Here is a 230,686-nt window from a genome sequence, read left to right as displayed (position 1 = left end):
TTGTGCCCGTCGAGCTCGTGCACCGCGTTCTCGATGAGCCGGTTGTGGTGGCCGTCGAACCGCCCCCGCGGCAGCGGCACCATGCCCCAGAAACCGAAGTTCACGTACAGCTTCCCGGGCTCCAGGGGGTAGAGCGGCCAGCGGGAGCTCGCCCGCAGCGGGCACATCCAGACCGGCGTCATGCCGACCTGGCCGTGGAAGAACTCCAGGAACTCCGCGCCCCGCTCGACCGGCACCTCGACGTCCTGGATGACCGACTCCTGCACCGGCCGGCCGCGCCAGCGGTCGATGCGGGCGGTGACGCCGTGCTTGCGGTCGAGGGCCACGAGCCTGCGGTAGACGTCGGAGCGCATCCAGCGGCGCGGCATGAACGTGCGGACCATCGGCTGCTGCACGCCGAACGCGCGCGAGCACCAGAACCAGTCGGTGTCCCAGCGCCACAGGTAGTCGCGCACGGTCAGCCAGTCGCGGCCGCGCTGCCGGATCGACTGGTAGTAGATGCGCATGCCGGTGTAGTCGGAGGTGTAGGGCGCCCGGTCGGCGAAGCGGCCGACGGTGAGGTAGAGCTCCTGCGGGCCGAAGAAGACCCCGTCGACGAAGTCGACCGGCTCGCCGTCGTGCTCCATGCTCTCGCAGATCTCCTGCATGGCCAGCATGCACTTGTCGGCGTCGGTGAACCTGACGTGGGTGAGCCGCACGTACGGATGGACCTTGCGCAGCTTGATGCGCAGGCGCAGCGCGTAGCCGAGGGTGCCGTAGGAGTTGGGGAAGGCCCTGAAGAGGTCGTGGTGCTCGTTGTCGTCACGGGCGACGATGACGCGGCCGTCGCCGGTGAGGATCTCCAGCTCCTCGACCGACTCGTGGGGCAGGCCGTCGCGGAAGCTGGTCGACTCGATGCCGAGCCCGGTCACGGCCCCGCCCAGGGTGATGGTCTTGAGCTGGGGGACGACGTACGGCATCAACCCGTGGCGGAGTGTGGCGTCCACGAGGTGCTCGTAGGTGGTCATGCCCTGGACCTCGGCGGTCATCGTCTCGGGGTCGACGCTGATGACCTCGTCGAGATCCCTGGCGGAAAGCCCGGCCGTCTTGCCGGAGTCGCGGAACCTGAAGAGGTTGGACGTGGCCTTGGCCAGGCGCGGCGCGGCGTCGCCGGGAATCTCGGCGTAGGAGCGCCGGATGTGCTCCACTGCCCGTCGGTGTGTCGACATCGTCGTCTTCACGCAAGCACCCCCTGGAGCCGGCAGAGATCGTCGACAGAACGTTATCTCTCCGGGACAACATGGAACAGACCGGGGGCGTTAAAGACACGAAAACTGTTCATCGTGCCAGCTACAAGCCTAAGAAGCCGGTGATTCCGAGTATTTCCGCGTAATTGGCTGACAAACGCCATTCACCACGTTGACGACTTCGCGGCCCTCGACGGCCGCGGCCAGGTTGTCCAGCGTGACGGTCATCAGGCGGCCGGTGGCCTCCTGGGTCACGCCGGCGACGTGCGGTGACAGCAGCACTCCGGGCAGCTCGCGCAGCGGGTCGCCGGCAGGCAGCGGCTCGGCGTCGAACACGTCCAGCGCCGCGCCCCCGAGATGCCCCGAACGCAGCGCCGCCACCAGCCCGTCCTGGTCCACGACCCCGCCCCTGGCGGCGTTGACCAGCACGGCGCCCCGCTTGAGCCGGCGCGGGTCGATCAGGCCGCGGGTCTCCTCCGACAGCGCGATCACCACGACCACCACGTCACTGGTCTCCAGCAGGTCCTCCAGCGCGGTGTAGCGGGGGTCCTCCCGGGGCGTGCGCGTCCAGTAGGAGACCCTGCCGCCGAACGCCCCGAACAGGCGGGCGCACGCCTCCCCGATCGGCCCGTAGCCGACCACGCCCACCCGGGCGGCCCCCAGCTCCCGTGGCTGGAGCGCCTGCTGCGGCCACTCCCCCGCGCGCACGGCCGCGTCGGCCGCGGCCAGCTTGCGGGTCACCGCCAGGGCGGCGGCCACGCACCACTCGGCCACCGCGCCCGCGCTGACGCCCGCCGTGTTGGCGACCGGCACGCCGGCGGCGGCCAGCGCGGCCAGGTCGTGGCCGTCGACGCCGACCGAGGGCTGCTGCAGGAACGCCAGCCGGGGCGCGGCGGCCACGGCCGCGGCGTCCAGCGTGAGCTCGCCCGTCCAGTCGCCCAGCACGATCTCCGCCTCGGGCAGCGCGGCCAGCAGCGCCGCGCGGTCGCGCGTGGCGGGCGCGCGCACGCTCACCCGGTCGCCGAGCGGGGCGAGCAGCCGGCGGATCAGGTCCACGGGGAGCGGCGGGAGCGCCAGCAGGTTCCAGGGCGTCATGCGCCCACCGTAAAGCTCTCCATCACCTGGCGCATCAGGCCGGTGTTGCGCTGCCACTGCGCCTCGGTGAAGGTCCAGGACAGGATGTAGGCGGTCTCGCCGATCGTCACGGCCCGACGCACCTCGTGGTACTTCATGCCGGGCGCGGCCCACGGCGTGCCGCCGCCCGCCTCGGCCACCCAGGTGAACTCCCACTCCACGGCCTGGGCGCCGTTGTGGCTGACCTTCCTGAGTCCGGCGTCGCGCAGGACGCCGGCGCCCCCGGCGGACTTGAACGCCTCCTCCTCGTCGCGCAGGAGCTGGTGCGGGTCGAGGCTGGCGTAGACGGCCTCGACGGCCAGGTGACCCATCCGGTGCGGGTGCGTCCACTCGGCGTGGTGCTCGCCGCGCGCGCCCTTCCAGCCGGCCGGCCGCTCGATCGACCAGCCGGCGGGCGAGGTCCAGGCCCGCACCACGGGCCTCGTCCTGGTCGGGGCGGGCGTCGGCGCGAGCGTGGAACTGGCCGTCGGCGTCGGCGTGGCGGACGGCGGGGCGCTCGGCATCGGGCTGGTCGCCGCGGCCCGCTGGGCGAGCTGCGCGGTGCCCTCCGCCGGTCCGGCGGACCTGAAGTACGCGACGGCGCCCGCCGCCACGACCACGACGGCGGCCGCGGCGGCCGCCACGACGGCGCGGCCGAGCCCGCGCGACACGCGGGGGCCGGGCGCGTCCCGGTCGGCGGCGGCCGGCCTGGCCTGGAGGACGGCGTCGAGCAGCTCGTCCGCCTCCTGGGCGGTCACCCGCTCGGCCGGGTCCTTGCGCAGCAGCCCCTGGAGCACCGGGTGCATGATCGGCGGGATGCGCCGGTAGTCGGGCTCCTCGTCGAGGATGGCCTTGAGCGTGTCCATGGGCTCGCCGCGTTCGAACGGCGAGCGGCCGACCAGCGTGGCGTAGAGGGTGGCGCCCAGCGACCACAGGTCGGAGGCCGGGCCCGCCTCGGTGCCGCGCACCCGCTCGGGGGCCAGGAATCCGGGCGAGCCGGTCACCATGCCGGTCTTGGTGAGCGAGGACTCGCCCTCGGCCGTGGCGATGCCGAAGTCGGTGAGCACCGCCCGGCCGTCGTCGGTGAGCAGCACGTTGCTCGGCTTCACGTCGCGGTGCAGGATGCCCTGCCCGTGCGCGGCGACGAGCGCGGACAGCACCTGGCGCCCGACGTCGGCGGCCTGCCGCACCGGCAGCGCGCCCATGGTCGCCACGACCTCTTCGACGGACGGGGCGCGCACCAGCTCCATGATGATCCAGGGCCGCCCGTCCTCCTCCACCACGTCGTACACCGCGACCACGGACGGGTGGTTGAACTGGGCGGCGGTGCGGGCCTCCCGCGCGGTGCGGACGAGCTGACGCTCCTGGTCGGCGTCGGGCAGGCCCGCGGGCAGCACCACTTCTTTGACCGCGCACTGCCGGTCGAGCAGCGTGTCGTGGCCTTCCCAGACCACGCCCATCCCACCGCGGCCAAGCGCGCGTACTAACTCGTAGCGCTTGGCGATCAGCCGGCCGCTATCCGCATCCATGTCCTACCCCTGTTGACCACCCGAATAGTGGGCAAGTTTCCCATACCTCACCTGCCTCTGAGGGGTGGTCAGGAAGGCGTCTTGCCAGAGCACACCGAATATTGTTCTACTTGGGTGACTGTTCGCCTGCCGGTCATGAGAAGGAGACGCCGATGTCGAACGCTCGTCAGGGTCCGCTGTCCGGGGTTCGGGTGCTGGAGCTGGCGGGGCTGGCACCAGGTCCTTTCGCCGGGATGATGCTCGCCGACCACGGCGCCGAGGTGCTGCGGGTCGACCGGGTGAAGGCGGTCTCCGACCGGCCGCGCACCGACGTGATGGACCGCGGCAAGCGCTCGGTCGGGCTGGATCTGAAGTCCCCCGAGGGCGTGGCCGCGTTCAAGGAACTGGCCCGGCACGCCGACGTGGTGATCGAGGTGTTCCGGCCGGGCGTGGCCGAACGGCTCGGCATCGGGCCCGACGACCTGCACGCGGTCAACGAGCGGCTGGTCTACGGCCGGATGACCGGATGGGGCCAGGACGGCCCGCTGGCGCCCACGGCGGGGCACGACATCGACTACATCGCGGTCTCCGGCGTGCTGTCGATGCTGGGCCGCGAGGGCGGCAAGCCGACCCCGCCGATCAACATCCTGGGCGACTTCGCCGGCGGCGGCCTCATGCTCGCGTACGGGGTGCTGCTGGCGCTGTTCGAGCGGGAGCGCACCGGTCTGGGACGGGTGATCGACGCCGCCATGGTCGACGGGGCGGCGATCCTGTTCGCGATGTTCTACCAGGGCGTGAGCAGCGGCATGTGGGGGCCGCGCGGCACCAACCTGCTCGACACCGGTGCCCCCATGTACGACACGTACGAGACGGCCGACGGCGGCTACCTGGCGGTGGGATCGCTGGAGCCGCAGTTCTGGGAGGCGATGGTGTCCCTCATGGGCCTGTCGGACCTGCCGGACCGCAACGACCAGGCGCAGTGGCCGGCGCTGCGGGCGCGGCTGGCGGAGGAGTTCCGCAAGCGGACCCGGGCCGAGTGGGAGGCGGTGTTCGAGGGCTCCGACGCGTGCGTGTCGCCGGTGCTGTCGATGGACGAGGCCCCCGCGCACCCGCACAACGCGGCCCGGCGCAGCTTCGTCGAGGTCGGCGGGCTGAGCCAGCCGATGCCCGCGCCCCGGCTGCTCGGCGTGCCCGACCCCGACCTGTCCCCGGCCACCCGGCTGGACGACCTGTCCGCCTGGGGCATCCCGGCGGAGGCGGCGGAGAAGCTGCGCGCTCAGGGCGTGCTGGGCTGAGCGCGGGCCGTCTCGTACGGTGAGTAGTCCTTGAGGGTGACGGCGTCGTGCAGGCGCGCGCTCCTGCCGCCGAGCCGGCCGGCCGCCCTGATGACCGCGTCCGGGATGTGGTCGAGCACGCGGGCCGCCTGGACGAGCGCCCACAGGTCGAACCGGCCGCCGGGGACGAGCCGTTTCGCCATGCCGAGCGCCAGGTCGCGGCTGCCGCGCACGTACGCGCCGAGTTCGGCCTCGTACGCGGGGAACGCCCGCGCGGGGTCGCCGCCCGCCGCGGCGAGCTCGCCCGCCAGCACGTACGCGCCCACCACCGCCAGGCTGGTGCTGCCGCCGACGGCGGGCCCCGGGCAGTAGCCGGCGTCGCCGACGAGCGTGACGCGTCCGCGCGACCAGGTGTCCATGCGCAGCTGCGTGATGCTGTCGAAGTAGAACGCGGGCGTGGTGTCCAGCTCGGCCAGCAGCCGGGGCACCTCCCAGCCGAGGCCGGCGAAGTGCTCGCGCAGCAGCTCCTTCTGCCTGGGCACGTCCCTGTAGTGGTAGCCGAGGGGCTCGCGGGTGCGGAAGAGGAAGACGGCCCGCGCGTCCGGCAGGTGGGCCGCCGAGTACAGGCCGATGATCCGGTCGACGGCCGAGACGCCTTCCATGCGCCCTTCGAGGCCCAGGTAGTTCGGCACGGACGCCACCGCCAGGTAGGCGCCGATCCAGGTGGCGAAGCGCTCCTCGGGGCCGAACACCAGGCGGCGCACGTTGGAGTGCAGCCCGTCCGCGCCGACCACCAGGTCGAACCGGCGCGACGGCCCGCGCTCGAACGCCACCTCGCCGTCCTCGCCGATGGCCGTGATGGAGTCGTCGAAGACGTACTCGACGTCGTCGCGGCCGGCGTCGTAGAAGATCTCGCCCAGGTCGTCGCGCATGATCTCCACGTGCCGCTCCGAGAACGCGGCGATGAGCTTCCCGGTGCTCATCCGCACCGGGCGGGACCGGCCGGGTACGTGGAAGGTCAGCAGCTCGGTGCCGGTCTTCCTGGCCCTGATCCGGTCGAGCACGCCCATCTTGGCGGCGATGTCGACGGCGGGCCGGAACAGGTCGACCGCGTGGCCGCCGGTCTTGCGCAGCGCGGGGGCGCGTTCGACGACCGTGACGGTGAACCCGTAGCGGGTGAGCCAGTAGGCGAGGACGGGGCCGGCGACGCTGGCGCCGGAGATGAGGACGTGCATGGACATCCCTCCTTACTTACCGGATGGTAAAACACCGGCGACGGCCGCCACAAGGGCTTACTTAACGATAGGTAAGGATTAGGGTTGATCCATGGCCAGGCCGAGTGACACCAGGGCGCGCATCCAGGCGGTGGCGCGCGAGCTGTTCGTGCGCCAGGGCGTGCAGAACACCAGCCTGCGCCAGATCTCCGACCGGCTCGGCATCACCAAACCGGCCCTCTACTACCACTTCTCCTCACGCGACGATCTGGTGCGCAGCATCGTCCAGCCGCTCGTCGACGACATGGAGCGGTTCGTGGCCGGCCGGCAGCCCGGCGGGGATCCGCGCGAGCTGCTCGACGACTACTTCGACATGATCTGGCGGCACCGCGAGGTGATCGTCATGGTGGTGCGCGAACTGTCCGTGCTGTCCTACCTCGACCTGGGCAAGCGCATGATCGAATGGCGGCAGCGGCTCGTCGCCCTGCTGCTCGGCGACGACCTCACCACCACCCAGCGCATCCGGGCCACGATCGCGCTGGGCGGCCTCGCCGACTGCTCGGTCGAGTACGCCCACCTGCCCGTCGAGGAGGTCAAGCCGACGGCGGTCGAGGTCGCGGCCGCCGCGCTCGGTTTCTAGACCGCGACGTAGAGGTCGACGCCCCCCGGGTGGTGCACCTCCACGTCGGTGGTGAACGCCCTGGCCGGCGTGCCGCCCGACTCGGTGTGCTTCCACACCTGCTGCCAGGCCTCGACCAGCGCCTGCGGCATCGGGCCGCGCGCCTCCACCTTGATCGTTCTGGCGGCCGGCACCCGCACCGCCACCATGCCCTCAGGCAGCCGCGGCACCGTGCGCACGGCCGTGCCGACGATCTGCGTGTAGGCGCCGTGATGATCGCTCTCGTAGTCGGTGAGCACCGCGTAGAGGTTCTCCCCCACGCGGTTGGGCACGTGGGCGAAGGCCCCCGGAGCACCGGCCCGCTGCCACAGGACCGGCAGTTTCGCCCGCGCCTGGTCCATTTCGTCGGCGTTCGTGGTGCGTACTGCGAATCCGACGACGATCATCTCGTCCCGCTCGGTGACGTCCACACGCCCTCCCTCCCCCATTGAGCATCCCGGCCGATCATAAGCCCCCGAGAAAGGGGGAAATGTTTGGTAGAAGCAGTCACCTCATAAGATGGATGAACGTGAAATTTCTCAACGGCATGGCGCCGCCGTACGACCTGACCTACAGCGACGTCTTCATGACGCCGTCCCGCTCCTCCGTCGGGTCCCGGCTCGAAGTCGACCTGTCCACGCACGACGGCACCGGCACCACGATCCCGCTCGTCGTGGCCAACATGACCGCGGTCGCCGGACGGCGCATGGCCGAGACCGTCGCCCGCCGCGGCGGCATCGTGGTGATCCCCCAGGACATCCCGTTCGACGTCGTCGCGGACGTGGTCGACTGGGTGAAGAAGCGCGACCTCGTCCACGACACCCCGCTCGTGCTCACCCCGCACGACACCGTCGGCGAGGCGCTGCAACTGCTGCCCAAGCGCGCGCACGGCGCCGTCATCGTCGTCGACTGGGAGAACCGCCCCGTCGGCGTGGTGACCGAGGCCGACTGCCAGGGCGTCGACATGTACACCCAGCTCGCCCAGGTGATGTCCAGCGAGCTGCTCACGCTGCCCGCCGGGCTCGCCCCGCGCGAGGCGTTCGACCGGCTGCACGACGGGCGCCACCGGCTGGCCCCCATCGTCGACGAGTCGGGCCGCCTGGTCGGCATCCTCACCCGTACCGGCGCGCTGCGCGCCACCCTCTACCAGCCGGCCGTGGACTCCCGCGGCAGGCTGCGCGTCGCCGCCGCCGTCGGGGTCAACGGCGACGTGGCGGCCAAGGCCAAGGAACTGCTCGAAGCCGGCGTCGACTGCCTGGTCGTCGACACGGCCCACGGGCACCAGGACAAGATGGCCACCGCGCTGCGTGCGGTGCGCGCGCTGGGGCCGCACGTGCCCGTCGCGGCCGGCAACGTGGTCACCGCCGCCGGCGTGCGCGACCTGGTCGACGCGGGCGCCGACATCGTCAAGGTCGGCGTCGGGCCGGGCGCCATGTGCACCACCAGGATGATGACCGGGGTGGGCCGGCCGCAGTTCTCCGCCGTGCTGGAGTGCGCCGCCGAGGCGCGCAGGCTCGGCCGCCACGTGTGGGCCGACGGCGGCGTCCGCCACCCCCGCGACGTGGCGCTGGCCCTGGCGGCGGGGGCGGCCAACGTGATGGTCGGCTCGTGGTTCGCCGGCACGTACGAGTCGCCGGGCGACGCCCACACCGACGCCGACGGGCGTAAGTACAAGGAGAACTACGGGATGGCGTCCGCGCGCGCCGTCCGGCTGCGCACCGCCGACGACAGCCCGTTCGACCGGGCCAGGAAGGCGCTGTTCGAGGAGGGGATCTCCACCTCGCGCATGTACCTGGACCCGCGCCGGCCCAGCGTGGAGGACCAGATCGACGCGATCGTGGCCGGGCTGCGCTCCGCGTGCACGTACGCGGGGGCGACCACGCTGGAGGAGTTCCACGAGCGCGCCGTCATCGGCGTCCAGAGCTCCTCGGGCTACTCGGAGGGCATGCCGGTCCACATCAGCTGGTGACCCTCGTGGTCACCCGCACGGTCGTGCCGGTGACCGACCTGGCGAGGTCGCCGGCCAGGAAGACGGCCGCGCCGGCCGCCTCCTCCGCGCTCGCGGGCTGCTTCCCTCCGGGAGGCGGCCCGCCCAGCGCGATCCCGTTGACCCGGATCCCGCGCGGCGCCAGCTCCACGGCCAGCGTCGCGGTGAGGCTCTCCAGCGCGGCCCTCATCGCCCCGTACACCGCCGCCCGCCGGGCCTCGCCCGAGCTCACGTTGATGATCGCGCCGCCCGCGGGCATGAGCGGCAGCATCCGCCGGATCAGCTCCGTGACCTGGCCGAAGTGCTCCTCGAACACCGCCCGCTCGTCGTGCGCGGCCGGCTCGCCGAAGCCGCCGGCGCTCGTCACCAGCACGTCCACCCGGCCCCACCGGTCGGCCACCGCCCGCGCGAACACCTCCGCCGCCATCGCGTCGCCGGGCTTCACCGTCATCGCCAGATCACCCCGCGGCCGGTCGCGGTCGCACGCCGCCACCCGCGCCCCGAAGGCCGCCAGCGCCTCGGCGATCGCCCGGCCCGCCCCGCGCGCCGCCCCCGCGACCACGGCCACCCGCCCGTCGAGCAGGATCGCGTCGGGTGTCGGGGCGGCCATGGGAGCCGACCCTATCCCGACCGCGTAGAGTCGTCGGGTTCATTGCCATCGTCAACAGGAGCACTTCGTGGCACTCTCGAAGCCGGAGATCGACTTCCCGGGCGGCAACCCGCCCGCCGACCTGGAGATCGAGGACATCGTCGTCGGGGACGGTCCCGAGGCCAAGCCCGGCCATCAGGTCAGCGTCCACTACGTCGGCGTCGCCTTCTCCACCGGCGAGGAGTTCGACGCGTCCTGGAACCGCGGCCAGGCGTTCCAGTTCCCGCTGGGCGGCGGGCGTGTGATCGCGGGCTGGGACCAGGGCGTCGCCGGCATGAAGGTGGGCGGCCGCCGCAAGCTCGTCATCCCGCCGCACCTCGGCTACGGGAACGCCGGCGCGGGCGCCCGCATCAAGCCCGGCGAGACCCTCATCTTCGTCGTGGACCTCCTCGGCGTCAGCTGACCGCCGACCCCCCGGCTCCCGGCCCTTCCGCCGGGAGCCTACGCCTCCCACCCCAGAGCCCCACGACATCACCCCACCGGACTCCCGCCCCCTGGCACGTCCGCCGTGGTCATCGCGTCCGGTGATGCCGCCCGATATCCCGACTCCGGGCTCGGCCGTCGCGGTCCTCCGGCCACCGCGCACATCCCCGGGCCCTCGCGTCCGGTGTCGCCGTCCGCCCTCTCCCCCGGTGTTCGCCGCATCCGTCCGAGGTCCGGACTTCAGGCACGTCCGCCGGGTTCTTCCCGGGGTCGGTGATGCCGTCCGGTTTTTTCTTCTTTTCTTTCTCGTACGGGGTTCGCGCGTGTTTCCGGGGGGCCCAATCGCCGGGGGATTGCGGAAATGTCGTGGTGGTGAGGCACGATAGCGGTGTGCTACTGATCGACGTGGTCCGGGTGTCCGAGGCGGTGGCGCGCACGCCCGCGCGGCTGGGGAAGATCGGCCATCTGGCCGAGCTGCTCGGCCGGGTCGGCCCGGGTGAGGCGGAGATCGCCATCGCCTACCTGTCGGGTGAGCTGCCGCAGCGCCAGATCGGCGTGGGCTGGCGCTCCCTCCAGGACCTGCCCGGCCCGAAGCTGGCCGCGACCGCCACGCTGACCGACGTCGACGCCCTGCTCACCAAGATCAAGTCGGTGTCCGGCCAGGGCTCACAGGCCGCGCGCAAGGCGCTGGTGCACGAGCTGTTCGCCGGCCTGACCAGCCAGGAGCAGACCTTCATGCTCAAGCTGCTCGGCGGCGAGCTGCGGCAGGGCGCGCTCGACGGCGTGATGATCGAGGCGGTCGCCAAGGCGTCCGGGGCGCCCTCGGCCGACGTGCGCCGCGCGCTCACGCTCCGCGGCTGGTTGCCGGCGGTCGGGGCGGCGGCGCTGGCGGGCGGCGTGCCGCGCCTGAAGGAGTTCCGGCTGGAGGTGGGCCGCCCGGTCTCGCCGATGCTCGCCGGCAGCGCCCCCGGCGTCGCCGCCGCCCTGGCGAAGGCGGGCGCCCCCGCCGCGCTGGAGTGGAAGCTCGACGGCATCCGGGTCCAGGCCCACCGCTCGGGCTCGGAGGTCAGGGTCTTCACCCGTACCCTCGACGACCTCACCTCGCGGGTCCCCGAGCTGGTGGAGGCCGTGCTGGCACTCCCCGTGGAAGACGCGGTGCTCGACGGCGAGGTGATCGCGCTTCGCCCCGACGGCCGCCCGCACCCCTTCCAGGTGACGGCCGCCCGCACCGGCAGCAAGATCGATGTCGATCGTCTGCGCGCGGAGACGCCGCTGAGCGTCTTCTTCTTCGACGCGCTCCGGGTCGAGGGCGCCGACCTGCTCGATCTTCCGTACGCGGCCCGCCAGGAGAGGCTCGCGGCCACCGTTCCCCCGCCGTTGCTCACCCCCCGCCTCGTCACCGACGACGTGGCGGAGGCGGAGCGGTTCTTCGCCGAGGTGGTGAAGGCCGGCCACGAGGGGCTGGTGGTCAAGGCGCTGTCGTCCCCCTACGCGGCCGGCCGGCGCGGCGCGGGCTGGATCAAGGTCAAGCCCCGCCACACGCTCGACCTGGTGGTCCTGGCCGCCGAGTGGGGCCACGGCCGCCGCGAGGGCAAGCTGTCCAACCTCCATCTCGGCGCCCGCGACCCGGAGACGGGCGGGTTCGTCATGCTCGGCAAGACCTTCAAGGGCCTGACCGACGAGCTGCTCGCCTGGCAGACGGAGCGTTTCCTGGCGCTCGCCGACGGCCCCACCACGGAGTGGACGGTCCACGTCCGTCCCGAGCTGGTGGTGGAGGTCGCCTTCGACGGCGTGCAGCGGTCGCCCCGCTATCCGGGCGGCATGGCCCTCCGCTTCGCCAGGGTCCTGCGCTACCGCCCCGACAAGCGCGCCGAGGACGCCGACACGGTCGAGACGGTCCGCGCCCTCATGATCTAGTACGCAGCCGCACGGGCCCGAAGAGGCCGCTGACGCGCTGGCCGGCGAAGACGAAGTGGGTGGGGCTGACCTCGTCGAGATAGGGCCCGAGCGTGCCGAGGACGAGGATCTCCACCACGTTGTCGCCGTCGTCCAGGTCGACGTCGAAGGCGTACGGTGAGCACACCCTGATCCCGCACGGACGCCCGTTCACCGTCACCTCCGCCGTGCCCCTGACCCTGCCGAGGTCGAGCACGCCCGGCCCGGAACGCGCCGTGACGGTAGTGCGGTAGCGGACACCGCCGCTGTATCCGGCGAGGCCGCGTTCCTCCCAGTCGCCCAGCCGCATCCGGCCCGGTCCGCAGGTGAACCGCACCGGGCCGGTGAAGGCGGCTCCGCCCTGGGCTCCCGGAGCCGTGACGGCGTGCAGCTCGACCGCGCCGTCCTCCGTCCAGCGCGCCCGGGCCCCGCCGGCCTCGACGCCGCTCGCGCCGGGCGGCGCCTCCACGACGAAGACCTCCGTACGAGGGCGCGCGCCCGGCACGGCGAACCCGGCGGGCAGCGCGACCGGGCGGCCGTCGAGCCACCCGGCTTCCGGCAGCGGGTGGGGGCGGAGCCGGAGGTGGAGGGCGGGAGGGTCGCCGTGCTGGCGGCGCCGGACCCGGACGTCCCCTGACCATCCGGGGCCGGACACCGCCAGCCCGTCCACCAGCACCCAGCCGCCGGACTCCACCCGGATCGTGTTGGCGCCAGGGTGCAGCAGGTGCGCGACGTCGTAACGGCGCACCCTGGGGATGTCCGCTTCCGCGTACGGGTCGAAGCCGCCCTGCCTGCCCGCCTCCCGCCCGTTGACCAGGACCCGGCAGTACGCGGTCGAGGCGACCTGGAGCAGCTCGTACGGCCCGTCCCCGAGGTTGACGGTGGTCTCCAGCGGCGTCCCGGCGATCCACTCCGGGACGGCGGCGTCGGCGGGATCGGCGACGAGGCAGACGTAGGCGCGCAGGTCGAGCTCCTCCTCCGGCGTCAGCCGCAGCTCCAGCAGGTGCTCGCCGGCCGTGACAGGCGCCGCCGTCACGGCGGCGTAACCCCGGTCGTCCAGCGGGATCCGCTCGCCGTCGAGCCACAGAGCCTTCTCCGCCCCGGCCCCTACCGCGAGCCAGGCGGGCCGTCCCTGCGGCACGGTGAGCAGAGTACGGAAGCGGGCCTCGGCGCCCGCCGTGACCCTGCCGAAGGCGAGGAACTCCGCCGGCACCCGGCCCTTGGGGCCGAGCGTGTCCCGGTGCACGGGATCCTTGCGCAGCCCCCGGGAGAGCGACCACACCGACGGGGTCCAGGGGCCGTCGCCGACCCGCTGCTCCCCCCGGGGCCCGAACGTGACGTGCACCGCCTCCCCCTCCGGCGTCCGCAACGTCCAGCGCTCGACCGTCGCGCCGCCGCCGAAGTCGTGCCAGGTGTCGTCCAGGGTGGGGACCAGTTCGACCTCCCACTCCTCCCCGAGATCGGTTTCGACCGGGTACGGGGGAGCGTCCGGCACGGGCTCGGCCGGGGTGCCGTCGAACACGAGCAGCGCGGCGGGGCCGTCGTCGAACGGCACCACGACCTCCACGGCGTCCCCGTGGCGGGTGTGCGGGAGCGGGCGTGGCTCACCGCCGTCGAAGAGGCGGGCCAGCAGCGGCGTGCCCGAGACGCCCCTGACGGTGATCCGCATGTCGCGGGCGTACCTGGCTGGGTCGAAGTCGATGGCGGCGTCCAGCCAGCCGAGGTCCACACCGCGCTCGTCGGGCCGGCCCACGCTGATCCTGCTGGCCATGGGGTGTGCGGCCGTCAGGAACACCAGCGTGGCGTCGCCGGTCTCACGCACCAGCGCCGGAACCGGCGCCTCGACCCGACGCGGCAACTCCGCCAGCGCCTCCCCCAGCCCGGTAGGAGTCGCCACACGACGAACCCCGCCCACGTCGGAGAAGAGCCCCCAGGATCGCGCGGAACCGTCCGCGCCCGTACCGGAAGAAACATCCTGAGATCCGGCCGAGGCCGCCGCGGGAGCGGCGCCCGTACCGGAGGAGACGTCCTCGAACCCGGCCGGGGTCACCGCAGGAGCCGCCGTGCCCGTACCGGAAGAAACATCCTGAGATCCGGCCGAGGCCGCCGCAGGAGCGGCGCCCGTACCGGAGGAGACGTCCTGAGATCCAGCCGGGGTCGCCGCAGGAGCGGCCGTGCCCGTACCGGAGGAGACGTCCTTGAACCCGGCCGGGGTCGCCGCAGGAGCGGCGCCCGTACCCGAAGAGAGGTCCCGAGATCCGGCCGAGGCCGCCGCGGGGCGGGCCGGGTGGGCGTCGAGGAGAGACTGCGGGGGGTCGCCGACGGTGATGAGGAGGCCGCCGGCCGCGGCGAAGTCGGCGAGCCTGGTGGCGACGTCCTGGTCCAGCTCCGTGACGGCGGGCAGGATGATCGCGCGGTAGGCCTCGGTGGACACCGTGAGGCGGCCGTCCGCGACGGTCGCCCGCCGTACCGAGTCCTCGTCGATGACGTCGGCGTCGAGGCCGAGCCGGTCGAGGACGCCGGGGCGGGTGGCGAACCACGCCATGTCGCCGACGATCTCCCTGTAGACCTCGTCGGCGCGGGCGGCGGCCGCGTCCACGTGGCCCGTCCCGGTGCCCGCCTGCGCGGTGGCGGTGGGCAGCAGCACGGCGACGTCGCAGGCGTGGCGGCCCTGCGACAGGGCCGCGCACAAACGGGTGACCGCGTCGGCGAAGACGCGGTGGTGACGCCAGTAGGGCTGACGCCAGTCGGTGGACGGCGGCGCCCACTCCCACCAGCCGCGCCGGGTCGTGTAGTAGACGGCGTGCGGGTTGTAGAGGGTGGCGCCGGCCCGCAGCCAGGGCAGCAGCCAGTCGAGGGTCTCCTCCAGCGTGCCGCCCCACCCGCTGGAGTGGAAGGCCTCGATCCAGGTGCGCGGCCTGCCGTACAGGTGGGCGAGCGAGGCGTGCAGGCGGGCGTCGCCGTGGTGGTCGGAGCCGGGCGCGCCGAACCAGCGGTGGGTGCCGGCGTAGTCGGCGTACAGTTGCACGCCCGCCACCGGGTGTCCGGCGCGGGCCGGGTCCTGCTGGTCGCAGCCGTTCACCAGGCCGTGCCGTTCGTGCCAGCGCGCCAGCGGGCGGAAGAACGCCTCCTCGGCGAGCTCCGCGCGGGTGCGCTGGTAGGCCAGCCAGTCGGGGTCCTCGATCGTGAACGGCTCGCCGCGGCGGGCCAGGTGCTCCTCGGCGAAACGGGCCGACCAGGTGGGCAGGGTGGGCAGCTCGTCCTGGAAGGACCCGGCGATCACCCGGCCGAACCAGTGTCCCACCCGCCGCTCGAACTCGCCGTGCACCTTGTCGAGCAGCACCGCGCACGCCTCGGGCGACAGGTAGTCGAAACCGCGCGAGGTCACGGAGCCGTCGGGGGCCAGCCACTGGCCGGCGAACTCCGGGCGCTCCGCCACCAGCCGCGCCTGCAGATCGGCGCCGGAGAAGCCGAGCTGGTCGTAGAACCACAGGTGCGCGCCCAGCTCGGCGGCGTCGGCGCAGACCCCGTCGAGCAGCTCCCACCACGCGTCCGACATGAAGGGCGGGTCGTCGGCGTCGGCGCCGAACGTCGGCCCCGAGGGCGCCAGGTTGAGGATCACCAGGTTGCGCACCCCGCCCGCGACCAGGCGCTCCATCTGCCAGCGCAGCCGGTCGCGGCGCAGCGGCTCCCCGCTCCACCACCAGATGGCGGCCGGGGAGAACTCCGGGGGCGGCTCCCGCAGCAGGTCGTGGACGTTCATCCCTTGAGTCCGCTCGCGAAGCCCTTGATGACATAGCGCTGCAGCGCCAGGAACACCAGCACGATCGGCAGCGCGCCGAGCACCAGGCCGGCGAAGACCAGGCCGTGCTGGGAGACGTACTGGCCCACGTAGGCGAAGACGCTGACCGGGACCGTCTCGTAGCCGGAGCCGCCGAGGTAGATCAGCGGCGTGAAGAAGTCGTTCCAGATGAAGACGGCGTTGAGGATCAGCACCGTGCCGGTGATGGGCCGCAGCAGCGGGAAGACGACCCGGGTGAACGCCACGAGGTGCGAGGCGCCGTCGATCTGGGCGGCGCTGGCGTAGTCGCGGGGCAGCGCCCGGATGAAGCCCGTGTAGAGGAAGACGGTGAAGGGCAGCTGGATGCCGGTGTAGAAGAGGATCATCCCGGCGTGCGTGCCGATCAGCCCGAGCTCGGTCACCAGCTGGTAGAGCGGGATCATGCCGAGCTGGAACGGCAGCACGATGCCCAGCAGGAACAGGATGTAGAGCCCGTACCCGAGGCGGGTCTTCACCCGGGCCAGGAAGTACGACGCGAACGAGCCGAGCGCGATGAGCGCCACCAGGCTGACCACTGTGATGACCGTGCTGTTCACCAGCGAGGGGCCCAGGGCCGCGGCCGTCCACGCGCTGGCGAAGTTGTCGGCCGTGGGCGGGTCCGGCAGGGCCAGCGGCGACTGCGAGATCTGTGCGGGGTCCTTCAGCGACAGCGACACCAGCGTGTAGACGGGGAACATGAACGCCACCGCTGCCGCGATCATCACGATCTCCAGCAGGAAGGTCCTTCTCATACGGTCACCTCGCGGTTGCGCAGGTAGTAGACCTGGACGAGGGAGACGGCCGCCACGAACAGGGCGAGCACCAGCGCGATCGCCGTGCTGTAGCCGAACTTGCCGAACACGAACGCCTGCTTGTAGAGCACCGTCGACAGCGTCTCGGTGGCGTAGCCGGGGCCGCCGTTCGTGGCCGCGAAGACCTGGTCGAACAACTTGAGCCCGCCGATCGTGGACAGCATCAGGTTGATCGTCACGGCGGGGGCCAGCAGGGGCCAGGTGACGTACCGGAAGCGCTGCCACGTGCCCGCGCCGTCGATCATGGCGGCCTCGTGCAGCTCCTTGGGCACGCCCTCCAGCCCGGCCAGGAAGATGACCATGGAGTATCCGGCGTACTGCCACACGACCATGCCGGCGACCGACCACAGCGCCACCGACGGGTCGCCCAGCCAGTCCACGCGCAGCCCGAGCAGGCCGTTCAGCCCCGCGGTGGGGTCGGGGTTGTAGATGTACTTCCACAGGAACGCCACCATGACGGGGCTGACCACGACAGGGGCGAAGAAGATCACCCGGAGCAGCGCCCGGCTCTTCAGCTTCGCGTGCACGCCGAGCGCCAGCAGCAGGCCGACGGCGTTCTGCACGAACACGATCGCCACGGTGAGCAGCAGCGTGTTGCCGATCGAGCCGAGAGCCTGTTCGTCGCCGAGCAGCGTGCGGAAGTTGGCCAGGCCCACGAACGACATGTCCTGGCCGATCCCGCTCCAGTCGGTGAACGCGTACACCACGCCGCTCGCCGCGGGATAGAGCACCACCAGCGCGTAGACCAGCAGCGCGGGCGCGGCGAACAGCCAGGGCGGAGCATCCGCGCTGACCCGCCGCCGCCCCGCGACGCGGGCGGCGCGGGCGCGGAAGGCAGTCAGGGGGGTCACTTCCGGTACGCCTCGTCCATCTTCTTCAGAGCCTCGTCGATCGTGGACTTGCCGGCGAGCAGCTCCTGGACCACCGCGAAGTGCACCGGCTGCACCTCGGCGTTGGGCCAGCGCTGGTCCATGAACGGCACCGCCCGGTCCTTGGTGAACGGCAGGAACGACTCCACGGCCGGGTCGACCTTGGAGGAGGCGTCCTGGGTGAGCGGGATGGCGGCGATGGCCTCGGCCCAGGCGTTGATGTTCTCCTGCTTGCCGAGGAAGTCGACGAACGCCTTGGCCTCCTCGACGCGCTCGCCCTTGGCGTTCGCGCCGAGCCCGACGACGACGCCCGCCGGGATCCACACCTCGGACGCCTGGTCGGCTCCCGGCAGGGGGAACATCGACAGGTCGTCCGGCGCGGAGGCGGCCTTGCGGAAGTCGGGCAGCACGGCCGACACCTGCACGGCCATGGCGGCCTTGCCCGAGGCGACCATGGAGGTCTGCTGCTCGAACGTGGTGCCGTTGACGTTGTCGTTGAAGAAGCCGCGCTTCTGCAGCTCCAGGTACATCTCCATGGCCTGGCGCCAGCCGGAGTCGGCGAAGGTGGCCTGCCCGGCGAGCTGCCTGTCGTCGAAGGTCGGGTCCTTGGCGTAGACGGTGGAGGGCACCAGCGCGTAGGTGATGAGCTGGGTGACCCACGGGGTCTGCGCGCCCAGCGCGATGGGCACCACGCCGGCCTTCTTCAGCTTGTCGCAGACCGACAGGAACTCGCTCCAGGTGGCCGGCGGCTCCTCGATGCCGGCCTTCTGGAACACCTTCTTGTTGTAGACCGCGCCGATGACCGACGAGCCCGCCGAGTGGATGTAGGTCTTGCCGTCGAGCTGGAAGGCGGGCTTGAAACCCTCGGGGATGGTCTTCGTCCACGCCTGGGCCGACAGGTCGGCCAGCAGCCCGGCCTGGGCGATCTGGGTCATCGACATCGCGCTGCCGTTGCCGGGGTACACGACGTACAGGTCGGGAGCGTTCCCGGCGCCGAGCTGGGTGCGCACCGACGTCTGCACCTGGTCGGTGGGGGCGTACGAGGCGGCGATCCGCACCGACGGCTGGACCTGCTGGTAGGCGGCCGCCAGCTTGTCCATCGGCGCCTTCTGGTCGGACACGCCGATGAACTTCAGCTCGGTCGTGCTCTGCCCGCCGGTGGTCGTGGTCGTGGTCTCGGGACGGGTGGAGCAGGCGGTGACGAGGGTGGCGGCGGCCAGGCCGCCCATCATGCGCAGGAAGTTCCCCCGGCTCAGCCGGGCCTCACGCAGCAGGTCGGTCATTGTCTCTCCTCGGTCGTGCGGAGGGTTGTGATCCCCGGGAGGTGGTAGCCGATGCGAACGTTTTAACGACGGCTGCGCGAAGAACCGGCGGGCCGCGAGTTTGTTAACTTACCAATCAAACTTGTTAAATCTGAGAGATGCCGGGAGACTACGAGTCGCCCAAGTTGGGTGTCAAGAGTAGAATTCGCAGCCCTCCGAGCAGGTGGAGACTCAGGTGAAGTCGCGGCCCCACACCTCCAGCAGGTCAGCGCGATGGCAGGGCATGGCCGAGCACATCGTGCGCCAGGGCTCCGTCTCCGTGACCGAGCTCGCCGAGAGCTTCGGGATCAGCGTGATGACCGTCCACCGCGACCTCGACGAGCTGGAGCGCCAGGGGATGGTGCGCAAGGTCCGCGGCGGGGCCACCGCGCAGGCCAGCAACGTGTGGGAGAGCAACATCGCCTACCGGCTCAAGGCCCACACGGCGGAGAAGGACGCCATCGCGCGCGTGGTGGCGGGCATGATCGAGCCGGGCAGCTCGGTCATGCTCGACGACTCCACCACCGCGCTGGCCGTGGCCCGCCAGCTCCAGGAGCTCGCCCCGCTGACCGTGGTGACCAACTTCCTGGAGGCCATCAGGCTCCTGGCCGGCCATCCCGACATCCGGCTCATCGCGCTCGGCGGCGAATATCACGCCACGCATGACTCTTTTCTCGGTCTCGGCTGCGTCGACGCGGTCGAGGCGGTGAGCACCGACGTGGTGGTGGTCTCGACCTCGGCCATCTCCGAGAAGTACGCCTTCCACCAGGAGCAGGAGATCGTGCTGGTCAAGCGGGCGATGCTGGGCTCGGGCACCCGGCGCATCCTCGCCGTCGACGGCTCCAAGCTGGCCCGGGTGGCGCTGCACCGGGTGGCTCCGCTGGACGACTTCCACGTCGTGGTGGTCGACGCCAACGCCCCCGCCGACCTGCTCCAACGGCTCCGCGACCACCACGCGCACGTCGAGGTGGCGGAGTTGTAACGCCGGAGCTGTTATTTGTAACTTGAGGCTTGTTAAAACGATTGCATCTTGCTACAAAGTGAGGGCTTTCGCCCCCCACCTTAGGAAGCAACATGCACCGTCCCTCGCGACGATCTTTCCTTGGGCTCGGCGGCTCCGCACTCGCCCTCGCCTTCACCACCAACCTGGCCGACCCCTGGACCGCGCAGGCTGCCGTGAAGGGTGACTACCCCTTCCGGCTGGGCGTCGCCTCCGGAGACCCGTTGTCCGACCGGGTCATCCTCTGGACGCGCCTGGCGGCCGACCCGTTACAGCCACTCGGCGGGCTGCCGTTCGCCAAGCTCAAGGTCGAATGGGAGATCGCCGAGGACGAGGGGTTCACCCGGCGAGCCCGCCACGGCTCCGCCTGGGCCCGCCCCGAGTACGGCCACTCCGTCCACATCGACGCCAAGGGCCTGGAGCCGGGCCGCGAGTACTTCTACCGCTTCCGCTCCGGCGGCGAGATCAGCCCCACCGGCCGCACCAAGACCGCGCCGGCCCCCGGCAGCAGCCCGGACTCCCTGCGGCTGGCCTTCGCCTCGTGCGCCTCGTGGCCCGACGGCTACTACACCGCCTACCGCCATCTCGCCGACGAGAACCCCGACGTGGTCTTCCACCTCGGCGACTACCTCTACGAGTACGGCATCCGGCCGACGGGCGGGAACCGCAACATCCCCGTACCCGAGCAGTACCGGGTGCAGTGCGACACCCTCGACCGCTACCGGATCCAGTACGGCCTCTACAAGAGCGACCCAGACCTGCAGGCCGCCCACCACCGGGCGCCGTGGATCGTCACCTGGGACGACCACGAGGTGCTCGACAACTGGGCCGGCCGGCACGGTCCCGGCGGCGACGTGACCGAGCAGGACTACCTGGTGATCCGCGCCAACGCCTTCCGCGCCTTCTGGGAGAACATGCCCGTCAGGGTGCCTCCCGTGGAGGGCCCCGACGCCCGGATCTACCGCAGGTTCACCTTCGGCGACCTGGCCGAGTTCAACGTGCTCGACACCCGGCAGTACCGCGACGACCAGGTCTGCGGCGACGGCCAGCGGATCGGCTGCGAGGAGCGTCTCGACCCCGCGCGGCAGATGCTCGGCGCCGAGCAGGAGACGTGGCTGCTCGACGGCCTGGCCGCCTCCCCCGCCAAGTGGAACGTGCTCGCCCAGCAGATCGCCATGATCCAGCTCGACTTCGACCCCGGCCCCGCCCAGCAGCTCAGCATGGACCTCTGGGACGGCTACAAGGCCGCCAAGGACCGCGTCGTCAACGGCATGGTGGACCGCCAGGTGAGCAACCCCGTCGTGCTGACCGGCGACATCCACTACAACCTCGCCGGGGAGCTGAAGCAGAACTTCGACGACCCGTCCTCCCGCACCGTCGGCGTGGAGTTCGTCTGCACCTCGGTCACCAGCGGCGGCAACGGCAACCCGGACACCGGACTGCCGCCCGGCGGCAGCGACCCCGTCAACCCGCACCTGAGGTTCTCCAGCTACCAGCGCGGCTACGTCTCCTGCGAGGTCACCCGCGACCAGTGGCGGGCCGACTACAAGGTCATCCCGTACGTGGACCGGCCCGGCGCCCCCGTGTCCACCAGGGCCAGCCTGGTCACCCTCGACGGCGCCCCCGGCCTCAACGCGCTCTAGGAAGGAACGATCATGCGTCACCTCACCGCCGCGCTGGCCGCCGCCGCCCTCACGCTCACCACCGCCGCCGCCTGGGACCCCGCCCCCGCTCCCACCCCCGAACCGCCGCCCGCGGTGCTGATGAAGGTCAAGCCGGGATCCGCCAAGGGCTCCGGCAAGCTCACCCCCGTCGCGGGCGCCGACCGGATCGTCGCCCTCCTCGGCGCCGACCCCTCCTGCCCCGCCCGGGTGGACATCGGCCTGCGCAGCGACGCCAAGAAGGCCCGGTACGCCACCATGGACGTGGAGATCGACCGGCCGCTCACCGCCTCCCGCACGATGCTGACCAGCTACCTGCCGCCGGGCTACGAGGTTCGCACGAAACTGCTCGTCACCCCGCCTCCCGGCACCGCGGAAGGCTCGTACGAACTGCGTCTGCGGACCCCGTCGCAGACCGTGAAGGTGCCGGTCGAGGTCGTCTCCGTGGACAGCCTCGACAACGGCGGCAACCACGCGCTGCGCCGCCCGGTCACCGCCTCCTCCCAGCACGCCAACGCCAACTACCCGGCCTGCAGCATCGTGGACGGCGACCGCTCCTCCAGCGGCTGGGCCGGAGGCAACGGCTGGAACGACGCCACCTCCCGCTCCTGGCCCGACACCGTCGCGGTCGAGCTGGGCGGCGCCCGGCAGATCTCCCGCGTGGACCTGTACACGCTCGACTCCGAGCGCTACCCGGCCGCGCGCTACGGGTTGCGCGACTGGGACGTCCAGGCGCGGGTGGCCGGCCAGTGGCAGACCGTCGCCCAGGTACGCGGCAACACAACGGGCGCCGTGCAGTCCGGTTTCGCGGCCGTCACCGCGGACGCCGTCCGCATCGTGGCGCTCGCCTCGAACGGCGCCAACGACTACACCCGGATCGTCGAAGTCGAGGTCCGTTGACGAAGGAGGCTCCGATGAGCACGTTCACCCGCATCACCCCGCCCCGCGTCAAGGTGGGGCTGGTGGCCGGGGGGCTGGGAGCGTACTGGCCGCAGTTCCCCGACCTCCTCCCCCAGCTCCAGCGCTCGGCCGCGCGCGTGTCGGAGCGGATGGGGAAGTTCGACGCCGAGATCGTCGACGTCGGCTTCATCTCCGACGCCCAGGAGGGCGCGGCCGCGGCCGAGAAGCTCAGGGCCGCCGGCTGCGACCTCATCGTCGGGTTCCTCACGACGTACATGACGGCCACCATGCTGGCGCCGATCGCGCAGCGCAGCGGCGCGCCGATGCTGCTGATCAACCTGCAGCCGACCGAGTCGATGGACCACGCCACCTTCGACACCGGCCAGTGGCTGGCCTACTGCGGGGCGTGCCCGCTGCCGGAGATGGCCAACGCGTTCACCCGGCTCGGCATCCCGTTCCGCTCGGTGTCGGGCTACCTGGAGGACGAGCGGGCGTGGCAGAAGATCGGCCGCTGGGTGCGGGCGGCCGGTGTGCGCGCCGCGCTGCGCCGGGGACGGCACGGCCTCATGGGCCACCTCTACCCCGGCATGCTGGACGTCGCCACCGACCTCACCCTGGTCACCGCGAACCTCGGCGGGCACGTGGAGGTGCTGGAGTTCGACGACCTGCGCGTCCGCGTGGAGAAGGTGACCGACGGCGACGCGGCCGAGCGCGTCAAGCTCGCCCGCGAGGTGTTCGAGCTGGACGCCTCCGTCGACGACGACGACCTGGCCTGGGCGGCCCGGGTGTCCGTCGGCCTGGACCGGCTGGTCGAGGACTTCGAGCTGGACAGCCTCGCCTACTACCACCGTGGCCTCGACGGCGAGATCCACGAGCGGCTCGGCGCGGGCATGATCCTCGGCTCGTCGCTGCTCACCGCCCGCGGCATCCCGGCCGCCGGCGAGTACGAGCTGCGCACCAGCCTGGCGATGCTCATCATGGACCGGCTCGGCGCCGGCGGCTCGTTCACCGAGTTGCAGGCGCTCGACTTCCACCGCGGCCACGTCGAGATGGGCCACGACGGCCCGGCCCACCTGGCGATCAGCGCCCGCAAGCCGCTGCTGCGCGGGCTCGGCGTCTACCACGGCAAGCGCGGCTGGGGCGTGTCGGTCGAGTTCGACGTCAAGCACGGGCCGGTCACCGTGTTCGGGCTGCGCCAGGCGCGTGACGGCGGCTACGGGTTCGTCGTCTCGGAGGGCGAGGTCGTGGACGGGCCGCTGCTGCGGATCGGCAACACCACCTCCCGGGTGGACTTCGGCTGTGACCCCGGCGAGTGGACCGACGAGTGGAGCGCCACCGGCATCTCCCACCACTGGGCGCTGGGCACCGGCCACCGGGCCGCGGACCTGCGCGCCACGGCCGACCTCCTGGGCGCGAACCTGGTCCACGTCCAGCCTTGACCCGCCCTCGGGGTCCGGCGGGCGGCCAGCCCGCCGAACACCGACGCCTCAGTCGACCTCCACGTCGTCGAGGAGCCGGAGCAGGCTGGAGAGCACGCGGACGCAGGCGTCGACCTCGGCCCCGGTCACGTGCTCGCCGACCGGGGCCAGCATCGCGCGCTCGCGGTCGATCAGGGCGGTGATGGCGGCGCGGCCCGCCTCGGTCATCCGTACGAGCGAGGACCGCTTGTGCGCCGGGTTGGCGACGAACTCCACCAGCCCCAGCGCGGCCGCGTCGTTGCTCATGCGCTGCACGAACTGGCGGCTCAGCGCCTGGGCCCGGCCCATCTGGGGGACGGTCATGGGCCCGTGCTCGCGCAGCATGTTGAGCACGGCCCGGACCCCGACCGACAGCCCTTCGACGGGCGCGTCCTGCTCCACCTTGCGGTGGGCACGCCGGTAGAGCGGCCCCACGAGGTCGAACACCTCGATGAGCCGGTCGGGCAGCTCTCCGGGAACCGCTGTCTCACTCACTCCACCATGATGACACCTAGGTTGCCATTCTCGCCACAGAATGACACCTTGGTTGTCATGGATGACTTGTTCTGGATCGACACCGGCACCGGCCGCCCGCTCGTCCTCCTGCACGGCGGCTTCCTGGACCACCGCATGTGGGAGGACCAGATCCCGGTGTTCGCGGAGGAGTACCGCGTCATCGCGCCCGACGCCCGCGGCCACGGCCGGTCCGCCAACGCCACCGGGCCGTACCGGCTCACCGACGACCTCGCCGCCCTGCTGCGCCACCTGGACACCGGCCCCGCGATCCTCGTGGGGGTCTCCATGGGAGGCGCCCTCGCCGTCGACACCGCGGTGGAGCACCCCGACCTGGTCAGCGCCGTGGTCGTCAGCGGGGCGGGGACCAGCGAGCCCTACTTCACCGACCCGTGGACCACCCGGGCCATGGCCACGTGGCACGCCGGGATGGCCGCCGGGGATCTGGACGCCTCGGTCGAGGGGTTCATGCTCTTCGCCGCCGGGCCGCACCGCTCGCTCGGCGAGCTCGATGCCGAGGTCGTGAGCCGCCTGCGCCGCATGGCCGTGGAGACCATGTCCAAGCACGGCGCCGGCGAGCCCGACCACCTCGTCCCAGTCCGCGACACGTGGGAACGCGTCCCCACCATCGACGTCCCCGTGCTGGCCGTCAACGGCGCCGCCGACTCCCCCGACCACATCGGCATGGCGGAACACCTCGCCAGCGCGGTGGCCGACGGCCGCGCGACCTCGATCGACGGGGCCGCCCACTACCCCAACATGGAACGCCCGGACGCCTTCAACAGGATCCTCGGAGACTTCCTGCGCACCGTTTGACATCCTCCCCGTGCTGAAGCACGGGGATTCCAACCGCAACTACCCCACGAGGAGGAGGTCGCGTTGAGGTTCGCGGTGCTCCGGCCCGGCATCCCGTGGCCCTTCCCGCGCGGACACGGCATGCCCTGCCGCGTGTGCGATGTTCCTGGCCGCGTTCACATCGGCGTTGCCGGCGTATCCACACGATCGGCACCGGTAACGCGCTTGGCTCTCGCGCGCTTGCCGGTCCACGATCCCGCACGCCGAGCACCGCTGGCTCGTGTACGCGGGGCTGACCTTCACCACCCGCCCGGGCGCCTTGTGCTCCAGGCATCGGACGAGACCGCCCCATCCGGCGGCCATGATCGACCGGTTCAGCCCCGCCTTGGCCCGGACATTGCGGCCCGGCGCGTCCACGGTGCCGCGCGCCGACCGGGTCATGACTCGATCTTCAGGTCTTCGACGGCGATCACGTCGAACCGCCGGGCGAGGCCCGTACTGACCTTCTCCACCCAGTCCTCGCGCCGGTCGCTCTCGCGTGCCTTCACCCGGGCGACGGCGGCCTTGACCTCTGCACGCCGGTTCGATCCGCGCCTGGCCCTGGCGAGCTTGCGCAGCAGCCGCCGAAGGCGCGCCTTCTCCGTATCGCGCAGCCCGGGAGCGTTCAGCATCTCTCCGGTGGACAAAGCGGCCGACACGGCCACACCCCGGTCCACACCGACGGCCTCGCCCGTACCCGGCGCCGGGACGGGATCGGGGATGGCGGCGAACGCCACATGCCACCGCCCGGCGCGGTCGCGGGTAACGCGGTACGACTTCACCCCGTCAGGACGGCGCGCGACCAGCGGAAACGGATCCAGCCCACCTTCGGAACCCTCACCTCGCCCACGTGCCGAGACAGGCGGCGCACATCACCCGCTTTGACGGCGACGATCCGGAACCCCTCACCCCGCCCACGCCTGCGCCATGCCGGACGCCGATGGGTGCCGCCGAAGTAGTGCGCCATGGCTTGCGCGAAGTCCTTCAGCGCCTGCTGCTGAACGATGATCGACCCGGTGCGCAACCACGCGAACGCTGCCCGCGCCTCGGTCAACTGGCGGCACTGCTCGGCGAACCCCGGCGCGGACTTACGTCCCGGCTTCCAGCAAGCGTGCTGCTCAACCGCGAGATTCCACACATACCGGGCGTGCCCGCAGTGCTCCAGCAGTGCCTGCTCCTGGGCGGGCGAAGGCTGGAGCCGGTAGCGGGACACGCCGATCAAACTACCGACCACCACCGACAAAACCGGGAGACCGCAGTGTCCGGCCGTTCCGGCTTTCCTCCCCGCCCTGAAGGACGGGGCCTCCAGCCTGTCGGTGTCCGGTGACACCGCGTCCGCGCGCCTCGGCCGGGAAAGGGAAAACCCGCCTTCGTGTGAAGGCGGGTCCGTGGTCGTTCGCCGGGCGTTTCGACGGTGGTCACTTCACCAGGCGGATCGTCATCGGGTAGCGGTAGTCGCCGCCCGACAGGGCCGAGACGCCCGCCACGATGGACAGGACGACGCCGACCACCCAGATGACCGGCACCAGCACCAGACCGATGATCGTGATCGGGAGCAGGATGGACGCCCCCGTGATCGTGAGCTGGAAGTTGAGCGCCTCGACCGCGTGACGCCGGATGTACGGCGAGGTCTTGCCGGCCGTCAGCATCAGGATGAGCGGCCCGATGATCGGGAACCCGACCAGGGTCAGCAGGTGGGCCGCCGAGGCGCCGAGTCGCTCGTTGCTCTCGGGCTCGGCCGTGAAGCGGGGCGCGGGCGCCTGCGGCGCGGCGAAGCGGGGCACGCCGTTGGGGCCGTAGAGCTCCCTCATGATCGGCATGAGGTCGCCGTGCGTACGCGCCGTCATGGCGCGCTCCAGCCGGTCGTCGAACTCGATCTTGTCGAAGCGGCCTTCGGCGTAGGCGGCCTTGACGTGCTCCACGACGTGCTCCCGATCCTGGTCGGTGACGCGCAGCTCAGTCTGCGGCACCTGTCCCGGCCTCGAGGGTGTGGGTACCCCAGTCATCACAGCCATGCCTCTCCCTACGGGATACGAACGGTCTCTTCCCATACTGCTCGACCGGGGGTGGTCGTGGGCATCGGGCGAATCCCGGATGTATCCCCGAGATCTTCCCCGACGCGCCGAAGCGTTTGACGGTATAAAAAGGACTCATGAGATGGCGAGATCGCTACGGCCTCCGGCGGCTGCGTGGCAAAAAGATCGCGAAGTTCGATCGCGAGGCCACCGACGCCGACATCGAAGCGCTCATCGCCTTCGCCAAGTCGCGGCGCGGCGTCGAGTTCTACGTCGAGCCCGAGACCTTCGCGACGGACACCACCGCGGTCGCGGTAGCCGACGACGGCGAGTGGACCCGGCGCAGGGTCGGATCACCCGCGGTCATCCACAAGGTGGCCCGTGACCTGGCGCTGCCGGTGTATGACGTGCAGCTGACCGGCTATCCACAGCGCATGCGCAGCTACAACGAGCGCCGCAAGCGCGAAGGAGGCGAGCAACTCTAGCGCCACCCGGCGCTGAGGGAGCAAGCAGCACCACCCGGCGCGAAGAGAGCAACCAGCGCCGTCCGCGCGGAGGGAGCGAGCAGCACTAGCGCCGCCCAACGCGAAAGGCAGCGAGCAGCGCCGTCCGCGCGAAGAGAGCAACCAGCGCCGTCCACGCGAAGGGTGCGAGCAGCACTACCCGCACGAAGGGGGAGCAGTTCTGCTCGCGCGAAGGGGCGAGCAGCATTAGCGCCGCCCGGCGCGACGAGAGCATGGCACACCGACCTGCCGGCCCGCCGCCACCCAGCCGGACGAAGACACCCCACCTCGGTCGCCCGCCCGAACTGTCACCCCGCCGTCTGAGCCACCACCCTGGCCGCCTCAGCGAAAACACTCGCCCCACCGTCCTAGAAGACCCAACCCCCACCGTCCTTTAAGACCCACTCTGGCTGGTAGCGTCCCCTAGGGCGGTGCGATCCTTCACCCGCACAGCCCTGTTCGCCCAGGTAGGTCACGCACGATGAGATCGTTGATCTCACTTGGCGGGGCACCGCCCAGAGACGGGCTGAGGCATCACTCGGCACGATCCTGACAGGCGTATACATTGCCCGGCACGATCCTGACAGGTGTAGACATCTCCCGGCACGATCCTGAAGGGCGTAGACATCGCCCGAACCACCTGGGACAGGCTGAGACACCACCTCGCGAACCACTCAGGCAGGCACACCCGCACGACGCTGCTGGGGTAGACATCCCGAACCACGCGGACAGGCTGATGAACCATCCCGCGAACTACGCGAACAGGCACACCCCGCACGACGCGTAGACATCGCCGGACTACCCGGGACTCGCTGAGACACCCCCCAATGACCTCGACCGGCGAGAGCACCACCCTGCGTCATTTCACTCGGCGAGGACGCAACCCTGCGGCACCGTCATGTGGTCTTCTCATCCGCGAGGTCCGGAGCACCGGGGCCGGACCCCGTGTCACTCGGGAAGGCGGACGGGCCGAGATCGCCCGCGTGGAGCGCGTCTGGCTCGGGATGGTGCTCGATCAGGGCGAGGAGGGGCTGGAGCCAGGACGCCCTGGGTTCCCCCATCGCGGCGTCGAGTTCGTCAGGGGCGGGCATCCGGCCATCGAGGACCGCCGGCGGCAGCAGGTGTTGCAGGGCGTGCATGAGCAGGTTGGCCATCGAGTAATGAGGATCGATCGCCAGGGCCCGCTCCAGAGCGATCGTGGCCAGAATGCTGTCACCGGCCCGCCACCCTGCCATGGCCAGAAGGGACGCCACCGGAGGAATGAAGGCGGGCTCCAGCCGACGCGTGAGGTCCTTCCACAGGGCTATGTGGGAGTCGTCCATCAGAGTCCAGGCTTCGTCCCGAACCCTGATGACCGCGAGGGCGAGGCCCAGCCTCGCGGCCTCGGCGTCATCGAGCCGGTCACCAGCGGCGGCACGCGCCAGAGCCGCCCGTACCCGTGCGAGCCCTTCGGCCACGAACACCCCGGCGAATTCATCAGAGGCAGAGACGGCGCCACCAGAAACACGGGGCACGCCGGAGGCGGACTCGGGAACGGCGACGTCAGAGACGGCCCCGGCCTCGACGCCGTAAGCGCCAGCCTCAGCGGAGACCGCGCCATCAGAGACAGGATGAACAGCGGAGACCGCGCCGCCGGAGGTCGTGGTGAGGGCTGTGCGCAGGGTGTGGATCGCGTCGGCTGTCGCGCGGCGCATCGCGAGACGTACGGGGCCGGTGGCCGGGGCGATGGTGCGTTGGAGGGTCTGGCGGTCGGGGAGGGCGACGAGGCCGCGGACGGTGGCCTCGGCGGCCACGCGGCTGCTCCGCGGGTCGTACGGGGTGCCTTCCGGCGGGCAGCAGGTGGCGCTGTCGCACACGTAGGACCAGTAGCGGCCGTCGTGGGCGCGCAGTGCTTCCGCCACCTCGACGCCCGCCCCGGCGGCGATCGCGGTGGCCTCGTCGACGGCCGGGGTGACGGCCTCTCCCGGGCCGTAGCCGACGACGACCACCTGGGACACCTCCTCCCGTTGGAACAGCGCGGTCAGGGGGGCGAGGGTGCCCGGCGGCATGGGGACGTTCCAGCGGGCGGCCACCTTGGCCCGGCTCTGGGCCAGGCCGACCACGATGAGGCTGTCGGCCGGGTGGAAGCCGACGAGATAGGGCACGGCGGCGAGGATGTCGGCCGGGCTGGTGAGGGTGAGGCAGGTGGCGGAGATGTCGGTCGTCATGGGCACAGAGCGTGCCGCGCGCCCGGCGCAGGGAAAGCGCCGATAACAGGTTCTGTGGACAAGCAGCACCGCGACCGAACGCCTGTGGATCTACGGGGAAAGCGCCGCCAACCGGTTCTGCGGACGAGCGGCGCCGCCTGTGGACTACGGCGCGAGGCGCTCCCGTACCATGAGTGCGGCGCCCGCGACCGCCGCCGGCATCGCCACGACCGCCACCAGCGGCACCATGAAGAGCAGGAACACGGCCACGCCGAAGCCGAGCGCCACGGGCAGGTTGCCGCGCAGCAGGCGGAAGCGGTCCTTGCGGAGCAGCCCGCGCCGCTCCATGCCGAGCGTGCTCAGCTCGACCGTCAGGAAGAAGCCCGACACGGCCGCCCCGAGCACCGGCACCACGGTCTGCCCGAGCACGGGCACGAAGCCGAGGAAGAACAGCGGCACGGTGAACATCAGCACGAACATCAGCGTCACGAGGCTGTCCTTGACGGACCGCGGCAGGGTGCGCCACCAGGGCTGCCCGTCGGCCTCCTCGACGCCGTCGACCTTGGCGGAGAGCTTCTCGTAGAACGGCTCCCCGATGGTGAGGGTGATCGCCGCGAAGGTCACCACCGCCAGCGCCAGCCCGCCGAGGAACAGCGCGATCGCGACCGTCACCCGGAACGCCTGGGCCCAGGACCACGAGTCGGCGAACGGGGTCATGAACTCGGCGAGGCTCAGCGCGTTGGTGCCGAGCAGGATCAGCGCCACCACGTAGACGGCGAACGCGATCACCGCCGGGATGAGCCCGAACAGCCACCACCGGCCGTTCCTCGCCACCCAGCCCACGCCTCGCAGGAAAAAGCCGACACCGGAGCCGAAGTCGCGCAGCGATCGCATGTCCGGCAGGCTAGCGCCAGAACGAGGTGACCGCGTAACCAAGCTCGTCGAAAAGCTCGCGCAGCAGCGGCAGCGAGATGCCCAGCACGGTGCCGTGGTCGCCCTCGATGCCCTCGACGAACCAGCCGCCGCGCCCTTCGATGCTGAACGCGCCGGCGAGGCTGAGCGGCTCGCCGGTGCCGACGTAGGCGGCGATCTCCTCCTCGGAAGGGCTGCCGAAGTGGACGACGGTGGTCGCGGTCTCGGCGACCTGCCTGCCCGCCGCAACGTCGATCACGCAGTGGCCGGTGACGAGCCGCCCGGTGCGGCCGCGCATGATCCGCCAGCGGTCGAGCGCCTCCTCCTGGGTGGCGGGCTTGCCGTAGGGGCGGCCGTCGAGCTCCAGGATGGAGTCGCAGCCGATGACCAGGCCGTCGCCCAGCCCGGCGGCGACCGCCTCGGCCTTGGCCCTGGCCAGGACGAGGCTGAGCGCGGCGGGGGTGTGAGCGCTGAACGCGTCTTCGTCGACCCCGCTCACGATCACTTTGGGGTCGAGGCCCGCGTTGCGCAGCAGGGCCAGGCGGGCGGCGGACGCTGAGGCCAGAACGATCACCGGACCAGCTTACCCGTCACCAGGCGGGGCCCCGCGCGCCCCTGGTGGTGTGCGGCTCGGGCAGGTCGCCGAAGGCGTCGGCGAGGAGGGCGGCCAGTTCGTCGGGCAGGGTGGCGCGCTCGCGGGCCAGCTCGGCGGCCATCTCCTCGGTGGTCATGTCGAGCTCCCCCGCCCGGATGGCGAGCAGGGACATCACCATGGGCGCGAGCAGCGCCAGCAGCCGCATGACGGCGCCCGGGTCGAGGCCGGACAGCCGGGCCAGCCCGTACGCGACGGTCTCGGTGCCCTGGCCGCCGAGCACGTGCGCGAGGATGTTCTGGCCGTCACGGGCCAGGGAGGCGACGTCCCCGTTGAACGGGTCGGCGTCGGTGTGCTCGTCGAGCGCGGCGCGCAGGGCCTCGGCTCCGTCAGGGTGCTCGGCGTCGCGGGCCATGCCACCGACGATCATCCCGGAGGCGGCCGCGATCGCGTCGCGGGCCCTGCCGGCGTCGGTCGCCAGCATCCCGCCGATCTGCTCCAGGCCGGGATCGCCGAGTTCGGCGAGCAGCCGGTCGGTCAGTCTCACGGCAGTCCCCCTGATCCTCGTCCGGGAGACCTTCCCCGCCCGGCCCCCGGTTAAGTCCGGGGGCGTCCTAACTTTTGGCCAACTCCCCCGGCTCGGCGTCGAGGACGGGCTCCCGCAGCCCGGCGGCGGTGTAGGCGCTGTCCTCGTCGAGCGTCTCGTGCTCCAGGAGGGCGGCCACGATGCCTTCGAGCTTGGCTCGGTTCTCGCGCAGGATGCGGACGGCGTCGTCGTAGCACTCGTCCACGATCCGCCGCGCCTCCTCGTCCACGATGGCGAGCGTGGCGGGCGAGGCCTGCGGCTGCTGGCCGTCGTTGGAAAGGATCGTGAGCGGGCCGACCTTCTGCGACATGCCCCAGCGGCCCACCATGCCACGGGCGATCATGGTGACCTGTTCGAGGTCGCTCTCGGCGCCGGTGGTGATGACGCCGTAGATCACGTCCTCGGCCGCCATGCCGCCGAGCGCGCCCGTGATGCGGCCGCGCAGGTAGCGCTCGTCGTAGGCGTAGCGGTCGGTCTCGGGCGTGGAGAGGGTGACGCCGAGCGCCCGGCCGCGCGGGATGATGGAGATCTTCCTGACCGGGTCGGCGCCCGGCAGCAGCATGCCGAGCAGGGCGTGACCGGCCTCGTGGTAGGCGGTCCTGACCCGCTCCTCCTCCGGCATGACGATGCTGCGGGCGGCGCCGAGCTGCAGCTTCTCCAGCGCGTCGGCGAAGTCGGCCGTGCCGACCTTCTCCTTGCCGCGCTTGGCGGCGAGCAGCGCCGCCTCGTTGACGAGGTTGGCCAGGTCGGCGCCGGTCATGCCGGGCGTGGTCTTGGCGATCCGGTCGGCGCTTACGTCCGCCTCCAGCGGCACGCCCCGGGTGTGCACGCCGAGTATCGCCGCGCGGCCGGCCGCGTCGGGCAGCCCGACCTGCACCGTACGGTCGAACCGGCCGGGGCGCAGCAGCGCCTGGTCGAGGACCTCGGGCCGGTTGGTGGCGCCGATGACGATGACGCCCTCGACGCCGGAGAAGCCGTCCATCTCGGTGAGGATCTGGTTGAGCGTCTGCTCCCGCTCGTCGTGGCCGCCGATGCCGCCCGCGCCGCCGCGGGCGCGCCCGATGGCGTCGATCTCGTCGATGAACACGATCGACGGCGCGACCTTGCGCGCCTCCTCGAACAGGTCGCGTACGCGGGAGGCGCCGACGCCGACGATCATCTCGATGAACTCGGAGGCGCTGGCCGAGAAGAACGGCACGTTCGCCTCACCGGCCACGGCCCTGGCCAGCAGCGTCTTGCCGGTGCCCGGCGGGCCGGCGAGCAGCACGCCCTTGGGCAGCTTGGCGCCGAGCCTGCGGTACTTGGCCGGGTCCTTGAGGTAGTCGACGATCTCGACGAGTTCGTTCTCCACCTCGTCGATGCCGGCCACGTCGTCGAACGTGACGCGCACCTTGCCCGCCTCGACCGGCTTGGCGGCCTTCGACTTGCCGAGGCCGCCGACTCCGCCGCCCATCATGCCCGCGCCGCGCCGCATGATCCAGATCCACAGGCCGGCCAGGAGCAGCACGGGGAAGAACGCCAGCAGCAGGTTGAGGAAGAAGCCCCGGCCCGTGCTGAGCGGCTCGGCCCTGATCTCCACCGCGGCGGTCTGCAGCTGCTGGGAGAGCTGGTCGGTGTCGGCGAAGGTGGGGATCTCGGTGCGGAACTCGGTGTAGGACTGGTTGCCGCTGTCGGGGTCGTTGGCCGCCGACTTGAGCTGGCCCTCCACCGACAGGCCGGTGGCGTAGATCTCCTTGACGTTCTTGGCGGTCACCTGCTGGGTGAACTGGGTGTAGGAGATCGTCTCCCTCTCACCGCTGTCGAAGAACGACGACACCAGGAAGAACACGGCGTAGACGGCCAGCAGGGTGGCCACGAACCGCCACCAGTTGATCTTGGGGCGGCCTCCGGGGGTGCCGGGGAGCCCTTCGGCCCGCCACGGTCGCTTGGTCTTGCCGTTCTCCGATGATCGCGGCGCCCCAGAGCGTTCCACGGCGTCGTCACTCCCCAAAATCGCCGCCCTTCATGATCTCAGCGTAGGACGCGCACCCCGGCGATCGCGTGAGGAATGTCGCGCCACCTGTTGCGTTGCGTGTCCGGCACTGTGATGAACACCAGTCCCGGCTTGCTCATTCCGCCGTCCACGACCATCACGGCCGCGCGGGAGCTGCGCTTGCCGTACGTGACCTGGTAGAGCAGCGTCCAGCCGTCCTTGATCCGCTGAGAGCCGAGCCAGCGGATCTTGGAGCCCTCGGGGTGGTGGTTGAGCGTCCACCGGGCGGCCAGCAGGGCGGTGTCGCGGTCGGACTTCTGCGACTCGATCGGCACCGGGCAGCTGACCAGCATGCCGCGCGGGCCCTTGCTCGGCTTGGGCAGCACCTGCCGGCTGGTGAACGGGGCGGGTCCGTACGACTTCCAGGGCTTGGGCAGGTTGGGCACGGCCAGGCCGGTGCGCTTGTCCTTGATGACGCTCTTGCCGGCGCGGGGCAGCTTCAGCCGCTTGACCTTGGCGGGCAGGCGGGGCAGGCGCTCGTCCGCGTACAGGGCCTCCATCGCGGTGTAGCCGGGCGCGAGCGACGTGCCGGGGGTGGGAGTGGGGCGCGGCGCCGGATCGTCGCCCGAGACGCCCGAGGCGGGCTCGACGGTGGCCTCCGCGGTCGCCCCCGCGGTGGCCTCTACGGTGGTGCCCGCGGTGGCTTCGGCGGTGGCACCCACAGTGGCGCCGACGGAGGGTTCGGCGGTGGGCGGGCCGGACGAGACGGGCACGGCCGATGGCGCGGCGACCGGCCGGGCGCCGGTCTCGTCCGGCCGCGAGGGAAGCGCCAGGACCACCCCGACGGCGGCGACCACCACCGCCGCGACCACGGCGAGTCCCCGGTAGATCGCCCCCATCCGGATGTCTCCGATGCGGGAGCGTCTGGGCGGCGAGGCAGGGATTCCCGGGCGGTCTTCGGTTCTCACGCGGGAACCTCTGGTCTCATCAACCCCATCGAGCACGAACCGGAGCGTACGACAAAACCGACCCATCTGCGGGCGATTGCTACCGAAGTGTCATCTCAGGTTGGTGTAACAGGTGGGACTCGGGGTCCGATCCGGTCTCCGCCGAGCCAGGGCGCGTCGGCCACGAAGGTGCACGAGCCGGGCTCGATCTCGGTGAACCCGGCGTCGCGCACCACCGGCAGCCCTTCGTCCACCTTCGCCGAGAAGACGGCGGGCCGGGCGGTGCGCACGGACACCGTGAGACCCCGCGCCCGCCAGGCGGCGCGTCCGGCGGCGTCGCTGGCCCACCAGGCGAGCTGGGCGGCGTGCCCCGCCTGCGCCATGGCCTTGCCCGCGGACATGCGCAGGGCGGGGTTCTCCCACAGGACCGGCGGGGTGGCCGGGCCCGGCTCGCCGGTGTCGGCCAGCTCGGTGCCCGACACCTGCAGTCTTGCCAGGTCCCTGGGCCAGGCGTCGAGCGGGACGGGCGGGTGCACGCGCACCTCGGCGGTGCGGTGCTCGATCGTGCGGCCGGGCAGTGCGACGGCCCGCCGCCACTCCGCGCCCCTGGCCCGCCGCACCACCTTGCGGATCCGGCCCACCTGCCAGGCGCGCAGCTCTCCGGCCCACTCCCCCGGGTCGTCGAGCAGGGAGAGCACCGCCATGGCGGCGGCCTCAAGGGCGTCGGCGCGCTCGGGCGGGCCGGCACGTTCGATCCGCACCACCAGGGGCAGGACCATCTCTTCTGAGTCGTTCATCGCTTTCCAGCATGCCGGATCGCCACCGACATCCCGGCGGCGAGCAGGCACAGCGCCCCGGCCGCGTACCAGGCCACGTCGTAGTGGCCCAGCTGGTCGCGGGCGAGCCCGGCGCCGACGGCGGCCACGGCGGCCCCGACCTGGTGGGAGGCGAACACCCAGCCGAACACCACGGGCCCGTCCGCGCCGTACAGGCTGCGGCACAGCGCCACCGTCGGCGGCACGGTCGCCACCCAGTCGAGCCCGTAGAAGACGATGAACACCAGCATGCTGGGCTCGGGGGTGGCCGCGAACAGGGCAGGCAGCACCATCAGCGACAGCCCGCGCAGGGCGTAGTAGACGCCGAGCAGCACCCGGGGGTCGATCCGGTCGCTCAGCCAGCCCGACAAGACGGTCCCCACGATGTCGAAGACCCCGATCACCGCGAGCAGCCCGGCGGCGGTCGGCTCGGCCATCCCGTGGTCGTGCGCGGCCGGGATGAAGTGGGTGCCGACCAGCCCGTTCGTGCTCGCCCCGCAGATGGCGAACCCGCCCGCGAGATACCAGAAGGGACGGGTGCGCGCCGCCGACCGCAGCACGGTCAGCGCGCGCACCGCCGCGTTCGCGGCCGGGGCCGGTGGGGTACGGGGCGCGTCCGGGTCGGCGCCGAGCGCCGTCGTGCCGACCTCCTCGGGGCGGTCGCGCAGCAGCCACCAGACGAACGGCACCACGGCCAGCGCCGAGCCGGCCACCGTCAGCGAGGCCACCCGCCAGCCCGGCCCTTGGGCGAGCTGGGCGAGCACAGGCAGGAAGACGAGCTGCCCGGTCGCCCCGGCGGCCGTCAGCAGGCCGGTGACCAGGCCGCGGTGCCGCACGAACCACCGGTCGGTCAGCGTGGCCGCGAACACCAGGGCCATCGACCCGGTGCCGAGCCCGACGAACACCCCCCACAGCAGCAACAGGTGCCAGCTCGCGGTCATCCACACGGTGAGCCCGCTGCCGGCCGCGACGAGCAGCAGGGCGAGGGCGACCACCCGGCGCATGCCGAAGCGGTCCATGAGCGCGGCGGCGAACGGCGCCATCAGGCCGTAGAGCACGAGGTTGACGGAGACGGCCAGGGAGATCGTGCCCGTGCTCCAGCCGAACTCCTCCCGGAGCGGGTTGATCAGCACGCCGGGGGTGGCGCGGAAGCCGGCGGCGCCCAGGATCGCCACGAAGGCGACGGCCGCGACGAACCAGGCCCGGTGCACGCGGACGCGCCTGGCGGGGGTGGTCAGGGTCATCCGCCAATCCTGATTTATCGCGGTTTCCGGGCACGAGTGGCCCGAAGGCCAATATGTGAAAGAATCCGGCCATGCCGCACCGGATCGCCGTCGTCGTGCTCGACCAGTTCGCGCCGCTCGACCTGGGAGTGCCAGGACAGGTGTTCAGCACGGCCGAGTCGGCGTCGGGCGAGCCCTTGTACGAGGTGGTGACCTGCTCGCCGGGCCGCGCCCCCGCGCGCTGCTCGGCCGGCTACAGCGTGCACCCCGACCACGACCTGGACGTGCTCGACACCGCCGACACGGTGCTGGTGCCCGGCGTGCACGGCGGGCCCGCCCTGCGGGAGGGCGTCATACCCGGCGAGCTGCGCGAGGCACTCCAGGGGCGGCCCCGGGTGATGTCGATCTGCACGGGCGCGTTCGTGCTGGCCGCCGCCGGGCTGCTCGACGGCCGCCCGGCCACCACCCACTGGCGCAACGCGGCCCGCTTCGCCAGGCTGTTCCCCCGGGTGAAACTGGACCCGGACGTGCTGTTCATCGACGACGGCGACGTGCTCACCTCGGCCGGCGTCGCGGCCGGGCTCGACCTCTGCCTGCACGTGATCAGGCGCGACCACGGGAGCGAGGTGGCCAACAGGGCGGCCCGCCGCTGCGTGATGCCGCCCTGGCGGGAAGGCGGCCAGGCGCAGTACATCGAGCGCCCGCTGCCACCCGCCACCGGCAACGGCACCGCCGCCACCCGCACCTGGATGCTGGCCCACCTGGACGCGCCGCTCGACCTGGAGGCCCTGGCGGCGCACGCCAGCATGAGCGTGCGCACGTTCACCAGGCGCTTCCGCGAGGAGACCGGCATGAGCCCGGCCCGCTGGCTGTCCAGGCAGCGGGTCGAGCACGCCCGTCACCTGCTGGAGACCACCGACCTCGGCGTGGAGGAGGTGGCCAGGCGCGCCGGCTTCGGCACCGCCGTCTCGCTGCGCCAGCACCTGCACGCGGTGGTCGGCGTGGCGCCCCTGGCCTACCGGCACACGTTCCGCCGCCAGTAGGGAATAACCGGACAGGGTGTCCAGTTGCACGAGCCAGCCAAGTGGACACGTCGTCCGCTTCTGTCTCGTGGAGGAGTCTCATGGAGACCGCTCTTCTGGGTGCCGCGTTGCTGGCCGGTTGCCTCCTCGCCGTCCAGGCGTCGGCGAACCTGCAGCTCAACCGGGCCGTGGGCACGCCCTACGGCGCCTCGACCCTGCAACTGAGCGTCGCGACCGGCCTGCTGGCCGTCCTCGCCCTGGCCACCGGCGCCCTCGGCGTGCTCGCCCGGACGGCCGACGTCCCGGTCTGGCACCTGCTCGGCGGCCTGGCCAGCCCGCTCTACATCACCAGCGGCATCCTGCTGTTCCCCCGGCTCGGCGCCCTGGTGACCGCCGGTCTGTTCGTCACCGGCCAGATGTTCGCCTCGCTCGGGCTGGACTCGTTCGGCCTCCTCGGGCTGGCGCGCGAGGAACCGGACGCCGGGATCGTCGCGGGCGCCCTCGCCGTGCTGGCGGGCATCACCGTCATCGTCCGCGGCCTGGGCGCCGGCGTCCCCGGCGGGACCCGGACGCGGCCCGGCTGGCTCGCCCTCGGGCTCGTCGCCGGCGCGGCGCTCCCCGTGCAGGGAGCCGTCAACGCCAGGCTCCGGGCCGGCCTGGACGAGCCGCTCACCGTCGCCGCCGTCAGCTTCACCGTCGCCACGCTCACCATCGCGGCCCTCCTGCTGGTGCTGACCGCCACCCGCCGCACGCCCCGCCCGCGCCTCGCGGGGCTGCGGGCGATGCCCTGGTGGGGGTGGCTGGGCGGGGCGTGCGCGGCCGCGTACGTGACGGGGACGTTCCTGCTCCTGCCCGCCATCGGCGCGGCGGTGACGATCGCCCTGACGGTCACCGGCCAGCAGCTGACCTCCGCCGTCATCGACCACTACGGCCTGTTCCGCATGCCCAGGAGGCCGATGGACGCCTCCCGCCTGCTCGGCCTGGCCCTGCTCCTGGGCGGCGCCGTCACGATCCAGCTGAGCTGATCTCCGCCGCCGCGCTACAGGGCGCCCGCGGCGGTCAGGACGAGGCGACCGGGTCCGTGACCCCGCCGGGGCAGGCGACGGCTCCGGCGTCCCAGCCCGCGAGCCGTGCCCCTGCCTCGTAGGCGCTCTGGTAGAAGGCCAGGACGGCCTCGCGCGGGGAGGGCTCGGCCCTGGCGTCGTCGTAGCGCAGGATGGCCAGGTGGCTCCCGCGCTGCTCGACCCACTCCGCGGTCCCCGGGAGCAGCGGTTGGCCGGCCAGCCCGGCGGGCTCCGGCGCGGTGTAGGAGTAGAAGGCCGGTTGCGGGAAGGTGTCGTCGCCGAACCAGAAGCCGGAGCTGATCACCTCGCGGGAGTACGCCTCGCGGGTCACCGGGTCGTTGCCGGAAGGCTGGTCGATCACCCGGTCGGAGAACCTCGTGCAGGCGATGTCGAAGGTGTGCCAGAAGTGGTGGACCGGGCTGATCTTGCCCGAGTAACCGGAGGCGAACTCCTCCAGCACCAGGTTGACCTGGCTGAGCACCTGCCAGTAACGCGTCGCGTGGACGGGGTCGTAGGCCGCGTGCTCGGTGTCCTCGGCGAACGGCCGGCCGGAGTCGGGCAGGTCGAACGGCTGCGGGATGTCGACGTCGACCGGCGCGTCCAGGTCCCCGAGTGCCCGCATGACCTCGTCGTAGAACGACGCCACGGACTGGCCGTAGAGGGGGAACGTCACCGCCCGGCCGTCGATCGTGGCGACGATCAGCTGATGGGCGACGAAGTCGAAGTCGATGGTGAAGATCGGCCCGCCGTCGGCCCGTCCCGTCGGGCGGGTGGTGATGCCCCGCCCGGTCAGGTGGAACGGCACGTGCCACCAGTGGTTGCGCCGGATCCCGGCCGCGAGGCGGATCTTGCCGACGATCTGGGCGAAGCGGTGCAGCGTGGCCTTGGTGTCCTGCCATGCGGCCAGCGGGATCGCGGGAAACAGTTCCATGTCCCTCACCATCCCCACGGCCGTCCGATGCATGAGGGGTTGTGCCAAAGTGGGGCGGTGACGCTGACCAACTGGGCGGGAAACACCGCCTTCACGGCATCCCGGATCCACCACCCCACCTCCCTCGACGAGCTCCGGAGCCTGGTCGCCGCCGCCCGGCGGGTGCGCGCGCTAGGCAGCGGCCACTCCTTCAACGACGTCGCCGACTCCCCCGGTGAGCTGGTGCGGCTCGACCGGATGCCGCCCCTGATCGAGATCGACGGCGCGGCGGCGCGGGTGCGGGTCGGCGCGGCCACCACGTACGCGCGGCTCGCCCCCGAACTGCACGCGCGCGGGTTCGCGCTGGCCAACCTGGCGTCGCTGCCGCACATCTCGGTGGCGGGCTCGGTCGCGACCGGCACCCACGGCTCCGGGGTGGGCAACCCGAGCCTGTCGGCCGCCGTCCGGGGCCTGGAGCTCGTCACCGCCGACGGCTCGGTGGTCACCCTCGAACGCGGCCACGACGACTTCCCCGGCGCGGTGGTCGCGCTCGGCGCGCTCGGCGTGGTGTCCGCGCTCACCCTGGACCTGGTGCCGGCGTTCGAGCTGCGCCAGTACGTGCGCGAGGGCGTGCCGGACGACGCCCCGTTCGACGAGGTCATGGCCGACGGCTACAGCGTCAGCCTGTTCACCGACTACCGCGACACGCGGGCCTGGATCAAGACCCGCGGCGAGCCGCCCGGCGACGACTGGCACGGCACCCGGCCGGCGGACGGCCCGCGGCATCCCGTGCCCGGCATGCCCGCCGAGAGCTGCACCGTACAGCTCGGCGTGCCGGGCCCGTGGCACGAGCGGCTGCCGCACTTCCGCGCGGACGCGCCGCCCAGCAGCGCCGGGGACGAGCTGCAGTCGGAGTGGCTGCTGGAGCGCTCGCACGCCGCCGCCGCGCTGGGCGAGCTGCGCGCGGCCGGCGACCGGATCCGGCCGGTGCTGCAGATCTCGGAGGTGCGCACGGTCGCGGCCGACGACCTGTGGCTGAGTCCCTCGTGCGGGCGCGACAGCGTGGCGTTCCACTTCACCTGGGTGAAGAACCCGGAGGCGGTGCTGCCGGTGATCAAGCTGGTGGAGGACGTGCTGGCGCCGTTCGACCCCAGGCCGCACTGGGGCAAGCTGTTCACCCGCCGCCCGGCGGTCCCTGACCGGTTCCGTGAGCTGGTGCGCCGGTACGACCCGGACGGCACGTTCGGCAACACTTTCACCCGGACACTGCTGGATACCTGACGGAAGCTGGCAGGTAAGCGCGGCACGATGGAAGCATGATTGTCAAAGGGCCCTTCGAGACCTCCGACTGGCACGCCGAGCAGCCGTTCGAGCAGCACGACGACGTCTCACTCGGCCGCGTCACGATGACCAAGACCTTCCACGGCGGCCTCACCGCCACCAGCACCGTCCACCTGACGGTGGTGACGACCCCGGTGGAGGAGTCGAAGGCGTACGTGGCCGTGGAGCGCATCGAGGGCACGCTCAACGGCCGGGCGGGCAGCTTCGTCGTGCAGCACAACGCCGCCAGCGACAGGGGCACGCAGTCGTTGCGGATCTCGGTCGTGCCCGACTCCGCCACCGGCGAGCTGCGCGGCCTGCGCGGCGAGATGGACATCGAGATCACCGAGGACGGCGCGCACTCCTACGTGTTCGACTACACCTTGGAGGGTCCCGCCCACTAACCTACCGACCAGCCGGTACGGATGGAGGGCGTCGTGTGGGACCCGGAGCTCGGCGAGCTGAAGCACCGCAAGGACCTGGCCGCGCGCATGGGCGGCGAGGAGCGCGTCGCCCGTCAGCACGCCACCGGCCGGCTGACCGTCCGGGAGCGGCTGGCCGCGCTCACCGACTCCTGGCAGGAGGTGGGCGCGCTGGCCGGGCGCGCCGAGTACGCGGAAGGCCGGCTGGAGAGCTTCACCCCGTCGAACGTGATCATCGGTCGCGCCGAGATCGACGGTCACCGCGTCGTGGTGTCCGCCGACGACTTCACCGTGCGCGGCGGCGCGGCGGACGCCGCCATCCACGAGAAGCAGATCCTGGCCGAGCGGATGGCGGGCGAGATGCGGGTGCCGCTCGTCCGGCTGATCGACGGCACGGGCGGCGGCGGCAGCGTCAAGCAGCTGGAGGAGTACGGCCGCACGTACGTCCCGTACAACCCGGGCTGGGACCAGGTGGTCGCCAACCTGGGGCGGATCCCGGTGGTCGCGCTCGCCCTCGGCCCGGTGGCCGGGCTGGGCGCCGCCCGGCTGGTCACCTCCCACGTCTCGATCATGGTCAAGGAGCTGTCCCAGGTGTTCGTGGCCGGCCCTGCCGTGGTCGAGGCGGGGATGGGCGAGAGCCTGGGCAAGGAGGAGCTGGGCGGCTGGCGCACCGTGGCCGCCGCCGGCACCGTCGACCTGGTGGCCGGCTCCGAGCAGGAGGCGTTCGCGCTGACCCGGCGGGTGCTCGGCTACCTGCCGCGCAGCGCCTGGCGGCTCCCGCCGGTCGCCGAGTGCGCCGACGACCCCCGCCGCCTCTCTCCCGAGCTGCGCGCCGCCGTCCCGCGTGACCGGCGCAAGCCGTACGACATGCGCGCGATCATGGACACCGTGTTCGACGAGGGCAGCGTGCTGGAGCTCGGCCGCCGCCACGCGCGCTCCACGATCACCGCGCTGGCCCGGCTGTCCGGGAGGCCGGTGGCGGTGCTCGCGAGCGACCCGCGCTTCTACGGCGGCGGGATGACCGCCCAGGGCGCGGACAAGACGACCCGGTTCCTGGACTTCGCCGAGACCTTCCACCTGCCGGTCGTGCACCTGGTCGACCAGCCGGGGTTCGTGATCGGGGGCGCCGCCGAGCGGGCCGCGACCATCAGGCACGGCGCCCGCGCGCTCGCCGCCGTCTACCAGTCGACGGTGCCGTGGGCGTCGGTGCTGGTGCGGCGGGTGTTCGGGGTGGCGGGGGCCGCGCACCGGCCGCACCACCGTTACGGCCTGCGCGTCGCCTGGCCGTCGGGTGACTGGGGGTCGCTGCCGATCGAGGGCGGGCTGGAGGTGGCGTTCAAGCGCCTGCTGGCGGAGGCCGGGCCGGACGCGGAGGTCATGAAGGCGGAGATCGCGGCGCGGCTGGAGGCGGTCAGGTCGCCGTTCCGCACCGCCGAGGCGTTCCTGGTCGAGGACATCGTGGACCCCGCGGAGACGCGTCCCGTGCTCACCGCGTGGGCGCGCGACGCGTACGAGGTGCTGGAGCCGGGACCGCGGGCCACCACGAGGCCGTGACCAGGCGAAATGTTAGCCAGCGGTTCTCAGCGGCAGAAACCAGGCATGCACATCTGGGGGGTACGGACCGTCCTGCCGGACCACCGGTACGAGCAGGAGGAGATCACCGAGGCGTTCGCCCGGCTCACGGCGGCGGACGAGGGGCTGCTCAAGCGCTTCCACACCGCCACCGGCGTGACCGGCCGCAACCTGGCGCTGCCGCTGGACGACTACGCCAAGCTCGAATCGTTCGGCCGGGCCAACGACGCCTACGTGGAGATCGCGCTCGACCTGGGTGAGCGGGCGATCGCCGGCGCGCTGGACAAGGCCGGGCTGCCGCCGGGGAAGGTCGACCTCCTGGTGTTCTGCTCCACCACCGGGCTCGCCGCGCCGTCGCTCGACGCCCGGCTCGCCCAGCGCGCGGGGCTGCGCGAGGACGTCAAGCGGGTGCCGGTGTTCGGGCTGGGCTGCGCCGCCGGGGCGGCCGGGCTGTCGCGGCTGCACGACTACCTGCGCGGCTGGCCGGACCAGGTGGCGCTGCTCGTCTGCGTGGAGCTGTGCTCGCTCACCGTGCAGCGTGACGACACCTCGGTCGCGAACCTGATAGCCAGCGGCCTGTTCGGCGACGGCGCCGCGGCCGTCGTGGCCGCCGGGCACGGCGACGGACGCGAGGTGGTGGCCACCCGGAGCAAGCTGTACCCCGGCACCGAGCACCTGATGGGCTGGGAGGTCGGCGAGCACGGCTTCCGCATCGTGCTCGACGCCGGGCTGCCCGAGTTCGTGGACCAGGTGCTGGCCGGGGACGTCGTGGCCTTCCTCGCCGACAACGGCCTCACCCCCGGCCAGGTCGGCACCTGGATCTGCCACCCCGGCGGCCCCAAGGTGATCGAAAGGCTGGCCGGGGCGCTGGAGCTGTCACCGGAGGCGCTGGAGGTCACCTGGCGGTCGCTGCGCGAGCACGGCAACCTGTCGTCGGTGTCGGTGCTGCACGTGCTGCAGGAGACGCGCGGGCGCAAGGACCAGCCGGCCGTGCTGCTGGCGCTCGGGCCGGGCTTCTCCGCCGAACTGCTCCTGCTGCACTGGTGATCAGGACGGCTTCGACACCGGGATCCGCTCCAGCCCCTCCGGCCGCTTGCCCGGGTAGACGCCGGTCAGCAGCGCGCTCACCGTGTACAGGTGCCAGGCCAGGGCCGGCTTCTTGACCACCGGGTCGGCGAACAGGGCGCGCACCTCGTCCGGCCGCACGATCGGCGCCAGCGCGTCCAGACTGCCCAGCACCTGCTGCCGCAGCACGTCCGTCAGCACCGGGCCGGGGCTGGTCCGCCAGCTCCAGCCGCCGCCCGTGCGGAGCGTCGGCATGTGCGCCGGGGGCCGCGGCGCCCGCCGCCACCAGTGCGACGGCCGGCTCTCCAGCGCCGCGGCGAACCGCCACGGCTTGCCCTCGATCGGCACGTCACGCAGCTGGGGCGCGAACCGCAGGATCAGCGCGTAGATCACCTCTTCGGACAGCCGCCAGGCCTGATCCAGCCCCAGCGCGGCCCGTACCACGCGGTTGTCCAGGAACGGCCGGACCGGGTCGCCGCGGCGCAGCGACCCCGCGCGGGCGCTGGCCTGCCAGCGGCCCACCTTGTACCAGACGTAGATGTGGTCCAGCGCCTCCAGCCGGTCCTTCCTGGCCAGCCACGGCCGGGCCAGCTCGCGGGCGTGCTCGTTCGCCTCGTCGGTGAACAGCTTGTCGTCCTTGCCGAACGTGGTGGTGATGCGGCGCAGCAGCGCCTTGTCGCTCAGGTCGCTCTGCAGCAGGTTCAGGCTGCCCGCCCGGAGCGTCTCGCCGCTCTGCCCGGACATGGTCGGCTTGCCGGAGTAGGGCAGGTAACCGACGATCGACTCGTACGCGGACGTCATGCCCTCGCAGGTGCGCAGCGTCTCCCAGACCCGGTCCAGCGGGTGCTCCACCAGCACCGCGTCCTGCCCGGCCGTCTGCGGCGGCGCGATCACCGTGTGCTCGACGCCGAGCCGGCCGGCGATCTGCCGGGCCAGGATCACGTCCGGGTGCGCGTCGAGCCCGTTCGTGGTCACCCGGAACGGCACCTTCGCGGCGTACAGCAGCGCCCCGAGAATGCGGGTGTCGCGCCCGCCGGTCAGCGCCAGGTTCACCGGCTCGCCCAGCCCGCGCAGCGGGGCGACGGTGGCCAGCAGCGCCTCGGCCAGCTCGCCGATCGCCTTCCGCTTGCCCCGCTCCGACGTCGGCGCGGGCGCCGCCACCGGCAGCGGCGTCTCGGTGATGACGCGCCGCCCGTCCCGCACGTCCAGCCGCGTGCTCGGGCGCAGCGCCGTCACCCCCCGGTACGGGGTCTCGTCCGACAGGAAGAACCCCTGGCGGACCATCGTCTGCAGGGCGAGCACGTCGTGCTCCACCCGGTCGCCCTGCTGGGCCGCCAGGTGCACGAGCAGGGCCCGGCTGCCGACGACGTGCAGCTCGGGCGTCTCGGCGTAGAACACCGGGCAGACCCGGTTGATCGCGGTCGCCGCGGACAGCACGCCGTCGCCCGCCACCCAGGCGGAGAAGCAGCCGCCGATCCCCTCGCCCAGCGGATCGCCGATCAGCCGGCCGGCGTCGTCCGGGTCGGCCAGATGACCGTTCAGCCCGAGCACCCGCCCGCCCGACTCCGTCAGCAGCGGCGGCCGCCGCGAGTCGTCCGGCTCGTTCGTCCACCCGAACAGGGACACGCCGCGGCCGTGCCATTCGCTGCCGCGGATCACCTCCGGCGGGACCGGGAAGGCCGTCTCGGCGACGGAACGGATCTTCTCCAGGACCCTGGCCGGAACCTCACGGCCCTTGGCGGCCAGACCCACATAGATACGCACGGCACCCATGCCTACAGGAAACGACTACTTCGTGACAATCGATCACGTAAGAGTCGCGGTTTGCGCTCGCTTGCGTCACCGGCCCGGCCGGCCGCTCCCCAGACCCGTCATAGGGCGTGGAGGTGACGCACATGAAGAAACGTTCGCTGGCGGCGATCGGACTCGCGGCGCTGCTGACGCTCACCGCGTGCGGCGGCTCGGCCGGGGACGCGCCCGCCGCCCAGGAGAACCCGGCGCCCATGCGCCCGGAGCTGTCGGAGACCACCAGCGCCAGGATCTCCACGTTCGCGCTGGACGTCGACACCGCCTCGTACTCCTACGCGCGCCGCACCCTGCGGGAGGGGCGCCGGCCGGAACCCGGCCAGATCCGGCCCGAGGAGTTCGTCAACTCCTTCCGCCAGGACTACGCCGAACCGCCCGACAACGGCTTCACCGTGCACACCGACGGCGCCCGGCTCCCCGGCCGCGACCGGGCCGTGCTCCGGGTCGGCCTGCAGACGCGCGGCTCCACCACCCAGGCCCGCAGGCCGGCCAACCTCACCTTCGTCATCGACGTCTCCGGCTCCATGGCCGAGCCCGGCCGGCTCGACCTCGTCCAGCAGGCCCTGCGCACGCTGCTCGACCAGCTCACCCCCGGCGACCAGGTCGCCGTCGTGGCCTTCAGCGACACGGCCCAGCTGCTCGCCGCCATGACGCCGCTCGCCGCCCGGGCCGACCTGCACGCCGCCGTCGACCGGCTCACCGTGCAGGGCGGCACCAACCTCGAGTCCGGGCTCGTCCTCGGGTACGAGGAAGCCTCGCGCGCCTTCCGGCCCGCCGCCACGAACCGGGTCATCCTGCTCTCCGACGGCCTCGCCAACCAGGGCAGCACCGCCTGGCAGGCCATCCTCGACCGGGTCGGGGAGAGCGCCGCCGAGGAGATCACGCTGCTCACCGTCGGCGTCGGCCGCGAGTACGGCGACGAGCTGATGGAGCAGCTGGCCGACAACGGCGACGGCGCCGCCATCTACGTGTCGAGCCCCGAGGAGGCCGAGAGGGCGTTCGTCTCCCGGCTGCCCGCCACCCTCGAACTGCGCGCCCGCGACGCCAAGGCCCAGGTCGAGTTCAACCCGGACGTGGTCGAGGAGCATCACCTCGTCGGCTACGAGAACCGGGCGCTGAAGGCGGAGGAGTTCCGCGACGACAGCGCCGACGGCGGCGAGGTCGGGCCCGGCCACTCCGTCACCGCCCTGTACGCGCTCAAGCTCAGGCCCGGCGCCGAAGGCCATCTCGCCACCGCCACCGTGCGCTGGCAGGACCCCGACACCCGCCGGCCCGCCGAGGCCGCCGACTCCGTCGATGTGGGCGCCCTCGCCGGCGAGCTGTGGTCCGGCGCGCCGCTGCGGCTCCAGGTGGACGTGGTCGCCGCGGCCTTCGCCCTCCAGATGCGCGACGGCGAGGCGTTCGGCATGGACCTGCCCGCGCTCGGCGAGCACGCCGCCCGCCTGGCGCGGTCCTCCGAGGACCCGATGGTCACCGAGCTGGCCGGGCTCATCGGCAAGGCGGGCGAGGTGCGATAACCGATTGCGAGGATTGTGGCCGTCTGGGCATCTTGAGAGGGTGAGCGTGAAAGTCGAACCGCCCGCCAGGCTCGGGCAGACGACCCTCCCCGACGGCCGCAGGCTCGGCTGGGCCGAGTGGGGGCCGCACGACGGCCGGCCCGTGCTCTTCTGCCCCGGGGCGGGCACCAGCCGGACACTCGGCTTCGGCGCGGGGACGGTCGACCGGCTCGGCATCCGGCTCGTCTCGCTCGACCGTCCCGGGCTCGGCGCCTCCGATCCCAGCCCGGGCCGCACCCTCGCGGACTGGCCCCGCGACGTGCGCGCCTCCGGGCTCGACGGCATCCCGGTCGTCGGGTTCTCCCAGGGCGCGCCGTTCGCGCTGGCCTGCGCCGCGGCCGGCGTCGCCTCCCGGGTCACGATCGTGTCCGGCTCCGACGAGGTGGCCGCGCCCGAGTTCCGCGACGGGCTGCCGCCCGAGCTGCGCGGCCTCGTCGACTCGGTGACCGGCGACCCCGTGGCCGCCGAGGAGTTCTTCTCCCGGTTCACCCCCGACGCGCTGTGGGACATGATCGTGCCCGGCAGCCCTCCCGAGGACCGGGCCGTGTACGAGGACCCGGCCTTCGAACGGGCCTACCGCAGGGCCATGGCGGAGGCGTTCCAGCAGGGGCCCGCCGGCTACGCCCGCGACACGCTGCTGGCCATGGGACGGTGGCCGTTCGACCTCGGGCGCGTCACCGTACCGGCCGAGCTCTGGTACGGCGAGCTGGACCACGGGCACTCGCCCGACCAGGGGGCGACGCTGGCCGGGCGCATCCCCGGGGCGCGGCGGCACCTCGTCGCGGGGGTGGGCGGGGCGCTGCTGTGGACGCACGCCGAGGTGATCCTCGGCGGCCTGGCCGGTGAATAAAGCGGTACGAGAGAGGTCTTAGGGTCCGATACACTGGGGCACGCAGCGATGCGAGGGGCTATGGCGCAGTTGGTAGCGCGCTTCCATGGCATGGAAGAGGTCTGGGGTTCGAATCCCCATAGCTCCACCTCACACAGGTAGTCATTTTCGGGCCTGCCGCTCGTGCCAGACCGGCTCGGCGCTCTCGTGCACGGTCCCGTCAGCGCCGAAGATCAGGAAACGGTCGAGATCGGCGGCGAACCAGCGGTCGTGGGTGACGGCCAGCACAGTGCCGGAGAAGGATTCCAGACCCTGCTGCAGGGCTTCCGCGCTGGCCAGGTCGAGGTTGTCGGTGGGCTCGTCCAGCAACAGCAGGGTGGCGCCGGACAACTCCAGCAGCAGGATCTGCAGCCGGGCCTGCTGGCCGCCCGAGAGGGTCTCGAACAACTGGCCGGCGGCGGGCGCGAGCTCGTAGCGCGCCAGAGCGGCCATCGCCTCGTTCAGCGTGCACGCGTGACCGGTCGTGACCAGCTCGACCGGGGTGCGGCCGTGCAGGTCCGGCCGGGCGTGGGTCTGCACGAACCGCCCCGGGACCACCCGCGCCCCCAGCCGCGCGGAGCCGCTGTGCCGCACCGCGGGCGCCGCGCCGTCGGCGGCCTGCTCCAGCAGCTCCAGGAACGTGGACTTGCCCGAGCCGTTGGAGCCGAGGATCCCGACCCGCTCGCCGTACCAGATCTCGGTGTCGAACGGCCGCATCAGGCCGACGAGCTCCAGGTTCTCGCAGATGACGGCGCGCTTGCCGGTGCGGCCGCCGCGCAGGCGGATCCGCACGTTCTGCGCCCTGGGCGGGCGCTGGGGCGGACCGGCCTCCTCGAAGCGGCTCAGCCGGGTGCGCGCGGCGCGGTAGGCCGAGGCCAGCGCGTCGTTGTTGGCCGCGGTCTGCCGCAGGGTGTGCACCATCCGCCTGAGCTTGGCGTGCTCCTCGTCCCAGCGGTGGCGCCGCTCTTCCAGCCGGCTGATGCGCTGCTCACGCGCTTCGGCGTAGGCGGCGAACCCCCCGCCGTGGACCCAGACGCCGCGGTCCTCCACGGTCACGATCCGGTCGGCCGCCTCGGCCAGAAGCCGGCGGTCGTGGGAGACGAGCAACACGGTCTTGTCCGTGGCCCGCAACCGGCCTTCGAGCCACTGCTTGGCGGGCACGTCCAGGTAGTTGTCCGGCTCGTCCAGCAGCAGGACCTCGTCAGGGCCGCGGAGCAGGGCCTCCAGGGCGAGGCGTTTCTGCTCGCCTCCCGACAGGGTGGTCACCGGGCGGTCCCTGACCGCGTCGCAGGGCAGGCCCATGGCCTCGGTGGTGCAGACGTCCCAGACGACCTCCATGTCGTAGCCGCCGACGTCGGCGTAGTCGGCGACGGCCTGCGCGTAGGCCAGCTGCGACGCCTCGTCGTCGCGGGCGGCGATCGCCTCCTCCGCCCGCGCCAGGGCCTCGGCGGCGTCACGGACCCGCTCCGGCGCCACCGACAGCAGCAGGTCGTGCACGCTGCGGCCGTCTCGGATGTCGCCGATGAACTGCCGCATCACCCCCAGCCCTCCTGAGGAGACCACGCGGCCGTCGGCCGGTCGCAGATCCCCGGCGATCAGCTTCAGCAGGGTGGTCTTGCCCGCGCCGTTCGGTCCCACCAGGGCGGCCTTGACGCCGTCCCCGACGCGGAAGGACACCTCGTGCAGGAGCAGCCGCCCGTCCGGCAGCACGTAGGTCAGCCCGTCCACCTCGACGTGTCCTGCCACGATCCCTCCTTCACCGGATCACTGTTCCGGTCACTGGATCAATGATCCGGTGCCCGATCGCCATACTAGACTCACGTACGTGGACATCAGCAAGGCAGATTCGGGAGCCCGCCGATCAGGGACCGCGGGGGACGTGTGGCTGCGCCCGTCCGCGCGGAAGGGACGCGACGCCCCGCCGCTCAGCCGGGATCGGATCGTCGAGGAGGCCGTGACGCTCCTGGACGCCGAAGGCGCCGACCGGCTGACCATGCGCCGCCTGGCCGAACGGCTCGGCACCGGCTCGACCACGCTCTACTGGCACGTGAAGACCAAGGACGACGTCCTCGACCTCGCCCTCGACATGATCTTCGCCGAGGTCCGGATCCCGGCGGAAAGCCGGGGGTGGCGCGCCGACATCACCGCGCTGATCGACGGATGGCGCGCGGTCCTGCTGCGGCATCCCTGGTCGGCGGCGCTGCTGAGCCGTCCGATGCTGGGGCCCAACGTGCTGGCCCGCAGTGAGTTCCTGTACGCGACCCTCCTGAGGGCCGGTGCCGTCGAACCCCACCTCACGGCGGCCGCGTACGGGCTGTCCAACTACGTCATCGGCTCCGGGCTGATGCAGGCCACCTGGCCCACCGGCGCGGGGCAGGAGGCGCGGCAGGCGGCTCAGGAGCACCTGCGCGCCCATCGGGACAGCTACCCGGCCCTCGCCGCCCACGGCCCGCACGTCGCGGAAGCCGACTGGGACACCGGCTTCGCCCTCGGCCTGACCTGGCTTCTCGACGGCATCCAGGCCGGGATCGCCGGGAAGTGATCCTCTCCGGCGGCGCTACGCTGCTGTGCCATGCCTGAGACGCGCCTCGACACCGCCCGGATCCGGGCGGCCCGCGAGATGATCGACCCGATCTTCCTCGACACTCCGCTCTACCGCTGCGAGGCGCTGGAGCCCGGCCTCGGGTGCGCGGTGAGCGTCAAGCTCGAAACGGCGAACCCGGTCCGGAGCTTCAAGGCCCGCGGCACCGAACTCGTGACGAGCGCCCTCGCCGCCGGCGGCTCGCGAGCCGTGGTGTGCGCCAGCGCGGGCAACCTCGGCCAGGCCCTCGCCTGGTCCGGTCGCGGCCGGGGGTTGGACGTCACCGTCGTGGCGTCCCGCTTCGCGCCCGCCGCCAAGCTTGATCGGATCCGCGCGCTGGACGCCAGGCTGGAGCTGGTGGACGGTGACTTCGACCTGGCTCGTGAGCGGGCGGCCGGCATCGCGCGGTACGAGGGGATCCGGCTGGTCGAGGACAGCCTGGACATCGAGACCTGCGAGGGCGCGGCGACCATCGGCCTGGAGCTGGCCGGCGCCGTGCCGTCGTTCGACGCCGTGCTGATCGCCCTCGGCGGCGGGGCGCTGGCCACCGGCGTGGGCCACGTGGTGAAGGCCCTGGCCCCCGGCGTCGAGGTGATCTGCGTCCAGCCCGCGGGCGCGCCGGCGATGACCCTCTCCTGGCGGCAGCGGCGCGTCGTCACCACCGAGACGACCGACACCATCGCCGACGGCGTCGCCGGCCGGCTGCCGATCGCGGCCGTCCTGGACGACCTCCTCCAGGTCGCCGACGACGCCGTCCTCGTCCAGGAGAGGTCGATCATCGCCGGCATGCGGCTGCTCCTCGACCATGCCGGCCTCGTCGTCGAACCGTCGGCCGCGCTCGGCATCGCGGCGATCCTCGAAGACCGTGACCGCTTCGCCGGCCGGCACGTGGTCACCATCGTGTGCGGCGGCAACGTCGACCCGGACGCCTACCGCCGCTGGACCGGCCCGGCTGCCCGCGAGTCCTGACTCGGCGGGCCGGGGGCGAAGGCGCGGAGGAAAGTGTCCACGGCCGCGTCGGTGATCCGGATGAGGTCGTCGTCCGAGGGGGTTTCCAGGGGCCAGTGCAGGTCGGCGGGGCCGGTGAGGAGGGCGAGGAGCTGCTCGGCCGCCGTCGAGGGGTCGGCCGGGCGCAGGCGGCCCGCGAGGGTCAGGCGGGCGAGGCGGTCGGCGAGGGCTTCGGTGACGCGGTGCCCGGAGGGGCCTCGTACGAGGGAGAGCAGGTCGGGGAAGCGTGCCAGCTCGGCGTGGAGGAGGCGGCGGACGGCGCGGGAGCGGTCGTCGCAGTGGCAGCGGAGCAGGTCGAGCGCCACTTCCCGGAGGACCGGGCGGAGGTCGTCGCCGGGGTCGGTGAGGCGGTCCAGGGTGGCCAGGTGGCGGGCGACGGCGGTGCCGGCGGCGGCCGTCATCACCTCGCGGAACAGGGTGGCCTTGTCGGTGAGGTGGTTGTAGACGGTGGGCTTGGCGACCCCGGCCTCGTCGGCGATCTCCTGGACGCAGGCCTGGTCGTAGCCGCGACGGGCGAAGACGGTGATCGCGGCGTCGAGGATGGCCTGCCGCTTGTCGATGCGGCCACGGGTGGTGGGCATGACGTCATTCTAGGTGCGTACTGAACTCATGGGTTCAGTGTTACTGACTAGGCTGTTACATTGAACCGGTGAGTTCAAATTTGTCGCGATTGGTCGCGGTCGTCCTGCTGGGCGGGATGCTCGGCATTCTCAACAGCACGATGGTCGCCGTCGGGATCGACACCCTGGCCGCCGCGTTCGGCACGTCGCTCAGCGCGGTCGGCTGGGTGTCGACCGGGTTCCTGCTGGCCGTGACCGCCGCCATCCCGGTCACCTCGTGGGCCGTCGAGCGGTTCGGCGCGCGGCGGCTGTGGCTGTTCGGGCTGCTGGCGTTCCTCGCCGGGTCGCTCGGCGCGGGGCTGGCCTGGGACACCGGCGCTCTCATCGCCTTCCGTGCGGTCCAGGGGCTGGGCGCGGGAGTGCTCGACCCGCTGGTGCTCGTGCTGCTCGCCCGCGCGGCGGGACCGCGGCGGGCGGGGCAGGTGATGGGGCTGATGGGCGTGGTGCTGTCGCTGGGTCCGGTGCTCGGGCCGCTGGCCGGCGGCGCGCTGCTGCAGGCGTTCTCCTGGCAGTGGATGTTCCTGCTGAACGTGCCGGTCGGGATGGTGGCCTACCTGCTGGCGCTAAGGGTGATCCCGGCCGACGACCCACCGGCGGGGCGGCGTACCCGGCTGGACGTGACCGGCGTGGTGCTGCTCGCGCCCGGGTTCGCGGCGCTCGTGCTCGCGCTGTCGCAGGCCGCCGAGCAGGCCGCGTTCGGGGTGTGGCAGGTGCTCGTCCCGCTCGCGGCCGGCACGGCCCTGCTGGCGGGGTACGGCCTGCACGCGCGCCGTGGACAGCCGCTGATCGACCCGCGGCTGTTCGCCCGGCGCTCCTTCAGCGCCGCCGTGGTGGTCATGGGGCTGGTCGGGCTGGCCACGTTCGCCACCCTGTTCGCGCTGCCGCTGTTCTTCCGGCAGGTGCACGGGGTGGGCGCGCTGGCCGCCGGGCTGCTGGTGGCGCCGGTCGGCGCGGGCGCCGCGGTGGCGATGCCGCTGGCCGGACGGCTGTCGGACCGGCTCGGCGCGCGCGGCCTGGCGCTGGGCGGCGCGGCGGTGGCGGCGCTCAGCGGGCTGGCCTTCACCCGGGTCGGTCCCGAGACCGGGTGGGTATGGCCGGTGCTCGCGGGCTGCGCCATGGGGCTCGGGCTGGGCTTCGTCGGCGCTCCGACGATGGGCTCGCTCTACCGGCTGCTGCCCGCGCCGCTGATCCCGCAGGGCAGCGCCGTGCTGTACATGCTGAACCAGTTCGGCGCGGCGCTGGGCATCGCGGTGGTCACGCTCATCGTGCAGACCGCGGGCGATCCGCAACGCGGGCTGCGCGGCGTCTTCTGGTTCGCCCTGGCGATGGTCGTCGTGATCCTGGCGGCGGCCCCCCTGCTCCCCGGCCGCCCGGCCCCCGAAGCACGGGCGGCCCCGGAGCGGACGGGATCAGCCTGACGCGGCCACCGCCCCGGGAAGCGGTGGCCGGAGGAAAGACGTCAGAACCCCTGGGCCAGGCGGTAGTACGCCTGGTTCCAGCGGATCTCCTTGGCGAACTGGCGCGGGGTGGTGTCGGCGTCGATGACGAGGAGCTCGACGCCGAGCATCTCGGACAGGTCCGTCAGCTCCTCGACCCCGACGGCCGTGGACAGCACCGTGTGGTGCGGGGCGCCGGCGGTGAGCCAGGCCTCGGCCGAGGTGCGCAGGTTCGGGCGGGGCTGCCAGACCGCGCGGGCGACCGGCAGCGCGGGCAGCGGCTGCGGCGGCGCGACCAGGTCGATCTCGTTGGCCACCAGCCGGAACCGGTCCCCCATGTCCGCCAGGCCCACCACGACGCCCGGCCCGGGCGTGGCGTCGAACACGAGCCGGACCGGGTCCTCCCGGCCGCCGATGCCCAGCGGGTGGATCTCGCACGACGGGGTGCCGGAGGCGATCGTCGGGCAGACCTCCAGCATGTGGGCGCCGAGGATGAGCTCCTCGCCCGGCGTCAGGTGGTAGGTGTAGTCCTCCATGAACGAGGTGCCGCCCGGCGCCATCGCCTTGAGGGTGCGCAGCAGCACGGACGTCTTCCAGTCGCCCTCGCCGCCGAAGCCGTAGCCGTCGGCCATGAGCCGCTGCACCGCCAGGCCGGGCAGCTGGCGCAGCCCGCCGAGGTCCTCGAAGTTGGTGGTGAACGCCTTGAAGCCGCCGCTCTCCAGGAAGTGGCGCAGGCCCAGCTCGATCCTGGCCGCGTAGCGCAGCGACTCGCGCCGTTCGCCGAGCAGCTCGGGCGCCACCCGGTAGAGCTCCTCGTACTCCTTGATCAGCTTGTCGACGTCGGCGTCGGCGGCCGCGTCGACGGCCTCGACCAGGTCGTTCACCCCGTAGGTGTTGACCGAGACGCCGAAGCGGAGCTGGGCCTCGACCTTGTCGCCCTCGGTGACGGCCACGTCGCGCATGTTGTCGCCGAACCTGGCCAGCTTGAGCGTGCGCAGCTCGGCCAGGCCGGAGGCGGCGCGCACCCAGGACAGGACGCGCTCGGCCACGGCCGGGTCGCTGACGTGCCCGGCCACGGTCTTGCGGGCCACCCCGAGCCGGGTCTGGGCGTACCCGAACTCGCGGTCGCCGTGCGCGGCCTGGTTGAGGTTCATGAAGTCCATGTCGATGCTCGCCCACGGCAGCTCCACGTTGGCCTGCGTGTGCAGGTGGAGCAGCGGCTTGCGGAGCGCGTCCAGGCCGGCGATCCACATCTTCGCCGGGGAGAACGTGTGCATCCACGCGATCACGCCGGCGCAGGTGTCGTCGGCGTTCGCCTCCAGCATCACGCGCCGGATGGCGGCCGCGTCGGTCAGGACCGGCTTCCACTGCACGGGCACCGGCAGCGCCTCGGCGATGCGCCGCGACTGCTCGGCCACCTGCCTCAGCGTGTCTTCCCCGTACAGCCCCTGGCTGCCGGTCAGAAACCAGATGTTCAACGTGGACTCCTCTGTCCGTAGACGTTCTGGTAGCGGTCGTACAGGCGGTCGATGTGCTCCGGCTTGATCGGCAGAGGCTCGCCGAGCTGCCTGGCGACGTGGACGGTGCGGGCGACGTCCTCGCACATCACCGCCGCCTTCACCGCCGCCTTGGGGTCCTTGCCGATGGTGAAGACGCCGTGGTTCCGCATGAGCACGGCGGGCGAGCGGTGGCCGTCGAGCGTGGCCACGATGCCCTGGCCGATGGAGTCGTCGCCGATCAGCGCGAACGGTCCCACCGGGATGTCGCCGCCGAACTCGTCGGCCATCGCGGTCAGCACGCACGGGATCGGCTCGCCCCTGGCCGCCCACGCCGAGGCGTAGGTGGAGTGGGTGTGCACGACGCCGCCGACGTGCGGCATGTGGCGGTAGACGTACGCGTGCGCGGCGGTGTCGCTGGACGGCGCGTGGTCGCCCTCGACGAGGTTGCCGTCGAGGTCGCAGACGACCATGCTCTCCGGGGTCAGCTCGTCGTAGGAGACGCCGGAGGGCTTGATGACGAACAGGTCCTCGCCGGGAACGCGGCCGGAGACGTTCCCGGCCGTCCAGGCGACGAGGCCGTAGCGGACCAGTTCCGCGTGGAGGGAGGCGACCGTGGTCCTCATGAGGCGGCCTCGTTCCTGATGGCGCGCAGGGTGTGCAGCATGCGTCCGTCTCCGAAGTGGTCGTGCAGGTTGCGGTATTCGGCGTACAGCCGGTCGTAGGCGTCGGCCCTGGTCTGGTCGGGCACGTACGCGGCCTCGGTGCGCTTGCCCATGGCGGCGGCGGCCTTCTCGATGTCGGCGTAGACCCCGACCGCGACGGCGGCGTGGATGGCCGAGCCGAGCGCCGGGCCCTGGTCGGAGCCGATGGCCGACAGCGGGCGGCGCAGCACGTCGGCGTAGACCTGCATGAGGAAGCGGTTCTTCAGCAGGCCGCCGGCCACGACGAACTCCTCGACCGGGACTCCGGCCTGCTCGAAGGTCTCCACGATCATGCGGGCGCCGAACGCGGTGGACTCGATGAGCGCCCGGTAGACGTCCTCGGGCCGGGTGGCGAGGGTCTGGCCGACGATGACGCCGGACAGGTTGTGGTCGACGAGCACGGAGCGGTTGCCGCCGAACCAGTCGAGCGCGACCAGGCCGTGCTGTCCGACGGCCTGCTGCTCGGCCAGCGAGGTCAGGTACTCGTGCGCGTTCATGCCCTGGGCCGCCGCCGCCTCCGCGTACCCGGCGGGGACGTGGGCGTCGGCGAACCAGGCGAAGATGTCGCCCACGGCGGACTGGCCGGCCTCGTACCCCCACAGGCCGGGCACGATGCCGTCGCGTACGACGCCGCACATGCCGGGCACCTCGGCGAGCCGGTCGCTGGGCATGATGTGGCAGGTGGAGGTGCCCATGATGGCGACCATCTGGCCGGGCCTGACGGCGTCGGCGGCGGCCGCGGTGACGTGCGCGTCGACGTTGCCCACGGCGACGGCGATGCCCTCGGGCAGGCCGGTCCAGGCGGCCGCCTCCGCGGACAGGGGGCCGGCGAGGCCGCCGAGCGGGGCGAGCGTGACGCCGCCGGTCTTCTCGCCGACCTGTCCAGTGGCGAGCTTGGCGGCGAAGCCGGAGAAGCCGGGGTTCAGCTCGGCGAGGAACTCCTCGGACGGGTAGCCGTCGTCCTGAAAAATCCCCTTGTATCCGGCGGTGCAGATGTTGCGGCTCTCCACCCCGGTGAGCTGCCAGATGATCCAGTCGGCGGCCTCGATCCACCGGTCGGCCGCGGCGTACGTCTCCGGGTCCTCCTCCAGGACCTGCAGCGCCTTGGCGAACTCCCACTCGGAGGAGATCTTGCCGCCGTACCGGGGCAGCCAGCTCTCCCCGCGCCGGGCCGCCAGCTCGTTGATCCGGTCGGCGTGCGCCTGGGCGGCGTGGTGCTTCCACAGCTTGGGCCAGGCGTGCGGCCGTTCGGGAGTGTGGAAGCAGAGGGGGGTGCCGTCGGCGGTGGCGGGCAGCACGGTGCAAGCGGTGAAGTCGGTGCCGATGCCGATCACGTCGTCGGCCTGGACGCCCGCCGCGGCGAGGGCGCCGGGCACGGCCACGCGGAGCACGTCGATCCAGTCCTGCGGCGACTGCAGCGCCCAGTCGGGGCCGAGCCGCACGCCGGAGCCGGGCAGCTCCCGCTCGATGACGCCGTGCGCGTACTCGTGGACGGCGCTGCCGAGCTCAGCGCCGTCGGACACGCGGACGACGACGGCACGCCCGGACAGCGTGCCGAAGTCCACTCCGACCACGAACTTGTTAGCGTTCACACTGATCTCCAGGGGATTCGTACGGGGCCTTGCGATATAACACGGCATATATCACGGCACCCGCGCGGCGGCAGCCGTGCTGGACCTGACGACGAAACCGGGCGGCACGACGAGGCGCTCACACGTGCCCGCCCCCGCGTCGAGCTGCCGGAGCAGCACCTCGATGCAGTGCCTGCCCACCTGGTCGAAGTCCTGCCTGACCGTGGTGAGCGGGGGCGAGAAGAACGCCGACTCGGGGATGTCGTCGAAGCCCACGACGCTGATCTGGTCGGGTACCTTCACTCCTTCCTCGGAGAGCGCGCGCAGCACGCCCAGCGCCATCTGGTCGTTGGCCGCGAAGACGGCGGTGACGCCGTCCATCGCGGCCAGGCTCCGGCCGGCCGCGTAGCCGGCGTGCGGGCTCCAGTCGCCGGGCAGCGGCTCGGGCACCGGCCGGCCCGCCTCCTCCAGCGCGGCCCGCCAGCCCTCCAGCCGCCCCTCGGTCTCCAGCCAGTCGGGCGGGCCGGTGACGTGGTGGACGGTCCGGTGACCCAGCTCCAGCAGGTGCCGGGTGGCGAGCCTGGCGCCCTCGGCCTGGTCGATGCAGACCACCGAGACGTCGCCGCGCAGGGTGCCCTCGACCGCCACCGCCGGGGTGCCCGACGGCAGGCTCTCCAGCGCCGGGCCCGCCGAGCGCCGCGGCGCCACCACCACGACCCCGTCCACGCCCTGCTCGGACAGGTAGTCGATGGCGTCGCGGACGCTGTCGACGTCGAGCGTCTTCAGGCTCACGATGCTCACGAAGTAGCCGGCCGTCCTGGCCGCCTGCTCGATGCCGTAGATCGTGCTGGCCGGTCCGTAGAGCGTGGTGTCGAAGCTGACCACGCCGAGCATCCGCGACCGCTTGGTGACCAGGGCGCGGGCGGCCAGGTTGCGGCGGTAGCCGAGCCTGGTGATCGCCTCCTCCACCCGGGCCCTGGTGTCGGGCCGGACGTTGGGATGGTCGTTGAGCACCCGGGAGACCGTCTGGTGCGACACGCCGGCCTCCCTGGCCACGTCGGCCATCACCGGAGGGCGGCGCTTGGGTGGCGCTACCACGGTCTCTCCTTTCCAGCGGTACGGACGAGCGGGCGGACGATCAGGCGGCGGCGCCCGCGCGGCGCTTGGTCCACACGTCGAAGGCGACGGCGGCCAGCAGCACGAGGCCCTTGACGAGCATGACCCGCTCACTCGGCGAGCCGATCAGGGACATGCCGTTGTTGATCACGGCCATGATGAGACCGCCGGTGATCGCCCCGACCACCTTGCCGACGCCGCCCTGGACGGCCGCGCCGCCGATGAAGGCCGCGGCGATCGCGTCGAGCTCGAACATGTTGCCCGCGGTGGGTCCCGCCTGGTTGAGCCGGCCGGCGAAGATGACGCCGGCGATGGCCGCCAGCACGCCCATGTTGACGAAGATCCAGAAGACGACCTTCTTGACCTTGACGCCGGACATGACCGCGGCCTGCAGGTTGCCGCCGATCGCGTAGATCTGCCGGCCGAACACGGTCTTGTTGGCCAGCAGCGAGTAGCCCAGCACCAGCACCGCGAGCAGCACCAGCACCCAGGGCAGGTTCTTGAACCGGGCGAGCTGCACGACCAGGAACAGGATGAGCGCGGCCCCCGCGGCCATCTTGACCACGAACACCGCGAACGGCTCCACGGCCTGCCCGTAACCCGCTCTGGCCGTCCGGGTGCGCCACTGCGAGACGACCATGCCCGCGATGGCGACCAGCGCGACCAGCAGGCTGAACAGGTCGGCGCCGCCCAGCGGGCCGAGCCCGACGTTGCCGAGATAGCCGCTGGTGAACCCGTTGGCCAGGGTGCGGACCTGGTCGGGGAACGGGCCGATGCCCTGGTTGCCGAGCACGGTCAGGGTGAGCGCGCGGAACAGCAGCATGCCCGCCAGCGTCACGATGAACGCCGGGATGCCGAAGTAGGCCACCCAGTAGCCCTGCCAGGCCCCGATGAGGGCGCCCGCCGCGATCGTGATCAGCAGGGCCAGCGGCCACGGCACGCCCATATTGACCATGAGCACGGCCGAGATCGCGCCGGTGACCGCCACCACCGAGCCGACCGACAGGTCGATGTGCCCGGCGATGATGACCAGGATCATCCCGATGGCGAGGATCAGGATGTAGGAGTTCTGGACGATGATGTTCGAGATGTTCTGCGGCGTGAGGAGCGCGCCGTCGGTGAGGACCGAGAACAGCGCGACGATCAGCGCGAACGCGATGTAGATGCCGCTCGACCGCAGGTTGAGCGAGAGTCCGCCCAGAGAGACGCGGCCGGGCCGCTTCGGCTCTTCCGGTTCGCCGCCCGTGGCGCCGGCCGCCACGGCGGCGGGCGTGGTGCTGCTCATCTGGACCTACTCCTGTCCCGTGGTCGTTGCTTGGGTCATCAGTTGCATGAGGCGTTCCTGCGTGGCTTCCCCTCGCGGCAGCTCACCGGTGATGCGCCCCTCGGAGAGCGCGTAGACGCGGTCGCACAGGCCCAGCAGCTCCGGCAGCTCCGAGGAGATCACCAGCACCGCCTTGCCCTCGTCGGCCAGCCGGTTGATGATCGTGTAGATCTCGTACTTGGCGCCGACGTCGATGCCCCGGGTGGGCTCGTCGAGGATGAGCACGTCGGGCTCGGTGAGGATCCACTTGGAGAGCACGACCTTCTGCTGGTTGCCGCCGCTCAGCTTGCCGACGACGCTCGACACGCTGGGCGCCTTGATGTTCATGCTCTTGTGGAAGCGCTCGGCGACCGCGTACTCCTCGTGCTCGTTCACCCAGCCGCGCCGCGACAGCCCGCTCAGACCGGCGGCGGAGACGTTGCGCTTGATGTCCTCGATGAGGTTGAGCCCGTACCGCTTGCGGTCCTCGGTGGCGTAGGCCAGGCCGTGCCTGATCGCGTCCTGTACGGTGCGGATCTCGACCGGCCGGCCGTTCTTGAAGATCTTGCCGGAGATGTTGACCCCGTACGTGCGGCCGAAGACGCTCATCGCCAGCTCGGTGCGCCCGGCGCCCATGAGGCCGGCCAGTCCGACGATCTCCCCGCGGCGCAGCGTGAGCGAGGCGCCGTCGACGACCTTGCGGCCTGGCTGGCTGGGGCTGTGGACGGTCCAGTCCTCGATGCGCAGCGCCTCCTCGCCGATCTTCGGGTCGTGCGGGGGGAAGCGGTTGTCGAGGGCGCGGCCGACCATCCCGGAGATGATCCGGTCCTCGGTCACCTCGTCGGCGGCCATGTCGAGCGTCTCGATGGTGCGGCCGTCGCGGATGATCGTGACGGAGTCGGCGATCGCGGTGACCTCGTTCAGCTTGTGGGAGATGATCACGCAGGTGATGCCCTCGTCGCGCAGCCCGCGCAGCAGGTCGAGCAGGTGCGCGGAGTCGTCGTCGTTGAGCGCCGCGGTGGGCTCGTCGAGGATGAGCAGCTTCACCTCCTTCGACAGCGCCTTGGCGATCTCCACGAGCTGCTGCTTGCCGACGCCGATGTCGGAGACGACGGTGGTCGGGTTCTCCCGCAGGCCCACCCGCTTCATCAGCAGGCCGGCCTCGTAGTTGGTGCGGTTCCAGTCGATGACGCCGCGCTTGGCGCGCTCGTTGCCGAGGAAGACGTTCTCGGCGATCGACAGCTGCGGGCTGAGCGCCAGCTCCTGGTGGATGATGACGATGCCGGCGTGCTCGCTGTCGCGGATGCCGCCGAACGCGCACCGCTCCCCGTCGAAGTGGATGTCTCCCTCGTACGTGCCGTGCGGGTAGACGCCGGACAGCACCTTCATCAGCGTCGACTTGCCGGCGCCGTTCTCGCCGCAGATGGCGTGGATCTCGCCGCGCCGCACGGACAGGTTGACGTCCTGGAGCGCCTTGACGCCGGGAAACGTCTTGGTGATCCCGGTCATCCGCAGAATGTGATCGGTCATGGTCGAAGCCCCTCGGTCAGGGGCTCCGGGGGACGGGCCGTCCCCCGGAGCGCCGGCGCCTACTTGAGCTGGTCCTCGGTGTAGTAGTCGCCGCCGATGATGATCTCTTTGTAGTTGGTCTTGTCGACGATCACCGGGTCGAGCAGGTACGAGGGAACGACCTTGTTGCCGTTGTCGTAGTCCTTCTCGTTGTTCACCTCGGGCTTCTGGCCCTTGAGCACGGCGTCGGCCATCTTGACGGTGGTCTCGGCGAGCTTGCGGGTGTCCTTGAAGATCGTCGAGTACTGCTCGTCGGCGATGATCGACTTGACCGAGGCGAGCTCGGCGTCCTGGCCGGTCACGACCGGGTAGGGCTGGCCGCTGGTGCCGTAGCCGCTGCTCTTGAGCGCCGACAGGATGCCGATGGACAGTCCGTCGTACGGGGAGAGCACGCCGTCGACCTTGGTGTCGCCGGTGTAGGTCTTGGTGAGGATGTCCTCCATGCGCCGCTGCGCGGTGGCCGGGTCCCAGCGGAGGATCGCGGCGGTCTTGAAGTCGGTCTGGCCGCTCTTCACCACGAGAGTGCCGTCGTCGATCTTCGGCTGGAGGATCGACATGGCGCCGTTCCAGAAGAACGTGGCGTTGTTGTCGTCGGGCGAGCCGCCGAACAGCTCGACGTTGAACGGGCCCTTCTCGCCCTTGTCCACGCCGAGGCCCTGGAGCAGGGAGGTGGCCTGCTGGACGCCGACCTTGAAGTTGTCGAAGGTGGCGTAGTAGTCGACGTTCGGGCTGTTACGGATCAGCCGGTCGTAGGCGATGACCGGGATGCTGTTGTCCGCCGCCTGCTGGAGCTGGGAGGTGAGCGCCGTGCCGTCGATCGAGGCCACGATCAGGAGCTTGGCGCCCTTGGTGATCTGGTTCTCGATCTGGTTGGCCTGGGTGGGGATGTCGTTCTCGGCGTACTGCAGGTCGACCTGGTAGCCGAGCGCCTCAAGCTGCTTCTTGACGTTGTCGCCGTCGTGGATCCACCGCTCCGACGACTTGGTCGGCATGGTGACGCCGACCAGCGCGCCGGCGTTGCCGTCGGCCGCGCCGGAGGACGCCTCGGCGTCGACGGTCTTCTGGCTGGAGCCGCAGGCCGTCATGGTGGCGGCGAGCGCGATCGCGGTGACCACGCCTCCGATCCGTCCCAACCTCATCGTGTGTGTCTCCTCGCTTGAAAGATCACGGCAGCGCGAGTCGCCAAGGCTGCCCATGAACGAAACGGTTCACCACAAGGGGGGATGAACCAGAACAAAACTCGCATCCGTTGACCAGGATTGTTATCGCTAACAACCATGGTGTCAACATCTGAGCGTAACCTCCTGGTAACGTTCACATGCACGCTCCTCGCAGGTCAGGACCGTGTTCGGGCCGAGAACAACCGCTGCAGCAGGATGAAGGCGAACAGCAGCATGCCGATGACGATCTTGGTCCACCAGGAGCTCAGCGTGCCCTCGAAACTGAGGACGGTCTGGATGAGGCCGAGCACCAGCACACCCAGCACGGTGCCCAGCAGGAAGCCGGTTCCGCCCGTGAGCAGGGTGCCGCCGATGACCACCGCCGCGATCGCGTCCAGCTCCATGCCGACCGCGTGCAGCCCGTACCCGGAGAGCATGTAGAACGACAGCACCACGCCGCCGAGCGCCGAGCAGAAGCCGGAGATCGTGTAGACCGCCACCTTCGTACGGCCCACTGGCAGGCCCATGAGCAGCGCCGACTGCTCGCTGCCGCCGGTGGCGTAGACCGCCCGGCCCAGCCGCGTGTAGTGCAGCACGTACGCGGCCACCAGCACCACGACCGCCGCGATGATCACACTCGGCGAGATCCACATGTCGGCGACCAGGTCGATCCTGGTCTGCGCGAACGCGGTGAACGTGGGGTCGGTGATCGGGATGGACTCGGTGCCGATCGTGTAGCAGAGCCCTCTGGCCAGGAACATCCCGGCCAGCGTGACGATGAACGGCTGGATGTCGAAGGCGTGGATCAGGTAGCCCATCACCAGGCCCAGGGCCGAGCCGACGAGCAGCACCAGCGGCACCACCACGTACGGCGGCCAGCCCGGCCCGGTCATCAGGCTCGCCGCGATCATCGTCGACAGCGCCACCACCGAGCCCACCGACAGGTCGATGCCGCCGGTGAGGATCACGAACGTCATCCCGACCGCCACGATCAGCAGGAAGGCGTTGTCGATGAAGACGTTCAGCACGATCTGCCCGGTGGCGAACCCCTCGTAGCGGATGCCGCCCGCCACGAACATGGCGACGAACAGGCAGGCCGTCACCAGCACCGGCACGTACTTGGCGGGGATCGTCCTGCCCCCGCCGAGGCTGAGCGTCGTCATGTGCTCACCCGTACTTTCTCCTCGGTCACGGGGCGGGGTGGAGCGGCCCGGCCGCGCCGGTGGAACACCTTGTCGCGGAAGGCCTGCGACTGGATCAGGCAGACCGCGGTCACCACGAGCGCCTTGAACAGGAGCGTGGTCTCCGGCGGCACGCCGATGGAGTAGATCGTGGTGGTCAGCGTCTGGATGATCAGCGCGCCGATCACCGTGCCGCCGAGCGAGAACCGGCCGCCGGCCAGCGACGTGCCGCCGATCACCACGGCCAGGATGGCGTCCAGCTCGATCCACAGGCCGGCGTTGTTGCCGTCGGCGCTGGACACGTTCGAGCTGATCATGAGGCCGGCCACGCCAGCGCACAGGGCGGCGAACGCGTACACCATGACGATGATCCCGCGCGCCCGGATGCCGGCCAGCCTGCTCGCCTCCGCGTTGCCGCCGACCGACTCGATGAGCATGCCAAGAGCCAGCCGCCGGGTGAGGAACGCGGTGATCGCCAGCACGGCGATCACGATGAGGATGCCGAACGGCACCGTCAGCAGGTAGCCGCCGCCGATGAGCTTGAAGGCGGGGTCGTTGACGGTGATGATCTGCCCGTCGGTGATGAGCTGGGCCAGGCCGCGCCCGGCCACCATGAGGATCAGGGTGGCGATGATCGGCTGGATGCCGACCGCCGCGACCAGGAACCCGTTCCAGGCGCCGAGCAGCGTGCACAGGCCGAGCGCCAGCGCCACGGCCGCGAACAGGCCCTGGTCCTGGCTGATCTGCAGGCAGGCGAGCGCCCCCGAGATGGCCACGATCGAGCCGACCGACAGGTCGATGCCGCCGGTCGCGATGACCAGCGTCATGCCCAGCGACACCAGGATCAGCGGCGCGCCGAACCGCAGGATGTCGATGAGGCTCCCGTACAGGTGGCCCTCGCGGAGCTGGATGGAGAAGAAGCCCGGCGTGAAGATCAGGTTGACCAGTAACAGCGCGGCCAGGACCAGGATCGGCCAGAGCAGACGGCGCATCAGGTCCTGCCTCCGCTCGCGATGGTCTCCATGATCACGTCCTTGGTCAGCTCGTCGTCGTTGGGCAGCTCGGCGATCATCCGGCGGTCGCGCAGCACCGCGACCTTGTGGCTGAGCCTCAGCACCTCCTCCAGCTCGGCGGAGATGAACAGCACCGCCACGCCGCCGCCGGACAGCTCGGCGACCAGCCGCTGGATCTCCGTCTTGGCGCCCACGTCGATGCCGCGGGTGGGCTCGTCGAGGATGAGCAGCCGCGGCTCCAGGATCAGCCAGCGGGCCAGCAGCACCTTCTGCTGGTTGCCGCCGCTGAGGTTGCGCACCGGGATCTCCGGGTTGGGCGGGCTGATCCGCAGCGCCTTGACGTACTTGTCCACCAGCTCGTCCTGCTGCTCGCGGGGCACCGGCCTGGTCCAGCCGCGGGTGGCCTGAAGGGCGAGAACGATGTTCTCGCGGACGGTGAGGTCCTCGATGAGGCCGTCGCGCTTGCGGTTCTCCGAGCAGAAGGCGATCTTGTGGCCCATCGCGGCCCTGGGCGTGCGCAGTGTGACCGGCTCGCCGCCGATCGAGAGCTGCCCGGCGGCGTGGTCGGCGCCGAACAGCAGCCGGGCCACCTCGGTGCGGCCGGAGCCGAGCAGCCCGGCGAGCCCGACCACCTGGCCCTCGTGGATGGTCAGCGTGAACGGCTCGATCGCGCCCGGCCGGCCCAGATCGCGGGCCTCGACCAGCGGCGTGGCGAAGCTCCTCGCCTCGCCGTGCAGCTTGTCGAGCGCCTCCAGCTCCTGGCCGATCATCTTGGCGACCAGCTCGACCTGGCTGAGCTCGCGGGTGAGGTACTCCCCCACCAGCCGCCCGTTGCGCAGGATCGTCATCCGGTCGGAGATCTCGTACACCTGGTCCAGGAAGTGCGTGACGAACAGGATGGCGATGCCCTCGTCCTTGAGCCTGCGCATCACCTGGAAGAGCTGGCCCACCTCGTCGGCGTCCAGGCTGGAGGTGGGCTCGTCCAGGATGAGCACGCGGGCCTCGACGTCGAGCGCGCGGGCGATGGCCACCATCTGCTGGATGGCCAGCGAGTACGACGACAGCGGCGCCGAGACGTCCAGGTCCAGGTCCATCCGCGCCAGCAACTCCCGGGCGCGGGCCCGCATCCGCTGCCAGTCGATGCGCCCGAAGCGGCGCGGCTCGCGGCCGATGAGGATGTTCTCGGCCACCGACAGGTTCGTGCAGAGGTTGACCTCCTGGTAGACGGTGCTGATCCCGGCCTGCCTGGCCTCCAGCGGGCTGCCGAAGGCGACGGGTTTCCCGGCCAGCTCGACGGCGCCCTCGTCGGCGGTGTGCACGCCGGTCAGCACCTTGATCAGGGTGGACTTGCCCGCGCCGTTCTCGCCCATGAGCGCGTGCACCTCGCCGGGCAGCAGCCGCAGGTCCACGCGGTCGAGGGCGCGCACGCCCGGGAACTCTTTGCCGATCCCGCTCATCCGCAGGATCGGCGCGGGTGCGTCCATCCGGCGCCCCCTCCCTTCCCGACCGGGCCGGCCACGCGGCCGGCCCGGTCGTCAGCGATCAGTACTGCCGGCTGGGCAGGGCCTCCTTGGCCTGCTCCTGGGTGAAGGTGGTCTCCTCCGTCACCACGCGGGCGGGTACGCTCTCGCCGGCGACGACCTTCTTGGCCAGGTCCATCAGCTGCGGCCCGAGCAGCGGCGAGCACTCCACGATGTAGTTGATCTTCCCGTCGGCGAGCGCCTGCATCCCGTCCTTGACGGCGTCGACCGTGATGATCTTGATGTCCTTGCCGGGCACCTTGCCCGCGCCCTCGATCGCCTCGATCGCACCCAGGCCCATGTCGTCATTGTGCGCGTAGAGCACGTCGATGTCCGGATGCGCCTTCAGGAAGGCCTCCATGACCTCCTTGCCCTTGGCCCTGGTGAAGTCGCCGGTCTGCGAAGCGATGATCTTGAACTTCGGGTCGGCGCCGATGACCTCGGCGAAGCCCGACTTGCGGTCGTTGGCCGGGGCCGAGCCGGTCGTGCCCTGCAGCTCGACGATGTTGACGGTGTCGGAGGCGTCCTTGTACTCCTCCACCAGCCACTGGCCGGCCTTCTTGCCCTCCTCGACGAAGTCGGAGCCGAGGAAGGTCTTGTACAGGGAGGTGTCCGCCGAGTCGACGGCCCGGTCGGTCAGGATGACCGGGATGTTGGCGCCCTGGGCCTCCTTGAGCACGGTGTCCCAGCCGGACTCGACGACCGGCGAGAAGGCGATGACGTCCACCTTCTGCTGGATGTAGGAGCGGATCGCCTTGATCTGGTTCTCCTGCTTCTGCTGGGCGTCGGAGAACTTGAGCGTGATGCCGGCTTCCTTGGCCGAGTCCTGGACGGACTTGGTGTTCGCGGTCCGCCAGCCGCTCTCCGCGCCGACCTGGGAGAAGCCCATGACGATCGCGTCGCCGCCGCCGCCTCCTCCCGCTTCGGAGCCGCCGCCGCTTTCGGAGCCGCATCCCGCCAGGGTCGCCGCGGCGAGCCCGGCGACGACCAGCATCGAGATCCTCTTCAACACGTGGGGGGTGTCCTTTCTGAGTTGTGAGCGCTAACACCTGGGGCGTGCGAGCGCCGTCCTGCAAGTGGCCGGGCTCAGCGCCCGGCCGTGCTGACGCGGGGGACGAACATGGGTGGGACGACGAGCCGCCCGCTTGCCTGCGGTCCGCCTGCCTCGATCTGCCGCAGCAGCACCCCGATGCTGTGCCGCCCGACCGCGCCGAAATCCTGCCTGATGGTGGTGAGCGGGGGCGAGAAGAACGCCGACTCGGGGATGTCGTCGAAGCCGACGACGCTCACCTGGCCGGGCACTCTCACCCCCTTCTCCGTGAAGGCCCGCAGCACGCCCAGCGCCATCTGGTCGTTGGCCACGAAGACCGCCGTGACGCCGGCCATGCTGGCCAGGCTGCGCCCGGCCTCGTAGCCGGAGCGGGGGCTCCAGTCACCGGCCAGCGGCTCGGGCGCCTCCCGGCCGGCCCGTTCGAGCGCGGACCGCCAGCCGGCGACCCGTCCCTCGGCCTCCAGCCAGTCGCCCGGCCCGCGCACGTGCCAGACGGTCTCGTGGCCCAGGTCCAGCAGGTGCTGGGTGGCGAGCCTGCCGCCCTCGACCTGGTCCACGCAGACGACCGGCACCTCGCCGGCCTCGCCGCCCTCGACCGCGACCACCGGGATGTCGAGCGGCAGGTCGGCCAGCGCCTGGGCGGCCGACCGCTGCGGCGCGACCACCACGATGCCGTCGACGCCCTGGTCGGCCAGGTAGTCGAGGGCGTCGCGGACGCCGGTCTTGTCGATGGACTTGAGGCTGACGATGCTGATGAAGTAACCGGCCGCCCTGGCCGCCTGCTCGATGCCGTACACCGTGCTGGCCGGCCCGTAGAGCGTGGTGTCGAAGCTCACCACGCCCAGGGTCCTGGAGTGCTTGGTGACCAGCGCGCGGGCGACGAGGTTGCGGCGGTAGCCCAGCTTGTCGATCGCCTCCAGCACCCGGGTCCGGGTCTCGGTGCGCACGTTGGGATGGTCGTTGAGGACGCGCGAGACCGTCTGGTGGGAGACGCCGGCCTCCTTGGCCACGTCCGCCATCACCGGCGGGCGGCGTCCTCGGTCAACTCCCACGGCCATGCTCCTTTCGGGCTTGGGACGACTGTGAACGTTAACAAGCCGGTCCGTCAAGGATCGTTTCGATTACGGTCGCGTTACGCGGCGGACTCTTGACGGGCCGCCGGACGCGCCCTTAACTAAGCGCTGTTGCTCATTGTTAACGCTAAACCTTGGTTGTTAGCGTTAACAAGTCTCACCCCCCGAGGAGCTCCGTGTGACCCCGACTCGCCTTGGCCGTCATGCTCGTGGCGGGGCTGCTCACCGCGCCGGCGCACGCGCGGGCGGCGGAACCGGTCCCGGACGGCGCGGCCGTCGACCAGTTCGACGCCGGCGCGCTCGGCCCCGACTGGACCGTGCTTTCCCGCGACGACAGCCGGTGGTCGCTCACCGAGCAGCCCGGCTCGCTGCGCGTGCACGCCCTGCCCGGCGACACCTACCAGGGCACGAACACGGCCAGGAACCTCTTCCTCATGGACAACATCCCCGCCGGCCGGTCGTGCCCGAGGGCATGTTCACGCTCCGGCACACGGGCGAGGACCCGTACCTGTCGGCCGACGCCTCCGGCAGCGTGCGGGCGTCCGCGAAACCTCCGATGACCGGCCTCGCGCTGACCGCCGAAGCAGGCGGGAAGCTGAAGGACACGGCCTCCGGAAAGTACCTGGAGGTCTCCCGCCCCCGGGTCAAGCTGGGCCCCCTCTACGCCGAGCTGGTGCAGAACCGCTCGTTCGAGTTCGACCGGGTCGACGAGCCGAGCTACCACGGCCTGACCGCGTGGAGCGAGGTCGAGCGCGGCGGCACCGCCGCCGCGGCGGTCTCCGGCGAGCGGCCGCTCAACCCCGCCAACCGCAACTACCTGCGCCTGGAGGTGACCGGCGGCCCGGCCGGGGTGCTGAACGCGGGCTTCAACACCGGTCTGCCGCTGAAGCGGGGCGCGCGCTACGACCTGTCGTTCTGGGCCCGCCGCGACACCCCCGGCACGGTGACGGTGACCGTCGAGAGCGGTCCGGACTCGTACGGGAAGGCGGCCGTCAAGGTGCGGGCGGGCGGCTGGACCAAGTACGAGACCTCGTTCAGGGCGACCGGCACCACCGACGCCGGCCGGCTCGTGCTGCTGGCCCCCGAGGGCAGGACCGATCTCGACATGGTCTCGCTGTTCCCGCGTGAGACGTTCAAGAACCGGCCGAACGGCATGCGGGAGGACCTGGCCCGGCTGATCGCCGACCTGGAGCCGCGCTTCCTGCGCTTCCCCGGCGGCCGCGTGACCAATGTCGGCACGTACGACCCGTACAGCGAGAACCAGGACCGGCGGCGCATCTACCAGTGGAAGGAGACGATCGGGGTCGGCGGACAGGCGGACTGGTCGAACTACACGGTGACTCCTCCGCTCCCTGAAGGGAGCGGCTTCTCGCTAAGCCGCTTGCGCAGCCTCACGAAGGGCAAGCCCTGCCCTCACGATGTTGACCGCCGCGTTCACGTCAGCGTGCGCGACATGCCCGCACGACACGCACCGGAACTCGGCCTGGGTGAGGCGGTTCTCCTTCGCCACGTGCCCGCAACGCGAGCACGTGCGGGAGGTGCCGGCAGGGTTCACCGCGATCAGCTCTCGACCGGCGCTCTCAGCCTTGTGCGACAGGATCGTCAGGAACACCCCCCAACCCGCATCCAGAATCGAACGATTGAGGCCCGACTTCTGGGCGACATTCCGGCCGGGCTGGTCAAAGGTGCCGGACGCGCGGCGGGTCATGTTCGCGATCCGCAGGTCCTCGTGCACGATCACGTCATAGGCGCCGACCAGGACAAGCGCGGCCTTGTGCGCGTGGTCCAGGCGCTGACGGCGGACCTTGCCGTACAGCGCGGCCACGCGGGCCACCGCCTTGCGCCGCCGCCGGGAGCCGCGTTTCTTGCGGGCCAGGTCGCGCTGCGCGTCCGCGAGGCGGTCGGCGGTGGCGGCGAGGCGGCGCGGGTTCGCCACGTGCACGCCGTCGGAGGTGGTGACGAGCGAGGCCACGCCCATGTCGATCCCGGCCACCGCACCCGTCGCAGGAAGCAATTCGGCAGGCACGTCGTCGCACGACAGGACCACAAACCAGCGGGAGCCCTCCCGCTTGACGGCGATCGTCTTCACCCGGCCTTTCACGGGCCGGTGCCGGTGGACGCGGACATGCCCGACACCCTGCAACCGGACGAACGTGGCCGACGGATGCTCGGGCTGGGAGTCCCACCGGCAGCCGTCGCCGTCCTTCGGCCACTCGACGGTGTCGAACCGGCCACGGCCTTTGAAACGCGGAAAGCCCGGGGTCTCCCCGGCCTTCACCCGGCGGAAGAACGCGCCGAACGCCTTGTCGAGCCGTCGCAGGGTGGCCTGCTGGGAGGAGAACGACCAGCGGCCCTGCCCGCCGATGTCGTCACCCCGGATGTGCTTCAGCTCGGCGGACTGGTCGCCGTAACGGACGCTCACGCCCGCTTTGGCGTAGGCGGTGCGGCGGTGCTCCAGGGCGGCGTTGTAGAGCTGCCGGTGGTCCTCCAGACACGCGGTGAGAGCGATCTCCTGGTGGCGGGTGGGGCGCAGCAGGAACTTGAACGACCTGCGCACACCCCACCCCCTGTCACGTTCGGTAACGACAACACCACGGTATCGGCTGGCGCCGACATAACCGGGAAGGACATCCGTGATGCGCGGACCTGACAGGTCAGGGCACGCTCGGGCCTTGGCGGCCCTCCCGCTCCCGATTCCCCCGCCGCCTGAAGGCGCCGGTCCCCTCGGGAGGATCTGATGGAGCTGACCGCCCGCAAGGTGGGCGGAGCGGAGGGCTTCCTGGTGATGTTCGGGGTCCGCGACAGCGGAAACTTCTACTGGTGGAACCTCGGCGGCTGGAACAACACCCAGTCGGCGGTGGAGAAGGCGGTTAACGGCGCCAAGGCGTCGATCGCGACCTCCGCCACCACGATCGAGACCGGGCGCGACTACCGGCTGAAGGTGGAGGTGTCCGGCCGGAAGATCACGCTCTGGCTGGACGGGCAGAAGGTGAACGAGTTCACCGACCACGCCGTGGTGGAGCCGCTCTACCAGGTGGTCTCGAAGGACGCGAAGTCGGGCGACCTGGTGATCAAGGCCGTCAACGCGCAGGACACCGCGGTGCGCGGCACGGTGGACCTGGGCCGGGCGCGCGTCGGGCGCACGGCCACGGTCACCTCGCTGACCGGCTCGCCCTCGGACGTCAACTCCATCGCCGACCCGGACCGGATCGCGCCGGTGGAGCAACGGGTGACGGGCTTCTCCCGCTCGTTCGCCTACGACTTCCCGGCCCACTCGGTCACCTTCATCAGGCTGGGCGGGGACCGGTGAACCGGGCGGCCCGGGCGGGGGCACACGCCCGGGCCGCCCTCTCACATCCGGGCGGTGGAATCCCTGATGACGAGCTTGCAGTCCATCTTGTGGACCCCCGGCGTCGCCTTGCCGCCGATCGCCGCGAACAGGTGCTGGGCCGCCGTGCGCCCCAGCCGCTCCAGGCTGGGGTCAACGGTCGTCAGCGGCGGCCGGGTCTCGGCGGCCAGCACCTCCCAGTTGTCGTAGCCGACCACCGCGAGGTCGTCGGGCACCCGCCGCCCCAGCTCGCGGGCCGCCTCCACGAACCCGGCCGCGATCTGGTCGCTGCCGCAGAAGACCGCGTCGATCTCGGGGCCCGCCGTCAGCAGCATCTCGGCGGCGTGCCGCCCCCACCGCTGCGACCACGTGCCCCACAGCGTCTCCCCGGCCTGCGCCACCCCGGCCTCGCCGAGCGCCGCGGCCAGCCCTTCGGCGCGGTCGCCCGCGGCCTTGTAGTCGACCGGGCCGGTGACGTGCGCGATCCGGCGCCGCCCGAGCGCGAGCAGGTGGCGCACCGCGAGCATGGCCCCGCCCACGTCGTCGGGCACGAACGAGACGTCCGACGGATCCTCCGACGGCCCGTACGCGTACACGACCGGCACCGGCAGGTCCTTGCTCACCGAGGGCCGCGGGTCGGTGCTCTCCCCCACCACGATCAGCCCGTCGACGCGCCGCGACAGCAGCGCCCGCAGGTGGTGCTGCTCCCTGATCGCGTCGCCGCGGGCGTCGCACAGCAGCACCGCCATCTCCCCCGCGCCGAACGCGTCCTCCGCGCCGAGCAGCACCGGGATGCTGAACCGGCCGGCGCTGTCGGAGGTGAGCAGCCCCACCGTGCGGGTCTGTCCGGACAACAGCCCGCGCGCGAGCGGGCTCGGCTGGAACGCCAGCTCCTCCGCGGCCGCCAGCACCCGCTGCCGGGTGGAGGCCCGCACGTCCTGCCGCCCGTTGAGCGCCTTGGACGCCGTGGCGACCGACACCCCCGCCAGCGAGGCCACGTCGTTGATGGTCGCCCGCCTAACCGCCATCTCTCGAAACCCTTTTCTCTCACCGATCAGCTAGAGAAGACCCTAACACCGTTGACATGGCCAGAGGTTTCTTCTACGTTTCCGAAAACCTTTTAGTCCGCGGGGACCGAAGGAGTCACCATGAGACGACGGCTGGCCGGAATGGCCACCCTCGCGTTGTTAACGCTCACCGCCGCCTGTGGCGGGGGTGGGGGCGGAGGCGGGCAGCAGCCCGCCGACGAGCCCGTGACGATCACCATGTGGACCAGAGCCGCCACCCAGGCGCAGAGCGAGCGGCTGGTCAAGGCGTACAACAGCAGCCACAAGAACCAGGTGAAGCTGACGGTCATCCCGACGGACAACTACCAGCCGCGCATCGCCGCCGCCGCGGGCGCCAAGCAGCTGCCCGACGTGTTCGCCGCCGACGTCATCTTCGTGCCGAACTACACCTCGCAGGGCCTGTTCCTGGACATCACCGACCGGATCGCCGCCCTGCCGTTCAAGGACGGCCTGGCCCCGTCCCACATGAAGCTCGGCACCCAGGACGGCCGCCAGTACACGCTGCCGCACACGCTCGACCTGTCGGTCTGGTTCTGGAACAAGGACCTGTACGAGAAGGCCGGGCTGGACCCCGAGCAGGGGCCGAAGACGCTCAAGGAGTTCGCCCAGCACGCCACCACCGTCCAGGAGAAGCTCGGCAAGGACGGCAAGGTGCACGGCACGTTCTTCGGCGGCAACTGCGGCGGCTGCTACGTGTTCACCTTCTGGCCCTCGGTCTGGGCGGCCGGCGCCCAGGTGATGAACGCGGAGGGCACCGAGTCGCTCAACGACCAGCCGGCGATGACCGACGTCTTCAAGATCTACCGGGAGCTGCACGAGAAGGGCGCCACCGGCCCCACCACCAAGGAGGAGCAGGGCCCGACCTGGACCGGATTCTTCCCGAAGGGCGAGATCGGCGTCATGCCGATGCCCTCGACCACGCTCGGCATGATGCCGGCGGACATGAAGATCGGCGTCACCGCGATCGCCGGCCCCGACGGCGGCGAGTCCACCTTCGTCGGCGGCGACTCGATCGGCGTCTCCTCCACCTCGCAGAACGCCGACGCGGCCTGGGAGTTCCTGTCCTGGACCGTCTCGGACGAGGCGCAGGTCGAGGTCATGGCCAAGAACAAGGACGTGGTCGCGCGTACCGACCTGGCCGACAACAAGTACTCGGCCGAGGACCCGCGCGTAGTGCTGATCAACTCGCTGGTCGGCAAGGGCGAGACGCCGTACGCGCTGCGTTTCGGGCAGACGTTCAACGACCCGCAGGGGCCGTGGCTGCGGCTGGCCCGCGAGGCGGTGTTCGGTGACGCCGCCAAGGCGGGCGAGCTGAACGCCGAGGTCACGAAGTCCCTGCAGCAATGACGTTGACCGTCCGCAGGCCCAGGGGACGGGCGGGGCACGGCGCGCCGCCCGTCTCATGGTGGCGCGGCCGCAAGGCCCAGGGCTGGCTGTACGCCATGCCCACCGCCGTCATCGTGGCCGTCCTGTTCATCGCGCCGCTGCTGCTGGTGCTGTGGATGTCGCTGAACCGCTGGCCCCTGCTGGGGCAGGCGACGTTCAACGCGCCGGACAACTACACGAAGATCGCCGACAACGCGCTCTTCGTGGACTCGGTCTTCTTCACGCTCAAGTACACGGTGATCATCACGGTGCTGCTGTCGGCGGTCGCGCTCGGCCTGGCGCTGCTCGTGCAGGAGAGCAGGCCGGGGGTCGGGTTCTTCCGCACCGCGTTCTTCCTGCCGGGCGCGGTCGGCTTCGCCGCCACCTCGCTGCTGTTCTACGGCATGCTGAACGCCGACTTCGGCCCGATCGACCCGATGCTGCGCGCGCTGGGCGTCACCGACGAGCCGGTCAAGTGGACCGGAACCCCGAACATGGCGCTGTTCTCCACGATCGCGCTGGTGCTGTGGCGCTTCGCCGGGTTCAACATGCTGATCCTGCTGACCGGCCTGCAGGCGATCCCGACCGAGGTGTACGAGGCGGCCAGGAGCGACGGCGCCAACCGGTGGCAGATCTTCACCCGCATCACGCTGCCGCTGCTGCGCCCGACGCTCGCGCTGATGCTGATCCTCAGCATCACCGGCTCCCTGCTCGCCTTCGACCAGTTCTTCATCTTCACCAACGGCGGCCCGGACAACAGCACGGTGTCGATGGTGATGGTGATCTACCGCGCCGCGTTCTTCCGCTTCGACCTCGGCGGCGCCGCGGCCATGTCGGTGGTGCTGCTGGTCGCGCTGGTCGGGCTGAACGTCCTGATGATGCGGAGGCTCAGATGAGGTACTACACGACCTTGTCGGCGCTGGCGGTGCTGTTCCTGTTCCCGCTGCTGTGGAGCGGCTACGCCTCGCTGGAGGAACCGTCCAACTACGTCGAGATGGCCGCCTACGGCGAGGGCGTCGGCACCTACGCCGCCAACAGCGTGCTCGTCGCCGTCATGACCGTCGGCGGCACGCTGGTGGTGTCGGCGCTGGGCGGCTACGCCTTCGCCCGCTTCGACTTCCCCGGCAAGAACCTGCTGTTCCTGGCCACGCTTGCCATCCTCATGGTGCCGTACGCGACGATCCTCATCCCGCTGTACGTGCTGCTCGGCTATCTCGGGCTGCAGAACTCGCTGGTCGGGCTGTCGCTGGTGTTCGTCATGTTCCAGCTCCCGTTCGCGCTGTTCATGATGCGCAACGCGTTCGAGGCGATCCCGCGCGAGCTGGAGGAGGCGGCGCTGGTGGACGGGTGCGGCACGTTCCTGGCGTTCACCAGGATCCTGCTGCACGCCGTGCGGCCGGCGCTGATCACCGTGGGCCTGTTCGCGTTCCTCGCCTCGTGGAACGACTTCTTCGCGCCGCTCATCCTGCTCAACGACGGCGCCTCGTTCACCCTGCCGGTGGCCGTGGTCAGCATGACCTCGCGCACCATGGGCGCGATCGACTACGGCATGCTTCAGGCCGGCGTCATGGTCATGGCCGTCCCCTGTCTCATCCTGTTCATCGTGCTGCAGCGCCACTACGTGCGCGGATTCATGTCAGGAGCTCTGCGTGGCTAACCCTGTCCTGCCCTCCTCGGGCGTGCTGTCTCCCCTCGGCCTCGACGCGGTACGGATCTCGCCCGGTTTCTGGGGCGACCGGGTGGCGCTCAACCGCGAGGTCACCATCGCGCACTGCAGGGAGTGGGAGGAACGCGAAGGCTGGATCGGCAACTTCCGCGGCGAAGGCCCGCGGCGGGGCCGGGAGTTCAGCGACTCGGAGATCTACAAGCTGCTGGAGGCCATGGCCTGGGCGGACCATCCGGACCTGCCCGAACTGGCCGAGACCGTGGCCCGGGTCCAGGAAGGCGACGGCTACATCAACACCCGCTGGTCGGGCAGCCGCTACACCGACCTGGAGTGGGGCCACGAGCTCTACTGCTACGGCCACCTCATCCAGGCCGGCGTCGCCCGGCTGCGCATGCACGGCGAGGACCGGCTGACGCGGGTGGCGACGCGGGCCGCCGACCACGTCTGCCGCCGGTTCATGGAGGGCACGGAGACGTGCGGGCACCCCGTGATCGAGATGGCGCTCGTCGAGCTCTACCGGGTGACCGGGGTCGAACGCTACCTGGAGATGGCCCGGCGCTTCGTGGAGCGGCGCGGCCTGCCCGCCCTCGCCGACATCCCGTTCGGCCGCGGCTACTTCCAGGACGACGTGCCGGTCCGGCAGGCGCAGGTGTTCCGCGGGCACGTCGTGCGGGCGCTCTACCTGGCCTCGGGCGTGGTGGACGTGGCCGTCGAGACCGGCGACGAGGAGTTGCTGAAGGCCGTCGAGGCGCAGTGGGAGCGTACGGTCGCCCGCCGCACCCACCTGACCGGCGGCATGGGGTCGCGGCACCAGGACGAGTCGTTCGGCGAGGACTACGAGCTGCCGCCGGACCGGGCCTACAACGAGACCTGCGCGAGCATCGCCTCGATCATGCTGGCGCACCGGCTGCTGCTGGCCACCGGCGACGTCCGCTACGCCGACCTGACCGAGCGGACGCTGTACAACATGCTCGCCACCGGCGTCGCGCTGGACGGCCGGTCGTTCTTCTACGCCAACCCCCTGCAGGTGCGGGTGCCCGCGGTGCCGCACGACGGCGTCAACCACGCCGCCGAGGGCGGGCTGCGCTCCCCCTGGTTCGACGTGTCCTGCTGCCCCAACAACGTCGCCCGCACGCTGGCCTCGCTGCCCGCCTACCTGGCGACGTCCGGCGCGGACGGGGTGCGGATCCACCAGTACACGCCGGGCGAGATCAGCCACGGTGACCTGCGGCTGCGGGTGGAGACCGGCTATCCGTGGGACGGCACGGTGACCGTACGGGTGCTGGAGGGCGGGGCGGGCCGGATCTCGCTGCGCGTCCCGGCCTGGGCCTCCTCGGCGACGCTCGCGTACCAGGAGGCCGCCGCCTCCCCGGACACCCGCGAGACCCGCACGGTCGCGCCCGGGTACGCGGACGTGGAGAGGGAGTGGCGGGCCGGTGACGCGCTCGTGCTGGAGCTGCCGATGGAACCCCGCTGGACCTACCCCGACCGGCGGATCGACGCCCTGCGCGGCTGCGTCACCGTCGAACGGGGGCCGCTGGTGTACTGCGCCGAGTCCGTCGGGGACGAGCCGCCGCTCGCCGAGGTGGCCGTCCGGCCGGGCGCCCCGCTGTCCGAACACGCCCGCGGCGAGGTGGTCGAGCTGGAGACCGAGGCGGTGCTCGGCGCCTCCCCGGCGGGGGCGTGGCCGTACCGCGACCGTCCCCACGGATGGAACGGCGGCCCGGCGGCGGCGCTGCGGCTGATCCCGTACCACCGCTGGGGCAACCGCGGCCCGGCGACCATGCGCGTCTGGCTCCCGGTGGCCGACTGACGGGAACCCTCGCCGGCTCCCCGGTCGTTCTTCCGATAGACGATCCGGAGCCGGAGGAGAGACATGGGCTGGCACTACCGTAAGTCGATCAAAGTGGGACCCTTCCGGGTGAACCTGTCGCGGCGCGGCGTCGGGCACAGCGTCGGCAACCGCCGCATCCGCGTGTCCACCTCGCCGGACGGCCGCCGTCACGTCACCCTCCGCCTGCCGGGCGGCTTCCGTCTCGGAAAGACGTTCGGCGGGCGCCGCCGCTACTGATCCCCGGGCGCCAGGCCGGCCTGGCGGATGACGCGCTCCAGGTAGCGGCGGGTGTCGTCGTCGCGGGGGCCGACGAGCATGCGGTACATGGCCGCGCCCACCACCATGTCGACGGCCGCCTCCACGTCGGCGCCGGCGGCCAGCCGCCCGTCGCGCCGGGCGCGCTCCAGCGTCTCCAGGACGAGCCGCCGCCGCGGCTCGATGTAGGTCTCGCGGTACGTCTCCAGCAGCGAAGGATGGGTCACGCTCGACCCGATGAGCTGGGCCAGCACGGCGCGGAAGCGGGCGTCGCCGAACGTGGTCGCCCACGAGTCCATCAGCCGCCCGTCCTGCTCGGGGACGTCGGCGCCGGCCCAGATCTCCTCCTCGGGCGCGACCGTGCGGGCCCGCTCGATCGCCTGGACGAGCAGCTCCTCCTTGGACGACCAGCGCCGGTAGACGGTCACCTTGGCCACGCCGGCGCGCTTGGCGATCTGCTCGAAGTTCGCGCCCTCCAGGCCGCGCTCGGCGAACAGCTCCAGCGCGGCCTTCATGATCAGGTCGTCGGCCCCCGGGTCGCGCGGCCTGCCGCGGGGACGCCCGCCGCCCGTCACCGGAACTCCACCCGCCCCACGCCCTCGCCCGGCGCGAAGGCCGGGGCGTGCCCCGGCCGCAGCAGCCAGTCGGGGGTGAGCACGCCACCGAGGTGGTCGCGCAGCCGCCGGAACCCGTCCGCTTCCGGCAGCCCTTCGCGGAAGGCGGTGGCGACCTCTTTCTGGTAGGCCGTGTTGTCGTGCGCGAACAGCGGCGCCATGGCGGGGTCGGCGGCCAGCGTGCGCCGCACCCGCTCGGCGGCCTTTAGCTGGTCGGCGGTGGCCTGCCCGCCGACCGTCATCTGCCGCACCTGGCCGAGCGCCAGGTGCGGCAGCGTGTAGAGGGTGTCGCCCAGGAACAGCGCGGTGCCGCCGTCCATGCGCAGCGCCACGCACAGGTGGCCGGGCGAGTGACCGGGCGTGGGCAGCAGGACGACGCTGCCGTCGCCGAAGTGGTCGTGGCTCTCGGGGAAGGCGTGGAAGGGCCCGGACCCGTACGCGGGGAACACCAGGGCGTCCTGGACCTCCTCGAACGTGTGCGCGTAGAGCGTGCCCTGCTCCCAGTCGCGCCGGTCCAGCACGACGCGGGCGTGCGCCAGGTGACGGAGACCGCCGGCGTGGTCCTCGTGCACGTGGGTGAGGAACACGGTGGTGACGTCCTTGAGGTCGTAGCCGAGGCGGGCCACCCGCACCCGCAGGTCCTGCTCCGGGGTCAGCTGGTATTCGTTCCGCTCGGTCAGCAGGCGCGAGGCGAGGTTGTGCCGATAGTACCCGTCATGATCGTGGGCCTGCGCCCAGTTGACGCCCGTGTCGACCAGCATGAGCCCGTGTCGCGGGTGATCGATCAGGTACGCGTGGACCGGCACCGTGATCTGCGCCTTGTCCACCAGCGTGCGGACGTAACCGGGAAGCCCCTCCCACCCGTCGAGCCCGCCGTAGAACTGGCCGTACGGCACGACCGTGTCGCCGACGTGCAGCGGGAACACCCGCACCCGGCCGTCGGCGACGGGCCGCCGCGCCCCGGGCGCGCGCAGCGCCGCCTGCGTCTCGCGCCGCCACCTGGCCTCGATCTCGCTCCGGTGGCGGGCGACCGGGCCGGTGGACAGCCCTGCCAGCACGCCCAGCAGGATCCCGGCCCCGCCCGTCAGCAGTGCGCGCCTCGACGGCACCGCCCCGCCTCGTCCGCGCCGGACCGCGCCCGCGAGCGCCGCCATCAGGCACGCCACGGCCACGGCTCCGAGCAGCACCGGCGCGTCGGTGACGTAGAACACGACCGCGAAGTACAGGGCCAGCGTGCCCAGCCCGGCCGGGACGCCGAGGAACAGCAGCGCCCGCCGCCGCCCGAGCCGCCCCGGCCACAGCACGCCGCCGAGGAACGCGACGAGCACGACCCCGTACGTGACGAGCGCGACCGGCGGCACGTCCTTCAGCCGCAGGATGACCAGCCACACGGCGGCCATCAGCAGCCCGAGCACCGCGAGCGCGATCTTGCCCAGCGTCTTCATGGGAACCCTCCAATATGTATACGCAAACGACTGCGTTTACATATTAGGCCTTTCGCGGCCCGGCGCGTACGATCAGGAGATGTTCTTCGAGCCGCCACCGGCGCGGGAGGAGCTGACGAGCCCGCCGCGCCCGGAACTCCCCGCCTGGTCCGCGCCGCCCGGGACGGAGCTGGGCGCCGCGACGACGGCCGACCGGGTGCTCGCCCGCGGCCCGAACGTCGCCGTCGCGCTCTCGACGATCCGCGCGTTCTCCACCGGCTGCCTGCTGAACGTCGAGGTGGTGCTGCGGCAGGGCGACCTCTCCCCCGAGGCCTTCTGGGACCTCCAGATGTCCCTCTACCCCTTCGCCCGCATCAGGTCGTCGGGCGACCGGCTGCCCGACCGGCTGCTGCGGTTCGGCGTCCGCTACCCCGGCGGCGCCAAGGCCACCACCATCGAGGCGAACGGGCACATCCTGCCCGGACAGGGCCCGCCCGCCGGCCCCCTGCTCTCCTGGCTCCCCGTCGGCGGCGCCATGCGCGGCGGGCATGACCTCGCCGGCAACTCCATGGCCCTGTGGCTGTGGCCGCTGCCCCCGGCCGAGCCCTTCGAGTTCGCCGTCGAATGGCCGCTCGGCGGCATCGGCCTGACCTTCACCGAACTCGACGGCGCCACCGTCGTCTCCGCCGCCCGGCGCACCGCCCCTTACTGGCCGTGACGCGTGCCCGACAGTCCGCCGCGGGCGGGTACGGCCTCATGGCCGGAGCCCTGACCGGGCCACGGATCGCGGCGCCTATCCAGCGCGCAACCGGCACGGCCCGCGCCGGCGGTCACTTCACGCCGTCGACGAAAGGCTTGGCCACCTCCATCACGGCCTTGCGCGCGGCGGCCGGGTCGAAGACCGGCTCCTGATAGCCCGGGGCCTCGACGACGCCCCCGCCGGTCGTCGTACCCCTGAAGGTGAACTCGATCGTCTTCTCGCCGGACAGCACCTTGACCAGGATCTCCCGCGTGGGCTTGCGGTCCGGCTCCTTCGGCCTGGTGGTGGCCGACTCCACGGCGAACGCCTTCTCGCCGAGGCCGGAGATCTCCTCGCGGGCCTCGAAGGTCGTGTGGGTCACCTCGTTGCCGATGCCGCCCTGGGCTCGGTAGCGGTCGTACTTCTTGGCGTCGCGGTCGAACTGGAAGGCCGATCCGGTGTCGCCGCCGCCCCAGTCGACCACGCGGGCGGTCAGCTCGCCGCCACGGGCGGTGAACTCCTGACCCGGCTCGTGCTTGACCTGCTCGCGGATGTTCCAGGTGCAGGCCGTCTGCTTGATCCTGCCGTCGTTGGTGCCGACGGACGGTCCTGAGACCGCGGGGAAGAACGCCGACTCGACGTTCTTGACCGTGAGGATCCCGCACGGCCCGTCGATCCTCACCTTGCCGGCGTCCTTGGCCATCTCGGCGGTGACGTGCTCGGCGACCTTGTTCGCCGCGGCCCGCACCTCGTCGCCCGTGGGGTACTTGGCGCCGCTCCTGTTGCTGCCGCCGTACTCGACCTTGATCAGCCAGGGACCCTGCCGGATGTGGACGGCGGCCTTGAGCCCGCTGTGGCCGATCGAACTCTGGCTGTACGACTCGTCGCCGTACTGCAACTGCGTGAGCTCGCCGAACGCGGAGCCGGACGTCCTGCCGTCGACCCGCTTGCCGTCCCGGACGTTGACCCGCCGCTCGTGCGCCTTCTTGTCGTCGGCGAACCGGCGCTTGGCCCGCTCGACGGCGTTCTCACGCTCGCCGCTCCGGGCTTCCACCGAGATGCTCAGGCTGCGGTGGCCGAGGACGCCGCCGCCGACGTCCATCTTGTTGTCGCTCCACGAGCAGGCCGCCCGCTTCTCGCTCTCGGTGGCCGCCCCGGTGGACGCGTCCTTCCCGCCGTACCTGCCGTCGGTGACCAGGCTCTTGCGGAAGGCGTCCGGCACGGCCGCGCAGAGCTGATCGCCGGTGATCGCCCGCAGCTTCACCGGCGCGACCGACGGCGTCGGCTTGCGCTTCAGGGTCGGGAGGCGGTCCTCGCGCTCGAGGGCGCCGGGTGGCCGTCCGCCGTCGTCTGGACGGAGGAGCAGCCAGCCGCCGACCACCGCGCCGATCAGCATGATCACAGCCAGCCCGGCGAGTACGGCGATCAGCGGGCCCTTCCCGCCCCCTCTGGGCGGCGGAGGCCGCCACCCCCCACCGGCCCCGCCCGGCCCGGCCGGTCCCCCGTGCCATCCCCCCGGCCCGGCGTGCCGTCCCCCCGGCGCGCCGCCCGGTCCTCCCGGCCCGGCGTGCCGTCCCCCGGGGCCGCCGCCCGGTCCCCCTGCTCCGGCCGGCGGGAAACCGCCAGGGTGCCCGTGAGGCCCACCGGGCATACCCTGCGCACCGGGGCCCTGTCCGTAGGAGGGCGGGTATGGGGTGGACATCGGGACCTCTCGCGAATCGTCCAGCGGCTGAGCGGTTCGGACGGTCTCTCGGCCGGCGGGCACGCTCCGCCGTCAACCCCCGCACCGCAGCAGAGCCTACGGACTGCGCGAATGCTGGCGTGTCAGGTGAACACCCGACAAAAGGTGATCGGGGTCAGCGTCCGTCGCGCATGCCGAACAGGAAACGGGTGACCCGGGTGCGCCGTACCAGGAGGTCGTAGGCGGCGACCGTGAGGACCAGGGACGCGGCCACGATCAGCGGATATTTGACGACGATCGGCGCGTCCAGCCTGACCACCCCGTACGCGACCGCGACCACGATGGGCTGGTGCAGGACGTACAGAGGAAGCACGCCCGCCGCCAGATAGGCGTAGACGCGGCGGCGGGCCCCGCCCCGCGGGCGCGTGGCGGGGGGCCGGGCGGCGGCGCGGCGGTCGAGCAGGCCGAGGATGCCGACCAGCAGGCACCAGCCCGCCGCGCCGTACATGGCACGCGCGACGGCGGCCATGGGGGTCAGGTCGGTGAAGGGGTCGCCGCCGGCGAGCAGGAACATGGGCAGGCCGACCACGGGCAGCGCCAGGCCGACGGCGGCGGCCAGCGGCGCGTCGCGGCGGATCGCGGCGCGGAAGCGGTCGTCGGCCGCGAGCACGAAGCCGTAGCAGAAGAACAGCAGGTACGCCCAGCGGCTCCACCCGGCGTACTCCTGTTCCAGCCCGGCCAGCGCACTGAGCAGCGACACCGGCACCGCGGCCGCCAGCAGCGCGCCGCGACGCCCGGCGGCGACGGCGGCGAGCCGGTCGCCGATCGCGCGGGCCCGGCCGGCGGGGAACCAGCGCGCCACGGCCGCGAGCATGAGGGCGAACACCAGCAGCAGCAGCATGAACCACAGGTGCCCTGTCTCGAAGTGCTCGCCCTGCAGCACGAAGGGGAACTCGGCCAGGTCGAACCGGGCCTCGAAGAAGCGCGGCAGGAAGGCCAGGTAGGACTCGTGGTAGCCGGGATCGGCGCGCAGCCGCAGCCACTGCGGCACCGGCACGATCGTGAGCGTGCCGAAGACCAGCGGCACGCCCAGCCGCAGCAGCCGCTCGGCGGTGAAGCCCGCCGGACCGCGGCGGCGCAGCGAGTGCCAGGCGCCGAAGCCCGCGATGAGGAAGAGGATCGGCATCGCCCACACCACCCCGAGGGCGGAGACGACGATGGACGCCCCGGTGGTCTCGGCGTTGCGTACGTAGAAGTCGTCGGAGGCGTCGAAGACCAGCGCCGCGTGGAAGAACACCAGCCCGACGACCACCAGCACCCGGATCGAGTCGAGCTCGCTCCGGCGCGTGGGGGACGCGGGGGGCACGGGGGGCACGGGGGGCACGGTCTCCCCGTCGGCGGGTGAGGCCGGGCGCGGTTCCACGATCACGTGCCCCGGACCTTCTCGTAGCGGGCGGGCGCCCCTGGCTGCTCGTTCATCCTGTTGCCTCCCTCGGCCCAGAGCTTCCCGCCGGACAGGAAGGCGTCGATCTCGGCCTGTTCCGCCGGCTCGATGGCGCGGTCCGCGCGCCATCGGGCGGCGGTCACGCGCAGGTACGGCCGCGCGGCGGCGACGTCGACGGCGTCCAGGAACGCGCCGAGCATGATCTCCTGCCAGTTCGGCACCGGCGCCTCGGGCACGGCGGTGGTGGCGAGGATGAGCCAGGTGCAGGCGACGTCGGCGCCCGGCGCTCCCCTGGCGGCGTTGGCCCAGTCGACGATGCGCGGCCCGGCGGCGGTGACGATGACGTTGGCGGGATGCAGGTCCAGGTGGAGCAGCCGGTTGCCGGGGCAGCCCCCGGCGCCCTGGAGCCAGCCGGGCGCGCGCACCCGCGCCACCGTGCGCAGCAGCTCGGCGAGGAGCCGGCCGTACGACGCGAGGCGGTCGGGGCGCCGCAGCGCCGTCTCCCTCAGGCTCGGGCCCTCCAGGCGCTCCATCAGCAGGTCGGGCCCGTCGGCGTCGAAGACCTCGGGCGTCGGGATCCCGTTCCTGCGGGCGTGGCGCATGATCGACGCCTCCTGCTCCAGGCTGCGTCCGTGCCTGGAACGCTTGACGACCTTGCCCGCGCCCGCCTCGAAGACGAGGCAGTCGTGCCCGGATGCGATCAGGGTGCCCACACGCATATTTGTCAGATTAGTCAGTAAGGATGCCGGGCCGGAATCGACGGCCGTTGACCGCTTTTTGCGGCAACTTGTTGCCACCGGCCATGCCCGCGTTCGTGGCTATCGTGAGAGGGAACATCCGGCGATCGCGTATATCGGATTATTCAAATCCTAATGGTGTGGCATCTGAGGAGGTGACACATTGCTGGTGGTAACCGATCTCGTCAAGCGGTACGGCACGGTGCAAGCCCTCGACGGATTCACACTGAATGTGGCAGCCGGTGAAATCGTGGGACTGGTCGGGCACAATGGTGCGGGCAAGACGACCTTTGTGGAAATCGTCTCCGATTTGATCCGCCCCGACAGCGGTCACGTGACCATTGACGGTAAACCGCCGTCCGCCACGCGCGGCCAGGTCGGCGTCGCACCCCAGCACATCGCCCTCTATCCCTCCGTCACGGTGCGCGAGCACCTGGAGCTGTTCGGCAGGCTCGCCGGGCTGAGGCCGGCGGCGCTGAGCGCGGCCATCGACGACCTCGCCGGCATCCTGCGGCTCTCGGAGATCATGGACAGGCGGACCGGGAAGCTCTCCGGCGGCCAGCAGCGGCGCACCCAGGCCGCGACCGCGCTCGTGCACCGGCCGGCCCTGCTGCTGCTCGACGAGCCGACCGCGGGCGCCGACCTGGAGACGCGGCAGGCCATGCTCGACGTGGTCAAGCAGCGCGCCGGCGAGGGCGCGGCGGTCGTCTACACCACCCACTACCTCCCCGAGCTGACCGAGCTGCAGGCGACGATCGCGGTCGCGCAGAACGGCCGGGTCATCGCCAGGGGCACCTACGAGGACCTGGCCAAGGACCTGCCGGGCGAGGTCCGGGTGACGCTGGAGGACGAGGAGGAGATCTCCGTCTCCACCACCGAGCCCACGGCGACGCTGATCGAGCTGCTTGGCCGCCTCGACCGCCCGATCAGCTCGGTCGACGTGCGCCACCCGTCCCTCGACGACCTCTACAGATCCCTGGCGGTCCACGATGCTTGTTGACAGCGTGCCGCGCCCGGCGGGCGCGTTCGACGCGCTCTACCGGATCTCCGCGATGGCCAGGCACAACACGATCATCCGGCTGCGCGACCCGGGCCAGGCGATCAGCTACGTGGTCATGCCGATGGTCCTCATGCTGGTGCTCAAGCCCCTGTACGTGCGGGCGGTCGACGGGGGCGCCACCCAGGTGTCCACCGGACTCATGGTGATGTTCTCGGTGTTCGCGATCTCGCTGGCCGGCAACGCCATCCTGTCCGAGCGCACCTGGCGCACCTGGGACAGGCTGCGCGTGAGCCGGGCCGCGGCCGCCGAGCTGCTGGTGGGCAAGATCCTGCCGATCTTCGCGATCATGGTGGTACAGCAGGTGCTGCTGCTGACGTACGGGTGCCTGGTCATCGGGCTGCCCGTGCCCAGCGCGCCGCACTACGTGCTGGCGGCGATCCTGATCTGGGCCTTCGCGCTGCTCGCGCTCGGCGCGCTGCTCGCCGCGATCGTGCGCAGCCACGGCGAGCTCAGCGTGATCTGCGACGTGGGCGCGCTGACGCTCAGCTCCCTGGGCGGCGCCCTGGTGCCGCTGAGCCTGATGCCCGAGTGGGCGCAGCTCGTGGCGCCCGCCTCGCCCGGCTACTGGGCGCTGAACCTGATGCAGGCCGCGGTGCGCGGCGACCTGGCGGGCATGCTGCCGTCCGCCGCGATCCTGCTGGCGATCGGCCTGGCGGCGGGCGCGTTCGCGGCCCGGCGGCTGGCCCGCGGCTGGGGCCGCGGCGGGCTGATCTGAGGCGAGTAAGCAATGGCGACTTCAGTGAAGAGGGGCACGTCGAATGGATGAGCACCGACCACCGGGCGCGGGAGACGTGGCGATCGTCGGCATGGCCGGCCGCTTCCCCGGCGCGTCCGACGTCGAGACGTTCTGGCGCAACATCAGCACAGGTGTGGAGTCCTTCACCCGGTTCACCGACGAGGAGCTCTCCGCCGCCGGGGTCGACGCCGCGGTCTACCAGCAACCCAACTACGTCCGGCTACGGCCCGTCCTCGACGACGTGCGGGGCTTCGACGCCGGGTTCTTCGGCTACAACCCGCGCGAGGCGACCCTGGCCGACCCGCAGCAGCGCATCTTCCTGGAATGCGTGTGGGAGGCGCTGGAGTCGGCGGGCTACGCCGCCCCCGAGGGCCGCGGCACCGTGGGCGTCTTCGCCGGCATGAACATCAGCGGCTACCTGCTCACCCGCCTGCGGGCCTTCGCGATGGGCATCGACACCTCCGCCCTGATGATCGGCAACGACAAGGACTCGCTGGCCACGAACGTCTCCTTCCGGCTGGACCTCGGCGGGCCGAGCGTCACCGTGCAGACGTTCTGCTCCACGTCCCTGGTGGCGGTGCACCTGGCGAGCGAGAGCCTGCGCCGCGGCGAGTGCGACATGGCGCTGGCCGGGGGCGTGTCCGTGCGCATCCCCGACCGCACCGGCTACCTGTGGGAGGAAGGCGGGCAGGAGTCGCCCGACGGGCACGTGCGGACCTTCGACGCCGAGGGCCGGGGCAGCATGTTCGGCGACGGAGCGGCGGTCGTGGCGCTGAAGCGGCTGTCGGACGCGGTGGCCGACCGCGACACCGTGCTCGCCGTGATCCGCGCCTCGGCCATCAACAACGACGGCGCGATGAAGTTCAGCTACCTGGCGCCCAGCATCGACGGCCAGCGCCGCTGCGTCTCCGCCGCCCTCGCCAAGGCGGGCGTGGACCCGTCCGACATCTCCTACGTCGAGGCGCACGGCACCGCGACCGAGGTCGGCGACCCCATGGAGGTCGCGGCGCTGACCAGGGCCTTCGGGCCGACGAAGGAGAAGCAGTACTGCGTGCTCGGCTCGATCAAGCCCAACGTCGGCCACCTCGACAGGGCGTCCGGCGTGACCGGCCTGATCAAGGTCGTCCAGTCGCTGCGGAACGAGCTGATCCCCGGCACCCTGCACTACCGCTCCCCGAACCCCGAGATCGACTTCGGCGACAGCCCGTTCCGGGTCACCGCCGGCACCACGCCCTGGCGGCGCACCCCCGACCGGCCGCGCATCGCCGGCATCAGCTCGCTCGGCATGGGCGGCACCAACGCGCACGCCATCGTCACCGAGGCGCCCCTGCCCGCCGAGCGCACCACCCGGTCGCGCCGCTGGCAGATCCTGCCGCTGTCGGCGCGGTCCGCCGCCGCCGCCGAGCAGGCGTGCGCCAGGCTCGCCGGGCGGCTGGCGGACGCGCCGGACGACCTCGGCGACGTCGCGTACACGCTGCAGGTCGGCCGCAAGGTCTTCAACCACCGCCGGTTCGTGGTCGCCGGCTCCACCGGCGAGGCCGCCGGGCGGCTCGCCGACCCGGCCGGGCCGCTGGGACGCAACGACGCGACGACGGGCAGGAAGGTGGGCTTCCTGATCGCCGGGGTGGGCGAGCAGTACCCCGGCATGGTGGCCTCCCTGTACGCCGAGGAGCCCGCCTTCCGCGCCGACGTGGACGAGTGCCTGGCCGTGCTCGGGTTCACCGAGGCCGCGCAGCTGTCCGACGTGTTCGTGCCCGCCGAGCGCGACCGGGCGGCCGGCGACCTGGCCGGGCTGCTGGGCAGGGCCGCTCCCGCGCCGGCGTCCACGACGGACGCCCATCTGGTCCAGCCGGCCATCTTCGTCGCGGAGTACGCGCTGGCGCGGCAGCTGATCCGCTGGGGGCTGACGCCGGAGATCATGATCGGCTACAGCCTCGGCGAGTACGTCGCCGCCTGCCTGGCGGGTGTCATGTCCCTGCCCGACGCGGTGCGGCTGGTCGCCCACCGGGCCAGGCTGATCGCCTCGCAGCCCGAGGGCGCGATGCTCGCGATCTCCGCCGACGAGCGCCGGCTGCGCGTCGTGCTGGGCGAGCCGATCATGCGCGACCTGGACGTGGCGGTGCGCACCGGCTCGCAGGTGGTGCTCGCGGGCCCGGCCGAGACCGTGGAGGCGGCGGCCGCGCTGCTGCTGGAGGCGCGGATCGGCCACCGCAGGCTGGAGACCACGCACGCGTACCACTCCCGGATGCTGGCTCCGCTCGCCGAAGAGCTGACCGCCTGGATCAAGGAGAACGTGACGCTGCGCGCGCCCGAGCTGCCCTACGTCAGCAACGTCACCGGCGAGCTCGCCACCGCGGAGCTGGTGGGCGACCCCGGCTACTGGGCCAGGCACATGTGCGAGACGGTCGAGTTCGGCCAGGGGCTCGGCCACGTGCTCGGCGCCGACCTGGCGCTCGCCGAGATCGGCCCCGGGCAGTCGCTGGGCGCGCTGACGCGCGGCCACCCCGGCTGCGACCGCGCCCAGTGGCCGCTGATCGTGACCACCCTGCCGGCCGCCAACGACCCGCAGGACGCCGGCGCGGCGCTGGCCACCGCCGTCGGCAAGCTCTGGCTGACCGGCGTGCCCGTCGACTGGGCCGCGCTGCACGACGACGCGGGCTGGTCGCCCGGCCGGGTGCCGCTGCCGACCTACCCGTTCGAGCACCAGGAGTACTGGCTCGACATCGACGAGAGCGCGCTGGCGAGCGGGACTCCCGCGTTCGACGAGAGCGATCCGACGAGCATCGCCAAGGCGTACCCGAGGCTGCCCGACACCCGCTGGATCCACCTGCCCACCTGGCGGCAGACCACGACGCGGCCGGCCCGCGCCGAGGAGGCCGCCCGCTGGCTGGTCTACACCGACGAGGGGTTCGCCGACACGCTGGCCGCGCCGCTGCTGGCCCACCTGGCGGCGCAGGGCCGCGAGGTCGTGCTGGTGCGGCCGGGCGAGCGCTACGAGAGCGGCCCCGACGGCTTCCGGCTGCGCCCCGGCTCACCGGACGACACCCTGACGGCGCTGCGCGAGCTGGCGGGCCGCGACTGGTTCCCCGAGCGGGTCGTGCACCTGTGGACGGCGGACGACGCCGCGCCGCGCCCCGAGGACCCGCCGGCCGAGGAGTGCCTGCGGCGCGGCCTGTACACGCTGGTGGCGCTGGCCCGCGCGGCCGGTGACCTCGGCCTGCCCGGATGGTCGCTGGACATCGTCACGGCGGGCAGCCACCGGGTGCACGCGGGCGAGGCGGTGCACGCCGAGCGCGGCACCCTGCTCGGCCCGACCCGGCTGATCCCGGTGGAGTACCCGAGGGTGCGGACCCGGCTGATCGACCTCGACGCCGGCGGCGGCGCCGCTCTGCTGGCCGAACTGCGGGCCGAGCCCGAGGACCAGGTCGTCGCGCTGCGCGGCGGCCACCGCTGGATCCCCGACTACGAAGCGCTGGACGCCTCGGTGATCGAGGCGGCCGCCCCGGCGGCGAGCGTCCGGCGCGGCGGCGTCTACCTGGTGACCGGCGGTCTCGGCGGCATCGGGCTGGCGATGGCCGAACGGCTGGCCGAGCAGTACCAGGCGCGGCTGGTGCTGCTCGGCCGCACGCCGGTGCCGCCACGCGAGCAGTGGGACGCCATCCTGAGCGCGGAGAGCACCGCGGGCGAGGTCCGCAGGCGCCTGGAGGGCCTGCGCCGTCTGGAGGCGTCCGGCGTCGAGGTGCTCACCGCCGCCGGCGACGTGTCCAAGGTCGAGGACGTGCGCCGCGCGGTCGGCGCCGCGATCGAGCGGTTCGGCGAGCTGAACGGCGTGCTGCACTGCGCCGGGGTGCCCGCGGTCGGGCTCATGCAGTTCAAGACCGTCGCCGACATGGAGCGGGTGCTGGCACCCAAGGTCGGCGGCACCCTCGCCCTGGCGCGGGTGCTGCGCGAGGTGCCGGTGGACTTCCTGGCGCTGTTCTCCTCCACCACCTCGGCCACCGGCGGCGGCGCCGGCCAGGTCGACTACTGCGCGGCCAACGCCTTCCTGGACTCCTTCGCCCTGGCCGGGACCCTGCCCGGCGTGGCGGTCACCTCGATCGACTGGTGCGAGTGGACCTGGAACGGCTGGACCGACGGCCTGGACAACTACGACGAGGGCTCCAAGCAGTACTTCGAGTGGTACCGCGAGAACTTCGGCCTCACCTTCGACCAGGGCTGGCAGACGCTGCTGCGGGTGCTGGCCAGCGGCGAACGGCACGTGGTGGCCTCCACGCAGGACTTCGCCCCGATGGTGGCGATGAGCCGCAAGTCGTCCATCGAGAGCCACCAGGCGACGGTCAAGAAGATCAGGGACGCCTTCGGGCGGCACCCGAGACCCGACCTGTCGACGGCGTACGTGGAGCCGCAGTCGCCCACCGAGGAGACCATCGCCGGTGTCTGGTCCGAGGCGCTCGGCCTGGAGCAGGTCGGCGTGCACGACAACTTCTTCGAGCTGGGCGGCAACTCGCTGCTCGGGATGGAGATCATCGCCGAGGTCAGGCGGGCGCTGGAGCTGTCGTACCTGCCTCCGCACATCCTCTACCAGGCGCCCACCATCGCCTCGCTCGCCGAGGCGGCCCGCGCGGGCCAGGAGTCCGGGGAACCGCCGGCGGAGGAGCGTGAACAGCAGCGATCCCGCATCGCCCAGCGACGCAACATGCTCAGGAGCGGAAGGACCTCATGACTGAAACCGACTACGACTCCGCGGTCGCGCTGATCGGCATGTCCGGCCGCTTCCCCGGCGCCGCGGACGTCGCCGGCCTGTGGCGCAACCTGCTCGCCGGAGTCAAGGGCCTGCGTACGATCACCGACGAGGAGCTGCGGGACGCCGGGGTCGAGCCGGGGATGCTGGCCGACCCGCGCTACGTCCGCGTCGGCGGCCCGCTGGAGGGCCTGGACACCTTCGACGCCACCGTCTTCGGGGTGAACCCGCGCGAGGCCGAGATGATGGACCCGCAGCACCGGTTGTTCCTGGAGTGCTCGTGGGAGGCCCTGGAGAGCGCGGGCTACTGCCCCACCGACGTGCCCGGCCAGGTCGCGGTGTTCGGCGGCTGCGGCTTCCCCGACTACATCGTGCAGAACATCCGCCACCTGTCCGCCCAGCCGGGCGGGGCGCTGCTGGCGGCGATCGGCAACGAGCGCGACTCGCTGGCCTCGCTGGTCTCCTACAAGCTGGGCCTGCGCGGGCCGGCCGTGTCGGTGCAGACGTTCTGCTCCACCTCGCTGGTCTCGGTGCACCTGGCCTGCCAGAGCCTGCTGACGTACGAGTGCGACGTCGCGGTGGCGGGCGGCGCGTTCACGCCGCTCCCCCAGCCGTCCGGCTACCTGTACGAGCAGGGCGGCATCATGTCGCCCGACGGGCGGGTGCGCAGCTTCGACGCCGAGGCGAGCGGCACCGTGATGGGCAGCGGCGCGGGCGCGGTCGCGCTCAAGCGCATGTCCGACGCGCTCGCGGACGGCGACGTCATCCACGCGGTGATCCTCGGCTCGGCGTCCAACAACGACGGCCGGCTGCGGGCCGGCTACACGGCGCCCGGGGTGGACGGGCAGGCCGAGGTGATCGAGTCGGCGCTGGGCGTGGCCGGGGTCAAGCCCGAGACCGTCGGCTACGTCGAGTGCCACGCGACGGGCACCATGCTGGGCGACTCCATCGAGCTGGCGGCGATGAACCGGGTGTTCACCCAGGCCGGCGAGACGCCGAGCGTGCTGGGGTCGGTCAAGCCGAGCCTGGGCCACCTGGACCGCGCCTCCGGCGTCACCGGGCTGATGCGGGCGGCGCTCAGTCTCAAGCACGAGCTGCTGCCCGGCACCCCCGGCTACGAGACGCCGAACCCGGCGCTGGCCACCGCGCACGACCGCTTCACCGTGCTGAAGGAGCACCGGCCCTGGCCCGCGGGCCCGCACCCGCGCCGCGCCGGGGTCAGCTCGTTCGGGCTCGGCGGCACCAACGCGCACGTGGTGCTGGAGCAGGCGCCGCTCCGGCCGGCGCGGCCTCCCCGGCCGGGCCCTCACCTGCTGGTGTTCTCCGCCGCCGACGACGGCGCGCTGACCGCGCTCACCGAGCGGCTCCGCGACCACCTCGGCACCGGTGACGGCGAGGACCTCGCGGACGTGGCGTTCACGCTCCAGGTCTCGCGCGGCGGCTTCGCGCGGCGGCGCGCCGTGGTGTGCCGGGATCGCGAGGACGCCGTCGCCGCGCTCGGCGACCCGGAACGCTGGATCGACGGCAAGACCCAGCGGCGCAACCCCCGGGTGCGGCTGGTCGCGCCGGACTCCGGCGTACCCGAGGAGTGGTGGGCCGAGCTGCACGCGGCGGCCGGCGCGGTGCTGCGCCCGGGTTCTCCCCAGGGCGGGACGCGGGAGCCGGGACGCGAGGCGGCGCTGGCCGCGCTGGCCGAAGGGCTGCGCGGGATCGGCGTGAACGTGACCGACGACGAGGACGCCACCGAGACGGTCACCGTCGCGCCCGGCGACTGGGCGGGCGGTGGAGCAGGCGATCAAGCTGGTGACAGGGCGGGCTACAGGGCTGGTGACGCGGCAGGCGATCGAGCTGGTGACGGGGCGGGCTACAGGACTGGTGACGGGGCCGGCGCGGCCGGGTGGGTGCTCGGCGCCGTGGCGCGGCTCTGGCAGGCCGGTGCCGCCGTCGACTGGGTCAAGCTGCACGGCGGGGCCGGGCGGCGGGTCGAGCTGCCGACCTACCCGTTCCAGCGCCGCCGGTACTGGGTGAACCCGCCGAAGGACCAGGCGCAGGCCCAGGTGGGCACCGGGAAGACGTTCGACAGGGCGCGGTGGACGTACCTGCCCGGCTGGCGGCAGCGGCCGCTGTCCGTCGCGGGCCTGGACGAGAGGCTGCGCGAGGCGGGCCCGTGGCTGGTGTTCGCGGCCGGCCCGCACGGCGAGGCGCTGGTCGGACGGCTGGTCGAGGCCGGGGCCGAGGTGACGACGGTGCGTCCCGGCGACCGGTTCGAGCAGGACGACGCCGGCGACTTCACGGTCAGGATCGGCACCGCCGACGACATCGCCGAGCTGATGTACTCGCTGGTGGCCGCCCCGCGCGCGATCGTGCACGGGTTCAGCCTGGCCGCCGAGGAGGCGGGACCGGACGACGACCCGGTGGCGCACTTCGCCGCCGAGCAGCGGCGCGGCTTCTCCTCGGTGCTGGCGCTGGCCAGAGAACTGATCGACAACACCGGCTCGGCCCCCCGCGCCGAGCTGGTCCTGCTCACCCCCGAGGCGGTGAGCGTGGCCGGGGCCGACCTGCGCCACCCCGAGCACGCCACGCTCGGGGCGCTCGCGCCCAGCCTCGCCCAGGAGAACCCCCGGCTGCGCTGCCGCGCCGTGGACGTGGGCGGCGGCCTCGACCCGGCGGCGGCCGCGGCCCGCATCCTGGCCGCGGCGGTCTGCCCGTACGAGGGACCGGTCGCGATCCGCGGCGACGACACCTGGGTGCGGCACTACGAGCAGTACCCGATCGAGGCGCCCGAGCCGGACCGGCGACCGTTCCGCGACGGCGACACGGTGCTCATCACCGGCGGCCTCGGCGACGTCGGCCTGGTCCTGTCCCGGCACCTGGCGAGCGCGTACGGCTGCCGCCTGGTCCTCACCGCCCGCAGCGAACTGCCGTCCAGGGAGGACTGGGACGACCACCTGGCCTCGGCGCCGCCGGGCGACCGGACGGCCCGGCACATCCGCAACATCAGGGACCTGGAGGAACGCGGCGCCACCGTGCTCGCCGTCTCGGCCGACGTGGCCGACGAGGACGCGATGCGGGCCGTCGTCGAGCGGGCCGTCGAGCGTTTCGGCGGCATCGACGTGGCGGTGCACGGCGCGGGCGTGCAGGACGGGGCGTACTTCAACTTCGCCCACCTCATGGACCGGCGGCAGTGCGACGCCCACCTGACCGCCAAGGTGAACGGGTTCCACGTGCTGCAGAAGGTGCTCGGCGACCACTGCCAGGACCGCCGGATCACGCTGTCGTCGATCGCGGCGGTGCTCGGCGGGATGACGCTCGCGCCGTACGCGGCCGCCAACGCCGCGCTGGACGCGTACGTCCGCGCCACCCGCACCGCGGGCGGGGCGCGCTGGGTCACGGTCGACTGGGACACCTGGAACATCGACCCCGACCGGGTCGAGGGGCACAGCGGCGCGGTCATCGACTTCGCGATGGCCCCCGCCGAGGGCGTGGACGTCTTCGAACGGGCGCTGTCGGCCGCCGACCGCGTCGGGCACCTGGTCATCTCCACCGGCTCGCTGGACAGCAGGATCGCGCAGTGGGTCACCGGCGACATCCACGAGGCCGGCGAGGACCTCGACGACCAGGAGCGCCACCCGCGCCCCGAGCTGAACAACCCCTACGTCGAGCCGCGGGAGGGCACCGAGGCCACGCTCGCCGAGATCTGGTCGCGGGTGCTCGCCATCGAGCCGATCGGGGCCCTGGACAACTTCTTCGAGCTGGGCGGGCACTCCCTGCTGGCGATCGAGCTGACGACCCGCATCCGCAAGACGCTGAACGCGTCGGTGCCGGTGACCGGGCTCCTGGAGTGCCCGACCGTGCGGCAGCTGGCCGAGCTGCTCGACGCCCGCGACGAAGAGGAGTGACCAGGCGATGAACCGTCCCGACCACCTCCGGGCCCTGCAGGGCTTCGTACGGCGGGAGCTGACCGGCAAGGACGCCTACCTCGACTCGCTGGCCGAGGCGCCGCTGCCACTGTACGAGCGGTTCGGCGGCACCGGGCTGGCCGGCTGGTGGCTGCCCGAGGAGTACGGCGGGCTCGGCCTCGGCTTGGAGGAGAGCGTCAGGATCACCTCCGAGCTGGCCTACGCCGACGCCGGGGTGGCGTTCACCCTGTTCATCCCGGTGCTCACCACGAGCATGGTGCAGTGGTACGGCAGCGAGGAGCTGCGCAAGGAACACCTCGGCGGGCTGGCCGGCGGCGGCTTCGCCGCCACGCTGGGCAGCGAGCACGCGGCCGGCAGCGAGCTGGCCAGGATCGGCACGACCGCGCGGCGCGAGGGCGACACCGTGGTGCTGGACGGCCAGAAGGCGTTCTCCACCAACACCGCCTTCGCGCGGTTCCTCGTGGTGATCGCCCGCGCCGCCGACGACCCGGCCGGTTACCTGGCGGTGCTGGTGCCGGGCGACGCGCCCGGCGTGACCGTGGAGAAGCGCTGGGACGTGATCGGGCTGCGCTCCTCGGCGACCTACCAGGTGTCGCTGTCCGGCGTCCGGGTCCCGGCGGGCAACGTCCTGCGCGGGAACGGGCTGCGCCTGCTGGAGATCGGCCTGAACGCCAGCCGCATCCTGATCGCCACGACCGCGCTGGGCATCGCCCGCCGCATCCGCGACGTGTGCATGGAGTACGGCAAGTCCAAGTCGGTGAAGGGCGCCCCGCTGACGGCGAACGCGGTGTTCGCCGGCCGGCTCGGCCAGTTCGAGATGCAGATCGAGGTCATGACCAACCAGTGCCTGGCCGCGGCCCGCGCCTACGACGCCATCGCGGCCCGGCCCGACGCCGGCGAGGAGTTCATGCGGGTGGGCACGCTGAAGTCGGCGCTCACCACGAAGATGTTCTGCGGCCAGACCGGGTGGCAGATCGCCTCGGCGGCGTCGGAGATGTTCGGCGGCCTCGGCTACACCCACGAAGCGGTGATCGGCAAGCTGCTGCGCGACATGAGGTACGTCTCGATCGTGGAGGGCGGCGACGACGTGCTGCGCGACCTGGTCTTCAGCCGGTACGTGGTGCCGGTGTCGAAGCGGTCGTGACCAGCGCCGCGGCGTAGCCGGGAGCGACGTCCAGCCAGCGGACGGGAACCTGGGAGCCGGGGAGGGAACGCGAGAGCGCGCTCCCTCCCCGGCTCTCGGCGCACGTGCCGGCTTCCGGGCGCACGAGGACGTCGCGCAGCCCGGCCAGCCCGGCCCCGCTCGCCTTGACGTACGCCTCCTTGGCCGTCCACAGCCGGAAGTACTCCGCCAGGCCCGCGCCGGGCCCGGCCGCGCACACCCGGGCGGCCTCCTCGGGCTGGTACATCCGCCGCGCCATCTCCAGATGGTCGAAGTCGTCCCGGACGCGTTCCACGTCGACCCCCACCCGGCCGCCCGGCGCCGCCACCGCGATCAGCGCCCACTCCCCGGAGTGGGACAGGTTGAAGTCCGGCACTTCCCCGGAGTGGGACAGGTTGAAGTCGGGCCCTTCCCCCGAGCCCTCCAGGTTGAAGTCGGGCCCTTCCCCCGAGCCCTCCAGGTTGAAGTCAGGCCCTCCCCCCGAGCCCTTCAGATTGAAGTCGGACCCTCCCCCCGAGCTCCGCAGGCACGGGCGGCCCGACGCGTCGGTGCCGAAGGCGAGCTGTGCGGCGGGCACGCCGCACAGCTCGCCGAGGACCGCGCGCAGGGCCGCGTGCGCGGCCACGTACCGCCGCCGCGCGAGCGGCTCGGCCAGCGCCGCGGCCTTCTCACGCTCGGCGGCGGACAGGCAGTGCCACCATCCCGGCCGCTCCGGACGGTCCACGTTGACCCGCCAGACCCGCGCACCCACCGCGCCATCTCCGCCCGAACCGGCCTGCCAGACCCGAGCACCACCGGCCGCGACACCTCCGTCCGGGCCGACCTGCCAAGCCGTGGCACCCACGGCCGCAGCGCCTCCATCCGAACCGACCCGCCGGACCCGCGCGCCCGCGGCCGCGCCGCCTCCGTCCGGACCGGCCTGCCAAGCCGTGGCACCCACCGCCGCGACGCCTCCGTCCGAACCGGCCCGCCAAGCCGTGGCACCCACCGCCGCGACGCCTCCGTCCAGACCAGCCTGCCAAGCCGTGGCACCCACGGCCGCAGCGCCTCCGTCCGGACCGGCCCGGTGCGCCTTCACACCCACGGTCGCAGCGCCTCCGCCACGATGCCGCGGGTGCGGGCCGCCTGTTCGAAGACCGCGAAGTGGCCGCCGTCGAAGGGGTGCAGGGCGAACTCGTCCGCGGTCTGGTCCCGCCAGGCCGCCACCTTCGCCGGCGCGACCCGCGGGTCGGCGCCGCTCGGCATCGCCGTGATGGGCACGGCCAGCGGCGGTTCGTCCGTGTACTGGTAGGTCTCCTTGACGGTGAAGTCGGCCTGCACGGCGGGCAGGATCATCTCCAGCGCCCCCGGGTCGGCCAGCAGCCACTCCGGCGTGCCGCCCAGCTTGCGCAGCAGCGCGACCACCTGCGCCCTGGTCATCTCGCGCACCGGCGGCCCGCCCTCGTAGGTGACGTGCGGGGCGTCGGAGCCGGAGACGAACAGGTGCACGGGCTGCGGTCCGCCGCGCCGCCTGATCTCCCTGACCAGTTCGAAGGCCACGATGGCGCCCAGGCTGTGCCCGTACAGGGCGTACCTGTGGCCCGCCGCCGACAGGTCGACGTCGGCGAGCACCGCGTCGGCCAGGTCGGAGACCAGCGGCTCCATCCGCAGGTAGGGCGGCTCCTTGTGCCGGCTCTCCCGTCCGGGCGGCTGCACCGGCTGGACCGCGATCCCCGGCAGCTCGCGCTGCCACAGCCGGAACGCCGACGCCGAGCCGCCCGCGTGCGGCAGGCAGTAGAGCGGCAGCGCGCCGGGCTCCGCGCCGGTCAGGGCGCGGAACGGCAGCCAGCTGGTCAGCAGGCCGTCGGTCGTCTCGTCATAGACGGTCATCTCGGTCCCTCACTCGACGATCTCGACTCTCACGTACGCGGGCGGCGGCTGCACCGCGGTCAGGTCGGCCTCCAGCACGACGTGCGCGCCGTCCCTGCTGACCTCGCCGAACCCGGCGAACGCGTACGTGATCTGCATCATGCGGTTGCGGCCGGTCTCCACGAAGTCGGCCCGTACGGCCACGCCCGCGTCCACCGCCAGCCGGAGGATGTGGTTGAGCAGCACCATGCCGACCCCGCGCGACATCACCCGGCACGACATCAGCATCATGCGCAGCCACCAGGCGTCCTCGCCCTTCTCCACCAGGGCCAGGCCGATCTTGCCGTAGCCGCCGAACCTGTCGGTGAGCGAGGCCACCAGGAGCAGGTGGTCCGGCGACTCCCGCAGCGCGTCCAGCTCCTCGTAGGAGTAGGTGCGCCCGGTGGAGTTCAGCTGGTTGGTGCGCACCGTCAGCTCCTCGGCCCGCTGCAGGTCCTCCCTTCTGGCGGGCGCGATGGTGAAGGACATCTCCAGGCCGGCCAGGAACTCCTCGTTCGTGCCGACGAAATCGCCTTCGAGCTCGTCCCTGGCGATCTGGCTGCGGTACATCCCGCGCCGCAGCGCCGACTCGTCGGTGACGAAGCGCGGCCGGAACTCCGGCCGGGCCAGCGCCTCGTCGAGCTCCAGGATGTCCACGCAGGTCACCTCGGGGACCCCGTGGGCCACCTCGGCGCGTTCGAACTCCTGGTCGTCGACGAACGCGAAGGCGTCCAGGCCGAGGTTGAGCGCCTTGGCGATGTGCCGGATGGAGTCGGACTTGGGGTTCCAGTTGATCTGCGGATAGAGGAACATCTCCTCCAGCCCGAGGGCGCGCAGCTTCTCCATGGCCGCGTCCCTGTCGTTCTTGCTGGCGACGGAGTGCAGGATGCCCATGCGGTCCAGTTCGTGGATCCGCTCGACGACGGCGGGCCGTACGGTGACGTCGCCGTCCTCCAGGAGCACCCCGTTCCACAGGGTGTTGTCGAGGTCCCACACGATGCACTTGATGCGGCCCTGTTTCGGCTTCTCCGGGAGCGGGGCCGCGGCGGTGGCCGCGGTTGTCACGGACATGTCGTCTTCTCCCTTTCCGCCTGGCCGGCGATGGTGATCCGCTGGATCTCGTTGCTGCCCTCGATGATCTCCATCACCTTGGCGTCGCGGTACAGGCGCGCCACCGGGAAGTCCGGGCTGCACCCGTTGGCGCCGTGGATCTGCACGGCCTCGGCCGCGTGCCGCACGGCGGCCGTCGAGGCGAAGTACTTCGCGATCCAGGTGGCCATGAGCGTCGCCGAGTCGCCGGCGTCCTTCAGGCGGCCGGCCTCGGCGAGCAGCAGCCTGGCCGCCCGCGCGTCGGTCACCATGTCGGACAGCTTGGCCTGGATCAGCGGCAGCTCCCGCAGCGCCGAGCCGCCCACCCTGCGGTGCGCGGCGTACGCGGAGGACGCCTCCAGGCACGCCTGGAGGATGCCCAGCGACCCCGCGGCCACGCTGTAGCGGCCCAGGTCGAGGGTGCCGGTGAGCACCATGCCTGCGGTGAAGCCGCTCGGGCCGAGCAGCGCGTCGGGCCCGAGCACGACGTCGTCGAAGGAGATCTCCGCCAGCATCGAGGCGCGGGTGCCGAGCATGTCGTCGATGGGCTTGACCCGGACCCCCGGCGCGTCCCTGCTCACCAAGAAGGCGCCGATGCTGGCGGCCGTGCGGGCGAACACCAGGAACAGGTCCGCCCGCTGGCCGCCCGTGGTCCACTTCTTGACCCCGTTGAGCACCCAGCCGCCGCCTGACTCGACGGCGGTCGTGGTGATCGCCGAGGTGTCGCTGCCGGCGCCGGGTTCCGACAGGCAGAACGCGCCGAGCACGTCGCCGCTGCCGAGGGCGGGCGTCCACCGTTCGCGCTGGGCGGCGGTGCCCCACCGCTGCACCGTCCACGCCACCATGGTGTGGACGGTGAGGAGGCTGCGCAGGGAGGAGCAGCCGCGCCCCACCTCCTCGTGCACCTCCCCCAGCGTGACCATGTCCATCCCGGCGCCGCCCGAGCCGGGCGGCAGGAAGGGCGCCCACAGGCCCGCCTCGGCGACCCGTTCGATGAGCTCCTCCGGGACGCGGCCGACCCGGTCGTACGCGTCGGCGTACGGGACGACGTGCGTGTCGACGAACGCGCGGGCCGAACGGCGGTCGGTGACCTGCCCGGCGCCCGTCCCGAGGGCCGGCGCCGGGTCGGTGAGCGTCACGCGGCGGCCAGGTCGGCCGAGAGCTTGGCCACCAGGCTCGCCATCGACTCGGCGGTGCGGAAGTTGTCGATCCGCAGCTCCTCGTTGGGGATGGTGAGCTCGAAGGTCTTCTCCACGAACATCACCAGCTCCATCGCGAACAGCGAGTTGACGAAGCCGAGGGCGAAGATGTCCTGCGATGCGTCGATCTCCGCCTGCGGGTAACGCTCGCGGACGAAGGCGAGGATCTGGTCCTTCGCGGTAGCAGACATGGATACGGCTCCCTTTCAGTTCGTTGACGCGTACGTGTAGAAACCCCTGCCGGACTTGCGGCCGTGCAGCCCCGCGTCCGTCATCTGCTTCAGCAGCGGGCAGGGGCGGTACTTGCTGTCGGCGTAGTGCTCGTAGAGCACCTCGACGCTGTAGAGGATCGTGTCGACGCCGATCAGGTCGGCGGTCTCCAGCGGTCCCATGGGGTGGCCGAAGCAGCCGCGGAACACCTCGTCCACCGACGCGGCGTCCGCCACGCCCTCGTGCACGAGGTAGGCCGCCTCGTTCACGGTGAGCATGAGCACCCGGTTGGAGACGAAGCCGGACGAGTCCTTGACGCGCACGGCCTTCTTGCCCATGGCGCGCAGCAGGTTCTCGGTGCGCTCGATCGTCTCCGGCGAGGTGTGGAAGCCGGGGATCAGCTCCACGACCGGCTTGGCCGGCACCGGGTTCATGAAGTGCACGCCGATCACCCTGTCGGGGCGGCCGGTGACGGCGGCGACCTTGGTGATCGGGATGGCGGAGGTGTTGACCACGAAGACGGTGCCGGGGCCGCACTCGGCGTCGAGCGTCTCGTACACCTCCCGCTTGACGTCCCAGTTCTCCGTCACGTTCTCGATGACGATCTCCGCCTTGGCCGCGCCTGCGGCCCCGACGGCGGTGGTGATCCTGGACAGCACCTCGTCGGGGTCCAGGGCGGGACCGCCCATGAGGCGGCTCATCCGGGTGTTGCGCGTGATGGCCGCCAGCGCGGCGGCGAGCGTCTCCTCGTCCTTGTCGACGAGCACGACGTCGTGCCCCGTCGCGGCGAGGTTCTGGGCGACGCCGACTCCCATGACGCCGGCGCCGATCACCCCGGTCACAGTCATGTCATCTCCGTTCTGCTCATCGTTTCGCTCCTTGGGTCCGGTGGTCAGCGGCGTCTGCGGGCGGCCGAGGCCTCCAGGCCCGAACGCCGCAGCTGGGCCCGCACCTGGCTGCCGCCGTCGGAGGCGGCCGTGGCCGCGCCCGAGACGAGCGCGTCGACGGTGCGGCTCAGCGCGGCCACGGTCGGCGCCTCGTAGAGGATGTGCGGCGGCAGCTCCGGCAGCTCGAACGCGCGCCGGACCGCGGCCACGATGGCGACGCCGAGCAGCGAGTTGCCGCCCAGTTCGAAGTAGTTGTCCAGCACGCCGACCTTGTCGAGCCGGAGCGACTCGCCCCAGATCGCGGCGATGGCCTCCTCGGTGGCCCCGTCGGGCTCCTGGTAGGACGTGACCAGCTCGGGCCGGGGATGGCGCTCGCCGCCGCCGCCGATGGCGGGAGAGGTGACCGCCTCCAGGGTGAAGCGGGAGCTGCCGGACACCAGCGTGGGGAAGTCCTGCGTGGACACGACGACCCGCGGCTCGCCGGTCGACAGCGCCCGCAGCAGCGAACGCCAGCCGTCGGCGAACCCGATCCCGACGCGGGCCCGGTTCTTCCTGAAGAAGTCGCGCAGCGCCTCCTCGTACCCGTCGAGCCCGGCCTCCCAGGCGTTCCACGTCCACTCGCCCCAGCCGACGGACACCACCCGGCGCCCGGTCGCGGCGAGACGGCAGGCGTAGCCGTCCAGGAAGGCGTTGGCGGCGCAGTAGTCCACCTGGCCGGGGCCGCCGCCGGTGGCGGAGGTGATGGAGGAGAACAGCACCAGCAGGTCCAGCTCGACCTCGTCGGGCCGGCCGACGCGCAGCGCCTCGGCCAGCGCCAGCGTTCCGCCGATCTTGGGGGCGAGCACCTCGTCCAGCTCTTCGGGCCGTTTGAACTGCATCAGTCCCATGGCCGGGACGCCGGCGGCGTGCAGCACGCCGTGCAGCGCGCCGAAGCGCTCGGTCGCCGCCTCGACGGCCCGGCGCACGTCCCGGGCGCTCGCGGCGTCGCCGGTGACGACCTCGACCTCCGCTCCCAGCGCGACCAGCTCGGTCACCTGCCGCACCCTGTCCCGCGTGACCTCGTCCGCGGGACGCTCGCCGGACAGGACGGCGGGCCAGTCGACTCGCGGTGGCAGGCCGCGCCTGGCCAGCAGCACGAGCTTGGCCTGGTAGTCGCGGGCCAGGTGCCCGGCCAGGCCGAGCGCGATGCCGCCCAGCCCGCCGGTGATCAGGTAGACGCCTCCCCGGCGCAGCCCGGTGGCGTCGGCGGCCGGGCCGGCGGGGAGCGGCGGGGCGGGCATGCGGGCGTAGTCGGGGACGTAACGGCGGCCGTGGCGCAGCGCCACCGTGCGGTCCTCCTGCGGGCGGGCCAGCTCGGCGGCCAGACCGCTGAGGTCGCGCGCGGACGGGCCCGCCGGGAGGTCGATCAGGCGGGTGGTCACTCCTGGGTACTCCAGCGGGATCACCAGGGACGGCCCGAGCAGCGTGGCGCCGGCGGGGTGGGCCACCTCCTCGCCCAGCACCTGCTGGGTCCCGGCTACGGCCACGTCGAGCGACCATTCACCGATACCGGACTCGCCGGCCGCCCGGGCAAGCGCGACAAGCGTGTGCAGACCGTACGCAATGTCGGTGTCGCGGACGCCCGTGTCCTGGACGCCGGGCTCGTGCGCCGCAGGCTCCAGGTTCCACAGGTGCAGGACACGCTCCAGGGGCCGTCCGGCCGCGCGCAGGTCGCGCAGTACGGCGAGCATGTCGGCGACGTGGCCCGGCCTGACCGTGTGGCCGTCGGCGGTGGCCGCGTACGCCTCGCCGGGGCGGACCGGCGTGACGGCGGCGCCGGTCCCGCGCAGGGCCGCCAGCACCTCGTCGGCGAGCCCGTCGCGGGTGAAGACCAGCCACGAGCCCGGCGTACGGTCCGCCGGGGCGGGCGGCGCCGTCTGCCGCCACACGGGCAGGTAGAGCCACTCGTCCTCGGGTAGCTTGGGCAGGCTGGTGATGGCCTCGAACAGGTCCTCAGGCTCGGCCGCCCCCCGGTCGATCTCACGCCGGGCGGGCGGGTCGATCCAGTAGCGCTGCCGCTGGAACGGATAGGTGGGCAGCGGGATCCGCCCGGGCAGCCCCACGGGGTCGGCGCCCTCGACGCGCCCGTGATAGGCGTCCCAGTCGACGGTGACGCCGCCGAGCCAGAGCCGGGCGAGGCAGTCCGCCAGCGCCTCGTCGCCCGGCCTGGCGTCGTTCGCGGCGGGCTGCGTGTGGGTGATCAGGGGCCAGCGCTCCGCCGGGCAGCCCCCCGCGCGCACCAGCGCGCCCAGCGACTGTCCGGGGCCGATCTCGACCAGGGCGAGCTCCGGCTCGGCCAGCAGCGTCTCGATCCCGTCCTGGAACCGTACGGTCGCGCACATGTGCCTGGCCCAGTAACCGGGGTCGCACACCAGCTCGGCGTCGGCCAGCGCGCCGGTCACGTTCGAGACGTACGGGAGAGCGGGCGGGTTGAGCGTGACCTCGGCCTTGATCCACTGGGTCAGCTCGTCGCCCAGCGGCTCCAGCATGCGGGAGTGGAACGCGTGGGTGGTCTCCAGCGGGCGGCACGCGATCCCGGCCTCCCGCAGGTCCGCGGCCAGCGACTCGACCGCGTCCACCGCCCCGGCGACGACGACCGTCCCTGGGCCGTTCACGGCGGCGACGTCGAGCCCGCGCTCCTCCAGCCGGAAACGCCGGCGCACGGCGTCCGCCGGGAGCGACACCGCCAGCATGGCGCCCGGCGGCAGCCCCGCGATCAGCCGCGCCCGGTGCGTCACCAGGGCGATGGCGTCGGGCAGCGACAGGACTCCCGCGAGGCACGCGGCGACGTACTCGCCGAGGCTGTAACCCAGCATGATCGCGGGCTGCAGACCCCAGGACATCAGAGTCCGCGCCAGCGCGTACTCGACGGCGAACAGCGCGGGCTGCACCACTTCAGTACGCTGCAGCGCCGCGTTCCGCCCCTCCCCACCAGCGGACGCCCGGCCCGGGAGCGCGCCGTTCGAGCCCTCCCCGTCGACCGGCGACCGGTTCGTGAGCGCGCCGTTCGAGCTTGCCCCGCCGGCCGGTGCACGGCCGAGGAGGGTGGCCAGGTCGGCGCCCGCCTCGCGGTCGCCGGTCAGCAGGTCGGCGAGGCCGGCGTCGCCGAGGTCGTTCTCCAGCAGCGCCAGGCACTCGTCCAGCGCGGCGCGGAAGGCGGGTTCGTGCCGGTAGAGGTCGCCGGCCAGGCCGGGGTACTGCTCGCCGACGCCCGCAAGCAGGAAGCCCGTCCGGCGGCCCTGCACGGTCTCCACCCGGCCCAGCAGCCCTTCCCGGCGCGACCCGGTGAGGACGGCCGCGGCGGCGGCGCCGTCGGCGGCGACCAGCGCCCGCCGGTGCTCGAACGTCTTGCGCCCGGCCTGGAGCGTGTAGGCCACGTCGGCCAGCCGCGCCCCCGGCTCGGCGGCCAGGTGCTCGCCGAGCCGCCGCACCGCGGCGTCGGCCGCGGGGGCGTTGCGTGCCGAGACGGGCAGCACCTGGTAGCGGCGGGCCGACGGCCCCGGATCGGGCCGGCGGGGCGGCTCCTCGATGACCATGTGCACGTTGGTGCCTCCCATGCCCAGGGAGTTGAGGCCCGCGATGCGCGGGCGTCCGTCGCGGGTGCGCCACGGGGACAGCTCGGCGTTGACGTAGAACGGGCTGTCGTCGAAGTCGATGTCGGGGTTGGGGCTGGTGTAGTGCAGGCTGGGCGGGATCACGCCCTCGCGGGCCGCGAGCGACGTCTTGATCAGGCCGCTCGCGCCGGCCGCCCGGTCCAGGTGCCCGACGTTGGTCTTCACCGACCCGATGGGGCAGTACCCCTTGTCCCTGGTGGGGCCGAAGGCGCGGGTCAGCGCGGCCACCTCGATCGGGTCGCCCAGCTCGGTGGCCGTGCCGTGCGCCTCGACGTAGCTGATGTCCTCGCCGGTGACGCCCGCGTCGGCCATCGCGTCGGCGATCACCCTGGCCTGGCCGACGACGCTGGGCGCGGTGTAGCCGACCTTGAGCGCACCGTCGTTGTTCATGGCGGAGCCGCGGATCACCGCCCAGATGTGGTCGCCGTCGCGTACCGCGTCGGGCAGCCGCTTCAGCAGCACGGCCGCCGCGCCGTCGCCGAACATGCTGCCCCTGGCGCGGGCGTCGAAGGCGCGCACGTGCCCGTCCGGCGACTCCTGCCCGCCGGGACCGAACAGGTGGCCCACCCGGTCGGGCACCCGGATCGAGACGCCGCCCGCCAGCGCCAGCTCGCACTCGCCGTCGCGCAGGCTCCGCACCGCCAGGTGGGCGGCGACCAGCGAGGTGGAGCAGAAGGTCTGTACGGCCACGCTCGGGCCGTACAGGTCGAGCAGGTACGAGACGGTCGTGGTCAGGGCGTCCTTGTCGTTGCCCATGATGACCTCGAAGTCGCTGACCTCCTGCTGGCCGCCGCCGAGCAGGTGGTCGGTCATCCGCAGCAGGTAGGTGCTGATGTTGGCGCCGCCGAACACGCCGACGCGGCCCCGGTGCTCGGGCGCGGCGTACCCGGCCTGCTCCAGCGCCTCCCAGCACACCTCCAGGAAGGCGCGCTGCTGCGGATCGTTGATCGCAGCCATCCGAGGGCTCATGCCGAAGAAGGACGCGTCGAAGCCGCTGATGTCGTCCAGCACCGGCCGGGCGGGCACGTACGCGGGGTCCTTGATCTGCTCCGGGTCGGCCCCGGCGGCGAGCAGTTCCTCCTCGGAGAAGAACGTGATGGACTCGACGCCTTCGCGCAGGTTGCGCCAGAACTGGCCGACGTCGGACGCGCCCGGGAAGCGGCCGGCCATGCCGACGATCGCTATCCGCCGGTCGTCGGCGGGCTCGCCCGCGTCGCGGGGAGGCGCCTCGGCGACGCGGAGCGCGGGCCGGGCGGCGGCCGGCTTGTTCGCGCCGCGCTCGTCGAGGATCGCCGCCAGGGTGGCCACGGTCGGCGCCTCGAACAGCGAGACGGTCGGCACCGCGACGCCGAACCGCTTCTTCACCAGCGCGAGCATCTGGAGCGCGACCAGCGAATTGCCGCCCAGGTCGAAGAAGTTGTCCCGGGTGCCCACCGGCTCGACGCCGAGCACCTCCGACCACAGGCCGGCCAGGTCGCGTTCCACCGCGGACAGCGGCGGGGTGTAGGGCTGGGGCAGTTCCGGGCGGGGAAACCGGTCGCCGCTCCCCGCACCCGTTTCGGGGCCGGTGAAGTCGGCGGGCATGGCGTGCGGCAGCCGGTCGTCCAGACCGCCCGCGGCCACCACGAGGCTGGGCCGGGCGGCGGCCAGCAACTCGTCGAAGGCGGCGAGGGCCTGCTCGGCGGTCATGGAGTGGGCGGCCATCGCCGCGCCGAGGCCGCCTTCCACCCGGCCGAGGGTGACCGACCAGGTGTCCCAGGCGGCGCTCAGCCATCGGGTGCGGCGGGAGTGGTTGCGGCGGCCGATCGCGGTCAGCGCGGCGTTGGCGGCCGCGTAGCTCGCGAAGGCGATGCCGCCCAGCACGGCGGAGGTGGACGAGAACAGCAGGCAGAAGCCGGGCACCCGGTCGGCGGGCAGCTCGTCCAGCACCCGCTCCAGGACCAGCGCGCCGCCCACCTTGGCGGCGAAGTGCCGCTCGACGGCTTCGGCGTCCAGGTCGCGCAGCGGGCGGAAGGTGTCCTGGCCGGTGTCGGCGGCGGCGTGCACCACGCCGTCCACCCGCACGTCGCCGTCGAGTATCGCGCGCATGGCGGCGGCGTCCGTCACGTCGACCACCGGGGTGAGCACCTCGGCGCCCAGCTCCCGCAACCGGCGCACCCCCTCCCTGCGGGGGTCGCCGTCCTCCTCGGGCACCCCGCCCCGGCTCGTCAGAATCAGCCGGCCCGCACCGGCCCGGACCAGGTGCTCGGCCACGAGCAACCCGACGTCCCCGAGCCCACCGGTGATCAGATACGTCCCACCCCGGCGAACCGTGAACCCGGTCTGACTGGGCTCCGACGCGAACCCCGCGCCGACCTCCGCGGCTGCGCGCGAGGGCGCCGTAGCGGGCCCGGTCGACCGCGCGGCCGCCGGCCCGGGCTCTCCGTAAGCCTGGCCGGGCTCTTCGGGACCCTGCGCGGGGATCTCGGGGGTGAAGGTGCGGATCAGGCGGTGGCCGTCGCGGTAGGCGGTGAAGACCTCGCCGGAGGGGCGGCGGATCTCGGCGGCGAGGGCGGCGGCGAGCTCGGCGGGGGTCGCGGCCGGGTCGAGGTCCACGGCGGCGCAGTCGAGGTTCAGGTACTCCTGGTTGCCGACCATCGGCAGGGCGGCGGCGGCGGCCTGGGCGGGGTGGGGCACCTCGCCGTCCGTGACGGCCTGGCCGCCCGAGGTGGCCAGGATGATCCGGGCCCCGCCGCCGGAGTCGCCCCAGGCGTCGAGCAGGCGGGCCAGGGGCGGCAGCTCGTCGCGGCCGTCGGCGGAGGGATCTTCCCTGTCGAGGAGTCGCAGGTCCACCAGGACCGTGGGGGCGCCATCGGCCAGCCGTCCCGCCAGCTCGGCATGGCAGGCCGCCGACCCGGGGTCGATGGCGTAACCGTCCGGCGTCTCGGCGAAGGCGTCCGACGAGGTGACGGTCACCACGTCGAGCCCGTCGGCGTCGAGCGTACGGGCCAGAACCCCGGCCACCTCGGCGCGGCCCGCCAGCAGCACGCAGCGGGCAACCTGCACGGCCGGGGGCGGCGACTCCGGCGCGGCCGTCCACCGCGCGGCCATCAACCGCACATGCGGCTCGGACCCATCGCCGGAGACAGCCCCTCGGACGGCGCCTGAAGCGGCACCGGAGGCGACGCCCGAGGCGGGACCGGAGGCGGCACCCGACGCGGTACCGGCGGCAGCGCCCGAGGCGGTACCGGAGGAAACACCCAGGACGCCCGAGGCGGGATCGGCGGCGGTGCGTGTGGCGGCACCAGGGACGGCGGCGTGCGGGGTGGCGGGGCGGTCGGCAGCGGGTGGGTCGACCCAGTAGCGCAGGCGCTGGAAGGGGTAGGTGGGGAGGCCGACCTTGGCGACCGGCCGGTCCTGGCGGTAGCCGGCCCAGTCGACCGGCACGCCCGCCAGCCAGAGCCGCCCCACGGCCTCGGCCAGCACGGCGGTGGCCGGGCGCGGGTCCTGGGCGCCCGGCAGCGTGCCGACGACCAGCGGCCAGCGCTCGCGGGCGCAGTCGCGGTGCCCCCGGGCCATCGCGCCGAGCGACTGGCCGGGCCCGATCTCCAGCAGCGCCGCCTCGTCCTCCTCCCGCAGCAGGGTGGCCAGGACGGCGTCGAACTGGACCGGCGCGCACATGTGCTCGGCCCAGTAGGCGGGGTCGGTGACCTGCTCGGCGGTGGCCAGGGTGCCGGTCACGTTGGACACGTACGGCACGCGAGGCGCGCGCAGCGTCACGTTCTCCGCGATCCACGCCGTGAGCGGCTCGCGGAGAGGCTCCATCATGGCCGAGTGGAAGGCGTGCGTGGTGGCCAGCGGCCGGCACGGCACCGCGTCGGCCTCCAGCAGGGCCCGCACGGCCGCCATGGCGTGCGGTTCGCCCGCCAGCACGGTCAGCTCGGGACCGCTCACGGCGGCGACGTCCACGCCGGCGATCCCGGCCCGCGCCAGGCGCTCGCGGGCCTCGGCGGCCGACAGCGGGACGGCGCTCATCGAGCCTTCGGGCAGCGCGCCGATGAGCCGCGCGCGGTGCGCCACCAGGGCGAGCGCCGACTCCGGCGACAGCACCCCGGCCAGGCACGCGGCGACGTACTCCCCGAGGCTGTAGCCGGCCAGGATGGCGGGCCGGACGCCCCACGACTGCACGAGGGTGGCGAGCGCGTACTCGACCGCGAACAGCGCGGGCTGGAGCACGGCGGTCGGGGTCGCCGCGGCGGCCGGGCCGCGGCCGAGCAGCGCGCCCAGACCGCCGGCCTCGGCGCGCGGGGCCAGCATCTCGGCGAGCGGGTCGGTCCCGCCCATCAGGCCCCGCAGGACGGTGCGGCACTCGTCGAGCGCCTTACGGAAGACGGGCTCGGTGCGGTACAGCTCGGCGGCCATGCCCGGGTACTGCTCGCCGGTCCCGGCGATGAGGAAGGCGACGGGCCGGTCGGCGCGGCTCTCCGCGCGGCCCAGCACCGCCCCGTCGCGGAGGCCTTCGGCGGCCTCGGCGGTGGACGAGGCCACCAGCATCCTGCGGTGGCCGAAGACCTGCCGCCCGCTCTGCAGCGTGTGGGCCACGTCGGCGAGGCGCGTCCCGCCGAGCGGCCCGGCGAGGTGCGCGGCGAGGCGTTCGGTCATCTCGTCGGCGGCGGCGGCCGTGCGGGCCGACCACACCAGCGGTTCGGGGCGCGGCTCCTCCTCCGTCCTCGGGACCAGCGGCGCCTCCTCCAGCACGACGTGCGCGTTGGTGCCGCCGATGCCGAACGCGCTCACCCCGGCCCGGCGGATGTGTCCCGACTCGCGCGGCCAGGCGCGCCGCCGGGTGACCACCTCAAGCCGGGCGTCACCGGCGCCGAGCTGCTGGTTGGGCTCGGTGAGGTTGAGCGTCGGCGGAATCTCGTCGTTGCGCAGCGCGAGCGCCGCCTTGATCAGGTTGGTGACCCCGGCGGCCCGGTCGAGGTGGCCGAGATTGGTCTTGACCGAGCCGATCAGCAGCGACTGCCCGTGGAAGACCTGCTGGAGCGCGGCCAGCTCGGCGGCGTCGCCGAGCGCCGTGCCGGTGCCGTGCGCCTCGACGTAGTCGATGTCGGCGGCCGTCAGGTCGGCGCTCGCCAGCGCCTCGGCCATCACCGCGGCCTGGCCCTGCACGCCGGGCGCGGTGAACCCGGCCTTGCGACCGGCGTCGTTGTTGACCGCCCAGCCGCGCATGACGGCGTAGATCTGGTCGCCGTCGGCGAGCGCGTCCTCCAGCCTGCGCAGCGCGACCACGCCGACGCCGCTGCCGAGCGGGGCGCCGAGTCCGGTCGCGTCGAAGGCGCGGCACTCGCCGTCCGGCGGGGAGATGCCGCCCTGCTGGTAGAGGTAGCCGACGCGCTGCGGCACGCTGACCGCGACGCCTCCGGCCAGGGCGAGGTCGCACTCGAAGCCGGCCAGGCTGGTGGCGGCGGCGCAGACCGCGACCAGCGACGTCGAGCAGTAGCTCTGCACGCCGTAGGTCGGGCCGGACAGCCCCAGCGTGTGCGCCACGCGGGTGGTCAGCGAGTCCTTGTCGTTGGCGAGCCCGAGCGCGAGGTCGCCCATGACCGCGCCGATGCCGCTGGGCAGCAGGTTGTTCTGCATGTACGAGCTGTGCGCGCAGCCGCCGAAGACCCCGATCGAGCCGTCGAAGCGCCGGGGGTCGCAGCCCGCGTCCTCCAGGGCCGCGTGGCTGTGCTCCAGGAACAGCCGGTGCTGCGGGTCGAGGATCTGCGCCTCCTTCGGGCTGAACCCGAAGAAGGCCGCGTCGAACAGCTCGACGTCCTCGATCACCGGCGCGGCCTTCACGTACGCGGGGTCGGCCAGCAGGTCGTCGGGGACGCCGGCGGCGCGCAGCTCGTCGTCGGTGAAGCGGGTGATCCCGGACACGCCGGCCCGGATGGCGGACCACAGCTCGGCGACGTCGGACGCCCCCGGGAAGCGGCCCGACATGCCGACGATGGCGATGTCGGTACCGGAGCTCTCGGCCTCGATGTCGTCGATCACGTCTGCGGACCTCATTTCCGGCCTCATTTCCGGTTACTGGAACGGGCCCGGCGCCGCCGCTGCCCCCGTGCCGAACTCGTGGTGAGCGATTCCTGGCGGCCCCCGCCGCCGTCGAGCGCGGCGGCGAACTCCGCGATGGTCGGGTGCTCGAACAGCAGCGCGGGCGGCACCGGGCGCCCCAGCCGCTGCTCGATCGCGAGCACCATGGCCATGCCGACCAGCGAGTTTCCGCCGAGGTCGAAGAACGGGTCGTGCACGCCGACGCCGTCGATGCCCAGGTAGGCGCCCCACAGCTCGGCCATCTCGGCCTCCGCGGCGGTGCGCGGCGCGGCGAAGTCGGTGCGCAGCTGCGGGCGCGGGAACCGCTCCCCTTCGGGTACGGCGGAGGCGGCGCCGACCAGGTCGTCCAGGTCGAGCATGCCCGTCCAGGCGGCCAGCACCTCGCGCAGCGGCTGTCGCACCGCCATCACGTTGCCGTGGCCGCCTGCCACGATCCGGTCCAGCAGGGCGCAGCCGGCGTCCTCGGCGAAGCCGTACCGGGCGCGGTAGGCGGCCACCCGGTCGGCCAGCCCGCCCGCCGACTTGAGGTTCTCCGACTGCCACACGTCGTGCTGCCAGGGGCCCCAGGCGACCGACACGACCCTGGTCGACGGGGCTGTGGCGGCCAGCGCGTCACCGTACGCGTCCAGGACGGTGTTGGCGGCGCAGTAGTCGCCCTCGCCGATGCCGCCGAACGCGGTGACCGCGGAGGAGTACAGCACGAGCAGTTCCGGGCGTTCGGCGGCCGGGGTCGCGGGGCCGACCAGCTCGGCCAGCGGCCCCATGGCCAGCACCTTGGGCGCGAGCACCCGGCCGGCGTCGGCGACGGTGCGCCGGCTCAGCAGGCCGGCGGCGGGCAGCCCGGCGGCGTGGACCACGCCGGTCAGGGAGCCGAACCGCTCCCTGCCGCGCCGCAGCGCCTCCCTGAGCTGCTCGGGCACCCCGGCGTCGGCGGTGAGCAGCAGCACCTCCGCCCCGCTGGCCTCCAGTTCGGCGACGTCACGCAGGGTCCGCTCGACGCCCTCCGCCCGCTCGCCGCCCGCTTCGCGGTCCAGCGGGGTGCGGCCGACCAGGGCGAGCCGCCGTACGCCCGCCCGTACGAGATGCTTGGCGAGCGCCATGCCCAGCCCGCGTGTCCCGCCCGTGATCAGGTACGAGCCGTCGGCCCGCCACACCGGGGACGCCGGCGGCTCTGCGGTGACCTCGGCCCACGCCCGCACCCAGCGCCGCCCGCGCCGCCACCCGGCCACCGGATCGTCGTCCGCCGCGCCGGAGTCCCACTCGCGAAGCAGCTCACGAGCGACCTGCCCCGCCGCCGTGCCGGCTTCCGGGGCCGGTCCGTGGGCGGGTGTGCCGACGGTTTCGGGGTCGAGGTCGAGGCCTCGCCAGTTCAGGGCGGGGTACTCGTGCCTGGCCGCGCGGCCGAGACCGTGGGCCAGGGCTTGGTGGGGGGCGGGGATGTCGCCGCTGAGGATCTCGGCGGCGCCGCCGGTCACTGTCACCAGCCGCACTTCCCGCTCGGCGGGCAGGTCGCCCAGTGCCTGGATGGCCAGCATGAGGCTGTCGAAGCCGCGGGCGACGGCTGTCCGGAGTTCCTCGTCGCCGGGGAGGCCGCCGGTCCCGGCGTCCAGGCTCCACAGGTACGCGACGTGCACGGGTCCGTCGGACGGCAGGTCGGCGAAGACGGCCCCGTAGTGGGCGGGGACGGCGGGGTCGAGGGTCAGGCGGCGGCCTTCGCGGCGCGGCGGCCCGTCGCCCGCGACCACCTCGACCACGGAGGCGCCGGCCAGGTCGGCGAGCGCCGCGCCCACACCGCCGGAGTCGGCGAACACGACGAGCGGACCGGTCAGGTCCAGACCGGCCGCGGGCGCTTCCCGGACCGGATCCTGCCGCCAGGAGGGGACGAAGGTGTAGTCCGCGGGCTCGGCATGCCGGTCCGCGTCCGGCCAAGCGGACCCGACGTACTGATCGGCGTCCGAGCCGGTGGCTGCGGGACCCCGGGCGGCATCTGACCCAGCGGGAGCTCCGTGAGCGGTGGTCCGGTCGGGCCAGAAGCTGGTGCGCTGGAAGGGGTAGGTGGGCAGGCTGAGCACGCGGCCCGCGCCGGCGCGGGTGCGTTCCCAGGTGACCTCGGCGCCGAGCTCCCAGAGCCGGGCGCAGGTCCGGAGCAGCTCCTCGTGGGGGTCGCGGGGAGCGCCGCCGGTCCAGCGGGGCGGCAGGGTGCCGAGCACGGCGACGCCGGAGCCGCCGGCCAGGTTCTGCCTGACCAGCCCGCCGAGCGTCTGGCCGGGCCCCAGTTCGACGAACGCGTCCACGTCCTGGTCCACGCAGTGACGCACCCCGTCGGCGAAGCGGACCGTGCTGACGAGCTGGTCGGCCCAGTAGGAGGTGCCTGTGGCCTGCTCGGCGGTGAGCGGCAGGCCGGTGAGGTTGGAGACGACGGGGACGGCCGGCGCCCGCCTCGGCACGGTGTCGAGCACCGCGGCGAGCTTCTCCCTGGCCGGCTGCAGCAGCCTGGAGTGGAAGGCGTGGGCGGAGCGCAGCGCCCGGCAGGCGATGCCCTCCACGGCCAGGGCGGCCGACGCCGCCTCGATCTCGGCGGGGCTCCCGCTCAGCACGGTCATCGACGGCCCGTTGCCCGCGGCGACGTCCACGTCGATCCCGCCGCTCACGAGCACGGGGACGATGCGCTCCTCGGGCGCGGCGACGGCGATCATCCGCCCGGCGGGCACGGCGTTGATCAGGTGCGCCCGTTCGAGCACGACGTGCAGCGCGTCCTCCAGGGTGAAGACCCCGGCCAGGCACGCGGCCACGTACTCGCCGAGGCTGTAGCCGATGAGCAGGTCCGGGGTGACGCCCCAGTGCCCGAGCAGCCGCGCCAGCGCGTACTCGGCGGTGAAGAGGAAGGGGTGGGCCACCTCGGCGTGGTCCAGGGGGCCGGGAGCCTCGGGCGCCTCGCCGGTGCGGCCGAGCAGGGCGGCGAGATCGCCGGGGGCGGCCGAGGTCTCAGCGAGGAACAGGGGCCGCAGGTCCGTGGCCGAGCGGCGCTGGACCAGCTCGACGCAGTTGTCCACCGCCTCGGCGTACACCGGTTCCTTGGCGTACAGCTCCCGGCCGAGTCCCGCGTACTGGTCGCCGACCCCGGGGAGCAGGAACGCGACGCGGGGCCGGCCCTTCACCCGGTGGCCCCCGCCGCTGTCGGCGGCGGCGCGCAGCCCGCGTACGGCGTCGTCCAGATCGGCGCAGACCAGGGCGCGGCGGTGGTCCAGCTCGGCCCGGCCGGTCTGCAGCGTGTGGGCGAGGTCGGGCACGGTCGCAGCGGGGTGGGCGCTCACCCAGTCCGCCAGCCGGGTGGCCTGCTCGCGCAGCGCGGCGGCGCTGCCGGCCGACAGCGGCAGGAGGTGGACGGTGTCGCGCGCCGGCGTCTCGGGCGGGGCGGGCGGGGGCGCCTTCTCCACGATCAGGTGGGCGTTGGTGCCGGACAGCCCGAACGAGCTGACTCCGGCCAGGGCCGGCTCGTCCCCCTGCGGCAACGGCTCCAGGCCGGTGACCGGGCGGATGGCGCCGTTCTCGGGGAAGGCGGCGGCCGGGTTGGTCAGGTGCAGGCTGGGCGGAATCTGCCCATTTTTCAGGATCAGCACCGACTTGATGAGACCGGCGACCCCCGCCGCGGCCTGGGTGTGCCCGATGTTGGTCTTGATCGCGCCGACGCGCAGCGGCCGGTCGGGCGAGCGGCGGCCGAAGACGTCGTGCAGCGCGGACAGCTCGATGGCGTCCCCGAGTCGGGTGCCGGAGCCGTGCGCCTCCACGTAGGCGACGTCGTCCGGTGAGACGCGGGCGGCGGCGAGCGCGCGGCCGATCACGTCGGCCTGCGCGCGCCGGCTCGGGGCGGTGAGCCCGTTGCTGCGCCCGTCCTGGTTGACCGCCGAGCCGCGCAGCACGGCGTGGATGCGGCGGCCCGCGGCGACGGCGCTGGACAGCCTCTCCAGCACGACCAGGCCGCCGCCCTCGCCCATGACGTAGCCGTCGGCGCTCTCGTCGAAGGTCTTGCACCGGCCGTCGGAGCACATCATCAGGCCCGCGCACGCCTGGATGTAGAGGGACGGGTGCATGGTCAGCGAGGCGCCCGCGGCGACGGCCAGGTCGCACTCGCCCCTGCGCAGGCTCTCGGAGGCCAGGTGGACCGCGATGAGCGACGAGGAGCAGGCGGTGTCGACCGTGAGGGTGGGGCCGTTCAGGTCGAGCTGGTACGCGATGCGCCCGGCCGCGACGCTGGGCACCGAGCCCTGGCCCAGGTAGGGGTCGGCGAGCGCGGCGCCGCCCTGCCTCTCGATCTGCAGCCGGCCGTACTGCAGGGTGTCCATGAGCCCGATCATCACGCCGGTGCGGCTGCCGGCCAGCCGCGCGGGCGACAGGCCCGCGTTCTCCAGGCCCTCCCACACCAGCTCCAGCAGCAGGCGCTGGTGGGGGTCCATGCGCAGCGCCTCGCGCGGCGAGAGGCCGAAGAACTCGGCGTCCCAGCCGGTGATGTCGTCCAGGAAGGTGCCGTACCTGGTGTAGACGCCGCCGGGGGTGCGCGGGTCGGGGTGGTAGTAGTCGTCGATGTCCCAGCGGCTCGCCGGCACCTCGCGCACCGCGCTGCGGCCCTCGCTGAGCAGTTCCCAGAGGCCCTCGGCCGTGTCGCCGCCGCCGGGATAGCGGCAGGCCATGCCGACGATCGCGATGGGCTCGTGGGCGCGCTCCTCCGCCTCGGCGAGCCGGCCGCGCGCCTGGGCCAGCTCGACCGTGGCGCGCTTGAGGTAGGCGCGGAGCTTGTCCTCTGTCCCCATCTTTCGTGCCTTTCCGGTCGAGGTGGTCATGGGTCACAGGTCGTTGTCGATCAGGGCGAAGATCTCCTCGTCGGAAGCGCAGTCGATCTTCTCCATGACGCCGCCGACATCGTGCTGTCCGCCGCCGCCGAGCTTGGTGAGCGCGCCCTGGAGGATGGTGGCGAGCCGGTCGCGCATGCTCTCCGCCTCGCCGTTGGCCGCGGCCAGCAGGTCGTCGACCCGTTCCAGGGCGGTGCGCAGGGTGTCCTCGGCCGAGGGCGGCGCCGGGACGAGCACTCCGGCCAGGTACGCCGAGAGCGAGCGGACCGTGGGCTGGTCGAAGACCAGGGTCGCGGGCAGCCGCAGCCCGGTGTCGGTGTTGAGCCGGTTGCGGAGTTCGACGGCCGTCAGTGAGTCGAAGCCGAGCTGGTTGAACGCCTGGTCCACGTCCACCTGGGCGGGGTCGCCGTGGGCGAGCACGGCCGCGACGTGGTCTCGTACGGTGTCGGTGAGCAGTCGCAGCGCCTCGTCCCTGCCCAGCGCCGGCAGCCGGGCCGCCAGCGGGCCCGCGTTCCCGGCCCCGGCTCCCGCCGCACGGCGCGGCACGCGTACGAGGCCGCGCAGCATTCCGGGCAGGTCACCGTTCTCCGCCCGCGCCCGCAGACCGGCGGGATCCCAGCGGGCGGCCACCACTCCGGATTCCGCGTCCGCGAGGGCGGCGTCGAACAGCGCCAGCCCTTCCTCCACCGCGAGCGGCGCGACTCCCGCGCGGGCCAGCCGCGCCTTGTCCGCCGCGCCCATGGCGCCGGTCATGCCGGACTCCACGTCCCAGAGCCCCCAGGCCACGGAGACCGCCGGCAGCCCGGCCGCGCGCCGGGCGGCGGCCAATCCGTCCAGGAACGCGTTCGCCGCCGCGTAGCTACCTTGGCCCGCGTTGCCCAGCACCCCGGCGAGCGAGGAGAACAGCACGAAGAAGTCCAGATCACGGGTCAGCTCGTGCAGGAACCAGGCCGCGTCCGCCTTCGGCCCCAGCACCCCGCTGATTCGCTCGGGAGTCAGCCCTTCGACCAAGCCGTCGTCCAGCACCCCGGCGGCGTGCACCACACCAGCCAGCGGCCCGGCCGAGGCCACCACGTCAGCGAGCTGCGCACGATCGGACACGTCACAGGCCACCACCCGCACCCGGGCACCGGCCCCTTCCAGCTTCGCCACCAGCTCCGTCGCGCCCTCGGCCCGAGGACCACGCCGCGACACCAGCACCAGATCCCGCACCCCGTGCAGTTCGACCAGCCGCAGCGCCACCAGCGCCCCCAGCCCACCGGTGCCACCGGTCACCAGCACCGCACCCGACCTGACGGAAGAAGCCCCGCCGGACGCCGCACCAGCCATCACGGAAGAAACCCCAGCGGACGCCGCAGCGAGCAGCCGGTCGGAGGCCGACGCAGGCGTCCGGCCGGAGGCCGTCGCAGAGGCCTGGTCGGAGGCTGGAACAGGGGTCTGGTCGGAAGCTGGGGCGGAGGTCTGATCGGGAGTGGCGGAAGTGGTGGGTGTCGGGCGGCGGGTCAGGCGAGGGGCCAGGATGCGGCCGTCGACCACCCGTACCTGGGGCTCGCCAGAAGCCAGGACCGCGTCCCAGCCCGAGAACCCCTCCGGCACCTCCGCCAGCACGAACCGGCCCGGCTGCTCACTCTGTGCGGACCGCACCAGCCCCCACACCGCCGAACCGGCCACATCCCCCGGCCGCGTCGCGAACACCACCGGCGACGCCCCGGCACCCTTCACCGCCGCAAGCACACGCGAGGTCAGCTCCCGAACCGCCACCGGAACGTCCGCCGCCCCGCCCACACACCACACCACCTCCGGCTCCACCGAGCCCGGCGCGGAGGGAGCCGCCTCGGCCCACTCCACCCCGTACAGCGGCAGACCGGTCGAGGCGGACGGGCGGACGTCGGCGGGTCGTGCGCGCAGTGCGCCGATGGACAGGACCGGCGCGCCGTCGGTGTCGGCCACCTCGACGACGGCGTCCTCGCCGGTGGTCGTGAGGCGTACGCGCAGCGCGGCGGACTCCGAGGCGTGCAGGCGGACGTCACCGAACGCGAACGGCAGCCGCAACTCGTCGTCCTCCACGGCCAGCACGAGGGGGTGGAAGGACGCGTCCAGCAGGGCGGGATGGACGCCGAAGCCGGTCACGTCCACGCCCTCCGGCGCCACCACCTCCGCGAACAGCTCCTCACCACGACGCCACAACGCCCGCAACCCCTGGAACGCCGCACCGTACTCGTAACCCCGCTCCCCCAGCCGCTCGTAACCCCCCTCGACCTCCACCACCACCGCGTCGACGGGTGGCCACACCCCGGCCCACTCGCACGCACCACGGCCCGGGACGTCCCCGGCGAGCACACCGGAGGCGTGGCGGGTCCAGGCGTCGTCCTCGTCGCCGGTGCGGGAGTAGACGGCGATCTGGCGCCGTCCCGCGTCCGGGGGGTCGACGGTGATCTGTACGGTGACCGCGCCCTGCTCGGGAAGGAACAGCGGAGCCTCGATGACCAGTTCGTCGAGCCGGGCGCAGCCCGCCTGGGCGCCGGCTTCCAGGGCCAGGTCGGCGAAGGCGGCGCCGGGAAGCAGTACGCGGCCCGCGACCGCGTGGCCCGCCAGCCAGGGAGCGCCGCGCAGGGAGATCCGGCCGGTGAGCACGTAGCCGTCCCCGGCCACCGGCACGACGGCGTCGAGCAGCGGGTGGCGGGAGCCGTCGATGCCCGCGCCGGACACGGGGCCGGCCTGGTCGCCGGTGAGCCAGAACCTGCGCCGGGCGAAGGCGTAGGTCGGCGGCTCGTGGCGGGGACGCGGCGCGGAGGGCAGCGCGTCGCTCCAGGAGACCTTGGCGCCGAGCACCCAGGCGTGGGCCAGCGCCGTGAGGAAGCGGCGACGGTCGCCCGTGTCGCGCCGCAGCGTGTGGCAGACGCCCGCGGACACGCCGGCTGCCTCGCAGATGGCCTCGGTGTCGGGGCCCAGCACCGGATGCGGGCTGACCTCGACGAACAGCGGGGTGCCCGCTCCGGCGACGGCACTGACGGCCTGCTCGAACCGTACCGGGTTGCGCAGGTTGTCGTACCAGTAGCGGGTGGTCAGCTCGGCCGGGTCGATGAACGCGCCGGCGAGGGCGGAGCAGAAGCGGACGTCGGCGGCGCGCGGCCGCACGTCGCGCAGCGCGGCCATCAGCTCGTCGCGCAGCGCCTCGACGTGCGGGGTGTGGGAGGCGTAGTCGACCGCGATGCGGCGCACCCGCACGGTGCCCTCGCACGTGGCGGCGAACTCCTCCAGGGCGGCGACCTCTCCTGCCACCACCGAGCCGGTGGGGCTGCTGTGCACGGCCACCCACAGCCGGTCCGCCCACGGTTCGATCCGCTCCTGGGCCCTGGCCGCGGGCAGCGCCACGGCGAGCATGCCGCCGGTGCCGCCGAGCCGGGTCAGCACCTGGCTGCGCAGGGCCACGACCTTGGCGGCGTCCTCCAGCGAGAGCGCGCCCGCGACGTACGCGGCGGCGATCTCGCCCTGGGAGTGGCCGAGCACCGCGGACGGCCGCACGCCGAGGGAGCGCCACAGCTCGGCCAGCGCGACCATGACCGCGAACAGGACGGGCTGGATCACGTCGGTGCCGTCCAGGGACCGCGCGCCGGGCGCGCCGCGCAGCACGTCCTCGACCGACCAGCCGGTGTGCGGGCGCAGCGCCTCCTCGCAGCGGCGGAGGGCGGCCCGGAACGTCTCGTCCTCGTCCAGGAGGTCCACGGCCATGCCCGCCCACTGCGAACCCTGACCGGGGAACACGAACACCGGCTGGACGTTGGGCGCCGCGACCCCGCTCACCACCGCGGCGTCGGCCCCGCCTTCCGCCAGCGCGGCCAGCCCCGCCAGCAGCTCCCGCCGGTCCCCGGCCACGATCACGGCTCGGTGCTCGAAGCTCGCGCGCCGGGCCAGCGCCCGGCCCGCGCCTGGCAGGTCCCGGTCAGAAGCGTTTTCCGCGTACGCGACCAGCCGCGCCGCCTGTGCCCGCAACGACTCCGCCGACCTGGCGGACACCGGCCACACCAGCGGACCGTCACCGGCCGGCACCTCCGGCTCGGCCGGCGCGCCCTCCAGGATCACGTGCGCGTTCGTACCGCTGACCCCGAACGAGGAGACCCCGGCCCGCAACGGACGCTCGCCCGGCACCTCCACCGCCTGGGTCAGCAGCCGCACCCCACCGGACTCCCAGTCCACGTGCGGCGTCGGCTCCTTGACGTGCAGCGTCGGCGGCATCGTCCGGTGCTCCAGCGCCTTGACCATCTTGATCACACCGGCCACCCCGGCAGCTGCCTGGGTGTGCCCGATGTTCGACTTCAACGACCCCAGCCACACCGGCCGCTCGGCCGGACGTCCACGCCCGTACGTGGCCAGCAACGCCTGCGCCTCGATCGGGTCGCCCAGCGTGGTGCCGGTGCCGTGCGCTTCCACGACGTCGATGTCCCGCGTGTCCAGCAACGCGTCGGCCAGCGCCTGACGGATCACCCGCTCCTGGGCCGGACCGCTCGGCGCCGTCATCCCGTTGGAGGCGCCGTCCTGGTTCACCGCCGAACCACGCACCACCGCCAGGATCCGCCGGCCGTTGCGCCGCGCCTCCGACAACCGCTCCAGCACCAGCACCCCCACCCCCTCCGCCCACGCCGCACCATCGGCGGTCGAGGAGAAGGACTTGCAGCGGCCGTCGGGGGCCAGCGCGCGCTGGCGCGAGAACTCCACGAACGGCGCGGGGGTCGCCATCACCGACACGCCGCCCGCCAGGGCCATCGAGCACTCGCCGCGTCGCAGGGCCTGCACCGCCAGGTGCAGCGCGACCAGAGAGGAGGAGCAGGCGGTGTCGGTGGTGAGGGCCGGGCCCTCCAGGCCGAGAGTGTAGGAGACGCGGCCCGCCAGGACGCTGGACGCGCTGGAGGTGAACAGAGTGCCTTCGACCGACTCCGGCGCCTTGTGCAGGAATCGGGTGGAGTAGTGCTCGTACATACTGCCGGCGTAGACGCCGGTACGGCTGCCCCGCAGCGTCACCGGATCGATCCCCGCCCGCTCCAACGCCTCCCAGCACGACTCCAAGAACAACCGATGCTGCGGATCCGTCGCCAACGCACTACGCGGACTCATCCCGAAGAACGCCGCATCGAACTCACCCGCGTCATACACGAACCCCCCATGACGCGTATACGACTTCCCCACCACCTCCGGATCCGGATCGAACAACCCCTCCAGATCCCACCCCCGATCCACCGGAAACTCCCCGATCGCATCCCCCCCGGACGCCACCAGCTCCCACAACTCCTCCGGACCACCCACCCCACCCGGAAAACGACACGCCATCCCCACGATCGCCACCGGCTCATGCCTGCGCCCCTGATCCTCAGCCAGCCGCTGACGCGTCTCCGCCAGCTCGACGGTCGCGCGCCTCAGGTAATCGCGAAGCTTCTGCTCGTTCTCCATCGCTCCGGCCCTTCCAGTCACAGGTCGTTGTCGATGAGGGCGAAGATCTCCTCATCAGAGGCGTCGTCGATCTTGTCCACCACCGTGTCGGGGCGGCCGCCGTCCGGTTCGGTGCCGAAGCGGGCCAGGCCGCTCTTCAGCACGGCGACGAGCTTGCCGCGGATGATCTCGCTGTCGTCCTTGGCGGTGGTGAGCATCGACCCCACGTGCTCCAGGGCGCCGCGCAGCATGTCCTCGGGCGACGGCTGCGTGGGAGCCAGCGCGTCGAACAGGTGCTGCGCCAGCACCCGCACGGTCGGGTGGTCGAAGACGAGGGTCGCGGGCAGCCGCAGCCCGGTGTCGGTGTTGAGCCGGTTGCGGAGTTCGACGGCGGTCAGTGAGTCGAAGCCGAGCTGGTTGAAGGCCCGGTCGATGCCGACCTTGTCCGCGCTGCCGTGGGCGAGCACTGCTGCGACGTGGTCGCGTACGGTGTCGGTGAGCAGCCGCAGCGCCTCGTCCCGGTTCAGCTCCGACAGCCGGGACACCAGCGACCCCGCGCCCTCAGCCCGTCCGGCGGCGCGGCGTGGCACGCGGACGAGGCCGCGCAGCATTCCCGGCAGCGTGTCGTTCTCCGCCCGCGCCCGCAGCCCCGCCATGTCCCAGCGGGCCGCCACCACCACCGGATCGACATCGCCGGCCAGGGCCGCGTCGAACAACGCCAGCCCTTCCTCCACCGCGAGCGGCGCGATCCCCGCGCGGGCCAGCCGCGCCTTGTCCGCCTCCGCCAGAACACCGGTCATGCCGGACTCCACGTCCCAGAGTCCCCAGGCCACGGAGACCGCCGGCAGCCCCGCCGCACGCCGGGCAACCGCCAGACCGTCCAGGAACGCGTTCGCCGCCGCGTAATTGCCCTGGCCCGCGTTGCCCAGCACTCCTGCGAGGGAGGAGAACAGCACGAAGAACCCCAGATCCCGGGTCAGCTCGTGCAGGAACCAGGCAGCGTCCGCCTTCGGTCCCAGCACCCCGCTGATCCGCTCGGGGGTCAGCCCCTCCACCAGCCCGTCGTCCAGCACCCCGGCGACATGGACCACACCGGCCAGCGGCCCGGCCGAGGCCACCACGTCCGCGAGTTGCGCACGGTCGGACACGTCACACGCCGCCACCCGCACTCGGGCACCGGCGTCCTCCAGCTTGGCCACCAGCTCCGCCGCGCCCTCGGCCCGAGGTCCACGCCGAGACACCAGCACCAGATCCCGCACCCCGTGCAGTTCCACCAGCCGCAGCGCCACCAGAGCACCAAGTCCCCCGGTCCCACCGGTCACCAGCACCGCACCAGACCTGGAGGTGGCGGAAGGAGTGGTCGTGGGGCGGCGGGTCAGGCGAGGGGCCAGGATCTGTCCGTCGATCACCCGTACCTGCGGCTCCCCCGAAGCCAGCACCGCGTCCCAGCCCGAGAACCCCTCCGGCACCTCCGCCAGCACGAACCGGCCCGGCTGCTCACTCTGCGCCGACCGCACCAGCCCCCACACCGCCGCACCGGCCACATCCCCCGGCCGCGTCGCGAACACCACCGGCGACGCCCCGGCCTGCTTCACCGCCGCAAGCACACGCGAGGTCAGCTCCCGAACCGCCACCGGAACGTCCGCCGACCCGCTCACACACCACACCACCTCCGGCTCCATCGAGCCAGGCGCGACGGGAGCCACCTCGGCCCACTCCACCCCGTACAGCGGCAGACCGGCCGTGGCGAGCGACTCGGCCGGCACCGGGCGCGCTCGCAGGGAGTCCAGCGAGAACACCGGACGCCCCGAGGGACCGGCCGCCTCGATGGCGCACCCGTCAGGACCGGTCCTGGTCAGGCGGACCCGCAGCGTGCCCGCCCCCGCCTCGTACAGTCGCAGGCCGCGCAGCTCGAAGGGCAGGCGCAGCTCGTCCGCGGGGTCGGCGACGAGCAGCGGGTGGAACACGGCGTCGAACAGGGCGGGATGGATGCCGAAGCCGGTCACGTCCACGCCCTCGGGCGCCACCACCTCCGCGAACAGCTCCTCACCACGACGCCACAACGCCCGCAACCCCTGGAACGCCGCACCGTACTCGTAACCCCGCTCCCCCAGCCGCTCATAACCCCCCTCGACATCCACCACCACCGCGTCGACGGGCGGCCACACCCCGGCCCACTCGCACGCACCCGAACCCACGGCACCGTCGGCCAGCGAGCCGGACGCGTGCCGGGTCCAGCCGGTCTCGGGGTCGTCGACCGGCCGCGAGTGCACGCGCACCGGCCGGGCGCCCGAGGAGTCAGGAGGGTCCACGACGACCTGGACCGTGATCGGGCCGTGCCGCGGCAGCACCAGCGGAGCCTCGAACATCAGCTCCTCGACCAGGTCGGACCCGGTCCTCGTGGCGGCTTCCAGGACCAGGTCGGCCAGCGCGGTGCCGGGCAGCACCACGGCGCCCGCCACCGCGTGGTCGGCGAGCCAGGGCGCGCTGCTGATCGACAGGCTGCCGGTGAGCACGACCGGCCCGTCCCCGGCGAGGTCGAGCTCGGCTCCCAGCAGGGGGTGGGCGACCTCGCGCAGGCCGACGGCGGACAGGTTCGCGGCGCGGGCGGGCGGGCCGAGCCAGTAACGCTCGCGCTCGAAGGCGTAGGTCGGCAGGTCCACCCGGTTCCCGCCGGGGAGGAGCGCGGGCCAGTCGACCGACGCTCCGGCGGCCCACGCGCCGGCCAGGCACGCGGCCAGCGCGTCAGGCTCGGCGCGGTCGCGGCGGTGCAGGGCGAGGATCGAGGCGTCCTCGCCGGTGACGCAGTCGTGCGCCATGCCCGCGAGCACGGCCTGCGGCCCGACCTCCAGGAAGAGGTTGACCCCCTGCTCCTCCAGCCGGGCGATCATCGGGTGGAACAAGACGGGCAGCCTGATCTGGCTCAGCCAGTATTCGGGGCTGGTCCACGGGGTGTCGAGGAGGCCGGTCACGGACGCGATCCGGGGCTTGCCGAACGTCACCGTGTCCAGTTCGGCGGCGAACTCGCCGACCATCGGTTCCATCAGCGGGGAGTGGAAGGCGTGGCTGACGGTCAGCCGCCGGATGCGCCGGCCGCGCTCGCGCCAGTGGGCGGCGACCGCGAGACACGTCTCCTCGTCGCCGGAGATCACCACGCTGTCCGGCCCGTTGACGGCGGCGATGCCGGCCTTGTCGTCGAGCCCGGCCAGGGTGAGCCGGACCTCGTCCGGCGTGGCGGCGATCGCGATCATGGCGCCGGGCTCGCGCAGCCCGTGCATCAGCCGGGCGCGGGCGGCGATCAGGCGGGCGGCGTCCGGCAGCGACCAGATCCCGGCGACGTGCGCGGCGGCGAACTCGCCGACGGAGTGCCCGGCGACGTACGCGGGGGCGAGCCCGAGCGACTCCAGCAGCCGGAAGGCGGCGACCTCGAAGGCGAACAGGGCCGGCTGGGTGTAGAGGGTCTCGTCGAGCAGGGCGGCTTCCGGGGTGCCTGGCCCGGCCCACATGACCTCGCGCAGCGGCCGGTCCAGGTGGGGGTCGAGGGCGGCGCACGCCTCGTCCAGGGCCGCGGCGAACACCGGCGAGGCGGCGGCCAGCTCCCGGCCCATGCCGGGCCGCTGCCCGCCCTGCCCGGTGAACAGGAAGGCCGTGCGGGTGTGCTCGGCCGCCACGCCGGTGACGACCTCGGCCACGGGCCGCCCGTGCAGGTGGTCGCCGAGATGGGCGACGAGGGTCTCGTGGTCGCGGCCGAGCACGACCGCGCGGTGCGGGTGCGCGGTCCGGGTGGTGACCAGGGAGTGTGCCACGTCGGCGGGGTCGGGGCGGTCCTGCGCCGTGACGTGGCGGTGCAGCCGCTCGGCCTGCGCGCGCACGCCCTGGGCGGTGTGCCCGCTGACGGCCCAGGCGAGCGGGCCGGTGAAGACGCGCTCGGGGCGGGCTTCGGGCAGGGGCGCGGCCTCGGGGACGTACTCCTCGATGATGGCGTGCGCGTTGGTGCCGCTGATGCCGAAGGAGGAGACCCCCGCCCGGCGGGGGTGCTCACCGCGCGGCCACTCGCGGGCCTCGGTCAGCAGCCGTACGCCGCCCGCGGACCAGTCGGCGTGCGGCGTCGGCTCCTCGACGTGGAGGGTACGGGGAAGGGTCCCGTGCCGCATGGCCTGCACCATCTTGATCACACCGGCCACCCCGGCGGCAGCCTGGGTGTGACCGATGTTCGACTTCAACGAGCCCAGCCACACCGGCCGCTCCGCCGGACGACCACGCCCGTACGTGGCCAGCAACGCCTGAGCCTCGATCGGATCGCCCAACGTCGTACCGGTGCCATGGGCCTCCACGACGTCGATGTCCCGCGTGTCCAGCAACGCGTCGGCCAGCGCCTGACGAATCACCCGCTCCTGGGCCGGGCCGCTCGGCGCGGTCATCCCGTTGGAGGCGCCGTCCTGGTTCACCGCCGAACCCCGCACCACCGCCAGGATCCGCCGGCCGTTGCGCCGCGCCTCCGACAACCGCTCCAGCACCAGCACCCCCACCCCCTCCGCCCACGCCGCGCCATCGGCGGTGGAGGAGAACGGCTTGCAGCGGCCGTCAGGAGAGAGCGCGCGCTGGCGCGAGAACTCCACGAAGGCGTCAGGTGAGGCCAGCAGGGTGACGCCGCCCGCGAGGGCCAGCGTGCACTCCTCCTGCCGCAGGGCCCGCACGGCCAGGTGCAGGGTGACCAGGGAGGAGGAGCAGGCGGTGTCGACGGTGAGCGAGGGGCCTTCGAGCCCGAGGGTGTAGGAGACCCGCCCGGACAGCACGCTGGGCGTGCTCGCCGACAGCAGCACCCCCTCCAGCGCCGGAGGAACCGCGCCGTGCACGTAACGGGAGGAGTAGTCGTTGAACATGTTGCCGGCGTAGACGCCGGTACGGCTGCCCCGCAGCGTCACCGGATCGATCCCCGCCCGCTCCAACGCCTCCCAGCACGACTCCAGGAACAACCGATGCTGCGGATCCGTCGCCAACGCACTCCGCGGACTCATCCCGAAGAACGCCGCATCGAACTCACCCGCGTCATACACGAACCCCCCATGACGCGTATACGACTTCCCCACCACCTCCGGATCCGGATCGAACAACCCCTCCAGATCCCACCCCCGATCCACCGGAAACTCCCCGATCGCATCCCCCCCGGACGCCACCAGCTCCCACAACTCCTCCGGACCACCCACCCCACCCGGAAAACGACACGCCATCCCCACGATCGCCACCGGCTCATGCCTGCGCCCCTGATCCTCAGCCAGCCGCTGACGCGTCTCCGCCAGCTCGACGGTGACCTTCTTCAGATAGGCGCGAAGCTTGTCCTCATTCGCCATGGTCCAGCCCTTCCTGTGGCGATCTCAGAGGAGATGTCATCGTTCGGTTGTCGATCAAGGCGAAGATCTCCTCGTCGGAGGCGGACACGATCTCCTCCGCGGCGCCGTTGGACCTGGTGGGCGCGGCGGCCAGCGTGTCCGCCGGGGTCGCGCCGATCCTGGTGAGAGCGCTCTGCAGAATGGCGACGAGCCGGTCGCGTACGGCGTCCGCCTCGCCGTTGGCGGCGAGCATCACGGATTCGGCCTGGTCCACCGCCGTCCGCAGGGCGTCCTCGGCGGAGGGCGTCTCGGGGGCCAGCGTGCGGAACAGGTACTCGGCGAGCGAGCGGACCGTGGGGTGGTCGAAGACCAGCGTGGACGGCAGCCGCAGCCCGGTGCCCGTGGTGAGCCGGTTGCGGAGTTCGACGGCGGTCAGGGAGTCGAAGCCGAGCTCGTTGAAGGCCCGGTCCACGTCGATCGAGTCCGCGCCGCCGTACGCGAGGACGGCGGCGACGTGCGAGCGGACCAGCTCGGTGAGGTGGGTCAGCGCGCCGGCCTCACCCAGCGCGGCGAGACGCTCGGTCAGCTCGGCCGGTCCCGCCGGGGGCTGGGCGTCGGCCCCGGCCGCCGCCCGTCGGGGCATGCGGACCAGGCCGCGCAGCACACTCGGCAGCTCCTCGCTCTCCGCGCGTGCCCTCAGTCCCGCCATGTCCCAGCGGGCCGCCACCACCACCGGATCGGCGTCACCGGCCAGGGCCGCGTCGAACAGCGCGAGCCCTTCCTCCACCGGCAGCGGGGCGATCCCCGCGCGGGCCAGCCGCGCCCGATCGGCCTCGCCCATGGCGCCGCTCATGCCGGACTCGACATCCCAGAGCCCCCACGCCACCGACACCGCAGGCAGCCCCGCCGCACGCCTGGCGACCGCCAGCCCGTCCAAGAAGGCGTTCGCCGCCGCGTAATTGCCCTGACCGGCGTTGCCGACCACCCCGGCCAGCGACGAGAACAGCACGAAGAAGCCCGGCTCGGAGGACCCGGTCAGCTCGTGCAGGAACCAGGCGGCGTCCGCCTTCGGCCCCAGCACCCCGGCCACCCGCTCCGGGGTCAGCCCCTCCACCAAGCCGTCGTCCAGCACACCGGCGACGTGCACCACACCGGCCAGCGGACCAGCCGACGCCACCACGTCCGCCAGCTGCGCGTGATCGGACACGTCACAGGCGGCCACCCGCACCCGGGCGCCGGCCTCCTCCAGCTCCGCCACCAGCCCGGCCGCGCCCGAAGCCTCAAGCCCACGCCGCGACAGGAGAACCAGATCCCGCACCCCGTGCCGCGCCACCAGCCGACGCGCCACCAGAGCACCAAGCCCACCGGTCCCCCCGGTCACCAGCACCGCACCAGCCATCGCGGAAGAGACCTCAGCGGGAGCGGTGGCTGCCGGGCGGCGCACCAGGCGGGGGACGAGGACGGTGTCGTCGCGGCCGGCGATCTCGGTCTCGCCCGCGGCCACGGCGGCGGCCAGCAGCCCCCAGGCGGAGAACTTCTCGGGCACGTCGGCCAGCACGAACCGGCCCGGCTGCTCACTCTGCGCCGCCCGCACCAGCCCTCGCACCGCCGCGCTCGCCGGGTCGTCGCCCCGGGTGAGGCAGACCAGCCGCGACCCGGCGAATCGCTCGTCGCCGAGCCAGCCCTGGACGAGGTCGAGCGCCTGGCCCACCGCGTCGTGCGCGGAGTACGGCAGGTCGCCGGGGTCGGCCTGGCAGGGGGCCAGGACCAGGTCGGGGACGCCGGCCGCGCTCATCTCGGCCAGTGACGCGAGGTCGTAGTAGCGGGGCGGCTCGATCCCGGCCGCCGCCAGCTCGGTGCCGATCTCGTCGGTCAGCTCGTCGGAACCGGCCAGCGCCCAGCGCAGCTCGGACACCCCGGCGACGACCGGCTCGACCCACTCGACGACGTGCGCCGCGGAGCCCGTGGAGCTGACGGGGGCGGCGTTCCTGGGCATCCGGCGCAGGACCAGCGTGTCCACGCCGCCGATCCACTGCCCGGCGCCATCGAAGATCGTCAGCGAGACGCGGTCGTCGCCCGACCCGTCGATCCGCACCCGCAGCGTCCGCGCGCCGGTCGCGACCACCCGGACCCCGTTCCAGGAGAACGGCAGCAACAGGCCGGAATCGTCCGCCGACTCCAGCACCACCAGGTGCAGCGCGGCGTCCAGCAGCGCGGGGTGCAGCGTGAAGCGCCCGGCCTCGCCGCTCACCGGCTCGGGCAGGGTCACCTCGGCATAGGCGTGATCGCCCGCGCGCCAGGCGGCCCGCAGCCCCTGGAACGCGGGGCCGTACTCGTAGCCGCGCTCCGCGAGCCTGCCGTACAGGTCGTCCAGGTCCACGGGCTCGGCCTGCGGCGGCCACGAGATCGGCGCGGCCGGGGCGGTGCCAGAGAGCCGACCGACAGCCTGGGCCGTGCCGGCGAGCGGACCGGCGGCCGGGGCGGTGCCCGCGCCGAGCAGGCCGGTCGCGTGCCGGATCCAGCCCTCCTCGGCGTCGCCGCCCGTACGGCCGTGGACGGTGACGGTGCGGCGGCCCTGCTCGTCCGGCCCGCCGACCGCGAGCTGCAGTTGTACGGCTCCCGTCTCCGGCAGGAACAGCGGGGCCTCCAGCGTCAGGTCCTCGACCTCGTCGCATCCGACCTTGGCCGCGGCCTCCAGCGCAAGCTCGACGAAGGCGGTGCCGGGCAGCAGCACCGCACCCTCCACGGCGTGGTCGCCGAGCCACGGCGCGGTGGCCAGGGACAGCTGCCCGGCCAGCAGGAACCCGTCCTCCGCGGCGAGCGGGACACCGGCCCCGAGCAGCGGGTGCCGGGACGGGACCAGCCCGCCGCCGGCGGCGACCGGCTCCGCGTCCAGCCAGTGCCTCGCGGCCTCGAAGGGGTAGGTCGGGAGCCCGTCGTCGTGGCTCGTCGCCGGGCCGAGCGCCGCGGGCCAGTCCACGTCCACGCCGAGCACCCAGGCCTGGGCGGCGGACTTGAACAGGCGGGCCGCGCCGCCGTCGCCGCGCCTCAGCGTGCCCGTGGCGCCGCCGGACGCGTCCGCGAGCGTGTCCTCGACGTGCCCGGTGAGCACCGGGTGCGGGCTGCACTCCACGAACACGGGGGTGCCCGAGCCGGCGAGCGACTCCACCGCCTGGCGGAACAGCACCGGTCGCCGCAGGCTGGTGAACCAGTAGTCAGCCGTCAGCCTGTCCGTGTCGATCGTGCCGCCTTCCAGCGACGAGCAGAACGCGACCTCGGCCGGGCGAGGATGGACGCCGCCGAGCGTCTCCAGCAGTTCGTCGCGCAGGGCGTCGATGTGCGGGGTGTGGGCGGCGTAGCCGATCGCGACCCGGCGGATCCGTACGGTGTCGCCGTGGGCGGCGGTGAACTCCTCCAGCGCGTCGGCGTCGCCCGCCACCACCGAGCTGTCCGGTCCGCTGTGGATGGCGAGCCAGAGCCTGCCGGCCCACGGCTCCAGCATCCGGGCGGCCCGCTCCGCGTCGACGGGCACGGCGAGCATGCCGCCGCGGTCGCCCAGCCTCGTCAGCGCCCGGCTGCGCAGGGCCACGATCTTGGCGGCGTCCTCCAGCGAGAGCGCGCCCGCCACGCACGCGGCGGTGATCTCGCCCTGGGAGTGGCCGAGCACCGCGGACGGCCGCACGCCGAGCGAGCGCCAGACCTCCGCCAGGGAGACCATGACCGCGAACAGCACCGGCTGGATCACGTCCGATCCCTCCAGCGCGGGCGCGCCGGAAGCACCGCGCAACACGTCCACGACCGACCAGCCGATGTGCGGGCGCAGCGCCTCCTCGCAGCGGAGCAGGGCGGCCCGGAACGTCTCGTCGTCATCCAGGAGTTCCACGGCCATGCCCGCCCACTGCGAGCCCTGACCAGGGAACACGAACACCGGCAGGACCCCGGGCGCCGCCACCCCGCTCACCACCGCGGCGTCGGCCCCGCCTTCCGCCAGCGCGGCCAGCCCCGCCAGCAACTCCCGCCGGTCCCCCGCCACGATCACGGCGCGGTGCTCGAAGCTCGCACGCCGGGCCAGCGCCCGCCCCGCACCGGCCAGGTCCTGATCAGCGACGCCTTCCCCGTACGCGAGCAACCGCGCCGCCTGCACCCGCAACGACTCCGCCGACCTCGCCGACACCGGCCACACCAGCGGACCGTCACCGGCCGCGAACGCCTGCGCCAGCGGAGCGTCACCGGCCGCCGACACGGGCTCCAGCGGACTGTCACCGGCCGCCGACACGGGCTCCAGCGGACCGTCACCGACTTCCGGCACCCGTGCCAGCGGACCGCCGGATGGCGTCGCCGGCGCGCCCTCCAGGATCACGTGCGCGTTCGTACCGCTGACCCCGAACGAGGAGACCCCGGCCCGCACCGGACGCTCGCCGGGCAGCTCCACCGCTTCGGTCAGCAGCCGCACGCCGCCGGACTCCCAGTCCACGTGCGGCGTCGGCTCGTCAGCGTGCAAGGTCGGCGGGAGCGTACGGTGCTCCAGCGCTTTCACCATCTTGATCACACCGGCCACCCCGGCAGCCGCCTGGGTGTGACCGATGTTCGACTTCAGCGAGCCCAGCCACACCGGCCGCTCCGCCGGACGTCCACGCCCGTACGTGGCCAGCAACGCCTGCGCCTCGATGGGGTCGCCGAGCGTGGTGCCGGTGCCGTGCGCCTCCACCACATCCACATCGCGGGCGTCGAGCATCGCGTCGGCCAGCGCCTGACGGATCACCCGCTCCTGGGCCGGACCGCTCGGCGCGGTCAACCCGTTGGAGGCGCCGTCCTGGTTCACGGCGCCGCCGCGGATCAGGGCGCGGACCGGGTGGCCCAGGCGGCGCGCGTCGGAGAGGCGCTCCAGCAGGAGCACGCCCGCGCCCTCGGCCCATCCGGTGCCGTCGGCCGCGGCCGAGAACGCCTTGCAGCGCCCGTCGGCGGCCAGCCCGCCCTGCCTGCTGAACTCCACGAACATCCCGGGGCTGGACATCACGGTCGCGCCGCCCGCCAGCGCCATCGCGCACTCACCCCGCCGCAGCGCCTGCACGGCCAGGACGACGGAGACCAGCGAGGACGAGCAGGCGGTGTCGGTGGTGAGGGCCGGGCCCTCCAGGCCGAAGGTGTAGGCGATGCGGCCGGAGACGACGCTCAGCGCGGTGCCGGTCAGCAGGTGGCCGTCGGCGAGGCCGGCGGTCCGGTGCAGCCGGGGGCCGTACTCGGGGGCCATCGCGCCCATGAACACGGCGGTGGCCGAGCCGCGGAGGTCGGCGGGGTCGATCCCGGCCCGCTCGATGCTCTCCCAGCAGATCTCCAGCAGCAGCCGCTGCTGCGGGTCCATGGCCGCCGCCTCGCGCGGGCTGATGCCGAAGAAGGACGCGTCGAACCGGTCGGCGTCGTACAGGAAACCGCCGTACCTGGTGTCGCTGGTGCCCGAGCGGTCGGGGCCGGTGGCGAAGAGCGCGTCCAGGTCCCAGCCCCGGTTGGCGGGGAACTCGCCGATGGCGTCCTGGCCGGTGCCGGCGAGCCGCCACAGGTCCTCCGGCGAGGCCACCCCGCCGGGGTAGCGGCAGCCCATCCCGATCACCGCGATCGGGTCGTCGGCTTCCGCCTGCCTCGGTCGTGGCCGTACGACCGGCGTGTCCGGCGCCGAGGCGGTGAGCAGGGCGTACAGGTGGTCGGCGAGGCGGGCGGGCGTCGGATGGTCGAACAGCAGCCCGGTCGGGAGCTTCAACCCGGTCGCGGCGCGCAACCGGTCGCGCAGTTCGAGCGAGGTCGCCGACTCGAAGCCCAGGTCCTTGAACGTCCGGGCAGGCTCCAGCGCGGCCGCGTCATCGTGGCCGAGCAGCCGGGCAGCGGCCTCCAGAACCAGCTCCCGCACCTCAGCCGAACTCCGCGCCGACCGCACCTCCCGCTCCTCGCGCGACACCGCGTCCGGCGTCCCGCCGTCGCCATCACGCACGCCGTCCGGCCCTCGGCCGGGCACGCGGTCGCCGGGGGCGTGTGACGGTCGGTGAGCGTCCGGGGTGGCGGGCCCGTACGACCGGCGCTGGAAGGGGTACGTGGGAAGGTCCGCGAGGCAGGAGCGCGGCGTCTCGCGCAGGGCGGGCCACTCGACCGGGGCGCCCGCCGCGTACGCCCGGGCGAGCGAGCGCAGCACGCGGCCGGCCCCGCCCTCGCCGCGGCGCAACGTGCCGATCACCACGGCCTCGCCCCCGGCGTCCTCCGCCGTCTCCTCCACCGCCGTGGCGAGGACCGGGTGCGGGCTGCACTCCACGAAGAGGTCGCAGCGTTCCCCGATCGCCACCCGCACGGCCTGGGCGAACCGGACCGGGTTGCGCAGGCTGCGGTACCAGTAACCGGCGTCGAGCCCCGAGGTGTCCATCGGCTCGCCGGTGAGCGTGGAGACGAACGCCGTCGCGGCGCTCACCGGGCGGATCGGGGCCAGCGCGGCGAGCACCTCGTCGCGTACCTGCTCGACCTCGGCGGTGTGGGAGGCGTAGTCGACCGGGATGGCCTTGGTGCGGTGGTCGGTGAGCCGCCCGGCCAGCTCGTCGAGCAGCTCGCGCGGCCCGGCGACGACCACCGAGCACGGCCCGTTGACCGCCGCCACGGACACCGCCAGCGGGCCGATCGCCCGCTCGACCACGTCGAGGGGCGCCGCGACCGACAGCATGCCGCCCCGGCCCGCGATGCCGGCGATGGCGCGGCTGCGCAACGCCACGACCCGCGCCGCGTCGGGCAGGCTGAGCGCGCCGATGACGGTGGCGGCGGCGATCTCGCCCTGGGAGTGGCCGACGACCAGGTCCGGCTCGACGCCGTGGGAGCGCCACACCTCGGCGAGCGCGACCATGACGGCCCACAGCGCGGGCTGGACCACGTCCACCCGGTCGAGGCCGGGGGCGCTGGGCCGCTCGCCGAGCACGTCGACCAGGGAGAAGTCCGTGTGCGGCGCGAGCGCGTCCGCGCACTCAGCGACGCGGGCGGCGAACACCGGCGACGCGGCCAGCAGTTCGCGGGCCATCCCCGGCCACTGCGATCCCTGGCCGGGGAAAACGAAGACACGCCGCCCGCCCGCCGCCGCGCCGAGCACGACGTCGTCGTGCGGCAGGCCGCCGGCCAGCGCCCGCAGCCCGGACAGCCTGGCTTTCCGGTCCGCGCCCAGCACCACCGCGCGGTGCTCGAAGGCGGTGCGGCTCCTCAGCAGGCCGGCCGCGATCCCGTCCGGCTCGGCGCCGGGCTCCGCCGCGACCTCCGCGAGCCGGCCCGCCGCCGCGCGCAGCGCCTCCGGCGACCGCGCGGAGACCACCCACGGCCACCCGGCGTCCCCGCCCGCGCGGGCTCCGGGGGCATGGGCGTCCCCGGACCGCCGCAGGTCAAGATCTTCGGGGCGGGTCCGGGCGAGGTCCTCCGGTTCGGGGGAGCGCGGGGGTGGTTCGGTGAGCAGGAGGTGGCAGTTCGTGCCGCCCATGCCGAAGGAGCTGACGCCCGCCACCAGCCGCCCGCCCGCGGACCAGGGGACGGTCTCGCGTACCACGCGCAGGCGCAGATCCGTCAGCGGGATCTCCGGCGGCGGCGACGCGAAGTGCAGGCTGGCGGGCAGCTCGCGGTGCTTGATGGCGAGCACCACCTTGAGCAGCCCGGCGATGCCCGCCGCGCCCTCCAGGTGGCCGATGTTGGTCTTGACCGAGCCGACGGGCAGCGGGTCGCCGTCCTGCCGGGCCGTCCCGTACGCCGCCCCGAGAGCCGCGGCCTCCACCGGGTCGCCCACCCTGGTGCCGGTGCCGTGCAGCTCGACGTAGCCCACGTCGCCCGGCGCCACGCCGGCGTGCGCGCAGGCCAGCCTGATGGCCTCCTCCTGCGCCCGCCGGCTGGGCACGGTCAGCCCCTCGCCGCCGCCGTCGTTGTTGACGGCCCCGCCGAGGATCACGGCGTGTACGGTGTCGCCTTCGGCCAGCGCGTCGGCCAGCCGCTTCAGCACGACCACGGCCCCGCCCTCGCCGCGCACGTACCCGTTGGCGCGGCTGTCGAAGACGTGGCAGCGGCCGTCCGGCGACAGCGCGCCGAAGCTGCCGATGGCGTCGGTGGTCTCGCCGCTCAGGTTGAGGTTGACGCCGCCGGCCAGGGCGAGCGCGGTCTCGCCGCGGCGCAGGCTCTCGCACGCCAGGTGCACCGCGACCAGCGAGGACGACTGCCCCGCGTCGAGGGTGAGGCTGGGGCCGCGCAGGCCGAGGAAGTAGGAGACCCGGTTGGCGATCATGGCGCGGTTCGCCCCGGTGTAGGCATGCCTGCCCGGATGGGCGCCGGCCCGCGCCAGCAACGCGGCGTGGTCGTTCGAGATGGCGCCCAGGAACACCCCGGCCGCGCTGCCGCGCAGCCCGCCGGGCGCGGTGCGGGAGCTTTCCAGGGACTCCCAGGCGAGTTCGAGCACCAGCCGCTGGTGCGGGTCCATCGCCGCGGCCTCGTTCGGGGAGATGCCGAAGAACGCCGCGTCGAAGCCGTGGACGTCCTGGAGGAAGCCGCCGCGCCGGTACTCCGTCGCCTCCGGCCACCGGTCCTCCGGCGCCTCGGTGACCGCGTCCACGCCCTCGCGGAGCAGCTTCCAGAACGCCCCGGGATCGGCGGCTCCGGGCAGGCGGCAGGCCATGCCGACGACGGCGATCGCGTCCGGACCGCCGGTGACCACCGGCCGAATCGACTCGTCACCCATCAATTCGCCACCCCAAGCCTCTGGCTTCTCGACGCCGCCGCTTTATCAGGAACGACTGTGCGGAACCGCCCGTCAATTGATCCGGTCGCGGGCTTTCGCTTAGTTATTGCGACTTTACGGGGCGACTTCTCGTCCGGCCCATGGCCCGCTGCTGGCACATTGTTGCCGCCATTACTTGCCATCGCGCGAGGCCTTGACCGGGGCGCTTCCCGTCCGCGATGAATAACGAGCGGAGAAAGCCGGTTCGAGGAGAGCACATGTCGGTCGAGGCACCCCTGAGTCACGGCCAGCTCTTCAGCTGGCGCGAGATCGAGCGCTACCCGCCGGGCTGGGGTCACGAGGCGAACCTGCCGTCGACGTGGGACCTGCGCGGCCTGTCCCCCGCGCTGGTGGACCGGGCACTCGAACGCCTCGTCCGGCGGCACGAGACGCTGCGCACCACCTACCACCTGCGCGACGGCCTGCCGGTGCAGCGCGTCCACGAGGAGGTGCGGCTGCCCGTCGAGCGGGTGGACCGCCAGGTCGCCGACCCCACCGAGCACGAGCGGGTCAAGCTGGAGCGGCTGGCGATCCCGTTCCCGATGACCGGCGACCTGAACTGGCGCGCGCTGATGGTCACCTACCGGGGCGCGCCGATGTACCTCAGCCTGACCTTCTCGCACCTGATCGTCGACGTGTGGTCGATCCATCACCTGCAGGACCAGTTCAAGGCCCTGGTGGCAGGCTCCGGCGCCGCCGTCGAGACCGGCTTCACCCCGCGCGAGCTGGCGCGCAGGCAGCGGGAGGAGTCGTGGCGGCCCAGGCAGGCCGCCTCCGAGCGCTACTGGCGCGACGTGCTGGCCGGCGGCCTCACGGACCGGCTGCCGACGCTGCCCGCGCGTACCGAGAAGGAGCGGCTGGAGCTGACGCTGACCTCCCGCCGCCTGGGCGGGCTGGCCGCGCAGGCGGGCAGGACGCACGGCGTCACCCCGCCGGCCGTGATCATGGCCTTCGTGGCCGCGGGCCTGGCCCGCCATCTCGACACCGACCGGGTCACGATGAGCCTGATGTCGTCCAACCGGTTCGCCCAGGAGGACCAGCACAACATCGGCACGATGAACCAGCTCATCCCCTTCGTCACCGCCGTGGACCGCGGCGCCACGCTCGCCGAGCACATCAAGCGCCTGCACTGGGCCGGCGCCAAGGCCTACCGCCACTCCTGCTACGACTTCGACCAGGTCACGGCGATGGCCGCGCGGGCCGGGGAGGACCCGGGTCACGACTGCTGGGTCAACCACCTGTTCCGGGCCTGGTTCAACTACGTCCAGGTGGACCGGCGCCCCGCCGACTCCGCCGACCAGACGCCCGCGACGCTGCGGTGGACGCCGCTGGCCCAGAGCTACGGGCAGGCGTTCCGGGTCCGCGTCGAGGTGGACGACGGCGAGACCCGCGTGCTGATGCTGGCCGACCCCGACGTCCTGCCCCCGGAGGCGATGGTCGACATCATGCGGACGCTGGCGCTCGGCCTGCAGCTCGCGGTGACCGACCCCGGCCGGGTGCTGAAGGACCTGTGGAGCGGGCACGGCTGGGACCTCCCGGAGGCGCTGTTCCCCCGCGAGCTGCCCGAGCGGGCGGCGCGCGCGAGCTGACCGACGATCGGAGACACCCGTGGCACGCACCCTGTACCAGTGGTTCGCCGGTTCCGCGGCGCGGTACGGCGACCGGATCGCGCTGGAGACCGGCGGCGTCCGTCTCACCTACGCCGAGCTGGACGCGCTGTCCGCGCGCCTGGCGGCGGAGCTGGTCCGCGCCTGCGACGGCCCTCCTGCCAGGGCCGGCCTGTACGCGGCGCGCACCCCGCTCGCCTTCGCCGGCTACCTGGCGATCCAGCGGCTCGGCGCCACCGCGGTGCCGCTGAACCCGGCCGTGCCCGGCGCGCGCAACCGCACCGTGGCCGCCACCGCCGCGCTCGACGTGGTGCTGGCCGACGCGACGGCGCACCCGCCGCCGGAGCTGCCCGCCCCCGTGCTGTCGCTGGACACCGACGGCCTGGCCGCTCCCCTGACGGCCGCGGGTGCGGCCGACCCGGACGGTCTCGCGTACGTGCTGTTCACCTCGGGCTCGACCGGCGCGCCCAAAGGCGTGCCGGTGCGGCACCGGAGCGTCGACGCCTACCTCTCGCACGTCGTCCCGCGGTACGGGCTGGGTCCCGGTTGCCGGGTCTCCCAGACCTTCGACCTGACCTTCGACCTGTCCGTCTTCGACATGTTCGCCACCTGGGGCGGCGGCGCGACGCTGGTCGTCCCCGGCAGGTACGACCTGCTCAAGCCGGTCACGTTCGTGAACAGGGAACGGCTGACCCACTGGTTCTCGGTGCCCTCGGTGGTGTCGCTGGCCATGCGGCTGCGCCGCCTCACGCCGGGCGCCATGCCGTCGCTGCGCTGGAGCCTGTTCTGCGGGGAGCCGCTGTCGCTGCGGCAGGCCGCCGCGTGGCAGGCGGCGGCGCCGGAGAGCGTGCTGGAGAACCTGTACGGCCCGACGGAGCTGACCATCAGCTGCACCCAGTACCGGCTGCCTGCCGACCCGGCCGGCTGGCCGCGCACGGCCAACGGCACCGTGCCCATCGGCCTGCCGTACCCGGGGGTCGAGCACGTGGTGCTCGACGGCGACGGGCGGCCCGCGGCGGAGGGCGAGCTGTGCCTGCGCGGGGTGCAGCGCTTCCCCGGCTACGCCGACCCGGCCGACGACGCCGGCCGGTTCACCTCGTTCGACGGCGTACGCGCCCGCGACGGCGAGCCGGTGACCGGGGAGTCCTGGTACCGGACCGGCGACCGGGTCGCCTGGCGGGACGGCCTGCTGGTGCACCTCGGCCGGCTGGACCAGCAGGTGAAGATCTCCGGCCACCGGGTGGAGCTGGGCGAGATCGAGGCGACGCTGCGCGGCCTGCCGGGCGTGCACGAGGCCGTCGTCGTCGCGTTGCCGGGGGCGGACGGGGAGCTCGAACTGGAGGCGGCCTGCACCGGTCACGGGCTGGACGCGGTGGCCCTGGCCAAGGGGGTCGCCGGGGTGCTGCCCGGGTACATGGTGCCGCGCTCGGTCACCGTGCTGGGGGAACTCCCGCTCAACGCGAACGGCAAGGTGGACCGGCGTGCGGTGGCGGGCGCCCTGCGCGGCTGAAGGGAGGCCTCACGGGCCGCGGGTCACCAGCGGCGACAGGGCCTCCCACAGCGAGCCCACGGTGGCGAACGTCCTCTCGTCCAGGATCTCGTCGGGCACCTGGACGCCATAGGCGTCCTCGATGTCCACGATCAGCCGCACCACGCCCATCGAGTCGAGACCGAGGCCGGCCAGGTCGTCGAAGCCCGACAGCGCCCCCGAGTCGGCGAAGGGCAAATGCGACCGCAGAATATCCTGGAAATCGTGAGGTATTTCAAAAATCGCCATCGGGACCTCACCAATAAAGTCTGCTCGTATCGATTCTCGACGTCTCACGCGGCACCGGTCAAGGCGGCGGGCCGGCCCGCCACTGGCAGGTAGTGGCGGTCTGTTCCGGCCAGTGGCGACGGGTTGTCATATGCGTCCCGGCGGCGAATTCTCAATCATGTCGGCCTGTCCCTCACATGCGCGGCGGTGGAGGTCCCAATTGTCCGCTGTCAAGTCCGCGAACCTCTGCTGGGGGCATCGCTACATGTGGCTGAGGATTCACCAGCTGCCGCCCCGGCACCAGCCCGAGTCGCACATCCTGCTGCGCTTCTCCATACCGCCGAGCCTCACGGTGGCCCACTGCCGGGCGATGCTCACCTCCCTGACCCGCCGGCACGAGGCGCTGCGCACCACCTTCCACGCCGACGGCGGCCCGCGGCAGCGGGTGCACGCCCCCGGCCCCTGGCCCATCGTCCAGGCGAGCGTGGAGCGGGACGGCACGCCCAGCCCGGCCGAGGTGGTCGAGGACCTGACGGGCAGGCCGTTCGACCTGGCCGCCGAGTGGCCGATCCGCGCCTGCGTCATCACCTCCGGGGGTGCTCCCAAGCAGGTCGTCGTGGTCTTCAACCACCTGGCCGTGGACATGTGGACGCTGGAGAGGATCGAGCAGGAGCTGTGGGCGCAGGCGCAGGGCATCGCCTCCCGCCGCCCCGCCTCCCTGCCGCCGGTGCGGCACCAGCCCGCGGATCTGGCCCGCTGGGAGGCGTCGGCCGAGGCCGCCGCCCTGGCCGCCGAGGCGCTGGCGTACTGGGAGAAGCAGGTAGCGCTGCTCCCCGCCGACCCGTTCGCCACCCGCCGCACGCCGATGCCGCCGCAGGAGGCCCGGCACGCGACGCTGACCTCGCCGTCGCTGCTGGACGCCGGGCGGCGGATCGCCACCAGGCACAAGGTGTGGCCGTCGGCGGTGCACCTGGCCGCTCACACCGCCCTGCTGGCCGCCTACACCGGCCAGGGCGCGGTCGGGCAGCTCGCCTTCGCGGGCAACCGCGGGTCGCACGCCTACCAGGACGTGCTGACCTGCATGTTCTCCCCGATGCTGATGCGGGTGGACTGCTCCGACGACCCGCCGTTCAGCGAGCTGGTGCGGCGGGTGGCCGCCGAGAGCGAGCAGGCCGCCCGTCACGCGTACGTGCCCTATGACGAGGTCGTCGAGCTGGTGTCCCGCGAGGGCTCCCGGCGCGGCGTGCCGGTACGGCTGGGCTCGGAGGTCAACTTCCTCAACCAGCGCACCCTGGTCTACAAGGGCAGGCGCACCACGTTCACCTGGAACCGGGCGCCGGAGGCGTGGTCGCACTACGGCGCGGACACGTACATGCGGATCGACGAGTGGCGCGACGCGGTCGTGCTCGCGCTCCAGGCGGCATCCTCGATCATGGACGCGGCCGCCGTGGAGGCGTTCCTGCGCGGCCACGAGGCCCTGGTCCTCGCCCACGACGACCCGTCCACCGACCTGCGCGTCAGCGAGGTGGCCGCGCTGGCCGGCTTCACCCCGCCCAGCGCGTCACCGTACGCGACCGGGCCGGCCACCGAGGTGTCCCCCGAGGCAGTGGGGGCGTTGGTGCGGGCGGTGTCCGAGGTGCACGGGCTCGGCCGCGTCGACCCGTCGGACAGCTACGTCCTCGCCGGGGGCCGAGTCCTGCGCGCGCCCGAGGTGCTGGCCCGCCTCCGCGAACACGGCTGGGCGGGCCTGACGCCGCGCGCGCTGGCCGAGCCCACGCCCCTGGCGACTCTGGCCGGCCTGCTGGCCCCGGTACGCCCCGCCGAGCCCTTACTCCCGACCCACCAGAAACTCGGAGTGTAAAGATCATGGGTAACGTTCTCAGCGACCGGGTGACCAAGACTCACCGGCTCGTGGCATCAGAACAGGAGCTCCGCGAGGCGATCGGCCACGAACTGGCCGGCCAGGACCTCGGCGAGCCGGTCATCATGGGCGGCCACTTCATGCTCTTCGAGGACGACGCCACCGGCCGCCTCGTCCCCGGCGTCATCGAGGAGCAGCACGACGAGACCATGCGCCGCCGCGTCGCCGGCCGCGTGGGGATCTTCCCCGGCTACACCTGGCGCCTCGCGGCCGACCTGGCCAGGCCCTACGTCGAGTCCGGCGTCGGAGCCCGGCTGCTGCTGCTGATCAACGACTGGCAGTACGTGCCCAGGACGGGCCGTCCGGCCTCCGAGCTGCGCGCGGAGTTCTTCGAGGGGTTCACCGGGCTGCCCGCCGGATACCGCGACGACCTGGCCGCCGCGGGCCTGCCCGAGGACCTCGTCCTGCCCAGCCGCAAGCACCCGCTCGCCTTCCCCGAGACCTGGCTGAAGTACCGCTTCCAGAAGGCGGCCGACAAGTTCGTCAAGCAGGGCCTGCTGGAGAAGCGGTTCCTCGGCGCCGACGAGCCGGAGGAGGGCGTCCGGGACACCGAGGTGGCGTTCGTCGACGCCGACGGCAACTACCGCACGCTGATCAGCTGCGGCGTGACCGGCTGCGCCGGCGAGATCACCGAGATGATCGCCGAGGTGCACCGGGCCGGTCACCGCACGATCCTGATCTTCGCGCCGGGCGAGTGCCTGATGCCCGTGCAGACCGGCGTGGAGATCGCGCTGAGCCTGTACGGCCTGCGCGGCATGCGGGTGGTCATCGCCGACCCCGGCGGCAGCGGTGAGATGTCCGAGGACGAGATCTACGGCAACCTCGTCTCGGTCAGCACCTTCAGGAGCTGATCATCATGAAGGTCATCTACCTGGACAACTGCGCCACGACCCGTGTCGACGACGAGGTGGTCGACGCGATGCTGCCCTTCCTGCGGGAGGACTTCGGCAACCCGTCGTCCCCGCACCTGCTGGGCAAGCGCGCCCGGCGGGCCGTGGACGGCGCCACCGAGTCGGTGGCCCGGCTCATCGGCGCGGACCCCGCGGACCTCGTGTTCACCTCCGGCGCGACCGAGAGCAACAACCTCGCGCTGCTCGGCATGTTCGGCCACGAGGACCGCGCCCCGGTCAACGCCGCCGTCTGCCCCACCGACCACAAGTCCTCGCTGTCGATCGGCCGCGCGCTGGCCGGCCGCGGCCTGGACGTCAGGACGATGCGGGTGCGCCCGGACGGCCGGGTCGACCTCGGCCACCTGGCGGGCCTGCTCGACCCGTTCTCCCGGGTGGCCACCGCCTCCTGGGTCAACAGCGAGATCGGCACCGTCCAGCCCGTCCGTTCGATGGCCGCGCTCTGCCACGAGGCCGGCGCCATGCTGCACGTGGACGGCGCCCAGGCGGCGGGCCGGATCCCGGTCGACGTCCGTGAGGCCGGGATCGACACCATGTCGATGTCGGGGCACAAGATCCGCGGACCCAAGGGCGTCGGCGCGCTGTACGTGCGCCCGGAGATCCGGCACCGGCTGCGGCCCGTGCTGTTCGGCGGCGGGCAGTACGCGCTGCGCAGCGGCACGATCCCGACCCACCTCGTGGTGGGCATGGGCAAGGCGTGCGAGCTGGCGTCGGCCGGGATGGCCGCCGGGACGCGGCGGGTGCGCGAGCTGCGCGCGACGGCGCTGGAGATGCTCATGACCGGCTTCCCCGGCGTCCGCGTGAACGGCGACCCGGACGGCGGCGTGCCGCACGTGCTGAACGTCGTGCTGCCCGGCGTGCGCGGCGAGAGCCTGGTGTCGAGCCTGCGCTCGGTGGCGCTGTCGACCGGTTCGGCGTGCAACTCCGGCTCCCAGGAGCCGTCCCACGTCCTGACGGCCATCGGCCTGGACGCGGAGGACGCCAACAGCTCCGTGCGGATCTGCCTGGATTCCCGGCTGCCCGCCGAGGACCTCGTACGGGGCCTCGAACTGGTCCTGGAGCGGGCCCGCGCGCTCGCCGACGTGGTCGTGGCACTGGACGGGCCCCGCAGATAGGAAGAGACCGTCCGTCCGCCGCGTTCCCGGGAACGCGGCGGACGGGACGTCAACCGGCGGCCCCGAGGTATCTCCTGGCGGCCTGCACCCCGGCCTGGAACCTGCTGGTCGCGTCCAGGTCGCGCATCAGCGAGGCGATGTGCCTGCGGCAGCTGCGCACCGACATGCCGAGCTTCCTGGCCACGACCTCGTCGGTGTAGCCCTTGGCCATCAGCGCGGCGATGGCCTGCTGGAGGTCGTCGGCCACGTTGGCGTAGCCGACCTCGACGCCCTCCAGCGGGGTGGCGGTCTCCCACAGGTGGTTGAAGAGGTCCAGCAGGAACTGCGCGATGCCGTGGTTGTGCACCCGGGCGACGCTCGCCTCCCCGTCGTCCTCCACGCCGAACATGACGACCAGCGCCCGGTCGAAGACGACCGCCGACCTGGGCACATGGCTGACGGTGAAGACGGCCGCGCCGGCGTCCGTCAGCCGCTTCAGCAGCATCCGGGTGGACACGTCGGCCCGGTTGCGGTGCTGGCAGATGAGGCGCACCGTCACCCCTCTGGCCAGCAGCGTCAGATACATCTGTGACAGGTCCTCGACGTCGCCGCCACCGGCCTGCATCGCCAGCACCTCGTCGCGGCAGGCGTCGCCGGCCGTCTTCAGGAAGCCGCGCACCTCCATGGCCCCCACGAGATACTCCACCGCGCCGGCCGCCGAACCTCGGCCGGCGCCGGCGTACTCCGACTGCAACGCCCCCATCCGCTCGCGGATCTGGTCGATCAGCTCGCGGCGCTGGTAGATCTCCCGCTCCACCGAGGAAACCAGGGAGGCGGCGGCCAGTTCGGGGTCCACCGGCACGAACCGTACGCCCTCGCTGTCGTCGACCCTGAGCAGCCGGCTCTCCACCAGGTTCGCCACCGCCTCGCGCACGTCGCGGACGGTCAAGCCGAGATCTTCCGCGGCCACCTCGACGGCCTCGATCACGCCCTTGCGGGAGGCGTAGCGGTACACGTCGGTCACCAGATCGCCGAAGGCGGGCGATCTGCCCGGGAACAATGTCGTCACACTCATCGATCGGTCTTCCTCTCACCTGTTCATGAACTGCTCGGCCACCGAGATGACGTACTGGCCGTAGGTGGACTTCTCGAGTTCGACGCCGAGCCGATGACAGGCCTCGGCGTCGATGTAGCCCATACGGAGAGCGATCTCCTCCAGGCACGCGATGCGCACTCCCTGCCGGCGTTCCAGTAGCTGGACGTACTGGCCCGCCTGCAGCAGCGAGTCGGGGGTCCCTGCGTCGAGCCAGGCGAAGCCGCGGCCGAGGTCGACCAGCTTCGCCCTCCCCTGTTCCAGGTAGGCGCGGTTGACGTCGGTGATCTCCAGCTCGCCGCGCGCCGACGGGGTGAGGTTCTTGGCGATGTCCACGACATCGCCGTCGTAGAGGTAGAGGCCGACGATCGCCCGGTTGGACCTGGGCCGCTCCGGCTTCTCCTCGATGGAGAGCAGCCGGCCGCCGGCGTCGGTCTCGGCGATCCCGTACCTGTGCGGGTCGTGCACCGGGTAGCCGAACAGCACGCAGCCGTCGACGGCGCGGCACTCCTCGCGCAGCAGCTCCTGGAAGTTGTAGCCGTGGAAGACGTTGTCGCCCAGGATGAGCGCGACCGGCTCGCCGCCCAGGTGGTCGGCGCCGAGCACGAGCGCCTCGGCGATCCCGTTGGGCTCCGCCTGCTCGGCGTAGGTGAGGCGGAGGCCGAGCCGGGAGCCGTCGCCGAGGAGCCGGCGGACCTGCGGCAGGTCCTGCGGCGTGGAGATCAGCAGGATGTCGCGGATCCCGGCCAGCATCAGCACCGACAGCGGGAAGTAGACGAGCGGCTTGTCGTTGACGGGCAGGAGTTGCTTGGAGACCGCCAGCGTCGCGGGCAGCAGCCGCGTGCCGCGCCCCCCGGCGAGCAGTATCCCCTTCATGCGAACCATCCCCTCCCGGCGTTCAGGTGACCCGGGTGCGCCGGTCGAACAGGACCAGGGAGCCGCCCAGCAGCAGGACGGCCATCCCGGCGAGCACGGCCACCTCGGTCAGGACCGCGCCGAGCCCGGTGCCCGGCCGGGTGAGCGTGAGCAGCGCGTCCATGCCCCAGGCGTGCGGGAAGGCGTGGCCGATGGCGTTGATGACCTCGCCCGAGGCCTCGCGCGGCCACAGGCAGCCGCCCAGCATGCCCAGCACGACGCCGAGCGGCGGGCCGATCGCGGGCGCCTGGTCGGGCGAGCGCAGCAGCGTGCCCACCAGGATCGCGGCGCCGGTGGCGACCAGGGAGAACACGCCCACGACGACGGCCACGGCGAGCGGGTCGCCCCAGGAGACGCCGAACGCCAGCGAGCTCACCACCATGATCAGCACGGCCTGGGCGGCGGCCACCAGGAACCTGCTGACCGCCTCGCCGAACAGCACCGACCGCTGCCGCACGGGGGCGGTGAGCGCCCGCTGCAGCATGCCCAGCCTGCGGCTCTCCACCAGCGCCGCGGCGACGGCCATGGAGTTGATGAAGGTGAACAGCAGCAGGTTGGCCGGGGCGGTGTAGGCGAAGCCGCGCGGGTCGCCGCCGGTCGTGGCGGAGTCGTTCACCGAGACCCGGCCGGCCTCGGCCTGGGCCTGCCGCACGTACTCGGCGGCCTCGGTCTCGGTGGCGCCCGCGACGGTCGCCGCCCTCGTGGCCTCCAGCACGGCGGCCACCCGGCTCACCGAGACGTCCACCGCGCCGCGGGCGGCCATCCCGCTGCCGTTGGTCCCGGTCATGACCAGCTCCAGCCGGGTCGAGCCGGAGGGGACGACCAGGCCCGCCGCCAGCGATCCCTCCCGTACGCCGGAGCGCAGGTCGGCGGCGTCGTCCATGGGGATCACCGTCAGGTCCGGATGGCGGCGCAGCTCGGCCAGCACGGCGGTGGTGACCGGGTCCGAGCCCTCGGCGACGACGCCGACGGGCAGCCGGTCGGAGCCGGCGGTGCCGCCGCCGAGCGCCATCCCGACGAACGCGATGGACACGAACGGCATGATCACCATGAAGAACAGGCCGACCCGGTCGCGCGTGAGGCGTCGCAGGTTGGCGGCCACGAGTGCCGCCACCGGCCGCGGGCGTCCGCTCATAGCAGCAGTCCCTTCCTGAAGCCGGCGACGGCCGTCCCGCCCGCCGCCAGCGCGATGGCGCACAGCACGCCGATCGGGCCGGCCACCGCGCCGACGGAACCCGCCGCACCCGCACCCGCCAGCTCGGTCAGCGCCGTGGAGGTCCAGCCGTTCGGGGTGAGCAGCGCCACCGCGCGCAACGGCTCGGGAAGGTCGTAGAGCGGGACCAGGCTGCCGCCGAAGAACGCCGCCACGAACGAGACGACCATGATCACCCCGTCGGCCTGCGCGTCGGTCCGCACCCGGCTGGCCACCAGCATGGTGATCGCGGCGGCGGCCAGCACGTGCGCGACCAGCACCGCGAACACCGCGACCGGATCCCCCCAGGTGGTGCCGAAGATGAGCGTGGAGGAGGCCCAGCAGACGCAGACGCTGACCACGCCCAGCCCGAACCCGACGACCCCCTTGCCGGCGACCGGCACCCACGCCGCGACCGGACCGGCCCGTATCCGGTCCAGGGTGCCGAGCTTGCGCTCGGTGAGCAGGCCGCGGAACGAGGCGCCCACCACGAAGAAGGCGAACAGCGCCGCCATGCCGGAGCCGTAGTAGACCGACAGGTCCACCTTGCCGCCGGAGAGCGGGTCCTCGGCCAGGGTGAGCGCGGGGCCCGCGGCCCCGTTCCGCTCCACCAGCTCCTTGACCCGCTCGCCGGGCACTCCGGCGAGCAGGACCGCGTGCACGGCGAGGGTCCTGGCGTCCACCACCGCCGAGATCCGGTCCACGACGGCGCCCGCGACCACCCCGGCCAGCGGCGACTCCGGCGAGGTGAGCACCGCGACGTCGCCGCCGCGCCCGGCCCCCACGCTCTTGCTGAACCCGGCGGGGAACACGATGGCCGAGCCGATCTCCCCGGCGTCCAGCGCCCGCCGCGCCTGCTCCTCGCCGGGCAGGTCGCGCAGGGTCACCGCCCCCTTCAGCTCCTCCGAGGCCAGCACCTCGCGGCGCACCGAGGCGGGGAACTCGCCGCGGTCCAGGTCCACGAAGCCGACGGTGGCGCGCAGCGGCGGATCGTCGCCGCCGAGCGCCAGGCCGAACAGGGTGGCCAGCGTCACCGGCACGATCACCGCGATGACGATCGCGGTGCCGTCACGCAGCCGGGTGCGCAGTTCGAGTGCGCTCACCGTGAGCATCGCCCGCCACATGGTCAGTCCCGTAAGGAGGTGCCGGTGAGGTGCAGGAAGGTCGCCTCGAGGTCGGGCTCGATGACCTGGGTGGCGGTGACGGTGGCGCTGCCCTCCACGGCGGAGATCAGCGCGGGCAGCAGGTATCTGCCGCCCTCGGCGATCAGCCGTACGGACTCGGCGCCGGTCCTGGCCGCCTCGATGACGCCTTCGACGGTGCGGAGCTTGGCGTAGGCCGCCTCCATGTCCCCGTCGAGCACCAGCTCGATCTTGTCGGCGCTGCCGACCATGGCGATCAGCTCGCGCCTGGTGCCCTCGGCGATGATCCGGCCGTGGTCGATGATCGCCACCCGGTCGCAGACCCGCTCGACCTCCTCCATGTAGTGGGAGGTGTAGAGCAGCGACATGCCGTCGCCGACCAGGAGCTCCAGGCCGTCGAGGATCGCCTTGCGGCTCTGCGGGTCCACCCCCACGGTCGGCTCGTCCAGGATCAGCACGTCGGGGCGGTGCAGGAGGGCGGCGCCGATGTTGATCCGCCGCCGCATCCCGCCGGAGTAGGTGTCCAGCCTGCCGTCGGCCCGGTCGGACAGCCCGATCAGGTCGAGCACCTCCTCGATCCGGGCGGCGAGCCCGCGCCGGGCCAGGCCGAACAGCCTGCCGAAGAAGCGCAGGTTCTCGCGGCCGGTCAGCTCCGGGTACAGGGCGATCTCCTGCGGGACGTAGCCGATCCTCGCCTTGGCGCGCCTCGGGTCGGCCGCCAGGTCCGTGCCGCCGACCAGGACAGTGCCGGCGTCGGGGCGCAGCAGGCCGACGAGCATGGAGATCGTCGTGGTCTTGCCGGCGCCGTTCGGGCCGAGCAGGCCGTATGCCTGGCCCGGCGCTATCGAGAAGCCGACGTCCTCGACCGCCGTCACGTCCCCGTACCTCTTGCGCAGGCCCTCGCAGGCCAGCGTGGCCGTCACCGCGGGCCCCAGCCCTCGGCGGCGGTCAGCCCGGGCGGCTCGCCCTTGTCGGCGACGTTCCCGGCGAACACCTGCCGCGCCAGGTCGGTGCCGAGCTGGAAATCGAGCGGGCTGTTGCCGGTGATCCGGTTCCACAGCACGTGGTTGTCCAGGGCGTCGTCGCCGCCCCACTCCTTGGAGGAGCCCATCACGAAGCCCGCCCCCATCACGGACTCCCCGCTGGGGTGGTTGTCGTGGATGTGGTTGTCGACGACGCTCACCCGGTGGGTGCCGATCAGCGCCAGGCCGACGCCGGAGATCGGCGGCCCCGCCGCGCCGAGGCCGTCCGGCTCCACGCCGGCGGCCAGGTCGTTGCCGTACAGGTCGTTGCCGGCGACCAGGCAGTCACGCACGCCTCCCTCCGGCTCGCCCTCGTAGACCTGGTTGAGCAGCAGCACGCCGATCGCGTTGCCGTGGCAGGAGTTGCGCACCACCCGCGCGCCGGAGGAGTTGTCGACGAAGATGCCGAAGGCGTTGGCGAAGGTCTCGTTTCCGTCGAGCAGCGCGCCGGAGCTCGGGCAGAAGCTGAGGGCGACGCCGCCGTACTGGCTGCCCGAGGCCCGGCAGCCGGTGACCACGCAGCCGCTCGACTCGCGCAGGTAGACGCCCCACACGGCGTTGTCCTCGGCGGTCACCTCGTGGACGGTCACGCCGGAGACGGTGTGGGCGTAGATCCCCGCCCCGGAGAAACCGCGCACGGACAGCTTCTCCACCCGCACGTCGGCGACGCCCTCGCCGTGCACGGTCACGCCGCTGACCACGTCGTCGCCCGCGTCGTGCAACCTGGGCACGCCGACCGGCCCGCCCTCGCCGGGCATCAGCACGGTCCGGCCGGCCCCGGCCCCGGTCAGGGTCACCCCCGGGTGCCTGATCCACACGTGCTGCCGGTGGACGCCCTCCGCCAGCGAGATCCGCGCCCCCGGGCCCGCCTCGTCCAGCGCCCGCTGGATCGACTCCCCGGGCCGTACCGTCATCGTCCGCGTCATCCCACGCTCCCGTCCACGAACACGATCGCCAGCGATACGAACAGGCCGTCGCCGCTCCCCCAGCGGGCGGCCCCGGCCACGATCCCGCCGTCGCCGCTCCGCCGTCGGGCCGCACCCGCCGCGGTCCCGGCGGGGGTTCGGCCCGCGCCGTCCGGGGCGGGGCGCAGCCGCGCCAGGGCGGCCCGGCCGCTCGCGCCCCGGACCGTGTACGCCGCGCCGCCGGTCAGCCGCAGCCCGGTCGAGGCGGCCAGTTCGCCGGCCGCCTCCTCCAGCAGGGAGGCGCTCCAGCCGGACGGCGGGCGGGCCTCGGCCTCGAAGTCGTGCCAGGTGAACCCGGGAGGCCGGCTGCCCACGGCCTTGATGAGGCTTTCCTTGACGGAGAACGCGGCCGGTCCGGGCCCCAGCGCGCGCTCGGCGGCGGTGGTGAGCCGGCGGGCGAACACGTCCCCGCCCCGGCGGGCCGCGCGGGCGATCCGGTCGACCTCCACGATGTCCACGCCCATGAGGGCGGCGCCGGCGCTCACGCCAACGCCCCGGAACAGCGGTCCGCGAAGGGCATCAGCGCGGCGGTGTACTCGTCGGCGCGCTCGACCATCGGGATGTGCCCGCAGTCCTCCACGAGCAGGATCTCGTTGCCCGGGTAGCCGGCCAGCACCTCCAGCCACGGATCGACGGGCGTCATCCTGTCGTGCCTGCCCCAGAGGTACATGGCCGGGCAGGACACGCGGTCCAGCGCCGCCCGCACCCGGTACCCGCGGGTGGCCTTGAGGCTGCGGGCCATGCTCACCATGGACTCGGGCCGCCGCAGCATGTCGCCGACCTCCGCCATGCGGTCGTCGGAGAACAGGCTGCGCCCGCCGTGGAACAGCGCGGCCACCATGCGCTCGCCGAACTCGTCGCCGAACGGCCGCACGCTCCCCCGCCGGTCGAAGCTGAGCCCGACGTCGGGGTCGGCGGTGAGGCCGGGCGCGCCGCTGACCACGATGCCGAGCACCCGGTCGGGGCGGCGGCCCGCCAGGTCGATGGCGACCAGGCCGCCCAGCGAGTTGGCGCACAGGATGATCTCGCCGGCCCCCGCCTCGTCGCAGGCGCGCAGCAGCGCGTCGCCGAGCCGCTCGATCGAGCCGGCGACCCGGCGGTCGAGCGCGCAGATGGCCTCGTTCGTACGCAGCACCGGCAGGCCGGCCCGCTCCAGGTGGCGGTAGGGGTGCTCCCAGATCCACCCTCCCGCGAACAGCGCGGACATGAACACCACGGCGGGCCTGGGGCTGTCGCCGAGCCGGTGCTCGGCGGTGAAGTCCATCATCGAGGCTCCGGTCACTTCCGTCTCCACATGGTTCGCAGGGGGCTCGGGCATCACAGCGTGGCGGCGTCCTCCGGGGTCCACCCGCACGCGCACGCCGCGCCTTCGCCGGTCGCGACGACGGCGGCGCAGCTTGGGCAGCGGGCGTAGTCCCGCGCGGAGGCGGGGTACCAGACGCTGGTGTGCACGCGGGTGCACAGGCCGCTCCTGAAGAAGCGGCGCATGGCCCGCTGGTGCGGCCGGGCGTGCACCGCGCGCAGCGACTCCGGCCGGTCGAAGGCGCTCAGCGTGAACTTGCGGTCGCCGGCGTCGAAGGTGGCCGCCCCGAGGAAGCCGCGCGACGCCCGCAGCGACTTGACGATCTCCACGCTGAGCAGGTCCACGTCGGCGGCCTCCGCGTCGTCACGGATCTCCAGCCAGGTCAGCACCAGCGCGCCGGGGCGCTCGGTGCGTCCCGTGGGAACCCTGGCGCTCATGCCGTACTGGCGGGTCTCGTCAGCGGCCGGTACGAATCGCGCCGCGTAACCGAGCGCCTCGGCGAGCGCGAGCCTGTCGTAGCTCCTGCGGACGTGCGCGCCGTCGTGGTCGAGCGTCACCAGGTCGGTGCCGGACACCGTGACGGTCCCGTTCGTCGCCGGCATCCCCAGGTACGCCCCGCGATGACCGGCCCGCAACGTCCAGAAGACGGCGACCTCGTCCTCCCCGCCCACCATCCGCTCCACGAGGAACCGCTGACCGGCGAACCGCCCCAGCACCCGCGCCGCGTACCCGGCCAGCCCGTCACCGCTCAGCACGCCCCCCGAGTCGGGATCGGCATAGGACGCCACCGTGGCCGCCACCGCCGCCGGATCCCCCGCGCTCCAGGCCGCCAGCTGCGCCTCCACCACCTTCCGCACCTCCACGTCACCCACGCGCCCCTCCCCACTCCAGAAGGCGAGAGGAGGAGGGCACGACGCCCTCCACCACCCCACCCCGGCGGTCGTCCTCCGGGAGGTGGGGGGAGGAGAGGGCGACGGCCAGGGCGTGGCTGCCGGTGTGGCTGATGGAGACGCGGATGCCGCGGGGGTCGGTCCGCGCGGCCAGGTCGGCGTGCAGGTGGACGGCCGGTGGGTGGCCGTCCAGGCAGGTCGCGTCGGCCTGGCAGGCCGGGGTGGGCAGGGGCAGGATCTCGACCTGGCCGAGGTGGGTCGCGGTCGGTGGCAGGCCGAGGAGCCGCAGCACCGCCCGCTTGCCGGCCAGCCGCCCGGCCCAGTGGTCCAGGGTGCGCCCCGACGACCGCACCCGCTCGGCGGAGGTGAAGACGTCCTCGACCCGCATCCCGTCGAGCAGTTCCACCGGCCGCGTGAGCCCGGCGTAACCGACCGCCGCGCCGCCCCAGCGCTTCACGCCGCCACCTCCCTGGCCAGACGGCGCAGGGTGCCGGGATCGGCCATGCTCAGGCAGCGCGCCCCGGCCCGGCGGGACAGCCCGGCCAGGACCTTGCTGTCGCCGACCTCCACCCCGGGCGCGACCGCGTCGACCGCGCCGACCGTACGGGTCCACAAGACCCTGCCGGTGAGCTGCGCCACCAGCGCCCGCCGGAGCGCGCCGAGGTCCGTGGTGGGCTCGCCGGTGACGTTCGGCACGACGGGGACGCGGGGCTCCCGCATCGGGGCCGCGTCCACCGCCGCCGCCCAGCCCGGCACCGCGCCGGCCATGAGCGGGGAGTGGTACGCGCCCCCCACCTTGAGCGGCACGATCTTGGTGGCGTCCGTGGCGAGCTTCTCCAGCCGGTCCAGAGCCGGGACAGCACCGGAGACGACCACATGACCGGGCGCGTTCTCCAGCCCCACCACGACGGGCTCCCCCGGCGCCGCGGCCGCCGACGCCAGCTCCTCCACCCTCTCGGCGGACAGCCCCATCACCGCGCGCATACCGCCCGCGATCCGCCCGGCACCGGCCATGAGCCGGGCGCGCGTCTCCACCAGGCGTACGGTCCCGGCCAGGTCGAGCACGCCCGCCGCGTGCAGGGCGGTCAGCTCGCCCACGCTGTGCCCGGCCACGACCGCGGGCTCGTACCCCTCTTCCGTCAGCACGGCCAGAGCGGCGAGGTTGCAGGCGGTCACCGCCACCTGGGCGTGCTCGGTCGACACCAGCCGGTCGAGCGGGCCGCGCGCGCACAGCGGCGAGATCGGCCGCGACAGCAGCGCGTCGACCTCGTCCAGCCGGTCGCGGGCCACCGGCCTGCGGCGCAGCCACGCCCCCATGCCGACCCGGACGGTGCCCTGGCCGGGGAAGAGATAGCCGAACATGAAGTGAGCTCCATTCACAGGCGGCGGCGCGGCCGGCGCTCCTCGTGGGCCGGCCGCTCGGTACCGAGGAAGCCGAGCAGCAGCTTGTTGACCTGGTCGGGGGCGTCGAGGGGCAGCCAGTGCCCGGCGTCCTCGATCCGTTCGTAGCGCCAGGGCCCCTTGACGAACTTGCCGGAGGCGGCCATGCCCTCCTCCAGCAGCGCCTTGTCGCCCGCGCCCCAGATGCCCAGGGCCGGCGCGAGCACCGGCGGGAAGCGGCGGGTGATCCGCAGTTCGGAGGCGGGCGAGCGGTTGGCGCGGTACCAGTTGAGCCCGGCGGTCAGCGCGCCCGGCCTGGCCAGGTCGCGCAGGTAGCGGTCGTGGTCGCCGTCCCTGCCCATGATCTCCTTGAACAGCCGCCAGCCGTTGCGGCGCAGCAGCTCCTCGCTCACGCCGGGGAACTGGTAGAAGAGCATGTACCAGGAGGCCGCCCGCTGCTCGATCGACGGCGTGGCGAAGACGCCGGGGTGACCGACCGACAGGGCCACCAGGTGGTCGATCCTGCGCGGCATGAGGAAGGCGTACATCCAGGCGATGGCCGCGCCCCAGTCGTGGCCGACGAGGTGCGGCCGTCTCACGCCGAGCTCCATCGTCAGCGCCACGACGTCGTTGACGATGGTCTGCATCCCGTACGCCTCGACCTCCTGCGGCTTGCCGGAGTCGCCGAAGCCGCGCAGGTCGGGCGCGATGACCCGGAAGCCGCCTTCGACCAGCGCGGGGATCTGGTTGCGCCACAGGTAGGAGGAATCGGGGAAGCCGTGCAGCAGCACGACAGGAGGGCCCTCGCCCTCGTCGACGTAGGCGAGGTCGACGCCGTTGACGTGGACCGTCTTCTTCTCCATCATGCCGTCTCCCTGAACAACCGCTCAGCGAAGAACTCGCTGAAGCCGAACTCGGGCACCTCTTCGGGGGCGACCATGTTGAGCAGTCCCGTCACCTGCGCGGCGAAGTTCCTGGCCATCAGCCGGCGCACCCGGCGCCTGCGCTCGACGGCGGCGGGCCCGAACTCGACGTGCAGCCTGCTGATGATGGAGGCGCCGAAGTCCAGCCGCTCCAGGCGGAACTCCCGCTCCTCGACGTACGGCGCGAAGGCGGCAGGCGACCAGTCGGCCGAGCCGAGCAGGATGTCGCAGACGGTCCTGGAGTCGCGCAGCGCGCAGGACAGGCCGGTGCCGAGCACGGTGTCGGCGTTGCCGGCCTCGTCGCCGATCAGCACCACGCCCTCGGTCAGCGGCGGCCCCTCGGGGACGCTGGACACCGACGGCCACACCGACAGCGGCCCGGCGGGCGTGGCCGCGGTCACCGCCTTGCCGTGGTCGGGCAGGCACTTGAGCTCGTACGCGGCCAGGAACCGGTCCACGCCGCCGGGCCCCCGGTAGCGGTGCTTGTTCACGGTGGGGAAGTTGAGATAGAGGCGGGCCCGGCCGTAACCCTGCGGGAAGACCATGAACATGACGTCGCCCTCGGTGCCCATGGCCTGCACGTCGGGCGGCCAGCCGTCCATGCCCTCGACCATCATGCCGCCGCCCCAGTGGTGCATGGAGTTGCGCATCGTGATGCCCACCTGGCGGCCGACCGTGCAGCCCCGGCCGGTCGCGCCGAGCACGATCCGGGGGCGCAGCTCGCGCGGGCCCAGCGGCGTGCCGTACGAGACGACCGGGCGCGGCCCCGGCGTTACCGTGATCTTGGCGGCCGCCATCTCCAGCCGGGCGCCGGCGGCCACGGCCTGCTCCGACATCAGCTCGCACACGGCGTGGTGCGGGAAGGCCATCGGGCCGCCGAAGCCGGGGATGAAACCGGTCATGTCCACGGCCTCGACCTCGTCGTCGGCGACCGCCTCGTCCCAGGTCATCCACTCGCGGATCTCCCAGCCGCCGCCGTCCCAGAAGCAGTCCTCCACGCCCAGGCGGCGGGCCTCCCTGATGCCCCACGGCGCCAGCCACTCGCCGCGCACCAGGTCCTTGTAGGCCTCCTGCTTCTCCAGCACCACCACGGACAGGCCGCCCGCCGCCAGCTTGCAGGCCGCGGACGCTCCGGCGATGCCGCCGCCCACGATGACGACGTCGGGCTGCTCGGACACGTGTGTCAACTCCCCCACCTCTCCCAGTAGGTGCGTTCCTCCGCGCTGTAGCGCTCAGCCGGGCGAAAGTCGGTTCCCAGGGTGTAGGCGACCGGGATCATGCACACCTGCGTGACCCCCGACGGGATGCCGAGCAGGCGCCCGACCTCCCGTTCGTGGGGGACGTGCAGGCAGGTGATGGTGCTGCCGAGGCCCCTGCTGCGCAGCGCGAGCTGGAAGGACCAGATGGCCGGGAAGATGGAGCCGTAGAAGATGCTGGCCCTGGTCTCGCCGTGCCGCACCAGGTGGCCGGGGTCCTCCGCGACCTTGTCCGCCATCCGCACCCGCCACGCCTCGTTGATGGCCGCGATGTCCGGCGGGCGGCCGAGCACGCACGGGATGACGAGGACCGGCACCGCTTCGAGCGTCTCGGTGAGGGCGAGCGCGGAGGCGTAGTTGCGCTTGGCGCGGGCGTCGTTGCGGCGGCGGCCGGCGTTGGTCCAGATGTCGTTGCGGTGGAAGGTCCAGGAGGAGCGGATCATCTCCGCCAGCTTCGCCTTCACCGCCGGTTCGGTGATCACCAGCCAGCGCCAGTTCTGGTGGTTGTTGGCCGTCGGCGCCTGCACCGCGACCTCCAGCGCCTCCCGTACGATCTCGGGCGGCACCGGCCGGTCCACGTCGAGCCGGCGGCGCACGGACCGCGTCGTCGTCAGCAGCCGGTCGGTCTCGGCCACGTCGAAGGGCGGTGTGCTCATACCGCCCCCAGCAGAACGGCGCCCGACACGGACCCGGGGGCGGCGGTGAGCGCGAGCGCCTGCTCCACCGGCCCCGGCAGCACGGGATCGGTCAGATACCGGCCGAGGTCCCCGGCGACCGGCCGGGCGAGCCCGGTGAGCGCGGGCGCGATCCCGTCGCGGACGGCCAGCGCGGCCATGGCGATGTTCATCGCCCCGCTCGCCGCCTGGCAGTCGCCGATCAGCGCGGCCGACGAGGTCAGCACCCCGCCCGCCGTCCCCAGCACCGCCGCCGCCTCCTCGCGGTCCCGCGACGAACCAGCACCCACCCCGACCACCACCCCCGCCCGCAACCCCAGCCCCCGCGCCACCCCGCCCATTGCGGAGGTCGAGGAGATGGGGGAGGTCCCGGAGTCCGGCGACTTCGCGGAGACCGCGAGTTCCGCCGTGGCCACGGACGTCGCCCCTCCCGCACCGACCGCTTCTGTAGGCGAACTGAGAGATTCGGCGGTTCGCGCGCCCGCCGGGACATGGGCGTCCGTGGGGTCGTGGGTGGCGTGGGTGGTGGCGAGCACCCGGGCGTAGGCCCGGCCGCCGCGGCCCGCGCAGTGGTCGGCGGACTCGACGACGAAGGCCACCGCCGCCGACCCCGGCACCGGCTCGGCAGCGCCTGTCTCGTACGGGGTCGGCGGGTCGGAGGGGTCACCGAACGCCTCGCCGGGCCGCTCGTCGGCCGCGACCACCAGGACCACCTCGGCCTTGCCCGCGCTGATCAGCTCAAGGGCGCAGTCGAGCGCGATCGAGGCCGACGCGCCGCCGTTGCAGATGGTGGTGGTCGGCCCGCGCAGGCCCAGTGTCTGGCAGACGGCTCCGCCGGTGGCGTTCAGCACCACGTTGGAGAAGCTCAGGACCGCCGGCTTGTTCGGGTTGAGCGCGATGCTCTCGTCGAAGCCGCCGGTGCTCTCGGCCGACCCCGCGCCGGTGGCGAAGATGAGCCCGACGTCGTCCAGCGCCTTCCTGGGCAGCTTCAGCCCCGCGTCCTCCCACGCCAGGCGCGAGGCCGCGATCGCCATCCGGGACAGCCGGTTCATGTGCCGCCACAGCGAGCGCGGCGCGTACGTCCGCCCGTCCAGCGACGGCGGGCGGCCCGCCGCGCGAACCCCGGCCGAGATGGCGGCGCTCACCTCGGCGATGCCCGTGCCCGCGCCGGTGACCGGCCCCAGCCCGGTGATCACCGCCTCCCTGCGGGGCGGGTCCTCGTACGCGCGCGGCCCGCGTGGCCGCGTCAGCACGAGGGAGACGTTGTTGCCGCCGAACGCGTAGTTGTTGGACACGACCGTCCCGATGTCCATGGGCCGGGCCACGTTCGGCACGAAGTCCAGGTCGGTGGCCGCGGGCTCCCCGTCGAAGCCGATCGTGGGCGGGGCCACGCCGTGGCGCAGCGCCAGCACCGCGGCGACCGCCTCGACCGCGCCGGCCGCGCCGAGCGTGTGGCCGAGGAAGGACTTGATGCTGCTGGTGGGCACCTGCCCGGCACGCTCGCCGAACACCAGGCGCATCACCTTGGCCTCCATGGCGTCGTTCGCCGGGGTGCCGGTGCCGTGACCGCTGACGTAGTGCACGTCGCCGGGCGACAGGCCCGCGTCGGCGAGCGCGCGGCGCATGGCCGCGGCCCCTCCCCTGCCGGTCGGGTCGGGCGCCGTCGCGTGGTAGGCGTCGGCCGACAGGCCGTAGCCCGCGACCTCGGCCAGAGGGACCGCCCCCCGGGCCAGGGCCAGGTCCAGCGGCTCCAGCAGCAGGAAGGCCGCCCCCTCGCCCAGGTTGAGCCCGTCGGAGCGGCTGTAGGGGCGGCACGGGCCGGTGCTGAGCGCCTGCAGCCCCGCGAAGCCCGCGTACGTGCCGAACAGCAGCGGGTCCACGCCGCCGGCCAGGACGGCGTCCGCCTCGCCGGCCAGGATCTTGTCCTTGGCGAGGCCGACCGCGTTCCCGCCGGCCGCGCAGGCGGTCGAGACCAGGATGCGGGGCCCGCGCAGGCCCAGCCGTTCGGCGACCACGTCGCCGGTGCGGTGCATCGGCTGGTAGCGCCCCGCCTGGTCCGGTGTCGCCTGGCACTTGCCGAGGATGATCCCGAACCGCCCGGGGTCGGCGGCCGTCAGCCCCGCCATCGCCTGGCGCGCGGCGACGAGCGCCAGCTGGGCGGTACGGTCGAGAGAGGCGTCGGCGTCCGGCAGCTGCGACGTGATCCACTCGTCGGGCACCTGACCCGCGTGCCTGGCCTCGAACACCGCGTACGCCTCGTCCCGCATGGGGGTGAGGCCGCCGCTGCCGCTGGTCAGCCGGAGCCAGAAGTCCGCGGGGTCGCGACCGGCCGCGCAGATGATGCCCAGGCCGGTGACGACGACGGGCCGCAGCGCCATGGATGTCTCCTTCACGAGAAGCGGGCCGGCCGATCAGATGATCGGCACGCTCCAGCTCTTGGGGACGATGTAGGGACTGGTGAGCGTGGTGACGCCGACGCCGCCGGCCGACAGTTCGAGCCCGGCCGCGGCCAGGTCGCGGTCCACGCGGGCCAGGCCGAGCGTGGCGTTCAGCCCGACGCTGTGCACGGCGTGCACGACCTCGCCGATGACCTGGTCGCCCGCCATGAGCCGGGTGCCCGGCGCGGGCACGCCGACCGCGCAGGTGAAGCCGACGGTGGAGCGCCCGGCGCCCGACTCGAACGCCTCCAGCACGGCCTCGCGGCCCACGAACGACTCCTTGGTGATGTCGACCAGCCAGTTGGCGCCGATCTCGATCACCGAGGCGCCCGGGGTGGCCTCGTGGCGCGGCATCGGCTGGCGGACCTCGAGCATCGCCAGCTCCAGGGCCTCCTGCCCGGCCGGGCGGGCGTGCTCGACCGACAGGCTCCACAGGCCCGGGGCCGACTCCCGGGGCACGATCATCTGGTATCCGTACTCGCCGGTGAAGCCCGTCCTGGCGAAGACGACGTCCACGCCGTCCCAGGTGGTCTCCGCCACGGACTCGAACGGCAGCGAGGCCAGCTCGGCGTCGATCAACCGGCCGACGACGCCCCAGGCGTACGGGCCTTCAAGCCCGACGATCGCCAGGTCCTCGGAGCGGTCGGCGATCTCGGCGCCCTCGTCGTTCCGCGCCCGCAGGTGCTCCAGCAGGCGGGAGCCCGCGCCGCAGGAGCTCTCCAGGAGGATCCCGTCCTCCCGGCCGAAGGCGATCACCTGGTCCACGATCCGCCCGTCCTCGTCGAGGACGAGGCTCATCATGCAGCGGTCGGAGGTGAGGTACTCCACGTCGCGGGCCAGCACCCGCTGGGCGAACTCGACCGCGGCGGGGCCGGTGATCTCGATGAGCCGGTGCCCGCCGAGGTCGATGACCGCGGCGCGTTCCCTCAGCGCCGTGTACTCCTCCGACAGCGCCTCGGGCGAGGCCGAGAAACGCAGCGGCACAGTCGCGTCGCCGATCTCGCCGTAGACGGTGCCCTCAGGATGCGTGGCCGCGAGGACGTTGGTCATGGTTCACACCTTTCGCACAGAACGTTGACCCGCCGGATCGGCGATCGTGAGAATTCCTTCGGCGGCCACCTGGCCCGCCACCCGGGCCGACACGCGGAACTCCGCGAATCCGCCGCCGCCTCCGGTCCGCTCGGCCGTCAGGGCGAGCTGGTCGCCGGGGACGACCGGGCGCCGGAAGCGCATCGACCTGACGCCCGCCAGGTAGCTGATCTCGCTGGCTCCGGCCAGGGCGAAGACCACGCCGGCGAGCTGGGCCAGCGCCTCGACGATCACGATCCCGGGCAGCACCGCCTCGTTCGGGAAGTGGCCCTGGAACCACAGCTCCGTGCCGGCGACGTTCTTGGTGGCCGTGCCCTTGACCCCCGGCTCCACCTTGCCGACCCGGTCCAGCAGCAGCATCGGCCAGCGGTGCGGCAGCACCGCGCGGATCTGGTCGTGGGTCAGCCCGTTCACCGGCCGCAGGCCGGCGGGCTTCGCCTCGGTAACCGTCATCCCCGGGCCCGCAGCGCCGGGTTGATCTCGTCGGCCAGCCGCGACACCGAGCCGAAGACGGCCATCTCGCTGTCGTAGAGCGCGACCCCGAACTCCGCCTCGATGGCGACGTAGAGTTCGAGCACGTCGAGGCTGTCCAGCTCCAGGCCCCGGCCGAACAGCGGCTGGTCGTCGGTGATCCAGCCCGGCTCGATCTCCAGGTCGAGCCGCGAGACGATCATCTTCTTGATCTGGTCGCAGGTCTGCTGGCGTTCGGCGGCCTTCGCGCGCAGTTCGTCGATGGTCATGATTTCTCCTAAGAACACGGCCTAGTGCCTTGGGTCGGGAGGGCCGGCTCACCCGAGGCCGCCGCCGTGGGCGACGACCACCGAGCCGGACATGTACGACGCCTTGTCGGAGGCCAGGAAGCTGACGATCGAGGCGATCTCCTCGGGCCGGCCCATCCGGCCGAGGCGGATGCGCGACTCGTACTGCTTCCTGATGGCGACGGGGACCTTGCGGGTCATGTCCGTGGCGACGAACCCGGGCGCGACGACGTTGGCCCGCACGCCGTGCGGGGCCGCTTCGTTGGACAGCGCGTGCGTGAAGGCGATGATGGCGCCCTTGGAAGCCACGTAGTTCGTCTGGCCGGGGAAGCCGCCGTCCAGCCCGCTGGAGGAGGACAGGGTCACGATCGAGCCGCTGCGCTGGTGCTGCATCAGCTTCAGCGCCTCCCGGCAGGTCAGGAAGGTGCCGATGAGGTTGGTGTCCACCGGGCCGCGGAACTGCTCCAGGCTCATGGCGATGAGGAAGCGGTCCTGGGTGATGCCGGCGCTGGTCACCAGCACGTCGAGGCGGCCGTGGTCGGCCCGGATCTCCCGGAACACGCGACGTACCGACTCCTCGTCGGTGACGTCCGCCCGCGCGCTCGTCGCGCTGCCGCCTTCCTCCTCGATGAGGGCGACGACCTCCTTGGCGTCCTGTTCCGACCTGGCGTAGTTGACGATGACGTGGGCGCCCTCCCTGGCCAGGTCGAGCGCGACGGCCCGGCCGATCCCGCGCGACCCCCCTGTGACCAGGGCCACGGAGCCTTGGGTGAACAGCATCGGCGTCTCCAGGAATTCGGCAATCGCAGAATGACTTGTCTGGATCTACCCCATGTAAGCTACTAACTGGGGATATCACGCCTGTATCATGCGGATATCCCCGCATTGACTGAGGTAATCGACATATTCGATGCTGACGCCATGGATCAGCGCGAGGCCGATGTATTGGTGGTCGGGGGCGGGCCCGTCGGATTGTCCGCGGCCATCGAGCTTTCCCGCCACGGAATATCCACCTTGCTGGTCGAAAAACACGAGGGGACGTCGCATTTCCCCAAGGCCCGGCTCATCACCACCCGCACGATGGAGATTTTCCGTTCGTGGGGAATTCAGGACGAGGTGGAAGCCGCGGGAATGCCGCGTGAGGAGTTCCTCGCCGTGGGCGTCGGCAGCTCGCTGACCGCGGACGACTTCGTCCGGTCGGCGGCGGCGCTGCGGCGCGACGCCCCGCACAGCCCCACCTACACCTTCCTCTGCTCCCAGGACCTGCTGGAGGTCATCCTGCGCCGCACCGCCGAGTCGGGGCCGGCGACGGAGGTCAGGTTCGGCACCACCATGACGTCGATGCGCGAGGTCGCGGGCGGCGTCGAGGCGGTCGTCTCGGGCGGCGGTGAGGAGACCCTGGTGCGCTGCCGGTACGTGGTCGCCGCCGACGGCAGCCGCAGCGGGGTGCGCGACTCGCTCGGCATCAAGGCCGAGGGGCCGCCGGTGCTCGGCCACATGATCAGCATCATGTTCGAGGCCGACCTGGGCTTCCTGCCCCGCGACCGGCGGGCCGCGCTGTCCTTCCTGCGCGACCCTCCGTGCGCCGTGGAGGCGGTCGACAGCGGGCGGCGGTGGATGGTGCAGACCGGGTACGAGCCCGAGGAGGGCGGCAGCCCGGCCGACTTCACCGAGGAGGCGTGCCTGGCCGCCGTGCGCGCCGCCGTCGGCGTGCCCGGCCTGCCGGTCACCATCCTCGGCGTGATGCCCTGGCTGCAGCAGGCCAAGGTCGCCGACGGCTTCCAGTCCGGCCGGGTCTTCCTGGCCGGGGACGCCGCGCACGTGGCGACGCCCCAGGGCGGGTTCGGCATGAACTGCGGCATCCAGGACGCCCACAACCTGGCCTGGAAGCTGGCCGCCGTGCTGCGCGGCGCGGCGGGCCCGGCGCTGCTGGACACCTACACGGCCGAACGGCGTCCGGTCGCCGTGTGGACCGTGGACGAGAGCCTGAACAACGCCCTGATCACCTTCAACATGATGGAGGGGCGGCTGTCCATGCGTGAGGCCGTCGACCAGCAGGCGGGCCGGCGCAGCTGCGAAGGGCTGGTGCTCGGCTTCGCGTACGAGTCCGCGGCGGTGGTCTCGGACGGCACCCCCGCCCCCGCGCCCGCCGACCCCTACCGCACCTACGTCCCCTCGGCCCGGCCCGGCCACCGCGCCCCCCACGTGTGGCTGACCGGCCCCGGCGGGCAGGTCTCGACCCTGGACCTGCTCGGCCCCCGCTTCACCCTGATGACGGCGGACCCCGCGTGGGCGCGCGCCTCCGCCCAGACCGGCGCCTACCTGGCCACGGTCCAAATCTCCCCCACCGCCCCGTACAGCTCGGGGACCTGGACGGAGGAGTACGGCGTCGGCGAGACCGGCGCGGTCCTCATCCGCCCGGACGGCCACGTCGCCTGGCGAACCACGTCCCCTCCGCACGACGCGGCGCAAGAGCTGTCCACAGCGCTGTCGGCCATCCTCGCCCGGAACTGACACCCGCCCCGACCGCGAGCGCGCAGGTCAAAGGCACCCCGAACGCGGGCGCGGCGCAGGCGGGCGCGCAGATCAGCGCCGCCCCGAACGCGGGCGCGCAGAGCATGGGCGCGGCGCACGCGGGCGACGCGGACGCAGGGAGCGCCGCGCGGGTCAGACGCGGGCGACGCGGGTGCGCAGGCGGGCGGCGCCGAGGCGGAGGGAGAGCGGGTTGCCGCAGGAGGTGGCGACGAGGTCGGTCACCGCCTCGGGGCCGAGCGCCGTGCCCGCCGCCCCCACGAGCATGTCCGCCAGCTCACGCGCCGCCTCCTCCCCCAGCGGCGCGAGGAACACGCGGTGCGCGCCCTGCCTGGCGACCAGGTCGTCCAGCGGGTCGGCGCTGGTCACCACGACCCGGCAGCCCGCGCCGCCCGGCAACAGGGACGCCACCTCGTCGCCGTCGCCGGCGTTGTCCAGCACCACCAGCATCCTGCGGCGGGCGGTCCGGCTGCGGTACAGCGCCACCTTCTCGGCATGGTCGGCGGGAAGGTCGCGCTCGCCGAGCGCCCGCAGGAACCGGTCCAGCACGGCGTGGCCCTCGATGCCCGCGAGGTCGGCGAAGAGCTGGCCATCGGGGAACCAGTCGATCCTGGCGTGCGCCCACCGCAGCACCAGCGTGGTCTTGCCGACCCCCGGCGGACCCGTGACCACAAGAGCGCCGGGCGCCTCCCGCCCGGGCCGCAGGGCGGCGTCGAGCCCGGCCAGCTCCCCGTCCCTGCCCACGAACGGCAGCACCTGCGGCGGCAGCTGGCTGGGCACGACCGGGGCGGGCCGCTGCGCGGGCGGGCGCATCAGCGCGGTCTCGTCGCGCAGGATCTGCTCGTGCAGCCGCCGCAGCGCGGGCCCCGGCTCCAGGCCGATCTGCTCCAGCAGGAAGCGCCGTGTCTCCTGGTACGTGCGCAGCGCCTCGGCCCGGCGCCCGGCGCGGTACTGGGCCAGCATCAGCTGGGCGCGCACCCGCTCGCGGAACGGCGACTCGGCGACCAGGGCGAGCAGTTCGGGGATCACCTGATGGTGCCTGCCCAGCTCGATCTCCAGCTCCAGGCAGGTCTCCAGCGCCTCCAGCCGCCACTCGGCCATCCGCGCGACGTCGTACCGCAGCCCTCTGAGGTCCTCGAACGGGCTGCCGCTCCACAGCGCGAGCGCCTCGCGCAGCAGCGTGACGGCGCCCTGCTGGTCGCGGGCGGCCTGTTCGCGCGCCCGCGCCACCATGGCGGTGAACCTGAGCCAGTCGATACTGTCGTCGGGCGCCCGCAGGAGATAGCCGGGGCTGGAGGTCTCGATCACGCCCGCGCCGAGCCTGCGGCGCAGCCGTGACACGCAGATCGCGACCTGCCGCCAGGCGCTGCGCGGCGCGGAGCCGGCCCACACCGCCTCGACCAGCCGGTCCACGCTGATCACCCGGTTGGCGTTCAGGAGCAGGCAGGCGAGGATGGCCAGCTCCCTGTTGGCGCTCATCGGCAGCTCGTCGCCGTCCTTGAACACCCGGAGCGGCCCCAGCACGCGGAACTCGAAGGCGGGCCCCGGCGCGGGCCCGGACAGCGGCGCGCCCATCAGGCGGCCCCGGCCGCGCGGCGCCGGAGCACGTCGGCGGCCCGTGAGGTGCCGCCGGCGGCCCTGATGTCGCGGCGCATCGCCTCGGCGTTGCGGCGCGACTCCGGGTCAGCCGCCACCGCGAGGACCGCGTCGACCAGGCTCTCCGGGGTCAGCTCGGCCGGCTCGACGACCCGGCCGAGCCCCAGCTCGCCGATCCGCCGCGCGGCCGGCCGGTCGACGGCCGTGGCCGGCACCACGACCATCGGGCAGCCCCAGTAGAGGGCCTCCATGGCCGTGCCCATGCCGCCGTGGGTGACCGCCACCGAGGCGTGTTCGAGCACGCGCAGGTGGGACACCCACCGGCGCACCTCGATCGTGGGCGGCAGCGGGCCGAGCTCGGCCGGGTCCATGCCGTCGCCGAGCGTCACCACGCCGTGCCAGGGCAGCTCGGCGAACGCGCGCACGCAGGTGCGCACCAGGTCGGGACGCCCGCTGGCGACGGTGCCGAAGGACAGCAGCGCGACCGGCAGCCCGTCGCCCGGCGGCTCCCATCCGGACAGGAAGGCCCGCTCTCCCAGGCACGGTCCGACGAAGGCGAACCGCTCGTCGAAGGTCTCGCCGGCGAACTGGAACGAGCGCGGCAGGGTGACCAGGTTGGAGTCCTGGACCTCCCACCACAGCTCGGCCGGGTCGGCCTCGACGCCGTGCGCGAGCGCCAGGTCCCGCGTCCTGCCGAGCATGTCGTCGACCCAGCCGGGCAACTCTCGCTCCGCTTCCTGCCCGCCGTAGATGGACGAGAGGTAGGAGAAGTGGGCGTTGGACGCGAACACCGGGATCAGCTGCGTGGCCGGGAGCTTCCACTTCCTGGCAAGGATGCGGCCGGCGTGCAGGATCGAGATGTCGTAGACGATCAGGTCGGGCCGGTCGCGCAGCCGTTCGGCCGCCCGCAGCATCGCCGCGCTCTCGTCCAGGAAAAGGGAGAGCAGGCCCAGCGGGTCGTCCTCCAGCTTGCGCAGATCCACCGACTGGTAGGCCGAGTCGTAGCAGAGCACCGTGGCGCCCGCGCTCTCGATCTGAGGCGCCATCGCACGCGCGGTCAAATAAGTGACCCGGTTTCCCCGGCGGACCAATTCGGCGACCACGGCTAGGTGGGGAATCACATGACCGTGATCCGGCTGACACATGAAAAGAAAGTGCCGCGTCATGTCAACTCTCCCGCTGGTTCAGCGTATCGGTCGCTCACTCAAGCTAATGATCGGCCGCCGGAAGGCAGCACCCCTAAACTCCCCCTCACCGCGCTTCGCATCCCCCTGAATCCACCCCCATTCCTAGGGGTTCCGCGCGGCCTGCGGCGCTGTTTACCCTGGCCGCAATTGCGAGGAGGACGACGATGCCCACGCGGGTCTGGGACTATCTACCGGAATACGAATCCGAGCGAGCGGACATCATCGACGCCGTCGAGACCGTGTTCCGCTCCGGTCAGCTCGTTCTGGGCGAGAGCGTGCGCTCCTTCGAGGCGGAGTTCGCCGCCTACCACGGGGTGCGCCACTGCGTGAGCGTCGACAACGGCACCAACGCCATCAAGCTGGCCCTGCAGGCGCTGGGCGTGGGCAGGGGCGACGAGGTCGTCACCGTGGCCAACACCGCCGCGCCGACCGTGGTCGCCGTCGACGCGGTGGGTGCGGTCCCGGTCTTCGTCGACGTCGACCCTCGGACGTACCTGATGGACGTCGGCCAGGTGGAGGCGGCCCTCACGCCGCGGACGCGGTGCCTGCTGCCCGTCCACCTCTACGGCCAGTGCGTCGACATGGCGCCGCTGGAGCGGCTGGCGGCCCGCCACGACCTGGTGATACTCGAAGACTGCGCGCAGGCCCACGGCGCCCGCCACCACGGCCGGCCGGCGGGGTCGATCGGCCACGCGGCGGCGTTCTCCTTCTACCCGACCAAGGTGCTGGGCGCCTACGGCGACGGCGGCGCGGCGATCACCTCCGACGGCGAGGTCGACCGCGCGTTGCGGCGGCTGCGCTACTACGGCATGGAGGAGACCTACTACGTCGTCGAGACGCCCGGCCACAACGCCCGCCTGGACGAGGTGCAGGCGGAGATCCTGCGCCGCAAGCTGACCCGGCTCGACCGCTACGTCACCGGCCGGAGAGCGGTGGCCGCCCGCTACGCCGACGGCCTGGCCGGCACCGGCCTGGTGCTGCCCGAGACCGCCGAGGGCAACGAGCACGCCTACTACCTGTACGTGGTGCGCCATCCGCGGCGCGACGAGATCATCGAGGCGCTGCGCGGGTACGACATCCACCTCAACATCAGCTACCCGTGGCCGGTGCACACCATGAAGGGCTTCGCGCACCTGGGTTACGCGCCGGGCAGCCTCCCGGTCACCGAGGCGCTGGCCGGGGAGATCTTCTCGCTGCCGATGTACCCGTCGCTGCCGCCCGGCCTCCAGGAGAAGGTCATCTCCGCGCTCCGCGACGTCCTGTGACAGCTCAGAAGGTGTACTCCGGCAGCAGGCCGGCCGCCGCGGCCTCGCCCAGGGTGCGCGCGGTCCTGTCGCGTTCCGAGAGGATCGGCGGCGGGCCGGCGGGCAGCCGCAGCCCGATCTCCTCGTCGAACACCGAGAGCGTCAGCTCGTTCTGCGCGCGGTACTCCGCCGAGAGCAGGTAGCTCACCACGGTGTCGTCCTCCAGCGCGACGAAGGCGTGGCCGACGCCGGGCGGGAAGTAGACGGCGCGGCCGTTGCCGGCGGTCAGTTCCACCTCGTCCCACCGGGCGAACGTCGGCGACCCCACCCGCAGGTCCACCACCAGGTCGAGGACCCGCCCTCCCGCGCAGTAGACGTACTTGGCGGTGCCGGGCGGCGTGAGCGTGTAGTGGATGCCGCGCACCACGCCGCGCCGGGAGACGTTCCTGCTGGCCTGCGCGACGGGGAACAGCGGCCGCCCGACCGCGGCCACGAACGCCCTCTCCTGGTAAGGCGAGGCGAAGTCGCCCCGCTCGTCGCGGAAGACGTCCGGATCGAACGCGTACGCGCCGGTCACGGCGAGCTCACGGTGCCTCACGGGCGCCCTCCGGCCCGCCGCGCACGGCCGGGGCCCACGGTCAGGCCCCCACGAGGTGGACCTCGGGGACGTACAGGATCCAGCGGCCGCCCGCCTCCCGGAAGGCGGTCTCCTTCGCCATGATCTCCTCCGCGTGGTTCCAGGCGAGCAGCAGCGCGTAGTCGGGGTACGGGTCGGCGAACGCCTCGGGCCCGCGCACCGGGATGTGGGAGCCGGGCGTGAGCCTGCCCTGCTTCGCGGGCGTCGTGTCGCAGACGAACGACACCAGGTCCGGGCCGATGCCGCAGTAGTTGAGCACGGTGGCGCTCTTGGCGGTCGCGCCGTACCCGTAGACGCGGGCGCCCTGATCGCGCAGGCCCGTCAGCAGCGCCACCAGGTCGTCGCGGTTGGCGGCGACCCGGGCCGCGAAGTCGCGCAGCGTCGCCGGTTCGGTCAGCCCTCGGGCCTCCTCCTCCGCCAGCAGGGCGGCCACCGCCGGGGTGGGGGTCCGCGCGCCGCGCCTGGCCAGCGTGTACCGGACCTCGCCGCCGTGCACCGGCAGCCGTTCCACGTCCACCAGCTCGAACCCGTGGCGGCGGGCCATGGCTCGGACGGAGGCGGCGCAGAAGAAGTAGAAGTGCTCGTCGTAGATCTGGTCGAAGGAGCGGCGCGTCACGATGTCGCCGAGGTAGGGGTCCTCGAAGACCAGCACGCCCCCGGGGCGCAGCAGCGCGCCGGCCCCGCTCAGGATGGAGTCCACGTAAGGGATGTGGCAGAGCGTGTTGGCCGCGTAGATCACGTCGGCGGGCCCGTCCGCGGCGCGGACGGCGGCGGCGACGCCGGCCTCGAAGAAGTCCTTGCGCACGCGCACGCCCCGGGCCGCCGCCAGGTCGGCCACCCCGCCGGACGGCTCGACGCCGAGATGCCGGACCCCGGCGTCGGCGACGGTCTTGAGCATGGTCCCGTCGTTGCAGCCCAGCTCGACCACGAACGGGTCAGGACCGGCCAGCTCGGTGGCGAGCAGCCGCTTCGCCACGCCCTCGAAGTGCTCGCGCATCACCGCCGACCCCGAGGAGAGGTACGGGTAGCTCTCGTGGAACATCCGTTCCCTCGGCACCTCTTCGAGGAGCTGGGCCATCGAGCAGTCCTCGCAGACCCCGACGGCCAGGTGGAAGAAGAACTCGGGCGCCGGGTCGCCGGGGAGGACGAAGTGGTCGGAGAGCGGCTGCCTCCCGAAGTCGGCGAACCGGTGCAGCTTTCCTGAACAGACGCGGCACTCCATGCGCTCCTCCATGATCGTTCAGCCCTCGGGATGGCGGTAGCGCACCCACACGTCCCCGGTCTGCACGTATCCGGTGAGCCGGATCAGGACACCGTCGTGGGCGAGCGGCACGGGCGGGCGGTTGAAGACCGCGCCCATCCAGCGCCGTACGACTCCTTCCTCACGGACCAGCCAGCCGCGCGGCAGGATGACGACCACGTCGCCGAACCAGGAGGTGATCTCCACGTCGAGCACGATCTCCCGGTGCGGGCAGTCGGCCATGGTGAAGTCGATCTTCACGGTGCCGAAGCGGCCCGCCTTGGCGCTGATGTACGGGGGCACCGACCAGCGTCCGTGGCGCACGACCTTGCCGCTGCGGGTGTGCAACTCCAGCCCGCCGGTGGTGGGGACGGACAGCGGCATCGTGGGACTGACCGGGACCGGCAGGCCGATCTGCGGCAGGTCCGCCACCAGCGCTTCCAGCTGTCCACGGGTGATGGCGGTGTAGGCGCGGTCGACCCGCTCGTTGAGCTCTTCGAGGGTGATGCGTCCCTCGCCGACCGCGACGCGGAGCATCTCGGCCACTCTCTCACGATCCTGGTCGCTTGCTCGCATGTCCGGCTGCTCGGTCATGGCGTCCACCCTAGAAGGCTATGAAGGGTCTCACCGGCGCATAACCCCTATTTCCCCGAGGCCGACCCGACAGGGGACCGAGGCCGGGCCGGTAGGGGTTGAGCGGCGTCGCCGCGCCGTGACAGGTTCGGCCGTGACGGGGGCCAGGGGTGAGGAGGCTGCCATCATCGACGTTCGCGGCTGGCTGGCGGAGATCGCCGGTCACACCTTCATGCAGGCGACGCGGGTGCCCCTGGACGAGCTGACCGGCTGGCGGGAGGACCCGGAGACGGGCGACATCCGCCACCGGAGCGGGCGGTTCTTCACCGTGGAGGGCCTCGACGTCCGGCATCCCGCGGGGCCGGTGACCTCCTGGACGCAGCCGATCATCAACCAGCCCGAGGCGGGCATACTCGGCATCCTGCTCAAGCGCGTGGACGGGGTGCCGTACCTGCTGATGCAGGCCAAGAACGAGCCGGGGAACGTCGGCGGGCCGCAGCTCTCGCCCACCGTGCAGGCCACCAGGAGCAACTACACGCGGGTGCACGAAGGGCGGCGGGTGCCGTACCTCGGCTTCTTCCGCGAGCCGCGCGGCCGGGTGCTCGTGGACGTGCGCCAGTCCGAACAGGGCGCGTGGTTCTACCGCAAGCGCAACCGCAACATGGTGGTCGAGGTCGCCGCGCACGTGCCGGCGACCGAGGGCTTCCGCTGGATGCCGCTGCGGCACGTGCACGAGCTGCTGGCCGTGCCCGACCTGGTGAACATGGACGCCCGTACGGTGCTGGCCTGCCTGCCGCCCCAGGGCGGCGCGCGGGACGGGGACGAGGGCTTCGGCGCGCTCGTGGCGCGCTCCCGCGTGCCGGGGCGGCGGGCCGCGCACGGCATGGGCGAGATCCTGAGCTGGCTGAGCGGCCTGCGTTCCACGACCGACATCCAGGCCAGGCCGCTGGCGCTCGGGCGGCTGCGCGGGTGGCGGCGGGCCGGCGGCCGCATCGCGCACGACACCGGCAGGTTCTTCGAGGTCATCGGGGTGCGCGTGCGGGCGCACGGGCGCGAGGTCGGCGGCTGGGACCAGCCGATGATCGCGCCCGTCGGCACCGGGGTCGTCGCGTTCCTGGTCATGCGGATCGGCGGGGTGCTGCACGCTCTCGCGCACGCGCGCGCCGACCCCGGCTACACCGACGTGGTGGAGCTGGCCCCGACCGTGCAGTGCACCCCCGGCAACTACGACCACCTGCCGCCGCGCGCCCGGCCGCCGCTGCTGACGGAGGTGCTGGCGGCCCGGCCGGACAGCGTGCGCTTCGACACGGTGCTGTCGGAGGAGGGCGGCCGCTTCTACCGGGCGCGCAACCGCTACCTCGTGGTGGAGACCGACGAGGACCCGCTGCCCGGCCACCCGGACTTCCGCTGGCTGGCCCTGCACCAGCTGGACGAGCTGCTGCGGCACAGCTACTACCTCAACGTGGAGGCCCGCACCCTCGTCGCCTGCCTGCACGGCCTGACGCGCGACGAGCGGCTCACCGCAGCAGCTCGATGACCTTGCCGAAGTCCTCCATGGCCGGCTCCATCACGGTGAAGTAGGACAGGCGGAACCTCTCCCGGTGCTCGCGCACCTGCTCCGCGATCTGCGCGGGCGTCCCCACGAACAGCGTCGGCAGCTCCAGCAGCCGCTCGGGCGGCAGGTCCGGGGCGTAGCGGCGGACGGTCTCCGCGCCGGCCCGCCGGTCGCGGGTCAGCACCGTGGCCTTGGACAGCACGTTCAGCTCGATCCGCGGAGCGCGCGCCCCCGCCTCGGCCAGGACGAACTCGACCCGCCGCAGCAGCGTCTCCGCGTCGACCAGCGCCGTCCTGCCGTACTCCGCCCGGTAGGGGGCGCCGGTGAAGCTGACGATCTCGGCCCTGCGGGCGGCCAGCCGCAGCACCCGGTCGCCGTGGCCGCCGATCATCAGCGGCGGCCCCTTGTGCCGCAGCAGCGTGTCGAGCGTGCCGACCAGCTCTTCCAGGCGGCGGACGCGCGAGGCCGGGTCGTCGGGCAGGCCCAGGGCCGCGAACTCGGACCTGACGTAGCCGGTGCCGACCCCCAGCTCCAGCCGTCCGCCGATGAGCCGGTCGGTGGTGGTGACGTCCCTGGCCAGCAGGACGGGGTGGTGGAACGCGGCGTTGAGCACGTACGTCCCGATGACCGCCCGTTCGGTGGCCTCGGCGGCCAGCGTCGCGCTGGGGAAGGGCGAGAGCAGGTTCAGGTGGTCGGGCACCGCGATGACGTCGTAGCCCAGCGCCTCGGCGCGCCGGCACTTGGCCGCCCATCCGGCCCCCGAGCAGTCCTCGGTGATCAGGACGACGCCGAACCGCAGAGGGGTCATCGGGCGGCTCCTTCGGAGCGGCGGGCCTGCCGGGGCACGGCGGCGGCCCGGGGCTCGATCATGGCGATGGCGGTGAGGAGGAGACCGCGCCCGGCCGTCCACCGGCCGTGGAACCCGGTCAGCGGCCGGCCCTGCCAGCGCGGCCCCGGCACCATCAGGCGCGCGTGGAACGTGCCGCGCTCCGGGTCCAGCACGATCGCCGCGTCCTGGAAGTCCAGCCAGCGCCTGGCCAGCGGGAACCACGCCTTGTAGACCGACTCCTTCGTGCTGAACAGCAGGCGGTCCCAGTTGAGGCCCGGGTGCTCGGCGGCCAGGCGGCGCAGCATCTCGCGCTCCCTGGGCAGGGTCACCGCCTCCTCCACGCCGGACGGCAGCGGGGCGTCGGGCTCGGCGTCGATGCCGACGGTCCCGCCGACGGCGCCGACGGCCGCGGCACGGTAGCCGTCGCAGTGGGTGATGCTGCCGATGAGGCCGGCCGGCCAGCGGGGCTCGCCGTAGGTGCCGGTGAGGACGGGCACCGGCGGCAGGTTCAGTCGTTCCATGGCCTTGCGCACGCAGTGGCGGGCCGTGGTGAACTCCTGGCGCCGTTTGTCGGCCACCTGGCGGACGAGTTCTTCCTCGGCGGGCAGGAGCACGGCGTCGGGCGGGTCGCCGAAGGCGTCGTAGGAGTGGATCGTCGCGGGCAGAATCGCTTCGATCACCCGCATCTCCCTCCTCGCGCCCGTCGCCGCGGGAAACCCCCGCACAGTAACGAAATACCACGATTTCCTGCGGCCCCGAAAGAAGGACCTCCGCCTCTGTCACCGGAATTAGGGGGCTGATAGGGGGGTCTCTGCCGGGCCCGCCCTTGAAACCCCTACTGCCGCAGGGGGAGTCTGTGGCTTAACGCATCTCGGGCAAATCACGGCACCTGCTCCACCCGAGTGGTCGTAAAATACCGGCGATTCACCGGGAACTGTTCCCGATAATGGACGCATGAAGGGAATTCGGTGCGTTACACGAGGCTAGGCCGGATGGGGCCTCTCATCTCGAACATCGGGCTCGGCTCGCTGGCTCTGAGCGGCGCCTACGGCAGCGTCGACCCCGCCGAGGCCGAACGGGTGGTCCGCCGGGCGCTCGACGCCGGTGTGACCCTCCTCGACACGGCCGACTTCTACGCCGCCGGCGAGGTGGAGCGCCTGATCGGCCGGGCCGTCGCCGGGCGGTCCGACGACGTCGTGGTGGCCACCCGCGGCGGGGCCCGCGTGCGCGGGCCGGAGGAGCCGGTGGAGTTCGACGGCAGGCCCGACTATCTCGAACAGGCCTGCGAGTCCTCGCTCAAGCGCCTCGGCGCCGACCACGTCGGGATCTACTACCTCTACTGCCAGGACTCCCGCGTCCCGATCGAGCACAGCATGACCCGCCTGGCCGCCCTGGTGCGGGCCGGCAAGATCCGCTACATCGGGCTGTCCAACGGCACTCCCGACCAGCTCCGGCGGGCGCACGCCGTGCATCCGGTCACGGCGCTCGCCATCGAGTACTCCCTCTGGGGCACCTGCGTCGACTCCGCGCTGCTCGCCACGGCGCGCGAGCTGGGCGTGTCCGTCGTGGCCGCCCGCCCGCTCGGCCGCGGCTTCCTCACCGGCCGCATCAGGTCCGACGACCGCCTGGACCCGGGCGACTGGCGGCGCGCCGACCCCAGGTTCCGGCCCGAGCGGCTCCGGTCGCACGCCGGGCCGCTGCAGCGGCTCGAAGCCGTGGCCGCGCGGCTCGACCTGGGCTCGGGCCGGCTGGCGCTGGCCTGGCTGCTGTCGCGCGAGGAGCACATCGTGCCGGTCCCCAGCACGCGCGACCAGGTGCACCTGGAGATGAACATCGCCGCCTCGGCGGTCGAGCTGCCTCCCGAGTCCCGCGAGTGGCTGACGGGGCTGTCTCCCCAGGGCTTTCCCCCCGACACCGGCGGCCGGTCGCCCGCTCCCCTGCTCTGACGCGGGCCGGGCGCCTCAGTCGAGGTCGCCCCGGGTGCGCGGCGCGATGAGGGAGGCGGCGAGTGCCTTGTTGACCGCGTCGATCCGCGAGACCGCGTTGAGCTTGACGAAGATGTTGCGCATGTGGCGCTTCACCGTCGCCTCGGCCAGGCCGAGCTTGCGGGCGATCTGGCTGTTGCTCAGCGCGTGCGCCGCGAGCTGGAGCACCTCCAGCTCCTTGTCCGTCAGCGTGGGAGCGGCCGTCGCCTCCACCTGCGCGACGCTGTTGCGCGAGACGGCGAGCACGATCCTCGTGGGCTCCTCGTGCACGCTGCGCACCGCCGCGATCAGCTCGTGCCGGTGCACGCTCTTGAGCAGGTAGCCGCGGATGCCCGCGCCCAGCAGCCGGCTGAGCAGCTGGGGTCCGTCGTACATGCTCAGGATGATGATCCTGGTGTCCGGCGACAGGGTACGGATCCGCGACACGGTCTCGGTGACCTCGTCGCCGGGGATCTCCACGTCCAGCAGCACGATGTCCGGGCAGGTGTCGGCGATCATGGTCACCGCGGACATGGAGTCGCCCGCCTCGCCGACGATCCGCATGTCGCCGACGGACTCCAGGATCTCCCGCAGCCCTTCCCTGAACAGGGCGTGGTCGTCCACCAGGGCGATGGTGATGATGAGGTCGTCAGCCACCATCGGGGCCGTCGCTCTGCCTCTTGAGCGGGATGAACAGCTCGACCAGGCATCCGCCGCGCGGCTCGCTGGAGATCGCGACCCGGCCGCCGAGCAACGTCGCGCGCTCCCGCATCGAGGCCAGTCCCACACCGCCGTGCTCGCGGGCGCTCGCCGGGTCGAAGCCCCGCCCGTCGTCCTGCACCGAGGCGATCAGCGCGTGGGGGGCGATGTCCACCCGGATGAACAGGGCCGCCGCCTCGGCGTGGGTGAGCGCGTTGCGCGCGGCCTCGCGGATGATGAGGAACGCCTCGTCGATGCACCTCGGCTCGGCCCACGACTCGTCGCCGTTGACGTCGAGCCCGATGCAGATCCGGTCTTCGTCGACGGTCTCCAGGAAGGCCAGCAGCGACTTCTCCAGGCTTCCCACGGAGGCGGCGGGGTGCAGCTCGGAGGTGATCTGCCGCAGGTTCTCCATGATCTCCTGTACGGCCTGCTGCACGATCGCGATCTTGGCCAGGGCCCGCGCCGGGTCGGTGGCGTGGTAGACCTCCGACAGGGCCAGTTGCTGGTGGGCGACGCTGATGCCGTGCCCGATCCGGTCGTGCAACTCGCGCGCTATGCGCCGGCGCTCGTCCTCCTGGGCCTGGTGCACCTGGTTGAGCAGGAAGCCGTGGTAGCTCTCCGAGGCCTCGCGGACCCGCCGCGACAGGCTCTCCTCCATGCCGGTGACCGCCAGCGCCAGCACCTCGGCCGGCGAATCGAAGTCGGCGGCTATGCGCCGGGCGAGATGAGCGACCGCGGTGCCGAAGAAAAGTGAGCCAGCCTCAAGAGAAGCGGCGGGATGAACCCCTCCCGCCGCGCGCGCGTTCCCGACTTCCCGCGCGTGATGTTTGTAGAGGTTACTTACCTGAACCTTTCCGGCGCGTAGCGTAGCGGCCACGTCCTCCAGGATGTACTGCGCGGTCAATAGGGCCTGATGCCGGGCCTGAGAGGCAGTGAAGGCCGCGTTTCCGGCGGTCAGCAAGGCCGACTCGAATTCGGCCAGGATTTCGTCCCGACAGGCCTCCACGCATCTCGCCGGATCATCGGCCGCCTTGTATTCCCCCTCCACTGACGTCCCCTCCGCCCGTGGGCCGAGTACAAGCACGCCTTCCACTATCGATCATCCGAGTGATGTGCGCAACATTTATCGTCATATGTTCGACAGGACAGCCGTAACATGAACGAGCTGTTGCGTCGCCATAAACGTCTCGTAAGGCCTGCGCCGCGCGGCGCGGCCCTGCTCCCGGCCGACGGCGCGCGTCCCCGCGACGACCACGGCCACGACGCCGGCCGCCATCACCGCCAGCACGCCGACCAGCGGCACGTCCCACACGACGACCGCCACGCAGAAGGCCGCGAGCAGTCCGGGCGCCGCCACGACCATCATCCGGCGCGCGGCGCTCTCGCCGATCAGGACGCCGAGCGTGCGCCGGCCCGCCGCCGCGTCACCCGGGATGTCGGACAGGTCCTTCGCCGGCACGCCGACCAGCACCATCCAGCAGACCGCGGCGGCGGCGAACACGATCAGCCCGGTCGGCGCGACCTCGCCGGTCCCGGCCGTCGCGACGGTGAACCCGGCGAGGTAGGAGAGCAGCCCCGACAGCATGAGCACGATCACCGTGCCGCTCGAACTGGCCTTCAGCGGGGCGGGCGGTCCCGAGTAGAGATAGCCGAGTGCGAGGTTGACCGCGATGATCCAGGTCATCGGGCCGGGCAGGCCCACCGTGGCGACGAGCGACAGCACGGCGGCCACCGCCGCCACGGCCGCGGCGGTGCGGGGGCGCAGCTCGCCCCTGGCGATCGGCCGGCCGGAGCCGTTGATCCGGTCCTCGGCGATGTCGGTGACGCCGTTGTAGAGGTAGATCGCGAAGATCGAGGCCACCCAGGCGACGCCTCCCTGGAAGACCATGAGGGGATCGGCGAGCGAGGTGATCGGCAGGGCCAGGGCGACCCCGGTCAGGTAGCGGAGCGACGAGACGGCCAGCACGGACGGGCGGGATTCGGCGAGGCACAGCGTGATGACGCGGGCGGGGAAAGGGGCCAACAGTGTCCAATTGGCTGACATATTCGGGATTGTGACCAGGGGTGACCCGCCTGATAAGAGGGGCGCACGGAAGTTGTAGTGGGTCTACGCCTTTCGATACCCCAGGTTGCCTCCTTGGATACCGGTCCCGAACTCATGGTGCACCCGCTTGTCCCGCCTTGGCGACCCCTATAGTTTCGCCCTCGTACCCAGAGATCCGTCGACTTTCGAGACCGGCGCGCAAAGTCGCCCTCCGGAGAAGGCTCCGGGGACGATTTCCGTGATGAATCCCGCGATATTCGAGAACCCCGGCACGCTGCCGGAATCCGCCTCCGCCACGGCCGGTTCCCATCCGCCGCATATCCCAGAACAGGACGTCATCAGGAAGGAAATCAGACCATGCAGGGCGCCGAACGCTATACCGGTTTCACCCCCCTCGACCTCCCCGACCGGACCTGGCCCAGCAGGCGCCTGCGCTCGGCCCCGCGCTGGCTCTCGACCGACCTGCGTGACGGCAACCAGTCCCTGGCGCGCCCGATGACCCCCGAGCGCAAGCTCATGATGTTCGGCCTCCTGGTCTCCATGGGCTACAAGGAGATCGAGGTCGGCTTCCCGGTCGCCAGCCGCGACGACCACGACTTCGTACGGCTGCTCATCGAGCGCGACCTGATCCCCGACGACGTGCGGATCACCGTGCTGACCCAGGCGCGCGAGGAGCTGATCAGGGCCACCCTGGACTCGCTCAAGGGCGCGGACCGGGCCATGGTCCACATCTACAACGCCACGTCGCCGCTGTTCCGCCGGCTGGTCTTCGACCTCGACCGCGCCGGCTGCAGGCAGCTCGCGGTCCGCGGCACGCAGGTGATGATGGACCACGCCGAGCGCGTGCTGGGCGACTGCGACCTGGGCTACCAGTACTCCCCCGAGCTGTTCAACGAGACCGAGCCCGACTTCTCCCTCGAAGTGTGCTCGGCCGTCATGGACGTCTGGCAGCCGGAGGCGGGCCGGGGCATCATCCTGAACTTCCCGACCACCGTCGAGCGCTCGCTGCCCAACGTCTTCGCCGACCAGATCGAGTGGCTGGACCGCAACCTGCCGCACCGCGAGCACGTGTGCCTGTCCGTCCACCCCCACAACGACCGCGGCACCGGCGTGGCCTCCGCGGAGCTGGCGCTGCTGGCCGGCGCCGAGCGGATCGAGGGCTGCCTGTTCGGCAACGGCGAGCGCGCCGGCAACGTCTGCCTGGTCACCCTGGGCATGAACCTGTTCTCCCACGGCATCGACCCCGGCATCGACTTCTCCGACATCAACGCCGTGCGCCGCACCGTCGAGCTGTGCAACCAACTGCCGGTGCACCCCCGGCACCCCTACGGCGGCGACCTGGTCTACACCGCCTTCTCCGGGTCCCACCAGGACGCCATCAAGAAGGGCTTCGACGAGCGGGAGCGCCAGGCCGCGGCCACCGGCGCGGACCCGTCCCGCCTGCCGTGGCGCATGCCGTACCTGCCGGTGGACCCCAAGGACGTGGGCCGCACCTACGAGGCGGTGGTACGGGTCAACAGCCAGTCGGGCAAGGGCGGCGTCGCGTACGTGATGAGCGCCTGGCACGGGCTCAACCTGCCGCGCGGGCTCCAGGCCGAGCTGGCCGCCCGGGTGCAGGAGCGGGCCGAGACGCTGGAGGGCGAGCTGTCGCCGAGCGGGATCGGGGCGGTGTTCCGCGAGGAGTACCTGTACCGGGGCGACCCCGCCGCGCCGCTGGCGATCGGCAGGACACCGCTCGTGGTCACGCTGCACGTCGACGGCCGCATGGAGATGAGCGGGCCGCGCGCCGACGCGGTCCGCGCGCTCGGCGCCGCGCTCGCCCCGTGGGGCGTCCGGCTCCGCGCCGTGCACCGCACCGCACCGCCACTGGACGCGGACCTGACCCCGGAGCAGCCGGCGCTCGCCGGCCACTCCCCCGATGACGTCGTGGTCTACGCCGAGTGCGGCACAGGCACCGGCGCGGGCACGGGCGTGGCGTGGGGTGCCGGCATCGGCGCGGACGTGACGGCCGCGGCGCTGTCGGCCGTGCGGGCGGCGGGCCGCAGGCTGGCCCGCAGGGCCGACCGGCCGGCCCAGGCGCAGGACCGCGCGCGCCCGGCCGCCGACCGCCCCCACCTGATGGCCGCCGGAGAGTAGCCCGTCATGTCACGGATCAGGACCAGACGCCCCAGGCCCAGGCGATCCGGCCAGGACACGCTCGACCTGCGGACGCCCTCCGGACGCAAGCTGCCCTACTGAACCCGCGCATGAGGAGGATCATGGCACCGGACGATCGGCGGCAGGACGCGGCTCTCCTGATGGAGCTGCTGGAGGAGGCGAAGGCCGGCAGGGGCCGGATCGCGATGGTGACGGGCGCCGTCGCCACCGGCAAGAGCGAGCTGCTGCACGACTTCGCCGAGCAGGCGCTCCGGCACGGCGCGCTCCCGCTGTCCGCGACAGGCTCCCTCGCCGAGCGCGACCTGCCACTCGGCGTGCTCTCGCAGCTCGTGCGGAACACGCCGGCCGACGAGCACCGCGCGGCCACGCTGGACCTGCTGCGCGAGGGCGCCCGCGCGCACCTGTCACGCGCGCCGGGCGCGGAGTCCTTCGCGCACGTGGACGCGCAGATCGTGGACGCCCTCTGCACGGTGCTGCTGAAGCTGTCGGAGCGCCGCCCTCTGGCGATCGTCGTGGACGACGTGCAGCACGCCGATCGCGCCTCGCAGCTGTGCCTGTCCTACCTCGCGCGCCGGGTGAGGTACGCCCGGGTCGTGCTCGTACTCAGCGGCCCCGACCACCACGCCCACCCGCACCCGCTGCTGCGCACCGAGGTGGAGCGCCAGCCGCACTGCCGCCCGGTGCGGCTGGCGCACCTGGCGGAGGAGGGCGTGGCCGAGCGGGTGCGGCAGCGGGAGGGGGCGCAGGCGGCCGACCGCTTCGCCGCCCGGTGCCACGAGCTGAGCGGCGGCAACCGGCTGCTGGCAGACGCGGCGCTGGAGGACCTGCGGGCCACCGGCGAGCCCGGCGAGAGGTACGCCGACGCGGTGCTGGCCTGCCTGCAGCGCGCCGATCCCGACCTGCTCCCCGTGGCCCGCGCGCTGGCCGTGATGGGCGAGCCCGGCGCCGCCGGACGGCTGCTCGGCCGGGGCGAGGCGGCCACGGCCAGGTCGGTCCAGGCGCTGGCCGGGGCCGGGCTGCTCGTCGGCGGCCGGTTCCGGCACGAGGCCGCCGCGTCCGCCGTGCTGGCCGGGCTGGACACCTCGGAGCTGATCGACCTCCACCGCCGGGCGGCGGAGCTGACCTACCAGGAGGGCGCGCCCGCCGCCGTCGTGGCCGGCCATCTTCTGCGGGCCACCCACGCGGGAGACCCGTGGGCGCTGTCGGTGCTGGAGGAGGCCGCCAAGCAGGCGCTGCGCGACGACGGGGTCGAGTCGGCCATCGAGTACCTCAAGCTGGCCTGGCAGGCGTGCGACGACGAGCGGCGCAGGGCGCGGATCACCACCACGCTGGTGCGGGCCAGGTGGCGGATCGACCCGGGGACGCAGACCGGCCAGCTGGCCGAGCTGACCGAGGCGCTGCACCAGGGCCATCTGGGCGGCGGCGACGCCATCGTGCTGGCCAGGGCGCTGCTGTGGCACGGCCACGTCGCCGACGCCAAGGACGTCCTGGGCTGCCTGGGCGACGGCGGGGAGCTGGACCGCGAGGCGGTGGCGGAGCTGGGCGCGACCCGTGCCTGGCTCCGCAGCAGCTGGCCCGCCTTCCTGCCGCATCTGCCTGAGCCGCCCGCCGAGCAGGCGGGCGCCGCGGCCCGCTCGCTCGGCGCCGACCGCCGGCTGGTGTCGGCCGACGCGCTGGCCTCCACGCTGAGCGAGGGCCCGCAGGAGGAGCTCGTGACCGTGGCCGAGCGCATCCTGCGCGGCTCCCGCCTGGACGAGATGTCCATGGACGCGGTGGAGTGCGCGCTGCTGACCCTGATCTACAGCGACCGGGCCGACCGGGCCGCGCCCTGGTGCGACGTCTTCGTGTCCGAGGCGGCCGACCGGCACGCGCCCAGCCGCCAGGCGAGGCTGTCGGCGATCCGGGCGGAGATCTCGCTGCGCCGGGGCGACCTGGCCGCGGCGGCGCGCGACTCCCAGCGGGCCCTGGAACTCGTCTCGCCGGAGAGCTGGGGGGTCGCCGTCGGCGCGCCCCTGGGCATCCTGCTGATGGCCGGGGCCGGCATGGGCCGCCACCTGGACTACCTGCGGCAGGCCGCCCAGCCGGTGCCGGAGGCCATGCTGGAGACCCGGTTCGCCGCCCAGTACCTCTACGGCAAGGGCCGCTTCGCGCTGATGTCGGGCCAGCCCAGGCAGGCGCTGCGCGACCTGCGCCTGTGCGGTGAGCTGACGTGCGCGTGGGGGCTGGACGTCCCGGAGTTCGTCCCGTGGCGGCTGGACGCGGCCGAGGCGCTGATCCGCCTCGGCGAGGTGGACGAGGCACGCGGGCTCATCGAGACCCAGCTCGCCGGGTGCGGCAAGCGGTCCAAGCGGGTGCACGGGATGGCGTTGCGCCTGCTCGCCGCGGCGAGCGAGGTGCGGCACCGCGTCATGCTCCTGCGCCGCGCCGCCGACCTGCTGCGGGCGGGCGGAGACCGGTACGAGCACGCCAGGGCGCTGTTCGACCTCACCGAGGCGTACCACGCGATCGGCGAGCACCGCAGGGCCGGGATGCTGAGCGGCCGGGCCGGCGCGCTGGCCCAGGAATGCCACGCCGGCGCGCTGATCCGCGATCCGGCCCGCGCCCGCAGGAACGGCCAGGTGAACGGACAGGTCAACGGTCAGGTGAACGGCCGGCTCAACGGGCACGCCGGCGGGCAGAGCCCGGAAGCGGCGCTCAGCGAGGCCGAGCAGCGCGTGGCGGCGCTGGCCGCCGACGGGTACTCCAACCGGGAGATCTCCGGCAAGCTCTTCATCACCGTGAGCACCGTGGAGCAGCACCTGACGCGGATCTACCGCAAGCTCAACGTCTCGCGCCGCCGTGACCTGCCGGCCGGTCTGGCCGGCAGGTCACTGTAGCGATCTCACTCGGCGACGGCCGTGCGCATGACCCACTCGAAGACGACGGCGCGCTCGCCGTCGACGGTGGCGCTCTCGCCGCCGCGCCTGAAGTGCTCGTACCCGGCGCCGTGCGGGAGCTTGAACACCTCGGTGCCGGGGCTCACGCGCTGCACCCGCCGCTCGGCCGGAACCGCCTCCGGTCCGCCGACCAGGACGGCTCTGATCTCCTTCATGGTGCCTCCTCTTGGTGAGAGGTGTTCACAGCGGGATGCTGGAGTGGCGTCCGCGCGCACGGGGCGCCCGGTCCAGCGCCTGGGCCAGCCTGAGCCGGGTCGTCTCCGGCGCGATCACCTCGTCGACCACGCCGAGCGCGATCGCGCGGGCCACCCCGCCGGCGGTCCGGCGCTGCTCCTCGGCCAGCCGGGCGCTCAGTTCCTCGCGCTCGTCGTCGGGGGCGGCGGCCAGGGTCTTGCGGTGCAGGACGCGTACGGCGCTCTCCGCGCCCATGACCGCCACCTCGGCGTCCGGCCAGGCGAAGGTCGCGGTGGCGCCGAGCGAGCGGGAGTTCATCGCGATGTAGGCCCCGCCGTAGGCCTTGCGGGTGATCAGCGTGACGCGCGGCACCACGGACTCGGCGAAGGCGTGCAGGAGCTTGGCGCCCCGCCGGACAACGCCGCCCCATTCCTGGTCCACCCCGGGCAGGAAGCCGGGGACGTCGACCAGCACGACCAGGGGAACTCCCAGGGAGTCGCACATGCGCACGAACCGCGCGCTCTTCTCCGCCGACAGCGAGTCCAGGCAGCCGCCCTTGCGGATCGGGTTGTTGGCCAGGACGCCGATCGGACGGCCGCCGAGCCGGCCGAGGCCGACCAGGACGTTGGCCGCCCAGCGGGGCTGCAGCTCCTCGAAGACCGGCCCGCGCGCGTCACCGTCCACGAGGGCGCGCACCAGCGGCCGCACGTCGTAGGCGCGCCGCGGCGACTCGGGTAGCAGCGCGCGCAGGTCTCTCGGCTCGCGCAGCGGGGCCAGCTCGAACCGGCCCTGCCCGCCGCGGAGCAGCCCGGCGAGGCGGCGGGCGCGGAAGCAGGCGTCGTCCTCGTCGGCGGCCTGCACGTGCACCACGCCCGACCTCGGGCCGTGCGCGTCGGGGCCGCCGAGCGCCGCCATGTCGATCTTCTCGCCGGTGACGCTCCGCACGATGTCGGGGCCGGTCACGAAGACGCGCCCGGAGCCGGTCATGACAATGACGTCGGTCAGGGCAGGACCGTAGGCGGCGGCCCCCGCGGCCGGGCCGAGGACGACCGAGATCTGCGGCACCACGCCGGAGGCCCTGGTCATCGCGGCGAACATGCGGCCCACGCCGTCCATGGACTCGACGCCGTCGGCGAGCCTGGCGCCTCCGGAGTGCCACAGGCCGATCACCGGGCAGCCCTCCGCCACGGCGGCGTCGGTGGCGGCCACGATGTGCCGGGCCCCGGCCGCGCCGAGCGCGCCGCCCATCCTCCTGGCGTCGGTGCAGAAGGCGATGACGGGCCGCCCGTCCACCCGGCCCCGCACCGCGGTCACGCCGCTGTCGTCGTCCGCGTGCAGCGCGACGGGCGTGCCCGGGTCCAGCAGCCGGGCCAGCCTGACCGAAGGGGCGCGCGGGTCGGCGGCGGGCGCGCGGGTCACCGGCAGCTCGTCCGGCAGCGTGGGCAAGACGGTCATCCCTGATCCCCTGTGCTCGACGGTCTCTCACGGGTCCGTGGACCCGTGGCACCCATCGAATGTGTCAACGGCCGGGGTGCCGGCCAACCCCTATTCACGCCTGCGCGGATGGCAACTTGTGCGCGCCGTTTTCGCTCGTTGACCGGGGTGTGGGCGCGGGTTTCGATGATTCGATCTCACCCTCGAAAGGTGTGCGACATGTCCTTGTGGTCGTTACCGATTGTCACCACGTTGCTGGCCACGGCGGTGTTCCCCGCCGGGGCCGTCACGACCCCCGATCCGGGATCCGCCGCCGTGCGCGACCCGGCCTCGCTGGTCAACGTCTTCCACGGTACGAAGGAGGCGGCGGCCGACTTCGGGCACGGCGGCGGCGGGGGGATGACCTTCCCCGGCGCCGTGCTGCCGTTCGGGATGATGCAGTGGAGCCCCGACACGGTGGAGGACGCCGGCGGCGGTTACCGCTGGGAGGACGACCGCCTGCGCGGCTTCTCCATGACCCACATCTCCGGGCCGGGCTGCACCGGCGCCCAGGACTTCCCCGTGATGCCCTTCTCCGGCCGCATCGGCCGCTCCCCCGCGACGCACGGGATGGACTACGTCCAGACCTTCAAGCACACCGCCGAGAAGGCCTCGCCCGGCTTCTACGGCGTCACCCTGGACACCGGCGTCAAGACCGAGCTGTCGGTCAGCACGCGGGCGGGCGTCGGCCGCTTCACCTTCCCCGAGGGCAAGCCGGCCACGCTGCTGCTGAACACCAGCGGCTCGATCAACGGCGTGGACGACGGCGAGACCCGGATCAGCGGGAACACCGTCGAGGGCTGGGTGCTGACCGGCGGGTTCTGCGGCCCCCCGACGCGCTACAAGGTCTACTTCCACGCCACCTTCGACCGGCCGGTCACCGGCTTCGGCACCTGGAAGGACGACCAGGTGCTGCCCGGCGCGCGGGTCGTCGCCAACGCCTCCGAAGGCAAGGTGAAGGGTCATGTCGTCACCTCCGACGACGTGGTGGTGAACGGGCCGGGGTCCGGCGCGTACCTGGAGTTCGACCCCGCCACGCCGGTGCAGATGCGGGTGGGCCTGTCGTACGTGAGCGTCGAGGGCGCCAGGAACAACCTGCGGACGGAGATCGGCGCCAAGAACCTGGAGCAGGTGGCGAGCGAGGCGGAGGCCGTCTGGAACGCCCGTCTCGGCCAGGTGCGGATCGAGGGCGGCACCGACGCCCAGCGGCGCACCTTCTACAGCAGCCTCTACCACGCGCTGCTCCAGCCGTACGTGTTCGACGACGCCGACGGCACCTACGTCGGCTCCGACTACGAGATCCACCGGGTGAAGCCGGGCCACCACCACTACGCGACCTTCTCCGGCTGGGACGTCTACCGCAGCCAGGTCCAGCTGCTGGCCCTGCTCGCGCCGGACGTGGCGAGCGACATCGCGCAGTCGATGTACGTCAACGCCCAGGCGCTCGGCAACGTGTGGGACCGCTGGTCGCACCAGAACGCGGTCACCGGCGTCATGGTGGGCGACCCGTTCCACGTGATCCTCTCCACGGTGCACGCCTTCGGCGCGCGCGACTTCGAGGCCGCCGCAGCCCTGAAGGCGATGGCCGAGGCCGCCCGGCGCAGCGGCCCGATGGACATCGGTCACCCGTTGCTGGACTACGACGAGCGGCCGGGCAACGCCGCGTACATGGACAAGGGGTACGTGCCGTCGGACCCGTCCGCGACGCTGGAGTACGGCGTGGCCGACTTCGGCATCGCCCAGCTGGCCTCCCGGCTCGGCGACCAGGCCACGCGGGCGGAGTTCATGAAGCGCGCGCAGGCGTGGCAGCACCTGTTCAACCCGGCCAACGGCTGGGTCCAGCCCAAGATGGGGGACGGCGCGTTCAAGTCGCCGTTCGACCCGGCCGCCGCTGACGTCTACATGGAGGGCAACGGGGCGCAGTACCACTGGATGGTGCCGCACAACCCGCAGGGGCTGATCACCGCGATGGGCGGCGCCCAGGAAGCGGTGAACAGGCTGGACGACTACTTCAAGGAGCTGAACGCCGGCCCGCACCGGCCGTACGCCTACCTCGGCAACGAGGTCGCGCTGCAGTCGCCGTGGCTGTACGCGTGGGCGGGCCGGCCGTACAGGACGCAGGAGGTCGTCCGGAAGACGCAGAAGGAGCTGTTCGGCCCCGGCCCCGACGGGCTCGTCGGCAACGACGACCTGGGCACGATGGGCGCCTGGTACGTGTGGTCGGCCATGGGCCTGTTCCCGGCCGTTCCCGGCCGGGCCGAGCTGCTGGTGAACACGCCGCTGTTCGACCGGATCACGATCGACAGGCCCGGCGGCGACATCCAGGTCAACGCGCCCGGCGCCGCGGGCGGCTACGTCCGGGCGCTGCGCGTGAACGGCGCCCCGGTGTCGCAGGCGTGGCTGCCGGAGACGTTCGCCACGCGGGGCGGGCGGCTGGACTTCACCGTGGGCAGTTCTCCGAACCTCGCCTTCGGGGCCCGCCCGGCGGACGCGCCGCCGTCGTTCGGCGAGGGCACCGAGCCGTACCTGCTGGGGCTCAACCCAGGAAGCGGGCCGGTGGCGCCCGGCGGGACCTTCGAGGCCGACCTCACGATCCGGTCCATGGAGCGGACGGCCACGGTCGCGTGGCAGGCCACGCCGCCGCCGGGGATCACGGTGACGCCGTCGAGCGGACGCCTGCTCGTGCCGGCCGGGCGCGCCACCACCCGCAAGATCAGCATCACCGTGGACCCCGGCGTGGCGCTCGGCTTCCACACCGTGCCGATCGTGGCGGGCGAGGCGACCGGCGGCGTGCGGCTGAACGTGGCCGAGCGCGGCACGCTGGCGTGGCACCACAACAACGCCGGCATCGGCGACGCCGCGGTGCCCGACGAGGCCAACATCGACGGGCCCGGGTTCAGCTACTCGGCGCAGGCCCTGGCCGACGAGGGCGTCGAGCCGGGCGGCACCATCTCCTGGAAGGGCTTCGACTTCACCTGGCCCGACCGCAAGCCCGGCGAGTGGGACAACCTGCGGCCGGGCACCGCGCCGATCGAGGTGGCGGCGCCCGACGGGGCGAGTGAGCTGGCGTTCCTCGGGTCGGGCGTGAACGGCTGGCCCGAGTCGAAGGTGACGGTCACCTACACCGACGGCTCGACGAGCACCGGCAAGCTCGGCCTCAGCGAATGGATCCTGGACTTCGGCGGCGAGCCGCCGGCGTTCGGCAACGAGCCCGTGGCCAGCACGCCGCTCAGGCTCTTCTGGGGCTCATGGGCGTTCCAGCCCATCGGCGCGCACGTGTTCGCGGCTCAGCCGATCGCGCTGGACCCGGCCAAGAAGGTGGCCAGCCTGACCTTCGCCCCGGCGGAGGACGGCGAGCTGCACCTCTTCGCCTGGGCCTTCAAGTGACGGGTCAGGCCCAGACCGGGCGGGCGCCGCGGATGTTGAGCATGACCGAGTACAGCGACGTGGTCGCGGTGATGAAGACTCGGTTGCGCTTGGGCCCGCCGAAGACCAGGTTGGAGACGCTCTCCGGCAGGTTGAGCCTGCCGAGGAGCGTGCCGTCCGGGTCGTAGCAGTGCACCGAGGATCCGACGGCGGCCCACACGCGGCCGCCGTCGTCCAGGCGCAGGCCGTCGAAGCCCTCCTTGCCGTCGTGCGCGGCGAACACCCGGCCGCCGGTGAGCGTGCCGTCGTCGCGCACGTCGAAGACCCGCAGGTGGCGCTCCTGGGTGTCGGCGACGAAAAGCCTGCTCTCGTCGAGGTCGAAGGCCAGGCCGTTGGGCCTGGCGAAGTCGCCGGCGACCATCTCGGTCGCGCCGGTGCCCGGGTCGATGCGGTAGACGTGGCAGCCGTCGATCTCCTGCTCGGCCCGGTGTCCCTCGTAGTCGCCCAGGATGCCGTACGGCGGGTCGGTGAACCAGATCGACCCGTCGGAGCGGACCACGACGTCGTTGGGGCTGTTGAGCCGCCTGCCCCGCCAGCTGTCGGCCAGGGTGGTGACCGAGCCGTCGTGCTCGGTCCTGGTCACCCGGCGCGCGCCGTGCTCGCAGGAGATGAGCCGGCCCTCACGGTCGAGGGTGTTGCCGTTGACGTAGCCGGACGGCTGACGGAACGGGCCGACGGCGCCGGTCTGCTCGTCCCAGCGGAGCATCCGGTCGTTGGGGATGTCGCTCCACACCAGGAAGCGGCCCGCCGGGAAGTAGACCGGCCCTTCCGCCCAGCGGGTCCCACGGTGGAGGCGTTCGAGGTATCTGTCGCCGCGGACGGCCGCGATGCGCTTGTCGAACGCCTCGAAATCGACGGGAATGAGCTCCACGAGGACGGCCTCCGGGGGGATCGGCTGCCCGACAGGGGTGGAGCTATGGGGATTCGAACCCCAGACCTCTTCCATGCCATGGAAGCGCGCTACCAACTGCGCCATAGCCCCTTGCGGATGCGTCGCCAAGTGTATCCGAATCCGGGGCCGCCCGTGTCATGTGTCAGGGCGAGGTGACGGTGGTGCGCATGGTGAGCGACTGCTCGCCGGTCTCCAGCGTGACCGTGACCTCGCCCAGCTCTCCCGTGCTCCGCACGTGGGTGCCGCCGCACGGGATCGACGCCTCGCCGCCGGGCAGGGCGCAGTGCCAGGTGCGGCGGGCGGTGAGCCCGGGGCCTGGCACGTCGATCCGGACCGGCGCGTCGGCCGCCACCCACGCCTTCAGCCGGGCGGCGACCTCGCGCGCCGTCTCCTCCGGGTCCAGCCCTTCGGCGGTGAACCCCTTCTTGCGCAGCGACTTGCCCAGCCGGTACTCGTCGACGCTCCCGTACGGGGAGATCCGCGAGGTGGTGATGGCGCTCTGGTCGAAGTCGGGGTTGCCGAGCCGGTCGCGCGCGGGCTCCTTGCGCCAGCGGCCGGCCAGGGCGGCGTTGAGGGCGAGCGCGGCCAGATGGCAGGCGGTGTGCCCGGCCGAGAGCGCGGCCCGGTGCGCCGCGTCGACCTCCAGGCCGACCTCGGCGCCCACGTCCAGCGGGGTCTCGGTGACGTGCACGACCAGCCAGTCCCAGCCGTCGGCGCCGCGCCGTACCGGGATGTCGCCGCCCAGGACGATGTCGCCCCCGGCCGGGCGGGCGCCGGTCACGCAGTCGAGCACCGGCAGCCCGCCGATGGTGCCGCGGTCGGCGGGCTGGTCGGGCCAGGTGTGGTCGAGGGGGTGGAACGGGGTCTCGGTGACGACGAGGCCGTGCCGCTCCCCCACCGGCACGGCCTCGACGATCGTGGAACGGCCACTGACATGACCGTAGGGAAAGGTGACGACTGTCGAATTCACGGACGTCATCCTGGCAGAGACACCCGCCGCTCGTCCTCCACATACCGGTCACGGCCCGCGTACAGGCCCGTGAACAGCTGCGCGACCAGCACGGCGAAGATCAGCAGGTACGGGAGCGTCCACCCGCCGCCCACCTCGCGCAGCACGCCGACGAGCAGCGGGCCGGCGCCGGCGATGAGGTAGCCGGCACTCTGCCCGAACGCCGACAGCGACGCCGTGGTCTCCGGCGTGCGGGTGCGCACGGCGAGCATGGTGAGCGCCAGCGGGAACGAGCCCATGCCGGCCGCCACCAGCACCACCCACACCGGCGCGGTGGAGGCGGGCGCCAGCCACAGCCCGACGAAGCCGGCCGTGTACGCGACCACCAGGCCGACCACCACCGGCCGCTGGTCGCGGAAGCGGGCGGCGACGAGGGGGACGAGGAGCGAGACGGGGATGTTCAGCGCGGTGAAGACGCCGAGGATCACGCCCGCCTGGCTCACCGTGTAGCCGCCGTCGGTGAGGATGGTGGCGAGCCAGCCGAACATGATGTACGCGATCATCGACTGGGTGCCGAAGTAGACGGCGATCGCCCACGCCAGCCTGCTCCGCGCCATCCGGCGCAGGCCGCCACCCGGCCGGCCGTCGCCCCGCTCCGGCTCACTGCGCAGGAGCGCGAGCCACGGGATGGCGGAGACCGCGGCCAGCGCCGCCCACACCCCCAGCGCCACGTGCCAGTCGCCCGAGGCCTGCTCGATCGGCACGGTGGCCGCGGCGGCGAGCATGGTGCCGACGGCCAGCGAGGTGGTGTAGACGGTGGTCATGACCCCGGTACGGGCCGGGAAGTGTCGCTTGATCAGCGTCGGGATGAGCACGTTGCCGACGGCCCCGCCCGACAGGGCGACGGCGCTGCTGGCCAGGAACACCGGCGCGGAGTCGACCAGGACCCGCACCAGCATGCCCGTGCCCAGCGTGACCAGGGCGAGCAGGAGCAGCCTGTGCTCGCCGACGCGGCGGGCCAGCGTGGGCGTGACCGCGCCGACGGTGGCGAAGGCCAGCACCGGCAGCGTGGTGAGCAGGCCGGTGCCGACGCTGGACATGCCGAGCGCGGCGGCGAGCTGGTCGAGCAGCGGGCCGACACTGGTGACGGCGGTGCGCAGGTTCAGCGCGGCCAGGACGATCCCCAGCACGAGGAGCCAGGCGAGAGGGCCGGTTCTGGGCCGGGCCTCCTGAGTGAGCACGCTCATGCCGGACGGAATCCTCCACTCATCAAGTCATCGGACGAATGGACAGGATAACAGTTACAAATGCGACATCTATTCCACGGGCATGGCAAAGCCCCCGAAACATCGGGGGCTTGCGGGGGAACGGGGACGTTACAGAACCGGCCGGGGGCCCTGGGGCGGCTCGTTGCGCGGCGGGACGGGGCCGGGAGGCGGGAGCGTGCCGGGGTCCTGGGGGAAGCCGGTGTCGCCGCCGACCGTGCCGGGCGGGACCGGGCGGTCGCCGCCGCCGAGCGCGGAGCCGTGCTGGTGCGGGCCGGGGACGTCGCCCCGCCACGCGCCGGTCTCGCCGCCGCGCCCCTCGATGTACTCCTTGAAGCGCTGCATGTCGCCCTTGACGCGCGCCTGGACGATGTTGAGCCAGTCGCCGGCCTTCTCCACGAACCCCTCGGGGTCGTACTCCATCTGGAGCTGGACCCTCGCGGTCTCCGGGCCGAGCCGGTGGAAGGTGACGACGCCGGCCTGGTGCGGCCTCTCGACCGACCGCCAGGCGACGCGCTCATCGGGGTGCTGCTCGGTGATCTCGGCGTCGAACTCCCGCTTGACGCCGGCGATCTCGGTGATCCAGTGGGTACGCGTGTCCGTGACCTGCTTGATGGACTCCACGCCCTCCATGAACTCGGGGAAGCTCTCGAACTGGGTCCACTGGTCGTACGCGACCCTGATCGGAACGTTGACCTCTACGGCGTGCTCGATCGTACTCATGGGACTCGTTGCTGCCCGGGCACGCGCGCGCCTAACGTCGGCGCCACAGCCAGTAGAGGCCCACGAGCGGCAGCACGAGCGGAATGTACAGGTAGCCCCTGCCGTAGCCCGACCAGACGGTCTCGTCGGGGAAGGCGGCCGGGTCGAGCAGACTCACGGTGCCGATGACGAGCACCCCGGCCAGCTCGATGAGGAGCGCCGCCAGCGCGAGCCGCCTCGCGCCCCGCGCGAGCGCGACGGTGAGCAGCAGGTAGACCAGCGCGGCGAAGGCCGACAGCGAGTAGGCGAGCGGCGCCTCGCCGAACCTGGTGGCGATCTGCACGGCGGCGCGGGCGCCGGCGGCCAGCGCGAACAGCCCGTAGAGGGCGAGCAGCGCCCGGCCGGGGCCGGAGCCGATGCCGGTGGTGGTCACGCCACGCCCTGCCAGATCTGCAGCAGCCGCCCGGTCATCACCGCGATCGCGAACCCGGCCACGACCAGGATGGCCGGGCCCCAGCGGCTGCGCTCGGCGAGCCCGAGGAACACCCCGGCGGGCGGGATGAGCGCCTCGGCGATCAGGTAACCGTAGATCGTGACCGCCTCGCCGGACGGCCCCTCGCCGCCGGCCAGCGCGGCGATCACGAACCCCGCCTGCACCAGGACCGCCACTTCGAGCAGGACGAACCCGGCCAGCAGGATCACGCCCATGGGCCGGTCGCGGATGGCGGTGATCAGGCTCGCCAGCGCCAGCAGCAGCGCGCCGACGATGACGATCGTGGCAACGGTGGTGTTCATCGCAGCACAGGTTATCGCCCGCCCGGGCCGGTTCCCGATCCCGTCCGGCGCCCTCGGCCCGCTGCCTAGGATCGGAGGTATGGAGAGGATCCTCGTCAGCGCGTGCCTGATGGGCCGCCGGGTCCGCTACGACGGCGGCGCCAAGACCAGCTCCGACGAGCGGCTGGCGGCCTGGCGGCGCGAGGGGCGGCTGGTGGCGTTCTGCCCTGAGGTGCAGGGCGGGCTGCCCGTGCCGCGGCCGGCCGCCGAGATCGAGGGCGGCGCGGGCGGGGCGGCGGTGCTGGACGGGCGGGCCCGGGTGCTGGCCGCCGACGGGTCCGACGTGACGGCCGAGTTCCTGTCGGGGGCGCGGGCCGCGCTGGCCGCCGCCCGCGACGCCGGGGCCCGGCTGGCGGTGCTGAAGGAGGGCAGCCCGTCGTGCGGCACGCTGGCCGTGTACGACGGGACGTTCACCGGCCGTCGCGCCGCGGGCCGGGGCGTGACCACGGCCCTGCTGGAGCGCCACGGCATCCGGGTGTTCGGCGAGGACCACGTCGAGGAGGCCGCCGCCTGCCTGGACGCCCTGGAGTCCTCCGGCGAGGCCGGCTCCGCGTCCCCTCCGCGTCCTGGGTGACGGGCCGGGCGGGGATGCGTCCCGCCCGGCCCTCCGGTTCACTGCCGGGTGATCACCACGTCGTCCACCGCCGCCTCGACGAGGCTCGCGGTGCCCGCGTCGGCCGCCTCGACGACGACGCGCACGGTCTGCCCGGCGAAGGCGGAGACGTCGGCGGTGGCGGTGGCCCAGGCCGCGTCGCGGTCGACGGCCGCGCCGAGCCGCTCCACCACGGTCGCCGTGGTCGTGCCGACGACCCGTACCCGGAAGAAGTCGGCGCTGGTGGCGTTGCTGCCGTGGGCCAGGTACCACGACAGCGACAGCCGGAGCTGGCCGCCTGTCGGGAGCGTGATCGCCGGCGACCTGACGGTGGTCACGCCGCCGTCGATGTCGTACGCGCCGGCGCTCGAACCCGCGAGCGGGCCGGTGACCAGGGCGTTGACGCCGCTCGTGGTGGCGCCGAGCTGCTTGGGGCCGCTGGAGTCGGTGGCCTGCGGGTCGCCGCGCTCCCACACGCCGGTGGTGGCGGTGTCGGTGCCGCCGGGGTTCACCGTCCAGCCGGTGGCGGTCTCGAAGGTGTCGGACCAGACGGGCTGCGGCTGCTCGGCGGTGGCGAGGGTCCAGACGGCGTGCGCGACGGCGTCCGTGTTGCGGTCGAGCGCGGTGTCGCTGATGTTCGCGGTGGTGTCGCAGGAGCGGTGGTAGCAGGGGTCGAACGCCTGCCCGGCGGTGCCGCCCCAGAGCTGCGCCTGGGCGCTGGACTTGATGCCCTCGGCGCCGGTGAACGTGCCGCCCGCCGGGATCCCGGCGCTGATGAACGGCCCGTAGTCGGAGCGGCCGTCGAAGTCGGTGCCCCGGGTGGGCACGCCGATGCCCGCGAAGTAGCTCTGCAGGACCTGCTCCAGCTCGGCCGACCCGGCAGGGCCCGGTCCCGCCCCGGTGCCGTCGGAGTCGTCGCCGTCGTAGATGAAGTAGCCGGCGTTGGGCGAGCCGACCATGTCGAAGTTCAGGTAGCCGCCGATCCTGGCGCGCTCGGCGGCGGGCAGGTTGTTCACGTAGTAGCGGGAGCCGCGCAGCCCCAGCTCCTCGGCGCCCCACCAGGCGAAGCGCAGGTGCCGGTTCGGCTGCAGCCCCTGGCGGGCCACCTCCAGCGCGACTTCGAGGATGGCGGCCGAGCCCGAGCCGTTGTCGTTGATGCCGGGGCCGGCGGTCACGCTGTCGAGGTGGGCGCCGACCATGAGCACGTCGTCCAGGTCGCCGCCGGGCCAGTCGGCGATGACGTTGTAGCCGGTGGCGCCGTTGTAGGTGAACGACTGGAGGGTGGTGGCGTAGCCGGCGGCGTTGAGCAGGTTCCTGACGTAGTTGGCGGAGGCCAGGTAGCCGGGCCTGCCGTGCGCCCGGTTGCCGCCGTTGGCGGTGGCGATGGACTGCAACTGGCTCAGGTGGGCCTTCACGTTCGACAGGGGGATGTCGGGAGCGGCGGCCGCCGCCGCGGCGGGCGCGGTCAGGGCCAGTGGGACGGCGAGCACGACGGCGCAGAGCGCCGGGAGTAACTTCACGGGGTCCTCCGTGGGGGGTGAGAGGGGGAGCGGCGTGGTGCGCCGCTCCCCCGCCGGAGTGTCGGCCGGTGACGGTTACCGGCTGACCTGGTGGTTGTGCCCGTGGTACGGCGCGCCGCGCAGCTGGAGCGGCGCCCCGGCGTTCGTGCGGACGGTCGTGCCGCCCGGCAGGCTGCGGTCGTAGGCGTAGGCCACCGCGGAGTGCACGATGGCTCCCGTGTTGACCAGCAGCGCCTCGGTGCTGACGTTGTCGATCGTGTCGCAGGCCCGGTGGTAGCACGGGTCGTAGGCGGCTCCCGCCGTGCCGCCGTACTTCGCGGCCTCCTCCTCGGTCTTCACGCCCTCGGCGCCGGTGAACAGGCCGCCGGACGGGATGCCGGCCTCGATGAACGGCCCGTAGTCGGAGCGGCCGTCGAAGTCGGTGCCGCCGTGCGGCAGGCGCAGCGCGTCGAAGTACCGCTCGAACGTCGCCTCGATCTCGTCGGAGCCGGGCGGGCCCGCGGGCGCGCCGGTCGCGTCGGAGTCGTCGCCGTCGTAGATCTTGTACGCGTAGTTCGGCGAGCCGATCATGTCGAAGTTCAGGTACAGCTTGATCTTCGCGCGCTCCGCGGCCGGCAGGTTCGCCACGTAGTACTCGGAGCCGATCAGGTTGAGCTCCTCGGCGCCCCACCAGGCGAAGCGCAGCTTGTTGACCGTCGGCAGCTTGGCCATGAGCAGGGCGGTCTCCAGGATGCCCGCGCTGCCGGTGCCGTTGTCGTTGATGCCGGGGCCGGCGGTGACGCTGTCCAGGTGCGCGCCGAACATGACGACGTTGCCCGGGTTACCGCTCCGGGAGTCGGCGATCACGTTGTAGGTGGTGCGGGTCTCGCTCTCGGTGTCGGTGGCCAGGCGCACCACGCTGGTCGTGGCGGCCAGTTCGGCGCCGATCTCGAAGCCGGTGCCGACCACGGGGATCGTGACCGTGGGCACGCCGAGGGTGCCCTGCAAGGTCGCGGTACGGCCTTCCTGGCCCTCGTTGAAGATGATCACCCCGGCGGCGCCCGCGGCCTGGGCGTTCTCCGCCTTGACCCGGAAGTCACAGCTGCCGCGCTGGATCAGCGCGATGTTGCCGGGCGTGAAGCCGGCGAAGTCCGCCGGCTCGCAGCCGGAGGTCGAGCCCGGCTGGGCGGGCGGCGGGATCTGCAGGTCCACGTCCTGCACGGTCGCGGTCACGTCCCCGGCGCCGGAGTACGTCATGGTCGCGAACTCGCCGACCACGCTCCCGTCCGGCGGGGTCGGGGTGTACGTGCGCGGATCGGGTGAGATCCGTTGCATGGTGGCCGTGGAGTTCTGCATGAAGAACGGGAACTCGAACGGCTGGATCGTGACCTTGTAACCCGCCTGGCGCAGCTTGCCCGCCACGTAGTCGCGCGAGGCGTCGTAGCCGGGCGTGCCCGAGGCGCGGGTGCCCCCGTTGGCGTCGGCGATCCGCTGGAACGCCTCCAGGTGCCGGACGACAGGCTTGGCCTTGACCGATCTGGCCAAGGCCGTCGGATCGGGATCCGCCTGTGCCGGGGTGACGAAGGCGAGAGGAAGGGCGAGGGCCACTGCCAGGGTGCCGGCTCGGGCCATGCCCTTGGGGAGGTGGAAGCGCATTCGGCTCCTCCGCAAGGAATCTGGTTGGGACTGACTCCCCCGATTCAAGTCGCGCTGGAACGTTAACCAGAGCAAGGCACCCTGAAAAGACCCAGATATGCGATTTTCAGCCCACTACGTCGTCCTTGGCTGAATCCACGTTGGTCTTCAGCTCCTCCATCACCTTGGCGTACCCCAGGTAGCTGTACCGTTCGGCCGCACGCCACGGGTAGACCTGACCGGCCTTGACCGCGGGCAGCTCGCTCCAGGTCGGCTTCTTCGCCATCTCGCCGGCCTTCATGGACTGGGCCCGGGCGTCCACCAGGATCACGTCGGCCTCGTACTTGTCGGCGTTCTCCCAGCTCAGCACCTCCCAGAAACCGCCCTCGCTCTCCGTCGGACCGGCCGGCGAGACGACGTCGAGGCCCAGTTCCTCGAAGTAGGCCAGGTCGGGGTGGTCGGGCAGGTACGCGACGTACAGGTTGTCGGGGGTGGCCGTGACGACCATGACCTTCAGCCCCGGCCTCGCGGCGGCTGACTCCCTGAGCCGGGCGCTCGCGGCCTCGAAGCGGGACTTGGCCTCGGCGACCGGCGCGGCGTCCAGGTCGGCGCCCAGCGCGGCGGCCAGGCCGGCGTAGCGTTCGATGACCTCGGTGAGCTTCTTGCCGCCGAGCAGGACGCCGAGCGTCGGGGCGACCTGCTCGATGGCGTCCGCGGACTCCTCGGGCACGTACCAGAGCGAGTCCTTCAGGTACATGCCCGAGACGAGCAGGTCGGGCCGGACCGAGATGAACTTCTCGACGTTGAACTCGCCCCACGTGTTGCCGATGGACTCGACGGCGGCGATGTCGACCTCGCCCACCTCGGGGTCGCGCCCGCCGTCCTTGAGCCGGTGCGGGCCGAACACGGCGACCGGGCGCACGCCGAAGTCCCACAGCGCCGCCGCGGAGGCGGACTGGGCCACCACCCGCTCCGGCCGCGCCGGCAGGGAGATCTTCTTGCCGCGATCGTCCGTCCAGCTCCAGGCTTCCTGCGCGGAGGCGGACGGCGCGGACGCGGGCGGCGCCTCCGTCCCGCCGCACGCGGCGGTTCCCAGCAGAGCGGCGACGGCGAGGGCGACGAGTCCCCTACGCGGGACAGTGGCCATGGGGACTCCTCCGGCTTTACCGATGCGTGGTCCGCATATTAGCTTAGGCTTACCTAAGTCGAAAGGGTCACCCGTGCACTCCCCGCGGAACCTTAAGATCGAGCGCAGGGGGTGAGCCGCCGATGCTCCGGGCGATATTCAAGACCGAGGCAGGCAGCACCACGCTGCTGCTCGCCGCCACGATCGTGGCCATGCTCTGGGCCAACTCGCCGTGGGGCGACACCTACGAGGCGTTCTGGCACATTCCAGTCGGGCTCACGTTCGGCGACGCCACGTTCTCCCTCGATCTGCGCCACTGGGTGAACGACGGGCTGATGGCGATCTTCTTCTTCGTCATCGGCCTGGAGATCTCCTACGAGATGCGCCTCGGGCAGATGCGCGACCGCCGGCTGGTCGCCGTGCCGGCCCTCGCCGCGCTCGGCGGGCTGGTCGTCCCCGCGGGCATCTACCTGATGCTCAACGCGGGCGGGCCCGGCGCCGTCGGCTGGGGCGTGCCGATCGCCACCGACACCGCGTTCGTGCTGGGCCTGCTCGCCGTGGTGGGGGCGCGCTGCCCCGACCCGCTGCGGGCCTTCCTGCTCACGCTGGCGATCGTGGACGACGTGCTCGCCATCATGATCATCGCCATCTTCTACACGGCGAGCCTGTCCGTCCCCGCGCTCGTCACCGCGGTGCTGCTGCTCGCCGCGATCATGCTGCTGCGGTGGCTGCGGATCTGGCGCGCGCCCGCGTACATCGTGCTCGGCTTCGCGCTGTGGGTGGCGACGCTGGAGAGCGGCGTGCACCCGACGCTGGTCGGCATCGCGCTCGGCGTGCTGGTTTTCGTGTACGCGCCCAGCGACCGGAAGCTGATCAGGGCCGGCGAGGCCGTGCAGGAGCTGACCTACGCGCCCAACCCGCGGGCGGCCGTGGAGGCGACGCGGCTGGTGCGCATGTCGGTCTCCGTGAACGAACGGCTGCAGCTGCTGCTCCACCCGTGGAGCAGCTACGTGATCGTGCCGATCTTCGCGCTGGCCAACGCCGGCATCCGGCTCGACAGCGAGACCCTGAGCGCGGCGATGACCTCGCCGATCTCCATCGGCGTGGCGCTGGGCCTGCTCGCCGGCAAGCTCCTCGGCATCACCCTCGGCACCTGGCTGCCGCTCCGGCTCAACTGGGGCATCCTGCCGGGCAACCTGGTGTGGGGCCAGCTGCTGGGCGGCGCGGCGGTGTCCGGCATCGGGTTCACGGTCTCGCTGTTCATCGTGGAGCTGGCCTTCGAGGACCCGCTGCTGATCAGCGAGGCCAAGATCGGCATCCTCGCCGGGTCGATCGCCTCGGCGCTGCTCGGCTGGATCATCTTCAAACTGGCGTGGAACCGGGGCGGCGTGTGCGCCCCTCCGGACGCCGCCGCCGAGCCGGAGGAGGAGCGGCCGGAGCTGCTCAGCACGCCGGTCGGCCCCGACGACCACGTGCGCGGCCCGGCGGACGCCGCCGTCACCGTGGTCGAGTACGGCGACTTCGAGTGCCCCTACTGCGGGCGGCTGCACCCGATCCTGGAGGAGCTGCGGCGCCGCCGCCCCGACGTGCGGTTCGTGTTCCGCCACTACCCGCTCCGCGACATGCACCCGCGCGCGCTGGCCGCCGCGCTGGTGGCCGAGGCGGCCGGCCGCGACGGCCGGTTCTGGGAGATGCACGACAAGCTCTACGCCGCCCAGCGCGCCCTCACCGACGCCGACCTCGCGCGTTACGCGGCCGAGCTGAAGGTCGACCTGTCGGCTCCGATCGCCGCCCGCGCCGCCAGGATCGAGCGCGACGAGCGATCAGGCCGGGAAAGCGGGGTACGAGGCACCCCGACCCTGTTCATCAACGGCGTACGCTACCGAGGCAGGCTGGACCTCGCACCGATCATCGAAGCGGTGGAGAAGGCACGCCCCGCCGCCCCCGGGAAAAAGACCCCCTGACGGATGGAGATCTCCGGCATGGCCTCTTCGAACCTCCTCAACGTGCTGCTCGCGATCCTGTCCTGCGCGGTGCCGGGCATCGGCGTCGTGGTAACGGCCATGGGCCGGCGCACCCACGGACGCGCGGCGGTCATCGGCCTGCTGGGCTGCGTCGCGCTGCTGCTGGAGGGCCTGCTCCGGCTCGGCCAGACGATCTTCCTGCGGACCATCGTGGAGAGCGTCGGCCTCCGCGAGGCGGGCGGCGTGCTGGCGTTGCTGGGGCTGGTCTCGTTCGTGCTGGCGACGACGGGCGTCGGCCTCCTGATCTGGGCCGTGGTCGCCCGCCGCACGCCGCAGCCCGCCGCCCCGGGTTGGCAGCAGCCGCAACCCGGCCCCCAGCAGGGCTGGCAGCAGCCCGGCCCGCCCCAGCAGCAGCCCCCGGCCGGCCCGCACCAGAACCCGCAGGCGGGCCCGTACCAGAACCCGAACCCCGGGCCCTACCAGAACCCGCAGGGTTGGCAGCAGCCCCCGTCCTGACCGGTCCGGATGGGACGAAGGCGGCAGATGTGACAATCTTGGAGCACACCCCGCCTCCGAAGGGCATCATGAATCCAGAGCAGCCCGGCGGTCCCGAAGGGGACATGACGATCAGGCGTCGCTGGGACGGCCCGGCCCCGCCCCCGCCGCGGCGGCAGGCGACGCCCCCGCACCCCCTCCCGCCGCCCGCGAACGCGGCACCCCTGTTCCCCCAGCCTCCGCGCATGCCGCCTCTGGAGGACAACCGGACGCAGCGGCTCGACTACACGCCGGACCTGCTGCCCGACGTCGCCTACGAGACCAGGAGGTCCCGGTCGGGCTGGTGGTGGCTGTTCGCGGTGGGCGGCGTCCTGCTGCTGGTGGTGGCGCTGGCCGCGGCCGTGCTGCTGTCGGCCAACTCCTAGGCCCTGGTGAAGTCCATCGTCCAATTGGTCTCCCAGGTCCGCTCGCCGTCGGCCGAGAGCGCCTGCTCCCACCGGCAGGCGTCCGGCCCGAGCACGGTCCAGAGGAACCGGGAGCGCACCGGCGTCCCCTCGTGCAGTTCGTCGGCGTAGAACCGGCCGCGGTCGCCGTCGAAGCCGCCCACCATGGGCGGCAGGTCGAGCGTGCCGGTGCGGCTGCTGGACCAGTAGATGGACCACAGCCTCGTGGCCGGCTCGTACAGCCGCAGCGTCAGCCCGCTGTAGCCGAGGGTGGGGAAGTGGATCTCGTCGAAGTTGGCGGCGCCGCCGAAGTGGCGGGTGCTGGTCGACACGCCCGGGAACTCCTCCCAGTCGTCGCTGCCGGCCAGGCGCTTGACCAGGCGGCGGTTCGCCACGTTCCAGGTGCCTGCGAGGAAGTCGAAGTCGTTCATGCGGAGACGGTAAGGGCGGGTCGCTGACATGTAGTGTCAGTGATGTGCGTGCCTCCCGCCTCGTCTCAATCCTGCTGCTCCTGCAGACGCGGGGCCGGATGACGGCCAGGGAGCTCGCCGAGCGGCTGGAGGTGTCGGTCCGCACGATCTACCGCGACGTGGACTCGCTGCACGCCGCCGGCATCCCGCTCTACGGCGACGCCGGGCCGAGCGGCGGCTACCAGTTGCTCGACGGCTACCGCACCAGGCTGACCGGGCTGACCGCCGACGAGGCCGAGTCGCTGTTCCTGGCCGGGCTGCCGGGCCCGGCGGCCGAGCTGGGGCTGGGCGCCGTCGTGGCGGCCGCCCAGCTCAAGCTGATGGCGGCGCTGCCGGTGGAGCTGCGCGACCGGGCCGGCCGCATCCAGGAGCGCTTCCTGCTGGACGCCCCGGCTTGGTACCGGGATCCGGAGCCGGTCACCCACCTGCCGGCCGTGGCCGAGGCGGTGTGGAACGAGCACCCGCTGCGGGTCCGCTACCGCCGCTGGCGGGCGCCCCAGGAGGTGGAACGCCGGCTGGAGCCGTACGGGCTGGTGGTCAAGGCCGGACGGTGGTATTTGGTGGCCCGCTGCGGCGACGGCGTGCGCACCTACCGGGTGTCGCAAATCCTGGAGCTCCACCCGCTGCCGGGCCGGATCACCCGCCCGGCGGGCTTCGACCTGGCCGTCCACTGGCAGGGCTACCTGGCGGAGTTCGAGGCCAGGCTGCGCCGGAGCGAGGCGGTGGTCCGGCTGTCGCCGTCCGGCCTGGAGCGGCTGCGCGACCTGATGACGCCCGGCGTGGTCGCGGCGGCGAAGGAGACGGCCCAGCCGCCGGACGAGGAGGGCTGGATCACGGTGACGCTGCCCATCGAGTCCGTCGGGCACGCGGTGGCCGAGTTCCTCAGGCTGGGCGCCGACGCCGAGGTGGTCTCCCCTCCGGAGCTGCGCGAGCGGGTCGCCGACACCGCCGAGCGGATCGTCCGCCGCTACCGCGGCTGAACCAGCCGCATCACGTGGAACCGCCGGGTGACCTCGTACCCGGCTCTCGTGTAGAGGTTCCCCGCCGGGCCGGTCTCGCCGGTCCACAGGAACCACGACCCGTGCAGCCCTTCGGCCCGCATCCCGGTCATGGCCGCGTGGAGCAGGATCTTGCCGAGCCCGGTGCCGCGTTCGGCGGGGTCCACACCGAACGGCCCGAACCGCTCCGGGATCCCCCGGTACGCCCCGTACGCCGCGAACCCCACGATGCGCTCCCTCACCGCGACGATCAGCCGCCCCAGGTCGCCCATCCTCCTGATCGCCTCGCCCCAGTCAGGATTGAACACCCCGGCCGCGAACCTGATCAGCTCCGGCAGTTCCCCATCGGCCGGCGCCCGGAACGCGTACCCCTCCCGCTCCCGCGCCGCCCGCAGCTCCCGCACCTCGTCCGGCACCGTGTAGCCGACGAGCGTCCGGTCCATGGCCACCGGCGTGTACAACGTCCGGAAGCCCAGCCTCTCCAGCAACCGGTACGCGTCCGGATAAAGCGCCGCATCCACCCCGGGCAGCACGTAGTTGGGCGTGTACGGGGCGAACTCGACCGTCGTGCGCCCATGCCGCGCCAGGAACGCCAGCGCCTCCTCCACCAGCCGCCGCCCCAGCCCGCGCCCCCGATGCTCCGGCGCCACGAAGAAGAACGGGATCCACCCGGTGCCCGGCTCCAGATCCGTCGACGGGGCCAGCGGAACCAGCCTGCGCACCCCGTACGCGCACCCGGCGAACTCCCCGCCGATCACGGCCACCCGCAGCCCCTCGGGATCGAAGTTGGGATCGAGCAGCACGCAGTCACGCAGCCGGCCGGACGTCGTGGGGTCGGCGGGCATCCCGCGGTTCCAGGCCGCCACGAGCGGCCCCTCATCCCCCGCGGCGAACCCCCGGACCGTGGTCGTCGGATTGATCACCCGGCCATGCTGCCAGAAGGCGGGCCGCCGTCAGACCCGGGTCGGCAGCGGGCCCCCGTGGTAGGTCATCGCGTCGCCGAAGGCGGTGAGCAGATCCACCTCGCCCCCCTCGGCGTCCGCGTACGCCCGGTGCAGGTTGAGCACCAGCCGCTCGGCGTCGTCCCACGCGGCGAACTCGCCCAGGTCGGCCCCCCGCGCCGCCGCCAGCGGAGTGAGCCCGTGCTCGCGCCCCTTCCGCGCGACGTCGAGCACTAACCGGTAGTAGCGCTCGTGCGCCGCCAGGATCCCCGGCAGCGACGCCGCGTCCGCCAACGGCCCGTGCCCCGGCACCACGTGCTCGGCCCCGAACGCCGCCAGCCACTCCAACGACTCCAGCGCACCCCGTACGGACCCCATCATCACCAGCGGCGTCAGCCCGTTGAAGATCAGGTCGCCGGTGAACAGCACCCGCTCCTCGGGCAGCCACGCCACCACGTCGCCCGGCGTGTGCGCCGCGTACCCGGGGTGCCGCAACTCGACCCGCCGCCCGCCCGCGAACACGGTCACCTCGCCGCGGATCGCCACGTCGGGCACCCGCCGCGTGACGTTCCCCCAGTCGGGCACCGGCGTCCAGAACGGCGGGCACCCGTCGATGACGAAGTCCGCCAGCAGCGCCGCCCGCATGGCCTCGTGCCCGAACAGCACGGCGGCCTCGGGAAGCAGGCTGTTGCCGTACGCGTGATCGCCGTGCTGATGGGTGTTGACCGCCATCCGCACCGGCACACCCCCGGTGGCCTCGTCCAGCGCCCCCAGGAACCGCCTGGTCCGCTGCTCGGTGGCGCACGTGTCGACCACGAGGACGGCCCCGTCACCGGCGACGGCGCCCGCGTTGTTCACCCACCAGGTCCCGTCCGGCTGCACCCACGCGAACACCCCGTCCACGACCTGGCGCAACCCCGCCTCCGCGACCGGCTCGCCCATGTCTCCTCCTGCCGAAAGCCCTCCCTCATACTCCCCCGCCCGCCACGGTTTCGCTGGCGTACGGGGCGGTCCATGAGGCAAAGTGAAACAGCGTTTCCCTCAGGAGGTCGTGACGTGCGTTATGTGATCATCGGTTGCGGCAACGTCGGCATGGAGCTGGCCCGCCGCTGGACCGCCGCGGGCCACCGGGTGACCGGCACCACCACCACGCCCGGCCGCGTCGGCGAGCTCCGGGAGGTCTGCTCGGACGTGGCGGTCCTGCGGGGCAGCGACCGGGCGGCCGTCCAGCGGGTGGTCGAGGAGGCCGACGCGGTCGTCCTGACCGTGAGCCCGCGCCTGACCCGTTCCTTCGACGCCGCCCAGCGGGTCGCCGAGTACGCGGACACGCTGACCGCCAGCGCCCGCACCGCCGTCGAGGCGCATCCCCGGGTGGTCTTCACCAGCTCTGTGTCCGTCTACGGCGCCGGCACGGGAGCCGTGGTGGACGAGGACACGCCCGTGACCGGCGACCCCGACGCCTCCCCGCGCAACTTCGCCGCCGCCGAGGCCGCCGTGCTCGCCACGGCCGGCGGGGCGGTCGTGCGCATCCCCGACGTGTACGGGCATCCGCGTGACATGGACTACCCGACGCGCGTCAAGCTCGCCCACGAGATGCTGGGCGGGAGCGTCCCCTTCTCCGCCGAGGCGCTGCTCTACCGGATCGACTACAGGGACGCGGCCGCCGCCCTCGGCTTCGTCGTCGGCGAGGGCCTGACGGGGATCTACAACGCCGTCCCCGATGCCGTCGCGCCCCGGACGAACGCGGAGGTGTTCGGCGAGATCTGCGCCGCCGGAGGGTGGCCGCCGCTGACCTTCCGCGGCGAGATCAGGACGCCGACCGTGCCGGTGAGCTCGGCCAAGCTCCGGGCGGCGGGATTCGCGTTCGCCCGCTGAGGCCGGAGACACGAAAATGCCCCGCCGTGAGGGCGGGGCATCGTTCGTGGAGCTATGGGGATTCGAACCCCAGACCTCCTCCATGCCATGGAGGCGCGCTACCAACTGCGCCATAGCCCCTGATCACCGCTCGCGAGCGGGCCTCCGAGAGCATATAGCCATCCCGGCGATTCGCCTAATCGCACGCCCGTACCGGGAACGGCGAAAGAGACGGCCGCCCGCGTGACGCGAGCGGCCGCTCACGCCGGTTGGCGCCCCTCGGCGTCGGGGCTGTCGTCGCTGCTGATCGGCTCGGGGAGGGTGCCGGCGTTGTGCTCCAGCAGGCGCCAGCCGCTGCGCCCCTCGTGGAGCACGGACCACGAGCAGTTGCCCAGCCCGCCGATGGCGGACCACAGCTCCAGCGGCAGCCTGAGCAGCTCGCAGATGCCGAGCCGCAGCGCCGCGCCGTGGGAGGCCACGACGAGCAGCCCGTCGTCGTCGAGCTTGGCCGCCCAGCGCCGCATGGCGGCGGCGACCCGGACGGCGACGTCGGTCACGGCCTCGCCGCCGGGGGCCTCCCAGGCGACGTACTCGCGCGGCCAGCGTTCGGCGATCTCCTGGCGGGTCAGGCCCTCCCACTCGCCGCCGCCCCGCTCGCGGAAGTCCTTGTCGACGGCCACCTCGATGCCGGTGACGCGGCCGAGGGCGAGGGCGGTGTCGTTGGCCCGCTGGAGGTCGGAGGACACGATGAGAGTCGGCCGCAGCGAGGCGAGCAGGGACGCCGCCCTGGCCGCCTGGGCCTGGCCGGTCTCGTCGAGCGGGATGTCGGAATGGCCCTGGAAACGGTGTTCGACGTTCCACAGGGTCTGCCCATGACGGAGGCAGACGATGCGTCTGCTCAAGTGCGGGCCCTTTGGATGTTGGCCTGCATGACGCTCTCCGGCAGGGAAATGGCCGGGCAGTCCTTCCACAGCCGCTCCAGGGCGTAGAAGGTGCGGTCTTCCTCGTGCTGGACGTGCACGACGATGTCCATGTAGTCGAGGAGGACCCAGCGGCCCTCGCGCTCGCCCTCGCGGCGCACCGGTTTGGCGTCGGCCTCGGTGCGCAGCCTCTCCTCGATCTCGTCGACGATGGCGCGGACCTGGCGGTCGTTGGTGGCGGAGCAGAGCAGGAAGGCGTCGGTGATGACGAGCTGCTCGCTGACGTCGTAGGCGAGGATGTCTTCGGCCAGCTTGTCGGCGGCGGCCTCGGCGGCGATGCGCACGAGCTGGACGGCGGTGTCAGATGCTGTCACGGTGCGGGTCGGACCTCCTGAGTCGGCAACATGCCCTATATGGAGGGTACCCGTTACGGCCGTCCTGCCCCACGTACGGCACTACTTCACTCGTGCGAGCGGTAGAGGTCGCGCTTGTTGATGTACTGGACGATCCCGTCGGGCACGAGATACCAGATCGGCTCCCCTTTGGCCACGCGCTGCCTGCACTCCGACGACGAGATGGCCAGCGCCGGGATCTCCAGCAGCGTTACTCTGCCCTCGGGCAGCCCGGGGTCGTGCAGGTGGTGCCCCGGCCTGGTGCAGCCGACGAAGTGGGCCAGCTGGAAGAGCTCGTCGGCGTTCTGCCAGTCGAGGATGGCGCCGAGCGCGTCGGCGCCGGTGATGAAGAACAGCTCCACCTGCGGCCCGTAGATCTCCGAGATGTCGCGCAGGGTGTCGATGGTGAACGTGGGCCCGGGGCGGTCGATGTCCACCCTGCTGACGGAGAAGCGCGGGTTCGACGCGGTCGCGATGACGGTCATCAGGTAACGGTCCTCGGGCGCGGACACCTCGCGCTCCGACTTCTGGTACGGCCTGCCGGTGGGCACGAACACGACCTCGTCGAGCTCGAAATGATGGGCCGCCTCGCTGGCGGCGACCAGGTGCCCGTGGTGGATCGGGTCGAACGTGCCGCCCATGACTCCCACGCGTCGCTTCCCCTGCATACCAGGCGCGTTCATCATGAAACGGACCTTACGCGGAAGCCTCCACAAGACATCACGGCACCCCCCTTCACGATGGCCGCGCATACCTCCCGTCGCGGACGTAGCATGCCGGGCATGACGACCACCCCGGACCGCAGCCGCGTCCAACTGCCCGGCATCTCGTCCCGTGCCTACGAACACCCCGCAGACCGGTCGGCTCTGGTCGCTCTGCGCAAGTTGAGCGGGTTCGACACGGTTCTCAAGCAGATGTCCGGCCTAGTCAGCGAGCGGCGCCTTCGCCTCATGTACCTCGCCTCTGCCGTGCGGGTGAGCGAGACCCAGTTCCGCTCCCTCTACGACATGGGCCGCGACGCCGCCTACGTCCTCGACCTGCACCGGATCCCGGAGATCTACGTCCAGCAGGACCCGCAGGTCCAGGCCAAGGCCATCGGCTTCGACGACCCGTTCATCGTCGTGACCACCGGCCTGCTCAACCTCATGAACGAGGAGGAGCAGCGCTTCGTCATCGGCCACGAGACGTCCCACATCCTGTCGGGCCACGCCGTCTACCGGACGATGCTCGACATCCTCACCCGCCTCGCGGCCCGCGTCGCCTGGATCCCGCTCGGCTACATCGGCCTGCGCGCGATCGTGGCCGGACTGGAGGAGTGGTACCGGAAGTCCGAGCTGTCCTCCGACCGCGGCGGCCTGCTCACCGGCCAGGACCCGGAGGCCGCCAAGCGCGCGCTGATGAAGCTCGCCGGCGGCGACTACACGCACGAGATGAACATCGAGGCGTTCCTGGAGCAGTACGCCGAGTACGACACCGCCGGCGACCTGCGCGACGGCTTCCTCAAGGTGCTCAACCTGCTCGGCACCACCCACCCGTTCGCCGTGGTCCGCGTGGCCGAGCTCGACAAGTGGCAGCGCAGCGGCGAGTACGACCGCATCATCGGCGGCGACTACCCGCGCCGCGAGGACGACCCCAACGCCCGCGTCAGCGAAGAGGTGAAGGCCGCCGCCGAGTCCTACCGCAGGTCCTGGTCGGAGTCCCAGGACCCGTTCATCGGCGTGCTCCGCGACGTGGCCGAGGGCGCGGTCAACGCCGGCGAGCGGATCTTCAACCGGTTCGCGCGCCGCGACGGCTGACCGTCACAGCAGCAGGGCGATCGCGCGCACGGCAGCCGCGCACAGGGCGACGAACCCGCCCAGCACGGCCAGTGCGCGCAGCCCTTCCCTGCGCAGCTCGGGCAGCCGGGCGCCGACCCGCTCGATCTCGCGCCCGGTGATGCCGCCGCACAGCATGCCGAACACCACGGCGGCGGCGGTGACCGGAGCGGGCTGCTGCCACCAGGTCGAGTCGATGTGACCGCCGCCGGTGATCCACAGCGCTCCGCCGGCCGCGACGGCGACGGGCGCCCCCGGCCAGACGGCGGCGCTGGCCAGCGCTCCGGACAGCGCGAACGGGAGCGTCACCGCCCTCATGGTGGCCCGCAGCCACCCTTCGGCGTGGTTGCGCACCATCCAGTGGCTCATCCACAGCGCCCTGGTCAGCACCACGAACACGGCCGTGATGCCGATGGAGGCGATCGGCCACATCACCGACGCCACCACGCACGGCACGGCCAGGACGGCGAGCAGCAGCAGCGCCGTGTTCCCGGCTGGCAGCGTGGTGGCCCCTTCGGCCCTGCTCTTGACGCCCTTGGCCACGCTCTGCGTCCTCGTGCGGGTCCGCGCCGCCGTCTGCGCCCTGGCCCGCACGGCGCCCTCGCCGCTCCGCCCGCGCCCGGTCGTCCCGTCGCTCTTGCCGCGCCCCGCGGCCCCGTCGGCCCGCCCACGGCCGGTGGCCCCGTCGGTCTTCCCATGCCCCACGGCGCCGTCGGCCCGCCCGCGTCCGGCGGCCCCGTCGCTCTTCCCCCGTCCCGCCGCGCCGTCAGCCCGCCCACGTCCGGCGGTCCCGTCGGCCCGGCCCCGGCCCGTCCCCTCGTCCGTGGCGCGCCCGCGCGGCGCGGGCACCTCTCCGGCACGCCCCCGCGCCCCGTCGGCACGCGCAGCCGCCTCACCCGTACGAGACCGCGACGGCGCACTGTCAGCCGAGCGCCCGCGCACCCCCTCCGCACGCGCGGCCACCTCACCCGCACGGGACCGCGGCGGCACGCTGTCTCCCGAACGCCCGCGTCCTCCCTCAGCACGCGACGCCGCCCCTTCACCTGTGCGGGACCGAGGCGGCACGCTGTCGCCTGAACGCCCGCGCGGCGCGGGCACCTCTCCGGAACGCCCCCGAGCCGCCGGCTCGGAGCCACGGCCGCGGGGCGACGGGACGTTGCCCCCGGGGCGCGAGGCGTCCCCCGGCTCACCGGCGCCGGCGTCCGGGTCGTCGAGACCGCTCGCCTTGACCAGCCGGGCCAGCCGGTCGGCCAGCAACGCGGCGGTGGGCCGCTTGCGCGGCTCCCGGTTGAGCGCCGCCCGCACCAGCGGCAGCAGCTCCACCGGCACGCCCTTGAGGTCGGCCTGCCCGTTGAGCACCGCGTACATCTGCGCCTCGGCGGTCCCCCGCCCGAACGCGGGCCGCCCGGTCGCCGCGAACGCCACCGTCGCCGCCCACGCGTGCACATCGGCGGGCGAGTCCACCTGCTCGTCGGCGAAGATCTCCGGGGCGGTGTAGCCGGGGGTGCCGAGGAAGGTGCCGGTCAGGGTGAGCCGGGTGGCGTCGTGCACCTGGGCGATGCCGAAGTCGATGAGCACCGGCCCGCCGGCGCCCATGATGATGTTGGCCGGCTTGAGGTCGCGGTGCACCACCCCGGCGGCGTGGATGATGGCCAGGGCCGCGGCGATGCCCTGCGCGAGCCGTACCAGCTCCGCCAGGTCGAGGGCCCCGTCCTGGCGCACCCGCTCCAGCAGGGTGACACCCTCGATGTGCTCCATCACCAGGTAGGGGCGGTCGCAGGACAGGTCGGCGTCGAGCACGCGCGCGACATAGGGGCTCTCGACCCGGCGCAGTGCCCGGACCTCGCGTTCGAGCCGGATGCGTGCGGCGTCGTTCTCGGTCAGGTCGTGCAGGACCTTGACCGCGACGCGCTCGCCACGGCGGGCGCTGGCGAGGTACACCTCGCCCATGCCACCCCGGCCGAGCCTCTCGAGCAGGGTGTACGGCCCGACCTTGCCGAGCTTGCTCACCGTCCCTCCCCGCTCGGCGCGCCCATAAGGGACACAACCCTAGCGCTGTGAAAGGTGTGGACGCCTGAGGCACGCCGAAACTTCTATCTGCCGACTCCGATCACGACAGCAGCTTGTCGAGCTCGGCCCTGGGCTCGCGCCCGAGATCCCTGCGCCCCTTCCTGCGCCAGTTGACGTGACCGTGGCTCTCCAGCCAGAGCATCAGCCGGTCGGCGCCGAACAGCACGGCGGCCGCGAACGCGAGGGCGATGACGATCTCCATGCGCCCAGTCAAGGAGGCGCGCGCGGGGCCGCGGGCGCCGACACGCCGCCCGCGACCCGATCACGTCACTGTCCTGACTTGGCGATGACCGTGCCCTCGGCGGTGCGCAGCTGGCCCTCGCCGGTGTAGACCCACTTGGTGGAGGTCAGCTCGGGCAGGCCCATCGGCCCGCGCGCGTGCAGCTTCTGCGTGGAGATGCCGATCTCGGCGCCGAACCCGAACTCGCCGCCGTCGGTGAACCGGGTCGAGGCGTTGACCGCCACCGCGGCCGAGTCGACCAGCGACACGAACCGCCGGGCCGCCTGCTGGGACCGGGTGACGATGGCGTCGGTGTGGCCGGACCCGTAACGCCGGATGTGGGCCACCGCGTCCTCCAGCGAGTCGACGACCGCGGCCGCGATGTCGAGCGAGAGGTACTCGGCGGTGAAGTCGTCCTCGGTGGCCGGCACCACGTCGTCGCCGTAGCGGGCCACGCGCGCGTCGCCGTGGACGGTCACCCCGGCCGCCTTCAGCGCTTCCAGCGCCCGGGGCACGAACGCGTCGGCCGCGTCGGCGTGCACCAGGAACGTCTCGGCCGCGTTGCACACCGACGGCCGCTGCGCCTTGGCGTTGACCAGGATCTCCACGGCCAGGTCGAGGTCGGCGCCGGCGTCGACGTACACGTGGCAGTTGCCCGTGCCGGTCTCGATGACCGGGACGGTGGACTCCTCCACGACCGAGTTGATCAGCGACGCGCCGCCGCGCGGGATGAGCACGTCGACCAGCCCGCGGGCGCGCATCAGCGTCTTGACCGAGTCGCGGGTGAGGCCCGGCACGAGCTGTACGGCCCCGGACGGCACCTCGGTGGCCGCCAGCGCCTCCTGCATCACCTTCACCAGGGCGGTGTTGGAGCTGTAGGCGCTGGAGGAGCCGCGCAGCAGCACCGCGTTGCCGCTCTTGAGGCAGAGCGCGGCGGCGTCGACGGTGACGTTGGGGCGGCCCTCGTAGATGATGCCGATGACACCGAGCGGCACCCTGAGCTGACGCAGCTCCAGCCCGTTGGGCAGGGTGGAGCCGCGCACCACCTCGCCCACCGGGTCGGGCAGGTCGGCCACCTGGCGCACGGCCTCGGCGATGGCGGCCACCCGGCCCTCGTCGAGCCGCAGCCGGTCGATCATGGCCTCGGCGGTGCCCTGCGCCCTGGCCTGCTCCACGTCCGCGGCGTTGGCCTCGACGATCTCGGCGGCATGCGCCACCAGGGCGTCGGCGACGGCGCGCAGGGCCCGGTCCTTGGGCGCCCGCGGCAGCGGGGCCAGCTCGGCGGCGGCCTCTCGTGCCGCGTGGGCGACCTTCAGGAACTCTGTGTTCATGCTTATTTGCTCTCCGTTTGATTGCTCCGCTGCGCTCCGCGGCGAAGGGCTCCTCAAGCCTCGCTCTTCCCTCGTCACTCCGGTCGCTTCGCTCCCTGCGTTCCTCAGTCCAGAGCGAGGCGAGCCCTTCGCAAAACCGGACGTGCCCCTTGGTGCGTCAGCCGTGGGAATCTGTTATCCAGTCAGCCTTGGGACTTTGTGTCTCGGTCGGCCTTGGGACTCCAGTATTCCGGTCAGCTTTGGGGTTCCAGTATGACGATGTCGTCTCGGTGGATCAGTTCGCGTTCGTACTCTGGGCCCAGTTCGGTGGCCAGGTCGCGGGTGGAGCGGCCGAGGAGGCCTGGGATCTCCATCGCGTCGAAGTTGACCAGGCCGCGTGCCACCACGCGGCCGCGCGGTCCGCACAGGTCGACCGGGTCGCCGGCGGCGAACTCGCCCTCGACGGAGGTCACCCCGGCCGGCAGCAGGGACTTGCGCCGGGTGACGACGGCCTCGACCGCGCCGGCGTCGAGGTGGAGCCGGCCGCGCCCGGTGGTGGCGTGGGCCAGCCACAGCAGGCGCGTGCCCGGATGGCGGCCCTGGGGATGGAAGAAGGTGCCGACGTCGTCTCCGGCCAGCGCGTGCGCGGCGTGGGCGGCGGCGGTCAGCACGACCGGCACGCCCGCGCCGGTGGCGATCCTGGCCGCCTGGACCTTGGTGATCATGCCGCCGGTGCCGACGGCGCCGCCCTTGCCGAGCTGGACGCCGACCAGGTCCTCGGGCCCGCGGATCTCCGCCAGCCGCCGCGCGCCCGGCCGGCTCGGCGGGCCGTCGTAGAGCGCGTCGACGTCGGACAGCAGGATCAGCGCGTCGGCCCGGATGAGATGGCTGACCAGCGCGGCCAGCCGGTCGTTGTCGCCGAAGCGGATCTCGTCGGTGGCGACGGTGTCGTTCTCGTTGACGATGGGCACGATGTCGAGCTCCAGCAGCCGGTCGAGGGTGCGCTGGGCGTTGACGTGGTGGGTGCGCCGCATCATGTCGTCGGCGGTCAGCAGCACCTGGCCGACGCGCAGCCCGTACCGGGCGAAGGAGGAGGTGTAGCGGGCGACCAGCACGCCCTGCCCGACGGACGCCGCCGCCTGCTGCGTGGCCAGGTCACGCGGTCGCGCGGGCAGCCCGAGCGGGCCCAGGCCCGCCGCGATGGCGCCCGACGACACCAGCACGAGCTGCGTGCCGGCCCGGCGGCGCGCGGCGAGCACGTCGACGAGCGCGTCGACCCGGTCGACGTCGATCATGCCCTGGGGGGTCGTGAGCGACGACGAGCCGATCTTGACGACGACCTTCGACGCTGAACCGATCTGTTCCCGCACGTCCAAACCCTATCCGAGCCCGCCAAACGGTTTATCCGAGGCGGCTGTCGGTGCCGCGCGGCCCCTGGCGGACCGCCTCGGCGTTGAGCGTCGGCTGCCAGTCGAAGATGTAACCGCCCTCCATCGGCCCGATCACCACCTCGACCCCGGCGGTGGCGCCGGCCTTGGCGAGCTCCTCCTCGACGCCGAGCCGCTCCAGCCGGTCGGCCAGGTAGCCGACGGCCTCGTCGTTGCTGAAGTCGGTCTGCCTGATCCACCGCTCCGGCTTCTCGCCGGTCACCTGGAACAGGTCGTCGTTGACCTTGCGCACCTTGAACCCGGCCTCGCCGAGCTGCTTGGGCCTGATGACGAGCCTGGTCGGCTCCTCGACGGGCTTGGCGGCGCGGGCTGCGGCCACCCACTCGCCCATCGCGTACGTGAGCTCGCGCAGCCCTTCGTGGGCCGCCGCCGACACGGTGAACACCCGCAGCCCGCGCTCCTCGAACTCGGGCCGTACGAGGTCGGCCAGGTCACGGGCGTCGGGCACGTCGGCCTTGTTGAGCACGACCATGCGCGGCCGGTCCTCCAGCTTGCCGTAGGCGTGCAGCTCCGCCTCGATCACCTCGTAGTCGGTGACGGGGTCGCGGCCCGGCTCCATGGTGGCGCAGTCGATGACGTGCACGAGCATGTCGCACCGCTCGACGTGGCGCAGGAACTCGTGGCCGAGCCCCTTGCCCTCGGACGCGCCGGGGATCAGGCCGGGCACGTCGGCCACGGTGAAGACGTTGTCGCCCGCGGTGACCACGCCCAGGTTGGGGATCAGGGTGGTGAACGGGTAGTCGGCGATCTTCGGCTTGGCCGCGCTGAGGGCGGCGATCAGCGACGACTTGCCCGCGCTGGGGAAGCCGACCAGCGCCACGTCGGCGACGCTCTTCAGCTCCAGCATCACGTCCAGCGCGTCGCCCGGCTCGCCCAGCAGCGCGAACCCGGGCGCCTTCCGCTTGGTGCTGGCCAGCGCGGCGTTGCCGAGGCCGCCGTGGCCGCCGCCGGCGATCACGTAACGGGTGCCGGCGCCGACCAGGTCGATGAGCACCTCACCGGTCGCCGCGTCCTTGACCACGGTGCCGTTGGGCACCGGCAGCACCACGTCGCCCCCGTTGGCGCCGTCGCGGTTGGAGCCCTGCCCCTGCTTGCCGTTGCCGGCCTTGCGGTGCGGGCGGCGGTGGTAGTCGAGCAGGGTGGCGGTGTTGGGGTCGACCTCCAGGATGACGTCCCCGCCCCGACCGCCGTTGCCGCCGTCGGGGCCGCCGAGCGGCTTGAACTTCTCCCGGTGGATGGAGGCGCAGCCGTTCCCCCCGTCACCGGCCCTGACATGCAGGATCACCTGGTCCACGAAGTCCGGCATTCAGCTCTTCTCCTCCATAGGCCCGCGTACGGGCACACCATCACATCCAGCCGAGCACCCTCAGGAAACGGGTACCTCCGCCCCCTCAGACGAACGGGCTCCGCAGAGGTGCCCCGCCGATCGGCCGCTCCCCCGTACGAGGATCCGGCCGTACGACCGAGCCCTCCACACGGGACCGGCCACAAAACCGGCCCTTCCACGGAAGGAGTCGTACAACGGGACAAGGGGTGGATCGGCAGGCGATCCACCCCTTGTCTCAACCCCTCGCGACGGAGATTTACTCCGCGACGGGGACGATGCTCACGGCGCGGCGACCGCGCTTGGTGCCGAACTGGACGTGACCGGCGGTCAGCGCGAACAGGGTGTCGTCGCCGCCACGGCCGACGTTGTCACCCGGGTGGAAGTGGGTGCCGCGCTGGCGGACGATGATCTCGCCGGCGTTGACCAGCTGGCCGCCGAAGCGCTTGACGCCCAGGCGCTGAGCGTTGGAGTCGCGGCCGTTGCGGGTGGACGACGCGCCCTTCTTGTGTGCCATCTCTCAAACTCCCGATCAGGCCTGGTCGATACCGGTGATCTTCACCTGGGTGTACCGCTGACGGTGACCCTGGCGCTTCTTGTAACCGGTCTTGTTCTTGTACTTGAGAATGCGGATCTTCGGACCCTTGGTCTCACCGAGGATCTCGGCGTTGACCGTGAACCGGCCCGCCTCCGTGGTCACATCGCCGTCGTTGACGACGAGCACCGTCGGCAGCGAAACCGAAGAGCCGACCTCGCCGGCGACCTTGTCCACCTCGAGGACGTCACCGACGGAGACCTTCTGCTGCCTGCCGCCGCAACGAACGATCGCGTACACCGCGGAACCCTTCTACTGACTAGCTGTTGTCGATACACCGGCGCCCCGAGCGGGACGACCGCTGCCTCCGAATGCTGCGCCCGACCTCCGGCTCGTCCGAAACCGACGAACCGAGGGGCGCGCCAACAGGGCACGCCACCTAGCGCACCGATCCACTAGGGTACCGGATGATCCGTGCCCCTGGCGAACCGGACGATTCATCGGATCGCCCGCCAAGCGGTCACTCGGCGGACTTGGCTCGGCGGGAACGTCGCCGCCCCCTGCCGGAAGACTGGCCGCCGTGGTCGTCCTCATGCGGGACATCGTCAAGCGCACCGGTCACCGTATCACGGTTCCCCGTGTCCTTGGCCGCGGAGACCTTGTCGCCCATCTTGTCGGAGACCGCCTTCTCGACCGCCATCTTGCCCTGCGTGCCGCGCGGCTCCGGCTTGCTCTCGACCGGCTCCGTGGAGACGATCAGGCCACGCCCGTTGCAGCAGTCGCACGGCGTCGAGAACGCCTCCAGCAGGCCCTGACCGACCCGCTTACGGGTCATCTGGACCAGCCCCAGCGAGGTCACCTCGGCCACCTGGTGCTTGGTCCGGTCGCGGGCCAGGCACTCCAGCATGCGCCGCAGCACCAGGTCGCGGTTGGACTCCAGCACCATGTCGATGAAGTCGATGACGATGATGCCGCCGATGTCGCGCAGCCGGAGCTGGCGCACGATCTCCTCGGCCGCCTCCAGGTTGTTGCGGGTGACGGTCTCCTCGAGGTTGCCGCCCTGGCCGGTGAACTTGCCGGTGTTGACGTCGACGACGGTCATCGCCTCGGTCCGGTCGATCACCAGCGAGCCGCCGCTCGGCAGCCACACCTTGCGCTCCATCGCCTTGGCGAGCTGCTCGTCGATCCGGTACGACTCGAACACGTCGCCCTGGCCGCCGTCCCACTTCGTCAGTCGCTCGGCCAGGTGCGGCGCGACGTACTTGACGTACTCGTCGACCGTCTCCCAGGCGTCCTCGCCCTGCACGACCAGCGAGCTGAAGTCCTCGTTGAAGACGTCGCGCACCACCCGGATGGTCAGGTCGGGCTCGGCCGAGAGCAGTTCGGGCGGGCTGGCCGACTTGGCCTTCTTGCGGATGTTCTCCCACTGCGCCGACAGGCGGGCGACGTCGCGGGCCAGTTCCTCCTCCGAGGCGCCCTCCGCGGCCGTACGGACGATCACGCCGGCGTTCTCCGGCATGACCTTCTTCAGGATGCTCTTGAGCCGGGTGCGCTCCTTGTCGGGGAGCTTGCGGCTGATGCCGGTCATCGACCCGTCGGGCACGTACACCAGGTAGCGGCCGGGCAGGCTGATCTGCGAGGTCAGCCGGGCGCCCTTGTGGCCGATCGGGTCCTTGGTGACCTGCACCAGCACCGACTGGCCGGACTTCAGCGCCGACTCGATCCGCTTGGGCTGACCCTCCAGGCCGGCGGTGTCGAAGTTGACCTCGCCCGCGTACAGGACGGCGTTGCGCCCCTTGCCGACGTCGACGAACGCGGCCTCCATCGACGGCAGCACGTTCTGCACCTTGCCGAGGTAGACGTTGCCGACGTAGGACTGGCTGGCCTCGCGGTTGACGTAGTGCTCGACGAGGATGCCGTCCTCCAGCACCGCGATCTGCGTGCGGTCGCCCTGGCGGCGCACCACCATCATCCGGTCGACGGACTCGCGGCGGGCCAGGAACTCCGACTCGGTGATGATCGGCGGACGCCGGCGGCCCAGCTCGCGGCCCTCGCGCCGGCGCTGCTTCTTGGCTTCCAGGCGGGTCGAGCCGCGCACGCTCTGCACGCCGTCGGCGGAGGTGTCGTGGGCGGCCGCCCGGCCGGAGCGCGGGGCGCGGATGCGCACCACCGTGTTCGGCGGGTCGTCGGGCGTCGTGTCGGCCGTGTCGTCGTCAGCGCCGCGGCGGCGACGGCGACGGCGACGGCGCGAGCTGGAGCCGGACTCGTCCTGGGACTCCTCGGACGCCTCCTCCTGGCCCTCCTCGTCGGAGTCGTCGGAGTCGTCGCCCTCGTCGTTCTCGTCACGCTCGCGTGACTTGCCGCGCCCGCGCCCGCCGCGCCTGCGGCGACGGCGCCGGCCACCGGTCTCCTCCTGGTCGTCGGAGGTGTCGGCGTCGCCGTCGGTGTCGATGTCTGTGTCGTCCTCGGCGGTCGCCTCGGCGCTCTCGTCGTGCGCCTCCACCTCAGGCTCGGGCTCCGGCTCCACCGGCCGTACCGGCTGCGCCTGTGTGGGGTCGGGCGCCTGGAACAGCGGCGCGAAGATGGCCGCCGGGCGCCGGAAGGCGGAGCCACCGGCCTCGTCCCGCCTGCGGGCGGCCAGCCCGAACGGGTCGGCCAGCAGGTTGACCTTGATGTCGTCCTCATCAAGGTCCTCCCCGGCGGGCTCGTCGTCGAGCGGCTCGTCCTCGGGCAGGATCTCGAGAATCTCCTCCTGCTCATCGGCGGACCCGTCACGCTCTGCCGCGGCCTCCCCGGCCCCCGCGGCCACCTGCGCGGCCACACCCGGCTCGACGCGCGACTCAGCGGACTCGACCCCGGCACCACCCGCCCGGGCAGCGTCGTCACGGACCTCACCCGTACGAGCAGCGCCCGCACGGTCGGCACCGGTACGAGCAGCGCCCGCCGCAGCGGTGCCCGCACGGTCGGCACCCGCCGCAGTGGCACCCGTACGGTCAGCTCCCGCCGTAGCGGCACCCGCGCGGTCGGCACCCGCCGTAGCGGTGCCCGCGCGGTCAGCGCCCGTCGTAGCGGGCTCTCCCGCCTCGATCTCCGGCTCGGCCTTCTTACGGGACCGGCGCCGCTTCGCGGGCGCTTCCGGCTCGGCGGCCTCGCCCGGCGCACCGGCGCCGGAGACCGCGGCCCCGCTCAGCTCAGCCGCGCCAGGGGTCTCGGTGCCGGAGGCCGCGACCGCCTCGCCACGGGCCGCCTCAGCGCCGTTGGCGGGCACCTGGGCGTCGGGGGCGCCGACGACCGCGTCCGGGGTCTCGGGGACGCCGGACGCACCGGTCTCCGCCTCGTCGGCGGTCTTCTTGCGGCGCCGGGTCGTCGTGGCCGTCGACCGGGTCCGCGTGGTGCGCTTGGGCTTGGCCTCCTCGACGGCGGCGGCCGCCGCCTCCTCGGCCGGGCTCACCGGAGCCGGCGCGGCGACGACCTCGCCGGGCTCTCCGGCCGCGCGTTGCGCCGCCACACTGGGCAGCGGCCGCCCCTCGGTCACCGACGGCGCGGCCTGGGCGGCCGGGACGGTGACCGGGGCGGAGGGCTTCTCCTCAGGGATCTCCGGCGGGGGCCCCGCCGGCCTCTTGGCCGCGCCGCGGCGCCTGGTCACCTGGGACTGTTCTGTTGTCTCCCCGTCAGGGCCATTGGCCCCGGCGTTGGGCTCGTTCTCGTCGAGCATGCGGGCGCTCTCCCGTCAGCCCCCGGGCGCGTCGCCGCGCCGCGCAGGAGCATCGTGTCTCGTTGTCCGCCACACCCGGAGGCGTGGCGCCAAGTCCTGTCTGCCGGTCACACCCCATGGGGGCGCTCCCCTTAACCGGCGACGTGCTCACCCGCCGGTCCCGCCTCGCCGCCGCGCGTCGTATCGCGGTCCAGGTCGAGCGGGTCGGCAAGTGCACCGGTGCCGGCGTCGAGTGGCCCCTGCGCCAGCCTGGTCACCTCGGGGGGGACCGGCGGCGCGAAGTCGGCCACAAGGCGCAGCCCTGTGAGCACATCGTCGGGTCGAACGGCAGGAGTCATGTGCCGAACAACCATGCGCAGTATGACACACGACTGTCCGGGCACCTGAGCTGCTGTTCTCCCTGTTCCCTCCGGCACCGTGAGCCTCAGCACGGCCTCGCGCGCGTCGAAGCGCCGCGGCCCCTTCTTGGTGAGGCGCTCGACCTCCACGTGGCCGGCCGCGAGGAACTTCTGCACCGCCTCTTCGGCGTGCTCGCGGTCGGCGCCGGGCAGCCGCACCTCCCACTCGGAGACCTCCAGGCGGTCGGCCAGCGCGCCGGGGCCGGCCTCGACGACGTCGAGCACGTCAAGGCCCGGCGGCAGCGATCCGTCGAGGTCGGTCTTGACCTGCCGGGGATCGCACGGCGTGGTGACGCCGATCTCGAGGTATTCGGCTTCGCTGGCAACGCCGGTCGGCGCTGCTCCCGCGTAGGAGATCTTCGGATGTGGCGAGAAGCCCGCACTGTAGGCCACCGGAATACCGGCACGACGGACCGCACGCTCGACGGCCCGCGAGATGTCGCGGTGGCTGGTGAAGCGCAGGCGTCCGCGCTTGGCGTAGCGCACACGCAGGCGCTGCACCGTGGGCGCGGGCGGTGGCCCGTCGGGAACAGGTTTCAGTGCCTTGTCGTCCTTCCCTTGTAAGAGTTTCTTCTCTCAGGATAAGCCGCCCGGGCACCCGCGTGTACAGGATCATGTACGGCGAGACACCGGCCGCGCACCCGGCGCGTCGTCAGACGACCGTGAGCGGAAGGAGCTTGCGGCCCGTCGGACCGATCTGGATCTCGGTGCCCATGGTGGGGCAGACGCCGCAGTCGTAGCACGGGGTCCAGCGGCAGTCTTCGACCTCGCCGCCCGAGACGGCGTCCTGCCAGTCCTGCCAGAGCCACTCGCGGTCGAGCCCGGCGTCGAGGTGGTCCCAGGGCAGGACCTCGTTCTCCTCGCGCTCGCGCGTGGTGTACCAGTCGACGTCGACGCCGGCCCGCTCGGCGGCGGCCATCCATCGTTCGTAGGAGAAGTGCTCGCTCCAGCCGTCGAAGCGGCCGCCGTCTTCCCAGACCGCGCGGATGACGGCGCCGACCCGGCGGTCACCGCGCGACAGCAGGCCCTCCACGATGGACGGCTTGCCGTCGTGGTAGCGGTAGCCGATGGCCCGGCCGTACTCCTTGTCGCGGCGCAGCGAGTCGCGCAGCGCCTTGAGCCGCCGGTCGACGGTCTCGTGGTCGGCCTGGCCCGCCCACTGGAACGGGGTGTGCGGCTTGGGCACGAAGCCGCCGATGGAGACGGTGCAGCGGATGTCGCGCGACCCGGTGGCCTCGCGGCCCGCCTTGATGACCTTCTTGGCCAGGTCGGCGATGCCGAGCACGTCCTCGTCGGTCTCGGTGGGCAGCCCGCACATGAAGTAGAGCTTCACCTGCCGCCAGCCCTGGGAGTAGGCGGCGGTGACGGTGCGGATGAGGTCTTCCTCGGTGACCATCTTGTTGATCACCTTGCGCATGCGCTCGGAGCCGCCCTCGGGGGCGAAGGTGAGGCCGGAGCGCCGCCCGTTGCGGGAGAACTCGTTGGCCAGGTCGATGTTGAACGCGTCGACCCGGGTCGAGGGCAGCGACAGCGAGGTGTTGGTGCCTTCGTAGCGGTCGGCCAGGCCCTTGGCCAGGTCGCCGATCTCGCTGTGGTCGGCGGACGACAGCGACAGCAGCCCGACCTCGTTGAAGCCGGACTCCTCGATGCCCTGCTTCACCATGGCGCCGACCGTGGTGATCGACCGCTCCCGCACCGGACGGGTGATCATGCCGGCCTGGCAGAACCGGCAGCCGCGGGTGCAGCCGCGGAAGATCTCCACGCTGAAGCGTTCGTGCACGGTCTCGGCCAGCGGCACCAGCGGCTTCTTCGGGTAGGGCCACTCGTCGAGGTCCATGACGGTGTGCTTGTGGACCCGCCACGGCACGTCGGGACGGTTGGGCGCGACCCGCTTGATGCGGCCGTCGGGGTGGTAGTCGACGTCGTAGAACTTGGGCACGTAGACGCCGCCGGACTCGGCCAGGCGCATGAGCAGCTCGTCGCGCCCGCCGGGCCTGCCCTCGTCCTTCCACTCGCGGATGACCTCGGTGATGGCGATCGCGATCTGCTCGCCGTCGCCGAGCACGGCCGCGTCGAGGAAGTCGGCGATCGGCTCGGGGTTGAAGGCGGCGTGGCCGCCCGCGAGCACGATCGGGTCGTCGTCGCCTCGCTCGGCGGCCACGAGCGGGATCCCGGCCAGGTCGAGCGCGGTCAGCATGTTGGTGTAGCCGAGCTCGGTCGAGAAGGAGACGCCGAACACGTCGAACGCGCGCACCGGCCGGTGGGCGTCGACCGTGAACTGCGGCACGCCCTCGGCCCGCATGAGCGCCTCGAGATCCGGCCAGACCGCGTAGGTGCGCTCGGCCAGGGTCGCGGGCAGCTCGTTGAGGATCTCGTACAGGATGGCCACGCCCTGGTTGGGCAGCCCCACCTCGTAGGCGTCGGGGTACATCAGCGCCCAGCGCACGTCGGCGGAGTCCCACTCCTTGACCGTCGAGTTGAGCTCACCCCCGACGTACTGGATCGGCTTCTGCACCTTGGGCAGCAGCGGTTCCAGGCGAGGGAAAATCGACTCCGCAGTCATACGACCCAGGGTAGCGGCGCCTGGCCGTTCAACCGAACGCACGCTGCCTCACGTGGATGGCCTGCAGCAACCCGACCCCGATGAGGTTGGCGAAGGTGGAGGTGCCGCCGTAGGAGACGAACGGCAGCGGCAGCCCGGTGATGGGCATGATGCCGATGGTCATGCCGACGTTCACGAACATCTGGAAGGTGAACCAGCACACGATCGTGCCCGCCATCAGCGTGCCGAACCGGTCCTTGCAGTGCCGCGCGATCCACAGCCCGCGCAGTAGCACCAGGCCGAGCAGCGCCACCAGGGTGACCGAGCCGAGGAAGCCGAACTCCTCGCCCGCCACGGTGAAGATGAAGTCGGTGTGCTGCTCCGGCACGAACCGGCCGGTGGTCTGGCCGCCCCCGAGCAGCCCCTTGCCGAACAACTGCCCGGAGCCGATCGCGATCAGCGACTGGGTGCTGTTGTAGCCGACGCCCCGCGGGTCGACGCTCGGATCGACGAACGCGGTGAACCGGGCCACCTGGTAGGGCTCCAGCACGTCGAAGAAGAAGACGCAGAAGATCCCGGCTGCGCCGATGAGCGTGAACAGGGCGATCAGCCGCTTGCGCACCCCGGAGATGATCATGGCGGAGGCCGTGACGGCGGCCAGCACGAGCGCGGTGCCGAGGTCGGGCTGGAGCATCACCAGCACCAGCGTGATCCCGGCGGCCACCAGCGCCAGCAGCACGTCCAGGCCGCGCGGCCGGTCGGTGCCCTCGACCGGCTGGGCCAGCAGCATGGACGTGATCAGCACCAGGCCCACCTTGGCGAACTCCGACGGCTGCACCGCGAATCCGCCGCCGAGCAGGATCCACGAGTGGGACCCGTTGATGGTCGCGCCCAGAGGAGTCAGCACGAGCCCCAGCCCGACGAGCGAGACCAGGTAGACCACCGGCGCGTACGCCCGCACCGCCCGGTAGTCGGTCATCGCGACCGCGAGGCACAGCACCACCCCGATCACCTGGTTCAACAGGTGCTTCCACAGCAGCCCGGTGGAGCCGGGCGCCCACGTCCGCGTGGACGACCAGACGAGCAGGGAGCCGAGGACCAGCAGCGCGGCCACGGCGACCAGCATCACCACGTCCAGCCGCCACACCGCCGACTCCGGCCCGAACACCCTGCGGGTGAACGGCCGCCGCCCCGCCGCCAGCGCGCCACCGGTCATCCTGGCACCACCGTCCCGTCAGGCCGGAACGTCGGCAGCTCCGACACCGGCTTGCCATCCCGCACCGCGGCCGGCCGCTTGATGCCGAAGATGCCCTCGTAGATCTCACGGGCGGCGGGAGCGGCGGTCTCCGCGCCGAACCCGCCCTGGGAGACCATGACGACCACGACGAACCGCGGGTTACGGGTCGGCGCGAACGAGGCGAACCAGGAGGTGTCCTGCTTGCCCCACACCTCCGCCGTGCCCGTCTTGCCGCCGATCGCCACCTGGTCCATGGGGAAACCGGCGAAGGCCCCGGCCGCGGTGCCGTCGGAGGGGACCTGGCTGAGCGCGTTCTTGATGTAGCGCCGTTCCTTCTCCGTCACCGGGAGCCTGCCGACGACAGGCACGGGAATGGTCTTGACCACCTTCCCGTCCGGCCGCACCATCGCCCAGCCGATCCGCGGGCTGCGCACCTTGCCGTCGGTGGCGAGCGCCGCGTACGCGCGAGCCAGCTGCAGCGGCGTCACCAGCACGTCCCCCTGACCGATGCTGAAGTTGGCCGAGTCGCCCGGCCGCAGGATGAACCCCTCGGCGCAGTTCTCGTGCGCCAGCCGCTTGAGGAACGCCGCCCGGGCGCCGTCCTTGACCTCGGGATAGCCGGTCTGCGCCCGCTTGCAGTTCTCGCCGCTGGTCAGCGCCCAGCTCTCCTTCTTCCAGCGGCGGTCGGGGATGCGCCCGTGCGACTCGCCCGGCAGGTCGACACCGGTGGGCGTGCCGAACCCGAACTTCCTGGCGGTGTTGGCGAACACCTCGGCGACGTGCTTCTTCGGCGTCCGCCCGCCGTCCTTCAGGTACTGGTCGTACGCGGCCTTGTAGAAGATCGTGTCGCACGACTTCACCAGCGCCGTGTGAAGGGTGAGCGTGCCGAGCGGGATGCCGCGGAAGCCGTTGAAGGCACGGTCGCCGATCATGACGGAGCCGGGGCAGCTGTACTGGCCGTCGAGCGGGTATCCGGCCCGCAGCATCGAGGCCACGGACGACACCTTGAACGTCGAGCCGGGCGCGAACTGGCCGTTGATCGCCCGCGACGTCAGCGGCTTGCCGGACTTCTCCGACAGCAGGTGGCGGTAGGTGCGCGCGGAGATGCCGCCCGCCCACACGGACGGGTTGTAACCGGGCGCGCTGGACATCGCGAGCACCCGCGAGGTGCGCGCGTCGAGCACCACCGCCGCGCCCCCGTCGGCGGCCGGCGCGGACTTCATCGCCTTCTGCAGCGCCCGCTCGGTGACCGCCTGGATGCGCGCGTCGATGCTGGTCACCAGGTGGTGGCCGGCGACGGACGGCACCTCCTTCTCCACCCCGAGCGGCTTGCCCATCCGGTCGACCTGCACCCTGCGGATGCCGGCCTTGCCCCGCAGCTCCTCGTCGTAGAAGTACTCCAGGCCGTCACGCCCGGCCAGGTCGACGCCCGAGAAGGTGGCCTTCAGCCCGACCCGCTTCTCCAGCTCGGCCTCGGTCACCGGGGACAGGTAGCCGAACATCTGCGCCCCGGCCTCACCCAGGGGATACTCCCTGATGGCCTGGATCTCCGCCGACACCGCGGGGAACTTCTCCTGCTGCTCCAGGATCTGCAGCGCCTCGCGGGTGTCGACCTTCTCGTCGAGCGGCACGGGTTGGTACGGGGAGCCGGTCCAGCACGGCTTGGGCACGTCGGGACCGCAAGGCGTGATCCGCCTCTGCAACTGCGAGACGGGCCGGCTGAGCACCTCCGACAGCTTGCCCAGCACCTTGACCCCGCTGTCGCGCATCCGCACCAGCCTGTTGCGGTCGACCGAGACGACCAGCCGGGACTTGTTGCGCACCAGCGGGCGGCCCGAGGAGTCGAGGATCTGTCCGCGCACCGCGGGCACGATGACGGTCCTGGTGCGGGTCTCGGTCGCCCGGTTGACGAACTCGGGGCCGCGTACGACCTGCACCTGCCAGAGCCGCACGGCGAGCGCCGCCAGCAGCACCAGCACGAGCACCTGCACCACGAGCAGCCGGGTCCGCATGCGGTTCACAGCATGTGCCTCTCCCGCGCGCCACGGGAAGCCAGCCAGACCACCACGGGGGCGACGATGAGCGTGCAGGCCACGGTCACCGGGACCTGCTGGGTGAGCGTCGAGACCGTGACCCGCGGGTCGGACAGCAGCCCGCTTACTGCCGCCGCCAGCAGCGGCGCGAGCAGCACGCACAGCACGACGGTGACGACCTTGTTGCCCACGCCCCGCCCGGCCAGATAGCCCACCAGCGCGAACACGAACGCGTACAGCCCCGCCACGTGCGCCGTCGGCGGCGCGAGATCGACGAGCAGCCCCGCCCCGAACCCGAGCACCGCCCCGGCGGCGGGCCCGCGCGCCAGGGCGGCCCCCACGACCGCCAGCAGCACCAGGTCGGGCGCTCCCCCGGCCGGCAGGCGCAGCCGGTTCACCAGGACGAACTGCACCAGCAGCGCCACCACCACGGCCACGACAGCCGTCATCGCGTCCCCTCCCTCCGCGGCAGCACCGCGTCTCTCGGGTCGCGCGCGGGCGGCTGCACCACCACGCCGACCACGTCCAGCGCGGTCATGTCCGCGTACGGGCGCGCGTACGCGGTCCTCGTCAGCTCGCCCGAAGCCGGCTCCACCCGCTCGACCACCCCGATCGGCACCCCGGGCACGTACGGCGCGCCCCGGTGGGAGCCGAAGCTGACCAGGCGCGAGCCCCGCAGCACGGGCGCCGTCGCGTCGAGAAGCTGGAAGCGCAGCAGCCGGCCGTGCTCCCCCACGCCGTGCACCACGCCGATCTCCCTGCCCTGCTCCAGGCGGGCGCCGGCCGCCGAGGCGGGATCGCTCAGCAGCACCACGCTCGACGTGCGCGGGCTCGCGTGCACGACCCGGCCGACCAGCCCGTCACCGTTGATCACGGTCATGTCGGCGCGGACGCCGTCGTCGGTGCCGGCGTCGAGCTCGACCGCCTCCTCGAACCCCGGCTGGCCGCGCCTGGCGATCACGTTGGCCGGCACCACCTTGTAGCCGCCGAGCGAGGCCAGCCCGAGCATCCGCTTCAGCTCCGCGGACCGCATGGTGTCGACCTTGCCGGCGGCCAGGTCGGCACGGAGCCGCGCGTTCTCGCGGCGGAGCCTGGCGATGCTCTCCTGGGCGGCGGGAGCCCCGGCGAGGGCCTCGACGAATCCGGTGACCGGCCCGAACACCGTCGCCCCCGCCTGCTCGGCCGTACCGAACACCCACGAGCCGGCCGCGCGCAGCGGCTCCAGCGGCGAGCTCTCCCCCGTCCTGTGGTCGACGGTCAGGATGACCAGCGCCGCCGCCAGAAGAGTTCCCAGGATCAGCCGTGCCTGGCGCGAGTCCCTCATCAGCGCCGCGACTCCGGAACCAGGACCTGCTGCAGCGCCTCGAAGTCCTCCACGCACCGGCCGGTGCCCAGCGCGACTGAGTCGAGGGCGTTCTCCACCAGGTGTACGGGCATGCCCGTTTCCTGCCTGAGCCGTTCGTCCAGGCCCCTGAGCAGCGCGCCGCCGCCGGTCAGGGCCAGCCCCCGGTCCATCAGGTCGCCGGACAGCTCCGGCGGGCACAGGTCGAGAGTCGACCTGACCGCGTCGGCGATGGCGTTGACCGGCTCCTCGATGGCCTTGCGGATCTCCTCGGCCGACACGATGATCGTCTTCGGCATGCCGCTGACCAGGTCACGGCCGCGCACCTCGGCGTGCGCCTCCTCGCCGTCGGCCCAGGCCGAGCCGATCGTCATCTTGATCTCCTCGGCGGTGCGCTCGCCGAGCATGAGCGAGAACTCCTTCTTGACGTACGTGATCACCGCCTGGTCCAGTTCGTCGCCGCCGACTCTGATGGACTTGCTGGTGACCACGCCGCCCATGGAGATGATCGCCACCTCGGTGGTGCCGCCGCCGATGTCGACGACCATGTTGCCGGTGGGCTCGTGCACCGGCAGCCCGGCCCCGATCGCCGCCGCCATCGGCTCCTCGACGATGTAGACCTTGCGCGCCCCGGCCTGGTAGCCCGCCTCCTTGACGGCCCGCTGCTCGACGCCGGTGATGCCGCTGGGCACCGCGATGATGATGCGCGGTTTGGAGAGATGGCGGCGTTTATGCGCGCGTTGGAGGAAATATCGCAACATCCGCTCGGTGACCTCGAAGTCCGCGATCACCCCGTCCTTGAGCGGGCGGACCGCCACGATGTTGCCGGGCGTACGGCCGATCATGCGTTTGGCCTCGATGCCCACGGCGACGATCTTCTCCGTGGCGGTGTTGATGGCGACGACCGACGGCTCGCTGAGCACGATGCCGCGGCCGCGCACGTACACCAGCGTGTTGGCGGTGCCGAGGTCGACCGCCATGTCACGGCCGAGAAAGGCGAGCTTGCTACCCATGGGGAACGGAGCCTTCCCGTGACGTTCGCAAAGGACTAAGGACTCACGACCGAATCCAATGCCGCTATGACTACGGACTGAATTCGAATCGTAACGTGACGTACCCACCTGCCCGCACACTGAGCCCGTGCGCCCCACAAAAATCTCAAGTCCCTGCGCGCACCGCGATTTTGCCCGGATTGCGCGCTACCACCCGCGTCCTCGGGTAGGCCCCGTAAACGACGAATGCCCGCGAGGCTTCAGAACCTGCGGGCACTCGGCCGAGCCGTGGACCTCAGAACCGGTCGGGGAAGAAGATCTTGATCTCCCGCGCGGCCGATTCGGGCGAGTCGGAGCCGTGGACGACGTTCTCGCCGATCTCCAGGGCGTGGTCGCCGCGGATCGTGCCGGGAGGCGACTTCACCGGGTCGGTGAGCCCCGCCAGCGAACGGAACGCCTCGACGGCGCGGTGACCCTCGGCCACCAGCGCCACCAGCGGCCCGGAGGTGATGAACTCGACGAGCTCGCCGAAGAACGGCCTCTCGGAGTGCTCGGCGTAGTGGGCCTTGGCGGTCTCGACGTCGAGGGTCCGCAGGTCCATCGCCACGACCTTGAGGCCCTTGCGCTCCATGCGGGCGATCACGTCACCGATCAGGCCGCGCTTCACCCCATCGGGCTTGATCAGGACAAGAGTGCGCTCGGACACTTCGGGTTCTCCTTCGAACTGGGTCGCGGATGCGGGCTACGAGCACGGCCTGGCCCGGGATGCTCCGCCGCACAGGCCATCGCGAAGCTGCGGCACAGCTTACCGCCCCACGCCGGTCACCTCGTTTCCCGGCGGCTCAGGCCCCGCCCTCGGGCGACTGCGCGGGCGGCGGCACCGGCGGCATCTCGCCACCCCCGCCCGCCTGCCCGTCCTCCGCCGGCGTCGTACGGATCGTCGCGCCGGCCCCGCCGTCCGCCGCCGGCGGCCGGCGCGACATGACGGACACCAGGACGATCACGGCCACGGCCAGGAACCCCCCGACCAGCGCCCAGAGATGCAGGACACCGACGTAGCTGTCGACGAACTCCTGCCTCGAACTCTGGTCGAGCAGCGTCTTCTGCATCCCGGTGCCCAGAAGGTAGCCGGCCAGCACGCCGGGGAAGCAGAGCGCCAGGCCGAACATGGCCGCCCCCGATCCCACGTCGGCGAGCGCCGCCGTCAGCGCCACGGACGCGCCGACCGTGAGCAGCGTGAACGGCACGACCAGCACCAGCCCCTCCGCCGAGGGCACCAGCACGCGCACCGAGCACAGCCCGGCGACCATGGCGAGCAGGCCGAGCTGCGTGAGCCACTGGCTGGACGCGGCCGACACGCGCACCGCGACCGCCGCCACCACCCCCAGAACGCCCGCGACGCAGAACGGGACCCACAGCCCTTTCAGCCCCGGCCCGCCCATGCCGCCCATCTCCACATACGTCACCTGGGCGACGCTGGGCAGCAGCACGACGCCGACCGCCACCATGGTGTACGCGAGCGTACGGCTCTCCCGGGCGCCGATGGAGGCCAGGGCGAGCAGTCCCACCATGGCGAGCGCCGCCAGTGTGATCATCAGCCCGCCGTGCCAGTCCTGGCTCGCGGCGCCGATGGCCACGGCCGCCACCCCGGCGGCGGGCACGATCGCGAGCAGGACGCGGCTGCGATCCTCGGGCCGCGGGCCCGGCGTGGACGGCCGCCCGCGCAGCGACCAGAGCATGAGATACACGGCGGCGAGCGCCAGCGCGATGCCGCTGAGCAGCGGATAGGGCTGCAGCGTGATCCGCCACTCCGTCGCTCCGGCGAGCGGCCAGAGCGCGAGCGCCTGGGCACCGAGCAGGCTGAGCGCCAGCGTGCCGGCCCACAGGCCGCGCAACCACCGTGGCCGGTCCCACACGGCGACCAGCGTGGCGGGCACGAGCAGCCCGGCGCCGACACCGTGGGCGACCCGCAGCACGCCGACCACGAAGGCCGAGTCCGCGTAGCCGCCGGCCGCGTCGGCGACGGCCAGCAGCGCCAGCCCCGCGACGAGCAGGTGGGCGGCCTTGACCCGGCGCAACACCATGGCCGCGAGCGGCACGGCCAGCATCATCGCCGGCAGGGCGAGCCCGTGGGCGCGCATGAGCCCGACCCGGTCGATGCCGGCGGGCAGCAGCTCGGCGACGACGGACACGGTATTGGGAATGGCGACGATCGCCAGCGGCAGCGCGGCCACGATGAGCAGACCGAGCACGGCGTCGAGCACAGGCGCCGGACCTGCGTGCGGCTCGGCCTCTGGGGACCGATGAATCGGGGGGACGGCCATGACGCCCGACTTTAGCGGGAAGTCACGCCCTCGACACGGCGAGCGACGATAATCGCGGTGACCCATAGCGCGGCGAAGATCGTCCCGAGGAAGAACATCGCCGGCACGAGGAACCCCATGGCGATCGCCAGCACCTGCGCCACGCTGCCGAGAACGTAACCGATGGGCCGCTTGAGCAGCCCGGTGGCGATGACGCAGAACACGGCCAGGCCGATGCCGGTGGTCACCGCCAGCGCGGGCGTGATCCCGCCGATAGTGATCATCACCGGCGTGGCGAGGCCGACCACGATCGCCTCCATGCCGAGCACACTCGCGCCCAGCCGCCGCATGCCAGGAGTCACCTGGAAGCCGAGCAAGCCCATCACGCACCCTCCGCCTTCAGCAGGACCCGCGCGTCACCCACCGTGACCACCGACCCGGTGATCAGCACGCCGGTGCCGGCGAACTCGCCATCCGCGTCGGCGATGCCGATGGCCTGGTCGATGGCGTCGTCGAGACGCTCGGTGACGTGCACGCGCTCCTCGCCGAACACGGACTCCGCCAGCGCCCCGAGCTCTGCGGCCGGCATCGAGCGCGGCGACGAGTTACGGGTGACGACGACCTCGGCGACCATCGGCTCCAGCAGCTCCAGCAGCCCTTCGACGTCCTTATCGGCCATGACCGCCACGACGCCGACGACCTTGGGGAAGTCGAACGCCTCGTGCATCGCGTCGAGCGTCGCCTGCATGCCGCCCGGGTTGTGCGCGGCGTCCAGCACCACCGTGGGGTTGCGCCGCACCACCTCCAGCCTTCCCGGCGAGGACGCCTGCGCGAACGCCGCACGCACCAGCTCGACGTCGAGCGGGTCGTCGCCGCCGGTCAGCGCCTCGACCGCGGCCAGCGCGCAGGCGGCGTTGCTCGCCTGGTAGGCGCCGTAGAGCGGCAGGTAGACGTCGTCGTACACGCCCTTGAGCCCGCGGAAGGTGATCAGCTGCCCGCCGATGGCGACCTCACGGCCGAGCACCCCGAACTCCAGGCCCTCGCGCGCCACCACCGCACCCACGTCGGCGGCCCGCCGCATCAGCACCTCGGCCGCGGCAAGCTCCTGCTGCGCGAACACGGCGGTGGCGCCAGGCTTGATGATGCCGGCCTTCTCCTGGGAGATGCTCGGGATGTCGGGGCCGAGCCTGTCGGTGTGGTCGAGCGAGATCGGCGTCACGACCGCAACGGTGCCGTCGGCGACGTTCGTCGCGTCCCAGGAGCCGCCCATGCCCGTCTCGACCACGGCCACGTCGACCGGCGTGTCGGCGAACGCCGCGAACGCCATGGCGGTCAGCAGCTCGAAGAACTGGATGCGCCGCCCGCCCTGCGCGTCGGTCAGCTCTACGAAGGGCTCGATCTCCTCATAGACCTGGGCGAAGCGCTCCTCGCTGAGCGGCTCGCCGTCGACGGTGATCCGCTCGCGCATCGACGACAGGTGCGGGCTCGTGAAACGGCCCACCCGGAGGTTGCGCTCCCGCAGCAGGCTCTCGATCAACCTCGCCGTGCTGGTCTTGCCGTTCGTGCCGGCGATGTGTATGACCTGGTAGGCCCGCTGAGGCGAGCCGAGCAGGTCCAGAAGGGCCGCGATCCTGTCGAGCGTCGGCTCGAAATCCCACTCGACGCCCCGCTCCAAGATCGCGCGTTCAACCGCACGAAAGTCCACCCCTCAACCCTACTGACCACCGCGACCCCTTTACTCACAACCCCCCGACGGTCGATCGGACCGAAACGCTCGATCTCGCCTCATTCCGCCTCCTTGACAGGCTGTCATCGACAAACACAAAGGGCCTCGGCAAGCATGCCGAGGCCCTCAGAAAACAAGAAAAGCCCCGAATCCATAGCCCCAGGACTCACCACAAGAAAAGCCTCGTGGGCCGAAGCCTCGAAACCTCCATAAACAAAAAAAGCCCGAGGCCGTAGCCTCGGGGCTCACCACAAGAAAAGCCCCCGAGACCGAAGCCTCAGGGCTCACCCACGAAAAAGGCCCCGACAGAGCTGTCGGGGCCTTTCCCATATGAAAATTGTCCGGCGGTGACCTACTCTCCCACACCCTCCCGAGTGCAGTACCATCGGCGCAGAGAAGCTTAACTTCCGGGTTCGGAATGTAACCGGGTGTTTCCTTCCCGCCATAACCGCCGTAACCCTCCGAAACACACAAACCACAGGGTTTGCTGTCTCAGAATTGCCTAGTGGACGCGAGCAAAACTCAAAAAGAACGCTTTGTGGTCAAGTCCTCGGCCTATTAGTACCGGTCAGCTCCACACGTTACCGCGCTTCCACCTCCGGCCTATCAACCCGGTCGTCTACCGGGAGCCTTACCCCTTCACAGGGTGGGAGACCTCATCTCAAGGCAAGCTTCCCGCTTAGATGCTTTCAGCGGTTATCCCTCCCGAACGTAGCCAACCAGCCATGCACCTGGCGATACAACTGGCACACCAGAGGTTCGTCCGTCCCGGTCCTCTCGTACTAGGGACAGCCCCTTTCAAGTCTCCTGCGCGCGCAGCGGATAGGGACCGAACTGTCTCGCGACGTTCTAAACCCAGCTCGCGTACCGCTTTAATGGGCGAACAGCCCAACCCTTGGGACCTACTCCAGCCCCAGGATGCGACGAGCCGACATCGAGGTGCCAAACCATCCCGTCGATATGGACTCTTGGGGAAGATCAGCCTGTTATCCCCGGGGTACCTTTTAGCCGTTGAGCGACACCGCTTCCACACGCCGATGCCGGAT

Annotated in this window: 178 protein-coding genes, 3 tRNA genes, 2 rRNA genes and 1 pseudogene (2 of these 184 cut by a window edge); 56 read left to right on the top strand and 128 right to left on the bottom strand. The window is 72.6% G+C overall.

Annotated elements, in window-relative coordinates:
- The 3 genes from FR742_RS06645 to FR742_RS06635 all read right to left on the bottom strand — a co-directional run.
- On the bottom strand, positions 1-1,208 hold the 5' portion of the coding sequence (locus FR742_RS06645) for an FAD-binding oxidoreductase (protein ID WP_148030120.1). The gene continues 142 nt to the left of window position 1, outside the view; the window shows 1,208 of its 1,350 coding nt (coding positions 1-1,208); it begins with the start codon at positions 1,206-1,208; its stop codon lies off the left edge, out of view.
- A gap of 129 nt (positions 1,209-1,337) precedes the next feature.
- On the bottom strand, positions 1,338-2,321 hold the full coding sequence (locus FR742_RS06640; protein ID WP_148030119.1) for an NAD(P)-dependent oxidoreductase: 984 nt from the start codon (positions 2,319-2,321) through the stop codon (positions 1,338-1,340).
- The gene (locus tag FR742_RS06635; RefSeq protein ID WP_148030118.1) at positions 2,318-3,868 is read right to left on the bottom strand and encodes a serine/threonine-protein kinase; all 1,551 of its coding nucleotides are present in this window, start codon (positions 3,866-3,868) and stop codon (positions 2,318-2,320) included. Before FR742_RS06635 ends, FR742_RS06640 begins: the two co-directional genes overlap by 4 nt.
- 152 nt (positions 3,869-4,020) lie before the next feature.
- On the opposite strand from FR742_RS06635, the gene FR742_RS06630 reads away from it, so the two are divergent.
- Positions 4,021-5,142, top strand: coding sequence for a CaiB/BaiF CoA-transferase family protein (locus FR742_RS06630; RefSeq protein WP_148030117.1), 1,122 nt, complete (start codon positions 4,021-4,023; stop codon positions 5,140-5,142).
- On the opposite strand, the gene FR742_RS06625 is transcribed toward FR742_RS06630, so the two are convergent.
- A complete protein-coding gene (locus FR742_RS06625; protein ID WP_148030116.1) occupies positions 5,124-6,356 on the bottom strand; it encodes an FAD-dependent monooxygenase in 1,233 nt (410 codons plus the stop codon). The genes FR742_RS06630 and FR742_RS06625 overlap by 19 nt on opposite strands.
- Before the next feature lie 91 nt (positions 6,357-6,447).
- Between FR742_RS06625 and FR742_RS06620 the strand changes: the two genes are divergently transcribed.
- Positions 6,448-6,975 (top strand): TetR/AcrR family transcriptional regulator, encoded by a 528-nt coding sequence (locus FR742_RS06620; RefSeq protein WP_148030115.1) that lies wholly within the window; start codon positions 6,448-6,450, stop codon positions 6,973-6,975.
- Here FR742_RS06620 and FR742_RS06615 read toward each other — a convergent pair.
- Positions 6,972-7,424 (bottom strand): GyrI-like domain-containing protein, encoded by a 453-nt coding sequence (locus FR742_RS06615; RefSeq protein WP_148030114.1) that lies wholly within the window; start codon positions 7,422-7,424, stop codon positions 6,972-6,974. The two genes, FR742_RS06620 and FR742_RS06615, sit on opposite strands and share 4 nt — an antisense overlap.
- Before the next feature lie 98 nt (positions 7,425-7,522).
- Between FR742_RS06615 and FR742_RS06610 the strand changes: the two genes are divergently transcribed.
- Positions 7,523-8,962 (top strand): GuaB1 family IMP dehydrogenase-related protein, encoded by a 1,440-nt coding sequence (locus FR742_RS06610; RefSeq protein WP_148030113.1) that lies wholly within the window; start codon positions 7,523-7,525, stop codon positions 8,960-8,962.
- Here the strand turns inward: FR742_RS06610 and FR742_RS06605 are convergent.
- Positions 8,952-9,590 (bottom strand): SDR family oxidoreductase, encoded by a 639-nt coding sequence (locus tag FR742_RS06605; protein ID WP_148030112.1) that lies wholly within the window; start codon positions 9,588-9,590, stop codon positions 8,952-8,954. The genes FR742_RS06610 and FR742_RS06605 overlap by 11 nt on opposite strands.
- Before the next feature lie 67 nt (positions 9,591-9,657).
- Between FR742_RS06605 and FR742_RS06600 the strand changes: the two genes are divergently transcribed.
- Entirely contained in the window at positions 9,658-10,032 is a 375-nt protein-coding gene (locus FR742_RS06600) for an FKBP-type peptidyl-prolyl cis-trans isomerase (protein ID WP_148030111.1), read from the top strand.
- A gap of 410 nt (positions 10,033-10,442) precedes the next feature.
- Positions 10,443-11,969, top strand: coding sequence for an ATP-dependent DNA ligase (locus FR742_RS06595; RefSeq protein WP_148030110.1), 1,527 nt, complete (start codon positions 10,443-10,445; stop codon positions 11,967-11,969).
- On the opposite strand, the gene FR742_RS44370 is transcribed toward FR742_RS06595, so the two are convergent.
- Genes FR742_RS44370 through FR742_RS06575 form a run of 4 tightly spaced genes read right to left on the bottom strand, consistent with a single transcriptional unit; the run spans position 11,959 to position 18,771 of the window.
- Positions 11,959-15,750 (bottom strand): hypothetical protein, encoded by a 3,792-nt coding sequence (locus FR742_RS44370; RefSeq protein ID WP_187281026.1) that lies wholly within the window; start codon positions 15,748-15,750, stop codon positions 11,959-11,961. The genes FR742_RS06595 and FR742_RS44370 overlap by 11 nt on opposite strands.
- Positions 15,747-16,559, bottom strand: coding sequence for a carbohydrate ABC transporter permease (locus FR742_RS06585; protein ID WP_148030109.1), 813 nt, complete (start codon positions 16,557-16,559; stop codon positions 15,747-15,749). Before FR742_RS06585 ends, FR742_RS44370 begins: the two co-directional genes overlap by 4 nt.
- Positions 16,556-17,470 (bottom strand): carbohydrate ABC transporter permease, encoded by a 915-nt coding sequence (locus FR742_RS06580; protein ID WP_148030108.1) that lies wholly within the window; start codon positions 17,468-17,470, stop codon positions 16,556-16,558. Before FR742_RS06580 ends, FR742_RS06585 begins: the two co-directional genes overlap by 4 nt.
- Complete coding sequence (locus tag FR742_RS06575; protein ID WP_148030107.1) at positions 17,467-18,771, bottom strand: extracellular solute-binding protein; 1,305 nt, start codon at positions 18,769-18,771, stop codon at positions 17,467-17,469. Before FR742_RS06575 ends, FR742_RS06580 begins: the two co-directional genes overlap by 4 nt.
- Positions 18,772-18,985: 214 nt before the next feature.
- On the opposite strand from FR742_RS06575, the gene FR742_RS06570 reads away from it, so the two are divergent.
- The 4 genes from FR742_RS06570 (at position 18,986) to FR742_RS06555 (ending at position 23,789) form a co-directional block, all read left to right on the top strand.
- Complete coding sequence (locus FR742_RS06570) at positions 18,986-19,771, top strand: DeoR/GlpR family DNA-binding transcription regulator (protein WP_261808382.1); 786 nt, start codon at positions 18,986-18,988, stop codon at positions 19,769-19,771.
- Between the two features lie 92 nt (positions 19,772-19,863).
- On the top strand, positions 19,864-21,432 hold the full coding sequence (locus tag FR742_RS06565; protein WP_148030106.1) for an alkaline phosphatase: 1,569 nt from the start codon (positions 19,864-19,866) through the stop codon (positions 21,430-21,432).
- Positions 21,433-21,444: 12 nt separating this feature from the next.
- Positions 21,445-22,350 (top strand): discoidin domain-containing protein, encoded by a 906-nt coding sequence (locus FR742_RS06560; RefSeq protein ID WP_148030105.1) that lies wholly within the window; start codon positions 21,445-21,447, stop codon positions 22,348-22,350.
- A 14-nt stretch (positions 22,351-22,364) separates the two neighbouring features.
- Positions 22,365-23,789 (top strand): L-fucose/L-arabinose isomerase family protein, encoded by a 1,425-nt coding sequence (locus FR742_RS06555; RefSeq protein ID WP_148030104.1) that lies wholly within the window; start codon positions 22,365-22,367, stop codon positions 23,787-23,789.
- A gap of 48 nt (positions 23,790-23,837) precedes the next feature.
- Here FR742_RS06555 and FR742_RS06550 read toward each other — a convergent pair whose 3' ends face one another.
- Positions 23,838-24,302, bottom strand: a complete 465-nt coding sequence (locus FR742_RS06550) for a MarR family winged helix-turn-helix transcriptional regulator (protein ID WP_148030103.1) — start codon at positions 24,300-24,302, stop codon at positions 23,838-23,840.
- A 57-nt stretch (positions 24,303-24,359) separates the two neighbouring features.
- Between FR742_RS06550 and FR742_RS06545 the strand changes: the two genes are divergently transcribed.
- On the top strand, positions 24,360-25,136 hold the full coding sequence (locus FR742_RS06545; protein WP_148030102.1) for an alpha/beta fold hydrolase: 777 nt from the start codon (positions 24,360-24,362) through the stop codon (positions 25,134-25,136).
- 39 nt (positions 25,137-25,175) lie between these two features.
- On the opposite strand, the gene FR742_RS45610 is transcribed toward FR742_RS06545, so the two are convergent.
- From FR742_RS45610 to FR742_RS06535, 4 genes are all read right to left on the bottom strand, one after another.
- The gene (locus FR742_RS45610) at positions 25,176-25,556 is read right to left on the bottom strand and encodes a transposase (RefSeq protein WP_261808381.1); all 381 of its coding nucleotides are present in this window, start codon (positions 25,554-25,556) and stop codon (positions 25,176-25,178) included.
- The gene (locus FR742_RS45055; RefSeq protein ID WP_222708861.1) at positions 25,553-25,936 is read right to left on the bottom strand and encodes a transposase; all 384 of its coding nucleotides are present in this window, start codon (positions 25,934-25,936) and stop codon (positions 25,553-25,555) included. Before FR742_RS45055 ends, FR742_RS45610 begins: the two co-directional genes overlap by 4 nt.
- Complete coding sequence (locus FR742_RS45050) at positions 25,933-26,367, bottom strand: helix-turn-helix domain-containing protein (RefSeq protein ID WP_222708860.1); 435 nt, start codon at positions 26,365-26,367, stop codon at positions 25,933-25,935. The genes FR742_RS45055 and FR742_RS45050 overlap by 4 nt, the downstream gene beginning before the upstream one ends.
- Before the next feature lie 205 nt (positions 26,368-26,572).
- Positions 26,573-27,124, bottom strand: a complete 552-nt coding sequence (locus tag FR742_RS06535) for a DUF1707 and DUF4870 domain-containing protein (protein ID WP_261808380.1) — start codon at positions 27,122-27,124, stop codon at positions 26,573-26,575.
- 182 nt (positions 27,125-27,306) lie between these two features.
- On the opposite strand from FR742_RS06535, the gene FR742_RS06530 reads away from it, so the two are divergent.
- On the top strand, positions 27,307-27,654 hold the full coding sequence (locus FR742_RS06530) for a hypothetical protein (protein ID WP_148030100.1): 348 nt from the start codon (positions 27,307-27,309) through the stop codon (positions 27,652-27,654).
- Between the two features lie 914 nt (positions 27,655-28,568).
- On the opposite strand, the gene FR742_RS45605 is transcribed toward FR742_RS06530, so the two are convergent.
- From FR742_RS45605 to FR742_RS06490, 8 genes are all read right to left on the bottom strand, one after another.
- Complete coding sequence (locus FR742_RS45605; protein WP_148030099.1) at positions 28,569-29,879, bottom strand: DUF4192 domain-containing protein; 1,311 nt, start codon at positions 29,877-29,879, stop codon at positions 28,569-28,571.
- Positions 29,880-30,023: 144 nt separating this feature from the next.
- Positions 30,024-30,752 (bottom strand): EI24 domain-containing protein, encoded by a 729-nt coding sequence (locus FR742_RS06520; protein WP_187281025.1) that lies wholly within the window; start codon positions 30,750-30,752, stop codon positions 30,024-30,026.
- Positions 30,753-30,762: 10 nt separating this feature from the next.
- Positions 30,763-31,344 carry a nucleoside triphosphate pyrophosphatase gene (locus FR742_RS06515; protein WP_148030098.1) on the bottom strand — a complete coding sequence of 194 codons (582 nt, stop codon included), beginning with the start codon at positions 31,342-31,344 and terminating at the stop codon, positions 30,763-30,765.
- A 16-nt stretch (positions 31,345-31,360) separates the two neighbouring features.
- The gene (locus tag FR742_RS44360) at positions 31,361-31,909 is read right to left on the bottom strand and encodes a DUF937 domain-containing protein (RefSeq protein WP_187281024.1); all 549 of its coding nucleotides are present in this window, start codon (positions 31,907-31,909) and stop codon (positions 31,361-31,363) included.
- 67 nt (positions 31,910-31,976) lie between these two features.
- Positions 31,977-33,920 (bottom strand): ATP-dependent zinc metalloprotease FtsH, encoded by a 1,944-nt coding sequence (ftsH, locus tag FR742_RS06505; protein ID WP_148030096.1) that lies wholly within the window; start codon positions 33,918-33,920, stop codon positions 31,977-31,979.
- A gap of 38 nt (positions 33,921-33,958) precedes the next feature.
- Positions 33,959-34,819, bottom strand: a complete 861-nt coding sequence (locus FR742_RS06500; RefSeq protein WP_148030095.1) for a hypothetical protein — start codon at positions 34,817-34,819, stop codon at positions 33,959-33,961.
- A 164-nt stretch (positions 34,820-34,983) separates the two neighbouring features.
- A complete protein-coding gene (locus tag FR742_RS06495; RefSeq protein ID WP_148030094.1) occupies positions 34,984-35,664 on the bottom strand; it encodes a peptidyl-tRNA hydrolase in 681 nt (226 codons plus the stop codon).
- Positions 35,661-36,926 (bottom strand): MFS transporter, encoded by a 1,266-nt coding sequence (locus tag FR742_RS06490; RefSeq protein WP_148030093.1) that lies wholly within the window; start codon positions 36,924-36,926, stop codon positions 35,661-35,663. Before FR742_RS06490 ends, FR742_RS06495 begins: the two co-directional genes overlap by 4 nt.
- Before the next feature lie 71 nt (positions 36,927-36,997).
- Between FR742_RS06490 and FR742_RS06485 the strand changes: the two genes are divergently transcribed.
- The gene (locus FR742_RS06485) at positions 36,998-37,948 is read left to right on the top strand and encodes a GlxA family transcriptional regulator (protein WP_148030092.1); all 951 of its coding nucleotides are present in this window, start codon (positions 36,998-37,000) and stop codon (positions 37,946-37,948) included.
- An 80-nt stretch (positions 37,949-38,028) separates the two neighbouring features.
- Positions 38,029-38,952 (top strand): DMT family transporter, encoded by a 924-nt coding sequence (locus FR742_RS06480; RefSeq protein WP_148030091.1) that lies wholly within the window; start codon positions 38,029-38,031, stop codon positions 38,950-38,952.
- A gap of 34 nt (positions 38,953-38,986) precedes the next feature.
- Here FR742_RS06480 and FR742_RS06475 read toward each other — a convergent pair whose 3' ends face one another.
- A complete protein-coding gene (locus tag FR742_RS06475; RefSeq protein WP_148030090.1) occupies positions 38,987-39,922 on the bottom strand; it encodes a DUF5996 family protein in 936 nt (311 codons plus the stop codon).
- A gap of 27 nt (positions 39,923-39,949) precedes the next feature.
- Between FR742_RS06475 and FR742_RS06470 the strand changes: the two genes are divergently transcribed.
- The 4 genes from FR742_RS06470 to FR742_RS06455 are packed head-to-tail and all read left to right on the top strand — an operon-like array spanning position 39,950 to position 44,262.
- Positions 39,950-41,182: an FAD-binding protein gene (locus FR742_RS06470; RefSeq protein WP_148030089.1), complete on the top strand. Its 1,233-nt coding sequence runs from the start codon at positions 39,950-39,952 to the stop codon at positions 41,180-41,182.
- A gap of 35 nt (positions 41,183-41,217) precedes the next feature.
- Positions 41,218-41,625: a DUF3224 domain-containing protein gene (locus FR742_RS06465; protein WP_148030088.1), complete on the top strand. Its 408-nt coding sequence runs from the start codon at positions 41,218-41,220 to the stop codon at positions 41,623-41,625.
- A 33-nt stretch (positions 41,626-41,658) separates the two neighbouring features.
- Positions 41,659-43,197: an acyl-CoA carboxylase subunit beta gene (locus tag FR742_RS06460; protein ID WP_222708859.1), complete on the top strand. Its 1,539-nt coding sequence runs from the start codon at positions 41,659-41,661 to the stop codon at positions 43,195-43,197.
- Between the two features lie 9 nt (positions 43,198-43,206).
- Positions 43,207-44,262 carry a type III polyketide synthase gene (locus tag FR742_RS06455; protein WP_148030086.1) on the top strand — a complete coding sequence of 352 codons (1,056 nt, stop codon included), beginning with the start codon at positions 43,207-43,209 and terminating at the stop codon, positions 44,260-44,262.
- On the opposite strand, the gene FR742_RS06450 is transcribed toward FR742_RS06455, so the two are convergent.
- Positions 44,263-46,053 carry a hypothetical protein gene (locus FR742_RS06450; RefSeq protein ID WP_148030085.1) on the bottom strand — a complete coding sequence of 597 codons (1,791 nt, stop codon included), beginning with the start codon at positions 46,051-46,053 and terminating at the stop codon, positions 44,263-44,265.
- Between the two features lie 122 nt (positions 46,054-46,175).
- Here FR742_RS06450 and FR742_RS06445 point away from each other — a divergent pair, with 122 nt between their 5' ends.
- From FR742_RS06445 to FR742_RS06435, 3 genes are all read left to right on the top strand, one after another.
- Complete coding sequence (locus tag FR742_RS06445; protein ID WP_148030084.1) at positions 46,176-47,603, top strand: von Willebrand factor type A domain-containing protein; 1,428 nt, start codon at positions 46,176-46,178, stop codon at positions 47,601-47,603.
- Positions 47,604-47,643: 40 nt separating this feature from the next.
- Positions 47,644-48,492: an alpha/beta fold hydrolase gene (locus FR742_RS06440; RefSeq protein ID WP_222708858.1), complete on the top strand. Its 849-nt coding sequence runs from the start codon at positions 47,644-47,646 to the stop codon at positions 48,490-48,492.
- A gap of 54 nt (positions 48,493-48,546) precedes the next feature.
- Positions 48,547-48,619 (top strand) — tRNA-Ala (locus FR742_RS06435).
- 14 nt (positions 48,620-48,633) lie between these two features.
- On the opposite strand, the gene FR742_RS06430 is transcribed toward FR742_RS06435, so the two are convergent.
- Positions 48,634-50,256 (bottom strand): ABC-F family ATP-binding cassette domain-containing protein, encoded by a 1,623-nt coding sequence (locus FR742_RS06430; protein ID WP_148030083.1) that lies wholly within the window; start codon positions 50,254-50,256, stop codon positions 48,634-48,636.
- A 79-nt stretch (positions 50,257-50,335) separates the two neighbouring features.
- On the opposite strand from FR742_RS06430, the gene FR742_RS06425 reads away from it, so the two are divergent.
- Positions 50,336-51,052: a TetR/AcrR family transcriptional regulator gene (locus FR742_RS06425; protein ID WP_148030082.1), complete on the top strand. Its 717-nt coding sequence runs from the start codon at positions 50,336-50,338 to the stop codon at positions 51,050-51,052.
- Between the two features lie 30 nt (positions 51,053-51,082).
- Positions 51,083-52,060 (top strand): threonine/serine dehydratase, encoded by a 978-nt coding sequence (locus FR742_RS06420; RefSeq protein ID WP_148030081.1) that lies wholly within the window; start codon positions 51,083-51,085, stop codon positions 52,058-52,060.
- On the opposite strand, the gene FR742_RS06415 is transcribed toward FR742_RS06420, so the two are convergent.
- Positions 52,021-52,680 (bottom strand): TetR/AcrR family transcriptional regulator, encoded by a 660-nt coding sequence (locus FR742_RS06415; RefSeq protein ID WP_148030080.1) that lies wholly within the window; start codon positions 52,678-52,680, stop codon positions 52,021-52,023. The genes FR742_RS06420 and FR742_RS06415 overlap by 40 nt on opposite strands.
- A 68-nt stretch (positions 52,681-52,748) precedes the next feature.
- On the opposite strand from FR742_RS06415, the gene FR742_RS06410 reads away from it, so the two are divergent.
- Positions 52,749-54,137, top strand: coding sequence for a DHA2 family efflux MFS transporter permease subunit (locus FR742_RS06410; RefSeq protein ID WP_261808378.1), 1,389 nt, complete (start codon positions 52,749-52,751; stop codon positions 54,135-54,137).
- Positions 54,138-54,178: 41 nt separating this feature from the next.
- On the opposite strand, the gene araA is transcribed toward FR742_RS06410, so the two are convergent.
- From araA to FR742_RS06350, 12 genes are all read right to left on the bottom strand, one after another.
- Positions 54,179-55,633 carry an L-arabinose isomerase gene (gene araA / locus FR742_RS06405; protein WP_148030079.1) on the bottom strand — a complete coding sequence of 485 codons (1,455 nt, stop codon included), beginning with the start codon at positions 55,631-55,633 and terminating at the stop codon, positions 54,179-54,181.
- Entirely contained in the window at positions 55,630-56,277 is a 648-nt protein-coding gene (locus FR742_RS06400; RefSeq protein ID WP_148030078.1) for an L-ribulose-5-phosphate 4-epimerase, read from the bottom strand. Before FR742_RS06400 ends, araA begins: the two co-directional genes overlap by 4 nt.
- Positions 56,274-57,929 (bottom strand): ribulokinase, encoded by a 1,656-nt coding sequence (araB, locus tag FR742_RS06395; protein WP_261808844.1) that lies wholly within the window; start codon positions 57,927-57,929, stop codon positions 56,274-56,276. Before araB ends, FR742_RS06400 begins: the two co-directional genes overlap by 4 nt.
- 69 nt (positions 57,930-57,998) lie before the next feature.
- Positions 57,999-58,991 carry a LacI family DNA-binding transcriptional regulator gene (locus FR742_RS06390; protein WP_148034375.1) on the bottom strand — a complete coding sequence of 331 codons (993 nt, stop codon included), beginning with the start codon at positions 58,989-58,991 and terminating at the stop codon, positions 57,999-58,001.
- A gap of 73 nt (positions 58,992-59,064) precedes the next feature.
- A complete protein-coding gene (gene mmsB / locus FR742_RS06385; protein ID WP_222708857.1) occupies positions 59,065-60,327 on the bottom strand; it encodes a multiple monosaccharide ABC transporter permease in 1,263 nt (420 codons plus the stop codon).
- A 6-nt stretch (positions 60,328-60,333) separates the two neighbouring features.
- Complete coding sequence (gene mmsA / locus FR742_RS06380) at positions 60,334-61,875, bottom strand: multiple monosaccharide ABC transporter ATP-binding protein (RefSeq protein ID WP_148030076.1); 1,542 nt, start codon at positions 61,873-61,875, stop codon at positions 60,334-60,336.
- A gap of 59 nt (positions 61,876-61,934) precedes the next feature.
- The gene (chvE, locus tag FR742_RS06375; protein ID WP_148030075.1) at positions 61,935-63,053 is read right to left on the bottom strand and encodes a multiple monosaccharide ABC transporter substrate-binding protein; all 1,119 of its coding nucleotides are present in this window, start codon (positions 63,051-63,053) and stop codon (positions 61,935-61,937) included.
- 197 nt (positions 63,054-63,250) lie between these two features.
- Complete coding sequence (yjfF, locus tag FR742_RS06370; protein WP_148030074.1) at positions 63,251-64,237, bottom strand: galactofuranose ABC transporter, permease protein YjfF; 987 nt, start codon at positions 64,235-64,237, stop codon at positions 63,251-63,253.
- Positions 64,234-65,247: an ABC transporter permease gene (locus tag FR742_RS06365; protein ID WP_148030073.1), complete on the bottom strand. Its 1,014-nt coding sequence runs from the start codon at positions 65,245-65,247 to the stop codon at positions 64,234-64,236. The genes yjfF and FR742_RS06365 overlap by 4 nt, the downstream gene beginning before the upstream one ends.
- On the bottom strand, positions 65,247-66,752 hold the full coding sequence (locus FR742_RS06360; RefSeq protein WP_148030072.1) for a sugar ABC transporter ATP-binding protein: 1,506 nt from the start codon (positions 66,750-66,752) through the stop codon (positions 65,247-65,249). Before FR742_RS06360 ends, FR742_RS06365 begins: the two co-directional genes overlap by 1 nt.
- Positions 66,753-66,810: 58 nt before the next feature.
- On the bottom strand, positions 66,811-67,800 hold the full coding sequence (locus tag FR742_RS06355; RefSeq protein ID WP_222708856.1) for an ABC transporter substrate-binding protein: 990 nt from the start codon (positions 67,798-67,800) through the stop codon (positions 66,811-66,813).
- A gap of 74 nt (positions 67,801-67,874) precedes the next feature.
- Positions 67,875-68,897 carry a LacI family DNA-binding transcriptional regulator gene (locus FR742_RS06350; protein ID WP_396989218.1) on the bottom strand — a complete coding sequence of 341 codons (1,023 nt, stop codon included), beginning with the start codon at positions 68,895-68,897 and terminating at the stop codon, positions 67,875-67,877.
- 218 nt (positions 68,898-69,115) lie between these two features.
- Between FR742_RS06350 and FR742_RS44355 the strand changes: the two genes are divergently transcribed.
- Positions 69,116-69,472: a hypothetical protein gene (locus FR742_RS44355; RefSeq protein ID WP_187281397.1), complete on the top strand. Its 357-nt coding sequence runs from the start codon at positions 69,116-69,118 to the stop codon at positions 69,470-69,472.
- Positions 69,385-69,975, top strand: a pseudogene (locus tag FR742_RS45600) (carbohydrate binding domain-containing protein); the annotation flags it as partial. The gene FR742_RS44355 and the pseudogene FR742_RS45600, both read left to right, overlap by 88 nt.
- A 309-nt stretch (positions 69,976-70,284) precedes the next feature.
- Here the strand turns inward: FR742_RS45600 and FR742_RS44350 are convergent.
- Entirely contained in the window at positions 70,285-71,469 is a 1,185-nt protein-coding gene (locus FR742_RS44350; protein ID WP_187281396.1) for an RNA-guided endonuclease TnpB family protein, read from the bottom strand.
- Positions 71,470-71,649: 180 nt separating this feature from the next.
- On the opposite strand from FR742_RS44350, the gene FR742_RS06340 reads away from it, so the two are divergent.
- Complete coding sequence (locus tag FR742_RS06340) at positions 71,650-72,222, top strand: alpha-L-arabinofuranosidase C-terminal domain-containing protein (RefSeq protein ID WP_148030070.1); 573 nt, start codon at positions 71,650-71,652, stop codon at positions 72,220-72,222.
- A 41-nt stretch (positions 72,223-72,263) separates the two neighbouring features.
- Here the strand turns inward: FR742_RS06340 and FR742_RS06335 are convergent, their stop codons facing one another.
- A complete protein-coding gene (locus FR742_RS06335) occupies positions 72,264-73,268 on the bottom strand; it encodes a LacI family DNA-binding transcriptional regulator (RefSeq protein ID WP_148030069.1) in 1,005 nt (334 codons plus the stop codon).
- Between the two features lie 120 nt (positions 73,269-73,388).
- Between FR742_RS06335 and FR742_RS06330 the strand changes: the two genes are divergently transcribed.
- From FR742_RS06330 to FR742_RS06310, 5 genes are all read left to right on the top strand, one after another.
- Positions 73,389-74,654 carry a sugar ABC transporter substrate-binding protein gene (locus FR742_RS06330; RefSeq protein WP_148030068.1) on the top strand — a complete coding sequence of 422 codons (1,266 nt, stop codon included), beginning with the start codon at positions 73,389-73,391 and terminating at the stop codon, positions 74,652-74,654.
- Positions 74,651-75,568, top strand: a complete 918-nt coding sequence (locus tag FR742_RS06325) for a carbohydrate ABC transporter permease (protein WP_148030067.1) — start codon at positions 74,651-74,653, stop codon at positions 75,566-75,568. The genes FR742_RS06330 and FR742_RS06325 overlap by 4 nt, the downstream gene beginning before the upstream one ends.
- Entirely contained in the window at positions 75,565-76,329 is a 765-nt protein-coding gene (locus FR742_RS06320; protein ID WP_148030066.1) for a carbohydrate ABC transporter permease, read from the top strand. Before FR742_RS06325 ends, FR742_RS06320 begins: the two co-directional genes overlap by 4 nt.
- Positions 76,322-78,151 (top strand): glycoside hydrolase family 127 protein, encoded by a 1,830-nt coding sequence (locus FR742_RS06315; protein ID WP_148030065.1) that lies wholly within the window; start codon positions 76,322-76,324, stop codon positions 78,149-78,151. The genes FR742_RS06320 and FR742_RS06315 overlap by 8 nt, the downstream gene beginning before the upstream one ends.
- A gap of 63 nt (positions 78,152-78,214) precedes the next feature.
- A complete protein-coding gene (locus FR742_RS06310; protein WP_148030064.1) occupies positions 78,215-78,409 on the top strand; it encodes a DUF4236 domain-containing protein in 195 nt (64 codons plus the stop codon).
- Here FR742_RS06310 and FR742_RS06305 read toward each other — a convergent pair.
- Both FR742_RS06305 and FR742_RS06300 read right to left on the bottom strand, forming a co-directional pair.
- Entirely contained in the window at positions 78,403-79,002 is a 600-nt protein-coding gene (locus FR742_RS06305) for a TetR/AcrR family transcriptional regulator (protein WP_261808377.1), read from the bottom strand. The genes FR742_RS06310 and FR742_RS06305 overlap by 7 nt on opposite strands.
- Positions 78,999-80,486 carry an N-acyl homoserine lactonase family protein gene (locus tag FR742_RS06300; RefSeq protein ID WP_148030063.1) on the bottom strand — a complete coding sequence of 496 codons (1,488 nt, stop codon included), beginning with the start codon at positions 80,484-80,486 and terminating at the stop codon, positions 78,999-79,001. The genes FR742_RS06305 and FR742_RS06300 overlap by 4 nt, the downstream gene beginning before the upstream one ends.
- Before the next feature lie 79 nt (positions 80,487-80,565).
- On the opposite strand from FR742_RS06300, the gene FR742_RS06295 reads away from it, so the two are divergent.
- On the top strand, positions 80,566-81,183 hold the full coding sequence (locus FR742_RS06295) for a hypothetical protein (RefSeq protein WP_148030062.1): 618 nt from the start codon (positions 80,566-80,568) through the stop codon (positions 81,181-81,183).
- Positions 81,184-81,295: 112 nt separating this feature from the next.
- Here FR742_RS06295 and FR742_RS06290 read toward each other — a convergent pair whose 3' ends face one another.
- The 3 genes from FR742_RS06290 to FR742_RS06280 all read right to left on the bottom strand — a co-directional run bounded on the left by FR742_RS06290 (position 81,296) and on the right by FR742_RS06280 (position 85,048).
- Positions 81,296-82,600 carry a hypothetical protein gene (locus FR742_RS06290; protein WP_187281023.1) on the bottom strand — a complete coding sequence of 435 codons (1,305 nt, stop codon included), beginning with the start codon at positions 82,598-82,600 and terminating at the stop codon, positions 81,296-81,298.
- A gap of 460 nt (positions 82,601-83,060) precedes the next feature.
- Positions 83,061-84,260 carry an acyltransferase gene (locus FR742_RS06285; RefSeq protein ID WP_187281457.1) on the bottom strand — a complete coding sequence of 400 codons (1,200 nt, stop codon included), beginning with the start codon at positions 84,258-84,260 and terminating at the stop codon, positions 83,061-83,063.
- A gap of 50 nt (positions 84,261-84,310) precedes the next feature.
- Positions 84,311-85,048, bottom strand: a complete 738-nt coding sequence (locus FR742_RS06280) for a phosphotransferase (RefSeq protein ID WP_148030059.1) — start codon at positions 85,046-85,048, stop codon at positions 84,311-84,313.
- 187 nt (positions 85,049-85,235) lie between these two features.
- Here FR742_RS06280 and FR742_RS06275 point away from each other — a divergent pair, with 187 nt between their 5' ends.
- The 5 genes from FR742_RS06275 to FR742_RS06255 are packed head-to-tail and all read left to right on the top strand — an operon-like array spanning position 85,236 to position 96,667.
- Complete coding sequence (locus FR742_RS06275) at positions 85,236-86,066, top strand: ABC transporter ATP-binding protein (RefSeq protein ID WP_315970644.1); 831 nt, start codon at positions 85,236-85,238, stop codon at positions 86,064-86,066.
- Positions 86,056-86,841 (top strand): ABC transporter permease, encoded by a 786-nt coding sequence (locus FR742_RS06270; RefSeq protein ID WP_148030057.1) that lies wholly within the window; start codon positions 86,056-86,058, stop codon positions 86,839-86,841. The genes FR742_RS06275 and FR742_RS06270 overlap by 11 nt, the downstream gene beginning before the upstream one ends.
- A gap of 43 nt (positions 86,842-86,884) precedes the next feature.
- Positions 86,885-91,585 carry a type I polyketide synthase gene (locus FR742_RS06265; protein WP_148030056.1) on the top strand — a complete coding sequence of 1,567 codons (4,701 nt, stop codon included), beginning with the start codon at positions 86,885-86,887 and terminating at the stop codon, positions 91,583-91,585.
- Positions 91,582-95,502 carry an SDR family NAD(P)-dependent oxidoreductase gene (locus tag FR742_RS06260; RefSeq protein ID WP_148030055.1) on the top strand — a complete coding sequence of 1,307 codons (3,921 nt, stop codon included), beginning with the start codon at positions 91,582-91,584 and terminating at the stop codon, positions 95,500-95,502. The genes FR742_RS06265 and FR742_RS06260 overlap by 4 nt, the downstream gene beginning before the upstream one ends.
- A 7-nt stretch (positions 95,503-95,509) precedes the next feature.
- A complete protein-coding gene (locus tag FR742_RS06255; protein WP_148030054.1) occupies positions 95,510-96,667 on the top strand; it encodes an acyl-CoA dehydrogenase family protein in 1,158 nt (385 codons plus the stop codon).
- Here the strand turns inward: FR742_RS06255 and FR742_RS06250 are convergent.
- From FR742_RS06250 to FR742_RS06200, 11 genes are all read right to left on the bottom strand, one after another.
- Positions 96,630-97,436, bottom strand: a complete 807-nt coding sequence (locus tag FR742_RS06250; RefSeq protein ID WP_187281022.1) for a 4'-phosphopantetheinyl transferase superfamily protein — start codon at positions 97,434-97,436, stop codon at positions 96,630-96,632. The genes FR742_RS06255 and FR742_RS06250 overlap by 38 nt on opposite strands.
- A gap of 323 nt (positions 97,437-97,759) precedes the next feature.
- On the bottom strand, positions 97,760-98,554 hold the full coding sequence (locus FR742_RS06245) for a thioesterase II family protein (RefSeq protein ID WP_148030052.1): 795 nt from the start codon (positions 98,552-98,554) through the stop codon (positions 97,760-97,762).
- Positions 98,555-98,563: 9 nt separating this feature from the next.
- The gene (locus FR742_RS06240; protein WP_148030051.1) at positions 98,564-99,643 is read right to left on the bottom strand and encodes an HAD family hydrolase; all 1,080 of its coding nucleotides are present in this window, start codon (positions 99,641-99,643) and stop codon (positions 98,564-98,566) included.
- On the bottom strand, positions 99,634-100,800 hold the full coding sequence (locus FR742_RS06235; RefSeq protein WP_148030050.1) for an acyl-CoA dehydrogenase family protein: 1,167 nt from the start codon (positions 100,798-100,800) through the stop codon (positions 99,634-99,636). Before FR742_RS06235 ends, FR742_RS06240 begins: the two co-directional genes overlap by 10 nt.
- Complete coding sequence (locus tag FR742_RS06230; protein ID WP_148030049.1) at positions 100,797-101,051, bottom strand: acyl carrier protein; 255 nt, start codon at positions 101,049-101,051, stop codon at positions 100,797-100,799. The genes FR742_RS06235 and FR742_RS06230 overlap by 4 nt, the downstream gene beginning before the upstream one ends.
- A 15-nt stretch (positions 101,052-101,066) precedes the next feature.
- Positions 101,067-101,918: a 3-hydroxyacyl-CoA dehydrogenase family protein gene (locus FR742_RS06225; RefSeq protein ID WP_148030048.1), complete on the bottom strand. Its 852-nt coding sequence runs from the start codon at positions 101,916-101,918 to the stop codon at positions 101,067-101,069.
- Between the two features lie 44 nt (positions 101,919-101,962).
- A complete protein-coding gene (locus FR742_RS06220; protein ID WP_187281021.1) occupies positions 101,963-111,649 on the bottom strand; it encodes a type I polyketide synthase in 9,687 nt (3,228 codons plus the stop codon).
- 8 nt (positions 111,650-111,657) lie between these two features.
- A complete protein-coding gene (locus FR742_RS06215; RefSeq protein ID WP_187281020.1) occupies positions 111,658-116,502 on the bottom strand; it encodes a type I polyketide synthase in 4,845 nt (1,614 codons plus the stop codon).
- 33 nt (positions 116,503-116,535) lie between these two features.
- Positions 116,536-121,986: a type I polyketide synthase gene (locus tag FR742_RS06210; RefSeq protein WP_148030045.1), complete on the bottom strand. Its 5,451-nt coding sequence runs from the start codon at positions 121,984-121,986 to the stop codon at positions 116,536-116,538.
- A gap of 17 nt (positions 121,987-122,003) precedes the next feature.
- Entirely contained in the window at positions 122,004-127,316 is a 5,313-nt protein-coding gene (locus FR742_RS06205; RefSeq protein ID WP_148030044.1) for a type I polyketide synthase, read from the bottom strand.
- The gene (locus FR742_RS06200) at positions 127,306-136,026 is read right to left on the bottom strand and encodes a type I polyketide synthase (protein ID WP_148030043.1); all 8,721 of its coding nucleotides are present in this window, start codon (positions 136,024-136,026) and stop codon (positions 127,306-127,308) included. Before FR742_RS06200 ends, FR742_RS06205 begins: the two co-directional genes overlap by 11 nt.
- A gap of 257 nt (positions 136,027-136,283) precedes the next feature.
- On the opposite strand from FR742_RS06200, the gene FR742_RS06195 reads away from it, so the two are divergent.
- On the top strand, positions 136,284-137,654 hold the full coding sequence (locus FR742_RS06195; protein WP_187281019.1) for a condensation domain-containing protein: 1,371 nt from the start codon (positions 136,284-136,286) through the stop codon (positions 137,652-137,654).
- A gap of 19 nt (positions 137,655-137,673) precedes the next feature.
- The gene (locus FR742_RS06190; RefSeq protein ID WP_148030041.1) at positions 137,674-139,182 is read left to right on the top strand and encodes an amino acid adenylation domain-containing protein; all 1,509 of its coding nucleotides are present in this window, start codon (positions 137,674-137,676) and stop codon (positions 139,180-139,182) included.
- Between the two features lie 9 nt (positions 139,183-139,191).
- On the opposite strand, the gene FR742_RS06185 is transcribed toward FR742_RS06190, so the two are convergent.
- Complete coding sequence (locus tag FR742_RS06185) at positions 139,192-139,398, bottom strand: phosphopantetheine-binding protein (protein WP_222708855.1); 207 nt, start codon at positions 139,396-139,398, stop codon at positions 139,192-139,194.
- A 295-nt stretch (positions 139,399-139,693) separates the two neighbouring features.
- Between FR742_RS06185 and FR742_RS06180 the strand changes: the two genes are divergently transcribed.
- From FR742_RS06180 to FR742_RS06170, 3 genes are read left to right on the top strand one after another with little or no spacing between them, the layout of a single operon-like run.
- Positions 139,694-141,289, top strand: a complete 1,596-nt coding sequence (locus FR742_RS06180; RefSeq protein WP_187281018.1) for a condensation domain-containing protein — start codon at positions 139,694-139,696, stop codon at positions 141,287-141,289.
- A 5-nt stretch (positions 141,290-141,294) separates the two neighbouring features.
- A complete protein-coding gene (locus FR742_RS06175; protein WP_148030038.1) occupies positions 141,295-142,200 on the top strand; it encodes an LPD16 domain-containing protein in 906 nt (301 codons plus the stop codon).
- Between the two features lie 5 nt (positions 142,201-142,205).
- On the top strand, positions 142,206-143,372 hold the full coding sequence (locus FR742_RS06170) for a cysteine desulfurase family protein (RefSeq protein WP_148030037.1): 1,167 nt from the start codon (positions 142,206-142,208) through the stop codon (positions 143,370-143,372).
- A gap of 49 nt (positions 143,373-143,421) precedes the next feature.
- Here the strand turns inward: FR742_RS06170 and FR742_RS06165 are convergent, their stop codons facing one another.
- The 20 genes from FR742_RS06165 to FR742_RS45595 form a co-directional block, all read right to left on the bottom strand.
- Entirely contained in the window at positions 143,422-144,426 is a 1,005-nt protein-coding gene (locus tag FR742_RS06165) for a hypothetical protein (RefSeq protein ID WP_148030036.1), read from the bottom strand.
- Positions 144,427-144,441: 15 nt separating this feature from the next.
- Entirely contained in the window at positions 144,442-145,320 is an 879-nt protein-coding gene (gene rfbA / locus FR742_RS06160; protein ID WP_148030035.1) for a glucose-1-phosphate thymidylyltransferase RfbA, read from the bottom strand.
- A 22-nt stretch (positions 145,321-145,342) separates the two neighbouring features.
- Positions 145,343-146,494 carry an ABC transporter permease gene (locus FR742_RS06155; protein ID WP_148030034.1) on the bottom strand — a complete coding sequence of 384 codons (1,152 nt, stop codon included), beginning with the start codon at positions 146,492-146,494 and terminating at the stop codon, positions 145,343-145,345.
- On the bottom strand, positions 146,491-147,663 hold the full coding sequence (locus FR742_RS06150; protein ID WP_187281017.1) for an ABC transporter permease: 1,173 nt from the start codon (positions 147,661-147,663) through the stop codon (positions 146,491-146,493). The genes FR742_RS06155 and FR742_RS06150 overlap by 4 nt, the downstream gene beginning before the upstream one ends.
- A gap of 14 nt (positions 147,664-147,677) precedes the next feature.
- Complete coding sequence (locus FR742_RS06145) at positions 147,678-148,616, bottom strand: ABC transporter ATP-binding protein (RefSeq protein WP_148030032.1); 939 nt, start codon at positions 148,614-148,616, stop codon at positions 147,678-147,680.
- Positions 148,613-149,641, bottom strand: coding sequence for a nitrous oxide reductase family maturation protein NosD (locus FR742_RS06140; RefSeq protein WP_148030031.1), 1,029 nt, complete (start codon positions 149,639-149,641; stop codon positions 148,613-148,615). Before FR742_RS06140 ends, FR742_RS06145 begins: the two co-directional genes overlap by 4 nt.
- Positions 149,638-150,165: a 4'-phosphopantetheinyl transferase superfamily protein gene (locus FR742_RS06135; RefSeq protein ID WP_222708853.1), complete on the bottom strand. Its 528-nt coding sequence runs from the start codon at positions 150,163-150,165 to the stop codon at positions 149,638-149,640. Before FR742_RS06135 ends, FR742_RS06140 begins: the two co-directional genes overlap by 4 nt.
- Positions 150,162-150,962: an alpha/beta fold hydrolase gene (locus FR742_RS06130; protein ID WP_261808376.1), complete on the bottom strand. Its 801-nt coding sequence runs from the start codon at positions 150,960-150,962 to the stop codon at positions 150,162-150,164. The genes FR742_RS06135 and FR742_RS06130 overlap by 4 nt, the downstream gene beginning before the upstream one ends.
- A gap of 35 nt (positions 150,963-150,997) precedes the next feature.
- Positions 150,998-151,855 carry an ester cyclase gene (locus tag FR742_RS06125; RefSeq protein WP_222708852.1) on the bottom strand — a complete coding sequence of 286 codons (858 nt, stop codon included), beginning with the start codon at positions 151,853-151,855 and terminating at the stop codon, positions 150,998-151,000.
- On the bottom strand, positions 151,848-152,330 hold the full coding sequence (locus FR742_RS06120) for a phosphopantetheinyl transferase (RefSeq protein WP_148030030.1): 483 nt from the start codon (positions 152,328-152,330) through the stop codon (positions 151,848-151,850). Before FR742_RS06120 ends, FR742_RS06125 begins: the two co-directional genes overlap by 8 nt.
- Positions 152,327-153,235: an ACP S-malonyltransferase gene (locus FR742_RS06115; protein ID WP_148030029.1), complete on the bottom strand. Its 909-nt coding sequence runs from the start codon at positions 153,233-153,235 to the stop codon at positions 152,327-152,329. Before FR742_RS06115 ends, FR742_RS06120 begins: the two co-directional genes overlap by 4 nt.
- 14 nt (positions 153,236-153,249) lie before the next feature.
- Positions 153,250-154,119 (bottom strand): alpha/beta fold hydrolase, encoded by an 870-nt coding sequence (locus FR742_RS06110; protein WP_148030028.1) that lies wholly within the window; start codon positions 154,117-154,119, stop codon positions 153,250-153,252.
- Positions 154,116-155,354, bottom strand: a complete 1,239-nt coding sequence (locus FR742_RS06105) for an NAD(P)/FAD-dependent oxidoreductase (RefSeq protein WP_148030027.1) — start codon at positions 155,352-155,354, stop codon at positions 154,116-154,118. The genes FR742_RS06110 and FR742_RS06105 overlap by 4 nt, the downstream gene beginning before the upstream one ends.
- A 5-nt stretch (positions 155,355-155,359) precedes the next feature.
- The gene (locus tag FR742_RS06100; RefSeq protein ID WP_148030026.1) at positions 155,360-156,088 is read right to left on the bottom strand and encodes a nitroreductase family protein; all 729 of its coding nucleotides are present in this window, start codon (positions 156,086-156,088) and stop codon (positions 155,360-155,362) included.
- Positions 156,085-158,484: a beta-ketoacyl-[acyl-carrier-protein] synthase family protein gene (locus FR742_RS06095; protein ID WP_148030025.1), complete on the bottom strand. Its 2,400-nt coding sequence runs from the start codon at positions 158,482-158,484 to the stop codon at positions 156,085-156,087. The genes FR742_RS06100 and FR742_RS06095 overlap by 4 nt, the downstream gene beginning before the upstream one ends.
- Positions 158,485-158,517: 33 nt before the next feature.
- Positions 158,518-159,594 carry an aminomethyltransferase family protein gene (locus FR742_RS06090; protein ID WP_148030024.1) on the bottom strand — a complete coding sequence of 359 codons (1,077 nt, stop codon included), beginning with the start codon at positions 159,592-159,594 and terminating at the stop codon, positions 158,518-158,520.
- A gap of 3 nt (positions 159,595-159,597) precedes the next feature.
- Positions 159,598-160,086, bottom strand: coding sequence for a 3-hydroxyacyl-ACP dehydratase FabZ (fabZ, locus tag FR742_RS06085; protein ID WP_148030023.1), 489 nt, complete (start codon positions 160,084-160,086; stop codon positions 159,598-159,600).
- Complete coding sequence (locus tag FR742_RS06080) at positions 160,083-160,373, bottom strand: acyl carrier protein (RefSeq protein ID WP_148030022.1); 291 nt, start codon at positions 160,371-160,373, stop codon at positions 160,083-160,085. The genes fabZ and FR742_RS06080 overlap by 4 nt, the downstream gene beginning before the upstream one ends.
- Before the next feature lie 48 nt (positions 160,374-160,421).
- Positions 160,422-161,171, bottom strand: a complete 750-nt coding sequence (fabG, locus tag FR742_RS06075) for a 3-oxoacyl-ACP reductase FabG (protein ID WP_187281015.1) — start codon at positions 161,169-161,171, stop codon at positions 160,422-160,424.
- 75 nt (positions 161,172-161,246) lie between these two features.
- Positions 161,247-161,393 carry a hypothetical protein gene (locus FR742_RS45595; RefSeq protein WP_261808894.1) on the bottom strand — a complete coding sequence of 49 codons (147 nt, stop codon included), beginning with the start codon at positions 161,391-161,393 and terminating at the stop codon, positions 161,247-161,249.
- On the opposite strand from FR742_RS45595, the gene FR742_RS06070 reads away from it, so the two are divergent.
- Positions 161,340-162,905: an FAD-dependent monooxygenase gene (locus FR742_RS06070; protein ID WP_261808842.1), complete on the top strand. Its 1,566-nt coding sequence runs from the start codon at positions 161,340-161,342 to the stop codon at positions 162,903-162,905. The two genes, FR742_RS45595 and FR742_RS06070, sit on opposite strands and share 54 nt — an antisense overlap.
- Positions 162,906-163,058: 153 nt before the next feature.
- Here the strand turns inward: FR742_RS06070 and FR742_RS06065 are convergent, their stop codons facing one another.
- The gene (locus FR742_RS06065) at positions 163,059-164,498 is read right to left on the bottom strand and encodes a BTAD domain-containing putative transcriptional regulator (RefSeq protein WP_148030020.1); all 1,440 of its coding nucleotides are present in this window, start codon (positions 164,496-164,498) and stop codon (positions 163,059-163,061) included.
- Positions 164,498-165,664 carry a macrolide family glycosyltransferase gene (locus FR742_RS06060; protein WP_222708851.1) on the bottom strand — a complete coding sequence of 389 codons (1,167 nt, stop codon included), beginning with the start codon at positions 165,662-165,664 and terminating at the stop codon, positions 164,498-164,500. The genes FR742_RS06065 and FR742_RS06060 overlap by 1 nt, the downstream gene beginning before the upstream one ends.
- Before the next feature lie 206 nt (positions 165,665-165,870).
- Between FR742_RS06060 and FR742_RS06055 the strand changes: the two genes are divergently transcribed.
- Positions 165,871-166,971, top strand: a complete 1,101-nt coding sequence (locus tag FR742_RS06055; RefSeq protein WP_148030018.1) for a DegT/DnrJ/EryC1/StrS aminotransferase family protein — start codon at positions 165,871-165,873, stop codon at positions 166,969-166,971.
- 4 nt (positions 166,972-166,975) lie between these two features.
- Here FR742_RS06055 and FR742_RS06050 read toward each other — a convergent pair whose 3' ends face one another.
- The 3 genes from FR742_RS06050 to FR742_RS06040 are packed head-to-tail and all read right to left on the bottom strand — an operon-like array spanning position 166,976 to position 169,421.
- A complete protein-coding gene (locus FR742_RS06050; protein WP_148030017.1) occupies positions 166,976-167,548 on the bottom strand; it encodes a dTDP-4-dehydrorhamnose 3,5-epimerase family protein in 573 nt (190 codons plus the stop codon).
- Positions 167,549-167,588: 40 nt separating this feature from the next.
- A complete protein-coding gene (locus FR742_RS06045) occupies positions 167,589-168,809 on the bottom strand; it encodes a class I SAM-dependent methyltransferase (RefSeq protein ID WP_148030016.1) in 1,221 nt (406 codons plus the stop codon).
- An 18-nt stretch (positions 168,810-168,827) separates the two neighbouring features.
- Positions 168,828-169,421, bottom strand: a complete 594-nt coding sequence (locus FR742_RS06040; protein ID WP_148030015.1) for a DUF1707 domain-containing protein — start codon at positions 169,419-169,421, stop codon at positions 168,828-168,830.
- 133 nt (positions 169,422-169,554) lie between these two features.
- Here FR742_RS06040 and FR742_RS06035 point away from each other — a divergent pair, with 133 nt between their 5' ends.
- Positions 169,555-170,937, top strand: coding sequence for an NDP-hexose 2,3-dehydratase family protein (locus FR742_RS06035; RefSeq protein ID WP_261808375.1), 1,383 nt, complete (start codon positions 169,555-169,557; stop codon positions 170,935-170,937).
- Here FR742_RS06035 and FR742_RS06030 read toward each other — a convergent pair.
- Together FR742_RS06030 and FR742_RS06025 are read right to left on the bottom strand one after the other, a co-directional pair.
- Positions 170,918-171,763, bottom strand: coding sequence for a TIGR03621 family F420-dependent LLM class oxidoreductase (locus FR742_RS06030; protein WP_148030013.1), 846 nt, complete (start codon positions 171,761-171,763; stop codon positions 170,918-170,920). The two genes, FR742_RS06035 and FR742_RS06030, sit on opposite strands and share 20 nt — an antisense overlap.
- The gene (locus FR742_RS06025; RefSeq protein ID WP_148030012.1) at positions 171,760-172,464 is read right to left on the bottom strand and encodes a 4'-phosphopantetheinyl transferase; all 705 of its coding nucleotides are present in this window, start codon (positions 172,462-172,464) and stop codon (positions 171,760-171,762) included. Before FR742_RS06025 ends, FR742_RS06030 begins: the two co-directional genes overlap by 4 nt.
- 312 nt (positions 172,465-172,776) lie before the next feature.
- On the opposite strand from FR742_RS06025, the gene FR742_RS06020 reads away from it, so the two are divergent.
- Positions 172,777-173,730 (top strand): aldo/keto reductase, encoded by a 954-nt coding sequence (locus FR742_RS06020; RefSeq protein ID WP_148030011.1) that lies wholly within the window; start codon positions 172,777-172,779, stop codon positions 173,728-173,730.
- Between the two features lie 15 nt (positions 173,731-173,745).
- Here the strand turns inward: FR742_RS06020 and FR742_RS06015 are convergent, their stop codons facing one another.
- From FR742_RS06015 to FR742_RS06005, 3 genes are all read right to left on the bottom strand, one after another.
- Entirely contained in the window at positions 173,746-174,408 is a 663-nt protein-coding gene (locus FR742_RS06015) for a response regulator transcription factor (protein ID WP_148030010.1), read from the bottom strand.
- Entirely contained in the window at positions 174,398-175,132 is a 735-nt protein-coding gene (locus FR742_RS06010; protein ID WP_148030009.1) for a sensor histidine kinase, read from the bottom strand. The genes FR742_RS06015 and FR742_RS06010 overlap by 11 nt, the downstream gene beginning before the upstream one ends.
- A gap of 447 nt (positions 175,133-175,579) precedes the next feature.
- Positions 175,580-176,494 (bottom strand): UbiA family prenyltransferase, encoded by a 915-nt coding sequence (locus tag FR742_RS06005; RefSeq protein ID WP_148030008.1) that lies wholly within the window; start codon positions 176,492-176,494, stop codon positions 175,580-175,582.
- A gap of 357 nt (positions 176,495-176,851) precedes the next feature.
- Between FR742_RS06005 and FR742_RS06000 the strand changes: the two genes are divergently transcribed.
- Positions 176,852-178,630: a 2-isopropylmalate synthase gene (locus FR742_RS06000; protein ID WP_148030007.1), complete on the top strand. Its 1,779-nt coding sequence runs from the start codon at positions 176,852-176,854 to the stop codon at positions 178,628-178,630.
- 122 nt (positions 178,631-178,752) lie between these two features.
- The gene (locus FR742_RS05995; RefSeq protein WP_148030006.1) at positions 178,753-181,527 is read left to right on the top strand and encodes a LuxR family transcriptional regulator; all 2,775 of its coding nucleotides are present in this window, start codon (positions 178,753-178,755) and stop codon (positions 181,525-181,527) included.
- 5 nt (positions 181,528-181,532) lie between these two features.
- Here FR742_RS05995 and FR742_RS05990 read toward each other — a convergent pair whose 3' ends face one another.
- Both FR742_RS05990 and FR742_RS05985 read right to left on the bottom strand, forming a co-directional pair.
- Complete coding sequence (locus FR742_RS05990; protein WP_148030005.1) at positions 181,533-181,742, bottom strand: DUF5988 family protein; 210 nt, start codon at positions 181,740-181,742, stop codon at positions 181,533-181,535.
- 25 nt (positions 181,743-181,767) lie between these two features.
- The gene (locus tag FR742_RS05985; RefSeq protein WP_148030004.1) at positions 181,768-183,216 is read right to left on the bottom strand and encodes an acyl-CoA carboxylase subunit beta; all 1,449 of its coding nucleotides are present in this window, start codon (positions 183,214-183,216) and stop codon (positions 181,768-181,770) included.
- 198 nt (positions 183,217-183,414) lie between these two features.
- On the opposite strand from FR742_RS05985, the gene FR742_RS05980 reads away from it, so the two are divergent.
- Entirely contained in the window at positions 183,415-186,621 is a 3,207-nt protein-coding gene (locus FR742_RS05980) for a GH92 family glycosyl hydrolase (RefSeq protein WP_148030003.1), read from the top strand.
- Positions 186,622-186,625: 4 nt separating this feature from the next.
- On the opposite strand, the gene FR742_RS05975 is transcribed toward FR742_RS05980, so the two are convergent.
- From FR742_RS05975 to FR742_RS05945, 7 genes are all read right to left on the bottom strand, one after another.
- Positions 186,626-187,531: an SMP-30/gluconolactonase/LRE family protein gene (locus FR742_RS05975; RefSeq protein ID WP_148030002.1), complete on the bottom strand. Its 906-nt coding sequence runs from the start codon at positions 187,529-187,531 to the stop codon at positions 186,626-186,628.
- A gap of 38 nt (positions 187,532-187,569) precedes the next feature.
- A tRNA-Ala gene (locus FR742_RS05970) sits at positions 187,570-187,642 on the bottom strand.
- Between the two features lie 52 nt (positions 187,643-187,694).
- Positions 187,695-188,522 (bottom strand): metal-dependent hydrolase, encoded by an 828-nt coding sequence (locus tag FR742_RS05965; protein WP_222708850.1) that lies wholly within the window; start codon positions 188,520-188,522, stop codon positions 187,695-187,697.
- A gap of 5 nt (positions 188,523-188,527) precedes the next feature.
- Positions 188,528-189,748 carry an MFS transporter gene (locus FR742_RS05960; RefSeq protein WP_148030000.1) on the bottom strand — a complete coding sequence of 407 codons (1,221 nt, stop codon included), beginning with the start codon at positions 189,746-189,748 and terminating at the stop codon, positions 188,528-188,530.
- Positions 189,749-189,877: 129 nt separating this feature from the next.
- Positions 189,878-190,489, bottom strand: coding sequence for an SRPBCC family protein (locus FR742_RS05955; RefSeq protein ID WP_148029999.1), 612 nt, complete (start codon positions 190,487-190,489; stop codon positions 189,878-189,880).
- A 31-nt stretch (positions 190,490-190,520) separates the two neighbouring features.
- Positions 190,521-190,901: a hypothetical protein gene (locus FR742_RS05950; RefSeq protein ID WP_148029998.1), complete on the bottom strand. Its 381-nt coding sequence runs from the start codon at positions 190,899-190,901 to the stop codon at positions 190,521-190,523.
- Positions 190,898-191,263 carry a hypothetical protein gene (locus tag FR742_RS05945; RefSeq protein ID WP_148029997.1) on the bottom strand — a complete coding sequence of 122 codons (366 nt, stop codon included), beginning with the start codon at positions 191,261-191,263 and terminating at the stop codon, positions 190,898-190,900. The genes FR742_RS05950 and FR742_RS05945 overlap by 4 nt, the downstream gene beginning before the upstream one ends.
- Positions 191,264-191,342: 79 nt before the next feature.
- Between FR742_RS05945 and FR742_RS05940 the strand changes: the two genes are divergently transcribed.
- Positions 191,343-191,876 (top strand): DUF523 domain-containing protein, encoded by a 534-nt coding sequence (locus FR742_RS05940; RefSeq protein ID WP_148029996.1) that lies wholly within the window; start codon positions 191,343-191,345, stop codon positions 191,874-191,876.
- 38 nt (positions 191,877-191,914) lie between these two features.
- On the opposite strand, the gene FR742_RS05935 is transcribed toward FR742_RS05940, so the two are convergent.
- The 3 genes from FR742_RS05935 to FR742_RS05925 form a co-directional block, all read right to left on the bottom strand.
- Positions 191,915-193,414 (bottom strand): M28 family metallopeptidase, encoded by a 1,500-nt coding sequence (locus FR742_RS05935; protein ID WP_148029995.1) that lies wholly within the window; start codon positions 193,412-193,414, stop codon positions 191,915-191,917.
- A 75-nt stretch (positions 193,415-193,489) separates the two neighbouring features.
- Positions 193,490-195,049: a M28 family metallopeptidase gene (locus FR742_RS05930; protein ID WP_148029994.1), complete on the bottom strand. Its 1,560-nt coding sequence runs from the start codon at positions 195,047-195,049 to the stop codon at positions 193,490-193,492.
- Between the two features lie 106 nt (positions 195,050-195,155).
- Positions 195,156-196,175 carry an ABC transporter substrate-binding protein gene (locus FR742_RS05925; protein WP_148029993.1) on the bottom strand — a complete coding sequence of 340 codons (1,020 nt, stop codon included), beginning with the start codon at positions 196,173-196,175 and terminating at the stop codon, positions 195,156-195,158.
- Positions 196,176-196,297: 122 nt separating this feature from the next.
- Here FR742_RS05925 and nhaA point away from each other — a divergent pair, with 122 nt between their 5' ends.
- The 3 genes from nhaA (at position 196,298) to FR742_RS05910 (ending at position 199,038) form a co-directional block, all read left to right on the top strand.
- Positions 196,298-198,118, top strand: a complete 1,821-nt coding sequence (nhaA, locus tag FR742_RS05920; protein WP_148029992.1) for a Na+/H+ antiporter NhaA — start codon at positions 196,298-196,300, stop codon at positions 198,116-198,118.
- A gap of 18 nt (positions 198,119-198,136) precedes the next feature.
- Positions 198,137-198,634 carry a hypothetical protein gene (locus tag FR742_RS05915; RefSeq protein WP_148029991.1) on the top strand — a complete coding sequence of 166 codons (498 nt, stop codon included), beginning with the start codon at positions 198,137-198,139 and terminating at the stop codon, positions 198,632-198,634.
- Between the two features lie 104 nt (positions 198,635-198,738).
- Positions 198,739-199,038 (top strand): hypothetical protein, encoded by a 300-nt coding sequence (locus FR742_RS05910; RefSeq protein ID WP_148029990.1) that lies wholly within the window; start codon positions 198,739-198,741, stop codon positions 199,036-199,038.
- Here the strand turns inward: FR742_RS05910 and FR742_RS05905 are convergent.
- Positions 199,035-199,487 carry a hypothetical protein gene (locus FR742_RS05905; protein WP_148029989.1) on the bottom strand — a complete coding sequence of 151 codons (453 nt, stop codon included), beginning with the start codon at positions 199,485-199,487 and terminating at the stop codon, positions 199,035-199,037. The genes FR742_RS05910 and FR742_RS05905 overlap by 4 nt on opposite strands.
- Before the next feature lie 44 nt (positions 199,488-199,531).
- On the opposite strand from FR742_RS05905, the gene FR742_RS05900 reads away from it, so the two are divergent.
- Positions 199,532-200,506: a YafY family protein gene (locus tag FR742_RS05900; protein ID WP_148029988.1), complete on the top strand. Its 975-nt coding sequence runs from the start codon at positions 199,532-199,534 to the stop codon at positions 200,504-200,506.
- Here FR742_RS05900 and FR742_RS05895 read toward each other — a convergent pair.
- Together FR742_RS05895 and FR742_RS05890 are read right to left on the bottom strand one after the other, a co-directional pair.
- A complete protein-coding gene (locus tag FR742_RS05895; protein ID WP_222708849.1) occupies positions 200,494-201,447 on the bottom strand; it encodes a GNAT family N-acetyltransferase in 954 nt (317 codons plus the stop codon). The genes FR742_RS05900 and FR742_RS05895 overlap by 13 nt on opposite strands.
- Before the next feature lie 30 nt (positions 201,448-201,477).
- The gene (locus FR742_RS05890) at positions 201,478-202,407 is read right to left on the bottom strand and encodes an MBL fold metallo-hydrolase (RefSeq protein ID WP_148029987.1); all 930 of its coding nucleotides are present in this window, start codon (positions 202,405-202,407) and stop codon (positions 201,478-201,480) included.
- 114 nt (positions 202,408-202,521) lie between these two features.
- Here FR742_RS05890 and FR742_RS05885 point away from each other — a divergent pair, with 114 nt between their 5' ends.
- On the top strand, positions 202,522-203,340 hold the full coding sequence (locus FR742_RS05885; protein WP_187281014.1) for an NAD-dependent epimerase/dehydratase family protein: 819 nt from the start codon (positions 202,522-202,524) through the stop codon (positions 203,338-203,340).
- A gap of 47 nt (positions 203,341-203,387) precedes the next feature.
- On the opposite strand, the gene FR742_RS05880 is transcribed toward FR742_RS05885, so the two are convergent.
- From FR742_RS05880 to nadD, 4 genes are all read right to left on the bottom strand, one after another.
- Positions 203,388-203,460: transfer RNA gene (locus FR742_RS05880), tRNA-Ala, on the bottom strand.
- A 119-nt stretch (positions 203,461-203,579) separates the two neighbouring features.
- On the bottom strand, positions 203,580-204,221 hold the full coding sequence (locus tag FR742_RS05875) for a histidine phosphatase family protein (RefSeq protein WP_148029985.1): 642 nt from the start codon (positions 204,219-204,221) through the stop codon (positions 203,580-203,582).
- Positions 204,218-204,613: a ribosome silencing factor gene (gene rsfS / locus FR742_RS05870; RefSeq protein ID WP_148029984.1), complete on the bottom strand. Its 396-nt coding sequence runs from the start codon at positions 204,611-204,613 to the stop codon at positions 204,218-204,220. Before rsfS ends, FR742_RS05875 begins: the two co-directional genes overlap by 4 nt.
- Before the next feature lie 86 nt (positions 204,614-204,699).
- Entirely contained in the window at positions 204,700-205,317 is a 618-nt protein-coding gene (gene nadD / locus FR742_RS05865) for a nicotinate-nucleotide adenylyltransferase (RefSeq protein WP_148029983.1), read from the bottom strand.
- 96 nt (positions 205,318-205,413) lie between these two features.
- On the opposite strand from nadD, the gene FR742_RS05860 reads away from it, so the two are divergent.
- A complete protein-coding gene (locus FR742_RS05860; RefSeq protein WP_148029982.1) occupies positions 205,414-206,427 on the top strand; it encodes a M48 family metallopeptidase in 1,014 nt (337 codons plus the stop codon).
- A 3-nt stretch (positions 206,428-206,430) separates the two neighbouring features.
- On the opposite strand, the gene FR742_RS05855 is transcribed toward FR742_RS05860, so the two are convergent.
- From FR742_RS05855 to FR742_RS05760, 21 genes are all read right to left on the bottom strand, one after another.
- Entirely contained in the window at positions 206,431-208,455 is a 2,025-nt protein-coding gene (locus tag FR742_RS05855) for a serine/threonine protein kinase (protein WP_148029981.1), read from the bottom strand.
- A gap of 100 nt (positions 208,456-208,555) precedes the next feature.
- Entirely contained in the window at positions 208,556-208,717 is a 162-nt protein-coding gene (locus FR742_RS44345) for a hypothetical protein (protein ID WP_187281013.1), read from the bottom strand.
- Positions 208,718-208,782: 65 nt separating this feature from the next.
- Positions 208,783-210,066, bottom strand: coding sequence for a glutamate-5-semialdehyde dehydrogenase (locus tag FR742_RS05850; protein WP_148029980.1), 1,284 nt, complete (start codon positions 210,064-210,066; stop codon positions 208,783-208,785).
- A 233-nt stretch (positions 210,067-210,299) separates the two neighbouring features.
- A complete protein-coding gene (gene proB, locus FR742_RS05845) occupies positions 210,300-211,415 on the bottom strand; it encodes a glutamate 5-kinase (protein ID WP_396989217.1) in 1,116 nt (371 codons plus the stop codon).
- A 31-nt stretch (positions 211,416-211,446) separates the two neighbouring features.
- The gene (gene obgE / locus FR742_RS05840; protein ID WP_148029978.1) at positions 211,447-212,799 is read right to left on the bottom strand and encodes a GTPase ObgE; all 1,353 of its coding nucleotides are present in this window, start codon (positions 212,797-212,799) and stop codon (positions 211,447-211,449) included.
- A gap of 277 nt (positions 212,800-213,076) precedes the next feature.
- Positions 213,077-213,334 carry a 50S ribosomal protein L27 gene (gene rpmA, locus FR742_RS05835; protein ID WP_068925700.1) on the bottom strand — a complete coding sequence of 86 codons (258 nt, stop codon included), beginning with the start codon at positions 213,332-213,334 and terminating at the stop codon, positions 213,077-213,079.
- Positions 213,335-213,349: 15 nt separating this feature from the next.
- A complete protein-coding gene (gene rplU / locus FR742_RS05830) occupies positions 213,350-213,652 on the bottom strand; it encodes a 50S ribosomal protein L21 (protein ID WP_148029977.1) in 303 nt (100 codons plus the stop codon).
- A 220-nt stretch (positions 213,653-213,872) separates the two neighbouring features.
- Positions 213,873-217,067, bottom strand: a complete 3,195-nt coding sequence (locus FR742_RS05825) for an Rne/Rng family ribonuclease (protein WP_261808374.1) — start codon at positions 217,065-217,067, stop codon at positions 213,873-213,875.
- Positions 217,068-217,198: 131 nt separating this feature from the next.
- A complete protein-coding gene (locus FR742_RS05820; RefSeq protein WP_261808373.1) occupies positions 217,199-217,951 on the bottom strand; it encodes a TIGR03936 family radical SAM-associated protein in 753 nt (250 codons plus the stop codon).
- Positions 217,952-218,117: 166 nt separating this feature from the next.
- Positions 218,118-220,028, bottom strand: coding sequence for a TIGR03960 family B12-binding radical SAM protein (locus FR742_RS05815; protein WP_148029975.1), 1,911 nt, complete (start codon positions 220,026-220,028; stop codon positions 218,118-218,120).
- Between the two features lie 28 nt (positions 220,029-220,056).
- A complete protein-coding gene (gene rodA, locus FR742_RS05810; protein WP_148029974.1) occupies positions 220,057-221,223 on the bottom strand; it encodes a rod shape-determining protein RodA in 1,167 nt (388 codons plus the stop codon).
- Positions 221,220-223,256, bottom strand: coding sequence for a penicillin-binding protein 2 (gene mrdA, locus FR742_RS05805; protein ID WP_261808841.1), 2,037 nt, complete (start codon positions 223,254-223,256; stop codon positions 221,220-221,222). The genes rodA and mrdA overlap by 4 nt, the downstream gene beginning before the upstream one ends.
- Before the next feature lie 5 nt (positions 223,257-223,261).
- Positions 223,262-223,726 (bottom strand): rod shape-determining protein MreD, encoded by a 465-nt coding sequence (mreD, locus tag FR742_RS05800; RefSeq protein ID WP_148029972.1) that lies wholly within the window; start codon positions 223,724-223,726, stop codon positions 223,262-223,264.
- On the bottom strand, positions 223,723-224,601 hold the full coding sequence (gene mreC, locus FR742_RS05795; RefSeq protein ID WP_148029971.1) for a rod shape-determining protein MreC: 879 nt from the start codon (positions 224,599-224,601) through the stop codon (positions 223,723-223,725). The genes mreD and mreC overlap by 4 nt, the downstream gene beginning before the upstream one ends.
- The gene (locus FR742_RS05790; RefSeq protein ID WP_148029970.1) at positions 224,601-225,632 is read right to left on the bottom strand and encodes a rod shape-determining protein; all 1,032 of its coding nucleotides are present in this window, start codon (positions 225,630-225,632) and stop codon (positions 224,601-224,603) included. The genes mreC and FR742_RS05790 overlap by 1 nt, the downstream gene beginning before the upstream one ends.
- Positions 225,633-225,906: 274 nt before the next feature.
- Complete coding sequence (gene ndk / locus FR742_RS05785) at positions 225,907-226,317, bottom strand: nucleoside-diphosphate kinase (RefSeq protein ID WP_148029969.1); 411 nt, start codon at positions 226,315-226,317, stop codon at positions 225,907-225,909.
- 136 nt (positions 226,318-226,453) lie between these two features.
- Positions 226,454-227,875, bottom strand: coding sequence for a hypothetical protein (locus FR742_RS05780; RefSeq protein WP_222708848.1), 1,422 nt, complete (start codon positions 227,873-227,875; stop codon positions 226,454-226,456).
- Positions 227,876-227,946: 71 nt separating this feature from the next.
- Entirely contained in the window at positions 227,947-228,297 is a 351-nt protein-coding gene (locus FR742_RS05775) for a DUF4233 domain-containing protein (RefSeq protein WP_219552603.1), read from the bottom strand.
- Positions 228,297-229,619, bottom strand: a complete 1,323-nt coding sequence (locus FR742_RS05770) for a folylpolyglutamate synthase/dihydrofolate synthase family protein (RefSeq protein ID WP_148029967.1) — start codon at positions 229,617-229,619, stop codon at positions 228,297-228,299. Before FR742_RS05770 ends, FR742_RS05775 begins: the two co-directional genes overlap by 1 nt.
- Positions 229,620-229,979: 360 nt before the next feature.
- Positions 229,980-230,096: ribosomal RNA gene (gene rrf, locus FR742_RS05765) — 5S ribosomal RNA — on the bottom strand.
- An 82-nt stretch (positions 230,097-230,178) separates the two neighbouring features.
- Positions 230,179-230,686: ribosomal RNA gene (locus FR742_RS05760) — 23S ribosomal RNA — on the bottom strand (it continues 2,600 nt past the right edge of the window).

It is taken from the genome of Nonomuraea sp. C10 (genome assembly GCF_008017515.1).
Lineage (GTDB): Bacteria > Actinomycetota > Actinomycetes > Streptosporangiales > Streptosporangiaceae > Nonomuraea > Nonomuraea ferruginea.
The sequence above is the reverse complement of the archived record's forward strand: the minus strand, read 5'-3'. Positions and strand labels throughout refer to the sequence as shown.

Bases quoted from the DNA above. Each gene is read 5' to 3' on its own strand.
- FR742_RS06365 (WP_148030073.1), bottom strand. From the start codon at position 65,247: ATGCGCCGTCTGCTCTGGCCGATCCTGGTCCTGGCCGCGCTGTTACTG.
- FR742_RS05980 (WP_148030003.1), top strand. From the start codon at position 183,415: ATGTCCTTGTGGTCGTTACCGATTGTCACCACGTTGCTGGCCACGGCG.
- rpmA (WP_068925700.1), bottom strand. From the start codon at position 213,334: ATGGCACACAAGAAGGGCGCGTCGTCCACCCGCAACGGCCGCGACTCC.
- FR742_RS06330 (WP_148030068.1), top strand. From the start codon at position 73,389: ATGAGACGACGGCTGGCCGGAATGGCCACCCTCGCGTTGTTAACGCTC.
- FR742_RS06500 (WP_148030095.1), bottom strand. From the start codon at position 34,819: ATGGGGGCGATCTACCGGGGACTCGCCGTGGTCGCGGCGGTGGTGGTC.
- chvE (WP_148030075.1), bottom strand. From the start codon at position 63,053: ATGAGGTTGGGACGGATCGGAGGCGTGGTCACCGCGATCGCGCTCGCC.
- FR742_RS06180 (WP_187281018.1), top strand. From the start codon at position 139,694: ATGTGGCTGAGGATTCACCAGCTGCCGCCCCGGCACCAGCCCGAGTCG.
- FR742_RS05890 (WP_148029987.1), bottom strand. From the start codon at position 202,407: ATGGGCGAGCCGGTCGCGGAGGCGGGGTTGCGCCAGGTCGTGGACGGG.
- FR742_RS06495 (WP_148030094.1), bottom strand. From the start codon at position 35,664: ATGAACGACTCAGAAGAGATGGTCCTGCCCCTGGTGGTGCGGATCGAA.
- FR742_RS06625 (WP_148030116.1), bottom strand. From the start codon at position 6,356: ATGCACGTCCTCATCTCCGGCGCCAGCGTCGCCGGCCCCGTCCTCGCC.
- FR742_RS06260 (WP_148030055.1), top strand. From the start codon at position 91,582: ATGACTGAAACCGACTACGACTCCGCGGTCGCGCTGATCGGCATGTCC.
- FR742_RS06230 (WP_148030049.1), bottom strand. From the start codon at position 101,051: ATGTCTGCTACCGCGAAGGACCAGATCCTCGCCTTCGTCCGCGAGCGT.
- FR742_RS06165 (WP_148030036.1), bottom strand. From the start codon at position 144,426: ATGAGTGTGACGACATTGTTCCCGGGCAGATCGCCCGCCTTCGGCGAT.
- FR742_RS05905 (WP_148029989.1), bottom strand. From the start codon at position 199,487: ATGAACGACTTCGACTTCCTCGCAGGCACCTGGAACGTGGCGAACCGC.
- FR742_RS06240 (WP_148030051.1), bottom strand. From the start codon at position 99,643: ATGTCCGTGACAACCGCGGCCACCGCCGCGGCCCCGCTCCCGGAGAAG.
- FR742_RS06220 (WP_187281021.1), bottom strand. From the start codon at position 111,649: ATGAGGTCCGCAGACGTGATCGACGACATCGAGGCCGAGAGCTCCGGT.
- FR742_RS06290 (WP_187281023.1), bottom strand. From the start codon at position 82,600: ATGCTGATCGGCGCGGTGGTCGGCGGCTGGCTGCTCCTCCGTCCAGAC.
- FR742_RS06060 (WP_222708851.1), bottom strand. From the start codon at position 165,664: ATGTGTCAGCCGGATCACGGTCATGTGATTCCCCACCTAGCCGTGGTC.
- FR742_RS45610 (WP_261808381.1), bottom strand. From the start codon at position 25,556: ATGACCCGGTCGGCGCGCGGCACCGTGGACGCGCCGGGCCGCAATGTC.
- FR742_RS05955 (WP_148029999.1), bottom strand. From the start codon at position 190,489: ATGAGTACGATCGAGCACGCCGTAGAGGTCAACGTTCCGATCAGGGTC.
- FR742_RS06115 (WP_148030029.1), bottom strand. From the start codon at position 153,235: ATGTTCGGCTATCTCTTCCCCGGCCAGGGCACCGTCCGGGTCGGCATG.
- FR742_RS06445 (WP_148030084.1), top strand. From the start codon at position 46,176: ATGAAGAAACGTTCGCTGGCGGCGATCGGACTCGCGGCGCTGCTGACG.
- fabG (WP_187281015.1), bottom strand. From the start codon at position 161,171: ATGCTGTTCACCCAAGGCTCCGTGGCCCTGGTCACAGGGGGGTCGCGC.
- FR742_RS06350 (WP_396989218.1), bottom strand. From the start codon at position 68,897: ATGGCCGTGGGAGTTGACCGAGGACGCCGCCCGCCGGTGATGGCGGAC.
- FR742_RS06545 (WP_148030102.1), top strand. From the start codon at position 24,360: ATGGATGACTTGTTCTGGATCGACACCGGCACCGGCCGCCCGCTCGTC.
- fabZ (WP_148030023.1), bottom strand. From the start codon at position 160,086: ATGACGGTTACCGAGGCGAAGCCCGCCGGCCTGCGGCCGGTGAACGGG.
- FR742_RS06455 (WP_148030086.1), top strand. From the start codon at position 43,207: ATGTTAGCCAGCGGTTCTCAGCGGCAGAAACCAGGCATGCACATCTGG.
- FR742_RS05985 (WP_148030004.1), bottom strand. From the start codon at position 183,216: ATGACCGTCTTGCCCACGCTGCCGGACGAGCTGCCGGTGACCCGCGCG.
- FR742_RS06475 (WP_148030090.1), bottom strand. From the start codon at position 39,922: ATGGAACTGTTTCCCGCGATCCCGCTGGCCGCATGGCAGGACACCAAG.
- FR742_RS06045 (WP_148030016.1), bottom strand. From the start codon at position 168,809: ATGGAGTGCCGCGTCTGTTCAGGAAAGCTGCACCGGTTCGCCGACTTC.
- FR742_RS06390 (WP_148034375.1), bottom strand. From the start codon at position 58,991: ATGGCCGACGTGGCCAGGGAGGCCGGCGTGTCGCACCAGACGGTCTCC.
- FR742_RS06000 (WP_148030007.1), top strand. From the start codon at position 176,852: ATGCAGGGCGCCGAACGCTATACCGGTTTCACCCCCCTCGACCTCCCC.
- FR742_RS06565 (WP_148030106.1), top strand. From the start codon at position 19,864: ATGCACCGTCCCTCGCGACGATCTTTCCTTGGGCTCGGCGGCTCCGCA.
- FR742_RS06170 (WP_148030037.1), top strand. From the start codon at position 142,206: ATGAAGGTCATCTACCTGGACAACTGCGCCACGACCCGTGTCGACGAC.
- FR742_RS06215 (WP_187281020.1), bottom strand. From the start codon at position 116,502: ATGGGGACAGAGGACAAGCTCCGCGCCTACCTCAAGCGCGCCACGGTC.
- FR742_RS06150 (WP_187281017.1), bottom strand. From the start codon at position 147,663: ATGCTCACGGTGAGCGCACTCGAACTGCGCACCCGGCTGCGTGACGGC.
- FR742_RS06020 (WP_148030011.1), top strand. From the start codon at position 172,777: ATGGGGCCTCTCATCTCGAACATCGGGCTCGGCTCGCTGGCTCTGAGC.
- FR742_RS05825 (WP_261808374.1), bottom strand. From the start codon at position 217,067: ATGCTCGACGAGAACGAGCCCAACGCCGGGGCCAATGGCCCTGACGGG.
- FR742_RS44345 (WP_187281013.1), bottom strand. From the start codon at position 208,717: ATGGAGATCGTCATCGCCCTCGCGTTCGCGGCCGCCGTGCTGTTCGGC.
- FR742_RS05995 (WP_148030006.1), top strand. From the start codon at position 178,753: ATGGCACCGGACGATCGGCGGCAGGACGCGGCTCTCCTGATGGAGCTG.
- yjfF (WP_148030074.1), bottom strand. From the start codon at position 64,237: ATGACGACGCTCAGCCTCGGCGGGGGCAGGACGATCCCCGCCAAGTAC.
- FR742_RS06040 (WP_148030015.1), bottom strand. From the start codon at position 169,421: ATGACCGAGCAGCCGGACATGCGAGCAAGCGACCAGGATCGTGAGAGA.
- rodA (WP_148029974.1), bottom strand. From the start codon at position 221,223: ATGACCGGTGGCGCGCTGGCGGCGGGGCGGCGGCCGTTCACCCGCAGG.
- FR742_RS45605 (WP_148030099.1), bottom strand. From the start codon at position 29,879: ATGACGACCGACATCTCCGCCACCTGCCTCACCCTCACCAGCCCGGCC.
- FR742_RS06450 (WP_148030085.1), bottom strand. From the start codon at position 46,053: ATGGGTGCCGTGCGTATCTATGTGGGTCTGGCCGCCAAGGGCCGTGAG.
- FR742_RS06055 (WP_148030018.1), top strand. From the start codon at position 165,871: ATGCCCACGCGGGTCTGGGACTATCTACCGGAATACGAATCCGAGCGA.
- FR742_RS06265 (WP_148030056.1), top strand. From the start codon at position 86,885: ATGGATGAGCACCGACCACCGGGCGCGGGAGACGTGGCGATCGTCGGC.
- FR742_RS06630 (WP_148030117.1), top strand. From the start codon at position 4,021: ATGTCGAACGCTCGTCAGGGTCCGCTGTCCGGGGTTCGGGTGCTGGAG.
- FR742_RS05775 (WP_219552603.1), bottom strand. From the start codon at position 228,297: ATGGGCTTGCTCGGCTTCCAGGTGACTCCTGGCATGCGGCGGCTGGGC.
- FR742_RS06030 (WP_148030013.1), bottom strand. From the start codon at position 171,763: ATGACCCCTCTGCGGTTCGGCGTCGTCCTGATCACCGAGGACTGCTCG.
- FR742_RS06560 (WP_148030105.1), top strand. From the start codon at position 21,445: ATGCGTCACCTCACCGCCGCGCTGGCCGCCGCCGCCCTCACGCTCACC.
- FR742_RS06295 (WP_148030062.1), top strand. From the start codon at position 80,566: ATGTTCTTCGAGCCGCCACCGGCGCGGGAGGAGCTGACGAGCCCGCCG.
- FR742_RS06210 (WP_148030045.1), bottom strand. From the start codon at position 121,986: ATGGAGAACGAGCAGAAGCTTCGCGATTACCTGAGGCGCGCGACCGTC.
- FR742_RS05915 (WP_148029991.1), top strand. From the start codon at position 198,137: ATGGCCTCTTCGAACCTCCTCAACGTGCTGCTCGCGATCCTGTCCTGC.
- FR742_RS06195 (WP_187281019.1), top strand. From the start codon at position 136,284: ATGTCGGTCGAGGCACCCCTGAGTCACGGCCAGCTCTTCAGCTGGCGC.
- FR742_RS06270 (WP_148030057.1), top strand. From the start codon at position 86,056: ATGCTTGTTGACAGCGTGCCGCGCCCGGCGGGCGCGTTCGACGCGCTC.
- FR742_RS06520 (WP_187281025.1), bottom strand. From the start codon at position 30,752: ATGCGATCGCTGCGCGACTTCGGCTCCGGTGTCGGCTTTTTCCTGCGA.
- obgE (WP_148029978.1), bottom strand. From the start codon at position 212,799: ATGCCGGACTTCGTGGACCAGGTGATCCTGCATGTCAGGGCCGGTGAC.
- FR742_RS06470 (WP_148030089.1), top strand. From the start codon at position 39,950: ATGCATGAGGGGTTGTGCCAAAGTGGGGCGGTGACGCTGACCAACTGG.
- FR742_RS06465 (WP_148030088.1), top strand. From the start codon at position 41,218: ATGATTGTCAAAGGGCCCTTCGAGACCTCCGACTGGCACGCCGAGCAG.
- FR742_RS44355 (WP_187281397.1), top strand. From the start codon at position 69,116: ATGCTCGTGGCGGGGCTGCTCACCGCGCCGGCGCACGCGCGGGCGGCG.
- FR742_RS06205 (WP_148030044.1), bottom strand. From the start codon at position 127,316: ATGGCGAATGAGGACAAGCTTCGCGCCTATCTGAAGAAGGTCACCGTC.
- FR742_RS06490 (WP_148030093.1), bottom strand. From the start codon at position 36,926: ATGACCCTGACCACCCCCGCCAGGCGCGTCCGCGTGCACCGGGCCTGG.
- FR742_RS05930 (WP_148029994.1), bottom strand. From the start codon at position 195,049: ATGCGCTTCCACCTCCCCAAGGGCATGGCCCGAGCCGGCACCCTGGCA.
- nhaA (WP_148029992.1), top strand. From the start codon at position 196,298: ATGCTCCGGGCGATATTCAAGACCGAGGCAGGCAGCACCACGCTGCTG.
- FR742_RS06065 (WP_148030020.1), bottom strand. From the start codon at position 164,498: ATGGGCGCGCCGCTGTCCGGGCCCGCGCCGGGGCCCGCCTTCGAGTTC.
- FR742_RS06245 (WP_148030052.1), bottom strand. From the start codon at position 98,554: ATGACCGTCTATGACGAGACGACCGACGGCCTGCTGACCAGCTGGCTG.
- rfbA (WP_148030035.1), bottom strand. From the start codon at position 145,320: ATGAAGGGGATACTGCTCGCCGGGGGGCGCGGCACGCGGCTGCTGCCC.
- FR742_RS06420 (WP_148030081.1), top strand. From the start codon at position 51,083: ATGCCTGAGACGCGCCTCGACACCGCCCGGATCCGGGCGGCCCGCGAG.
- FR742_RS06140 (WP_148030031.1), bottom strand. From the start codon at position 149,641: ATGACGCGGACGATGACGGTACGGCCCGGGGAGTCGATCCAGCGGGCG.
- FR742_RS44370 (WP_187281026.1), bottom strand. From the start codon at position 15,750: ATGAACGTCCACGACCTGCTGCGGGAGCCGCCCCCGGAGTTCTCCCCG.
- FR742_RS05790 (WP_148029970.1), bottom strand. From the start codon at position 225,632: ATGGGTAGCAAGCTCGCCTTTCTCGGCCGTGACATGGCGGTCGACCTC.
- FR742_RS06335 (WP_148030069.1), bottom strand. From the start codon at position 73,268: ATGGCGGTTAGGCGGGCGACCATCAACGACGTGGCCTCGCTGGCGGGG.
- FR742_RS06480 (WP_148030091.1), top strand. From the start codon at position 38,029: ATGGAGACCGCTCTTCTGGGTGCCGCGTTGCTGGCCGGTTGCCTCCTC.
- FR742_RS06400 (WP_148030078.1), bottom strand. From the start codon at position 56,277: ATGAGGACCACGGTCGCCTCCCTCCACGCGGAACTGGTCCGCTACGGC.
- FR742_RS06325 (WP_148030067.1), top strand. From the start codon at position 74,651: ATGACGTTGACCGTCCGCAGGCCCAGGGGACGGGCGGGGCACGGCGCG.
- FR742_RS06340 (WP_148030070.1), top strand. From the start codon at position 71,650: ATGGAGCTGACCGCCCGCAAGGTGGGCGGAGCGGAGGGCTTCCTGGTG.
- mreD (WP_148029972.1), bottom strand. From the start codon at position 223,726: ATGACGGCTGTCGTGGCCGTGGTGGTGGCGCTGCTGGTGCAGTTCGTC.
- FR742_RS06300 (WP_148030063.1), bottom strand. From the start codon at position 80,486: ATGAAGACGCTGGGCAAGATCGCGCTCGCGGTGCTCGGGCTGCTGATG.
- FR742_RS06100 (WP_148030026.1), bottom strand. From the start codon at position 156,088: ATGAGCACACCGCCCTTCGACGTGGCCGAGACCGACCGGCTGCTGACG.
- FR742_RS06575 (WP_148030107.1), bottom strand. From the start codon at position 18,771: ATGACCGACCTGCTGCGTGAGGCCCGGCTGAGCCGGGGGAACTTCCTG.
- FR742_RS06530 (WP_148030100.1), top strand. From the start codon at position 27,307: ATGAGATGGCGAGATCGCTACGGCCTCCGGCGGCTGCGTGGCAAAAAG.
- mmsA (WP_148030076.1), bottom strand. From the start codon at position 61,875: ATGACCGATCACATTCTGCGGATGACCGGGATCACCAAGACGTTTCCC.
- FR742_RS06585 (WP_148030109.1), bottom strand. From the start codon at position 16,559: ATGAGAAGGACCTTCCTGCTGGAGATCGTGATGATCGCGGCAGCGGTG.
- mmsB (WP_222708857.1), bottom strand. From the start codon at position 60,327: ATGAGCAGCACCACGCCCGCCGCCGTGGCGGCCGGCGCCACGGGCGGC.
- FR742_RS06095 (WP_148030025.1), bottom strand. From the start codon at position 158,484: ATGGCGCTGCGGCCCGTCGTCGTCACCGGCCTGGGCATCATCTGCGCG.
- FR742_RS06310 (WP_148030064.1), top strand. From the start codon at position 78,215: ATGGGCTGGCACTACCGTAAGTCGATCAAAGTGGGACCCTTCCGGGTG.
- FR742_RS06415 (WP_148030080.1), bottom strand. From the start codon at position 52,680: ATGCCCACCACCCGTGGCCGCATCGACAAGCGGCAGGCCATCCTCGAC.
- FR742_RS06280 (WP_148030059.1), bottom strand. From the start codon at position 85,048: ATGCGTGTGGGCACCCTGATCGCATCCGGGCACGACTGCCTCGTCTTC.
- FR742_RS06200 (WP_148030043.1), bottom strand. From the start codon at position 136,026: ATGGGTGACGAGTCGATTCGGCCGGTGGTCACCGGCGGTCCGGACGCG.
- FR742_RS06360 (WP_148030072.1), bottom strand. From the start codon at position 66,752: ATGGACGCACCCGCGCCGATCCTGCGGATGAGCGGGATCGGCAAAGAG.
- FR742_RS05815 (WP_148029975.1), bottom strand. From the start codon at position 220,028: ATGACTGCGGAGTCGATTTTCCCTCGCCTGGAACCGCTGCTGCCCAAG.
- nadD (WP_148029983.1), bottom strand. From the start codon at position 205,317: ATGATGAACGCGCCTGGTATGCAGGGGAAGCGACGCGTGGGAGTCATG.
- FR742_RS06555 (WP_148030104.1), top strand. From the start codon at position 22,365: ATGAGCACGTTCACCCGCATCACCCCGCCCCGCGTCAAGGTGGGGCTG.
- FR742_RS05960 (WP_148030000.1), bottom strand. From the start codon at position 189,748: ATGAGCGTGCTCACTCAGGAGGCCCGGCCCAGAACCGGCCCTCTCGCC.
- mreC (WP_148029971.1), bottom strand. From the start codon at position 224,601: ATGAGGGACTCGCGCCAGGCACGGCTGATCCTGGGAACTCTTCTGGCG.
- FR742_RS06485 (WP_148030092.1), top strand. From the start codon at position 36,998: ATGCCGCACCGGATCGCCGTCGTCGTGCTCGACCAGTTCGCGCCGCTC.
- FR742_RS05860 (WP_148029982.1), top strand. From the start codon at position 205,414: ATGACGACCACCCCGGACCGCAGCCGCGTCCAACTGCCCGGCATCTCG.
- FR742_RS05910 (WP_148029990.1), top strand. From the start codon at position 198,739: ATGACGATCAGGCGTCGCTGGGACGGCCCGGCCCCGCCCCCGCCGCGG.
- FR742_RS05925 (WP_148029993.1), bottom strand. From the start codon at position 196,175: ATGGCCACTGTCCCGCGTAGGGGACTCGTCGCCCTCGCCGTCGCCGCT.
- FR742_RS05850 (WP_148029980.1), bottom strand. From the start codon at position 210,066: ATGAACACAGAGTTCCTGAAGGTCGCCCACGCGGCACGAGAGGCCGCC.
- FR742_RS06175 (WP_148030038.1), top strand. From the start codon at position 141,295: ATGGGTAACGTTCTCAGCGACCGGGTGACCAAGACTCACCGGCTCGTG.
- FR742_RS06640 (WP_148030119.1), bottom strand. From the start codon at position 2,321: ATGACGCCCTGGAACCTGCTGGCGCTCCCGCCGCTCCCCGTGGACCTG.
- FR742_RS06605 (WP_148030112.1), bottom strand. From the start codon at position 9,590: ATGGCCGCCCCGACACCCGACGCGATCCTGCTCGACGGGCGGGTGGCC.
- FR742_RS06110 (WP_148030028.1), bottom strand. From the start codon at position 154,119: ATGATGGAGAAGAAGACGGTCCACGTCAACGGCGTCGACCTCGCCTAC.
- mrdA (WP_261808841.1), bottom strand. From the start codon at position 223,256: ATGCGGACCCGGCTGCTCGTGGTGCAGGTGCTCGTGCTGGTGCTGCTG.
- FR742_RS06635 (WP_148030118.1), bottom strand. From the start codon at position 3,868: ATGGATGCGGATAGCGGCCGGCTGATCGCCAAGCGCTACGAGTTAGTA.
- FR742_RS06225 (WP_148030048.1), bottom strand. From the start codon at position 101,918: ATGACTGTGACCGGGGTGATCGGCGCCGGCGTCATGGGAGTCGGCGTC.
- FR742_RS06620 (WP_148030115.1), top strand. From the start codon at position 6,448: ATGGCCAGGCCGAGTGACACCAGGGCGCGCATCCAGGCGGTGGCGCGC.
- FR742_RS05990 (WP_148030005.1), bottom strand. From the start codon at position 181,742: ATGAAGGAGATCAGAGCCGTCCTGGTCGGCGGACCGGAGGCGGTTCCG.
- FR742_RS06080 (WP_148030022.1), bottom strand. From the start codon at position 160,373: ATGACCATCGACGAACTGCGCGCGAAGGCCGCCGAACGCCAGCAGACC.
- FR742_RS05945 (WP_148029997.1), bottom strand. From the start codon at position 191,263: ATGAACACCACCGTTGCCACGATCGTCATCGTCGGCGCGCTGCTGCTG.
- FR742_RS06015 (WP_148030010.1), bottom strand. From the start codon at position 174,408: ATGGTGGCTGACGACCTCATCATCACCATCGCCCTGGTGGACGACCAC.
- FR742_RS06155 (WP_148030034.1), bottom strand. From the start codon at position 146,494: ATGAGCGGACGCCCGCGGCCGGTGGCGGCACTCGTGGCCGCCAACCTG.
- FR742_RS06320 (WP_148030066.1), top strand. From the start codon at position 75,565: ATGAGGTACTACACGACCTTGTCGGCGCTGGCGGTGCTGTTCCTGTTC.
- FR742_RS05940 (WP_148029996.1), top strand. From the start codon at position 191,343: ATGGAGAGGATCCTCGTCAGCGCGTGCCTGATGGGCCGCCGGGTCCGC.
- FR742_RS06005 (WP_148030008.1), bottom strand. From the start codon at position 176,494: ATGTCAGCCAATTGGACACTGTTGGCCCCTTTCCCCGCCCGCGTCATC.
- FR742_RS06255 (WP_148030054.1), top strand. From the start codon at position 95,510: ATGAACCGTCCCGACCACCTCCGGGCCCTGCAGGGCTTCGTACGGCGG.
- FR742_RS06090 (WP_148030024.1), bottom strand. From the start codon at position 159,594: ATGACCAACGTCCTCGCGGCCACGCATCCTGAGGGCACCGTCTACGGC.